The sequence below is a fragment of the Serratia sp. A07 genome (assembly GCF_058725505.1).
Genome location: NZ_JBZXDO010000001.1, coordinates 109263 through 339948 on the forward strand (window position 1 = coordinate 109263; position 230686 = coordinate 339948).

At 60.1% G+C, this 230686-nt stretch carries 217 protein-coding genes and 6 pseudogenes (2 of these 223 only partly in view); 109 read left to right on the top strand and 114 right to left on the bottom strand.

Annotation, left to right across the window (positions count from 1 at the left end):
- From AC4PR2_RS00600 to AC4PR2_RS00715, 24 genes are all read right to left on the bottom strand, one after another.
- Positions 1–263, bottom strand: the beginning of a protein-coding gene (locus AC4PR2_RS00600) for a fatty acid desaturase family protein (protein WP_089186082.1). It extends 820 nt beyond the left edge of the window; only the first 263 of its 1083 coding nucleotides appear in the window; its start codon is at positions 261–263; the stop codon falls past the left edge of the window.
- A complete protein-coding gene (locus tag AC4PR2_RS00605; RefSeq protein ID WP_038877003.1) occupies positions 256–1389 on the bottom strand; it encodes a sterol desaturase family protein in 1134 nt (377 codons plus the stop codon). Before AC4PR2_RS00605 ends, AC4PR2_RS00600 begins: the two co-directional genes overlap by 8 nt.
- Positions 1386–2003 carry a phosphatase PAP2 family protein gene (locus AC4PR2_RS00610; protein ID WP_084827675.1) on the bottom strand — a complete coding sequence of 206 codons (618 nt, stop codon included), beginning with the start codon at positions 2001–2003 and terminating at the stop codon, positions 1386–1388. Before AC4PR2_RS00610 ends, AC4PR2_RS00605 begins: the two co-directional genes overlap by 4 nt.
- Entirely contained in the window at positions 2000–3286 is a 1287-nt protein-coding gene (locus tag AC4PR2_RS00615) for a F390 synthetase-related protein (protein ID WP_070914686.1), read from the bottom strand. Before AC4PR2_RS00615 ends, AC4PR2_RS00610 begins: the two co-directional genes overlap by 4 nt.
- Positions 3283–4089, bottom strand: coding sequence for an MBL fold metallo-hydrolase (locus AC4PR2_RS00620; RefSeq protein ID WP_060439746.1), 807 nt, complete (start codon positions 4087–4089; stop codon positions 3283–3285). Before AC4PR2_RS00620 ends, AC4PR2_RS00615 begins: the two co-directional genes overlap by 4 nt.
- Positions 4082–5098, bottom strand: coding sequence for an NAD-dependent epimerase/dehydratase family protein (locus AC4PR2_RS00625; protein WP_089186086.1), 1017 nt, complete (start codon positions 5096–5098; stop codon positions 4082–4084). Before AC4PR2_RS00625 ends, AC4PR2_RS00620 begins: the two co-directional genes overlap by 8 nt.
- Positions 5095–6102 (bottom strand): 3-oxoacyl-[acyl-carrier-protein] synthase III C-terminal domain-containing protein, encoded by a 1008-nt coding sequence (locus AC4PR2_RS00630; RefSeq protein ID WP_074026772.1) that lies wholly within the window; start codon positions 6100–6102, stop codon positions 5095–5097. Before AC4PR2_RS00630 ends, AC4PR2_RS00625 begins: the two co-directional genes overlap by 4 nt.
- Before the next feature lie 273 nt (positions 6103–6375).
- Positions 6376–7053 (bottom strand): respiratory nitrate reductase subunit gamma, encoded by a 678-nt coding sequence (gene narI / locus AC4PR2_RS00635; protein ID WP_443014385.1) that lies wholly within the window; start codon positions 7051–7053, stop codon positions 6376–6378.
- A gap of 2 nt (positions 7054–7055) precedes the next feature.
- Positions 7056–7778, bottom strand: a complete 723-nt coding sequence (narJ, locus tag AC4PR2_RS00640) for a nitrate reductase molybdenum cofactor assembly chaperone (RefSeq protein ID WP_443014386.1) — start codon at positions 7776–7778, stop codon at positions 7056–7058.
- The gene (gene narH, locus AC4PR2_RS00645) at positions 7775–9319 is read right to left on the bottom strand and encodes a nitrate reductase subunit beta (protein ID WP_033634924.1); all 1545 of its coding nucleotides are present in this window, start codon (positions 9317–9319) and stop codon (positions 7775–7777) included. Before narH ends, narJ begins: the two co-directional genes overlap by 4 nt.
- Positions 9316–13077, bottom strand: coding sequence for a nitrate reductase subunit alpha (locus AC4PR2_RS00650; protein WP_087763061.1), 3762 nt, complete (start codon positions 13075–13077; stop codon positions 9316–9318). The genes narH and AC4PR2_RS00650 overlap by 4 nt, the downstream gene beginning before the upstream one ends.
- Positions 13078–13369: 292 nt before the next feature.
- A complete protein-coding gene (locus tag AC4PR2_RS00655) occupies positions 13370–15229 on the bottom strand; it encodes a carbohydrate binding domain-containing protein (RefSeq protein ID WP_492174854.1) in 1860 nt (619 codons plus the stop codon).
- Positions 15230–15240: 11 nt separating this feature from the next.
- Positions 15241–15984, bottom strand: a complete 744-nt coding sequence (locus tag AC4PR2_RS00660) for a glycosyltransferase family 2 protein (RefSeq protein WP_060424048.1) — start codon at positions 15982–15984, stop codon at positions 15241–15243.
- 7 nt (positions 15985–15991) lie between these two features.
- Positions 15992–17047 (bottom strand): glycosyltransferase family 4 protein, encoded by a 1056-nt coding sequence (locus tag AC4PR2_RS00665; protein ID WP_492174817.1) that lies wholly within the window; start codon positions 17045–17047, stop codon positions 15992–15994.
- A 1-nt stretch (position 17048) separates the two neighbouring features.
- The gene (locus tag AC4PR2_RS00670) at positions 17049–17954 is read right to left on the bottom strand and encodes a glycosyltransferase family 2 protein (protein WP_038876980.1); all 906 of its coding nucleotides are present in this window, start codon (positions 17952–17954) and stop codon (positions 17049–17051) included.
- Between the two features lie 3 nt (positions 17955–17957).
- The gene (locus AC4PR2_RS00675; RefSeq protein ID WP_443014387.1) at positions 17958–19112 is read right to left on the bottom strand and encodes a hypothetical protein; all 1155 of its coding nucleotides are present in this window, start codon (positions 19110–19112) and stop codon (positions 17958–17960) included.
- A gap of 6 nt (positions 19113–19118) precedes the next feature.
- Positions 19119–19967 carry an ATP-grasp fold amidoligase family protein gene (locus AC4PR2_RS00680; RefSeq protein WP_060440674.1) on the bottom strand — a complete coding sequence of 283 codons (849 nt, stop codon included), beginning with the start codon at positions 19965–19967 and terminating at the stop codon, positions 19119–19121.
- Positions 19948–21246, bottom strand: a complete 1299-nt coding sequence (locus tag AC4PR2_RS00685; protein ID WP_038876976.1) for a flippase — start codon at positions 21244–21246, stop codon at positions 19948–19950. Before AC4PR2_RS00685 ends, AC4PR2_RS00680 begins: the two co-directional genes overlap by 20 nt.
- Positions 21247–21250: 4 nt before the next feature.
- Positions 21251–23431 carry a polysaccharide biosynthesis tyrosine autokinase gene (locus AC4PR2_RS00690; protein ID WP_060424057.1) on the bottom strand — a complete coding sequence of 727 codons (2181 nt, stop codon included), beginning with the start codon at positions 23429–23431 and terminating at the stop codon, positions 21251–21253.
- 27 nt (positions 23432–23458) lie between these two features.
- On the bottom strand, positions 23459–24592 hold the full coding sequence (locus tag AC4PR2_RS00695; protein WP_197802747.1) for a polysaccharide export protein: 1134 nt from the start codon (positions 24590–24592) through the stop codon (positions 23459–23461).
- A gap of 45 nt (positions 24593–24637) precedes the next feature.
- Positions 24638–25687 carry a UDP-N-acetylglucosamine--undecaprenyl-phosphate N-acetylglucosaminephosphotransferase gene (wecA, locus tag AC4PR2_RS00700; protein ID WP_060424063.1) on the bottom strand — a complete coding sequence of 350 codons (1050 nt, stop codon included), beginning with the start codon at positions 25685–25687 and terminating at the stop codon, positions 24638–24640.
- A gap of 174 nt (positions 25688–25861) precedes the next feature.
- Positions 25862–26824: an NAD-dependent epimerase/dehydratase family protein gene (locus tag AC4PR2_RS00705; RefSeq protein WP_492174818.1), complete on the bottom strand. Its 963-nt coding sequence runs from the start codon at positions 26822–26824 to the stop codon at positions 25862–25864.
- A 181-nt stretch (positions 26825–27005) separates the two neighbouring features.
- Positions 27006–27905, bottom strand: coding sequence for a transcriptional regulator (locus tag AC4PR2_RS00710; RefSeq protein WP_060424069.1), 900 nt, complete (start codon positions 27903–27905; stop codon positions 27006–27008).
- Positions 27906–28677: 772 nt separating this feature from the next.
- Complete coding sequence (locus tag AC4PR2_RS00715) at positions 28678–30072, bottom strand: NarK family nitrate/nitrite MFS transporter (protein ID WP_060424071.1); 1395 nt, start codon at positions 30070–30072, stop codon at positions 28678–28680.
- A gap of 351 nt (positions 30073–30423) precedes the next feature.
- On the opposite strand from AC4PR2_RS00715, the gene narX reads away from it, so the two are divergent.
- Both narX and narL read left to right on the top strand, forming a co-directional pair.
- Complete coding sequence (gene narX / locus AC4PR2_RS00720; protein WP_047730492.1) at positions 30424–32208, top strand: nitrate/nitrite two-component system sensor histidine kinase NarX; 1785 nt, start codon at positions 30424–30426, stop codon at positions 32206–32208.
- 10 nt (positions 32209–32218) lie between these two features.
- Positions 32219–32869: a two-component system response regulator NarL gene (narL, locus tag AC4PR2_RS00725; protein WP_004934684.1), complete on the top strand. Its 651-nt coding sequence runs from the start codon at positions 32219–32221 to the stop codon at positions 32867–32869.
- Here the strand turns inward: narL and AC4PR2_RS00730 are convergent.
- Complete coding sequence (locus AC4PR2_RS00730; RefSeq protein WP_443014389.1) at positions 32866–34377, bottom strand: YchO/YchP family invasin; 1512 nt, start codon at positions 34375–34377, stop codon at positions 32866–32868. The genes narL and AC4PR2_RS00730 overlap by 4 nt on opposite strands.
- A 426-nt stretch (positions 34378–34803) precedes the next feature.
- On the opposite strand from AC4PR2_RS00730, the gene AC4PR2_RS00735 reads away from it, so the two are divergent.
- Entirely contained in the window at positions 34804–35472 is a 669-nt protein-coding gene (locus tag AC4PR2_RS00735; protein ID WP_070914677.1) for a prepilin peptidase, read from the top strand.
- Here the strand turns inward: AC4PR2_RS00735 and AC4PR2_RS00740 are convergent.
- From AC4PR2_RS00740 to AC4PR2_RS00770, 7 genes are all read right to left on the bottom strand, one after another.
- Positions 35469–37079 (bottom strand): hypothetical protein, encoded by a 1611-nt coding sequence (locus AC4PR2_RS00740; RefSeq protein ID WP_443014390.1) that lies wholly within the window; start codon positions 37077–37079, stop codon positions 35469–35471. The two genes, AC4PR2_RS00735 and AC4PR2_RS00740, sit on opposite strands and share 4 nt — an antisense overlap.
- 230 nt (positions 37080–37309) lie before the next feature.
- A complete protein-coding gene (locus AC4PR2_RS00745; RefSeq protein ID WP_070914675.1) occupies positions 37310–38884 on the bottom strand; it encodes an ABC transporter substrate-binding protein in 1575 nt (524 codons plus the stop codon).
- 132 nt (positions 38885–39016) lie between these two features.
- Positions 39017–39688 carry an ABC transporter ATP-binding protein gene (locus tag AC4PR2_RS00750; protein ID WP_070914674.1) on the bottom strand — a complete coding sequence of 224 codons (672 nt, stop codon included), beginning with the start codon at positions 39686–39688 and terminating at the stop codon, positions 39017–39019.
- Entirely contained in the window at positions 39685–40527 is an 843-nt protein-coding gene (locus tag AC4PR2_RS00755; RefSeq protein WP_336948532.1) for an ABC transporter ATP-binding protein, read from the bottom strand. The genes AC4PR2_RS00750 and AC4PR2_RS00755 overlap by 4 nt, the downstream gene beginning before the upstream one ends.
- On the bottom strand, positions 40517–41386 hold the full coding sequence (locus tag AC4PR2_RS00760) for an ABC transporter permease (RefSeq protein ID WP_033647740.1): 870 nt from the start codon (positions 41384–41386) through the stop codon (positions 40517–40519). Before AC4PR2_RS00760 ends, AC4PR2_RS00755 begins: the two co-directional genes overlap by 11 nt.
- On the bottom strand, positions 41383–42438 hold the full coding sequence (locus AC4PR2_RS00765; RefSeq protein ID WP_060439732.1) for an ABC transporter permease: 1056 nt from the start codon (positions 42436–42438) through the stop codon (positions 41383–41385). Before AC4PR2_RS00765 ends, AC4PR2_RS00760 begins: the two co-directional genes overlap by 4 nt.
- The gene (locus tag AC4PR2_RS00770; protein WP_049271726.1) at positions 42438–44006 is read right to left on the bottom strand and encodes an ABC transporter substrate-binding protein; all 1569 of its coding nucleotides are present in this window, start codon (positions 44004–44006) and stop codon (positions 42438–42440) included. Before AC4PR2_RS00770 ends, AC4PR2_RS00765 begins: the two co-directional genes overlap by 1 nt.
- Before the next feature lie 279 nt (positions 44007–44285).
- Here AC4PR2_RS00770 and AC4PR2_RS00775 point away from each other — a divergent pair, with 279 nt between their 5' ends.
- Together AC4PR2_RS00775 and AC4PR2_RS00780 are read left to right on the top strand one after the other, a co-directional pair.
- Positions 44286–44933 (top strand): hypothetical protein, encoded by a 648-nt coding sequence (locus AC4PR2_RS00775; RefSeq protein ID WP_492174819.1) that lies wholly within the window; start codon positions 44286–44288, stop codon positions 44931–44933.
- Entirely contained in the window at positions 44923–45114 is a 192-nt protein-coding gene (locus tag AC4PR2_RS00780) for a hypothetical protein (protein WP_033634949.1), read from the top strand. Before AC4PR2_RS00775 ends, AC4PR2_RS00780 begins: the two co-directional genes overlap by 11 nt.
- Before the next feature lie 42 nt (positions 45115–45156).
- On the opposite strand, the gene cbl is transcribed toward AC4PR2_RS00780, so the two are convergent.
- The 3 genes from cbl to chaB all read right to left on the bottom strand — a co-directional run bounded on the left by cbl (position 45157) and on the right by chaB (position 47585).
- The gene (cbl, locus tag AC4PR2_RS00785) at positions 45157–46110 is read right to left on the bottom strand and encodes an HTH-type transcriptional regulator Cbl (RefSeq protein ID WP_492174820.1); all 954 of its coding nucleotides are present in this window, start codon (positions 46108–46110) and stop codon (positions 45157–45159) included.
- A 302-nt stretch (positions 46111–46412) separates the two neighbouring features.
- Positions 46413–47108 carry a gamma-glutamylcyclotransferase gene (locus AC4PR2_RS00790; protein WP_049202018.1) on the bottom strand — a complete coding sequence of 232 codons (696 nt, stop codon included), beginning with the start codon at positions 47106–47108 and terminating at the stop codon, positions 46413–46415.
- A gap of 249 nt (positions 47109–47357) precedes the next feature.
- Positions 47358–47585, bottom strand: coding sequence for a putative cation transport regulator ChaB (chaB, locus tag AC4PR2_RS00795; RefSeq protein WP_049202016.1), 228 nt, complete (start codon positions 47583–47585; stop codon positions 47358–47360).
- 130 nt (positions 47586–47715) lie between these two features.
- Here chaB and AC4PR2_RS00800 point away from each other — a divergent pair, with 130 nt between their 5' ends.
- A complete protein-coding gene (locus AC4PR2_RS00800) occupies positions 47716–48534 on the top strand; it encodes a siderophore-interacting protein (RefSeq protein WP_070914671.1) in 819 nt (272 codons plus the stop codon).
- Positions 48535–48828: 294 nt separating this feature from the next.
- On the top strand, positions 48829–49932 hold the full coding sequence (gene chaA / locus AC4PR2_RS00805; protein ID WP_060424093.1) for a sodium-potassium/proton antiporter ChaA: 1104 nt from the start codon (positions 48829–48831) through the stop codon (positions 49930–49932).
- A 36-nt stretch (positions 49933–49968) separates the two neighbouring features.
- Here chaA and lpxO read toward each other — a convergent pair.
- The 6 genes and pseudogenes from lpxO to putP form a co-directional block, all read right to left on the bottom strand.
- Positions 49969–50871 (bottom strand): annotated as a pseudogene (gene lpxO, locus AC4PR2_RS00810) (lipid A hydroxylase LpxO).
- Positions 50872–51105: 234 nt separating this feature from the next.
- Positions 51106–51894, bottom strand: coding sequence for a phosphate starvation-inducible protein PhoH (gene phoH / locus AC4PR2_RS00815; RefSeq protein WP_015378226.1), 789 nt, complete (start codon positions 51892–51894; stop codon positions 51106–51108).
- A gap of 718 nt (positions 51895–52612) precedes the next feature.
- Positions 52613–53911, bottom strand: coding sequence for an iron uptake transporter deferrochelatase/peroxidase subunit (gene efeB / locus AC4PR2_RS00820; RefSeq protein WP_047730480.1), 1299 nt, complete (start codon positions 53909–53911; stop codon positions 52613–52615).
- An 11-nt stretch (positions 53912–53922) separates the two neighbouring features.
- Positions 53923–55059 carry an iron uptake system protein EfeO gene (gene efeO / locus AC4PR2_RS00825; RefSeq protein WP_443014391.1) on the bottom strand — a complete coding sequence of 379 codons (1137 nt, stop codon included), beginning with the start codon at positions 55057–55059 and terminating at the stop codon, positions 53923–53925.
- Positions 55060–55079: 20 nt separating this feature from the next.
- Positions 55080–55925, bottom strand: a complete 846-nt coding sequence (efeU, locus tag AC4PR2_RS00830; RefSeq protein ID WP_060423658.1) for an iron uptake transporter permease EfeU — start codon at positions 55923–55925, stop codon at positions 55080–55082.
- A gap of 244 nt (positions 55926–56169) precedes the next feature.
- A complete protein-coding gene (gene putP, locus AC4PR2_RS00835; RefSeq protein WP_443014392.1) occupies positions 56170–57654 on the bottom strand; it encodes a sodium/proline symporter PutP in 1485 nt (494 codons plus the stop codon).
- A 571-nt stretch (positions 57655–58225) separates the two neighbouring features.
- Here putP and putA point away from each other — a divergent pair.
- Entirely contained in the window at positions 58226–62197 is a 3972-nt protein-coding gene (gene putA / locus AC4PR2_RS00840; protein WP_443014393.1) for a trifunctional transcriptional regulator/proline dehydrogenase/L-glutamate gamma-semialdehyde dehydrogenase, read from the top strand.
- 211 nt (positions 62198–62408) lie between these two features.
- Positions 62409–62504, top strand: a pseudogene (locus AC4PR2_RS00845) (type II toxin-antitoxin system HicB family antitoxin); the annotation flags it as partial.
- A gap of 29 nt (positions 62505–62533) precedes the next feature.
- Here AC4PR2_RS00845 and tcyN read toward each other — a convergent pair.
- The 8 genes from tcyN to AC4PR2_RS00885 all read right to left on the bottom strand — a co-directional run bounded on the left by tcyN (position 62534) and on the right by AC4PR2_RS00885 (position 69039).
- Positions 62534–63286: an L-cystine ABC transporter ATP-binding protein TcyN gene (gene tcyN, locus AC4PR2_RS00850; protein WP_060424097.1), complete on the bottom strand. Its 753-nt coding sequence runs from the start codon at positions 63284–63286 to the stop codon at positions 62534–62536.
- Between the two features lie 3 nt (positions 63287–63289).
- Positions 63290–63952, bottom strand: coding sequence for a cystine ABC transporter permease (gene tcyL, locus AC4PR2_RS00855; RefSeq protein ID WP_025303237.1), 663 nt, complete (start codon positions 63950–63952; stop codon positions 63290–63292).
- Positions 63952–64752, bottom strand: a complete 801-nt coding sequence (tcyJ, locus tag AC4PR2_RS00860; RefSeq protein WP_049197982.1) for a cystine ABC transporter substrate-binding protein — start codon at positions 64750–64752, stop codon at positions 63952–63954. The genes tcyL and tcyJ overlap by 1 nt, the downstream gene beginning before the upstream one ends.
- Before the next feature lie 115 nt (positions 64753–64867).
- Positions 64868–65860 (bottom strand): D-cysteine desulfhydrase, encoded by a 993-nt coding sequence (locus AC4PR2_RS00865; protein ID WP_025303239.1) that lies wholly within the window; start codon positions 65858–65860, stop codon positions 64868–64870.
- 125 nt (positions 65861–65985) lie between these two features.
- Entirely contained in the window at positions 65986–66495 is a 510-nt protein-coding gene (gene fliZ / locus AC4PR2_RS00870; RefSeq protein WP_025303240.1) for a flagella biosynthesis regulatory protein FliZ, read from the bottom strand.
- Between the two features lie 55 nt (positions 66496–66550).
- Entirely contained in the window at positions 66551–67273 is a 723-nt protein-coding gene (locus tag AC4PR2_RS00875) for an RNA polymerase sigma factor FliA (RefSeq protein ID WP_110158021.1), read from the bottom strand.
- A 182-nt stretch (positions 67274–67455) separates the two neighbouring features.
- On the bottom strand, positions 67456–68751 hold the full coding sequence (locus AC4PR2_RS00880) for a flagellin N-terminal helical domain-containing protein (RefSeq protein ID WP_197802798.1): 1296 nt from the start codon (positions 68749–68751) through the stop codon (positions 67456–67458).
- Positions 68752–68868: 117 nt separating this feature from the next.
- The gene (locus AC4PR2_RS00885; protein WP_337046595.1) at positions 68869–69039 is read right to left on the bottom strand and encodes a hypothetical protein; all 171 of its coding nucleotides are present in this window, start codon (positions 69037–69039) and stop codon (positions 68869–68871) included.
- Here AC4PR2_RS00885 and fliD point away from each other — a divergent pair.
- From fliD to AC4PR2_RS00905, 4 genes and pseudogenes are all read left to right on the top strand, one after another.
- A pseudogene (gene fliD, locus AC4PR2_RS00890) lies at positions 69033–70448 on the top strand (flagellar filament capping protein FliD). The gene AC4PR2_RS00885 and the pseudogene fliD overlap by 7 nt on opposite strands.
- A gap of 32 nt (positions 70449–70480) precedes the next feature.
- Positions 70481–70891 carry a flagellar export chaperone FliS gene (fliS, locus tag AC4PR2_RS00895; RefSeq protein WP_038876901.1) on the top strand — a complete coding sequence of 137 codons (411 nt, stop codon included), beginning with the start codon at positions 70481–70483 and terminating at the stop codon, positions 70889–70891.
- Positions 70891–71259, top strand: a complete 369-nt coding sequence (gene fliT, locus AC4PR2_RS00900; RefSeq protein ID WP_038876898.1) for a flagella biosynthesis regulatory protein FliT — start codon at positions 70891–70893, stop codon at positions 71257–71259. The genes fliS and fliT overlap by 1 nt, the downstream gene beginning before the upstream one ends.
- A 308-nt stretch (positions 71260–71567) precedes the next feature.
- On the top strand, positions 71568–72428 hold the full coding sequence (locus tag AC4PR2_RS00905; RefSeq protein ID WP_060420825.1) for a helix-turn-helix transcriptional regulator: 861 nt from the start codon (positions 71568–71570) through the stop codon (positions 72426–72428).
- A gap of 97 nt (positions 72429–72525) precedes the next feature.
- On the opposite strand, the gene AC4PR2_RS00910 is transcribed toward AC4PR2_RS00905, so the two are convergent.
- Together AC4PR2_RS00910 and AC4PR2_RS00915 are read right to left on the bottom strand one after the other, a co-directional pair.
- The gene (locus AC4PR2_RS00910) at positions 72526–72744 is read right to left on the bottom strand and encodes a hypothetical protein (RefSeq protein ID WP_197802801.1); all 219 of its coding nucleotides are present in this window, start codon (positions 72742–72744) and stop codon (positions 72526–72528) included.
- A gap of 162 nt (positions 72745–72906) precedes the next feature.
- Complete coding sequence (locus AC4PR2_RS00915) at positions 72907–73836, bottom strand: LysR family transcriptional regulator (RefSeq protein ID WP_197802803.1); 930 nt, start codon at positions 73834–73836, stop codon at positions 72907–72909.
- A gap of 129 nt (positions 73837–73965) precedes the next feature.
- On the opposite strand from AC4PR2_RS00915, the gene AC4PR2_RS00920 reads away from it, so the two are divergent.
- A complete protein-coding gene (locus AC4PR2_RS00920) occupies positions 73966–74577 on the top strand; it encodes an FMN-dependent NADH-azoreductase (RefSeq protein WP_197802806.1) in 612 nt (203 codons plus the stop codon).
- A 278-nt stretch (positions 74578–74855) separates the two neighbouring features.
- Here AC4PR2_RS00920 and AC4PR2_RS00925 read toward each other — a convergent pair whose 3' ends face one another.
- Complete coding sequence (locus AC4PR2_RS00925; RefSeq protein WP_336947898.1) at positions 74856–77015, bottom strand: phage tailspike protein; 2160 nt, start codon at positions 77013–77015, stop codon at positions 74856–74858.
- A gap of 438 nt (positions 77016–77453) precedes the next feature.
- Positions 77454–77768, bottom strand: coding sequence for a flagellar hook-basal body complex protein FliE (fliE, locus tag AC4PR2_RS00930; RefSeq protein ID WP_492174855.1), 315 nt, complete (start codon positions 77766–77768; stop codon positions 77454–77456).
- Between the two features lie 314 nt (positions 77769–78082).
- Here fliE and fliF point away from each other — a divergent pair, with 314 nt between their 5' ends.
- The 14 genes from fliF (at position 78083) to sra (ending at position 89336) form a co-directional block, all read left to right on the top strand.
- The gene (gene fliF, locus AC4PR2_RS00935) at positions 78083–79789 is read left to right on the top strand and encodes a flagellar basal-body MS-ring/collar protein FliF (protein ID WP_492174821.1); all 1707 of its coding nucleotides are present in this window, start codon (positions 78083–78085) and stop codon (positions 79787–79789) included.
- On the top strand, positions 79786–80778 hold the full coding sequence (gene fliG, locus AC4PR2_RS00940) for a flagellar motor switch protein FliG (protein ID WP_033634975.1): 993 nt from the start codon (positions 79786–79788) through the stop codon (positions 80776–80778). Before fliF ends, fliG begins: the two co-directional genes overlap by 4 nt.
- Positions 80771–81475: a flagellar assembly protein FliH gene (gene fliH, locus AC4PR2_RS00945; protein WP_443014395.1), complete on the top strand. Its 705-nt coding sequence runs from the start codon at positions 80771–80773 to the stop codon at positions 81473–81475. Before fliG ends, fliH begins: the two co-directional genes overlap by 8 nt.
- Positions 81475–82836: a flagellar protein export ATPase FliI gene (fliI, locus tag AC4PR2_RS00950; RefSeq protein ID WP_004934781.1), complete on the top strand. Its 1362-nt coding sequence runs from the start codon at positions 81475–81477 to the stop codon at positions 82834–82836. The genes fliH and fliI overlap by 1 nt, the downstream gene beginning before the upstream one ends.
- 21 nt (positions 82837–82857) lie before the next feature.
- Positions 82858–83304: a flagellar export protein FliJ gene (gene fliJ, locus AC4PR2_RS00955; protein WP_033647768.1), complete on the top strand. Its 447-nt coding sequence runs from the start codon at positions 82858–82860 to the stop codon at positions 83302–83304.
- On the top strand, positions 83301–84533 hold the full coding sequence (locus AC4PR2_RS00960; protein ID WP_443014397.1) for a flagellar hook-length control protein FliK: 1233 nt from the start codon (positions 83301–83303) through the stop codon (positions 84531–84533). Before fliJ ends, AC4PR2_RS00960 begins: the two co-directional genes overlap by 4 nt.
- Before the next feature lie 165 nt (positions 84534–84698).
- Complete coding sequence (fliL, locus tag AC4PR2_RS00965; RefSeq protein ID WP_004934797.1) at positions 84699–85184, top strand: flagellar basal body-associated protein FliL; 486 nt, start codon at positions 84699–84701, stop codon at positions 85182–85184.
- Between the two features lie 5 nt (positions 85185–85189).
- Positions 85190–86194, top strand: a complete 1005-nt coding sequence (fliM, locus tag AC4PR2_RS00970) for a flagellar motor switch protein FliM (protein WP_025303254.1) — start codon at positions 85190–85192, stop codon at positions 86192–86194.
- The gene (gene fliN / locus AC4PR2_RS00975; RefSeq protein WP_038876868.1) at positions 86187–86603 is read left to right on the top strand and encodes a flagellar motor switch protein FliN; all 417 of its coding nucleotides are present in this window, start codon (positions 86187–86189) and stop codon (positions 86601–86603) included. Before fliM ends, fliN begins: the two co-directional genes overlap by 8 nt.
- A complete protein-coding gene (gene fliO / locus AC4PR2_RS00980; protein ID WP_492174822.1) occupies positions 86603–87007 on the top strand; it encodes a flagellar biosynthetic protein FliO in 405 nt (134 codons plus the stop codon). The genes fliN and fliO overlap by 1 nt, the downstream gene beginning before the upstream one ends.
- Positions 87004–87765 carry a flagellar type III secretion system pore protein FliP gene (fliP, locus tag AC4PR2_RS00985; protein ID WP_025303257.1) on the top strand — a complete coding sequence of 254 codons (762 nt, stop codon included), beginning with the start codon at positions 87004–87006 and terminating at the stop codon, positions 87763–87765. Before fliO ends, fliP begins: the two co-directional genes overlap by 4 nt.
- A gap of 21 nt (positions 87766–87786) precedes the next feature.
- Positions 87787–88056: a flagellar biosynthesis protein FliQ gene (gene fliQ, locus AC4PR2_RS00990; protein WP_004934803.1), complete on the top strand. Its 270-nt coding sequence runs from the start codon at positions 87787–87789 to the stop codon at positions 88054–88056.
- A gap of 2 nt (positions 88057–88058) precedes the next feature.
- The gene (gene fliR / locus AC4PR2_RS00995; RefSeq protein WP_033632754.1) at positions 88059–88841 is read left to right on the top strand and encodes a flagellar biosynthetic protein FliR; all 783 of its coding nucleotides are present in this window, start codon (positions 88059–88061) and stop codon (positions 88839–88841) included.
- A gap of 360 nt (positions 88842–89201) precedes the next feature.
- Positions 89202–89336: a stationary-phase-induced ribosome-associated protein gene (gene sra, locus AC4PR2_RS01000; protein ID WP_087763075.1), complete on the top strand. Its 135-nt coding sequence runs from the start codon at positions 89202–89204 to the stop codon at positions 89334–89336.
- 272 nt (positions 89337–89608) lie between these two features.
- On the opposite strand, the gene flgL is transcribed toward sra, so the two are convergent.
- The 11 genes from flgL to flgB form a co-directional block, all read right to left on the bottom strand.
- Positions 89609–90568, bottom strand: a complete 960-nt coding sequence (gene flgL, locus AC4PR2_RS01005; RefSeq protein WP_060420803.1) for a flagellar hook-associated protein FlgL — start codon at positions 90566–90568, stop codon at positions 89609–89611.
- Positions 90569–90627: 59 nt separating this feature from the next.
- Positions 90628–92277, bottom strand: a complete 1650-nt coding sequence (flgK, locus tag AC4PR2_RS01010) for a flagellar hook-associated protein FlgK (RefSeq protein ID WP_060425883.1) — start codon at positions 92275–92277, stop codon at positions 90628–90630.
- A gap of 284 nt (positions 92278–92561) precedes the next feature.
- Positions 92562–93506, bottom strand: a complete 945-nt coding sequence (gene flgJ, locus AC4PR2_RS01015; RefSeq protein ID WP_049200258.1) for a flagellar assembly peptidoglycan hydrolase FlgJ — start codon at positions 93504–93506, stop codon at positions 92562–92564.
- Positions 93506–94606, bottom strand: coding sequence for a flagellar basal body P-ring protein FlgI (locus tag AC4PR2_RS01020; RefSeq protein WP_004934816.1), 1101 nt, complete (start codon positions 94604–94606; stop codon positions 93506–93508). Before AC4PR2_RS01020 ends, flgJ begins: the two co-directional genes overlap by 1 nt.
- Positions 94607–94616: 10 nt before the next feature.
- Positions 94617–95318: a flagellar basal body L-ring protein FlgH gene (gene flgH, locus AC4PR2_RS01025; RefSeq protein ID WP_004934817.1), complete on the bottom strand. Its 702-nt coding sequence runs from the start codon at positions 95316–95318 to the stop codon at positions 94617–94619.
- Positions 95319–95401: 83 nt separating this feature from the next.
- Positions 95402–96184, bottom strand: coding sequence for a flagellar basal-body rod protein FlgG (gene flgG, locus AC4PR2_RS01030; protein WP_004934819.1), 783 nt, complete (start codon positions 96182–96184; stop codon positions 95402–95404).
- An 18-nt stretch (positions 96185–96202) separates the two neighbouring features.
- Complete coding sequence (locus AC4PR2_RS01035; protein ID WP_443014399.1) at positions 96203–96958, bottom strand: flagellar basal body rod protein FlgF; 756 nt, start codon at positions 96956–96958, stop codon at positions 96203–96205.
- 12 nt (positions 96959–96970) lie between these two features.
- Positions 96971–98194 carry a flagellar hook protein FlgE gene (flgE, locus tag AC4PR2_RS01040; RefSeq protein WP_004934822.1) on the bottom strand — a complete coding sequence of 408 codons (1224 nt, stop codon included), beginning with the start codon at positions 98192–98194 and terminating at the stop codon, positions 96971–96973.
- Between the two features lie 54 nt (positions 98195–98248).
- The gene (gene flgD / locus AC4PR2_RS01045; protein ID WP_016927297.1) at positions 98249–98926 is read right to left on the bottom strand and encodes a flagellar hook assembly protein FlgD; all 678 of its coding nucleotides are present in this window, start codon (positions 98924–98926) and stop codon (positions 98249–98251) included.
- Positions 98927–98938: 12 nt separating this feature from the next.
- Positions 98939–99343 (bottom strand): flagellar basal body rod protein FlgC, encoded by a 405-nt coding sequence (gene flgC / locus AC4PR2_RS01050; RefSeq protein ID WP_004934826.1) that lies wholly within the window; start codon positions 99341–99343, stop codon positions 98939–98941.
- A gap of 5 nt (positions 99344–99348) precedes the next feature.
- Complete coding sequence (flgB, locus tag AC4PR2_RS01055) at positions 99349–99762, bottom strand: flagellar basal body rod protein FlgB (RefSeq protein ID WP_033634995.1); 414 nt, start codon at positions 99760–99762, stop codon at positions 99349–99351.
- Between the two features lie 160 nt (positions 99763–99922).
- On the opposite strand from flgB, the gene flgA reads away from it, so the two are divergent.
- From flgA to AC4PR2_RS01080, 5 genes are all read left to right on the top strand, one after another.
- Positions 99923–100576 carry a flagellar basal body P-ring formation chaperone FlgA gene (gene flgA / locus AC4PR2_RS01060; protein ID WP_060420907.1) on the top strand — a complete coding sequence of 218 codons (654 nt, stop codon included), beginning with the start codon at positions 99923–99925 and terminating at the stop codon, positions 100574–100576.
- Positions 100577–100705: 129 nt separating this feature from the next.
- Positions 100706–101017 carry a flagellar biosynthesis anti-sigma factor FlgM gene (flgM, locus tag AC4PR2_RS01065; RefSeq protein ID WP_492174823.1) on the top strand — a complete coding sequence of 104 codons (312 nt, stop codon included), beginning with the start codon at positions 100706–100708 and terminating at the stop codon, positions 101015–101017.
- A gap of 40 nt (positions 101018–101057) precedes the next feature.
- Positions 101058–101492, top strand: a complete 435-nt coding sequence (locus AC4PR2_RS01070) for a flagella synthesis protein FlgN (protein ID WP_033634998.1) — start codon at positions 101058–101060, stop codon at positions 101490–101492.
- A gap of 231 nt (positions 101493–101723) precedes the next feature.
- Positions 101724–102095, top strand: a complete 372-nt coding sequence (locus AC4PR2_RS01075) for a type II toxin-antitoxin system RelE/ParE family toxin (protein ID WP_492174824.1) — start codon at positions 101724–101726, stop codon at positions 102093–102095.
- Entirely contained in the window at positions 102092–102394 is a 303-nt protein-coding gene (locus AC4PR2_RS01080) for a helix-turn-helix domain-containing protein (RefSeq protein WP_038876832.1), read from the top strand. The genes AC4PR2_RS01075 and AC4PR2_RS01080 overlap by 4 nt, the downstream gene beginning before the upstream one ends.
- A 2-nt stretch (positions 102395–102396) precedes the next feature.
- Here AC4PR2_RS01080 and AC4PR2_RS01085 read toward each other — a convergent pair whose 3' ends face one another.
- From AC4PR2_RS01085 to flhD, 17 genes are all read right to left on the bottom strand, one after another.
- Positions 102397–102801: a flagellar protein FlhE gene (locus AC4PR2_RS01085; protein ID WP_060420791.1), complete on the bottom strand. Its 405-nt coding sequence runs from the start codon at positions 102799–102801 to the stop codon at positions 102397–102399.
- A complete protein-coding gene (gene flhA / locus AC4PR2_RS01090) occupies positions 102801–104879 on the bottom strand; it encodes a flagellar biosynthesis protein FlhA (protein WP_492174825.1) in 2079 nt (692 codons plus the stop codon). The genes AC4PR2_RS01085 and flhA overlap by 1 nt, the downstream gene beginning before the upstream one ends.
- Entirely contained in the window at positions 104872–106023 is a 1152-nt protein-coding gene (flhB, locus tag AC4PR2_RS01095) for a flagellar biosynthesis protein FlhB (protein ID WP_443014400.1), read from the bottom strand. The genes flhA and flhB overlap by 8 nt, the downstream gene beginning before the upstream one ends.
- A 126-nt stretch (positions 106024–106149) precedes the next feature.
- Positions 106150–106548: a type II toxin-antitoxin system tRNA(fMet)-specific endonuclease VapC gene (gene vapC / locus AC4PR2_RS01100; protein WP_492174826.1), complete on the bottom strand. Its 399-nt coding sequence runs from the start codon at positions 106546–106548 to the stop codon at positions 106150–106152.
- On the bottom strand, positions 106548–106781 hold the full coding sequence (gene vapB / locus AC4PR2_RS01105) for a type II toxin-antitoxin system VapB family antitoxin (protein ID WP_492174827.1): 234 nt from the start codon (positions 106779–106781) through the stop codon (positions 106548–106550). Before vapB ends, vapC begins: the two co-directional genes overlap by 1 nt.
- A 125-nt stretch (positions 106782–106906) precedes the next feature.
- A complete protein-coding gene (gene cheZ / locus AC4PR2_RS01110) occupies positions 106907–107551 on the bottom strand; it encodes a protein phosphatase CheZ (protein WP_004934858.1) in 645 nt (214 codons plus the stop codon).
- Between the two features lie 10 nt (positions 107552–107561).
- Complete coding sequence (gene cheY, locus AC4PR2_RS01115; RefSeq protein ID WP_004934862.1) at positions 107562–107951, bottom strand: chemotaxis response regulator CheY; 390 nt, start codon at positions 107949–107951, stop codon at positions 107562–107564.
- A 102-nt stretch (positions 107952–108053) separates the two neighbouring features.
- Entirely contained in the window at positions 108054–109103 is a 1050-nt protein-coding gene (locus tag AC4PR2_RS01120) for a protein-glutamate methylesterase/protein-glutamine glutaminase (RefSeq protein WP_492174828.1), read from the bottom strand.
- A complete protein-coding gene (cheR, locus tag AC4PR2_RS01125; protein ID WP_025159837.1) occupies positions 109103–109975 on the bottom strand; it encodes a protein-glutamate O-methyltransferase CheR in 873 nt (290 codons plus the stop codon). Before cheR ends, AC4PR2_RS01120 begins: the two co-directional genes overlap by 1 nt.
- 37 nt (positions 109976–110012) lie before the next feature.
- Entirely contained in the window at positions 110013–111629 is a 1617-nt protein-coding gene (locus AC4PR2_RS01130; RefSeq protein ID WP_492174829.1) for a methyl-accepting chemotaxis protein, read from the bottom strand.
- A gap of 76 nt (positions 111630–111705) precedes the next feature.
- Positions 111706–113376, bottom strand: coding sequence for a methyl-accepting chemotaxis protein (locus AC4PR2_RS01135; protein ID WP_070914636.1), 1671 nt, complete (start codon positions 113374–113376; stop codon positions 111706–111708).
- Between the two features lie 195 nt (positions 113377–113571).
- On the bottom strand, positions 113572–114072 hold the full coding sequence (gene cheW, locus AC4PR2_RS01140; RefSeq protein WP_025303271.1) for a chemotaxis protein CheW: 501 nt from the start codon (positions 114070–114072) through the stop codon (positions 113572–113574).
- A gap of 32 nt (positions 114073–114104) precedes the next feature.
- A complete protein-coding gene (cheA, locus tag AC4PR2_RS01145; RefSeq protein ID WP_100395637.1) occupies positions 114105–116126 on the bottom strand; it encodes a chemotaxis protein CheA in 2022 nt (673 codons plus the stop codon).
- Positions 116123–117202 (bottom strand): flagellar motor protein MotB, encoded by a 1080-nt coding sequence (gene motB / locus AC4PR2_RS01150; protein ID WP_330112860.1) that lies wholly within the window; start codon positions 117200–117202, stop codon positions 116123–116125. Before motB ends, cheA begins: the two co-directional genes overlap by 4 nt.
- A complete protein-coding gene (gene motA, locus AC4PR2_RS01155; RefSeq protein ID WP_015378266.1) occupies positions 117199–118089 on the bottom strand; it encodes a flagellar motor stator protein MotA in 891 nt (296 codons plus the stop codon). Before motA ends, motB begins: the two co-directional genes overlap by 4 nt.
- A 145-nt stretch (positions 118090–118234) precedes the next feature.
- Positions 118235–118819 (bottom strand): flagellar transcriptional regulator FlhC, encoded by a 585-nt coding sequence (gene flhC / locus AC4PR2_RS01160; protein WP_019452971.1) that lies wholly within the window; start codon positions 118817–118819, stop codon positions 118235–118237.
- On the bottom strand, positions 118819–119169 hold the full coding sequence (flhD, locus tag AC4PR2_RS01165) for a flagellar transcriptional regulator FlhD (RefSeq protein WP_033643537.1): 351 nt from the start codon (positions 119167–119169) through the stop codon (positions 118819–118821). The genes flhC and flhD overlap by 1 nt, the downstream gene beginning before the upstream one ends.
- A 1348-nt stretch (positions 119170–120517) precedes the next feature.
- On the opposite strand from flhD, the gene ydgT reads away from it, so the two are divergent.
- The 3 genes from ydgT (at position 120518) to curA (ending at position 122467) form a co-directional block, all read left to right on the top strand.
- Complete coding sequence (ydgT, locus tag AC4PR2_RS01170; protein WP_492174830.1) at positions 120518–120733, top strand: transcription modulator YdgT; 216 nt, start codon at positions 120518–120520, stop codon at positions 120731–120733.
- Between the two features lie 197 nt (positions 120734–120930).
- Positions 120931–121350 (top strand): universal stress protein UspC, encoded by a 420-nt coding sequence (gene uspC, locus AC4PR2_RS01175; RefSeq protein WP_060420775.1) that lies wholly within the window; start codon positions 120931–120933, stop codon positions 121348–121350.
- Positions 121351–121435: 85 nt separating this feature from the next.
- Positions 121436–122467 carry an NADPH-dependent curcumin/dihydrocurcumin reductase gene (gene curA, locus AC4PR2_RS01180; protein WP_060420772.1) on the top strand — a complete coding sequence of 344 codons (1032 nt, stop codon included), beginning with the start codon at positions 121436–121438 and terminating at the stop codon, positions 122465–122467.
- 34 nt (positions 122468–122501) lie between these two features.
- Here the strand turns inward: curA and pcp are convergent, their stop codons facing one another.
- Positions 122502–123149: a pyroglutamyl-peptidase I gene (gene pcp, locus AC4PR2_RS01185; protein WP_492174831.1), complete on the bottom strand. Its 648-nt coding sequence runs from the start codon at positions 123147–123149 to the stop codon at positions 122502–122504.
- Positions 123150–123246: 97 nt separating this feature from the next.
- Between pcp and AC4PR2_RS01190 the strand changes: the two genes are divergently transcribed.
- From AC4PR2_RS01190 to AC4PR2_RS01360, 35 genes are all read left to right on the top strand, one after another.
- Positions 123247–124179 carry a LysR family transcriptional regulator gene (locus tag AC4PR2_RS01190; RefSeq protein WP_197802839.1) on the top strand — a complete coding sequence of 311 codons (933 nt, stop codon included), beginning with the start codon at positions 123247–123249 and terminating at the stop codon, positions 124177–124179.
- Between the two features lie 512 nt (positions 124180–124691).
- Positions 124692–127010, top strand: coding sequence for a type VI secretion system Vgr family protein (locus AC4PR2_RS01195; RefSeq protein WP_492174832.1), 2319 nt, complete (start codon positions 124692–124694; stop codon positions 127008–127010).
- 12 nt (positions 127011–127022) lie between these two features.
- Entirely contained in the window at positions 127023–127412 is a 390-nt protein-coding gene (locus AC4PR2_RS01200; protein ID WP_038876796.1) for a DUF3592 domain-containing protein, read from the top strand.
- Positions 127413–127514: 102 nt separating this feature from the next.
- On the top strand, positions 127515–128015 hold the full coding sequence (locus AC4PR2_RS01205) for a hypothetical protein (RefSeq protein ID WP_149571157.1): 501 nt from the start codon (positions 127515–127517) through the stop codon (positions 128013–128015).
- Positions 128016–128188: 173 nt separating this feature from the next.
- On the top strand, positions 128189–130735 hold the full coding sequence (locus AC4PR2_RS01210; protein ID WP_492174833.1) for a DUF2169 family type VI secretion system accessory protein: 2547 nt from the start codon (positions 128189–128191) through the stop codon (positions 130733–130735).
- Complete coding sequence (locus AC4PR2_RS01215; protein WP_443014402.1) at positions 130732–131799, top strand: pentapeptide repeat-containing protein; 1068 nt, start codon at positions 130732–130734, stop codon at positions 131797–131799. The genes AC4PR2_RS01210 and AC4PR2_RS01215 overlap by 4 nt, the downstream gene beginning before the upstream one ends.
- A gap of 30 nt (positions 131800–131829) precedes the next feature.
- Positions 131830–132465: a DUF3540 domain-containing protein gene (locus tag AC4PR2_RS01220; protein WP_060420752.1), complete on the top strand. Its 636-nt coding sequence runs from the start codon at positions 131830–131832 to the stop codon at positions 132463–132465.
- Between the two features lie 16 nt (positions 132466–132481).
- Positions 132482–132874: a DUF4150 domain-containing protein gene (locus tag AC4PR2_RS01225; RefSeq protein WP_004934933.1), complete on the top strand. Its 393-nt coding sequence runs from the start codon at positions 132482–132484 to the stop codon at positions 132872–132874.
- A 47-nt stretch (positions 132875–132921) separates the two neighbouring features.
- Positions 132922–133422 carry a type VI secretion system accessory protein TagV gene (gene tagV / locus AC4PR2_RS01230; RefSeq protein ID WP_019452982.1) on the top strand — a complete coding sequence of 167 codons (501 nt, stop codon included), beginning with the start codon at positions 132922–132924 and terminating at the stop codon, positions 133420–133422.
- 29 nt (positions 133423–133451) lie between these two features.
- Entirely contained in the window at positions 133452–133982 is a 531-nt protein-coding gene (gene tssJ, locus AC4PR2_RS01235) for a type VI secretion system lipoprotein TssJ (protein ID WP_060439705.1), read from the top strand.
- Positions 133983–134022: 40 nt separating this feature from the next.
- On the top strand, positions 134023–135369 hold the full coding sequence (gene tssK / locus AC4PR2_RS01240; RefSeq protein ID WP_033638522.1) for a type VI secretion system baseplate subunit TssK: 1347 nt from the start codon (positions 134023–134025) through the stop codon (positions 135367–135369).
- Between the two features lie 21 nt (positions 135370–135390).
- Complete coding sequence (locus AC4PR2_RS01245) at positions 135391–136593, top strand: DotU family type VI secretion system protein (RefSeq protein WP_080353984.1); 1203 nt, start codon at positions 135391–135393, stop codon at positions 136591–136593.
- Positions 136593–140228: a type VI secretion system membrane subunit TssM gene (tssM, locus tag AC4PR2_RS01250; RefSeq protein WP_492174834.1), complete on the top strand. Its 3636-nt coding sequence runs from the start codon at positions 136593–136595 to the stop codon at positions 140226–140228. Before AC4PR2_RS01245 ends, tssM begins: the two co-directional genes overlap by 1 nt.
- Before the next feature lie 18 nt (positions 140229–140246).
- The gene (tagF, locus tag AC4PR2_RS01255; protein ID WP_060420743.1) at positions 140247–140966 is read left to right on the top strand and encodes a type VI secretion system-associated protein TagF; all 720 of its coding nucleotides are present in this window, start codon (positions 140247–140249) and stop codon (positions 140964–140966) included.
- A 23-nt stretch (positions 140967–140989) separates the two neighbouring features.
- The gene (tssA, locus tag AC4PR2_RS01260; protein ID WP_060420740.1) at positions 140990–142021 is read left to right on the top strand and encodes a type VI secretion system protein TssA; all 1032 of its coding nucleotides are present in this window, start codon (positions 140990–140992) and stop codon (positions 142019–142021) included.
- Positions 142022–142142: 121 nt separating this feature from the next.
- On the top strand, positions 142143–142679 hold the full coding sequence (tssB, locus tag AC4PR2_RS01265; RefSeq protein ID WP_047730442.1) for a type VI secretion system contractile sheath small subunit: 537 nt from the start codon (positions 142143–142145) through the stop codon (positions 142677–142679).
- A 3-nt stretch (positions 142680–142682) separates the two neighbouring features.
- A complete protein-coding gene (gene tssC, locus AC4PR2_RS01270) occupies positions 142683–144188 on the top strand; it encodes a type VI secretion system contractile sheath large subunit (protein WP_019452990.1) in 1506 nt (501 codons plus the stop codon).
- 67 nt (positions 144189–144255) lie between these two features.
- A complete protein-coding gene (locus tag AC4PR2_RS01275; RefSeq protein ID WP_060420734.1) occupies positions 144256–144639 on the top strand; it encodes a Rap1a/Tai family immunity protein in 384 nt (127 codons plus the stop codon).
- Entirely contained in the window at positions 144636–145127 is a 492-nt protein-coding gene (locus AC4PR2_RS01280) for a T6SS effector amidase Tae4 family protein (RefSeq protein WP_060420731.1), read from the top strand. The genes AC4PR2_RS01275 and AC4PR2_RS01280 overlap by 4 nt, the downstream gene beginning before the upstream one ends.
- A gap of 26 nt (positions 145128–145153) precedes the next feature.
- Positions 145154–145582, top strand: a complete 429-nt coding sequence (locus tag AC4PR2_RS01285; protein WP_197795348.1) for a T6SS amidase immunity protein Tai4 family protein — start codon at positions 145154–145156, stop codon at positions 145580–145582.
- 195 nt (positions 145583–145777) lie between these two features.
- A complete protein-coding gene (locus AC4PR2_RS01290) occupies positions 145778–146260 on the top strand; it encodes an Hcp family type VI secretion system effector (protein ID WP_038876771.1) in 483 nt (160 codons plus the stop codon).
- A 51-nt stretch (positions 146261–146311) separates the two neighbouring features.
- Positions 146312–146791 (top strand): type VI secretion system amidase effector protein Tae4, encoded by a 480-nt coding sequence (locus AC4PR2_RS01295; protein ID WP_154632671.1) that lies wholly within the window; start codon positions 146312–146314, stop codon positions 146789–146791.
- A gap of 20 nt (positions 146792–146811) precedes the next feature.
- Positions 146812–147150, top strand: a complete 339-nt coding sequence (locus AC4PR2_RS01300; RefSeq protein WP_492174856.1) for a T6SS amidase immunity protein Tai4 family protein — start codon at positions 146812–146814, stop codon at positions 147148–147150.
- Between the two features lie 45 nt (positions 147151–147195).
- Entirely contained in the window at positions 147196–147555 is a 360-nt protein-coding gene (locus tag AC4PR2_RS01305) for a T6SS amidase immunity protein Tai4 family protein (RefSeq protein WP_197795206.1), read from the top strand.
- 480 nt (positions 147556–148035) lie between these two features.
- The gene (gene tagH / locus AC4PR2_RS01310; RefSeq protein WP_443014404.1) at positions 148036–149772 is read left to right on the top strand and encodes a type VI secretion system-associated FHA domain protein TagH; all 1737 of its coding nucleotides are present in this window, start codon (positions 148036–148038) and stop codon (positions 149770–149772) included.
- Positions 149772–150545, top strand: coding sequence for a PP2C family protein-serine/threonine phosphatase (locus AC4PR2_RS01315; RefSeq protein WP_492174835.1), 774 nt, complete (start codon positions 149772–149774; stop codon positions 150543–150545). Before tagH ends, AC4PR2_RS01315 begins: the two co-directional genes overlap by 1 nt.
- Before the next feature lie 28 nt (positions 150546–150573).
- The gene (locus AC4PR2_RS01320) at positions 150574–151560 is read left to right on the top strand and encodes a type VI secretion system-associated protein (RefSeq protein ID WP_492174836.1); all 987 of its coding nucleotides are present in this window, start codon (positions 150574–150576) and stop codon (positions 151558–151560) included.
- 15 nt (positions 151561–151575) lie between these two features.
- Positions 151576–152397, top strand: coding sequence for a type VI secretion system accessory protein TagJ (locus AC4PR2_RS01325; protein ID WP_072271002.1), 822 nt, complete (start codon positions 151576–151578; stop codon positions 152395–152397).
- A 2-nt stretch (positions 152398–152399) separates the two neighbouring features.
- Positions 152400–152975 (top strand): type VI secretion system baseplate subunit TssE, encoded by a 576-nt coding sequence (locus AC4PR2_RS01330; protein WP_038876749.1) that lies wholly within the window; start codon positions 152400–152402, stop codon positions 152973–152975.
- A 4-nt stretch (positions 152976–152979) separates the two neighbouring features.
- Positions 152980–154866: a type VI secretion system baseplate subunit TssF gene (gene tssF / locus AC4PR2_RS01335; RefSeq protein WP_102779168.1), complete on the top strand. Its 1887-nt coding sequence runs from the start codon at positions 152980–152982 to the stop codon at positions 154864–154866.
- Positions 154863–155933 (top strand): type VI secretion system baseplate subunit TssG, encoded by a 1071-nt coding sequence (tssG, locus tag AC4PR2_RS01340; protein ID WP_048234377.1) that lies wholly within the window; start codon positions 154863–154865, stop codon positions 155931–155933. Before tssF ends, tssG begins: the two co-directional genes overlap by 4 nt.
- A gap of 56 nt (positions 155934–155989) precedes the next feature.
- A complete protein-coding gene (gene tssH, locus AC4PR2_RS01345; RefSeq protein WP_492174837.1) occupies positions 155990–158644 on the top strand; it encodes a type VI secretion system ATPase TssH in 2655 nt (884 codons plus the stop codon).
- 49 nt (positions 158645–158693) lie between these two features.
- Positions 158694–160139, top strand: a complete 1446-nt coding sequence (locus AC4PR2_RS01350; protein WP_197795214.1) for a serine/threonine protein kinase — start codon at positions 158694–158696, stop codon at positions 160137–160139.
- Between the two features lie 143 nt (positions 160140–160282).
- A complete protein-coding gene (locus tag AC4PR2_RS01355; protein WP_197802875.1) occupies positions 160283–162868 on the top strand; it encodes a type VI secretion system Vgr family protein in 2586 nt (861 codons plus the stop codon).
- A gap of 3 nt (positions 162869–162871) precedes the next feature.
- A complete protein-coding gene (locus AC4PR2_RS01360) occupies positions 162872–163624 on the top strand; it encodes an Ivy family c-type lysozyme inhibitor (protein ID WP_197802876.1) in 753 nt (250 codons plus the stop codon).
- Positions 163625–163790: 166 nt separating this feature from the next.
- On the opposite strand, the gene sbmC is transcribed toward AC4PR2_RS01360, so the two are convergent.
- The 5 genes from sbmC to rclC all read right to left on the bottom strand — a co-directional run bounded on the left by sbmC (position 163791) and on the right by rclC (position 167671).
- Positions 163791–164258 carry a DNA gyrase inhibitor SbmC gene (gene sbmC / locus AC4PR2_RS01365; RefSeq protein ID WP_060420699.1) on the bottom strand — a complete coding sequence of 156 codons (468 nt, stop codon included), beginning with the start codon at positions 164256–164258 and terminating at the stop codon, positions 163791–163793.
- Between the two features lie 23 nt (positions 164259–164281).
- Entirely contained in the window at positions 164282–165124 is an 843-nt protein-coding gene (gene kynA, locus AC4PR2_RS01370; RefSeq protein WP_492174838.1) for a tryptophan 2,3-dioxygenase, read from the bottom strand.
- A gap of 147 nt (positions 165125–165271) precedes the next feature.
- Positions 165272–166609 carry a reactive chlorine resistance oxidoreductase RclA gene (gene rclA, locus AC4PR2_RS01375; protein WP_337046606.1) on the bottom strand — a complete coding sequence of 446 codons (1338 nt, stop codon included), beginning with the start codon at positions 166607–166609 and terminating at the stop codon, positions 165272–165274.
- 37 nt (positions 166610–166646) lie between these two features.
- The gene (locus AC4PR2_RS01380; protein WP_330113589.1) at positions 166647–167030 is read right to left on the bottom strand and encodes a DUF302 domain-containing protein; all 384 of its coding nucleotides are present in this window, start codon (positions 167028–167030) and stop codon (positions 166647–166649) included.
- 68 nt (positions 167031–167098) lie between these two features.
- A complete protein-coding gene (gene rclC, locus AC4PR2_RS01385) occupies positions 167099–167671 on the bottom strand; it encodes a reactive chlorine resistance membrane protein RclC (protein WP_197657866.1) in 573 nt (190 codons plus the stop codon).
- Between the two features lie 137 nt (positions 167672–167808).
- On the opposite strand from rclC, the gene AC4PR2_RS01390 reads away from it, so the two are divergent.
- From AC4PR2_RS01390 to AC4PR2_RS01410, 5 genes are all read left to right on the top strand, one after another.
- The gene (locus AC4PR2_RS01390) at positions 167809–168684 is read left to right on the top strand and encodes a cupin domain-containing protein (protein WP_070914622.1); all 876 of its coding nucleotides are present in this window, start codon (positions 167809–167811) and stop codon (positions 168682–168684) included.
- Between the two features lie 159 nt (positions 168685–168843).
- Positions 168844–169881 carry a LacI family DNA-binding transcriptional regulator gene (locus AC4PR2_RS01395; protein WP_060420687.1) on the top strand — a complete coding sequence of 346 codons (1038 nt, stop codon included), beginning with the start codon at positions 168844–168846 and terminating at the stop codon, positions 169879–169881.
- Between the two features lie 270 nt (positions 169882–170151).
- The gene (locus AC4PR2_RS01400; RefSeq protein WP_170310536.1) at positions 170152–171387 is read left to right on the top strand and encodes an MFS transporter; all 1236 of its coding nucleotides are present in this window, start codon (positions 170152–170154) and stop codon (positions 171385–171387) included.
- A 20-nt stretch (positions 171388–171407) separates the two neighbouring features.
- Entirely contained in the window at positions 171408–172169 is a 762-nt protein-coding gene (locus AC4PR2_RS01405; RefSeq protein ID WP_492174839.1) for an SDR family NAD(P)-dependent oxidoreductase, read from the top strand.
- A gap of 49 nt (positions 172170–172218) precedes the next feature.
- Entirely contained in the window at positions 172219–172635 is a 417-nt protein-coding gene (locus AC4PR2_RS01410; protein WP_060420681.1) for an RbsD/FucU domain-containing protein, read from the top strand.
- An 8-nt stretch (positions 172636–172643) separates the two neighbouring features.
- Here the strand turns inward: AC4PR2_RS01410 and umuC are convergent, their stop codons facing one another.
- The 10 genes and pseudogenes from umuC to AC4PR2_RS01460 all read right to left on the bottom strand — a co-directional run.
- The gene (umuC, locus tag AC4PR2_RS01415; RefSeq protein ID WP_060439694.1) at positions 172644–173930 is read right to left on the bottom strand and encodes a translesion error-prone DNA polymerase V subunit UmuC; all 1287 of its coding nucleotides are present in this window, start codon (positions 173928–173930) and stop codon (positions 172644–172646) included.
- 180 nt (positions 173931–174110) lie between these two features.
- Complete coding sequence (locus tag AC4PR2_RS01420; RefSeq protein ID WP_197795228.1) at positions 174111–174872, bottom strand: TonB family protein; 762 nt, start codon at positions 174870–174872, stop codon at positions 174111–174113.
- Between the two features lie 220 nt (positions 174873–175092).
- Entirely contained in the window at positions 175093–176010 is a 918-nt protein-coding gene (locus AC4PR2_RS01425; protein ID WP_159318143.1) for a FecR domain-containing protein, read from the bottom strand.
- Between the two features lie 17 nt (positions 176011–176027).
- Positions 176028–176540, bottom strand: coding sequence for a sigma-70 family RNA polymerase sigma factor (locus AC4PR2_RS01430; protein WP_047571520.1), 513 nt, complete (start codon positions 176538–176540; stop codon positions 176028–176030).
- Positions 176541–176707: 167 nt separating this feature from the next.
- Entirely contained in the window at positions 176708–179245 is a 2538-nt protein-coding gene (locus tag AC4PR2_RS01435; RefSeq protein WP_376788273.1) for a TonB-dependent receptor, read from the bottom strand.
- Positions 179246–179340: 95 nt separating this feature from the next.
- Complete coding sequence (umuD, locus tag AC4PR2_RS01440; RefSeq protein WP_033635060.1) at positions 179341–179775, bottom strand: translesion error-prone DNA polymerase V autoproteolytic subunit; 435 nt, start codon at positions 179773–179775, stop codon at positions 179341–179343.
- Between the two features lie 188 nt (positions 179776–179963).
- Positions 179964–180143: pseudogene (locus AC4PR2_RS01445) on the bottom strand (SOS response-associated peptidase family protein); the annotation flags it as partial.
- Positions 180144–180445: 302 nt separating this feature from the next.
- Positions 180446–180817: a hypothetical protein gene (locus tag AC4PR2_RS01450; RefSeq protein WP_126171699.1), complete on the bottom strand. Its 372-nt coding sequence runs from the start codon at positions 180815–180817 to the stop codon at positions 180446–180448.
- 75 nt (positions 180818–180892) lie between these two features.
- Positions 180893–181012, bottom strand: a pseudogene (locus AC4PR2_RS01455) (resolvase); the annotation flags it as partial.
- Positions 181011–181142: pseudogene (locus AC4PR2_RS01460) on the bottom strand (translesion error-prone DNA polymerase V autoproteolytic subunit); the annotation flags it as partial. The pseudogenes AC4PR2_RS01460 and AC4PR2_RS01455, both read right to left, overlap by 2 nt.
- A gap of 307 nt (positions 181143–181449) precedes the next feature.
- On the opposite strand from AC4PR2_RS01460, the gene fdhD reads away from it, so the two are divergent.
- From fdhD to AC4PR2_RS01495, 7 genes are all read left to right on the top strand, one after another.
- Positions 181450–182292: a formate dehydrogenase accessory sulfurtransferase FdhD gene (gene fdhD, locus AC4PR2_RS01465; RefSeq protein ID WP_197802883.1), complete on the top strand. Its 843-nt coding sequence runs from the start codon at positions 181450–181452 to the stop codon at positions 182290–182292.
- A 57-nt stretch (positions 182293–182349) separates the two neighbouring features.
- A complete protein-coding gene (locus AC4PR2_RS01470; RefSeq protein ID WP_060420654.1) occupies positions 182350–183267 on the top strand; it encodes a bestrophin family protein in 918 nt (305 codons plus the stop codon).
- Positions 183268–183301: 34 nt separating this feature from the next.
- Positions 183302–184264: a Dyp-type peroxidase gene (locus tag AC4PR2_RS01475; RefSeq protein WP_162420011.1), complete on the top strand. Its 963-nt coding sequence runs from the start codon at positions 183302–183304 to the stop codon at positions 184262–184264.
- A gap of 72 nt (positions 184265–184336) precedes the next feature.
- On the top strand, positions 184337–185446 hold the full coding sequence (locus AC4PR2_RS01480) for a YbdK family carboxylate-amine ligase (RefSeq protein ID WP_197802884.1): 1110 nt from the start codon (positions 184337–184339) through the stop codon (positions 185444–185446).
- A 95-nt stretch (positions 185447–185541) separates the two neighbouring features.
- Positions 185542–185721 carry a hypothetical protein gene (locus AC4PR2_RS01485; protein WP_019453520.1) on the top strand — a complete coding sequence of 60 codons (180 nt, stop codon included), beginning with the start codon at positions 185542–185544 and terminating at the stop codon, positions 185719–185721.
- 213 nt (positions 185722–185934) lie between these two features.
- Positions 185935–186531, top strand: coding sequence for a hypothetical protein (locus AC4PR2_RS01490; RefSeq protein ID WP_197657857.1), 597 nt, complete (start codon positions 185935–185937; stop codon positions 186529–186531).
- A 2-nt stretch (positions 186532–186533) separates the two neighbouring features.
- Complete coding sequence (locus AC4PR2_RS01495; protein ID WP_197802885.1) at positions 186534–187307, top strand: DUF3307 domain-containing protein; 774 nt, start codon at positions 186534–186536, stop codon at positions 187305–187307.
- A 48-nt stretch (positions 187308–187355) separates the two neighbouring features.
- On the opposite strand, the gene mgtA is transcribed toward AC4PR2_RS01495, so the two are convergent.
- Complete coding sequence (gene mgtA / locus AC4PR2_RS01500) at positions 187356–190055, bottom strand: magnesium-translocating P-type ATPase (RefSeq protein WP_492174840.1); 2700 nt, start codon at positions 190053–190055, stop codon at positions 187356–187358.
- Between the two features lie 243 nt (positions 190056–190298).
- Positions 190299–190997 (bottom strand): MgtC family protein, encoded by a 699-nt coding sequence (locus AC4PR2_RS01505; RefSeq protein WP_025303346.1) that lies wholly within the window; start codon positions 190995–190997, stop codon positions 190299–190301.
- Between the two features lie 501 nt (positions 190998–191498).
- Between AC4PR2_RS01505 and AC4PR2_RS01510 the strand changes: the two genes are divergently transcribed.
- Positions 191499–193682, top strand: a complete 2184-nt coding sequence (locus tag AC4PR2_RS01510) for a glycoside hydrolase (protein WP_492174841.1) — start codon at positions 191499–191501, stop codon at positions 193680–193682.
- 61 nt (positions 193683–193743) lie between these two features.
- Positions 193744–195129 carry a CoA transferase gene (locus AC4PR2_RS01515; RefSeq protein WP_337046609.1) on the top strand — a complete coding sequence of 462 codons (1386 nt, stop codon included), beginning with the start codon at positions 193744–193746 and terminating at the stop codon, positions 195127–195129.
- On the opposite strand, the gene AC4PR2_RS01520 is transcribed toward AC4PR2_RS01515, so the two are convergent.
- Positions 195126–196001, bottom strand: a complete 876-nt coding sequence (locus AC4PR2_RS01520) for a LysR substrate-binding domain-containing protein (RefSeq protein WP_197802888.1) — start codon at positions 195999–196001, stop codon at positions 195126–195128. The two genes, AC4PR2_RS01515 and AC4PR2_RS01520, sit on opposite strands and share 4 nt — an antisense overlap.
- 101 nt (positions 196002–196102) lie before the next feature.
- On the opposite strand from AC4PR2_RS01520, the gene AC4PR2_RS01525 reads away from it, so the two are divergent.
- Complete coding sequence (locus AC4PR2_RS01525) at positions 196103–197518, top strand: pyridoxal phosphate-dependent decarboxylase family protein (protein ID WP_193159233.1); 1416 nt, start codon at positions 196103–196105, stop codon at positions 197516–197518.
- Between the two features lie 11 nt (positions 197519–197529).
- On the opposite strand, the gene AC4PR2_RS01530 is transcribed toward AC4PR2_RS01525, so the two are convergent.
- Positions 197530–198213, bottom strand: a complete 684-nt coding sequence (locus AC4PR2_RS01530) for a GNAT family N-acetyltransferase (RefSeq protein WP_492174857.1) — start codon at positions 198211–198213, stop codon at positions 197530–197532.
- Between the two features lie 794 nt (positions 198214–199007).
- Between AC4PR2_RS01530 and rcsA the strand changes: the two genes are divergently transcribed.
- Complete coding sequence (gene rcsA / locus AC4PR2_RS01535; protein ID WP_033635078.1) at positions 199008–199637, top strand: transcriptional regulator RcsA; 630 nt, start codon at positions 199008–199010, stop codon at positions 199635–199637.
- A gap of 218 nt (positions 199638–199855) precedes the next feature.
- On the opposite strand, the gene dsrB is transcribed toward rcsA, so the two are convergent.
- Complete coding sequence (dsrB, locus tag AC4PR2_RS01540; protein ID WP_038877309.1) at positions 199856–200056, bottom strand: protein DsrB; 201 nt, start codon at positions 200054–200056, stop codon at positions 199856–199858.
- Positions 200057–200376: 320 nt separating this feature from the next.
- Positions 200377–200589 (bottom strand): transcription antiterminator/RNA stability regulator CspE, encoded by a 213-nt coding sequence (cspE, locus tag AC4PR2_RS01545; protein WP_049201327.1) that lies wholly within the window; start codon positions 200587–200589, stop codon positions 200377–200379.
- A 378-nt stretch (positions 200590–200967) separates the two neighbouring features.
- Between cspE and AC4PR2_RS01550 the strand changes: the two genes are divergently transcribed.
- The 3 genes from AC4PR2_RS01550 (at position 200968) to AC4PR2_RS01560 (ending at position 203219) form a co-directional block, all read left to right on the top strand.
- Positions 200968–201345 (top strand): hypothetical protein, encoded by a 378-nt coding sequence (locus AC4PR2_RS01550; protein WP_197802892.1) that lies wholly within the window; start codon positions 200968–200970, stop codon positions 201343–201345.
- A 502-nt stretch (positions 201346–201847) separates the two neighbouring features.
- Positions 201848–202057, top strand: a complete 210-nt coding sequence (locus AC4PR2_RS01555) for a hypothetical protein (protein ID WP_004935132.1) — start codon at positions 201848–201850, stop codon at positions 202055–202057.
- Positions 202058–202211: 154 nt separating this feature from the next.
- Entirely contained in the window at positions 202212–203219 is a 1008-nt protein-coding gene (locus AC4PR2_RS01560) for an NAD(P)H-quinone oxidoreductase (protein ID WP_376788272.1), read from the top strand.
- Positions 203220–203263: 44 nt separating this feature from the next.
- Here AC4PR2_RS01560 and AC4PR2_RS01565 read toward each other — a convergent pair whose 3' ends face one another.
- A complete protein-coding gene (locus tag AC4PR2_RS01565; RefSeq protein WP_197802896.1) occupies positions 203264–204316 on the bottom strand; it encodes an NAD-dependent epimerase/dehydratase family protein in 1053 nt (350 codons plus the stop codon).
- A gap of 110 nt (positions 204317–204426) precedes the next feature.
- Between AC4PR2_RS01565 and AC4PR2_RS01570 the strand changes: the two genes are divergently transcribed.
- Positions 204427–205359, top strand: a complete 933-nt coding sequence (locus tag AC4PR2_RS01570; protein WP_060439675.1) for a LysR family transcriptional regulator — start codon at positions 204427–204429, stop codon at positions 205357–205359.
- A 3-nt stretch (positions 205360–205362) separates the two neighbouring features.
- Here AC4PR2_RS01570 and AC4PR2_RS01575 read toward each other — a convergent pair whose 3' ends face one another.
- The 3 genes from AC4PR2_RS01575 to AC4PR2_RS01585 form a co-directional block, all read right to left on the bottom strand.
- On the bottom strand, positions 205363–205755 hold the full coding sequence (locus AC4PR2_RS01575) for a YidB family protein (protein WP_049201337.1): 393 nt from the start codon (positions 205753–205755) through the stop codon (positions 205363–205365).
- Positions 205756–205851: 96 nt separating this feature from the next.
- Complete coding sequence (locus AC4PR2_RS01580; RefSeq protein ID WP_019453501.1) at positions 205852–206100, bottom strand: GlsB/YeaQ/YmgE family stress response membrane protein; 249 nt, start codon at positions 206098–206100, stop codon at positions 205852–205854.
- 14 nt (positions 206101–206114) lie between these two features.
- Positions 206115–206312, bottom strand: coding sequence for an ElaB/YgaM/YqjD family protein (locus AC4PR2_RS01585; RefSeq protein ID WP_033635087.1), 198 nt, complete (start codon positions 206310–206312; stop codon positions 206115–206117).
- Positions 206313–206939: 627 nt separating this feature from the next.
- Between AC4PR2_RS01585 and AC4PR2_RS01590 the strand changes: the two genes are divergently transcribed.
- Positions 206940–207860: an LpxL/LpxP family Kdo(2)-lipid IV(A) lauroyl/palmitoleoyl acyltransferase gene (locus AC4PR2_RS01590; RefSeq protein ID WP_197802898.1), complete on the top strand. Its 921-nt coding sequence runs from the start codon at positions 206940–206942 to the stop codon at positions 207858–207860.
- Positions 207861–208037: 177 nt separating this feature from the next.
- Positions 208038–208457 carry a VOC family protein gene (locus AC4PR2_RS01595; protein ID WP_047730371.1) on the top strand — a complete coding sequence of 140 codons (420 nt, stop codon included), beginning with the start codon at positions 208038–208040 and terminating at the stop codon, positions 208455–208457.
- Positions 208458–208472: 15 nt separating this feature from the next.
- Here AC4PR2_RS01595 and AC4PR2_RS01600 read toward each other — a convergent pair whose 3' ends face one another.
- Positions 208473–208667, bottom strand: a complete 195-nt coding sequence (locus tag AC4PR2_RS01600) for a hypothetical protein (RefSeq protein ID WP_084827610.1) — start codon at positions 208665–208667, stop codon at positions 208473–208475.
- Positions 208668–208827: 160 nt separating this feature from the next.
- Between AC4PR2_RS01600 and AC4PR2_RS01605 the strand changes: the two genes are divergently transcribed.
- Together AC4PR2_RS01605 and kdoO are read left to right on the top strand one after the other, a co-directional pair.
- On the top strand, positions 208828–210381 hold the full coding sequence (locus AC4PR2_RS01605; protein ID WP_060420601.1) for a sensor domain-containing diguanylate cyclase: 1554 nt from the start codon (positions 208828–208830) through the stop codon (positions 210379–210381).
- A 494-nt stretch (positions 210382–210875) separates the two neighbouring features.
- Positions 210876–211769, top strand: coding sequence for a Kdo hydroxylase KdoO (kdoO, locus tag AC4PR2_RS01610; RefSeq protein ID WP_197802900.1), 894 nt, complete (start codon positions 210876–210878; stop codon positions 211767–211769).
- Between the two features lie 43 nt (positions 211770–211812).
- Here the strand turns inward: kdoO and paaZ are convergent, their stop codons facing one another.
- Positions 211813–213879, bottom strand: coding sequence for a phenylacetic acid degradation bifunctional protein PaaZ (gene paaZ, locus AC4PR2_RS01615; protein ID WP_443014405.1), 2067 nt, complete (start codon positions 213877–213879; stop codon positions 211813–211815).
- Between the two features lie 317 nt (positions 213880–214196).
- Between paaZ and paaA the strand changes: the two genes are divergently transcribed.
- The 13 genes from paaA (at position 214197) to paaY (ending at position 225488) form a co-directional block, all read left to right on the top strand.
- On the top strand, positions 214197–215135 hold the full coding sequence (gene paaA / locus AC4PR2_RS01620) for a 1,2-phenylacetyl-CoA epoxidase subunit PaaA (protein ID WP_033647856.1): 939 nt from the start codon (positions 214197–214199) through the stop codon (positions 215133–215135).
- A 21-nt stretch (positions 215136–215156) separates the two neighbouring features.
- The gene (gene paaB / locus AC4PR2_RS01625) at positions 215157–215444 is read left to right on the top strand and encodes a 1,2-phenylacetyl-CoA epoxidase subunit PaaB (RefSeq protein ID WP_004935173.1); all 288 of its coding nucleotides are present in this window, start codon (positions 215157–215159) and stop codon (positions 215442–215444) included.
- A gap of 8 nt (positions 215445–215452) precedes the next feature.
- Positions 215453–216211 (top strand): 1,2-phenylacetyl-CoA epoxidase subunit PaaC, encoded by a 759-nt coding sequence (gene paaC / locus AC4PR2_RS01630; RefSeq protein ID WP_033635097.1) that lies wholly within the window; start codon positions 215453–215455, stop codon positions 216209–216211.
- Positions 216212–216220: 9 nt separating this feature from the next.
- Positions 216221–216718 (top strand): 1,2-phenylacetyl-CoA epoxidase subunit PaaD, encoded by a 498-nt coding sequence (paaD, locus tag AC4PR2_RS01635; RefSeq protein WP_033653577.1) that lies wholly within the window; start codon positions 216221–216223, stop codon positions 216716–216718.
- Between the two features lie 13 nt (positions 216719–216731).
- Positions 216732–217790 (top strand): 1,2-phenylacetyl-CoA epoxidase subunit PaaE, encoded by a 1059-nt coding sequence (gene paaE / locus AC4PR2_RS01640; protein ID WP_087763111.1) that lies wholly within the window; start codon positions 216732–216734, stop codon positions 217788–217790.
- An 8-nt stretch (positions 217791–217798) separates the two neighbouring features.
- A complete protein-coding gene (paaF, locus tag AC4PR2_RS01645; protein ID WP_141959613.1) occupies positions 217799–218572 on the top strand; it encodes a 2,3-dehydroadipyl-CoA hydratase PaaF in 774 nt (257 codons plus the stop codon).
- A 3-nt stretch (positions 218573–218575) separates the two neighbouring features.
- A complete protein-coding gene (gene paaG / locus AC4PR2_RS01650) occupies positions 218576–219367 on the top strand; it encodes a 2-(1,2-epoxy-1,2-dihydrophenyl)acetyl-CoA isomerase PaaG (RefSeq protein WP_337046612.1) in 792 nt (263 codons plus the stop codon).
- Positions 219368–219369: 2 nt separating this feature from the next.
- Entirely contained in the window at positions 219370–220899 is a 1530-nt protein-coding gene (locus AC4PR2_RS01655) for a 3-hydroxyacyl-CoA dehydrogenase (protein WP_443014406.1), read from the top strand.
- A complete protein-coding gene (paaI, locus tag AC4PR2_RS01660; protein WP_033635105.1) occupies positions 220896–221336 on the top strand; it encodes a hydroxyphenylacetyl-CoA thioesterase PaaI in 441 nt (146 codons plus the stop codon). Before AC4PR2_RS01655 ends, paaI begins: the two co-directional genes overlap by 4 nt.
- The gene (gene pcaF / locus AC4PR2_RS01665; protein ID WP_038872173.1) at positions 221333–222538 is read left to right on the top strand and encodes a 3-oxoadipyl-CoA thiolase; all 1206 of its coding nucleotides are present in this window, start codon (positions 221333–221335) and stop codon (positions 222536–222538) included. Before paaI ends, pcaF begins: the two co-directional genes overlap by 4 nt.
- Before the next feature lie 15 nt (positions 222539–222553).
- Complete coding sequence (gene paaK / locus AC4PR2_RS01670) at positions 222554–223861, top strand: phenylacetate--CoA ligase PaaK (protein ID WP_492174842.1); 1308 nt, start codon at positions 222554–222556, stop codon at positions 223859–223861.
- Between the two features lie 79 nt (positions 223862–223940).
- A complete protein-coding gene (gene paaX, locus AC4PR2_RS01675; protein WP_060420571.1) occupies positions 223941–224879 on the top strand; it encodes a phenylacetic acid degradation operon negative regulatory protein PaaX in 939 nt (312 codons plus the stop codon).
- A 12-nt stretch (positions 224880–224891) separates the two neighbouring features.
- Complete coding sequence (gene paaY / locus AC4PR2_RS01680; RefSeq protein WP_021505794.1) at positions 224892–225488, top strand: phenylacetic acid degradation protein PaaY; 597 nt, start codon at positions 224892–224894, stop codon at positions 225486–225488.
- Between the two features lie 37 nt (positions 225489–225525).
- Here paaY and AC4PR2_RS01685 read toward each other — a convergent pair whose 3' ends face one another.
- The 5 genes from AC4PR2_RS01685 to AC4PR2_RS01705 all read right to left on the bottom strand — a co-directional run bounded on the left by AC4PR2_RS01685 (position 225526) and on the right by AC4PR2_RS01705 (position 230418).
- A complete protein-coding gene (locus tag AC4PR2_RS01685; protein WP_492174843.1) occupies positions 225526–226923 on the bottom strand; it encodes an amino acid permease in 1398 nt (465 codons plus the stop codon).
- 20 nt (positions 226924–226943) lie between these two features.
- Complete coding sequence (locus AC4PR2_RS01690; protein WP_147839780.1) at positions 226944–228131, bottom strand: amino acid aminotransferase; 1188 nt, start codon at positions 228129–228131, stop codon at positions 226944–226946.
- A gap of 57 nt (positions 228132–228188) precedes the next feature.
- On the bottom strand, positions 228189–228560 hold the full coding sequence (locus tag AC4PR2_RS01695; RefSeq protein ID WP_060420560.1) for a RidA family protein: 372 nt from the start codon (positions 228558–228560) through the stop codon (positions 228189–228191).
- A 1-nt stretch (position 228561) separates the two neighbouring features.
- Positions 228562–229359: an alpha/beta hydrolase gene (locus AC4PR2_RS01700; RefSeq protein WP_492174844.1), complete on the bottom strand. Its 798-nt coding sequence runs from the start codon at positions 229357–229359 to the stop codon at positions 228562–228564.
- Between the two features lie 147 nt (positions 229360–229506).
- Positions 229507–230418, bottom strand: a complete 912-nt coding sequence (locus AC4PR2_RS01705; protein WP_443014410.1) for a LysR family transcriptional regulator — start codon at positions 230416–230418, stop codon at positions 229507–229509.
- Between the two features lie 98 nt (positions 230419–230516).
- On the opposite strand from AC4PR2_RS01705, the gene AC4PR2_RS01710 reads away from it, so the two are divergent.
- Positions 230517–230686, top strand: the 5' portion of a protein-coding gene (locus AC4PR2_RS01710) for a glutathione S-transferase family protein (RefSeq protein ID WP_060439647.1). 448 nt of this gene lie beyond the right edge of the window; 170 of the gene's 618 nt are visible here — the first part of the coding sequence; its start codon is at positions 230517–230519; the stop codon falls past the right edge of the window.

Here is a 230686-nt window from a genome sequence, read left to right on the forward strand (position 1 = left end):
TGATTGACGTTGACGTTGAGCAGCATGCCCATGGCCACGAACAGGAAATAGCAGAGGAAAAACGCCCAGGGCTGATGCTGCATCAGGCTCAGGGCATAAAACCCGACGCACAGCGCCAGCAACAGCGTGGCCTTGGCCAGCCGCGCGGTATCGGCATAGCGATGATCGCCCGCCAGGCAGGCGTGCGCCGCGCGCTTGAGATCGCGGTGAAACGCCTGCTCGCCATCGGTGGGGAAACGCAGCGGCGGTAATGAGTCAGCCATGCGGTTCCTCCACGGCGGCCGGTGCGGCCACTCGCCCCCAGCCCAGCGCCACGCACAGGGCATGCAGCGCCACGGCGGCCATGGCGATATGCCAATAGCGCTGCGGCCAGCCAAGATAGCCGATAAACAGCAGCGGCATGCCCAGCGCGATCAGCAGCCAAACGGCGCTCGCCCACGGCCGCCCTTCCGTCATGCCGCCCAGCGCCACCGAGCCCAACGCCAGCAGCACCAGCAGCGCCATTTGCGGCCAGCTGATGTCGCCGTAACCGTAACCGTATTGGTAGACGTAACCGACCACCAGCGAGAACAACAGCATGGCGCCGCTGAAGACGCTGAGCGCCGAACGGCGGTCGCGCGGCCGGCCCGGCGCCGGGCGCCAGGCCAGACGGAAATAGCGCAGGAACGGCAGATTGCTCGCCCAAAATGGATTGGCGGACGGCCGATCGCCGCTGACGCCGTAGCTGAACGGCGTGGTCGGTAGCGCCGGGCAGAACGTGCCGAACAGCTTGTCCCAAAAGATAAAGCTGCCGCCGAAGTTCTTATTGGAATACGCCATGTCCTTGACATGGTGCACCCGGTGGTGCGCCGGCGTGACCAGGATTTTTTCCAGTACGCCCAGCTTCGGCGTCAGCGCATTGTGGTTAAACAGCTGAATGCTGTAGTGAAAAATCGACACCGTGACGAACACCGACAGCGGCACGCCCGCCAGCGCCAGCAGCAAAAAGAACGGGATCGACGTCAACGACGAATACCAGGAGTTGCGCACCCCCAGCGACAGGTTGAAGTGCTCCCCCTGGTGGTGCACCACGTGTACCGCCCACAGCACGCGGAAGCGGTGGTGCAGGCGATGCAGCCAGTAGAAACCGAAGTCCCACGCCAGCAGGGCGAACAGCCACATCAGCAGCGGCGGCCAGGCGTCCAGCAGCCCCAGGCTGAAATGCGCGGCCACGTAGCCGTAGCAGGTGATCTCCAGCCCGCGGAACAGCCACAGCATGATATGGCCGGAGTTCAGGTTGAACACCAGATCGTGCCAGTTGACCGGCTCACGGCGCCCCCACTGCAGCGCCACCGCTTCGGCCACCACGATGAACAGCATGAACACTATCGGCAACGCCAGATCGCTCATCCTACTTCTCCTTTAACCACGCGCCGGCGTAGGGCCTCTATGCGCAGGGCCAGCCAGCCGGCGAACAGCGCCAGCAGCGCACCGCCGGCCAGATCGACAAACAAATGGCGGCGCAGCTGCAGGATGGAGAACGCGATCGCCACGCCCCACAGCATCCACAGCGCCGTCCGCACTTTGCGCTCGCCGTCGCTCAGCGCCCACACCGCCAGCACCGTCAGCGCCATGTGCAACGACGGCAGGCAGTTTTGCGGCGAATCCACCTGCGTTAACGCCGCCAGCAGCTGCGCGCTGAGCCCAACGCCCTCGTTCTGCGGATAGGCCATGGTGGTCGGCCACAGCAGGTAAACTGCCCCGGCGCCCAGCGCCGTCAGCTGCATCGCCAGCGTCAGCCATTTGATTCGCTGCAGCGGCGCCAGCAAATAGCCCGCCGGGACGATGAGGAAGAACGACAGATAGAGCCAAATGGCCGCCGGATTAAACGGGATCGCCCGGTCAAGCGCCGATGGCGGCAGCAGGGTTCCCGCCCCCTGCAGGCGATCGGTCAGGCTATACACCACCCCGACCGTCCCCCAGCCGAGCAACATGTGCCCTAGCCTGAACAGCATCTTTTTCATGCTTCCTCCGCCTGGCGCACGATGCGCCGCCGCTTGCGATCGAACTGCGGTAACACCGCCTGCGCCGTCAACCGCCATTCGAGCCGATCGGTGGCGATGCCCTGGCGAGCGAACAGCGCGATCAGCTGCGCCTGGCAGTGCGCCAACGCCGCCGGGCTGCAATCGGCGATCAGCTCCAGCCGGTGCTCGCCGCGCTGGATCAGGCGGTAATCGCTGGTCAGCGGCAACGCATTGGCGATCGTCCGGCTGCAGGCATCGGCGAACACCGCCTGCGGCTGCCGCTGCGCATCGGGTAACATCAGCTGATCGTCGCGCCGCCCTTCGATACGCGCAATCGCCCGCGTCGGTTGCCCGCACGGACAGGGTTCCTTGCGCAGCACCAGCACATCGTCCAGCCGATAACGCACGATCGGCTGCGTGCTGCGGGTGAAATCAGTGATCAGCGGCGTAAAACGCTGCTCGTCGATCCACTGCGGTTCGATATGCAAAAACTCTTCGTTCAGATGCAGCGTGCCGTGCGCGCAGGTGGCGGCAAGAAACCCCTCGGTGGCCTGATACACTTCGCCGACCGCCGGAAACACCTGCATCAGCAGGCGGCGATCCTGCTCTTCCAACACCTCGGCGACCGAGATCGCTTTTTTGACCGGCAGCTTCACCTGCCCGGCCAGCACCGCCAGTGCCAGGGCACGCAGCACCTGCGCCGGGGCCACGATGATGCTGGGCGCCTGCCGTTCCAGTGCGGGCAGATGCTCGCTGAACGGCGCGAGCAGATCGTAAAACGCCAGGCTCAGCCAACGGTTGTTTACGCTGTGATAGAGATTATTGTCCGCCCGCAGAAACAGGGCGACGCGCTCGCCGGCCAACAGCCCGTCCGGCAGCATCTTCGCCAGCATGCCACCGGCCCACACCTGCTGTTCGCGCGGGCTGACGACAAACACGCCGCGCTGCCCGGAGGTGCCAGACGACAACCCGACGCTGTAGCGCCCGATCTTCGGCGTGAAATCGCGATCCGCCTCGCTGCGCTGCGCGCAGGCCAGCACCGCCTCTCGGCTCAGCCCGGCGGTATTCATCCGGTCAAACTGCGCCATCATCAGCGCCTTGTCCATCTGCGGCCATTCGGCGAACGGGCGGCGGCTGAAGCGCTGAAAATAGGGGCTCTTGCTCAGCACCCGGCGGGCAAAGCCCGCGAGCTGCCGGGCCTGATGCGCCTCCAGCGCCGCACGATCGCCAAAGCGCAGGCGCCGGGCGCGGAAATAGTGCCACAAGGTCATGAAGGGGATCACAGGTCCCCCTCGTGGCACAGCAAAATGTTAACCTGGCCGCCCGCCCACAGCTGGTTGAGCCGTTCCAGCGTGCGGGTGTACGCCGCCGCATCGTCCATCACCAGATTGGCCAGGCGCGAAGGCCCGCGCAGCGTCTGGTAGCTCTGCGGCGACCAGGCGGCGTCGCTGGCCAACAGCGTCCAGCCGGCGTCGGTGAGAATAAAGGCGCCGATATGGCCGGCCGCATGCCCCGGCAGCGGCACCAGCACGATCTGCCCCTCGCTGCCCGGCAGCGCGTAACCGCGATCGAACGGCGCCAGCAGCGCGGGCAACGCCACCGAGGGAAAAGCCTCCATAAACTGCAGACGGCTCTCGAAATCCGCCGGGATCAGGCCGGGAATAAAGGCGCGCTTGAGTGCCGCGAAACCGCGCAGCCCACGGGTTTGCTGCCAGCCTTCGCCGGAGCAAATAAAGTCGAGGTGGCTGAAATCCTGCAGCCCGGCGATGTGATCCGCGTGAAAATGCGAGACGATCAGCGCCTGGATGTCGCCTTCGGCGTAACCGGCTTCGCGCAGCTGATGCGCCAACGACTCGGCGGGATCGAAATAGACCGGCGTCATGCGGCGGTAAAGGCTGAATACCCCCGACTGCGTGTGCTGCTGAAAATAATGCGCGTAGCCGGTATCCCACAGCCAGCGGCGCTGCCCCACCTCCAGCAGATAGGCGCGCGCCGGGAATTTACACACCCGGAACCCGGCGCCGCGCAGCGCCATACAGCCGATATGCGTGCAATAGCCCACTTCAAATACGGTGACCTTAGCCATGCGGTATGCCTCCTTGCTGCCGCAGCCACTCGCCGGTCAGGCGGATCCCCTCCTCCATCGAGTAACGCGGCCGATAGCCCAGCTCTTCGATCGCGCGAGTCTGGCTCAGAGTCATGTCAAAATGCACCGCCGCCACGCTGTAGCGCGTCAGCAGCGGTTCCTTGCCGCTCAGGCTTGCCCACAACTCCATGCCGCCGGCCAGCGCCTGCAGCAGCGGATACGGCACGGCCTGCAGCCGGTAACGCAGCCCCAGCTCCTGGCGCAGCAGCGCATCCAGCATCTCCGCCAGCCGCTGCGGTTGGTGGTTGGTGATGTTGTACACGGCGCCGGACGGCAATCCGCGTTGCCGGCTGGCCAGCTCCATGGCGTGCACCACGTTGGGAGCAAAGGTCAGATCCAGCAACGCCTGCCCGCCGCCGGGCAGCCGCAGCACGCCGCGATCGCGTTCGAGCTGTTGCAACAGCCGCGGCACGATCACCCTATCGTGCGGGCCAAACAGGCCGCGCGGCCGCAGCATAATATAGGTGGTTTGCGGGTAGATCTTCGCCTGCGCCAACAGCCGCTGCTCGGCGGCGTGCTTGCTGGCGGCATAGTGGTTGGCGAAGCGCCGGGCGCGATAACCCTCATCAAGATCGTAATGCGGCTGAAAATCGAAGTAGATTGCCGGCGTGGAGATATGCACGAAGCGCCGCACGCCGCAGCGCCCGGCCGCCTCCGCCAGCTTGTCCGTCGCTGCGGCGTTGATGCGGTGAAATTCCGCTTTGCTGCCCCAGGGCGAAGACTTGGCCGCACAGTGCCACACCCACTCGCAGTCGGTTACCAGCTCCCGGCACTGCTGCGGCGTGGCCTGCGCCAGATCGAGCGAGTAAAATTCGGCGCCCAGCTGGCGCAACGCTTCGCCGGCCCGCTCATCGCGGCCGGTGGCGCGCACCTGATGCCCGGCTTCCAGCAACCACTCCGCCGCGTTGCGCCCCAGCCCGCTGGTCGCCCCGGTCACCAGCACCCTCATGGCAGCAACACCATGCCGGCCAGCGCCAGCCCGGCGGCGGTGCCGATCAGCATCACCGGCTGGCCGGGGTTGAAGCGCCCGGTGGTCACGGCGGCATGCAGCGCGGTCGGGATAGAAGCCGCCACCTGGTTGCCGTGATGGCGGTAGATGTCCACCAGCGCCTCGCTGGAGACGTGCAGCCGTTTGCGCATATGTTCGAGCGACAAATGGCTGGCCTGGTGCGGCACCACGGTGGCGATCTGCCCCAGAGTCAAGCCGCTGGCGCTCAGCAGCCGGTCGAGGTAGTCCTCAATCAGCGCCGACGCCTGACGGAACAGCGGCTTGCCCTGCATATGAAACAGGAAGTCTTGCTCGCACATGCCGGCGCGCGGGTTGCGGCGCGTGCCGCCGGCGCGGATCTCGCACAGTTCGCTGCCGGCGGGATAGGTTTCCACCAGGCTGGCGAGGATGCCGCTGGCGCCGTCGCCGCGCTCCACGATGGCGCAGGCGGCGCCGTCGCCGAAGATCAGCGACGACTCTTCGTGCTGCCAGTCGATGCCGCGCGAAGCGAGATCCGCCGAGACGATGGCGATACGCCGATACGTCCCGGCGTTCAACAGCCCCGCCGCCACCTGCAGCGCAGAGATAAAGCTGACGCAGCTGCTGTTGATGTCGAAGCCCGGCGTACCCGGTGCCAGCCCGGCAACCTTGAGAATATGCGCGGCGGTGCACGGCAGCGCCTGCACCGCTATCGCCGAGGCGGAGATCAAAAGGTCAATGGAGGCTGCCGGAATGGCGCTGCGGGCCAGCGCGTCTTGCAGCGCGGCGGCGGCGAGATCGGCCTGGCTGGCGTCGTCGGCGGCGTGATAGCGGTAAACGATGCCCGAGCGTTTTTCAACGTAGCCGGCCGGTTTCCCCAGGCGGGCATCGAGCGTAGAGGAGGCCACGCGGTTGGGCGGCAACGCGGCCCCGGTGGCAATGATTTTCAGAGGCAACAGCTCGGGTGAGCGACATTGTGTGGTCATTATTGTTATTGATTAACCTGACTATCCATAAAGCGATTCTCCCGCACGGCGCAAAGGCTATGCGGATCATCCCCGGTTTTTATGTCCCAAAAGGCCTTTCATCAAGGCGGTATCTCTTGTTATCAGCTGGCGCGGGCCGACATCCGTCGGCGGAAGCATAAGCGTAACATTACTGAGATATTCAGTTTACGGCAAGGCGGCGAGAATGGGCAGACGGGAGGGGAATTATCGGAATAGCGCCGCCGCTGGCGATCGGCGGCGGCGGGGTCAGGCTCAGCGGCGGTTGCGCACCAGCTGGTAGCGGCGGGTCAGATACTCTACCGGCGCACTCCAGATATGCACCAGGCGGCAGAACGGGAACAGCACGAACAGCGTCATGCCCAGCACCATGTGCAGCTTGAAGATAATCGCCACGCCTTCCAGGTGCACAGAGGCGCCGGCGTGGAAGGTCACCACCGCCTGCGCCCAGGCCACCAGCTTCATCATTTCGCTGCCGTCCATATGCTGGGCGGAGAACGGAATGGTCAGCAGACCGAGGCACACCTGCACCACCAGCAACGTCAGGATCATGATGTCGGCGAAGCTGCTGGTGGCGCGCACCCGCGGGTTGGTCAACCGGCGCTTCAGCAACAGCGCGCCGCCGATCAGCGTCATCAGGCCGCAGGCGCCGCCGGCGATCATCGCCAGCTTCTGCTTCACGTCGATCGGCAGGAAGGCCTCATACATCCAGTGCGGCGTCAGCATGCCGAGGAAGTGGCCCACGAAGATGCCGATAATACCGATGTGAAACAGGTTGGACGCCAGCCGCATGCCCTTTTTATCCAGCATCTGGCTGGAGCCGGCGCGCCAGCTGTACTGCCCGTAGTCGTAACGCAACCAGCTGCCGATCAGGAATACCGCGCCGGCCAGATAAGGGTAGATATCGAAGAAGAACTGATTCAAAAATTGCATGATTAGCGTCCTTTGGTTCCGGTTAACGCATCCGTCAGGTCCAGATACTGTGGTGCCACCGCGCCGGCGAAGCGCCGCTGGTGCGCCGCCTGCTGGGCGGAGGCGCAGCCCTGTTCGCCGAGAAACTTGACCTGCTCCTCTTCCCACACCGCATCCAGCGCCTGCGGTGTATCGTCACGTGCCTCTTGCGCCACCTGGGGCTCCAGCGTCTGGGCCTGCATCTCGCTGCCGGACAGCGCCAGCAGCAGATCGAACAGCACCGCATACGGGCTTTCGCGCTGTTGCAGGCGCGCGCCCAGCAGCGCCAGGATCGGCGCGATGTCCTGCAGCCCTTCCCGCGCCTGCGCCGCGCTGCGGCTGGCCAGATACTCCAGATACAGCGGCAGGAAATCCGGCAGCTCGCGGCTGTCGATCTCGAGCCCGGCGGCGCGGTACTGCGTCATCAGGTCAACCATCGCCTGACCGCGATCGCGCGACTCGCCGTGCACGTGCTCAAACAGCAGCAGCGAGGTGGCGCGGCCGCGATCGAACAGCTCGCAATAGTCGGCCTGCACGTCCAGCAGCGGGCGGGCGCACAGGCGGCGGATAAACAGAATCAGCTGCGCGCTGTGGTGCAGATCCAGCTCGCTGGCCGGCTCCAGCGCTTCGATGAGCGCCTGCTGATGGTCAAACAGGACCTGCTCCGGGTAATCCAGCAGGCGGGCGATCACTTTCAGGCTGATCATGAGGCATCCTCCGGCCGCGCGGTTTTCGCGGTCACGTCGATGGCGTCGATACGGCGGCTGTTGAACAGGTTGAACTTGCCGTCGCTGCCGTGGCAGCCGTCGCCGAAGCTGAAACCGCAGCCTTTGCTTTCCGGGAAGGCTTCGCGCGCCAGCTCGCGGTGGCTCGACGGCACCACGAAGCGATCTTCATAGTTGGCGATCGCCAGGTAGCGGTACATCTCCTGCGCCTGCGCTTCGCTCAACCCGACCTGTTCCAGCGCACTGGTGTCCACCACGCCGTCGACGGTTTCCGCCCGCTTGTAGTGGCGCATCGCCAGCATGCGCTTCAGCGCCAGCAGCACCGGTTCGGTATCGCCGGCGGTCAGCAGGTTCGCCAGATACTGCACCGGAATGCGCAGGCTTTCGACGTCCGGCAGCACGCCGCTGTGCGCCAGCTCGCCGGCGTCGGCGGCGGACTGAATCGGCGACAACGGCGGCACGTACCACACCATCGGCAGCGTGCGGTATTCCGGGTGCAGCGGCAGCGCCAGCTTCCAGTCCATCGCCATTTTGTACACCGGCGACTGCTGGGCAGCTTCAATGACGCCCTGCGGCACACCGTCCGCCAGCGCCTGAGCAATCACCTTCGGATCATGCGGATCGAGGAAGATATCGAGCTGGCTCTGGTACAGATCCTTGTCGTTCTCCACCGCCGCCGCCTGCTCGATGCGGTCGGCATCGTACAGCAGCACGCCGAGGTAGCGAATGCGGCCGACGCAGGTCTCCGAACAGACCGTCGGCTGCCCGGCTTCGATGCGCGGGTAGCAGAAGATGCACTTCTCGGACTTGCCGCTCTTCCAGTTGAAGTAGATTTTCTTGTACGGACAGCCGGTCAGGCACATGCGCCAGCCGCGGCACTTGTCCTGGTCGATCAGCACAATGCCGTCTTCGCCGCGCTTGTAGATCGCCCCGCTCGGGCAGGTGGCGACGCAGGCCGGGTTGAGGCAGTGTTCGCACAGGCGCGGCAGGTACATCATGAAGGTGTTTTCGAACTGGCCGTACATCGCCTTCTGCAGGTTGTCGAAATTCTTGTCCTGCGAGCGTTTTTCGAACTCCCCGCCGAGGATCTCCTCCCAGTTAGGGCCGCTTTCGATCTTGTTCATGCGCTGGCCGGTGATCAGCGAGCGCGGGCGAGCCACCGGCTGGTGCTTGCCCTGTTTGGCGGTATGCAGATGCTGGTAGTCGTAATCGAACGGCTCGTAGTAGTCGTCCAGCGCCGGCACGTCCGGGTTGGCGAAGATTTTCGCCAGCACGCCGACGCGGTTGCCCATGCGCGGTTCCAGCTTGCCGTTGATTTTACGTATCCAGCCGCCCTTCCATTTTTCCTGATCTTCCCAGGCGTGCGGATACCCGACGCCGGGCTTGCTTTCCACGTTATTGAACCAGGCGTATTCCATACCTTCACGGCTGGTCCAGACGTTTTTGCAGGTGACCGAACAGGTGTGGCAACCGATGCACTTGTCCAGATTCAGCACCATGCCGACTTGCGAACGAATTTTCATTTGCTGTTCTCCTGCTGACTGCCCTGCGCGTAGTCGTTGCCTTCGTCGTCCAACCAATCAATGCGGTTCATCTTGCGCACCACCACGAACTCGTCGCGGTTGGAGCCGACGGTGCCGTAGTAGTTGAAGCCGTAGGCCAGCTGCGCATAGCCGCCGATCATGTGGGTCGGCTTCGGACAGGCGCGGGTCACCGAGTTGTGGATGCCGCCACGCTGGCTGGTGATCTCCGAGCCCGGCAGATTCACGATGCGCTCCTGCGCGTGGTACATCATGGTCATGCCGGCCGGGATACGCTGGCTGACCACCGCGCGCGCCGTCAGCGCACCGTTGGCGTTGAAGGCCTCGATCCAGTCGTTGTCCGCGATGCCCAGATCTTTGGCGTCGTCTTCGCTCAGCCAGACGATCGGGCCGCCGCGCGACAGCGTCAGCATCAACAGGTTGTCGCTGTAGGTGGAGTGAATGCCCCACTTCTGGTGCGGCGTCAGGAAGTTCAGCGCCTTCTCCTTGTTGCCGTTCGGCTTGCTGTTGAGCAACGGCTGCGCGGCGCGGGTATCGATCGGCGGCCGGTATACCAGCAGGCTTTCACCGAAGGCGCGCATCCACTCGTGGTCCTGATACAGCTGTTGACGGCCGCTGAGGGTGCGCCACGGGATCAGCTCGTGCACGTTGGTGTAACAGGCGTTGTAGGAAACGTGTTCGTCTTCCAGACCGGACCAGGTCGGGCTGGAGATGATTTTGCGCGGCTGCGCCTGAATGTCGCGGAAGCGAATTTTCTCGTCTTCCTTGTTCAGCGCCAAATGCCGGTGATCGCGGCCGGTGACGTTGCTCAGGGCCTCCCAGGCTTTTACCGCCACCTGGCCGTTGGTTTCCGGCGCCAGCGACAGGATCACTTCCGCCGCGTCTATTGCGCTCTCAATCTTCGGCCGCCCCGCCGCCGGGCCGTCGGCCTTGACGTAGTTAAGCTGCTTGAGGAAGTCGACTTCGGTTTGGGTGTTCCAGCTGATGCCCTTGCCGCCGTTGCCCAGTTTGTCCAGCAGCGGTCCCAGCGAGGTGAAACGCTCGTAGGTGGCCGGGTAATCGCGTTCCACCGCGATGATGTGCGGCGCGGTTTTGCCCGGGATCAGATCGCACTCGCCTTTCTTCCAGTCCTGCACGCCGTAAGGCTGCGCCAGTTCGGCGGCGGAATCGTGCTGGATAGGCAGGGTCACCACGTCGGTTTCCTGACCCAGATGGCCGACGCACACCTCGGAGAAGGCCTTGGCGATGCCCTTGTAGATCTCCCAGTCGCTCTTCGAATCCCAGGCCGGATCGACCGCCGCCGACAGCGGATGGATGAACGGGTGCATGTCGGAGGTGTTCATGTCGTCTTTTTCGTACCAGGTGGCGGTCGGCAGCACCACGTCGGAGTACAGGCAGGTGCTCGACATGCGGAAATCGAGCGTCACCACCAGATCCAGCTTGCCTTCGCCGCCCTGCTCGCGCCATTCCACTTCCTGCGGCTTCACGCCGCCCTGCTGGCCGAGATCTTTCCCCTGAATGCCGTTTTCGGTGCCCAACAGGTATTTGAGCATGTACTCATGGCCCTTGCCGGAGGAGCCCAGCAGGTTGGAGCGCCAGACAAACAGGTTGCGCGGGAAATTCTGCGGATTGTCCGGCTGCTCGGCGGCGAAGCCCAGCGTGCCGTTTTTCAGGCTATCGACGGTGAACTCGACCGGCGACTGACCGGCCGCACGGGCCTGCTCCGCCAGGCGCAGCGGGTTGGTGCCCAGCTGCGGCGCCGACGGCAGCCAGCCCATGCGCTCGGCGCGCACGTTGAAGTCGATCAGGCTGCCGCCGAAGCGCGACTTGTCCGCCAGCGGCGACAGCAGCTCGTCGGTGCCGACGGTTTCATAGCGCCATTGGCTGGAATGGTTGTAGAAGAACGAGGTGCTGTTCATGTGGCGCGGCGGGCGCTGCCAGTCGAGGCCGAACGCCAGCGGCAGCCAGCCGGTTTGCGGCCGCAGTTTTTCCTGGCCGACGTAGTGCGCCCAGCCGCCGCCGCTCTGGCCGACGCAACCGCAGAAGATCAGCATATTGATCAGGCCGCGGTAGGTCATGTCCATGTGGTACCAGTGGTTGACGCCGGCGCCGACGATGATCATCGAACGGCCGTGGGTTTTCTCGGCGTTTTCCGCGAACTCGCGGGCAATGCGGATGATGTTGTGACGCGACACGCCGGTGATCTGCTCGGCCCAGGCCGGGCTGTAGGCCTTGACCTCGTCATAGTCGGCGGCGCAGTTGGCGTCGCCCAGCCCGCGTTCCAGACCGTAATTGGCAAGCTGCAGGTCATACACGCTGGTCACCAGCGCTTCGCTGCCGTCCGCCAGCTGCAGGCGTTTCACCGGCAGCTTGTGCAGCAGGATCTCGTCCAGCGCCACGCTGTTGAAATGCTCGCTGTCCGCGCCGCCGAAGTACGGGAAGCCCACCTCGGCCACGTCGTCATGCATGCCCAACAGGCTGAGCTGCAGCTCGACTTCCTGTTGCGACTTGCCCTCGCGCTGTTCCAGGTTCCACTTGCCCTTCTCGCCCCAGCGGAAGCCGATGGAGCCCTGCGGCGCCACCAGATCGCCGCTGCGGCTGTCGATAGCGACGGTTTTCCACTCGGGGTTGTTTTCCTGGCCCAGCCCGTCCACCAGATCGGCGGCGCGCAGCAGGCGGCCGGCGGCGTAATGGCCGCCTTCACGCGCTTCCAGCAGCACCAGCATCGGCATGTCGGTATAGCGGCGCACGTAGTCGCGGAAGTAGCCGACTTCGCGATCGAGATGGAACTCTTTCAGCATCACGTGGCCCATCGCCAGCGCCATCGCGCTGTCGGTGCCCTGCTTCGGATTCAGCCAGTGGTCGCACAGCTTGGCGACTTCGGCGTAGTCCGGCGTCACCGCCACGGTTTTGGTGCCCTTGTAACGCACTTCGGTAAAGAAGTGGGCGTCCGGAGTGCGCGTCTGCGGCACGTTGGAGCCCCAGGCGATAATGTAGGAGGAGTTGTACCAGTCGGCGGATTCCGGCACGTCGGTCTGCTCGCCCCAGGTCATCGGCGAGGCCGGCGGCAGATCGCAATACCAGTCGTAGAAGCTCAGGCAGGCGCCGCCGATCAGCGACAGGTAGCGGGCGCCGGCGGCGTAGGACACCATCGACATCGCCGGGATCGGCGAGAAGCCGATGATACGGTCCGGGCCGAAGGTTTTGGCGGTATAGACGTTGGCGGCGGCGATCAGTTCATTGACCTCCTGCCAGCTGGAGCGGACGAAGCCGCCGCGGCCGCGCGCCACCTTGTAGCTTTTGGCTTTTTCCGCATCGCCGACGATAGAGCCCCAGGCCGCGACGGGATCGCTGTGCTGCGCTTTCGCCTCGCGCCACAGCTTGAGCAGACGCTTGCGCATCAGCGGGTATTTCAGCCGGTTGGCGCTGTACAGGTACCAGGAGTAGCTGGCGCCGCGCGGGCAGCCGCGCGGTTCATGGTTGGGCAGATCGGGCCGGGTGCGCGGGTAGTCGGTTTGCTGGGTTTCCCAGGTCACCAGGCCATTCTTCACGTAGATCTTCCAACTGCAGGAACCGGTACAGTTCACGCCGTGGGTAGAACGCACCACTTTGTCGTGCTGCCAACGGCTGCGGTAGCCGTCTTCCCAGTCGCGGTTGGTGTTCAAGGTCTGGCCGTGATCGCCAGAAAAAGGCTCCGCCAACTGCTTGAAATAGCGGAAACGGTCTAAAAATTTGCTCATCCGGAATGCTCCTGAAGGCTCTTGTCGTTATAAGAAGACATGCTCAATCTGCCGCCAGCCTACTGACGGCCAACCGGCGGCAAATTGATTGCGATCAAGAGAAAGCGGGAGGCGACGCGCGTATCGGGTGAGAAATACCACCAAAGTATAGGTGCGGGATATGATGTTAATCGATTGAATTTAAATGAATAAAAGAGGCTGTCATGACAAAGGCTGGCGGAAGGGAGGCAAGGCGGGGTATTTGGGGGTAGGACGCGGGAGAGACCTCCCGCGTGACGTTAACTCGACGCATTCAGCGCTGGAGCCACAGCGTCGCGGTGCCCACGGCGGGCAACGCCAGCGCGATCTCCGCCCCCCCTTCCTGCTGCCGCCAGCCCGCCGGAAGGCGCAACCGGGTGCTTCCCTCTCGATAGTAAGGATTGGCTACCAGCAGCAAGGCGCGATCGCCCAGAATAAACATCCGCGCCGGCATTTGCGGATCGCTTCCCGCCAGCGGCGTCGATTTTCCCGTCAGCAGATAAGGGGTGAAAGCGGCGATTTGCTGCGACACGGCAGCCACACCGCGCCAGGTGGCGTCAAACTCCCGTTGGTCGAAGCGGCCGGTTTTGCGCTTGTAAAACAGATCGGTATAGGAATAAAACAACAGCCCCTTGGCGCCGCCGATCAACGCCTGCCAGGCCTGGTTGCGGATTTCCGCCTCTGACGGCGGATGTGGCTTACGGCGGGCGTCATAAGCGGCGTGATCCATGATTTGCATCACCACCCAGGCCCCACGCGCCTGGCGGGCGGCCTGCACCGTGAGTTCGGTATAACGCGTGGTGCGCGTCAGATCGCTATCGTTCCCCACCGGGTAAGGGTCGGTCGCCAAAATGTCGCTGCTGTTGAAGTGAGCGTCCAACTCCCCGGTTTTGTTCAACACCTGGAAGGTGGGATGATCGCCGTCAAGCTGCTTTATTTGCAGGTTTTTTTCCTCGATCTTATCGAGATATTCCGGCCCCAGCTCATCGTTGATGTACCAGGCGAGCAGGTTGGGCTGAGAGCGCAAGCGCTGCACGTACCAGGCCGTCAGCGCCGCGTAATCGCCACCGCGCGCGGGCGGCGCGAAGCGGCTGCCGCGGTACTGATCTTTGACGGAGTAAATCACCAGCAGCCCGCGCTGGCGTGCGTTGCGGAAAAAGGCGTAAGGATCTTTCTTCTCCCCATATTCATAATTCAGCACCGTGTTGAATCCCGCCGATGCGATGCGCGCCAAATGCTCATCGGTAGCCACGTTGGCGTAAATACCCAACGGGAAAAGCCGTTGACCACCGCGTACGGTAAAGCCTTCGCTGTCGATCGCCACTTTGGCCGCAGGCTGCCCGACGCGAAAAGACAGCTCGCTGCCCTGTGCCGGCTGGGATTGCTGCCCGGTGACCTGCTGACGCAGGCGGTATTCCCCCTGGGCCGGGCCGGTCGGCAGTGGGTATTCGATCCGGCGCTGCCCTTCAACCTGATAACGGTCGCGGCTACGGTGAACAACCTGCCCCTCGGCATTGAGCAATTCGCTGTCGACTTGCAAACGCTGCGGCTGCGGAGTGACCAACAGCGTGTCGACCTTCCCCTGCGCCGACGCGCCGAGCTGATACAACGCCGGCGTAGACGCTCGAGCACACGCATAGGCGTCGTCAAACCAGGCGGTACCGGTGCTCCCCTTGCGCAGATAGACGCCAAAAGTGACTCGCGCCGCCTGCGGCGGCACGGTATAGCTGGCGCTCACCTGCCGCCAGCCGCTGTCGCCGGTCACCCCTGCCGGATAGCTGCCTTCCAGAAAGCGCCCCTGCGCATCGAAGCTCTGCAGATAAACCCCGGCGCCGCCGTCGCGGCTTTGCCCGCGTACGCCATGGGTCTTGAGCCAGACGCCGAAATCGATCGTCTGCCCGGGCGCAACCCGCAGCATCTGACTGAAGGTGCGGTACTGCGCGGCATCTGCATTGTCATAACGCAGACTGCCACGGCCGCTGTGCGCATCGCCGTCGGCCTGTGCGCCCTGCGCACGCCAGCCGCTAAGCCCCTGCTCAAAGCCGGGGTTGGCCAACAGATTGGGTTGGCAGCTTTGCGCCAGAGCCGAAGCGCTCCACCAGGCGCAACAGCCCAGAGCCGCCATCTGATACATCCCCTTCATGGTCATTTCCTTTTCACCACGGCGTTGAACAGATAAGTGGCGAACAGATAGCAGGATTTCTGGTAAGACAGCCCCAAATGCTGACGGTAAATCCGCCATTGCCAGTCCGCGGCGCGGATTTTGTTGCCCGACAGCGAATGGGTAGACAATCGGTAACAGGCCAGCGGTTCGGGAATGCAGTAGGCCAGGCCGTTACGCGCCTTCTGCAGCACCGCCAGCCACATCAAATAGTCCTCATGACCCACTTTTTGCTGATACACCTTACCGATGCGCTTCTGGTTGTAAATGCCGGTGAGATTGCCGATCCAGTTGCTTTTCAACATGTCCTGATAGCCAATAAGCTCATCCGCACCCCGGGTGTTTTTGATCAACTTCAGGTCGTCTTCGAAGGTGTAATAATGGGAACACACCACGTCGTAGCGGCGGGTTTGCAAAATGCTCGCCTGGCGCGACAGCTTGTTGGGGAGCCATACGTCATCGCTGTCGCAGAAGGCGATATAGTCACCCTTCGCCGCCTCAATGCCGATGTTGCGCGTTTCCGCCACGCCCTGGTTATGCTCATTGCGTATGTAGGTGAGGCGATCGTGGATAAACGGCCGCACCACCTCAGCAGTATCGTCGGTGGACGCATCATCGATCACATACAGGTGATAATCGGTAAATCGCTGATTCAGCACGCCTAGAATCGACTCTTTAATAGAGTGCGCCGCATTGTAGGCCGGCATTATCACGGATATCTTTTCCATTCTGTCCTCACTCGGTGAGCTGTTGCCACTCGGGATAAATACGTTCGGGAGAAAAACGACGGGACTTCTCTAACGCGGCGAGAGAAAAGTGCTCGCGCAAACCCGGATCGAGCATCAGTTTGATCACCCCTTCGCTGAAGGCGGCGGCGTCGTCATCGGGCACCAGATAGCCGTTGACGCCATCGTCTATCAACTCGGCCGGGCCGGTCTTGCAGTCGTAGGCCACCAGCGGCAGGCCGAAACTCATGGCTTCGATCAGCACCATCGGCAACCCTTCATAGCGAGAAGTCATCAGATACAGGCTGGCTTGGCGATAATAGGCCGCCACGTCGGCGGTGGCCGGCAGCAGGTTCACTTGCCGCTCCAACCCGGCGTCTTCAATCTGCCGCCGCAATGTGTCGCGCTCCGGACCGTCGCCAATAATCAGCAGCCGCCAATCCGGCGCCTGCGCCGCCACTCCTCGCCACAACGCGATCAGACGATCGAAGCCTTTCTGATTGCTCAATCGCCCCACCGCCAGCGCCACTTTTTTCTGCAGCGTCGGTGTCGGCGCCTGCGTGCCGAATGGTGAAACGTTCTCGATCACCCGGCATTTTCCGGCCCCCACCCAGCGAGCGATGGCGTCGCTATCTTGCCGCGTCAGGAAAATCACGCGGTCACACAGCCGGTAAACCAGCAACTTCAACCACTTAAATACGCGCGGGTACTGGTGAAAGCTGACGTGTTCACTCAACAGCAGCCGGCTGCGGGCACAGAACAAACGCAGAAAAGGCGTCATCACCACCGACAGTTTCCCCATGGAAACGGTAATGATCACGTCCGCGCGTTCACGCCGCAGGGCCATCGCCAGCCGCCATGGCCAGAACAGCGAATCGCCGCCGCCGCAGCGCAGCCGGACGTCGTTCGCCAGCGGAAAGAAGCTCCGCTCGCCAAACAGCGAAAACAGCGCCACCTCGTAACCCGGCAGACGCGCCAGCGCATTGGCCAAACCGCTGGCGACCCGTTCAGTTCCGCCCTTTCCCGCTATATTTTCGATAACGATGATTACCTTGCGTGGTTGCATATCATCTCCTGAATCCCTGGCGTACATTGCGCAGCAGCCGGCCGCCCACCGAGAACAACCCCAACCGCGCCAGACAATCGCCATACCATTTGATCATCTTGAACTTGCCGCTCAGGCTGCGCCGCACGATGCGCGACGAGTAATAATTGAACGCCTGGGCGTTCTCCGAATACAGCGAGGCCAGCAGGTGCTTGCAGGCGAATCCGCTGATATGGCGATCGCTGGGGCTGAGGAAGGTATTGATAAAGCGATCGCTGGCCTCCAGATTAAGCTTCGCCGTCATGCGCCCGTAGCGCCCTACGTCGAGAAACACCCCTCCGCCGGCGTCGTGCGCCACATGCGCGCCCAAATTGGTGGCATTGACCAAAAAGCCCCAATCCTGATGCTTATTGAGGAACTCGGGAAATAAAAAGCGGCGATCGCTTTTTTTACGTATGCTGATGGTGGATGAACGAATATCGCCCATTTCCAGAAAAAGAAAATCTTCGCCGGAAGAACCGGATTTGTAGTGGAAGTTGAAGTCACGTACCGAATCGCCGCTCACCTCCGCATAGTTACCGAAGATAATATCAATATGGCGATCTTCATGTTTATTCATGCGGCGGATAATATAGTTGGTTGTGAAGTAATCATCGGAATCGAGAAAAAACACGATCTCCGATTGCGCCAACTTGATGCCTAAGTTACGCGATACCGCCGCATTGCTCTTCTTTTTTTTCTCGTGCAGCATCACATTGCTATTGGTTGCTGCTATCTGGCGAATATATTTGATATCATCCTCGTCAGAGCAATCATCAACCAAAATCACCTGATAGTCGAACCCCTGGCAAGCGTTGAAAACCCGCTTCAGAGTTTTAGGCAGATAGCGTGCACTATTGTAAATAGGGATCACGATCGAGAAATCCATTTCTTAACCCTCTAATTTAGAATTTATCATTTCTTTTCCACGGCAAAGCAACAATAACGACACGTTAAATACCGGGACCAAAAAATAGGTTTCCGTCAACGTTGTTAACAGGAAAACCGCCACCACCCAGCGCATGAACCGACTCAGCTTGCGCATGTTACCCAACAGGTGAAAATAACAGAAAAGCATGACGACAGAGGCGAGGCCACCGGCCGAATAAAACATGGCAATGAAGAAGAAATCGACGGGTTTATAAGGTTCTATATTCATGCCGAACAGCGGATTGGGTAGCCCCACCGCCTGAAACATCTGCCAGGAGAACCAGACTCGCCCGGTCAACGCCTGGTTCAAGAGGACGTCCAATGCCGGATTGCTGCCCCAGAGCATAACGCTGGCGAATTGAAAGCCGACAATAACCAACGTCAGCACGATGCAGACTTTTCTATTGGGGGCGACACGCAGCAGCGGCGCCAGCCAAAATAGCAATAACATCAACAACGCCAGCATAAAACAGGTGCGAGAATAGGAATACATCAGCACCGGGAGAATTAACGCCGACACCGCCAACGACGCGATATTTTTCATTCCACGCGTTAGTTTCGCATGGTCGATCAGGCACAGCAGCGTGGCGAACAAGGCAAAAGAATAATACGCCAGGGTATTCGGGTTATCGAAACCCAGCGTTAATCTGTTGCCGTAACGTTCATCAAGATAAACAAACCCATTGGTGTAAAAGCTATAGGGAATGACCATCAGCAACCCTGCCACCACAAAGGCGATGGCAAACATTTCAGCGCCACGTCCCATGTCGATGCGGCGAAATAAAATGATCACCGCCGTGCTGAATACCGCGCCAAACAGATAATCCCCATGCCCGGTGGCAATATTAACCAGAAACAACAGAGCCAAAAAACCCGCAACCGTTTTTTCCGCCAGCGTAGCGATAAAAAATGCATAACCGACATAGAGCAACATCAGGCCATTAAGCCCCATCACGGTTTTATTAATCAGCTCGCTGTTGAACGATCCCGAGGTCAGGAAGGTTTTCACGAAAAACAGCAGCAGAAAGGTCAATACGATGGATTGATTGACTAAATCCCGCGACTGATTATAACCGGCGTTGGCATGCATTTGAAAATTGGAGGCGACTCTTTGCATAAGTGTTTACTCAGTAAAATAACTGCCCCATTCCTGCTCAATGTTTTTCGGCATCAGCTTGCTTAACCCCGCGCCAGGCGTAAACGTTAACTCACCGAAATACACCTTCTCGCCGACCTGGTAGAAATCCACGCGGACATAAGAGAACTGCTGCGCTGTCTGGCGTGCCAAACGCGTCATTTCGTCCAGCCGCGTAGGGCGCGGCATCGGTTCGTCGGCATTCGGCAAGCTGATACGGATTTCGGTGCGGTTCCAGTCGATATCGAAAATATCGCGCCGATGAGTGCCGAAACGCTGATAGTCCACCTGGATGAACATGCGAATTTCATGATTGTCGTTAAAACAATGAAACTTGATATCGTTCGGCACCTGCTCGCCATCCAGCAACAGGCGCTCCACCATGATGCAGGGTTCGATATCCAGATAATGCTTTTCGCGACTCTGCTCGTAAAAGTTGCTGCGCATCCACGCGTTGCTGAGATCGTACAACTCCGCGTAGCTCACCTGCTGCTTGTCGAACACCAACCGGTTATAACCGCTGCCGTGGTTGGCCTTCAGCACGAAGGCGTTGGGCAATTGCCTGAACATGTCGTAGCTGAGCTCAGTGCCATGCGCATACAGCTCCACCAGATACTCCTCGCCCCACAGACCGGCGATAAATTCACGTACCTTGAACTTGTCCGACAAGGTGGTGTAGATGCTGCGCGGATAAATTTTGCGACGCATGATCTTTTCGCTGAAGCCGGTCGGTTTTGACAGGTGCGGCAGCTTCTTGAAATAGAGCGCGTATTTAACCTGATGGTGCCAGGCATCGGGCAGGCGTTTGGAAATGTTTTTAACCAGGATGTTTAACATGTTCTCTCCTTAATTTGCTGACAAGACGCGGCAAGCAGTAAAAACAGGTCAGCTGCAGTCGGGTAATTTTTCCGCCACGGAATAAACTGTTCAGCACGAAGAACGAAATGAATTCCGCCAGCAGCGTAGACACCGCCGCACCGATCAGGCCGTAGCGCGGGATCAGCAGCAGATTCATCACCACGTTCGCCACGGCCACCAACGGCATCTTGATGGCGATAAAGCGATAGCCGGCGAACAGCACGATGCTACGGTACGAAACCGTCCCCATGACCGAGAACAGCGAGGTCAGCGTACAAATGGCCAGGATGCTGGCGGCCGGTTGGAAAGCGGCACCGTACAGCAGCGCAATGGCCGGGTGGGCGAACCACCACAGGCCCAGCAACACCGGCAACGACAGGCCCAAGACCACCAGATAAAGCACCCGGATACGGTATTCCTGCTCCAACGGATCGCGACAGCTGGCAATGCCCGGCATCAACGAGGTGATCAGCGCCATCGGCACGAACACCCAGCCTTGGCTGAGGGTGGTGGCGGCACTGAACCAGCCTACCGCCTGCTCGCCGACCAGATTGCCCAGCATGATTTGATCGATGCGGGTATAGATCACTATCGACAGGCTGGAGATGGCCAGCGGCAGGCCCACCTTGAGCAAATAACGGCCATAGCGCCCGGCCTGGCGCGGCGTAACCCGCGGCGAGGCCGCAGCTTCGCCACGGAATAACCAGAGGCGCGCCAGGTAAGGGACGGCGCTGCTGAGGATGTAGGGCACCGCGAACCACACCAGCGGCAGCGCGGCGCTCACCAGCGCCAGCCGCAGCCCGATCGACAGCAGCAGCGCCAGGTTGTTGATCAGCGTATTGCGTTTCGACTGCAGGCGGGCATCGTAATAAATCTTGTACACGTCCTGAATCGAGAAATAGGCGCTGACAAGCAGCAACAGCGTCATCAGTTGGCTGGCGGGCGATTGGCTGAAATAGCTCCATGTCAGTATCGGCAGCGTCACCGCCAGGAACAGCCAACGGCGCAGGCGTATTGACGCCAGCATCAGGCGAATGCCGCTCGGTTGTCGGCGGGCGACGCGGTTGAAAATGATGCTGTCGGCGCCCAACTGTACCAGTGGCACCACGATGGCAATCGTCGCCAACAGATAGTTGAGCGCGCCAAACTGCGCGGGCCCCAGATAGCGCGCAACGTAAATGGAGACGAAGATGCCGGACAGGCTGAGCGAAACGCGTTCGAGCATCAGCCACAGGGCATTGGTGATAATGGCCTTCACCCGCTTATTCCCCTGCCTGCGGGCTATCTTCCCGATGGCTTGGGTAGGCGAAGTTGTAGTAGCTCATGTCGGTTGCCGCCTTCTTCACCATACCGTTGAGGATCACGCCCTTGATCCCCACCCCATTCTGTTCGAAACGGCGCATGCTGGTTTCGATCTGCTTGACGGTGTTGACTTCAAAACGCACCACCAGCAGCGAGGTGCCGGCGTGATTGCCGACGATCGCCGCATCCGTCACCGCCAGAATCGGCGGCGTATCGATCAGCACCAGATCGTAGTTTTGCCCGGCCCAGCGCAGAAAATCGGCGAAACGGCGGTGCATCAGCAGTTCGGACGGGTTCGGCGGCACCTGGCCGCGTGGCACGAAGTCCAGATTGGCGATGGCGGTTTTCCGCACCGCCTGTTCCGCCATCACGTTGCCCACCAGCAGGTCGGACAGGCCCTGATGCCCGTCATCCGCCAGCCAGCGGTGCAGGAAGCCTTTGCGCATATCGGCGTCGATCAACAGCACCCGCTGCCCGGCCTGCGCCACCACCACCGCCAGGTTGGTACTGGTAAAGCTCTTGCCGCTTTCCGGGCTGGCACCGGAGACCATCAGAATGTTGTTCTTGGCCTCCATCATGGCGAAATGCAGGCTGGTGCGCAGGCTGCGGATCGCTTCCACCGACAGATCCGTCGGTTCGGCCACCGCCAGGATCGGCAAGCGCCGGCCGCCGGATTTAGGCAGCAAATGACGCTGTTCGCGGTTGCGCTTCACCTGCCACGGCGACAGCGGCACGGTGGCGTAGACGTTGATGCCCCGTCTCTCCAGGGTATCGATGTCATTGATGCCGCGATGGAAAGCCGCGCGCAACAGCACGACCGAGGCGGCGCCCGCCGCGCCCAGCAGCAGCGCCAACAGCACGATCAACGCCTTTTGCGGCTTGATCGGCCGGATAGCGGTTTCCGCCTCGTCGATGATGCGAACGTTGCCCACCGTGCCGGCCTTGCTGATGCTCAGCTCCTGCTGCTTGTTCATCAGCTGCATGTAAACCTGCTGATCCACCTGCACGTCGCGGGTGAGGCGCAGGATCTCCTGCTGCATTTTCGGCAGCGTCTGCACCTGTTTACCCAGCCGCGCCTTTTCCGCCTCCAGCGTGGCGCGCTTTTCCAGCAGCGCCCGGTAAGCCGGGTGCACACGGGTATAGAGCTTGGAGATCTCCGCTTCCTTGAAGGTCAGCTCGTTGAGCTGGGCCTCGAGCTGCACCTGAGTATCCAGCACCGATTTGGCTTCCAGCGACAGATCCACCGAGTCGTTTTGCTGGCGGAATTGATTGAGCTGAGTTTCGGCGTTGTTCAATGAGGTTTGCGTTTGCGGCAGCTGCTCTTGCAGGAACGCCAGCATACGCTGCGTCTCTTCCGTTTTGCGATCCACGTTCTGCTGCAGATAGTTGTCGGTGATGTTCTTCAGCATCGCCTCGGCATTCTGCGGATCTTCGCTCGGCAGCGTAAAGGTCATGATGCCGCTGTCCTTGCCACCCGGCACCACGTCCAGGTATTTACGCAGATCGTCCACCGCTTTTTGACGCGCGACTTTGACCACGGTAAAGCTGGCGCCCGGCGCCGCGTCCAGCGCCGAGACGGTCATGTTCCAACCGCCCTGCGCCACCGGCTGCCCGACCACACCGCTGAACAGTTTGTCGCCGTCATGGCTCAATTCGTAATGCTGTCCGTCGCGCACCGTCAGCGTCAGCGTTTCGTCCAGCATGTCCTCCGGCGTCGTCAGCGTGGCAATGTCCAGGACCGGCGGCTTTTCGCCGCTCAGCCGGGCAAAGCCTTTGCCGAACACCGGGAAATAGTCCGGGCTAACGCGCACCGTCAGACCGAGGGCGTCCACCGTTTTGCCCAGCACGTAGCGTGACTTGACCAGCGTCACCTCATCCTCCGTCGCCGAACTTTGCCCCATCGAGCTGTCCAGCGTTTCACGCAGCAGCGAATCGCCGGACAGCTGCTTCTCCACCTGCACCACCGCCGTGGCCTGGTATACCGGGGTGGCCAGCAGGGCGTAGGCAACACCCAGCACGCCGGCCAAACCGGTCACGGCGGCGATCCGCCAACGGTTATCCCACAGCGGCCCGATCAGGCGCTCCCACTCCAGCTTTTCATCTTGTTCGGCCACCATCACGGACAGCGCATTGTTTTTCATCTTCTGTTCCTTATTCACCCTGCGGAGTTACCAGTTGCGCACGCGCAAGGTAGCCTCGCTGAGATCGTTAAAGCTGCTGATGGTCGGCACCAGCTGGCTGATCAAACGGTTCCAGCGCGCGACCGGCGCCGCAGTGACGTACACGACGTCGTAAGGTTGCAGCTGAAATTCAGCGCCCATCGCCAGCGCGCTGGCGTCGGAGAGATCGAACTGATACAGCGTCGCCAGCCGCTGCGGCGTTTTACCGCCGCTCGGCCGGATCACGAACACCCCGGTCGCATCCGCCACCGTCTGGCTGATCCCTTCGGAAGATCCGAGGGCTTCGGTCAGGGTCATGCCGCTGCGATCCATCTTCAGCGTCGCTTGCTTACCCACCTCGCCCATCACGAACACTTTCAGTTCGTCATTGCGCGGGATGTAGAGGATGTCGCCCGGCTGCAGCAGCGCGTTCTGGCTGATGTCGCCGCGCTGCATCAGCGCCTGCAGCGAGATAGCCCGCTCCTTGCCCTGATGGGTCAGCACCACGTTGCGCCAGTCGGCGTTGTCCGTCAGGCCGCCGGCGGCGTTGATCGCGTCCAGGATGGTCAACGGCACGTTGGTGATCGCCTGTTGGCCGGAGGTTTTCACTTCGCCGGTCACGTAAGCCTTCTGCGAGCGGAAAGCGGCGATGCTGACGTCCACCTGCGGGCTTTCCACATACTGCGCCAGACGGCCGGCGATCAGGCTGCGCACTTCGGTGACGGTCTTGCCCACCACCGCCACGCGCCCGATATAGGGATAAAAGATCGTGCCATCCGCATGCACCCAGTTGCCGGTGTCGCTGGCGCTGCGGTACTGCCCGGCCGGCGTGGTCAACTCGGGGTGATCCCAAACCGTGACGTTCAACACGTCGCCGACGCCGATGCGGTATTGATAACTCTGCAACCGCTGATCCAGCGCCGGGTTCGGCCGGGCGACCGGTTCTATGCGCCGCATTTTCTGCAGCAGCATCGGCGACATGCGATAGACCTGTACCTGGTTATTCAAATCGAAATCGTCGTCCTGCTGCACGACGATGGCTTTTCCACTGGTCGGTAAATGCGAGCCGGGGACCACCGTACAACCGCTCAACAGCGCGGAGGTGCAGACCAACGGCATCAAAAGGGCCAAATGAAGATTCATGGAGCTACCGTGATAGACGGGCTGCTGCCGCAGCCCGAGAGAGGATTATCGGCCAACGCTGGGGTTGTCGCGGAGTACCGTTGCCTGGCGCGGTTCACGCAACATGGCGAAATAACCGCAGAAACAGAGCAGAAACGCCACCAGCATCAGGCTTTCCTGCAGCTTCAACACTTCGCTGCAAATGCCGACGCAGGCCAGCGTCACCGCCAGCATGGTGCTCATTGCCAGCGCCTGGCGTGCATTGAGCCCGCGGCGCATCAAAATATGGTGTAAGTGATCGCGGCCCGCTTTGAAGGGGCTTTGGCGGCGCAACAGGCGGCGCACCATCACGGTCACCATGTCCATCAGGGGAATGGCGATCAACCACAGCGCGGTGACCGGGCGCATCACCGACTGCGGCCCCTGCGTCGCCAGCAACACCAGCCACAGCACGCTGAAGCCGATCACCATGCTGCCGGCGTCTCCCATAAAGATCTTGTTGCGCGCACCGAACAGGCTCAGGTTAAACAGCAGATAAGCCGCCAGCGCGACGATCAGGCCCAGACACCACAGCGCCAGGTCTTCCCGGCCGCCCAATCCGAACAGGATGGCCAACGCCACGAAGGTGACGCAGGACAAGGCACCCAGTTGCCCATCGATGCCATCAACCATGTTGTAGGCGTTGATCGCCCCCCAGACCGCCAGCGGCGTAAGCAGCAGCGCGCCATAACCGAGCATCACTTCCTGATGGCCCCAGACATAGCCCAGCGAGGAAAGCTGCATCCCTGCCGCCAGCATCATCGCCAGCGCGATCCCTCCCTGCACCATGACGCGCGGCGCCACGGGCAGATCAAAGCGGTCATCCAGTACGCCCAACACCACCAGCGCCGTGACACACAACAGATAGACGGCGCTGTCGGGCAGCCAGGCGGGTTGCCACAGCGTCATCAGCGTCAGCGTCAGGTACACGGCGATGCCGCCGACCAGCGGAATATGCCCCAGATGTTGCTTGCGCGCATTGGGCTTATCAACCAACCCCACCACCAAAGCGGCCCGGCGGGCAATAAGCACCCAGGCGACCGCCAGCACAAATATCACGCTCAGTTGATATAACATCGTTCCTCCAGCGAATAAGCACGCTACCGCCCTTGAGTTACAGCTCCCAATGCGCTATTAACAAAAACAAAATTGATCCTGCCAGGATATAAGTCAGCATGAATTAATCCTGAAAAATGCAGATTTATCCGCTTGTCGGCGGAAATAGGTAAATAACGCCAGCGTGCGGTTAAGTTATCTCTTAGAAAACTCATGCTTAATGGTTCTTTCGATTGCCGAATCAAGTTCTACCGGCGCCACGAAATTATTCCGCACACTACTTTTAAATTGCGTTCTGGCGCAGAATTTCTGCACTCTTACGCGGCTGATTGGGAATTTTTTGCGACTTATTTTACTGACAACATCTAAGGCGGTTGCGCCGCATATGCCTACGGCATAGGGAATGCGAATCGTCTTATTTTCTCTGCCCAGCGAAGAGGAAATAACGTCGACCAACTGATTCATCTTAAAGTCCGGTTTATCGACGTAGTTGCTGACCTGATACGTTGACTGTTGATCCAGCGCATGTTCCAGCCGCGCGGCAATATTTTCAACGTAGGCCATCGACTTCATATTATTACCGCTGCCAATCATCACGAATCGGCCGCTGGCGATCTGGCGGAACAGGTTATACACGTTGCCGCGGTTGCCTTCCCCGAAAACCACCGTTGGGCGGATGATGGTCAATTTGTTTGCGCTATCCGCCTTGCGCCAGGCTTCATAAACATATTCCGCTTCGAGCTTGGATTTGCCGTAATGGTTGAAGGGCTCGAAACGCCCCCCTTCATCGGTTTCCTGTTCAACGAACCCGTAAACGGCAACCGAGGAGGTGAAAATGATTTGGCGGATATTCAATGCGGAGGCGGTCATGCAGACATGGCGTGCGCCTTCGACATTGACCTGATAATAGAGCGAAATAGGATCGACATTGTCCTGATGCTCCGCCGCCAGATTAATGATGGCGTCACAGCCCGCCAGCGGTTCTTGCAAGGTCTGGGGCTGCGTCACATCGCCATACTGATAGAGCGCCGGAAAATGTGCGCTGGGTTGCTTGTCAACGATGACCAACGTCAGGTCGTCGCGCTCACTGAGACGTTTCGCCAGGCGTGTTCCGATAAAACCGGAACCCCCGATAATAGCTACTTTACGCTTATCCATAATTTGTCACTCAGCAGGTTTCTCATTATTCCTGTCACCGCAATGGAAACAGGGCGCTAATATGCGTTAGGTAATGAGTTCCAGACTGGACAAATCGAACCTGGCTTTCAAATAACAAATAATGAAATAAAAGATTTCATCAAATGTAAAATTATCGCTAAAGATAAAACCTCATTCAGCGTTAATTTTTAACATCGTAAGCAACTTGATATTGCAAGGTTTTATTCGGCAATATGAGATTAATCCGACCTTTACCCGGCGTAGAAGAAGTCTCATATTTTACCGGCAATTTAAGCTGCCCTTGCTTAGGGTCGACGCATTCGATGGTCGCCTGATCCATGCTCTCGCCCTGGTACAGGCAGAACAGGGTTTGCGGGCTGTTGGTATGGGGATTATTCAGCGTCAGCGTCAACACAACGCGCGTGTTGTTCTGAATATCATTGATCACCGGCGGGCGAGTTTGGTTACCGAGCACATATGAAAAATGTGAAATAACCAGCAACGAAGCGAATACCGTCAGGTATTTCACTACGCGGCTGGCAGGCATGCTGAAAAAGCGACGCACTGCCGCCGGCTTCTTTTCCTGCACCGGTGCTTTGGCTGATTCCATCGTTGCGACAGGCGCAGCAACAAGGGGCGATTTACGCGGCTTATCTATTTTCTCTTCGTTGATTTCAGGCGATTCACTTTCATTTTCGGAAAGTTCCGCTTGAATATCAGCGCCAATATCATTGCCGTCATTTAATATATCGTCGTCAGCGTAGTCCTCATCTTCGGATATAAAGTGAAAAACGGCTTGATTTTCCACCTTGTAACCCAAACGAGGAATGGTTCTGATAAGCGTATGTTCCGCATCGCTAATTTTCTGACGAATAGATTTAATTGTTTGATTTATCGTTGAATCTGAACAATACGTTCCTTTCCAGATATTTTCTATAATTTCCGTTCGGGTAACCAGTTCTGGTGATCTGGCGACAAGCAGCGAAAGAATTTGATACTCCTTCCAACGCAGACGGAATTTCTCCCCGGCAGGAGTCAGAACATCGAGATTCCTAATCTTTATTCTTTTATCAAGATTCACTTTTAATTTCCTTAGCGTGCCTGTCCTGCACACTTTGTATAGAAATATCAAAAAATGTTCAAGAAATTAAATGTAAACTCAACAGGTTGCATCCATTGGATATTGGCTTTTATAAAAATTTTCTGATTTCATTTTTTACATTAGGCCTGATTAAGGATGTTATGTTTATCCAAACGACTCTTTTTCCCTGTTGGCAACATGGATTTCTTTCATGATTACCGTAAAATTCAAACTAGCACCCCATTGATTTTAAAAGAAAAAGCCAGCAGTGTTGTTTGATTGTTAATCGAATAAAATTGTGAAATTTCATTCCGCCACGTGAATTCATCCTGTTTTTCCACCTAATCTGATTGCCAGATAGACTACAAAAAGCCGGAAAAAACAGAATGAGAGTTGTCTGATTTAACCCCAGCGTTCATTCCAGTGGATGGGCGCAGCATCTAAGACAAAACCCTATAGATGATCTTATAACAATCGCACTAATTATGCCTCACCCTCCCGGAAATTTCATTTAACCTGCGGGAAAGGCATTAATGATTTAATGCAGGAATACTCTCAATAAAAAGAAAAAACCGTGCAAATAATATAATCCGTTTACGCGAAAGCATTCTGACATTGAGAGATAGTGCTATAAAAAAAGAAAAAACGGTAATCGGGGATGAGAATTTTACCTAAAGACAGAAAATTTCACTGAGGAGGAGAGAAGAGATGACTCGGAATGAACGAAATATCCCTCCCCTGCCGGGAAGGGATAGAGAAAGCCGTTTGACACTCAGGCCTTTTTCTTGCGGCCATACACCGCCCAGGTGATCACCACGCACAGGATATAAAACACCAGGAACACTTTCATCGCCCCCGCCGGCGAACCGGTCATCGCCAGCGAAGTGCCGAACGCCTGGGGAATGAAGAAACCGCCGGCCGCGCCAATCGCCGAGATAAAGCCCAATGCGGCGGCAGAATCCGTCACCGCTTCACGCTGCGCGCTTTCATCGCTGCCGCCGGCCGCTTTGACGCGATCGACAGTGATTTTACGGAAAATGACGGCAATCATTTGGAAAGTCGAGCCGCTGCCCAGCCCCGCGGTGAGGAACAGCACCATAAAGATGCCGTAGAAGGCGATGAACGAACCGCCCTCCCCCGCACTCGGCAAGGTCAGGAACAACAGCGCGGCGAAAACGGCCATAACCACAAAGTTGATCAACGTCACCCGCACGCCGCCGAAGCGGTCAGACAGCGCACCGCCAACCGGTCGCGCCAGCGCCCCAAGGAACGGCCCGAAGAACGCGTAATGCAGGATCACCACGTCCGGGAACTGCGTCTTCGACAGCATGGCGAAGCCGGCGGAGAAACCGATGAAAGATCCGAAGGTCGCGAGGTACAGCAAACTCAGCATCCACAAATGCCCGCGCTTGAGCACCGGCAGTTGCTGACGTAACGATGCCTTGGCCGCCGCCAGATCGTTCATGCCGAACCAGGCCGCCAGCGTGGCCACCAGCAGGAACGGCACCCAGATCCAGGCGGCGTTTTCCAGCCACAGCTGGCCTCCCTCGGCCTGATTTTGCGCCGTGCCGCCAAACAGGCCGAACAGGCTGAAAGAGATCGCCAGCGGCGCGACCAGCTGCATAACGCTGACGCCCAGATTTCCCAACCCGCCGTTAAGCCCCAACGCACCGCCCTGACGCGCTTTCGGGAAGAAGAAGCTGATGTTGGCCATGCTGGAGGCAAAGTTGGCGCCGGCGAAGCCGCACAGCAGGGAAATGATGACGAACACGCTGTACGGCGTGCTGCTGTCCTGTACCGCGAATCCCAACCACAGGCACGGCACCAGCAGGAAACAGGTGCTGATGGCGGTCCAGCGGCGGCCGCCAAACAGCGGGATCACGAATGAATACGGCACGCGTAAAATGGCGCCCGAAACCGACGGCAGCGCCGTCAGGAGGAACAGCTGGTCGGTGGTGAAATTGAAGCCCACCTTGTTCAGGTTGACCGCGACGGCGCTGAACAGCATCCAGACGCAGAAGGCCAGCAGCAGACAGGGAATGGAAATCCACAGGTTGCGGGTGGCGATACGATGGCCACGCTGCTGCCAAAAGGCGCTGTCTTCAGGACGCCAGTCCTGAATCAGCGCACCGGTTTTCTTTGATGAAGGCGTTGCAAGTTGCGACATAAAAACCTCAGACACGGGGGATCATTCCGCACACCCTAGGGGGCGGCCCCGGCGGCAAAGTTGATGTATATCAACCCGAATGCAAGTAGTTGGCGCCGCAAATAGCGCCCTCATCCCCTTAGGGGTACGCCACAATTAAAAATTAAATCAATTAAAATCAATACATTGGAAATAAAACCCGCATCACTTTCATCGTCCTGCTCCCCCGCCGGAAACTAATGGGTACTTCATTCGAGGTATGGGGTTATGCTCAGGGATAATCAAAAATACGGCTGAATCGTTACTTGTTTACCCCCGTCGCCGCCTTCGCCCCTGAGCCTCAGCGGCGCCAAACGCCAGGAATCCGCGCTTATGAAACGCCTGTTGGCCCCGCTTTCGATCGTGAATCAGGTCGCCCTGCTGATGTTGCTGTCGGGCATTCTGGGCGTGGCCGGCATGGGGATTTCCGCCTGGATGTCGCAGAGCATTCAGGGCAATGCGCACGCCATCAACAAGGCCGGATCGCTGCGTATGCAAAGCTACCGGCTGCTGGCGCAGGTGCCGCTGGATGAGCGGCATGAAACGTTGATCCGCGAACTGGAGCGCGACGAAAACAGCCCCGACCTGCAGCGTTCAGTGGAACAGGAAGGGCTGACGCAACCTTTCGACGCCTTGCGCGACTATTGGCAACAGACCCTGCAACCTCGCCTGCGCAGCGCGCAGCGCCCGGCCGATGCCGCGCCGCAGGTGGCGCACTTCGTGCAGCTGCTGGATAAGCTGGTCTCGGATATCGACAGGCAAACCGAGCGCCGCCTGCTGATGGTGACGCTGGTGCAGGCCGGTTTCATCGCGCTGACCCTGCTGCTGCTGATCGGCACCACCTGCTACCTGCGCCGCCGGTTGCTGCATCCGTGGCGACAGCTGGTGGAGATGGCGTTGGCGGTGGGCCGCGGCGACTTTAGCCGCCGCTTCGCGCAGCGCGGCCACCAGGATGAAATGGCGTCGCTCGGCGGCGCGTTGAACACCATGTCCGACGAGCTGTCGGCCACCTACAGCGGGCTGGAGCAGCGCGTGGCCGAGAAGACCGCCGACCTGCAGCAGAAAAATCAGGTGCTGAGCTTCCTCTATCGCGCCAGCCGCCTGCTGCACGCCAGCGAACCGCTGTGCAGTCGCCTGACGCCGCTGCTCAATCAACTGCAAACCCTGACGCCGCTGCGCGCCATTCAGGTACGGCTGTATGAAAACGACAGCCGGGAGCCGCTGCTGCAGCTGAGCGGCAACCAGCCGCTGCGGCCGGAGCATTGCCATAATCCGGTGTGCAGCGCCTGCCTGAACGACAGCGACCGCCAGCATCCCGACAACCCGTCGCTGAGCTGGAGCCTGAGCGACAAGCTCGGCGACTACGGCGTGATCGTGGCGCAACATGCGCCGCAACAGCCGCTGAACGATGAGCACCGCCAGTTGATCAACACCCTGGTGGAGCAGTTGACCAGCGTGCTGGCCATCGAGCGTCAGGTCGACCACCAGCAGCAGCTGATGCTGATGGAAGAACGGGCGGCGATCGCCCGCGAGCTGCATGACTCTATCGCCCAATCGCTCTCCTGCCTGAAAATGCAGATCGCCTGCCTGCAGATGCAGGGCGAAACACTCTCGTCCGCCAGTCAGGCGCTGGTGCAGCAGATGCGCGAAGAGCTGAACGGCGCCTATCGCCAGCTGCGCGAGCTGCTGACCACCTTCCGCCTGCAGCTGACCGAGCCGGGCCTGCTGGCGGCGTTGCAATCGACGGTCGCGGAGTTCAATCCCAAACTGGGCCTGACCATCCATCTCGATTACCAACTGGGGCCACGTACGGTGCCCGCCTACCAGGCCATTCACCTGCTGCAGATCGCCCGCGAGGCGCTCAGCAATATCCTTAAGCATGCCGCCGCCAGCCAGGTGAGCATTCAGGTCATCAATAAACGGGGCGAAGTGACCCTGAGCGTATGCGACAACGGACGCGGCCTGCCGGCCGAGACGTCTCGCCCCGACCATTACGGCTTGATCATCATGCGCGATCGCGCCAAGAGCCTGCACGGCCGCTGTGACATTTTACCGCGCAGCGGCGGCGGCACCGAGGTGCGAGTCAGCTTCACGCCGGATAACCACGCCATCGACTAACGGAGACACCATGACGACAGAAACCGCCGCCACAATCTTACTGATCGACGACCACCCGATGCTGCGCAACGGCGTAAAACAGCTGATTGGCATGGACGCTCGCCTGCAGGTCATCGCCGAAGCCAGCAACGGTGAGCAAGGGGTCGCGCTGGCGGAACAGCACGATCCGGATCTGATCCTGCTCGATCTGAACATGCCCGGCATCAACGGGCTGGAAACGCTGGATCGCCTGCGCCAAACCGACCTGTCAGGGCGCGTCGTGGTGTTCAGCGTGTCCAACCATGAAGACGACGTCGTCAGCGCGCTCAAGCGCGGCGCCGACGGTTACTTGTTGAAAGACATGGAGCCGGAGGATTTGCTGAAGGCGCTGCATCAGGCCGCGGCCGGGCAGATGGTGCTCAGCGAGACGCTGACGCCGATCCTCGCCGCCAGCCTGCGGGAAAACCGCCCCAGCGCCGATCGCGATATTCAGCAATTGACGCCGCGCGAGCGAGATATCCTGAAGCTGATCGCTCAGGGGCTGCCGAACAAGCTGATCGCCCGCCGCCTGACCATCACCGAAAGCACCGTCAAGGTACACGTCAAACACCTGCTGAAGAAGATGAAGCTAAAATCCCGCGTCGAGGCGGCCGTGTGGGTGCTGCAGGGTAAAAACGGTTAATCGCCACCGTACAGCGGCCCGGTTTGCGCCGGAATGGGCGGCGGCGTCAGGGTTTTGATCGGCGGCAGGCCCGCGTCTTCCCCAGAGGTCGCGGTCAGCGGCGGCGCCACTTTCAGCGCTATCCAGTTCGAGGTCACGCGCTGCTGTTTATCGTCCTCCAGCGTGACCGCCAGCCGGTAGCTGTTGACGGCGTCCGGCGCGTCGTCCCACGGCGGCACGATCGCCGTCCAGCCCTGCGGATCGTTGGCGTTGTGCGGCGGCGTCAGGCTCAGTGCCTGCGTATCCCCCTGCCAACTGACATGAGAAATCCCGTTCAACGCCTTGATTTCCAGCACCAGCGGCACGGTTTCTCCCGCCTGCAGGCTCCACGGCGGCGTGGCCAGGAACACCTGCAGCGTCTTGCGCTGGCGGAACTCCAGCACCGGCACGTTCTTGCGTTCGATAGGATCGTAACGGCTGCCGCGCAGCGACTTGGCCTGCGCCACATACTCCGGCGAAATCTGCTTCACCAGCGGCACCCCGAGCCGATAGCTCAACGCCAATTCAACCTGCTCCTGGCTCTGCCCGCCCGCGCCAATCTTGTGCAACGCCTTCATCGTCACCAGCGGTACCGGGGTGTAATTGAGCCCCAGCTGCATGGCGCGCGGATCGCTTTGCTTTTTGCCGCTGCCGAACAGATCGACATTGTCGCCCAGGTACTGCTCATAGCTGAGCGAACCGCCGATCTGGCGGTAAAACGGCAGGTAGCCTTGCGTCGTGATGTCGTAACCGCGTGCCGGGCGGCTGAAAAACACCCCATCGCCGGGCTGCTGCGACAGCGCCGACAGCGGGTAGTAATAGTTGGTGGAGAAACGCAGGTAGTCTCCCCAGGCTTCCGCACCGACGCTGCCACGATTGCGCTGCCGGGCGAAATCGCTGTCTAGCGCCGTATTGTAGCCCAGCAGCCAGTCGCCGACGATCCAGCGCTGCCCCAGCGCAAAATTGCCCAGCGCCCCAGCGCTTTGCTGCAGCCAGCCGATCTGGCTGTAGGTCAGCAATCCGTCGACGTCGTACAGCGGGCTGAATAACTGCCCGTTGCTGCCGGTAAAGTCCCCCTCCCCGGTCATTTTCAACGATAGCCGCGCGGTACCCAGTGGCGACAACAGTTCCTGCGCCTGTTGCTGCAGCGTGTCGGCCGCCTGGCCCAGCAAATAATCCTCGGCGCGGCTGCGCATCTGCTGACGTGAAACGTTGTTCAGATCTTTCTCGCCGAGCTGTTTGGCCATCTCGGCCCACTGTTTTTCACGCGCGGCGTCGTCGGGCGCACCGCCCAGATCCGGCAAGTTCTCGGCCGGATCCGCGGCTTGCTGTTCGGAAGAAATAACGGCGTCCGGCGCCGGCGGGGATTCAGCGCACACGGGCTCCATGCCGGCCAGCCACATCAGCGGCCCAGCCAGCCAGGCCGCCTGGCGACGGCGCCAAAATCGTTTTTGGGTCTTGATAAATCCTGTCTGAATCACGTCTGTCATGACACCGTTGGCTTCTCTCCCTCCTGGATCGCGCCAACCCACTGCTTGGCTATCGCCTTTCCCGCGACAGATCTGAAAAACCTTACGTCCCGGCCTGGCGGGGACGCCTCTCCCTTAAAGCCTAACGGCTTGGCGAACAGAAACAATAGGATAAACCCCAATCGGCCAGAGTGACGCCGTCACATCACATCCTTGACTCGTCCCCCTTCCGAACGCAGGTGAATTCACACTCTTTTAGCGCCGATTTTGCCGATAAAACGTGCAGTAACGCTGCGAGCCGACACGTAGCGGCTTGTTTTGCCATGCAATACGTAAGGCCGTGCTGCGCGCAACCGCGCATATCCCGCAGGCCGCCGCATTTCACCCCGGTGAAATACGCATTTTGCCGTTATTTTAAACATCTTTTTCACGACTGACGGAACCCTGATGTTTCTTTCCTCACTGTGGCACGTGCTGTTTTTCACCGCGCTGTTGTCGGCCGGCCTGCTCGCCTTCTCACTCATCACCCGGCTGGAGCGAACGGTAGCCGTACGCGCCAACCTACCGAGATTGCGCCGCCGCAGCCTGCTGTTGACGGCCCTGGGATTGGCGTTGGCGACGCTGCCTTTCGACCTTTCGGCAGCGCACCGGCTGTGGTTGCCACCGGCTGCGGCGCTGCTGATCGCCCTGGCCTGGCTCGACGGGCGCCACCGATGGCTGCCGGACCGGCTAACCCAGCCGCTGCTGTGGGGCGGGCTGCTGTGCAACCTTGACGCCCGCTGGGCACCGCTGGATGATGCGGTTATCGGTGCGGCAGCCGGCTACGGGGCGCTGTGGCTGCTCAACGCGCTTTATCGGCAGGTGCGGCGGCGTAACGGCATCGGCCAGGGCGATTTCAAACTGTTGGCGGCGCTGGGCGCCTGGCTCGGTTGGACGACGTTGCCGCTGTTGGTCTGCCTGGCGGCGGCGTTCGGGTTAGGCCTGGCGGTAGCGCACGGCCGGCACCCGCGCCGCGGCTGGCGAACGCCGCAACCTTTCGGTATCGCCCTGGCGGCGGCCGGTTGGCTGCAGCTCTTGATGGGCGCCGACCAAAGCGCGCTGACGTTGTTCGGTTAGGTCTTCAGCGCCTCGATCAGCCGATTGAGTAATCCGGCCACTTCTGCCGTGCTGGCCGTTGTCGGATTGGCCAGTGGCTGGACCGCCGTGAGCCTGGTCGTGGATAACATCTCGTCGCTACGGATTTCCAACGCATCGGAGGGGGGCGCGCTCAACGAAGCGCCGTCCGGCCGCCAGTAACTGCCGCGCGTAGTCTGCACCTGATAACTGCCAAAGCCGAAATCCTTCTCGACGCGATAATATATTTCGCAGCTCAACGGCCCGGCGCGCCGCAACATAAAGGCGCTTTTCGCACTATAGCTGCCTCTATTGACGACAAAGGCGGTCGCCTGCGAAGACAGGTCGAACGTGATATATAAATCGCACGCCAGCACCTTGGTGTTGACGCCCTGCTGAAGCGTAATGTGCGTTGTGGGTTGCCGATCCGGCGCGGTCAGGGTGCCTAACAAAGTCCACGATGGCTGTTTCGAGATATTGCGCGGCAAATGATTGCTGGTGGAGGAAGGGGCAGTAGCCCGCTCACCCAGACTGTACATCGCTTCGACCCCGCTTAAAAACGACGTAACGTCGACGGTGCTTTTGCCGGCCACCGGGACACCGCCGTTATAGACGTTACTGAAGGTTACCTCGGTATTGTTGTTGCAGGCGGCGATCGCCACCGGGAAAGGCGTTTTCGAACCGCTGTAAAGATTCAACTGACCGATATCCCAACGGGATTCGTTGATGAACCGGCACAGCACGCCCCCGCTCTCCACGTTCTGCGCGTCCTGGATATTGATATTGCCTATCGTGCCCTGGGCAAAGTTGGTGGACAGCACGCTGACACTGGCGGCGCGCTGCGTATTGCGGTTCTCGCAGCCCAATGAATTGATCGTGCCGTTAAAATCTTTGAAATTGTAGATATCGCCGATGCAGTCATCCGCGGCCAACGAGCCGACCGTAGAGTAAAACCCTGAAATTCTGAACGCGGTGCCTTTGGCGCGAGCGGCGTAGAGCCCGTCGATAAAATTGGTGGTACCTGACTTGTTCATCCACAGCACCCCATCGCCCGGGCGATTGGCGTTAGCTTCCATCTGCACGTTCACCAGCCAGTTAATGAACATGTCGCCCGACACAAACAGCGAATAACCGCCAACCTTGGTGTAGATGTCACGGATATCAAACTTCGTCATATTGAGATCGCTGAACCATACGCCGTGGGTATCGTCTGCGCCGGTATCATCCCGCAACGTCAAGCCGTGCAGCGTCAGATTGGCGAAGCCTTTCACCACGATCACCGCTTTCTTGGTTTCGCCTTGTTCATTGGTATAGCTGCTGTCTGCGGTCTTGACGATTTTGGTCTCCCGCCCCAATCCGACCACCCGCAAACCGATGCCGCCGTAGATGTCCGTTGTCGTCTGAATGAGTACGTGCCCGGCGACCGTATACACCCGTTTGCCCAGGGATAACGTATCGCCGGCTTGCAGCGCCGCCGCCGCCGCTTTGTTGATCGCCGGCCCCCAGTTGCTTCCGTCGCTGTCCTGATAAAACTGTTCCGGCGTCACAACCTCGCCGGTGGCGAGCCAGGTTGCGGCGCGCTCCACTGAAGCGTTTCCGTTATTGTCCATAATCTCTCCTGACGTGATGTGTCCGCATCATTGCGAACGACCGCGCTGAAAGGCGTAAACAACGCCGCCTTTCAGCGCCAATCTATCACCGCCACATGAGCTCGTTATGAAATTTCATTTTATTTCACCTTGATACAACCTCTCACGCTTCGCGGTTGCAACAGCACGCGATTTCACACGCTGTCGGCCTTTGGCACGCCAGAAGCCCGGCCAGGCGCGCGGCGCGGTCGCTACTTACTCACCCGGTCCAGATACAGCATGCTGTTGGCGATATCCACCCGGGCATCTTCAACGTTGTCCCGCAATGCCACCAGCGTTTGCCCCTGCAGAGCCACCACATAAGGTGAACTGACCTGCAGTTCACGTTGCAACGTGACGTAACGTGCGCTGCGCGCGGCGCTGTTGCCCTCCGCGGCCGCGGCACGCGTTTCCGCGCTGATGGCGGGAATGCCCCACTGGGTGCGCCAGGCCAGGGTTTTCGGCCCACCGGGCACGTTGTAGGCAAAGGCGCTGGCGTTGGTGTTTGGATCCAGGTAGTCGGCGCCCCAGTAGGTGAAGATTGCCTGAAAATCTCGGCCGCGCATCTTGCCCCACAGATCGCTCTCCACCACCGGCTGGATATCCAGCCGCAGCCCGGCCTGCGCAAAGCTGGCCTGCAACGCCTGCGCGATGTCGGTATACGGCGGCTGGTTGATGACGATCAGACTGATACGCGTCCCTTCGGCGATGCCGGCCTCGCGCAGGATCTGTCTGGCTTTGTCCACGTCGAGCCTAAACGGCCGATCGTCGAGCGCCCCGTCCAATCCCTGCGGCAAGAAGGCCTGATGCACCCGATATTGCCCTTTCAACAGCTGCTCGGCGATGCTCTGATAATCCACCAGCCAGCGCGCCGCCTGCCACAGTGCCGGATTGCCCAGCGCCGGGTTGTCTTTGCTGCCGGTGTTGAAACCGAGGTAATAGACCCGGGGCGCATCGGCCTGCTCGATGCGTACGCCCGGCACATTGCGCAGCGAGTCGAACTGATCGGCCCCCAGATCGTAGGCCACGTCGGCATCCCCTTTCAGCAGCAACAAACGGCGGGTGCCGGCGTCGCTGACGTTCTTGAACAACACCGTTTTCAGTCTGGCCGGCGACGGCGCAAAGTCGTTGCGGCCGAACAGCAGCGCCTCGTGCGGCACATAGTTGTTTACCCGATACGGGCCGCCGCCGGCGGAATGGCTGCGCAGCCAGGCATTGCCGTAGTCCCCCTGCTGCGCGTGCTCGTTCAGCAGCTTCTCATCCACGATCGAGGCCACGTTCGCCGTCAGCAGCCGCAACGCCAGCTCGCTGCCGATGTTGGCGGGCCAACGGAGCTGCACCTGGTTATCTCCCACCTTCTTCAGCTGCTGTTCAACGTTATCCGGCGTCCAGCCAAACTCGCCGAGAATAAACGACGGCGCCTTGTTCAGCTTCACCGCGCGGACCAGCGAGAAAATGACGTCTTCGGGCCGCAGCGGATTGCCGGAAGCGAAGCGTTGCTGCGGTTTCAGGGTAAAGGTCAGGCTGCGGCCATCGACGCCCGCTTGCCAACTGCCTGCGGCGTCCGGCGCCAGCTTTTGCGGCGCGGCGCGATCCGGCGCCACCAGGCGCTGATAAAGGTTGACCAGATTGGCCGAGCTGACGGTTTCAAAACTCTCCGCCGGATCGAGGCTGATAATGCCCTCCAGAGAACTGACCACCACCAAGGTATCCTGCGGGGTGGCGGCCTGCGCACCGAAAGCGGCCGCCAGCGCGCCATACAATAAAGTTGGGATTAACCGTTTCATCGATACACTCTCCACAATCACGCGGTTGCGCTGTTTGTCGAGTGTAGGGGGTAAGAATTAACGGAAGAACGACGATAAATTGCTTTATTTATTACCAAGATGGATATGCCCGCCGCGTTGGCGGGTATAGGTTCAAACGATGATGCGGCCGTGCGCCATCGCCACCGAACGATCGCACATGTGGTCAATCACGTCCGCATCGTGGCTGACCAGCACCATAGTCAGATCGCCCGCCTGTTTCAGCTCGTTGAGCAGGTTGAGGATCTCCGCCTGCACCGACATGTCCAACGCCGAAGTCGGTTCATCCAGCAACAGCAGCTTCGGCCGCAGCAACAATGCGCGCACGATCGCCACGCGCTGCCGCTGGCCGCCCGACAGCTGATGCGGGTAGCGATCCAGCAGGCGCGGATCCAACCCCACCTGGCGAAAGCCCGCGCTGATTTTACGTTCGATGTCGCTTTCCTTCAGCAGCTTGAGCGGCTCCGACAGCGTACGCAAAAGCCGGTGTTTGGGGTGTAGCGAAGCATAGGGATCTTGAAACACCATTTGCACCTCGCGCCGCAGTTCGCCGGTAAACGCCTGCCCCGGCTGCAGCCGCCGCCCCAGCAACTCAAAGTTGCCCTGCCAGCTGCCGTTCAGCCCGGCCAGCACCCACAGCAAAGAGGACTTGCCGCAGCCGGAAGGCCCAACCAGCCCGAAACACTCGCCCGATTCGATGCGCAGGTTAACCTCATGCACCACGGTGCGCAGTTCGTAGCCCTGGCGGTGACTGACGCTCAGGTTCTCCAGTGCAATCACGCTCATTTCAACGTCTCCAACAGCGCGCGATCCAGCACCGGCAGCGGTTTGCCGCGCGTCTCGCGGCTCGGCCGACACGCCCACAGCGTGCGGGTATAAGGGTGCGTGGCCTGCGCCAGCTCTGCCGCCGGCAGCTGATCCAACAGCTCACCTTTGTACATCACCAGTACCCGCTCGCAGTGGTGCGCCACCTGCTGCAAATCGTGGCTGATCAGGATCAGCCCCATATTGCGTTGCACCACCAGATTGTCTATCAGCTGCAGCACCTGATCACGCATCTGGTGATCCAGCGCCGAAGTCGGTTCGTCGGCAATCAACAGCTGCGGATCGTTGATCAGCGCAATGGCCAGCATCACCCGCTGCCCCATGCCGCCGGAGAGCTGATGCGGATAGTGGCGGCACAGCGCCGCCGGATCGGGCAAGCCCACCGCCGCCAGCATCTCCAGCACTTTTTCACGCCGCTCGGCGCGACTCAGCTTTGCATGCAGCACCAGCGGCTCCTCCACCTGACGGCCGATCGGCTGATTGGGATTCAACGCATGCTTGGGATCTTGCATCACCATCGCCACCCGCTCGCCGCGCAGCCGGCTCCACTGGTGCTCGCTCAGGCACGTTAAGTCTTCACCGCCCAACGTCAGGCGCTGCGCCTGCAGCTGTAACGGCGGCGGCAATAGCCCCATCAGCGCACGCGCGGTCAACGACTTGCCGGAGCCGGACTCACCGACCAGCGCCAGCCGCTCCCGCCCTATGCTGAACGAGATATTCTTCACCAGCGCCACCGGCTGTGGCCCCGGCACGCCGATCGCCAGGCGTTCGACGGTCAATAAGGTGTTATCAGTGCCCATGACGAGGATCCATTTTGTCGCGCAGGCCATCGCCCAGCAGGTTAAACGCCAGGCTGGCGAACAGGATCGCCCCGCCCGGTGCGGCGGCGACCCACCATTGGTCGAAAATCACTTTACTGCCTTCGGCCACCATCGAGCCCCATTCCGCGGTCGGCGGCGCGACGCCCATGCCGAGGAACCCCAGACCGGCAGCGGACAGGATGATGCCCCCCAGACTCAGCGCCGCGCGCACCACCGCGCTCGGCAGGCATAAGGGCAAAATGTGGCCGACCATCAGCCGCAGCCCGTTGATGCCCTGCATGCGCGCCGCCGCCAGATAGTCGCTGCGGCGCAGCGCCAGGGTTTCGGCCCGCGCCTGGCGGGCAAAGGCCGGCCAGCTGGTCAATGCCAGCGCCAGCGCGCCGTTCATCAGCCCCGGCCCCATGACCGCCACAAACGCCAGCGCGATCACCAGGCTCGGCAGCGACAGGAAAATGTCGGTCAGGCGCATCAAAATACGCTCTACCCAGCCGCCGAGATAACCGGCGCCAATGCCGACCAGCAGGCCGATGGGTATGGTCAACACCAGAATCAGCGACACCAGAATCAGCGTCGGCCGCGCGCCGTAAATCACGCGGGAGAGCAAATCGCGGCCGAAGCCGTCGGTGCCCAGCCAATGTGCGGCGGAAGGCGGCAATAGCCGCAGCTCGATATGCTGCAGATTGGGATCGAAAGGCGCCAGCCACGGGGCCAGCAGCGCGGTGACGATCAAAATCGCCACCAGTGCCGCGCCCAGCGTCAGCGTGGTCAGGCGCCGACCGCGGCGGTAACCGACGGCCGGCTCGCTTTGCGGTTCGTGTTCAGAGAGATATTGGCTCATCGGGTTCGCGGATCCACTAAATAGGTCAAGGCGTCGGCCAGCGCATTCAACAGCACGAAACAGGTGCCGATCAGCAACGTGGCGCCGAGGATCGCCGGCGTGTCGGCAGCAAACAGCGCCGAGGTCAGATAACGCCCGACGCCGGGCCAGGCGAACACCGTTTCGGTCAATACCGCCCCTTCCAGCAGGCTGGCATAGGAGAGAGACAGTACGGTGATCAGCGTGCCCAGTACGTTGGGAAACACATGGCGCAGCAGAATGCGCAGGCGCCCGGCCCCCTTGGAACGCGCCAGCGTCACGTATTCCTTGTTGCACTCTTCCAGCATCGCCGCGCGCAGCAATCGGGTAATGCCCGCCATCGACAGCAGCGCCAACGCCACGACCGGCAGCCACAGGTGGCCGATGGCGTTGTAGAACATTTCGCGATCGCCGGACAGCCAGCTGTCGATCAACACGAAACCGCTGCGCGGCTCCATGCTGTACAAGTAGATGTCGTCGAGCCGCCCCGGCCCCGCCGACCAGTGCAGCGTGGCATAGAACAGCAGCAGCCCGAGCAGGCTCAGCCAGAAAATCGGCACCGAATAACCGATCAGCGACAGCAGACGCGCCGCGTTATCCAGCCAGCTGCCCGGCCTGAGCACCGCCAGAAACGCCAGCGTAATGCCGCCGAGGGCGCCGAGGATAATGGCGCAGGTGGCCAGCTCCACCGTCGCCGGGAAGGTACGCAGCAGATCGCTCAACACCGGCTGGGCGGTGATGCGCGAAATGCCCAAATCGCCGTGCGCCAGGTGCACCAGATAACGCCAAAACTGCATCGGTAACGGCTGATCCAATCCCAGCTCGTGCCGCACCTGCGCATAGGTGGCTTCACTGGCGTGATCGCCCGCCACCTGCAGCGCCGGATCGATCGGCGCCAGGTGCGACAGCATGAAGGTGAACAGCAGCAGGCCAAGCAACGTCAGCGCCAGCGACAGCGCGCCGCCGAGCAGCCGCCCGCCCCAGCGCCAATACCGCCGGGCCGCCCCGGCGCTGGCGGACAGTTCAGCGGCCATTACTTGCTGACCTTGCTGTAGAACACCATGTCAGGGTTGATGCCCTGCACATAACCCTTGAGGTTGTCACGCACCGCGATCAGGCTGCGCGCCTGCAGGCCGATGACGAACGGCGAGCTTTGCTGCACCTGTTTTTGCAGTTGCTGGTAGTCGGCCACCCGTTTGGCGGTGTCGTTTTCCGCGGTGGCGGCCAGCGTCAGCTTGCTCAGCGCCGGGATCTGCCAGTTGGCGCGCCAGGCCAGCGTCTTGCTGCCGTCTTCCGGGTTGTAGGCGAAGGCTGCGGCATTGGTGTTAGGGTCGAAATAATCCGGCCCCCAGGAGGTCAGCGTCGCATCGTAGTTAAGCGCTTTCACCTTGGTAGAGACCTGCGAACTGATGCCCGGCACCAGTTCCACCTTCACGCCGCCCTGGGCAAAGCTGGCCTGCAGCGCCTGGGCGATATCCAGGTACGGCGGCTGGTTGTTGACGTCCAGACGGAAACTGACGTTGCTGAGCCCCGCTTTGGCCAGTATCTCTTTGGCTTTTTGCGGATTGAAGCTGTACGGCTGATCCTTGAGCGCCCCCAAATAACCGTCCGGCAGGAATGCCTGATGGCTCTGGAACTGCCCTTTCAGCAGATCGTCGGCGATGCCTTTGTAATCGAACAGCCAGCGCGCCGCCTCCCAGAACGCCGGATTGCCGAGCGCCGGTGACGCCTTGGCGTTGAACTGCAGGAAATAAAGCGAAGCGTAAGGAATCGCCAGGGGTTTGACGCCCGGCTTGCCCTTTAAGGCCGCCATCTGGTCTGCCCCCAGGTTGCGCGCGATATCGGCATCGCCCTGCTCGATCAGCAAGCGGCGCGCGGCCGGATCGGGCACGTTTTTGATCAGGATGGTTTTCAGCGTCGGCGCCCCTTCCGGCGAGCCTGGGTTGGCGTCCAGCACCACCACTTCGTGCGGCACATAGGTGCGGATTTTATAAGGGCCGCTGCCGGCGGAGTGGCTGTTCAACCATTGGTGCCCCAGATCGTCGCCCTGCTGGTGCGCCAGCGCCTCTTTGGCGTCGACGATCGACGATACCGGCGCCGACAGCAGGCTGAGCACGAAGGCCGGGCTGACGTTTTCACTCCAGCTGATTTTTACCTGGTGGTCATCCACCTTGCTCAGGTGTTGCTCCACGTTCTTCGCGTTCCAGCCCAGCTGCGTCAGGATAAACGACGGCTCCAGATTCAGTTTCACCACCCGCGAAAGCGAGAAGATCACGTCTTCCGGCCGCAGCGGATTGCCACTGGCGAACCTGGCGTCCGGGCGCAGGCTGAAAGTCAGGCTGCGATTGTCGGCGCCGGCCTGCCAGCTGCTGGCCAATGTCGGTTTCAGATCGATAGGGTTGTGTGGATCGGACTGGATCAAACGCTGATACAGGCTGTTGAACGACTGCACCGTGGTCAACTCAAATCCCTGGGCCGGGTCAAAGCTGACCACGTCATCGATAGACTGCGCGATCACCAGCGTGTTGGCCGGCGTCGCCGCCTGCGCGTTAACGCTGGCCGCCACGGCCAAAAACAGCAAAGAAGGAACGAGCGCTTTCATCTGAAACTCTCCAAGCAGATGGAATTTATAATAATTTCGCGAGTGTATGCGAGCACGATCGGCAGCTGAAGGTACTTAAATCACTATAGATATTCTTTTTATGTATATAGATGGGGTTTTGATTATTAGAGAGAGTATTGCACGCCAGATCGCACTCTCACGGCACCTGGCCGCAATGGATAACTGTCTTTGCGGCGCAGTTCGCAGCGGTGAAACGCGGGGTTTGAGTCTGTTTCATTGGGTGATTAACGTGAGCTCGGTCACCCAAGGGACGGGAAAATGGAAAACCATCCACCAGAAAATGGCGTCTTACACCGGCATGAGAGAGCGATAGAGCAAACACTGGCAGACATGAACAGCGTCCTGCTTGAGTCGGATCTGTTTATGACTCGTCTGACGGTAAAAGACCGGCGCTGGCAAAAAGGCAGAAAAAACGGGCATACGTTAAATTGGCGCTCTCTTTTTAAATATCATGCCCAAACGCCGATGAGTTTCGCTTTCGTCTATCGGCAAATGGCCAGCCCGCTGAGCCGCGCCGGCTTTTGCCTGTGCCGTTATCTCCAGGCAGAGAACGTTATCGAACTTGTCGCGTTGGAGAATTTCTCCCTGCGTGAAGCGCAACATCCCCTGAAAGGCAATATGCTGCGCAACTGCTTGCAGGTGCTGTATCTGTATGGCCTGAACCTGCAAGAGCAGAGGCTGACGCCGGTGCCTCCGCCGGACATACTTATCAGCCACGCAATCAATCACCGCGTGTTGGCGCTGTATACTCGTCAGGCTGCCTTTGAAGTAATACCCGGTACCATGACATGTAAAACCAGCTTCAACGCACTGAAAAAGTACATACCATCGCTGGAAAAGTACGGGGCCAAATGTGATAAGGTGCGTATAAATAACGAACAGAAAGGAAGCCAAAATGGAAAATAAGGATCTGACCGACCCTACGCTCTCCATTCAAGAGCAAAAACGCATCGCCATCGAGATTTTGCGCCAACACCATCGCTGGGAGATGGCCAACCCGCGTCCGCCTGAAGAACTCCCGGAATGGGAAGCCATCGGCCCGTTCAGAAAAAGTAAACGTCACCTGATCGAACGTACCGACGACTAATCCCCCTTCCCTGTGGCTATCCGGCGGGGCCCAGCTGTCCGACTAAATCTGGTAGTCAATCACCGCATCCAGCTGCGATGAGAAGACCTTGTCCTTGATTTCGGTCAGCGACAGCGTCGGATTGCACAGCTGGATAAAACGCCAGGCATAGTTGCGCTGCAGCTGGCTGCGTTTCAGGCCCAGCCATACCGTATTGGGTTCAAACAGGTGCTCGGCGTTGAGGCTCACCAACCCGCGATCGCGCTCTTTTTCATACGACATGTCCGCCAGCACACCCACGCCCAACCCCAGCTCGACGTAAGTTTTAATCACGTCGGAATCCTGCGCACTGAGCGCGATGTCCGGCGTCAGGCCCGCCGCTTTGAACGCCGCATCCAGCTTCGCGCGCCCGGTAATCCCCTGACGGTAAGTGATCAGCGGCAAGGTGCTGAGCATCTCCAGCGTCACCTGCGGCTGACGCGTCAACTCGTGCCCTTCCGGCACCAGAATGGTGTGATGCCAGCGATAGTAAGGGAACGCCGCCAGCGATTCGTCGCTCATCAGCCGTTCGCTGGCGATGCCGATATCGGCTTCGCCGGCGGCCAGCATCGAGACGATCTCCTCCGGGCTGCCCTGATTGAGCACCACCCGCACCCGCGGGTAAAGCGCGCGAAACTCTTTGATGACCCCCGGCAGGCTGTAGCGCGCCTGGGTATGCGTCGTCGCGATATGCAGCTGCCCCGAATCGTTGCTGCTGAAGACGTCCGCCAGGCGACGGATGATATTGGCGTCGTTGAGAATGCGTTCCGCTACCACCAGCAGCTCTTTGCCGGGTTCGGTCATGCCCAGCAGCCGCTTGCCGCGACGAATGAATATTTCAATGCCCAGCTCTTCTTCCAGCTCGCGAATATGCCGGCTGACGCCGGACTGCGAAGTAAATAAGGTATTGGCGACCTCGGTCAGGTTGTAGTTGCAGCGCGCCGATTCGCGAATAATTTTTAATTGTTGAAAGTTCATCCCCGTCTCCCTGTTTCTTGCGGTAGCGTTTGCCATATTGATACGGAGTCCTGCGGGGCTGAACAAATAAAAAATAGCCTTTAGTTATGCAATTTAATACTAAGTGAATTATTTATCGTTACTCTTGGGGGATGACGCCGGGGGAAAATGATGAATGGCTTTAAAAATAACGAGATAAATAACCATACAAAGAAAGCGCCTTAGATAATCATGCAGAATAAAGTTATTAAATAGAGGTATTAGATATATGAAAAAGGGCTCAGCGTGCTGAGCCCTTCACTGTTTGCCACCCTGCCAACGCCTCAGGCCGTGGCCTCCGCCCCGAAAGCGCCGGGCCGGTTCTGCTGCAACCATTGCTGTACATAGCGCACCAGATCGCCGATGCAATCATCCTGCATGCCGTGGTGCTTCAGCTCGTTATCCAGCGCAAACAGGTATTGCGCGTTGGTGCCCAGCGGACCGCTGGCGCTGGCGATCAATGGCGCGATCACCTGGTGGCTGGTGTCTGCTTCAAACAGCGGGTGCTGCGCGTTCATCACGAACACCAGCGCAGTGACAACCTCACCGCCCTCCAGCTGCAGCTCACACCAGGTCGGCACGTAGCAATCGGTGATCATTTCGCGCTTCCACAGCAGCTCCAGCTCTTCGCGCAGCTTGCTTTCCGGCAGACGGAAGGCCAATCCGGTGGTCTGGCCGCCCTCTTTCAGCGCCAGCATGCGCCCCGGCTGATGCAGCGTGCCGCGCCCGGCGGTCAAGCGCATGCAGAACGCCCGGTGCCAGCCCTGCAGCATGGCAGGCCGCACTTCTTCCGATTCAAAAACCGGGTTCCACATCAGCGAACCGTAACCGAATACCCAAACCGGGCTGTGATCCGGCCGGCGCGATAACGTGCAATCCAGCGAGGCTGCGCGCTGTTCAGGCGTCAGCAACAGCGACTCCTCAATAGCGCCGAATGCGGTTTTGCAATCCGCTTTTTGCAGAAAATCTCGCGTTAACACTGTTACAACCTCCCGGGAATACGATTTCTCGTCCTCCCTCGCCACTACTGAACCTTTGCAATTATATTTTTAGGTGCGGAATTTTATTAATTCAATAACCGCGCCGATTAATAATGACCATATTCTTTTCCCGCCGCGCAATCAAGTTGCAAAGCGGTGTTAACGTGGAAAAGTATTTGTACTGAGCAGCAATAATATTAATTGCCGGGTCAGCATAACGTCTGCGCGATTTTATCAGGCCATAAAGCGTTACTTTTTGTGCCAACGCTCATCGTCGCCCTTGCGATAGCTTTGCTTGACCGCCGCCCAGGCCACCTTGTGCGCCGTCTCCTCCCGGCTGTCGTCACCGCGTCGGTCTTCAGGATCCCGGTATTGTTGCCAGGCGCTGTTGAACGCTTCTTTATAGATCGCCTGAGCATGGGCCGGCAGTACATGCTTCACATTGTCCGGCAAGTCGTTCGTGTCTTGGTATGGCATCACGTCCTCCCGTGCGTATTCCGTGAACCTTAAGCCTAGCTCACACGCCGTTGCGCCTCAATGAGCAAACAATTCTCATTATCAAACGGCATGATATACTCACCGCCAAACGAACTATAAGGAGATCCCCGTGACTACCGAAGCCCCTCGCTCACGCGCCCCCTACCTGATCGCCGTCAGCGCCGTACAGGACATTACGCCGCACCTGCGCCGCATCACCTTTACCGCACCCGATCTGCGCTACTACCCGGCCAACGCCGCCGCTGCGCACATCAAGGTCTTTTTGCCGCTCGCCGGCCAAACCCAGCCGGATCTGCCGACGCTGACCGAAAACGGCCCCCGCTGGGCGGCGGACGCCGTGCGCCCGATCGTGCGTACCTATTCCATTCGCGCCGTGCGCCCGGAACAGGCGGAGGTGGACATCGAGTTCGCGATCCACGATCACCAGGGCCCGGCGGTCGACTTTGCGCGCCAGGCGAAGGCCGGCGATAAAATCGGCATCAGCAACCCGGGCGGCCCCAAACCGATGTTGCCGGCGGCCGATTTCTACTGCCTGGCGGGCGATCCCTCCTCACTGCCTGCACTGGCCGCGCTGCTGGAGAATCTGCCGCCGCACAGCGCCGGGCGCGCTTTCGTCCGCGTCGACAGCACCGCCGACGTGATTGATCTGAGAAAACCGGCCGGCGTTGAGATGAATTGGATCGTTGGCGGCACGGAGAACACCGACGACCTGATCGCCCGCTTCCGCGCGCAATCCCTGCCGCAGGGCGAAACGCACTTCTGGCTCGCCGGTGAAGATCGCCTGGTGGTAGAGCTGCGCCGTTACCTGCGCCGTGAACGTCAATGCGATCGTAATCGTCTTTATGCCGTACCTTACTGGCGTGAGGGGCTAAATGAAGAGGGTTACCACAATAAACGGCATGAAATCATGGATAATATTGACGACTAACGGCTGTATTTTCCTTGATTAACCGCATGCTAAATAAGTAAACACGACTTTTCTCATATCTAACGTTAAAAATTGGCGTTATTGCGTAAAAGTAAGTAAATAAAACCGCACCCCGTGCGGTTTTTTTGTTACCCTGATCACATAAAGCAAGCAATTGCTTTCTCAGATAAAAACAACATCACACCGGCGCCGTGGGTGTATCCTAATATAAAATACCTACTGGAAACGCAGAGTTGCCGCATCACGGCGACCGGCGCTGACGGGCTACGCTGTTTGAGAAGGAGTGCCACCCTCATGAAGTCGCAACACGATCCTGGCCGATCCACCAAATCTCGCCACACCGAATACTCGCTGATCTTCCCCATCGCCGCGCTGGTGGTGTTGAATCTGTGGAGCAGCACCACTTACTTTCCGCTGATCGTCGGCATCAATATTCTCGCGCTGGTGGGGATCCTCAGCAGCGCCTTCAGCGTGGTGCGCCATGCCGACGTGCTCGCCCACCGTTTGGGGGAACCCTACGGCTCGCTGATCCTCAGCCTGTCGGTGGTGATCCTCGAGGTCAGCCTGATCTCGGCGCTGATGGCCACCGGCGACGCCGCGCCGGCGCTGATGCGCGACACGCTGTATTCCATCATCATGATCGTTTCCGCCGGCCTGGTCGGTTTCGCGCTGCTGCTCGGCGGGCGCAAGTTCGCCACCCAGTACGTCAACCTGGGCGGCATCAAACAGTATCTGATGGCAATTTTCCCGCTGGCGGTGATCGTGCTGGTGTTCCCGAGCGCGCTGCCGGGCGGTAACTTCAGCACCGGGCAGGCGCTGCTGGTGGCGCTGATCTCCGCCGCCATGTATGGCGTGTTCCTGGTGATCCAGACCAAAACCCACCAGAGCCTGTTCGTGTATGAGCATGAAGACGACGATGGTGACCCGCATCACGGCAAGCCCTCTTCGCACAGCAGCGCCTGGCATGCCGCTTGGCTCGTCGTGCACCTGATCGCGGTTATCGCCGTCACCAAGTTCAACGCCAATCCGCTAGAAGGCCTGCTGACCAAGATGAATGCGCCGGCGCAGTTTACCGGTTTCCTGGTGGCGCTGCTGATCCTGTCGCCTGAAGGGCTGGGCGCGCTGCGCGCCGTGTTGAACAACCAGGTACAACGCGCCATGAACCTGTTCTTCGGTTCGGTGTTGGCGACCATCTCCCTGACGGTACCGGCGGTCACCATCATCGCCACCCTGACCGGGCAGACGCTGATCTTCGGGCTGCAAACGCCGCATATCGTGGTGATGCTGACGGTGTTGCTGCTGTGCCAGCTGTCGTTCTCGACCGGCCGCACCAACGTGCTGAACGGCACCGCCCACCTGGCGCTGTTCGCCGCCTACATGATGACTATCTTCGCCTGATCAAAAAGGGGCGCACACCGTGCGCCCCTGTCTTCGTTATACCGAGAAGAATATCGCCGCGGCGATCCCCCCGAACAAAATCCACTTGATGATGTAATAACCGGTGCGGTTCCAGGCCTTCAGGCGTTTCCCCACCCGGCGTATCGCATAGATGTATTTGAACATCTAGTTGACGCCGCCGGTGCGATCGCCCTCTTCGTTCGGCGCGGTGGCGGCGCTCATCAGATTGCGCCCCAGCCAGTGGTTCACCGCCTGCGCCCAGCGGTAGCGCATCGGCCGTTCGATGTCGCAGAACAGGATCAGACGATTCTGCCCGCTCTGATTTTCCGCGTAGTGCAGGTAAGTTTCATCGAACATCACGCCTTCACCGTCGCGCCAGCTGTAGCGCTCGCCGTCCACCTCAATAAAGCAGCGGTCATCGTTGGGGGTAATCAGCCCAAGATGATAACGCAGCGAACCGGCGTAAGGATCGCGGTGACGCGGCAAACGGCTGCCGTCCGGCAGTTCGGCGAACATCGCCGCCTTGACCGAAGGCAGGCTGCGCAGCAGTTCCGTGGTCTGCGGGCACAGGGTCATGGCGGAAGGATGGCTGTCCTCATACCATTTCAGATAAAAGCGTTTCCAGCCGGTCTTGAAGAACGAGTTGAACCCGGCGTCGTTGAACTGATCGGACGCTTTGATCTGCTGGATCTCCATCAGCTTCTGTCCTTCGTCGCGGATGGTTTCCCAATTCTCCCGCAGTACCGCCAGCTCAGGGAACTGCTCCGGCTTCAGGTACGGCGTGGTCGGCACGCGGGAAAACAGGTACATAAAGACGTTCAGCGGTGCGGTAAAGGTGGAATGGTCAGACAGCTGTCGCCACACGTTGTAGCGAACCCGCCCGCGGTAATGCACATAGACGACGCATAAAATAAGCAAAATCAGAATGATATATTTCATGTTTGAATCGCATCAAGGAACTCACGCTCAATGCGCCGCGCGGCGCACACCCCAGATAGTGTCCTTTTGGCGGCGCACGCAAGTTGCGCGCCAATCTGGAACCCATTAATCATTAACGCTAACTCAACGAAAATCCATACAAAAAACCACAATAATTTACACAAAGGTTAAACGAGAGGGGAAATTGCGGAGATAAAAAAGGCCGCCGAAGCGGCCTTTCCATTAGCGGATAGGTTAACTGTAAGCGTTGAGCGTGCGCTGGCACAAAGCAGAGCGCACACAGTCCTGTTTCTCAAAGCGGATAACGCCGATCATCTCGTCCTCTTCGAAGCGCTCCAGCGCGTCGCTGAGGCCGGATTTCACGCCGCGCGGCAAGTCGCACTGGGTCACGTCACCGTTAACGATAACCGTCACGTTTTCGCCCAGGCGGGTCAGGAACATTTTCATCTGGCTGGCGGTCACGTTCTGGGCTTCATCCAGGATAACGACCGCATTTTCGAAGGTGCGTCCACGCATATAAGCGAACGGCGCAATCTCTACCTTGCCGATTTCCGGGCGCAGGCAGTACTGCATAAAGGAAGAGCCTAAACGGCGCACCAGAATGTCATACACCGGGCGGAAATAAGGCGCGAATTTCTCGGAGATATCCCCCGGCAAGAAACCGAGGTCTTCATCCGCCTGCAAAACAGGACGGGTAACGATAATCCGATCCACCTCTTTATGGATCAGCGCCTCCGCCGCCTTGGCGGCGCTGATGAATGTTTTGCCACAGCCGGCTTCGCCGGTGGCGAAGATCAGCTGCTTATTCTCTATGGCTGATAAGTAATGACCCTGAGCTTCGGTTCTAGCCTCGATGGGTGAGCTATCGCGCTTGTCTCGCGCCATGCCGATAGACTCGACTCCCCCCATTTGCACCAGCGAGGTCACAGACTCTTCTTCCAGCTGGCGATGACTACGAGCGTCACGACGAATAACGCGTTTCGCTTCACGACGTGCTTTGATCACTGCTTTCTGTCTACCCATAGTGGCACCTTACAGTTTGTTTCACCTACCGCAACGGCCAGGCCGCGCGATTATGTTTCACACACGTATTAGGTTTTGGCCTCCTCCGAGCCAATAAGAGCCAAGGGACAAGGTGAATCGACGGCAACGCTTAAGCGCCGTGTCTTCACGGGACAACGCGGACTGCATTAAAAAACGTGGAGTAAAAAGTGATGAGGTTCGATAGCGATAAGAGTGCGGGGTTGCCGGTAAAAGAGAGTCGGAGAGAGAACCCTCGTTACAACGAGAAATCAGGGGAGATGTGTTATTTTTTCTTTCCAGCCCAACCAAGGACTTTACCATTAGCGATCCCCGCAGTGATATTTACAGCTTCAAGCTGTGCACCGTGTGAAAACTACCGCCAGATGATTACAGTATAATGACATTCAATCCTGTCGCGTTACTAAAATGTAAAAAAATTTTATATCTTTTGTTTTCAGTTAGCGCAAAAACACTATATCACGCTCGGCGCGTCATTCCAGAAAAATTTTTATCCTATTAATATCAATTAATTACAATTAAAATCCGCGAATGACACTTTAGTTTCTCGATTAAAATTTGCACACCCCAAAGTCGGCGGGCCCTTCAGATTTTTTAATCCGCAGGCGACGGATTGAATTGAACTCCGTCGCTTAATGTCCAGCACAATAGGCAAGCCAACGTAAAACGAGGCGGAAGATCCCGCCTCGTCATTGCGTGCTCAGGCCTTGAGCAGGCCGCTGGCCAAATAGTCGCCGCCCTCTTTCACACCCGGCAATACGAAGAAGTATCCGCCGCCGATCGGCTTGATGTATTCTTCCAGCGCTTCGCCGTTGAGCCTTTTTTGCACCGTCAGGAATCCTTTTTCCAGATCGGCCTGATAGCAGACGAACAACAGCCCCATTTCCAGCTGCCCGGCATTGGAAACGCCAAGGGAATAGCTGTAGCCACGCCGCAACATCAAATTGCTTTGGCTTTCCGGCGTGCGGGGGTTAGCCAACCGGATGTGCGCGTCCATCGGGATCACCTTGCCGTCGGGATCGTTCGCGTAGTTCGGCTCGTCATGTTCATGCTTCATGCCGAGCGGCGCGCCGCTGTGCTTTTCGCGGCCGAAAATGGTTTCCTGCTCCTGCAGCGGCGTGCGATCCCAAAACTCCACGCGGAAGCGAATAATACGCGCCGCCTGGTAGCTGCCGCCCGCCGTCCACGCCGGCTCGCCGACGTTGTCGCCGACCCACACCACCTTATCCATCAGCGGTTTGTCGTCGGTTTTCGGGTTTGCGGTGCCGTCTTTGAAGCCCAGCAGGTTGATCGGCGTCTCTTTGCCTTTGCTGCGCGCCGCATGCGCGGAGATAAACCCTTCGCGCTTCCAGCGCACGCTGAGCAGATCCGGCGAATGCTTGATGATGTCGCGCAGTGCGTGGATCACCGTTTCATTGGTGTTGGCGCAGATCTGCAGCAGCAGATCGCCGTGGCAAAGCCCGGCGTCCAGCGCATCGTTGGGGAAGCGGGTCATTTTCTGCAACCGCAGCGGCTTTTGCGCCTGCAGGCCAAAGCGTTCGTCGAACAGCGATGCGCCGACCGAGACGGTGATGGTCAGGTTGTCCGGATAAATCTCCGGCCCCATGATCCCCGAATCGAGCGGCGGCAATTTGGCGTCCACCTCCGGCGCCTTGCCGCCGTGGGTCAGGAACGCGATGCGGTCAGTCAGCAGCCGGAACAGGCGCTCCAGATCCGCTTTGCTGGTCGCCAGCACGTCGAACGCCACCAGCATCATCGCCGCCTGTTGCGGGGTCAGCACCCCGGCCTGATGACGGCCATAAAACGGCTGTTTCTGCCAGCGCTCATCCTGCGGCGCCGCCAACGGCTCCGCCGCTTTGTCCGCCGCCTGCACCAGGCGGCTGCCGCCCAGCGCCAGCGCGCTCAGCCCCAGCCCCTGCAGCAAACGGCGGCGTGAAGGGGATGCCGCCTCCTGAGAGTGCGGGTGAGGCCCGTTATTCGGGCCTGCCTTGTTGCTCATAACCGTATGCCTCAGTCCAGACCCAATACGCCGCGCAGTTGGGAAAGGTCTTCCGCCAGCGTGGTGATCGGCCCTTTCAACGCATTGCGGTCGGCATCGGTCAGCTTCTCATAGGACTCATACCCCTCTTTGGTTTGGTACTTCGCCAAAATGGTGTCGACGGTTTTGAAGTTGGCGTCGATTTTGTCCAGCAGCGGCTTGTTGGCTTTGACCAACAGCGGGCGCAGCAGGTTGACGATCTTCTGCGCGCCGTCGACGTTGGCCTGGAAATCCCACAGGTCGGTGCGGCTGTAACGGTCTTCTTCACCGCTGATCTTGCTGGCCGCCACTTCTTCGATCAGCCCGGCTGCGCCGCCCACCACCTTGCTCGGCGGGAAGGTCAGTTCACCCACGCGTTTTTGCAGTTCAACGGTGTCGTGATACAGACGATCGGCATATTTGCCCATGTCTTTGGTCGAGTTGTCGGCAAACAGCGCCTTCTCCAGACGGTGGAAGCCGGTAAAGTTCGGATCCGCCGATTTCTTCTCGTAGTCGTCTTCACGGGCGTCGATGCTGCCGTCCAGATCGGAGAACAGCTCGGCGATCGGCTCGATGCGCTCATAGTGCTGGCGGGTCGGCGCGTACAGCTTGCGCGCTTGCTCCACGTTGCCGGCCTTCACCGCGTCGGTGAACAGCTTGGTCTGTTTCACCAGCCCGTCGACTTCTTTGATGACGTAGACTTTGTATTCGGCGATCGGGCTAACCAGATCCAGCGCATTCGGTTTACCGTCGGTGGCGCCGTTGGTGGCTGCGGTGACGATCAGTTTGCCTTTCGGGTTGCTCAGCAGCCCGCAGGTCATGTCGTATTCGCCCGCTTCCAGCGTGGCGGTCATTTTCTGGGTGAAGCCCGGCGCGATGTTTTCGCGCTCTTCCACCACCATCACCCCTTTCAGGATTTCCCATTCGACGTTTTTCTGGCTGGTGTTATGCACCACAAACTGCGTCTTGCCGGCCGGCACCGTCAGCTGCATCGGTTCGCACTGCTTGTCGTTGACCGTGACCTTGACCTGCGGCACGTCCGCCGCCAACGCGTCGATGCTCAGCGCAAACGCCGGGATAGCCAGTAATGCTGCGTGCAACGCCTTGCGGCGAAATAACGGAGTAGACATACGAGATTCCCTATTAAACATTAATGATTGATTTTACGTTGCGCCGGGGCCGCTGCCGGCTCCGCGCGCTGCGGCAGGAAAAAGAAAATCAGCGCCGGGATCAGATACAGGAAATAGACGGCCACTTCGCTGACCGTCGGCGCTTCCTGATAACCGAGAATACCTTCCAGCAGGGTGCCGAACAGCGAATGGGTCGACAGGGTGCTGCTGAAATCGAAGGCGATGTCCTGGAAGTGGTTCCACAGGCCGGCTTCGTGGAAGGCACGGATCGCCCCGGCGGCCAGGCCGGCGGCGACGAACAGAATGAACAGGCTGGTCCATTTGAAAAACTTGGCCAGGTGCAGCTTCACCCCGCCCCAATAAATCATCATGCCCAGCACGATGGCGGCCACCAGGCCGAGCACCGCGCCGATCGGCGCCGCGGCGCCCACGTCTTGCTGGAACGCCGCCAGCAGGAAGAACACCGACTCCAGCCCTTCGCGCGCCACGGCGAAGAACACCATCGCCACCAGCGCCCAACCCTGCCCTTTACCGGCGCTGAGCGCCTGATCGATCGCCCCTTCCAGATGCACCTTGACCGACTTGGACACCTTACGCATCCAGAACACCATATAGGTGAGGATCACCACCGCCACCACCGCCACGATGCCCTCGAACAGCTCCTGCTGTTTCTGCGGGAACTCGCCGGTGGTTTCATTGATGAAGATGCCGAGCGCCAGACACAGCGCCGCAGCGACAATCACGCCGATCCACACCGCGCCCAGCCATTGGCTGCGCTGCGTGCGCTTCAGGTAGCTGGCGATCAGGCTGACGATCAGCGCGGCCTCCAGCCCCTCACGGAACATGATAAGAAAGGGAACGAACATAAATAATCACCCCTGAAAAGACCGCGGCGGCAGAGACGGTGGTTGCGAAATGAGCCGCGGCGACTATGTAAAGAAACGTAAAAACCAACGAGAGTGATTATCATTCTGCCAAGAATAAATACAAGAGGCATGACGGTGATTTTTTCTAATCAAATGTCGCCAGGTGTTACAGCCGGATGACGGCGATCGGCAGGCAAAAAAAGGGGCGCTCTGCGCGCCCCTTACCGACTGACATCGAACGGCGTTACACCGTTTTGTACTCGGCTTCCGCCTGATCGAAACGCTCGGTCACGGTGGTGGAAGGCTGGCGGCCCATCAGGCTCACCGCCACGATGGCAAGGCAACCCAGGATGAAGCCCGGGATGATTTCATACAGCCCCAGCCATTCGTACTGTTTCCAGACGATCACCGTCACCGCACCGACCAGCATACCGGCCAGCGCGCCGTTGCGGGTCATGCGCGACCACATCACCGAAATCAGCACCACCGGACCGAAGGCGGCACCGAAACCGGCCCAGGCGTAGCTCACCAGGCCCAGCACGCGGTTCTCCGGATTGGCCGCCAGCGCGATGGCGATCAACGCCACCACCAGCACCATCACGCGGCCGACCCACACCAGCTCGCGCTGGCTGGCGCCTTTACGCAGGAACGCCTTGTACAGGTCTTCGGTGATCGCGCTGGAGCACACCAGCAGCTGGCAGCTCAGGGTACTCATGACCGCCGCCAGAATCGCCGACAGCAGCACGCCCGCTACCCATGGGTTGAACAGCAGCATCGCCAGTTCGATGAACACGCGTTCCCCGTTCTTCGACACGTTACCGGCTTGATCCGGGTTGTTGGCGAAGTAAGCAATACCGAAGAAACCGACGGCGATGGTGCCGGCCAGGCACAGGATCATCCAGGTCATGCTGATGCGACGCGCGCTGCGGATGGTGCGGTGAGAATCCGCCGCCATGAAACGCGCCAGGATGTGCGGCTGACCGAAGTAGCCCAGGCCCCACCCCAGCAGCGACAGGATGGCGACGAAGTTCAGCCCTTTCAGCATGTCGAGGTTGGCCGGGTTCTGCGCCTGGATCACCAGCATCGAGGTATCGATGCCGCCGACAGCGAAGATCACGATCACCGGCGTCAGGATCAGCGCGAAAATCATCAGGCTGGCCTGCACGGTGTCGGTCCAGCTTACCGCCAGGAAACCGCCGATAAAGGTGTAGAGGATGGTCGCCGCGGCGCCGGCCCACAGGGCGGTTTCGTAGCTCATGCCGAAGGTGCTTTCGAACAGGCGCGCGCCGGCTACGATGCCGGAGGCGCAGTAAATGGTGAAGAACACCAGGATGACGATGGCCGAGATCACGCGCAGCAGCTTGCTGTTGTCTTCAAAGCGGCTGGTGAAATAATCCGGCAGCGTCAGGGCGTTGTTGTTGGCTTCGGTATGTACGCGCAGCCTTCCTGCCACCAGCTTCCAGTTCAGGTAAGCGCCGATGGTCAGGCCGATAGCGATCCAGCTTTCGGAGATGCCGGAGAGGAAGATGGCGCCCGGCAGGCCCATCAGCAACCAGCCGCTCATGTCGGAAGCGCCGGCGGACAGCGCGGTCACCACGCTGCCCAAACTGCGGCCGCCGAGAATATAGTCATCAAAGTTGTTGGTTGCCCGGTAGGCAAGCAGGCCGATCAGCACCATCCCGAAAATGTACACCAGGAAGGTCACCAGCATAGGTGTGCTCATTGTCATTTAATTCTCCACTTTCATTATTATTCGCGTTTCGCTCCGGCCAAGCCGGCGCCGGTAAATCCACGCGCAATGCATTTCACTGGCCGCCGCGCCGGAACGTGGCGCAGCCTGCGAGCAAGTGCAGGTAAAATAGTTTCTGCCCGTAATTGTTGACCGTCGGTTATCCTAGATGAGCCTTTCATCAACCAACAAGATATTTAACAACAAAGTTACACAAAGTTTACCCTGCGTCACATTTACCGGGCCCAAAGGTTGCACTCACGACAAGCAAAATGAGTTGCACCTGGTTATTACCCTTATATAGCGCAAGGTAAAGCGTCTGCGGCAGCATAAACCCCGCCGCATTCGCTCAATAACGCAACATTCGTGCCAACTGGCCATGTTAAAAAATCGATGAAACTCACACTTCGCTCATCAGCCTGATTTAACAAGGTTGCACAAAGTTGCAACATGCAGGATATTGTCTGCATTCTTGACACCACACATCTCACGAACCTATCCCAACAGGCTTTCCGGCCTGCTGTTTGTCTAGCCTGATGGGATAGGTTCTAAACACAGGAGTTGGATTGGCATGGGCACTACCACAATGGGCGTGAAACTCGACGAGGCAACACGCGACCGGATCAAGAGCGCCGCACAGCGCATCGATCGCACGCCGCACTGGCTCATCAAGCAGGCCATCTTTAATTACCTCGAGCGTCTCGAGAGCGGTTCCGATATTCCTGAAATTCCAGCGCTGGCCGCTGCGGGCCAGCCTGAAGCGGACGACATTATGCCGCAAGCGCAGGAAGAGTCACACCAGCCATTCCTCGATTTTGCCGAACAAATTCTGCCGCAGTCGGTTACCCGCGCCGCCATCACCGCCGCCTATCGTCGCCCGGAGACCGAAGCGGTGCCGATGTTGCTCGAACAGGCGCGATTACCCGCCGATCTTGCACAGGCCACTCACAAAATGGCCTATGGTATCGCCGAGAAGTTGCGTAACCAAAAAAGTGCAAACGGCCGCGCCGGCATGGTGCAAGGCCTGCTGCAAGAGTTCTCCCTCTCTTCGCAGGAAGGCGTGGCGCTGATGTGCCTGGCGGAAGCGCTGCTGCGCATTCCAGACAAACCGACCCGCGATGCCCTGATCCGCGACAAGATCAGCAACGGCAACTGGCACTCGCACCTCGGGCGCAGCCCGTCGCTGTTCGTCAACGCCGCGACCTGGGGCCTGCTGTTCACCGGCAAGCTGGTGTCCACGCATAACGAAGCCAATCTGTCCCGTTCGCTGAACCGCATTATCGGCAAGAGCGGCGAACCGCTGATCCGCAAAGGCGTGGACATGGCGATGCGCCTGATGGGCGAACAGTTCGTGACCGGCGAAACCATCGCCGAAGCGCTGGCCAACGCGCGCAAGCTCGAAGAAAAAGGCTTCCGCTACTCCTACGACATGCTGGGCGAAGCTGCCCTGACCGAAGCCGACGCGCAGGCCTACCTGGTTTCCTACCAGCAGGCGATCCACGCCATCGGCAAAGCCTCCAACGGCCGCGGCATCTATGAAGGCCCCGGCATCTCCATCAAGCTGTCCGCCCTGCACCCGCGCTACAGCCGCGCGCAGTACGAACGCGTCATGGAAGAGCTCTACCCGCGCCTGCTGTCGCTGACCCTGCAGGCACGCCAGTACGATATCGGCATCAACATCGACGCCGAAGAGGCCGACCGCCTGGAGATCTCGCTCGATCTGCTGGAGAAGCTGTGCTTCGAACCGCAGCTGGCCGGCTGGAATGGCATCGGCTTCGTGATCCAGGCCTACCAAAAACGCTGTCCGTTCGCCATCGACGCGGTGATCGACATGGCGCAACGCAGCCGCCGTCGCCTGATGATCCGTCTGGTGAAGGGCGCCTACTGGGACAGCGAAATCAAACGCGCCCAGATGGACGGCCTGGAAGGCTACCCGGTCTACACTCGCAAGGTCTATACCGACGTTTCCTACCTGGCCTGCGCCCGCAAGCTGCTGTCGGTGCCGAACCTGATTTATCCGCAGTTCGCGACCCACAACGCCCATACCCTGAGCGCCATCTATCATCTGGCCGGCAACAACTACTACCCTGGCCAGTATGAGTTCCAGTGCCTGCACGGCATGGGTGAGCCGCTGTACGAGCAGGTGGTGGGTAAAGTGGCCGACGGCAAACTGAACCGCCCTTGCCGCATCTATGCGCCGGTCGGCACCCATGAAACGCTGCTGGCATACCTGGTGCGCCGCCTGCTGGAAAACGGCGCCAATACCTCGTTCGTCAACCGCATCGCCGATGCCACCCTGCCGCTCGACGAGCTGGTGGCCGATCCGGTCAGCGCCGTGGAAGTGCTGGCAGCCAGCGAAGGCCAGATTGGCCTGCCGCATCCGCGCATTCCGCTGCCGCGCGAGCTGTACGGCGAGAAACGCACTAACTCCAGCGGTCTGGATCTGTCCAACGAACAGCGTCTGGCCTCGCTCTCCAGCGCCCTGCTCACCAGCGCCAGCCATCCGTGGCGCGCGGAACCTATCATCGACGCCGAATTGGATCAGGGCGTGGAGCAACCGGTGATCAACCCGGCCGAGCCGGGCGATGTGGTCGGCTACGTGCGTGAAGCCACCGAAGGCGAAGTCAGCCGTGCGCTCGACGCCGCCGCGGCCGCCGGCCCAATCTGGTTCGCTACGCCGCCGACGGAGCGCGCCGCGATCCTCGAACGCGCCGCCGAGTTGATGGAGAGTCAGCTGCAAAGCCTGCTGGGCATTCTGGTGCGTGAAGCGGGTAAAACCTTCAACAACGCCATCGCCGAAGTGCGCGAAGCGGTGGACTTCCTGCACTACTACGCCGGCCAGGTGCGCGACGATTTCGCCAACGACAGCCACCGTCCGCTGGGCCCGGTAGTCTGCATCAGCCCGTGGAACTTCCCGCTGGCGATCTTCACCGGCCAAATCGCCGCGGCGCTGGCGGCGGGCAACAGCGTGCTGGCCAAACCGGCCGAGCAAACGCCGCTGGTCGCCGCGCAGGCGGTGCGCATCCTGCTGGAAGCCGGCATTCCGCAAGGCGTGCTGCAGCTGCTGCCGGGCCAGGGTGAAACCGTCGGCTCAACGCTGGTCAACGATGCCCGCGTCCGCGGCGTGATGTTTACCGGCTCCACCGACGTCGCCGGCATTCTGCAGCGCAGCATCGCCGGTCGCCTGGATCCGCAAGGCCGTCCGACGCCGCTGATCGCCGAAACCGGCGGCCTGAACGCCATGATCGTCGACTCTTCGGCCCTGACCGAACAAGTCGTCACCGACGTAGTGGCCTCCGCCTTCGACAGCGCCGGCCAGCGCTGCTCCGCGCTGCGTATCCTGTGCATTCAGGAAGACGTGGCCGAGCACACGCTGCAAATGCTGCGCGGCGCGATGGCCGAATGCCGCATGGGTAACCCGGAGCGCCTGTCTACCGACGTAGGCCCGGTGATCGACACCGAAGCCAAAACCGGCATCGAACGCCACATCCAGGCGATGCGCGCCAAAGGCCGCAAGGTGTACCAGGCCGCCAAAGGCAGCGCGCAGGATGAGAAAGAGTGGGCGCGCGGCACCTTCATCAAACCGACGCTGATCGAACTCGACAGCTTCGACGAGCTGCAAAAAGAGATCTTTGGCCCGGTGCTGCACGTGGTGCGCTTCCAGCGCAACAATCTGGACGCGCTGGTCGATCAGATCAACGCCGCCGGTTATGGCCTGACGCTGGGCATTCACACCCGTATCGATGAAACCATCGCCCGGGTGACCGAACGCGCCAAGGTCGGCAACCTGTACGTCAACCGTAACATGGTTGGCGCGGTGGTCGGCGTGCAGCCGTTCGGCGGCGAAGGCCTGTCGGGCACCGGCCCGAAAGCCGGCGGCCCGCTGTACCTGTACCGTCTGCTAGCTAACCGTCCGGACGACGCGCTGCAGCGTACGCTGCACCGTCAGGACGACGAGCGCCCGATGGAAGCCACCGCGCGGCCGCAGCTGTTGGGCGCGCTGCAATCGCTGGAGAAATGGGCGGTCACCAGCCAACACAGCGAACTGGCGGCATTGGCGCAGCGCTATGCGGAGCTGGGCCAGGGCGGCACCGTACGTCCGCTGCCGGGCCCGACCGGCGAGCGCAATACCTATGCCCTGCTGCCGCGTGAACGCGTGCTGTGCCTGGCGGATAACGAAGCCGACGCGCTGATCCAGTTGGCCGCCGTGCTGGCGGTCGGCAGCAGCGCGCTGTGGCCGGAAGCGGAACTGCAGCGCAATCTGTTCCGCCGCTTGCCGAACGATGTGCAGGCGCGCATCGCCTTCAGCAAAGACTGGCAGCAGGACAAGGTCGAGTTCGACGCCGCCATCTACCACGGCGATGCCGACCAGCTGCGCACCCTGTGCGAGCAGATCGCGCAGCGCGGCGGCGCCATCGTCTCGGTGCAGGGCTTCGCTCACGGTGAAACCAACATCCTGTTGGAACGCCTGCTGATCGAGCGTTCGCTGAGCGTCAACACCGCCGCCGCCGGCGGTAACGCCAGCCTGATGACCATCGGTTAACGCATCGTCAAGGCGGCCATGCATGGCCGCCTGATTGGCTCACCGCTACGCAAACCCTGCACGTGTGCAGGGTTTTTTATTGCCCGCAGCCCGGTCAGCCGTTAGCGTCTTGCTATCCTGGCATGAGGATGTGGCGCCTCATGGGCGATAACAACAGGGTGAACTCAGAACGAATTAGTCTGCTTGCAAACCGTGGCAGAACGCTACTCGTCGCATTGACTCTCGGGTTCAGTAACATCCGGGATACGGTAGCCGCAGCGGATTTCTCGCCGCCGCCGCGCGAAACGCATTGTTGAAAAAGGAGTGAATGCGAACGGGGGAAGCTCCCCCGCCGTCTTATTGATTCAAGAATTTGTCGAGGAATTGCTGAGTGCGCTGGTGCTGCGGGTTGGCGAACAGCGCTTTGGCCGGGCCCTGTTCAACGATGCGGCCGTGGTCCATAAAGATAACCCGGTCCGCCACGTCGCGGGCAAAGCTCATCTCATGGGTGACGATCACCATGGTCCGTTTCTCTTCCGCCAATGAGCGCATGGTATTGAGCACTTCCCCCACCAGCTCGGGATCGAGCGCCGACGTCGGCTCATCGAACAGAATCACCTCCGGCTGCATCGCCAGCGCGCGCGCAATAGCCACCCGCTGCTGTTGGCCACCGGACAGCCGCCGCGGATACGCCTGCTCTTTGCCGCTTAGCCCCACCTTGGCCAGCAACGCGCGGGCGCGCTGTTCCGCGCTGGCTTTCGCCTCGCCCTTGACGACCACCGGCCCTTCGATGATGTTTTCCAACACCGAACGGTGCGGGAACAGGTTGAAGTTCTGGAACACGAAACCGACCTGCTGGCGCAGCGCTCGCACCTGATTTTTCTGTTTGCTCAGCGGCTTGCTGCCGTCGATCAGGATATCGCCGACGCGAATGGTGCCGGAATCCGGCTCCTCCAGCAGGTTAATGCAGCGCAATAAGGTGGTTTTCCCCGAGCCGCTCGGCCCGATGATCGCCACCACTTCGCCGGCGTCCACCGCCAGATCGATCCCATGCAGCACCGTCTGACCCTTAAACTGCTTGGTCAATTGCTTAACTTCGATGGCACTCATGCGCTACTCCTGATCCTGGCGATTAACGTGGGCTTCCAGACGGTTTTGCAGCGCGGAAAGCAGGGTCGCCATCACCCAGTAAATCAGCGATGCCGCCAGGTACATGGTGAACACTTCCAGCGTGCGCGAGGTGATCAGCTGCGCCTGACGGAACAGTTCCGGCACCTGAATGGTGGCGGCCAGCGAGGTGTCTTTCACCAGGCCGATGAAGCTGTTGCCCAGCGGCGGCAAGGCGGTGCGCGCCGCCTGCGGCAGGATCACTCGGCGCAGGGTTTGCCAACGGGTCATGCCGATGCTGGCGGCAGCTTCCCACTGCCCTTTGTCGATCGACGAAATCGCCGCGCGCAGCGTTTCCGAGGTGTAGGCGGCGGTATTGAGCGACAGGCCAATCAGCGCCGCCGGGAAAGGATCGAACTCGATGCCGAACTGCGGCAGACCGTAATAGATCATAAACAGCTGGGCGATCAACGGCGTGCCGCGGAACAGCGACACGTAGATACGCGACAGCCACGACAGCGGCCACAGCGGCGAAAGGCGCATCAGCGCCAGCAGAAAACCGAGCAGCAACCCCAACGCCATGCCGCCCAGGCTGAGCTGAAGCGTCAGTATTGCGCCCTTCAATAAAAATGGCGCTGAATCCAGCGCCAGTTGAATACTTTCGTGCATTATTTAGTTACGTCCGCGCCAAACCATTTCTCGGAGATCTTCGCCATCGTGCCGTCTTTTTGCATCTCGGCGATCGCCTGGTCAATCGCGGCCAGCAGCTCTGGGTTGTTCTTGCGCAGCGCCACGCCGGACTCCTGGCGAGAGAACGCCGGGCCGGCTACCGCCAAGGTATCGCCGGTTTTCTTCACCAGATCCAGCGCCGCCAGGCGATCCACCAGAATGGCGTTGATGCGGCCAACGCGCAGATCCTGATACTTGGTCGGGTCGTCGTCGTAGGTACGCACGTCCACGCCCTGCACGTTCGCGCGCAGCCATTGCTCATAGTTGGTGCCCAGGCCCACGCCGACCTTCTTGCCCTTCAGGTCTTCCGGCTTGGTGATGGTGCCTTCGTTGCCTTTTTTCACCAGCGCCTGAATACCGGAAACGGTGTAAGGGGTGGAGAAGTCATATTTCTTCTTGCGCTCATCGGAGAGCGTCACCTGGTTGATGACCACGTCGATGCGCTTCGAATCCAGCGAAGCCAGCATGCCGTCCCACTTGGTCGGGTTCAGCTTGGCCTTCACGCCCAGGTGTTCCGCCAGCGCGTTGGCGAAATCCACTTCGAAACCGGTCAGCTTGCCGTCTTCCCCCTGGAAGCTGAACGGCGGATAGGTGCCTTCCAGGCCGACGATCAGCGTGCCGCGCTGCTTCACCTGCTGCAGCAGATTGTCGGCAGCGTAGGTTTGGGTCGCCAAACCGGCGGCCAACGCGACGCCCACCACGCCCAACAGCCATTGACGACGAACTTTTGCAAACATCATAAACACCCCTGTGTGTTATTTATCTTTTTTGATATCAGCACTTTAACAGTGCGACCGCCCGCATAAAGGAATATAACTTTATAAATATAGTTCAAAATGGAATAACAAGCGGTGTTTACACCTGTGGATGGTAGGCGAACAGCGCCGGCGCGCCGCCGGTGTGAACGAACAGAATAGGGCCTTCATCGCGGAAGCGCCGCTGGGCGATGCCGTCGATCAAACCGGCCATCGCTTTGCCGGTGTACACCGGATCCAGCAATACGCCTTCTTGCTGCGCCAGCAGCTGCACCGCCGCCATGCCCTCTTCGTTCGGCATGCCGTATTGCGGCGCGAAGTAATCGTCCCACAGCGCGATCGGCGCCAGTTCGTCGATATTCAGCGAACAGGCCAGAGCTTTCTGGATCTGCTCCACCTTCGGAAGCTGATCGATCACGGTACGCGAGACGGTCACGCCGATCAGTTCGGTTTCCGGCAGCAGCTGCTGCAGCCCCACCGCCAGCCCGGCGTGGGTGCCGGCGCTGCCGGACGCCACCACCACCGAACTGAACGCCACGTTGCTGCGTTGGCTCTGCTCGGCGATTTCCAATGCACACTGTACGTATCCCAGCGCGCCCAGGGCATTGGAACCGCCCACCGGCACCACGTAAGGCCGGAAGCCCTGCGCCTCAAGGCGCGTCGCCAGCTCCGCCAGCTGCTGCTGCGGATCGTGCAGCGCTTCGCACATCACCACCTCGGCGTTGAACAGGCCGAGCAACAGGCGGTTGCCGTTGGTCAGGTAGTTTTCCGCGCGGGTGTCGATAGGGTTTTCCAGCAGCGCGACGCAGTGCAGACCCAGTTTCGCCGCCACCGCCGCCGTCTGGCGCACGTGGTTGGATTGAATGGCGCCGGCGGTGACCAGCGTATCGGCACCCTGACGCAGCGCGTCGGCGGCCAAAAACTCAAGCTTTCTCAGCTTGTTGCCGCCCATGGCCATAGGAGTGACATCGTCACGTTTAAGGTAGATTTCGCGGCCGAGGTAATCGGAGAGACGGGACAGCTTTTCGAGCGGTGTGGCGGTGCCAACCAGATCCAGACGCGGAAATTGCGCCAGTTGTTGTTGCAGGTTCACTACTTCCCCCCAGGGAATCGAATATCAACATCTGATAACCGATAGATTTAGCAGATGTGAACTGAATAATCATCCTTTATCACGGGGGAAACAGCAGGCCCCGGCCCAGCGGCCGGGGAAAAGTCTCAGTAGCTGCGCTGCCAGGCGAGATACTGATCGTATTTGCGCAGCGCAATGCGGTAGTTGTTGTGCGCAGCGGTAGGCAGATCGTCGATGATGCGCTGATGGCTGGCGCTGCTGGCGAATTTATCCGCCGGGTAGTTGCGCGCCACCAGCATTTCGTCCAGCCGGCGCAGCCGCACCACATACTCGCGGATGGTGCTGTGGCTCATCTCGGTCTGCTCGAACAGATACTGTTTGAACGCCATGATGTCGAAATAGCTCGGGTGGCTGTTGCAGGAGATCTCGCTGCAGAAGCGGCACAGCGCGGTCAGCTCGTGCTGCACGTTTTGCCAGACCGCATCGTCGATCGGCTGATCCATGCGCGCGATGGCTTCTTTATTGATAATCTTGCCGCGAAACACCAGCGCCATGCGGTCCAACAGTTTGCCGCACTGGGAGCAATGGGTTTGGCTGTGCTTGTAGTCTTTCAGGTAACGGCTAAGCGGCCGTTTCTTCAACAGTATTCCTGGCATAAAGGGCAGTCCGATTGTCGCATGAGTCATCGAGTTGAGGGGCGGTGGGCCGCCGTCAGGTATCGTTCGCCAGCCGCGCGCGCAGCCGTTTGATCGCCTGACTGTGCAGTTGGCTGACGCGGGATTCCCCGACGTCCAGCACGGCGCCGATCTCTTTGAGATTCAACTCTTCCTGGTAATACAGCGTCAGCACCATTTTTTCGCGCTCCGGCAACGCCTCGATGGCGTCGATCACCCGCTGGCGCAGGCTACCTTCCAACAGGTGATGCAGCGGGTTGGCCTCTTCATGCCCTTCCAGCATCGGTTCCGCGTTCTCGCCATGCTCCTCGCGCCATTCGTCGTAGGAGAAAAGCTGGCTGTTATTGGTGTCCAACAGAATTTGACGGTACTCATCCAGCGAGATGTCTAGCGCCTGCGCCACTTCCGTCTCGCTCGCCGGACGGCCGTAACGCTGTTCCAGTTGCCGCATCACCTGCGCGACCTCGCGCGCATGGCGCCGCACGCTGCGCGGCACCCAGTCGCGGCTGCGCAACTCGTCGAGCATCGCGCCGCGAATGCGTTGCACCGCATAGGTGGTAAAGGCGGTTCCCTGTAGGGCGTCATAACGCTCAACGGCGTTCAATAGCCCGATTCCCCCGGCCTGCAGCAAGTCGTCAAGCTCCACGCTGGCGGGCAGCCTGACCTGCAGGCGCAACGCCTCGTGGCGCACTAACGGGACGTAGCGCAGCCAGAGAGAATTTTTGTCCATCACGCCTTCGGCGGTATACAGATCGCTCACTATGTCTTAAACCTGCGGATAAGAGAGTCAGCGCTATTATGCGTAGGGGGCGGAATGCCAATCGGCTGAACAGTCGCACAAAACGGGCTTTATTTGCGCCATGTAATAACCGCGCGATGCGCGAGCATAAAAAAACCCCGCCGAAGCGGGGTTTCTTTGCGACAGTTAATCGGGAGAGACGATTAACGCAGCAGGGACAGCACGTTCTGAGTAGACTGGTTAGCCTGTGCCAGAACAGAGGTGCCAGCCTGTTGCAGGATGTTGGCACGGCTCATGTTGGACACTTCGGTCGCGTAGTCAGCATCCTGGATACGGGACTGAGAAGCAGACAGGTTGTTAACGGTGCTGTTCAGGTTGTTGATAACAGAATCGAAACGGTTCTGTACCGCACCCAGGGAAGAACGCAGGGAGTCAACCTGAGACAGCGCTTTGTCCAGGGTTGCCAGCGGATCGGCAGTTTTAGGACCGGTCTGGATTTGTTCACCTTTACTTACTTTACCTGTTTTCTCATCAACATTAGCTTTGAAATAGGCCTCTTTGCCATCTGCATCCTTACCTTTGATGGCATAACCATTTGCATTGCCTTTAGCGTCAGTCAGAGTACGCAGTTCTTCACCCGCTGCAGTATCCAGACCAGTAACTGTCTGCCCGCCAGTAGTAGTTGTCACTGGAACAGTTGGTACAGAAGTTTCGGTGCCTGACAAAGTGATTTTGGATGTTGCGTCACTAACATCGTAAGTATATTTACCGGTAGCTGCATCTACAGTCGCTTTGAATGCATCACCACCCTTTTTGACATAAAAATCACCAGTGCCACCGGCATCTTTAAACAAACCACCAGCGTCTGCACCAGTGCTAGTCGTTGACACTGCGGTATCAGTTGTTGTTGTAGTTCCGCCAACTTTCGTTACTGAAGCTGTACCTACTTGTTTTGCAGGGTCCATTGGGTCTGCCACGCTGAACTTATCCAGACCCAGAGTTTTAGCGTTGATGTCTTTCAGTTCGATATCGATGGTTTCGCCGTCGTTCGCGCCAACCTGGATGGTCAGTTTCTGATCTGCGCTCAGTACTTTCACGCCGTTGAAATCAGTCTGCTCGGAGATGCGGTTGATTTCAGACAGACGCTGAGAGATCTCGTCCTGGATGGACTGCAGGTCGCTGGAAGAGTTGGAACCGTTCTGAGACTGTACGGTCAGACGACGGATGTTCTGCAGGTTGTCGTTAACTTCGTTCAGAGCGCCTTCAGTGGTCTGCGCCAGAGAGATACCGTCGTTGGCGTTGCGAGAAGCCTGAGTCAGGCCCTTGATGTTCGCGGTGAAACGGTTGGAGATAGCCTGACCCGCAGCATCGTCTTTCGCGCTGTTGATACGCAGACCGGAAGACAGACGCTCAATCGCAGTACCCAGAGAAGACTGAGATTTGTTCAGGTTGTTCTGCGCCATCAGCGACAGGCTGTTAGTGTTGATTACTTGTGCCATTGTTTGCTTTCCTTACGAGTCAGTTGCGTTCTTCGCAACACAGTTAAAAGGTTCGGGCTTGTTTGCCCACGGCGTCAACCACCGTCCCCTCAGGTATCGGCCCTCCCCTAACAACCTTTAGCAATTTTTTAAAATTTTTTGCGCCAGGGGCAATGGCGGAAATAACGCGGTTTTTCCCTCCTCTATTACGCCATCGTTTTTTTGTTTTTTTCGGTAAACTTTTTCATCACTGGGCCGATAACGCGTAAAGCGAATAAAGTCATTATCAAGGAGAAGCACGAATGGCATCGATCAGTTCATTAGGCATCGGCTCAGGAATCGACCTTAACGGTTTGCTCGACAAGCTGACCAAAGCGGAACAGCAGCGTCTGACGCCGTACACCACCCAGCAGACCAGCTACAACGCCCAGCTAACCGCTTACGGCACGCTGAAAAGCTCGCTGGAGAAGTTTGACAATCTGAGTAAAGACCTGGCCAAGCCAGAGTTCTTCAACAACACCACCGCCACCAAGCACGATCAGTTTACCGTGACCACCACCGACAAGTCGGTACCGGGCAACTACTCGATCGAGGTGCTGAAACTGGCACAGCCGCAAACACTGACCACTCAAACGCCGATCGCCGACCAGCAGGCCAAGCTGGGCACGCCGGGCAGCAGCGATCGTTCCATATCTATTACGGCAGGCAACCCGCCGAAAGAGACCAAGATCCCGCTCGGTGACGATCAGACCTCGCTGGTCGAGATGCGCGACGCCATCAACAAATCGAAATCCGGCGTTACCGCTAGCATCATGCGCGTCGGCGACAATGACTATCAACTGGCATTGAGCTCCACCACGCCAGGCGAAAAAAACACCATTGCGGTATAGGTCAATAACGACGACAAGCTCGGCGCCATCCTCAACTACGATCCTAAAAATCCGCCGAAAGATGGCAGCACCGCGATGAAACAAACCGTGCCCGGGCAGGATGCGGAAATCGTCGTCAACGGCACGAAAATCAAGCGCAGCACCAACTCGATCGCCGATGCCTTACAGGGTGTCACGCTCGATCTGAAGAGCACCACCAAGTCCGGCGAACCGCAAAACCTGGTGATCGGCATCGACAAGAGCGGCAGCGCCGACAAGATTAAAGAGTGGGTGGATAACTACAACTCGCTGCTGGACACCTTTAATTCGCTGACCAAATACACGCCGGTCAAAAGCGGTGAAGCGCAGAATGCCAAGAACGGTGCGCTGCTGGGCGACAATACCCTGCGCGGTATCCAGTCCTCGATCAAAAGCGCCCTCAGCTCGGCGCAGGACAACCCGGAGTTGAAAGGCCTGGGCAACCTCGGCATCACCACCAACGTCAAAACCGGCAAGCTGGAAATCGACAGCACCAAGCTGAACAAAGCCATCGACGAAAAACCAGACCAGGTCGCCAACTTCTTCGCCGGTAACGGCAAAGACACCGGTATGGCCACCGAGATCCACAACGAGATCCAGAGCTACATCAAATCCGGCGGCATCATCGAGAACTCGACCAAGAGTATCAACACCAACCTCGATCGCCTGAACATCCAGATCACCACGGTCACGGCCAGCATTCAGAACACCATCGACCGCTATAAGCAGCAGTTCGTTCAGTTAGATACCATGATGTCTAAATTGAGCGGCACGGGTGACTATTTAAAACAGCAATTCTCGGCAAAGTGATCCCTTAACCAAGTAACAGGTAAAGAAACAACATGTATAACAGAAGCGGCACTCAGGCCTATGCACAGGTCAGTCTGGAAAGCGGCGCCATGAGCGCCAGCCCGCACCAGTTAATCGTGATGTTGTTCGACGGGGCGCTCAGCGCCCTGCTTCGCGCACGCATCCTGATGAACCAGGGCGATATCGCCGGCAAAGGCCTGGCGCTGTCCAAAGCCATCAACATCATCGACAACGGCCTGAAAGGCGGCCTGGACCCTCAGCAGGGCGGCGAGATCGCCGAAAACCTGGCGGCATTGTACGACTACATGAAGCGTCGGTTAATGCAGGCCAACCTGCATAACGACGAGGCGGCGATTGCCGAAGTGGTCAAACTGCTGGAGAACATCGCCGACGCCTGGCGCCAGATCGGCCCTAACTACCAACCTTCGCAGGACGCCGTGTAATGGAACGTCAACAGCAGCTGTTAGCCGCTTATCAACAAATTTACAGCCTGAGCAGCCAGATGATCGCGCTGGCGCAAACCGGGCGCTGGGAAGAGCTCGTCGAACTCGAATTCGCCTACGTGACGGCGGTGGAAAAAACCGCCGCCTTTACCGGGCAAGCCGGCCCGTCTATGGCACTGCAGGAGATGCTGCGCAATAAGCTGCAACAGATCCTCGACAACGAAACCGAGCTCAAGCGTCTGCTGCAGCAGCGCATGGATGAGCTGAAAACGCTGATCGAGCAGTCCACGCGCCAGAACGTGGTCAACAATACCTACGGCCAGTTTCATGACCGCGCGCTGTTGCTGGGGGAACCACAGGTCCGATAAGATCGACAATACTGACGAAAATGGATTAAATAGCACCATGCGCTATTACTCTCGGGTTACGTTAGGATATTAATCTATGGCATTTGAATTATTCAGTTTATGGGTAATTGGTAAAATGCGCGCTTCGAGCCTGGCTCTCACTTTAATGGATAAGCATCATCCCGACACGGACGTTTTCTGTTCAGCAGGAAATTGATTTTTGATAGATAAAACACGCCGCTGTGTTTCACAGCCCATGGAAAAATGTTGCTCCAACGCGGATCAAAGCGTAAAGATATTCCCAGATAATGGCTGCGAAATGAATATCGATGGAACGTACAATTAATCTCTGTCCAGGAATTGGTGCCTCAGCGCACATCGTTCAGCATACTGAATTATTATTCCCTTCAGTCTATTTTGAGCAACCACATCTGTATCTGATACAACAAGGCCATAAGCGCGTACGCTGGCAACAACACGAAGTGGTGGCTCATCCCGGCGAGCTGTTGATTATCGACGGGGGACAAACGGTGGATATTATTAACGGCCCCTCCGAAGAGGGCGTGTTCAGCTGTCAGTTGTTGACCTGCGACCCTCTGCTGCTCACTCTTCAGCCTCCGGCCGAGGAAACGCCGGCGCCGATGCCGTTCGATGCCGTCCTGGCGCTGCGCAATCTGCCCTGCGCCCTGAAGCACAGCTTTGAGACCACCAGCCTGGCGCTGGCGCTCCGGCAGCGTTTTCCCACCATCATCGTGCGGCACAAAATGCTGGAAATTCTGCTGTGGCTGGCCCAGTTCGGCATTCGCTTCATCCACAACGAAGCCAAAGACCTGACGCAGCGCGTGCGCCGCTGCCTGGCAACCGATCCGCACAGCATTTGGACCGCGGCCAAAGTCGCGGAGAGCCTGTCGATGAGTGAAGTGATGCTGCGCCGCAAACTGTCGATGGAAAATACCGCGTTGCGCAACCTGATGATCGACGTGCGCATGAGCAGTGCGCTGGCCCTGCTGCAATCCACCGACTGGCCGATATCCGCCATCGCACAACATGTCGGCTATGAAAGCGCGTCGCGTTTCGCCGAACGTTTTCGCAAGCGCTTCGGCTTTGCGCCTACCGCCATTCGCGGCCACCAAAGGATTATGGAACCTGGCCCCCTGGGGGCCGAAGCGATAGCCGCTGGAGAAACATAAATAGACGCGCAACAAAATGGCTTTATTTAGCACAGGTTCCTAACAGTTGTCACAACGATGAGATAGGCTACGCAACGTCGAACCGCCGAAGAGCAAATTAAACGATGCGTAATGAAAAGCGATTATTTTCTCTGTCAATAATGTTGTTGGGGCTGTGGCTTTTAGCATTGCTGTATGAAGAAGACATGATGCGCTTACTTGCCGCACAATAAAATGGCCAGGCTTTTATCGCCTGGTCAGACTTCAGTCCAGTTTGACCAGAATGCCAATTAATACGGCGAGTACCATCAGCATTAAAATACTGATCAGACGCCATCTGGATTCACTTTTCGTGCTCATTGACCTGCCTCGAATAATAACCCTACTAATCAGGCCATAATAAACGGTCACCTGGGCATTCAATAAGCCTGACAGCGCCGTTTTCGTCCCTCTATTCGGTACATTAGCGTCCGTTTCCTGTCAGTTGTGGCTCCGGCCCTTAGCGTTGTGATACCGACGGCGCCACAAGCGCCAATTTCCCCGGCAGCTCCGCCACCAGTTTGTCCACCGCCAGCCGCACCTTGAGCGGCTGGTAAGGCATATAGGGCCATACCGCATTCACCGGAAAACTGAGGCTGGACTCACCGCGCATGATCTCCACCAACGTCCCCGCCGCCAGCCGATCGCGTACCAGCCACTCCGGCAGCCAGGCAATACCGGCACCGGCGGAAACGGCATCGACGATCCCCTGCATATCGTCCATCATCATCTTGGCCGGTGGCCTGAACGGCTGCAGCTCGCCGTTTTCGCCGCGAAGTTGCCAGGGCAACACCGCGCCCGCGTGCAGATACCCCACCGCCTGATGTCGGCTTAACGCGTCCACCGCGCTCGGCTCACCGCTGCGCCGCAGGTAGTCGGGCGAAGCGCACAGGAGCATGCCGTGTTCCCCCAGGCGCCGGGCAACCAGACTGCCGCTGTCCGCCAGCTCGCCGATGCGTACCGCCAGATCGAACCCCTCATCGACCAGATCGATCCTGCGGTCGCTGAACGAGATTTCCAGCGTCAACAACGGATGCTCATTCGCCAGCGCCGTCAGCAAGGGGGCGATGCACAGGTGGCCGAACAACACCGGCACCGAGACCCTAAGCCGGCCGCTGACCTGCATCTTGCCGCTGTCCAGCTGATTTTCCGCCGCCTGTATGTTCGCCAACGCCTGCCGGCAGTGCTCGTAGTAAAGCACCCCTTCATCCGTCAGGCTCAGGCTGCGCGTAGTGCGCATAAACAACATCACGCCGAGCCGCGCCTCCAGCCGCGACACGATTTTGCTGACCGCGGAGCGCGTCAGATGCAGTTTTTCTGCGGCGGCGGCAAAACTGCCGCCTTCCGCCACGGCGACAAAAGCCGGCAGCGCGCTGAGATCGCTTTTCATTTTACCGTTTCCAAATTGGAATCAATTAAGTGAAAACCTATCACCACTGGTGAACATCAAGCAATGATAACCTGCAGTCATTCCGGAATTCCCGGTGAAAACCACAGATGATCGTCAGAGGACAACCACATGAAAAAAATACTGGTGCTCAAATCCAGCATTATGGGAAACGACTCGCAGACCAATAACCTGATTGACCGCTATCTGGCGGAACGTCGGGCCAAAGGGCACGAAGATAAGATCGTCGAGCACGATCTGACGGCGTTGGATCTGCCGGTATTGGACGGCGAGCTGTTCAGTGCGCTGCGCGGCGCGGAAAACACCAGTCCACGCGCGCAAGCGGCGGTGGCGCTGTCCGATCGGCTGATTGCCGAACTGAAAGGGAGCGATCTGCTGCTGATCGGAGCGCCAATGTACAACCTCAACGTACCGACCCAGCTGAAAAACTGGTTCGATCTGGTGGCCCGCGCCCGGGTAACGTTCAACTATACCGCCACCTACCCGGTCGGGTTGGTCGAGGGCGTCAATGCGCTGGTATTCAGTTCACGCGGCGGCGTACACGCCGGCCAGCCGACCGACGCCGTGACGCCCTACCTGCGGTCGGTGCTGGGGCTGATGGGGATCGGCGACGTGCAATTTATCTATGCGGAAGGGCTGGATATGAAACCGCACGGCCTCGCTCAGGGGCTGGCGAACGCTCACGAACGGATTGCGGAATTGGTATACAGATTAATGAAGTGAGGAAAGTCTTGTTCCTCAGTCAGCTATCTGAGCTGACACTCACTTTTGCAAATTATTGCCGCTTTGGTTTAATGATTAATGATATGCCAGTAAGTGTGGTACTTTTAACTATACTGGCTAATAATTTAGCATAATTATGATCGGTTTCACGGAGATCGCTGTCTCCACACTTCAGCTTACATACAGATAAGTTAATTTTAGACTAATATATTCATCATGTGGCAATGCATATTAATTGACATTAACAACCACTACGCATTACGAGTCGACACGAACTATTACTTTGTAACAAACCAAAGCTCAGAGCCTTTTTCTATACGAATGATTCTACCATCGTATTGCTCAGGTCCACCACGATAAGCGAAATCAGCTGTTAAACCCAGATTGTTTTTCCCATTCCCTGCTTTGATAATCAAACCTATAAATGTATCTTCTGCACTTTGAATCACAACATTAAAATATGTTCCTACCGGCATATTGGGCAACGCATGTATAACACATGTTCCGTCAGACGTAGAAACAGTGTAAGTCATTCCATGTTGGGGAATCCAGCCGGTACTCTTTGCGTTAATAGCATTCCCTCCTGCAGACGCAGATAAATGGACCCCATTATAAGACTTAACCTCGAGCATCTCGCAGCGGTACTTATTATCTAGAGCGTCATAAAAAAACTCAATAATTCGCTCATTTGAGATCCCCCAACCGAGGTCATACGATCCACCAACGATAGCACCGTTGAGGCTTAGCACCACAGAACGGTCCGAACTGCGCACACAAAAGTAAAAGCTACGTGGGCAATCACCACGATTTGGTGCAATCAACGTCACCTTGTATGATGCATTAGCCCAGTAGACAGTATCTGACTGAGGGATAATAGAGCAGTTTTCTTTAATTCGAATGAAATTGTTCGGAATAACTTGGGAGCTTATTGCCGCTGAAGTTGCCGTTTTGCATCTATAAAGGTCCTGAACACCTTTCGCCGTCAAGCCTTCATACCTCCCTGACTTTATAGTGCCATGTCTAAATTTTGGCAAACGCAATTTTTGTGGCTTACTGAAGGAAAAGAACCCATCCCGCGACGTTATATAAGTTATCCCATCGAAAGTATCATTCGGATCAAATATCATTGCCCACTCGCCCGTTTTTAGCTGAAACAAACAAGGAGCCTCTATGCCAGAGCGCATAAGATATTCGATTTCCGCACCACCGGCTGACATACTTACCGTGCTGACATATTTATATGGCCCTAAAAATGATGTGCTGTGAAAAACATCAATCACACCATGGTTTTCTCTTTTTGCCGCAAGTAAATATTTTTTATTTTCAATATCTTTGACAATATCGGCATCGATACGACTATATTTATTAATGCTTCCATCAGATTCGTGATAATCGATGCGTGACGGCTCAGAGAACCGCATCTCATTTATATCCGTGCATTTGGCAATATATGTACCAAAGTAATTCGATTTAGCCATTGGCGAAGACGATTGATCATAGCCTAAGTAAATACTAATAATCACATAAAGCTCATCACTCTCAACAATGAGTTCTGGAGCCCATAATTTATCTGCGCCTCTTGTTCCTTTGTCCCAGGCTTTTTTCCGGCTACAAATAGCTTCATTTCCATTAAGTTTGACATTGACACGCTTCCAATTTATTAAGTCTTTACTGGTGTATACGAGCATGTCATAGTTTTCAACCGAATTTTCCGTTATAGCGACAAACCAATTATTTTTGAAAAAACAAATCGATGGATCACGCCCTGCAATTGATTTTTTACCATCACTCAATTGAGTGGGGTCACTCCAGTTAAGACCATCGTGAGACGTAACTAAATTAACCGCATTCGTGTTTGTCTCAAAAAATGTAGCATAGTAAATATCGGCAGTGCTTTTTATAAAGCCTAATGAGTCCAACTCTTCACCTACGGTGACATTTTTATACCCAATAAAATCGGCCCCAGTAGAGGAAGATAGCTCTGACAACTTCCCGTCAATATATAAGTTAGCAATATAAGGCTCATATTGACGAACATCGGGAATATAAAACTGCTGCCCCCCCTCACGATCATGCACAGCCAAGGCATAGCTTTCCAGCGTAACAAGCCTCCCCCCTTCATTGTTAATGCGAGGAGCACTACTTTCATCGAGCAATATAGGCTGTGAAACAAGCATACGGGAGCCATCTTCCCGTTCCAGATACACAGGAATCTGGTTTGCCGACACAAGAGGATCGGTATCAGCTCTGCCTATATACATTTGGCCATTCGCACTGCCTTTGAATGAGCTTACGAGCGTGAGCAATCGAGGAGGGATCGCACTCAGTGAAGCTATGTTAGGCAAGAGAGGCCCGTTGTCTTTTGCCCAAGCCGGCGAGGTGAGCGCGCCACCGAAAAAAAAGGACACCAGACCTTTGACTACGCTTCTGCGATCCATGAGTTACTCCAAGTTAAACACGCTAAGATACAAAATAGCATATCTTCCTATTTAAAATAGAGTAAACGGGGCGAGTTTGTATCGAATTAATGCTAAAAATTGTGAGTAATATTGACTAAAATCCCTTACTCTTTATTCAGTTGATTACTGAGTGATTAAGTTTATTTTTCAATGCAGTTAGAAAAGAAAGAAAGCAACAAATGCCTATGTTGGAAAAATAGCCTCTAATTAACAATACCCGTTACAATTATGCAAGCGCAGACCACATCAATCGTCAGAGTGCCATGTTTACCCCTCTCCCCATAAAAACACGAAGAATTACACGCCAGCCATAGGGATTTCGTTCTAAAAACAAGTGAATAATAAATAAAACCAGCAAAGTGAAATATATGCATAGGATATGCTGTCGAACACTTTATCTTATGCATAAAGTTTTCATCACACCGGCATATTCATAATATCTTGGTAGGCCGCCACCAGCTTGTTGCGCACCTGCACGCCCAGTTGCAAAGAGACCGACGATTTCTGCAGATCGACCATCACATCGTTCAGGCTGATGCCCGGCACGCCCAGTTCAAAATCCTGCGCCTGCTTGCGCGCCGTATGCTGGGTCTCGCTGATCTTGCCGAGCGCCGCGGTCAGTTCGCTGGCGAAGCTGACGCCCTGTGGCACCGCATTCTGCCCCATTTTGCCGGCCTGAACCGCCATGGTCTGCATCTGCTGCAGTACCCCTTCAATGCCCTGAATCGCCATCTGGTCCTCAATCATATCGTCTCGCCGGGTGACGTTTCACCCTGCACTTCTCCAATGATGCACACCCTAGCACAGCGTTTTCAGAGCTAAAGCGGCTAATTAACTGCAAAAAACCCGGCTTATCGGGCAATCAGAATCGTCTGATAAGGCGAATAATGGCCTGCCCAGAAATGGGAGCGCCGCTATTTAGAAGATATGTGTATCAGGGAGTCTGTTTTGTCACACAACGCTAACCATACCGTTCATCAGCCTGGCAGGGAGCTGCTCAGCGGCCCGTACGGGATCGTGAGCGCCATTGAAGGACGAGACCTAAAATGAGTGCTTCGATAACCGCCGGCGAAAGCCGCGACAACGGCCTGCAGGCCATCTGGAATCGTCTGCGCGCCAACCCGAAAATTCCGTTGCTGGTCGCCGCTTCCGCCGCGATCGCGATCGTCGTCGCGCTGCTGTTGTGGGTGAAAAGTCCCGACTACCGCGTGCTGTACAGCAATCTGAACGACCGCGACGGTGGCGCCATCGTCACCCAACTGACGCAGATGAATATCCCTTACCGCTTTGCCGAGAATGGCGCAGCGCTGCTGATCCCGGCGGAAAAGGTGCATGAAACCCGCCTGCGCCTGGCGCAGCAAGGGCTGCCGAAAGGCGGCGCCGTCGGTTTCGAACTGCTGGATCAGGAAAAGTTCGGCATCAGCCAGTTCAGCGAGCAGATCAACTATCAGCGTGCCCTTGAGGGCGAGCTGTCGCGCACTATCGAATCGCTGGGGCCGGTACAAAACGCCCGCGTTCACCTGGCGCTGCCTAAACCTTCGCTGTTCGTGCGCGAACAAAAATCCCCTTCCGCGTCGGTAACGCTGACCCTGCAACCCGGACGTGCGCTGGACGATGGCCAGATCAACGCCATCGTTTATATGGTGTCGAGCAGCGTCGCCGGCCTGCCGCCGGGCAATGTGACCGTGGTCGATCAGGCTGGCCGTCTGCTGACGCAGTCCGACGGCACCGGGCGCGATCTCAACGCCTCGCAGCTGAAATACGCCAACGAAGTGGAAAACGGCTTCCAGCGCCGCATCGAAGCGATCCTCGCCCCGGTGGTCGGCAGCGCCAACGTGCGCGCGCAGGTCACGGCGCAAATCGACTTCGCCACTCGCGAACAAACCGATGAACAGTACCAACCTAACCAACAGCCTGACAAAGCCGCTATCCGCTCTCAGCAAACCAGCCTGAGCGAGCAGATCGGCGGGCCACAGGTAGGCGGCGTGCCGGGCGCACTGTTCAATCAGCCAAGCGCGCCGGCCACGGCGCCGATTGAGACCGCCAAGCCGGCCAACGCCGCAGGCAACAATGCCAACGCCAACGCCACCGCGCAAAACGCCGCGACCACCCGCAGCGCGGCGGCCAGCGGCGTACCGCAAAATACCCGTCGCGACGCGACCACCAACTACGAGCTCGACCGCACCATTCGCCATACCCAGCAAAAAGCCGGCACCGTGCAGCGTTTGTCGGTCGCCGTAGTGGTCAACTACCTCGGCGTAGATAAAGACGGCAAACCGCAGCCGATGAGCAAAGAGCAGCTGGCGCAGATCGAAGCGCTGGTGCGTGAAGCGATGGGTTACTCCAGCAGCCGTGGCGATACCCTGAACGTGGTCAACACGCCGTTTACCGACAGTCAGGTGACCGGTGGCGAACTGCCGTTCTGGCAAAGCCAGTCGTTTATCGATCGTCTGATAGACGCGGGCCGCTATCTGCTGGTGCTGCTGGTGGCCTGGCTGCTGTGGCGCAAACTGGTGCGGCCGCAGCTGCAACAGCGCCAGGCGGCGCAACAGGCCGCCGTCGCCGCCGCCAACGCCCCTGCCGCCAAACCGGTCGACAGCAGCAAACCGAGCAACGAGGAGCTGGCGCAGCGTCGTAAATCGCAGCAGCGCGTCAGCGCAGAAGTCCAGAGCCAGCGGATCCGCGATCTGGCTGACAAAGACCCACGCGTGGTCGCTCTGGTAATCCGCCAATGGATGAGTAACGAGATATGAGCCTGACCGGAACCGACAAAAGCGCCATCCTGCTGATGACGCTGGGTGAAGATCGCGCGGCGGAGGTGTTCAAACACCTCTCCTCGCGCGAAGTACAGCTGCTGAGCGGCACCATGGCCGGCATGAGCCAGGTTTCGCACAAACAGCTCGGCGAAATACTGACCGAGTTTGAAGACGACGCCGAGCAATACGCGGCGCTGAGCGTCAACGCCAGCGACTACCTGCGTTCGGTGCTGGTCAAAGCGCTGGGCGAAGAGCGCGCCGCCAGCCTGCTGGAAGACATTCTCGAATCGCGCGAGACCACCACCGGCATGGAAACGCTCAACTTTATGGAGCCGCAGAGCGCTGCCGATCTGATCCGCGACGAACATCCGCAGATCATCGCCACCATTCTGGTGCACCTCAAACGCGGCCAGGCGGCAGATATCCTGGCCCTGTTCGACGAACGCCTGCGCAACGACGTGATGCTGCGTATCGCCACCTTCGGCGGCGTACAGCCGGCGGCGTTGGCGGAGCTGACCGAAGTGCTGAACAATCTGCTCGACGGCCAGAACCTCAAGCGCAGCAAAATGGGCGGGGTGCGCACCGCCGCCGAGATCATCAACCTGATGAAAACCCAGCAGGAAGAAGCGGTCATCGACGCGATGCGCGAATACGACGGCGAGCTGGCGCAGAAGATCATCGACGAGATGTTCCTGTTCGAAAACCTGGTGGAGGTCGACGATCGCAGTATCCAACGCCTGCTGCAGGAAGTGGAAGGCGAGTCGCTGCTGATTGCGTTGAAAGGCGCCGAGCAGCCGCTGCGCGAGAAGTTCCTCAAGAACATGTCGCAACGCGCCGCCGACATCCTGCGCGACGATCTGGCCAACCGTGGGCCGGTGCGCATGTCGCAGGTGGAGAACGAGCAGAAAGCCATTCTGCTGGTGGTAAGACGCCTGGCGGAAAGCGGCGAAATGATCATCGGCGGCGGCGAGGACACCTATGTCTGATCGCATTAACACCCTGCCCTGGCAGCCCTGGTCGCTCAACGATTTGGGCGAACAGAAACCGGATGTCGAACTGCCGCAGTTGCCGGATCTCGAACTTGACGATCCGTCGCCGGACGCACAGGCCGAATTGCAGCAGCAGTTGGCGACGCTGCGCCTGCAGGCGGAGCAACAGGGCCAGCAGTTGGGCTATGCCGACGGCCAGCAAAAAGGCTATGAGGCCGGTTTTCAGTCCGGACTGGAGGAAGGCCGCCAGCAAGGGCTGCTGGAAGCGCAGCAGCAGCAGCAGCCGCTGACTGCCCACTGGCAGCAGCTGGTCACCGAATTTCAGCACACGCTGGACGCGCTCGACAGCGTGATCGCTTCGCGGCTGATGCAGCTGGCGCTGACCGCCGCCAAACAGGTGCTGGGCCAGCCTCCGGTATGCGACGGCACCGCCCTGCTGGCGCAGATCCAACAGCTGATCCAGCAGGAACCGATGTTCAACGGCAAGCCGCAGCTGCGGGTGCACCCGGACGACTACCCGCGCGTCGAGCAGCAGCTGGGGGTCACCCTCAGCCTGCACGGCTGGCGCCTGCTGGCGGACGGCGAGCTGCACCCGGGCGGCTGCAAGGTCAGCGCCGAGGAAGGCGATCTCGACGCCAGCCTGGCAACGCGCTGGCATGAACTGTGCCGCCTGGCGGCACCGGGAGAAGTCTGATGACCGCGCGTCTCGGCCGCTGGCTGAGCTCTCTGGATACGCTGGAAAAACGCATCGCGCGCGCGCCGACGGTGCGCCGCTATGGTCGCCTGACCCGTGCGACCGGGCTGGTACTGGAGGCTACCGGCCTGCAGCTGCCGCTCGGCGCGACCTGCCTCATCGAACGGCACGACGCCGGTGAGGTGCAGGAAGTGGAAAGCGAAGTGGTCGGCTTCAACGGCCAGCGGCTGTTCCTGATGCCGTTGGAAGAAGTAGAAGGCATCGTGCCGGGCGCGCGGGTTTACGCCCGCATCGCGCCGGAAGGCCAAAGCGCCGGCAAACAGCTGCCGCTCGGCCCGGCCCTGTTGGGACGGGTACTGGACGGCAGCGCCAAACCGCTCGACGGCCTGCCTTCACCGGAAACCGGTTACCGCGCGCCGCTGATCACCGCGCCGTTCAACCCCTTGCAGCGCACGCCGATCGAGCAGGTTCTGGACGTGGGGGTGCGCACCATCAACGGCCTGCTGACCGTCGGCCGCGGCCAGCGTATGGGCCTGTTCGCCGGCTCCGGCGTCGGCAAGAGCGTGCTGCTCGGCATGATGGCCCGTTATACCCAGGCGGATGTGATCGTCGTTGGCCTGATCGGCGAGCGTGGCCGCGAGGTCAAAGACTTTATCGAGAACATTCTCGGCGCCGAAGGCCGGGCGCGCTCGGTGGTGATCGCCGCGCCGGCGGACGTGTCGCCGCTGCTGCGCATGCAGGGGGCGGCCTACGCCACCCGCATCGCCGAAGATTTCCGCGATCGCGGGCAGCATGTGTTGTTGATCATGGATTCCCTCACCCGCTACGCCATGGCGCAGCGTGAGATCGCCCTGGCCATCGGCGAGCCGCCGGCGACCAAAGGCTATCCGCCTTCGGTCTTCGCCAAGCTGCCTGCGCTGGTGGAACGCGCGGGCAACGGCATCAGCGGCGGCGGTTCCATCACCGCCTTCTACACCGTGTTGACCGAAGGGGACGATCAGCAAGACCCGATCGCCGACTCGGCGCGCGCAATTCTCGATGGCCACGTGGTGCTGTCCCGGCGCCTGGCGGAAGCCGGCCACTACCCGGCGATCGACATCGAAGCGTCAATCAGCCGCGCCATGACGTCGCTGATCGACGAAGAGCATTACCGCCGGGTGCGCACCTTCAAACAGATGCTGGCCAGCTATCAGCGCAACCGCGATCTGATCAGCGTCGGCGCCTACGCGGCGGGCAGCGATCCGTTGCTGGACAAAGCGATGACGCTGTATCCGCAGATGGAAGCTTACCTGCAACAGGGCATCTTTGAACGCAGCGGCTATGATGAAGCCTGTCAACAGCTGCAGCAGTTGATTGTTTAACGTCACCAGAGGCGCACAGCGATGAAATCACAATCCCCCCTGATTACCCTGCGAGATCTGGCGCAGGATGCGGTGGAACAGGCCGCGCAACAGCTGGGCCAGGTACGGCAGGCGCAGCAGGCGGCAGAGCAGCAGCTGTCGATGCTGCTCAACTATCAGGACGAATACCGCCAGAAGCTGAATCATACGCTCTGCGACGGCATGGACAGCTCACGCTGGCAAAACTACCAGCAGTTTATCGGCACGCTGGAACAGGCCATCGACCAACACCGCCAGCAGCTGCTGCAGTGGGGGCAGAAAGTGGATCATGCGGTGAAGCAATGGCAAGACAAACAACAGCGGCTGAACGCTTTCGAGACCCTGCATACCCGCGCTCTGACGGCGGAGCAGCAGCAGGAGAACAAACGGGATCAAAAACTGATGGATGAGTTCGCTCAACGCAGTGCACAAAGGAATATCAACCCATGAATCTGAACGCCCTGCCCGGCCTGGCCTTACCCGGCGACGCCGGCGGCCTGGCCGAACTGACGTCGGCGCTGGATGAGAGCCAGCTGTCGTCCGCTTTCGCCCAGCTGCTAGGCGCCCGTTTCGCGCCCGCCGCCGACGGCAAACAGCCGCCGGTCGCGCTGAGCGCGGACGAAGAACGCGCCCCGGCCCTGAGCCGCAACCAGCTCAATCAACTGCTGGCCACCTTCGGCGAGCGCGGCGGCCTGCTGCCGGGCCAGACGGCCTCAGCCGACGCGCTTTCACCTGAGGGCGTCGAGGACGAAGCGCCCGCCGCCGGCGACAAACCGGCGCAGCCGCCGATCGCCGCCGCCAAAGAGCTGGATGCCGCAACGCTGCAGGCGCTGTACGCCATGCTGCCGGCCGCGATCGTCGCCCAGGCGCAACCGGCCGAAGGCCAACGTTCGCTGCCGGTGGATAGCGCTGACGAGGCGACTGCGCTGCAGCCCGGCAATGGCCTGCTGAACATCGCGGCGGCCGGTGATAAAACCGCCGCGCGTTCCTCGGCATCCCCCGCTCCCTCGCTAACAGGGGCGAAAACGTCGGCTACCGACGGCGATAATGCCAAGGCGGCGCTCCCACAACCGACCAACGGCGAACGGGCAAACACCGCACAGCCGCTGCCGGCGAGCGATGCGCAGCAGCCACCGACGCTCAACCACGCCGTCGCCCTGGCCGCCGCCAGCCCAACGCAAACGGCCGCTCCTGCCAGCGCACTGGTGACCGCACCGCCTGCGCCGCAGCTCAACGCGCAGCTGGGCAGCCCGGAGTGGCAGCAGGCGTTGAACCAGCAGGTGCTGATGTTCCACCGCAACGGCCAGCAAAGCGCCGAGCTGCGCCTGCACCCGCAGGAACTGGGCGCCCTGCAGATCACGCTGAAACTGGACGATCAGCAGGCGCAGCTGCACATCGCCTCCGCTCACGGTCAGGTGCGTGCGGCAGTGGAAGCGGCGATGCCGCAGCTGCGGCACGCGCTGGCGGAGAGCGGTATCAACCTGGGGCAGAGCAGCGTGGGCGGCGAGTCCACTCCGCAATGGCAGCAGCAGGCGCAACAGCAGGCTTCCAACGGCCAGGGGCGTTCCAGCTATGCTGAACATCATGGCGGTGACGGCGCAGCCGCCGAGGGCGTCAGCGCACCGGCGGCGCTGCAGCGTATGGCCAGCGCGGTCAACGGCGTCGATATTTTCGCCTAAGCCGCCGCAAACGCCCAAGCTGGCACCCATTTGCGCGTCTATTCAGGCTATTGCACGCCGCAATAGACGCGATAATACCTTTACATGTCATGCGTGCGGCCTTGCCGCGCGCTATGCCCGCCGCCTCGCCGGCCGCGGGTGGAACAACAGGAATTAGATTTCGCTATGTCTCAGAACTCCCTTCCGGCAGCACCGAAACGCCCCCTTCTGGTCATCCTGCTGGTCTTGATCAGCGTCGTCGCCTGTGGCGCCGCGGGCTACAGCTGGTGGCTGCTGCAACAGCATAAAAACGGCGCCGAACCGGCCGCCGCCAAACAGCAACCGCCGGCCGCGCCGGTGTTCATGCCGCTCGACACCTTTACCGTCAACCTGGTGACGCCGGACAACAACCCGGATCGCGTGCTGTACATCGGCCTCACGCTGCGTCTGCCGGACGAAAGTACCCGCCGCCAGCTGAACGATTTTCTGCCGGAAGTGCGCAGCCGTCTGCTGATGCTGCTCTCCCGTCAGGAAGCGAGCCAGCTGGCCAATGAACAAGGGAAGCAACAGTTGGTGGCGCAGATTAAGGACGTGCTCAGCCCGCCGCTGGTTAAGGGACAACCGAAGCAGGTGGTCAGCGACGTGCTGTTCACCGCCTTCATACTGCGGTAATCACTATGGGCGATAGCATTCTTTCACAGGCAGAGATCGACGCCTTGCTCAACGGCGACAGCGCGGGTGATGAACCCGAAGCGATAGTCGGCAAAGAGAGCGAGGTCAAGCCTTACGATCCGAACACCCAGCGCCGCGTGGTGCGCGAGCGTCTGCACGCGCTGGAAATCATCAACGAACGTTTTGCCCGGCAGTTCCGCATGGGGTTGTTCAACCTGCTGCGCCGCAGCCCGGACATTACCGTCGGCCCGATCAAAATCCAGCCGTATCACGAGTTCGCCCGCAACCTGCCGGTGCCGACCAACCTGAACCTGGTGCATCTGAACCCGCTGCGCGGCACCGCCCTGTTCGTGTTCGCGCCGAGCCTGGTGTTCATCGCCGTCGATAACCTGTTCGGCGGCGACGGCCGCTTCCCGACCAAGGTCGAAGGCCGCGAGTTCACCCCGACCGAACAGCGGGTGATCAAGCGCATGCTGCGCCTGGCGCTGGACGCCTACGGCGACGCCTGGAGCGCCATCTACAAGATCGACGTAGAGTACGTGCGCGCCGAAATGCAGGTGAAGTTCACCAACATCACCACCTCGCCGAACGACATCGTGGTCACCACGCCGTTCCAGGTGGAGATCGGCGCGCTGACCGGCGAGTTCAACATCTGCATTCCGTTCGCGATGATCGAACCGCTGCGCGAGCTGTTGACCAACCCGCCGCTGGAAAATTCGCGGCAGGAAGACAGCCACTGGCGCGAAACCCTGGTGAAGCAGGTGCAACACTCCGAACTGGAGCTGATCGCCAACTTCGTCGATATCCCGATGCGGCTGTCGAAAGTCCTGAAGCTGCAGCCGGGCGATGTATTACCGATAGACAAGCCGGAACGCCTGATCGCCCATGTGGACGGCGTACCGGTTCTGACCAGCCAATACGGCACGTTGAACGGGCAATATGCCCTGCGTGTTGAACATTTGATTAACCCTATTTTGAATGCTCTGAGTGAGGAACAGCCCAATGAGTGATCCTAAGCAACCGTCTGGCGAAGGAAAGGAATCCGTAGACGATCTGTGGGCTGATGCGTTTAACGAGCAGCAGTCGACAGAGAAATCCGGCGCGAGCACCGAAGGGGTGTTCAAGTCGCTGGAAGCTCAGGATGCGCTCGGCAGCCTGCAGGATATCGACCTGATCCTGGATATTCCGGTCAAGCTGACCGTGGAACTGGGGCGTACCAAGATGACCATCAAAGAGCTGCTGCGCCTGTCGCAAGGCTCGGTGGTGGCGCTGGACGGCCTGGCCGGCGAGCCGCTGGACATTCTGATCAACGGTTACCTGATCGCACAAGGTGAAGTGGTGGTGGTGGCCGACAAGTTCGGCGTGCGCATCACCGACATCATCACCCCGTCCGAACGCATGCGTCGACTGAGCCGCTGATGACCGTCGCGGCGCCCGTTACCGTCCAAAGTACCCAACAACCCGCCGCGCCGGCCTTGCCGGCCGGTTCGGTGTTGATGCAGGTCAGCAGCGCGCTCGGCGGCATTCTGCTGCTGATCCTGCTGGCCGGTTGGCTGTTCCGCCGGCTGGGCTTCGCTCCGCAGGCGCGCAACAACAAGCTGCTCAACCTGCGCGCCAGTTGCCAGGTCGGGCAGCGCGAGCGCGTGGTGGTGGTGGAAGTCGACGATACCTTACTGGTATTGGGCGTCACCGCCCAGCAGATCCCCCCGCTGCACACCCTGCCCGCCCCGCCGAAAGACGTGGGTGCGGCCGATACGGCGACGCCGGCGGACTTCCGCCAACTGATGCAAAAAGTTCTGAAACGCCCGGAAAAATCGGCATGACTTCGACTCTTCATACCCTCGTCCGCCGTCCGGCGGTTTGGCTCCCTGCCGCCCTGCTGTTCATCAGCCCGGCGGCTTTGGCGCAACTGCCGGGGCTGATCAGTCAGCCGCTGGCCAACGGCGGCCAAAGCTGGTCGCTGCCGGTGCAGACGCTGGTGCTGTTGACCTCGCTGACCTTCCTGCCCGCCATGCTGCTGATGATGACCAGCTTTACCCGCATCATCATCGTGCTCGGGCTGCTGCGCAACGCGCTGGGCACCCCGTCGGCGCCGCCGAATCAGGTGATGCTGGGGCTGGCATTGTTCCTGACCTTCTTCATCATGTCGCCGGTGTTCGACAAGGTCTATCAGGACGCCTACCTGCCGTTCAGCCAGGACAAGATCGGGCTGGAGGTCGCGCTGGATAAAGGCGCGCAGCCGCTGCGCGAATTCATGCTGCGCCAAACGCGCGAAACCGATCTCGCGCTGTACGCCAGGCTGGCCAATCAGCCGCCGCTGGCCGGCCCGGAGGCGGTGCCGATGCGCATCCTGCTGCCCGCCTACGTCACCAGCGAACTGAAAACCGCCTTCCAGATCGGCTTTACGGTGTTCATTCCGTTCCTGATTATCGACCTGGTGGTCGCCAGCGTGCTGATGGCGCTGGGGATGATGATGGTGCCGCCGGCCACCATCTCGCTGCCGTTCAAGCTGATGCTGTTCGTGCTGGTCGATGGCTGGCAGCTGCTGCTCGGCTCGCTGGCGCAGAGCTTCTATTCGTAACCCCCGATCGGAGAACGCGAGATGACACCTGAATCGGTTATGGCGCTCGGCACCGAGGCGATGAAAGTGGCGCTGGCGCTGGCCGCGCCGCTGCTGCTGGCGGCGCTAATCAGCGGCCTGGTGGTCAGCCTGCTGCAGGCCGCTACCCAGATCAACGAAATGACGCTGTCGTTCATCCCCAAAATTCTGGCGGTGGTGGCCACCATCATCATCGCCGGCCCCTGGATGTTGAACCTGCTGCTGGACTACATGCGCACCCTGTTCAGCAACCTGCCCACCCTGATCGGCTAACCGTGCTCACCTTCGACAGCGCCCAGCTCACCGTCTGGCTCAGCCACTATTTTTGGCCGCTGCTGCGCATTCTGGCGCTGATAAGCACCGCGCCGATATTCAGCGAAAAGCAAATCAGCAAAAAGGTCAAAATCGGCCTTGGCGGGCTGATCGTCATCCTGATCGCGCCGACGCTGCCCGCCAGCAATATCCCGATCTTCTCCGCCGCCGGCCTGTGGCTGGCGATTCAACAGATTCTGATCGGCGTGGCGCTGGGATTGACCATGCAGTTCGCCTTCGCGGCGGTGCGCCTGGCGGGCGAAGTGATCGGCATGCAGATGGGCCTGTCGTTCGCCACCTTCTTCGATCCCAGCGGCGGCCCGAACATGCCGGTGCTGGCGCGCCTGCTCAACCTGCTGGCGATGCTGCTGTTCCTCAGCTTCGACGGCCATCTGTGGCTGATTTCGCTGCTGGCGGACAGCTTCCACACCCTGCCTATCCAGACGCAGCCGCTGAACGGCAACGGCTTCCTGGTGCTGACCCAGGTCGGCTCGCTGATCTTCATCAACGGCATGATGCTGGCGCTGCCGCTGATCTGCCTGCTGTTAACGCTGAACATGGCGCTCGGCTTGCTCAACCGCATGACGCCGCAGCTGTCGGTCTTCGTGATCGGCTTCCCGGTCACCATGACCTTCGGCATCATGACGCTGGGCATGATGATGCCGATGTTAGCCCCGTTCTGCGAGCATCTGTTCGGTGAAATCTTCGATCGGCTGGCGGCGGTGATCGGCGGCATGACCTTCTAAGCCTCTGCGCAGCCCCTTCCTTCCCCCCGTTTTCGCCTGAGACAAAATGGCAATAAAAACGCTTTCTTGGGACAAAAGCCTGAGAAACGCCTTTTATCCGGATTAAGGTTCAAATGTCTCCGGCGGCTTGAATAAATAAAACCCCGACCTAGAATAGACCCGGTTACAAAAAAATATCGCCTTGCACCTCCTTATTTTTCGCAGCGATAAAGTACGTTTATCTCGAGTAAAAAAATAAGAATAACGCAGTCACGCATTGTTAAATGCGCGGCAGATAACTTACACCCAGAATAAATGCGTCCGGCAGCCTGCCGGCTGCAGGGCGCAGCATCGACCTTTGCTAACCACAGGAGCGAGATCATGATTAAAGCGAAAAGCAACCGCAAAGCACGCCGGTTATTCGGTTTGACCCACTGGAAAAGCAACAAGTTTAGAGTTTCTTTTACCGAGACGGCCGACGGCGGAAAATGGAAAGTAGAGAAGAAAAAGAAATAGCACCACTATTTATCGTCAGGGGAATAATATCCATCGCGATTTTTCCACCACTGATTTCAATAATGCCGTTGCGCATTAAACAGAGGTGACAATCGTATTATTTCTTCCCTGATGAAAAAAAGGCGCGTCACTCAGTCAGTAGTGGGAGAACGAGTGACGCGCCAAACGAGTGCGCCCGGTTTCAAGAAGCCTTCCTCCCCGCGGGGCGGAGAGGACGTTTTCTAAGCGCACTAAAGGGAAACCCGTCGCGGTCAGGCAACGGGGTCTTGCTCTTAACGATTCATCTGGAACAGCGACATGCCCTGCATATCGCTGAAGGTTTTATACGACGCCTGCAGTGCCGCCTGCTGCATAAAGTAAGACGAAATAGACTCGGCCAGATCGGCATCCGTCAACGCGCTCATCTGGACCTGGTTGGTCATGTCGCGCTCTTTGCCGATGCTGTCCAGCTGATCCATCTCCTGCAGCTGGCTGCCCAGCTCGGCGCGCACGCTCAGCACGTTGTTGTATGAGTTGTCCAGGCCGCGGTTGGCTTTCGCCAGCGCATCGTTCACCTGCTGCTTGGTAGCCTCATCGGCGCCCTGCAGCGGGGTTTTCAGCGCGTTCAGCGCGATATCGATACTCTCGAACACGTTGCTGACCGGCGCGCTGCCGTCCGGCTCAGGCTTCGGGTTGCTGGTCAACGACATGAACACCGCGTTGCCGGTATGACCGATGGTCATGGTGCGGTTGGCGTCCACTTTCTGCTGAACCGTCTTGTCACCGCCCTGATAGCTGACGGTGCCGCCGTTGTCGACGAACGGCGCCTTGTCGTTCACGTATCCGCCGAACATATAGCGGCCGTTGCCGTCGGTGCTGTTGGCCTGGTTCAGCAGCTGATCTTTCAGCCCCTGCAGCTGGGTGGCCAACGACTGGCGGTCGTTATCGCTTTCCGTGCCGCCGGCGCTGACGATCAGCGCCTTCATGTCCGCGATGGTGGACGTCGCGCCGGCCAAGACCGTTTCTTCCATCGACACGCTTTGGCGAGCGAAAGTCCGCGCCAGCGTGTATTGGCTGTTTTCCGCCTGCGACTGCGATAACATCACCGCGCGCGACGCCGCCAGCGGATCGTCGGACGGGTTGATCACCCGCTTGCCCGAGGAAAGCTGCTCGGCGGCCTTCATGAACAGCGACTGGTTGCCCGTGATGCCGTTCATGTTCTGTTGGTACATCATGCTGGTGCTCATGCGCATGCTGTGGGTTCCTTACTCTGAGCGACCGGCGCCGTTATCAGCGCCGGTTAACAATGAAATCAACGAATATTCAGCAGCGCGTCGAACAGCGAGCTGGCGGTCTGGATCACCTGCGCGTTGGCCATGTAGTACTGCTGGAAACGCAGCAGCTCGCCGTACTCTTCGTCAAGGTTAACGCCGGACATCGACTGCTGTTGCGCGCCCAGCTGCGTCACGATCTTGGCCTGCGAAGTGGCGATGGCCTTGGCGGCAGCGGTCTGGTTACCGACGCCGCTGACGATGCCGGCGTAAGCGCCGCTCAAGGTCGCCTTGCCGTCCACCAGGTTTTTGGTCTGCAGATCCAGCAGCTTCTTGGCGTTTTCGTTATCGCCTCGGCCGCTGTCGTCTTTACCGGCGGCGGCGATCTTGGACGAATCGGTGATGGCCACTTTCAGATTGCCCGCCACGTCGCTGACCGGCTTCACGGTGAAGCTGTCTTTAGCCTGCGCATTGCCGTCGATGCTCACTTCCAGCCCATCGAAGTTCAGCGTCGGTTTGCCATCGGCGCTGGTGCCCGGCGTGGCGTTGACTTTCACGTTGTCCGGCAGGCGGCTGACCTGCCAGTTGCTGCCGTCGAACTCGACGCGATAATCGTTGGCCTTCACCTTGCCGGTGTCGGTGTAAGCGACCGACAGCGACGCGTCGCCGGTGTTGCGGGTGTTATCCACCACCCGGCCGCCGCTGAAGCTGAAGAAGTCGCCGCCTGCGTCACCGTTCAGGTCGAAACCGGCGCGATGCTGCTGGTTGAAGCTGTCCGCCATTGCCAACGCCAACTGGCCCAGCTGATTGCGCACGCCGTCCAGCGTCTCGCTGCGGAATTTCAGCACGCCGCTCAGGCTGCCGCTGGTGATCTGGCCTTCCGGCACTTCGCTGGCGCCATTGCCGCGGTTATAACCGATGGTCAGGCGGGAAGGATCGCTGCTGGAAGGCATCGCCTCCACCTGATAAGTGTTGCTGCCCTGCACCAGGGTCAAACCGTTGGCGAAGGAGACGGTATAAGCGTCGCCATCCTGCTGCGTGACCTGCACGCCCACCAGCTGATTCAACTCGGTAACCAGCTGATCGCGCTGATCCAGCAACGCATTCGGCTCGCCGCCGGCGCTGCCGCGCAAACGGGTGATCTCGTCGTTCAGCTTGGCGATCTGTTGGCCGTAGCTGTTGATCTGCTGCGCCGTATCGCTGATCTGCTGATTGACGCCGTTGTCCATGTCGCGCAGGAATTTGTCGGTGTTGTTGAACTGGTTCACCAGGCCGTTGGCCTTGCCCAACACCGTCTGGCGCGCGGCGTCGTCACCGGCGTTGCTCACCAGGTTCTGCAGGTTGGTGAAGAAATCCTGCATGTTGGTCGACAGCGGGTTGGTTTTGCTCGCCAGCAGGTTGTCTATCTGCGAAATCTTCTCGTAATAGGCGTTTTGCGCCCCGAAGGCGCTTTGCGCACCGCGCAGCTGGTTGGTGATGAACTGGTTGTACTCGCGGTTGACGCTGGTGACGGTCACGCCGTTGCCGATAAAGCCGCTCATGGTGGCCATGCCGCCGTTCTGCGCCAGGATCGCGGTCTGGCGGTTATAGCCCGCCACGTTGTAGTTGGAGATGTTGTTGCTGACGGTACTGAGCGCCACCTGAGCCGCATTCAGCCCGCTCATCGCGGTATTGATTAAGCTATTGGACATCGGGATTCCTTATGCTGCGGCGCCGGTGGCCCACAGGGTTCTAATTGAGCTGCTGAGCCTGTTCGCTCAGCCTGTCTCGGTTATCGGCAAAAATGAGAAGAACTTGAGGAAAAAAAGCGGCAATGCGGTCAGCATCCAGCCAGCCTTCATTACCGCCTATCCCCTCAATAATTGGCGTCGCAGCAAGGCGACAAGCAAGGGCGTCCCCGGGAGCCTGGTTAAGCCAAGTGACCGGGGCGAGCCTGTGCAGTCAACGCCGCGGCGGCGTCAAGCCTGACGGGGATTTAGAACAAATCTTTCAGATCGTGGGTATACGCTTTGACCGCCTGTTCCCCTGCGTTCTTCATCTGCTGAATCACGCTGACCAGTTTGCTGGCGTACTGCGGGTCGGTGGCGTAGCCGGCGCGTTGCAGCGCATGCGCCGCCTGCTCCGGGCTGCGCGCGGCGGCCACGTCGGCGTAGCGCGGGTTGTTGGTCAGCAGCTTGACGTAATCGGCGATCGCCTCGACGTACGAGCCGTAGACGCGGAACTTCGCCTTCACCTTCTTCGCCGCGCCCTGTTCGAACTCGGTGGTGGTGATCTCCGTCACCGGCCCGTTCCAGCTGCCGCCGGCCTTAATGCCGAACAGGTTGTAGCTCGGCGTGCCGTCCGAGGTCGGGATCTCGCGCTGCCCCCAACCGGACTCCAGCGCCGCCTGCGCGACGATCAGCTGATGCGGAATGCCGCTCTGCTGGCTGGCGACCTTCGCCGGTATCGACAGGCGAGCGACGAAGTTGCCGTTGTTGAGCGACAGCGGCGCGGCGGCCGGCGGGGCTTTCGGCATCGCGCGACGCACCATCTGCTCCAGCGCCTGGTTCGGCAGCGTTTGCAGCACCTCGTTGTCCAGCGCCATCGGCGACAGGCCCGCCGTTTCGCTCGGCACCGTGTTGGCGTTGCTCATCTGCTTGACCATCATGTCGGCCAGCCCCAGCCCTTTTTGCGACATCTGCTGGGCGATTTGCTGGTCGTACATCGAGGTATAGAGCCGCGTTTGATCGCTGCTCAATACCCCGTCCTGCGGCAAGGCGGAACGCATGCTTTTCAGCATCATCTGCACGAACATGCCTTCCACCTGCTGGGCCACCTGCTTGAGGTTGCCCTGCGGGTCGGCCGCCGCATCGCGCTTGAGGCCATTCAGCGCCTGGGCGTCATAGGCCGCGCCCGACATCGCCATCAGATCGCCGGCCATCAGATGATTTCCAGCTTGGCGCGCAGGCAGCCGGCGCTCTGCATCGCCTGCAGGATCGACATCAGATCGATCGGCGTGGCGCCCAGCGCGTTCAGCGCGCGGATCACGTTGTTCAGGTTGGCGCTGGCGTTCACCTTCTGCAGCGATCCGCCCTGCTGTTGCACCGAGATCTGGGTGTTTGGCGTCACCACCGTCTGGCCGCCGCCGAACGGCGTCGTCGGTTGGCTGACGGTGTTCTGCCGATCGACCACCACCGACAGGTTGCCCTGGGCGACGGCGCAAGAGTCGAGGATCACATCGCGGTTCATCACCACCGAACCGGTGCGCGAGTTGATGATCACTTTGGCATCCATCGCCCCGACGTTGACGGTGATGTTTTGAATCTCCGCCAGGAAGCGCACCTGAGAGCTGTTGCCCTGCGGCACCAGCACCTGGATCGTGCGGGCGTCGAGCGGCGTCGCGGTGCCGCCGCCGCGTTGGCGGTTGATGGCGTCGCTGATCTGCTGCGCCAGCGTGAAATCTTCGTCGTTCAGTTGCAGGTTGAGAACGCCGCCGCTGCCGAAGGTGGTCGGCAGCTCGCGCTCGATGGTGGCGCCGTTGCTGATGCGCCCGCCCGCCAGCTGGTTGACCTGCACGCTGCTGCCGCCGGCCGCCGCACCCGCGCCGCCGACCAGCACGTTGCCCTGCGCCAGCGCATAAACCTGGTTATCCACGCCTTTGAGCGGCGTCATCAGCAGGGTGCCGCCACGCAGGCTCTTGGCGTTGCCCATCGAAGAAACCACCACGTCGATGTTCTGCCCGGCGCGCGAGAACGGCGGCAGTTTGGCGGTTACCATCACCGCCGCCACGTTTTTCAGCTGCATGTTGGTGCCTGGCGGCACGGTGATGCCCAGCTGCGACAGCATGTTGCTCAGGCTTTGGGTGGTAAACGGCGTCTGCATGGTCTGGTCGCCGGAGCCGTCCAGCCCCACCACCAGGCCGTAGCCGATCAGGGCGTTGTCTCGCACGCCCTGCACCGTCACCAGATCGCGGATGCGCTCCGCCGCCGCCGGCAAGCACACCAGCCCGACGCACAGCGCGATAAACCATTTTTTCAGCATCAGTCAATCCTTAGAACGGTGAAACATTTAAGAAGAAGCGCTGCAGCCAGCCCATGGTCTGCGCTTCGTTGATATAGCCATTGCCGACGTATTCGATACGTGCGTCCGCCACCTGCGTCGAGGTCACCGAGTTGTTGCCGCTGATGGTGCGCGGATTGACGACGCCGGAGAAGCGGATGAATTCCGTGCCCTGGTTGATGGCGATCTGCTTTTCCCCTACCACGTGCAGGTTGCCGTTGGCCAGCACCTGGTTGACCGTCACCGTAATGGTGCCGTTGAAGGTGTTGTTGGCGTTGGCGCCGCCCTTGCCGCCGAAGGTGCTGTCGCCGGAAATGTCCATATCGGCGCGCGCATTGCCCAACAGGCCGTCGAGGTAACGCGGCGAGGTGGCGACGCCGAACTTGCTGGCGCCGTTGCGGCTGGCGTTGGCGGAAGAGCTCTTGCTGGCGCTGACGTTTTCCTGCAGCACGATGGTCAGGGTGTCGCCGACGTTGCGCGGACGGCGGTCTTCGAACAGCGGCTGGTAGCCGTAGTTCATCGGCTGCACCGTCTGGAAGATCGAGCCGTTCGGCATCGGCGCGCTGGCCGGCGCGGGCTGCGCCGTGGTCGCGCCGTCCACCAGCGGTTTGTGCGGGATATAGGCGCAGCCGCTCAGCGTCAGCATCACCATTCCCGCCAGCCAGCGTTGTCCCTGCCGCGGCAGGATTGCCATCGAATATGTGGTTACCACGGGTATCGCCTTTGTTTCACGAAAGAGAATGACGGGCGCGGCAAGCCGGGCCCGTCAATGACAGATTACAGTTGCGTCAGCTTTTGCAGCATCTGATCGGAGGTCGATACCGCTTTGCTGTTGATCTCGTAAGCGCGCTGAGTCTGGATCATGTTGACCAGCTCTTCCGCCACGTTGACGTTGGAGGTTTCCACGTAGCCCTGATACAGCAAACCGGCGCCGTTCAGCCCCGGGGTGCTCTCGTTCGGCGCCCCCGAGCTTTCGGTTTCCTGATACAGGTTCTCGCCCACGCTCTCCAGACCGCTGTCGTTGACAAACGTGGTCAGCGTCAGTTGGCCTACCTGCTGGGCGGCGGTTTGCCCCTGCTGGGTGACGCTGACGATACCGTCGCGGCCGACGGTGATGGACAACGCGTTAGCCGGAATGGTGATCGCCGGCTGCACCTGGAAACCGCTGGAGGTCACCAGCTGGCCGTTCTGATCGATCTGGAACGACCCGTCGCGGGTATAGGCCTGAGTGCCGTCCGGCAGCATCACCTGGAAGAAACCCTGCCCCTTGATGGCGACATCTTTACTGTTGTTGGTCTGCGACAGGTTGCCCTGGCTGTGCAGACGCTCGGTCGCCACCGGACGCACGCCGGTCCCGATCTGCAGGCCGGAGGGCAGCGTGGTCTGCTCGGAGGACTGCGCCCCCGGCTGACGCATGGTCTGATACAGCAGGTCTTCAAATACCGCCCGCTGGCGTTTGAAGCCGTTGGTGCTGACGTTCGCCAGGTTGTTGGCGATCACGTCCATGTTGGTCTGCTGCGCGTCCAGACCGGTTTTGGCAATCCATAAGGATGGAATCATCGGTTATTTCCTTGCTGCTTAACTCATTGAGAGCAGTGAGTTGGCACGCTGTTCGTTTTCATCCACGCTGTGGATGACCTTCATTTGCATTTCAAAGCGGCGGGCGTTGGCGATCATGTCGACCATGGTTTCCACCGGCTTGACGTTGCTGCCTTCCAGCACGCCCGGCATCACCCGCACCAGCGGATCGTTTTGCAACTGATTGCCGCGCTGCTGTTGGGTTTCCGGCGTCAGGCGGAACAGCCCGTCGTCACCGCGCATCACTTCGCGCGCATCGGCTTTCACCAGCTTCAGGCGGCCGATCTGCGCGATGGTGTTCGGCGGATCGCCGGCGTTCAGCGCCGAGATGGTGCCGTCGGCCGCGATGGTGATCTCCGCCGACGGCGGCACCTCGATCGGGCCGCCGTCGCCCATCACCGGCAGCCCCTGCACCGTCAACCGCCCGGTGGAGGAGATCTGAATGTTGCCGTTGCGGGTATAGGCTTCACCGACACCCGGCAGGCTCACCGCCAGGAAACCGTCCTGCTGCAGCGCCACGTCCAGCGGACGCGACGTGTAGTTCAGCGCCCCCTGGCTCATGTCGGCGCCCGGCGTCGACGCGGTCACCAAGGTGCGCGTCGCCATACTCGGCCCGTCGACCGGTACCGCGCGCAACGCGGCGAGCTGGGCGCGAAAGCCCGGCGTCGACGCATTGGCCAGGTTGTTGGCGGTGATGGACTGCTGTTCCAGCGTTTGGCGCGCCGCGCCCATCGCGGTATAAATCGCGTGATCCATGACTCGGCCCTATTAGCGCAGGCTAACCAGCGTCTGCAGGATGGAGTCCTGCGTCTTGATGGTCTGGGCGTTGGACTGGTAGTTACGCTGTGCGACGATCATGTTCACCAGCTCCTGGCTCAGATCGACGTTGGAAGACTCCAGCGCGCCGCTGGTCAGCTTACCGAAGCCGCCGCCGCCCGACAGACCGACGCGCGGCTGGCCGGATGCACCGGTTTCCTGCCACACGTTATCGCCCTGCGACGCCAGCCCTTCCGGGTTGGAGAAGTTGGCCATGACGATCTGGCCCAGCACCTGGGTCTGCTGGTTGGAGTAGATGCCCACGACGGTGCCGTCGTTGTTGATTTGGAAGTTGGTGTATTCACCGGCGGCATAGCCGTCCTGCGCCACTTTGCTCACCGAGTCGCTGCCCACGTTCTGCTGCATGCTGCCGGCGAAGCTCAGGGTGAAGTTTTGCGCCGGTGCGCCGTCTTTGGCGGTCATCGGGATCACCATGCTGAACTCGCCCGGCGCGCCGTTGGTGCTGGTGGTTTTCACCAGGTTGCCGCTGGTGCTGAACTCCATGGTGCCGGCGTTCACTGGCGCTGCGCTGCCGTCCTGGGTATAGACCTGCCACTTGTTGTCTTCCGTCTTCACGAAGTAGGCGTTGATGTTGTGCGCGTTACCCAGCGAGTCGTAGGCGGTGATGGTGTTGACGTAGTTGTAGCTGTCCTGTTTGGTCGGATCGAACGTCTTGTTCTCCGGCACTTTATGGGTGGACTTCAGGTTGGTTACCATCTCACCGGAGGTAGACGCCTTGGCGTTCATCATGCCTTCAGGAATGCTCAGCGGCACCGGGTTGGCACCCTGCTGGATGGTCGGCGGGGAACCGGCCGCCGGGTAACCGGTCAGCTGCAGGCCCTGCATGTTGGTCAGATTGCGGTTCTCGTCCAGCTTGAACTGGCCGTTGCGGGTATAGAAGATACCGCCGTCTTTATCCTGCATGCGGAAGAAGCCGTTGCCGTTGATGGCCACATCCAGCGCACGGCTGGTGCCGGTGGTGGTGCCGCCCTTGAAGTTCTGGGTGATGCCGGACACTTTAACGCCCAGCCCAACCTGCGAACCGGCGAACATGTCGGCGAAGGACACGCTGCCGGATTTGAAACCCGCGGTCGCGGAGTTGGCGATGTTGTTACCGATCACGTCCAGGTTGGTTGCTGCCGCGTTCAAGCCGCTGACTGCCTGAGAAAAGGCCATGTTATTCTCCGAATAGTGGTCAGGCTATCGTCCGATTGAGCCTGATGCTTAGGGTTATAAGATCTGTCGCACGTCTTCCAGGGTGGCGTTGCCCGCCAGGCCGAGATCCAGCTTGGCGCCGTTGCCGTCGCGGATCACGCCGTTCACCAGCCCGAAGTGCAGGCTGCGCGCCACCAACTGTTCACCGTTGCCTTTGGCGTTAATCGCCACTTTGTAGGCGCCGTCGGGCGCGGTAGAGCCGTCGTCCAGCGAACCGTCCCAGGTGAAGGCGTGTACGCCGGCGGTCAGGCCGCCGATTTCGATAGTGCGCACCACCTGCCCGCTGGCGTTGGTGATGGTGGCGGTCACCTGATCGGCGGCGCGCTCCAGTTCCACGCCGAACGGCGTGGTGCTGACCTTGCCATCCTTGCTGCCGACCAGAATGTTGTTGCCCGGCACCATCACGCCATGACCGATCAGCGCCGTCGCCTGCAGCGACTGGTTGCTGTTGATCTGGCCGGAGATCGAGCCCAGCGTGGTGTTGAGTTTTTCGATGCCCTGAACGGTGTTGATCTGCGCCAGCTGCGAGGTCAGCTCGTTGTTCTGCATCGGATTGGTCGGATCCTGGTTTTTCAACTGCGCCACCAGCAGCGTCAGGAAGCTGTTGTGCAGATCCTGGCTGTTGGTATTTTTGCTGTTGTTACCGATGACGGTGTTGTCCAACGACTCGTTAGTGGTTGCGGCAATAGCCATGGGAACCTCCGGTTACTGACCCAGCGTCAGGGTTTTCATCATCATCGACTTGGTGGTGTTGAGCACCTCGACGTTGGCCTGGTAGCTGCGGGAAGCGGAGATGGTGTTGACCATTTCCCCCACGACGTCGACGTTCGGCATGCGCACGTAGCCCTTGGCGTCCGCCAGCGGGTTGCCCGGCTGGTACACCAGACGCTCGGGCGCCGGATCGTCCACCACCTGAGCGACGCGCACGCCGCCGGTCGGCTGCCCGGGCGCCGCCGCGACCTGGAACACCACCTGCTTGGCGCGGTAAGGCTCGCCGTCCGGGCCGGTCACGCTGTCGGCGTTGGCCATGTTGCTGGCGCTGACGTTCATGCGCTGGGATTGCGCCGATAACGCCGAGCCGGAGATATCAAAAATGTTCAGTAAAGACATGCGCCTTATCCTTGTTGCAGCACGGACATCATCCCTTTGATCTGCCCGTTGAGCAGCGTCAGGTCGGTCTGATATTTCAGGCTGTTATCGGCAAAGTTGGTGCGTTCGCGATCCATGTCCACCGTGTTGCCGTCCATCGACGGCTGGTCCGGTACCCGGTACAACAGATCGAGCTGCGGCGGCTGCAGGGTTTGCGCCGGGATGTGGCGCGCCGCCGTCAGGTTCAGCGACATGCCGTTGCCGTTGACGCGCCCTTGTTCCAGCACTTTGTTCAATTGGCTGGCGAAATCGATATCCCGCGCCTGATAACCCGGTGTGTCTGCGTTGGCGATGTTGGCGGCCAGAATTTCCTGCCGCTGGGCGCGCAAGTTCAGCGCCTCTTGGCCAAAGCGCAGAGCCGCGTCCAGTTTGTCGAGCATGCTCCCTCCGCGAGGTTAGAATTTGGAGTCGACAGGATAAACGTCCCCAGCGTCACCCTATCGCGGGAATAGACGCAAAATGGGGCGCTATTTATCTGCTTAGCCTGCGCGCGCTGCGGGTACACTTACGCGTATCCCGATGAAGCTTGAGAAGATGACGATGAAAGGTAAAATGCTGCTGCTTATCGGCCTGCTGTGCAGTCTGAACGCGCGCGCCGACGATCTGGCGACGCAAATCGAAAGCTTCATCAAAGGCAAGTTCACCGGCGAGCCGGTACAGGTGAAAGTGCGGGTGCGCACGCCGCCGGCCCAATGGCCCGCCTGCGAACTGCCCCAGCTGTCGCTGCCGCCCAACGCGCGGATCGGCGGCAACGTCAGCATTTCGGCGCGCTGTGGCCAGGAGCGGCGTTTTATCCAGACGCAGGTGCAGGTGTTCGGCCGCTATCTGGTTTCGGCACGCGGCATCAGCGCCGGCAGCCGGTTAACCGCGGCGGATCTGGCATTGAAGGAAGGCCGGCTCGATACCCTGCCGCCGCGCGCGCTGACCGAAGCGGGCAAAGCGTTAGGCGCCGTCAGCCTGCGCAATATCAGCCCCGGCCAACCGCTGACCCTCGCCATGCTGCGCCGAGCTTGGATTATCAAAGCCGGGCAACCGGTACAGGTCACCGCGCAGGGCGAAGGGTTCAACATCAGCGGTGCGGGCAAGGCGATGAACAACGCCGCCGCCGAAGACAGCGTGCGCGTGCGCATGGCGTCCGGGCAGATCGTCAGCGGCGTGGTCGGGGACGACGGCGCGATTCGCATTACGTTATAAAAAAGTAAAGGTTCCGCAAACCTTGCCGATAAGACAAATCAAGCAGCATTTTATTGGCCACCAGGGCCGCAAAACTTTCATTGCAGCGTCGTCGCCCCCGAGCGGTCACGGCGTAAACGGAGATGGACCATGAGTATCGATCGCACCCAGCGGTTACAGCCGGTTTCCACTGTGCAACCGCGTGAAACCCCGGCCGACAACCCGCTCCAACCGCGTAAGGCCGCCGTGGCCGAAACGGCCGTCAGCGGCACGCAGGTCAAACTGAGCGAGGCGCAGGCGCGCCTGATGCAGCCGGGCACCCAGGATATCGATATGGGCCGGGTCGAGGCCATCAAGCAGGCGATCCGCAACGGCGAACTGAAGATGGACGCCGGCAAAATCGCCTACGCGCTGCTGCAAGACGCGCAGAGCGACATTCAATGGATCGCCGGGCGCGACTGACGGCGCGGCGGCGAGTAGCGGTAAAGGATAAGTCATCACTATGGAAAACCTGGCACAACTGCTGGATAAACTGTTGGAAACGCTGCAGGCGCTCAATGGCGTGCTGGAGGAAGAGCACGACTTGCTGTGTTCCGGCCAGTTGCCCGGCGTGGCGCTGCAGCGCGTAACCGATGCCAAAAGCCAACTGCTGGCGACGGTCGCCTACCTCGAGCAACAGCGTCTGGGGCAGGAAAAAGCCTGCGGGCAACGCGCGCCCTACGCCAGCCATGCGCCCTTGGCCGATCGCTGGCAACGCGTTCAGCTGCTGAGCCAGACGCTGCGCGAGAAGAATCAGCACAATGGCCTGTTGCTCAATCAGCAGATCGACCATAACGCTCAGGCGCTGGCGATCCTCAGCAAGAACAACAAATCGCTGTATGGCCCGGACGGCCAGTCGCACGCCGGCAGCCTGCTCGGCAGAAAAATCGGCGTCTAACCCCCCCTGATTTCGCCCGGTGTGCGCACCACCGGGCGCGGGTTTACCCGGCTATGCGCGCCCTCTCGCATTTTCTTCTTATCGCTTTCTGAATTCCCTTAACGTTATGCGCCAGGCTGCGCAGAACGGATATTTGCCTGTTCCTCATCACTCCCTATTTCGTCATCTTAGCTCGGTCGTTAAACATCTTGATCTATACCCACTAAGGGTATATTTTCACACGGAGAGTGAATGACCGACATTTATCTCACAAAAGCCTTCCAGACATTTGCCGGCGACGAACGCATCAGTGACGCCACGATAGTGAAAGCGGCGCGAGAGATGCAAAATCAGTTGTACGACGCCAATCTCGGTGGTTGCGTTTACAAAAAACGCATCACCCGGATGGGGAGTGGAAAACGGCGCGGGTATCGGGTATTAATCGCAACGGCAGATGAAGGCAGGATCTTTTTCATGTATGGCTTTGCCAAAAACGAAAGAGACAACATCAATCAGGATGAGTTAATTTCCTGGCGGCATTTGGCGGCGCTGTATCTGGATTATTCACCATTCAGACTGTATCAGCTGGTCAACTGCGGGGAATTACTAAGGTTACAACTATGAGCAAGATGCTGAAATCGATCCACCAGGAAGTTCAGGGCCTGCACCGCGCCGGTTTCGTCGACGACGTGACCATGCGCACCTTCGACATGCTGTGTCTGCGGCCGGTGAAACAGTTCGGGCCGGCCGAGATCCGCGCGCTGCGCGAACGGGAAAACGTCAGTCAGCCGGTGTTTGCGCTGTATCTCAACGTCAGTAAAAAGGCGGTACAAAAATGGGAGCGCGGCGAAGCGCAACCGAACTCCGCCGCAATGAAGCTGCTGTCACTGGTGGAACGCAACGGCCTGCAAATTCTGGCCTGATCCTACTGATAATTGACGATGACCTGATTGCCAATCACGCGCAGCGGCGGGTTCAGCCCGCCTTGCGACTGCACGTAATAGACAAAGCGCAATTCCGCATTGGCCGGTTCGCCCTGCAAACCGTTGCTGCTGCCGCTGCCGCCGCCGAGCGGAATGCAGCGGTTCACCGTACACAGCTGGGCCTGCAGCCCGACCGGCTCCGGCCCCAGTAAACGGTAGCGCCAGCTGACGCTGGTGATGCGCGCATTGGCATCCGGCAACGCGTTCGGCGGCCGCAAACCGGCGGACTCATCGCGCATGCCGCCCTGTTCCAACGTCACGCCCCCCCCTTCGGCCACCCAGGAACCGGACACCGCACCGGCGGTTAACGGCGCCAGCAAACACAACACGAACAGACAGCGTTTCATCAGGCGGCTCCAATGGTCGACGTCATGCGAATCTGGCGATCGTCGTTGATTTCGAGGTTGGACAACACCACGATCTGCGGCAGGCTGCGGTGCAGGAAGCGCGCCAGCAAGGCCCGCAGCGCATGGTTGACCAGCAGCACCGGCGGCGCGCTGAGCATCTCTTGCCGCTGCAGCGCCTGGCGCGCCTGATCCAGCAGGCGATCGGCCAGCCCCGGCTCCAGACCGCCACCGCCCTGCAACGCCTGCAACAACAGGCGCTCCAGTTGGGTATCCAAACCGATGACCTGAATCTCGCCGTTGCCCGGGAACCACTGCTGCGTGATCGCCCTGCCCAGCGCTACCCGCACCACGGTGGTCAGCTCATAAGGATCGCTTTGCGCCGGAGCATGCTCCGCCAGCGTTTCGACGATGGTGCGCATATCGCGGATAGAAACACGCTCGGCCAGCAGGTTTTGCAGCACCTTGTGCAGCGTGGTCAGTGATACCACGCCCGGCACGAAGTCTTCGGTCAGTTTCGGCATCTCCTGCGACACGCGATCCAGCAACTGTTGGGTTTCCTGGCGGCCAAACAGCTCGCTGGCGAACTGGCCGATCAGGTGATTGAGGTGCGTCGCCACAACGGTGCTGGCTTCAACCACGGTAAAGCCCTGGATCTGCGCCTGCTCGCGCAAGGCGCTGTCGATCCACACCGCCTCGAGCCCAAAGGCCGGATCGACGGTTTTGTCTCCCGCCAGCTCACCCACGGCATTGCCGGGGTTGATCGCCAGCCAGCGGCCCGGCTGCGCTTCACCGCTGCCGATCTCGACGCCTTTCATCAGGATGCGGTAGCTGGCAGGCGGCAGTTCCAGGTTGTCGCGAATGTGTACCACCGGCGGCAGATACCCCATGTCCTGCGCGAATTTCTTGCGAATACCGCGGATACGCCCCAGCAGCTCACCGTTTTGTTGAAAATCGACCATCGGAATCAACCGATAGCCTACTTCCATCCCCAGCGGATCCTCCAACTGCACGTCGGCCCAGCTGGCTTCGGCGGCCTGCGGGTTGTCCGGCATCACCGGCGCCTCCACCGCTTTCGGTGCCTGTTGTTCACGGCCGCGCAGCCACCAGGCCAGGCCCAGCAAAGCGGCGGTAAACAGCAGGAACACCAGGTTCGGCATGCCCGGCACCAGGCCCAACAGCCCCAGTACCCCGGCGCTCAGCAGCATCACGCGCGGATTGTTGAACAGCTGGCCCACCATCTGCTCGCCGACGTCCTGATCGGTCGCGACGCGAGTGACGATAACGCCGGCGGCGGTAGAGATCACCAACGCCGGGATCTGCGCCACCAGGCCGTCGCCGATGGTCAGCAGCGTATAGCTTTCCGCTGCAGCCCCCAGCTCCATGCCGTGTTGCACCACGCCGACCAACAGGCCGCCGACCACGTTCAGCACCATGATCATCAGGCCGGCGATGGCGTCGCCGCGCACGAATTTACTGGCACCGTCCATCGAGCCGTAGAAATCGGCCTCCTGGGTGACTTCGGCGCGGCGTTTCTTCGCTTCGTCCTCGCCGATCAACCCGGCGTTCAGATCGGCGTCGATCGCCATCTGTTTACCCGGCATGCCGTCCAGGACGAAACGCGCGCCCACTTCGGCGATACGCCCGGCCCCCTTGGTGATGACCATGAAGTTGATCAACACCAGGATGATGAACACCACGATACCGATGGCGAAGTTGCCGCCCACCAGGAAGTGGCCGAAGGCCTCCACCACGCGGCCGGCGGCGGCGGAACCGGTGTGCCCCTCCAGCAAGATAATGCGCGTGGACGCGACGTTGAGCGACAAACGCAGCAGCGTGGAGAACAGCAGAATGGTCGGGAAGGCGGCGAATTCGAGCGTGCGCTGGGTGAACATCGCCACCAGCAGCACCATGATCGACAGCGCGATGTTGAAGGTAAACAGCAGGTCGAGGATAAACGCCGGCAACGGCAGCACCATCATCGACAGGATCAACAGGATCAACACCGGGCCGGCCAACACCTGCCACTGCGTATCTTTAAAATTGCCCGGCAAACGAAGCAGGGAGGCCAAATTAGCCATCAGAGTCACTCTCTCTTGCAAAATCCAGTGCTTCCGGCACCGGTAAACGTTCAGGTTTTTTCGGGATCAGGCCGCCCTCGCGCCGCCAGCGGCGCAGTTGGTACACCCAGGCCAGCACTTCGGCGACCGCGGCATACAGGGTGGCCGGAATATGTTGTCCAATCTCGCTGTGTCGATACAGCGCACGCGCCAGCGGCGGCGCTTCCAGCATCGGGATGCGGTGCTCCGCACCGAGTTCGCGAATGCGCAAGGCGATTTCGCCCGCCCCCTTGGCCAGCACTTTCGGCGCACTCATTTTTTTGTCGTTGTACTGCAACGCGACGGCGTAGTGCGTCGGGTTGGTGACGATCACGTCCGCCTTGGGCACATCGGCCATCATGCGGCGCCGGGCGATCGCCCGCTGCTGCTGGCGAATACGTCCCTTAACGTGCGGGTCCCCTTCCTGGTCTTTGAATTCGTCGCGAATATCCTGCTTGGTCATCTTCAGCTTTTTGAAGTGGCTCCACAGCTGGTAGAACACGTCGAACGCCACCATCGGCGTCAATCCCAGCACCACCAGAAAACCGCAGAACAGAATCATCTGCAGCGCATTGCCCAACGCATCGAGCGGCTGCTGGGTCATCAGATGCAGCATTGCCGCCCAGTTATGCCAGAGATAGAGGCCTGTCACCCAGCCGACCAGCGTTGCTTTCAGGATCCCTTTCAGCAGCTCGGCCAGCACCTGGCTGGAAAAGATGCGCTTCAACCCGGACAACGGGTTCAGCCGTTTCAAATCGAATTTGATCGACTTGCCGCTGAACAGAATGCCTCCCAACAGCATCGGCGCGGCGAGCGCCACCAGCACCAGCCCCGCCATGATTGGCAACAGCGCCAGCACGGCCTGGCGCAGCAACATGCCCAGCTGGCGCAGCATCTGTTTATCGTTGCTGACCATGCCATGGTCGAAGTTCAACCCCTGCGTGAGCATCGCCGCCAGCTGTTGCGCCACGTTGCTGCCGGACATCAGGATGATCGCGAGGCCCGAGAGCAGCATCAGTACCGAGGTCAGTTCGCGGGAACGCGGGATCTGGCCGTCTTCACGCGCCTTCTCCAGCCTGTGGGGCGTGGGGGCCTCGCTTTTTTCCAGATCGCTGTCTTCAGCCACGAAACGCCGTTCCTGTGTCGAGAGGGTAAAGAATGGCGGTCAGCATGCCAAAAAATTGGCGATGTCATTGACGGAACAACGGGGGAAAAGGCGGGTTATTTAGGGGATGAGACCATCAGGGAGAGGTTACAACCAATTTTCCAGCCGCAAACCCTCAACGCGATCAAATTCGCGTCGATTATTGGTCACCAGGATCAATCCTTCGCTGCGCGCATGGCCGGCGATATGTAGATCGTTTACGCCAATAGGCGTTCCCTGGCGTTCCAGCGCAGCGCGGATGTTGCCGTAGTGCGATGCTGCTTTGGCGCTGTAATCGAGAATGTCCAATCGGGAGACAAAATCCTCAACGACTCTGGCGTTCACCGCTGGGCGAGCGCTTTTCTCCACCCCGTGAACGAATTCGCCATAGGTGATCGACGAAATGACCATTTTACCTGCATAGCGATTGAATGCCTCCAGCACTTCCAGCGGGCGGCGCTTAATGACATAGATAACAATGTTGGTGTCCAGCATATGGCTGAACATCAAAAATCTTCCCGCTCGCGCTGGTGCTGCCCGGCACGTTCATTGAGGAAATCATCGCTCACCTCATTTTCCGCACAGAAGAAGCTATCCCAGGTATTCTCCAGGGGGGCAAGAATGCGCTCTTTGCCCACTACGCGGACGGTCACTTTAGAAACGGTATCAGGGAAACGCACCTCTGCAGGCAAGCGTACAGCCTGTGTCCGATTTTTGGTAAAGACAGAACCTAACGTCATGGCGACCTCCTTTAACTGGAGTACAAATTATAACCGCTATGATGTATATAGCAATGCTATATACATTAATCTTTGCGGGACACCGCGCAACTTTCGGGGCGCGCCGTCGCGCGCCCCGAAAAACCTCAGAAACCGAGGCTGTCGAGCAGATCGTCGACCTGCGCCTGGTTGGCGATCACGCCGACGCCGTTCTGGTCGAGCTGCGGGCCGTTCAGCAGGCTGTCGTTTGGCCGTTTTTCCTTCACCGGCTGCTCCGGCATGTTTTCCATCAGCACCATCAGCAGCTGCTTTTCGATCTCCTGCACCACGTCCATCATGCGCTTGATCACCTGGCCGGTCAGATCCTGGAAGTCCTGCGCCATCATGATTTCCAGCAGTTGGGCATTGGTGAAGGCCGTATGGCCCGGCACCTGATCCAGATACTGGCGCGTGTCGTTAACCAGAGAACGCGCGTCGTCCAGTTCGATGGGGTTGGCGAACCACTCGTCCCAGCGCCCTTTCAACGCGTTTGCGCCGGATTCCAGCTCCGCCTGGCGCGGTTGCGCCGCCTCCACGCAGTTCAACGCCCGTTCCGCCGCCTGCGCCGTCATGGTTACGACATAGTCAAGACGGTCGCGCGCATCCGGGATCGCCTCTGCCGCCTGGGCGATCGCCTGATCGAGCCCCAGTTCGCGCATGCTGTCGCGCAGCATTCGGGTCAGTTGGCCGATGCGGGAGATGATCTCTCCCGCGGTCGCTGCATCGCTGGCAGGCATTGGAATGTCTCTCATCGCCCTCTCCTTACATGCCCAATTTTTCAAAAATCTTGTTGAGCTTTTCTTCCAGCGTTGCCGCCGTAAAAGGTTTCACTACATAACCGCTGGCGCCGGCCTGCGCCGCCGCGATGATATTTTCTTTCTTGGCTTCCGCCGTCACCATCAGTACCGGCATCGCGGCCAGCGCGCTATCGGCGCGGATGGTTTGCAGCAGCTCCAGCCCGTCCATGTTCGGCATGTTCCAGTCGGACACCACGAAGTCGAAACCGCCGGCGCGCAGCTTGTTCAGCGCATCCGCGCCGTCTTCAGCTTCTTCGACGTTGTTGAAGCCCAGCTCTTTAAGCAAATTTCTGACGATGCGGCGCATGGTGGAGAAATCGTCCACAACCAGAAATCTGAGGTTCTTATCTGCCATTGTTACTCCTGAAATAGTTAACCGTTTAATGATGCAAAACCGCAGGCCGCCGCACGGCGAACCTGGGTCATATCGCCGCCGGGTGGCCCCTGCGGACTAAAATCAAATGCGCAATGCCTGGCCGCCGGCGATCTGCGCCAGCATGCGCTGGCTCATCCTGTCCAGCTCGACCACTTCGCTGACGCCGCCGCTGGCGATCGCCTCGCGCGGCATGCCGAACACCACGCAGCTCGCCTCGTTCTGCGCCAGGGTATAGGCCCCGGCGCGGTGCATCTCCAGCATCCCCGCCGCTCCGTCGTTGCCCATCCCGGTGAGGATCACGCCCACCGCATTGCGGCCGGCATATTGCGCCACCGAGCGGAACAGCACGTCGACCGAGGGGCGATGGCGGTTGACCGCCGGGCCGTCATGCAGCTTCACCTGATAGTTGGCGCCGCTGCGCGTCAGCTCCAGGTGACGATCCCCCGGAGCGATGTAGGCGTGGCCCGGCAGTACGCGCTCGCCGTCCTCCGCTTCTTTCACCGTGATCTGGCACAGCTTGTTCAGCCGCTCGGCGAACGAACGGGTGAAACCCGGCGGCATGTGCTGGGTGATCAGCAACGCCGGGCTGGTTGCCGGCAACGGCTGCAGCACCTGGCGGTTCGCTTCGGTGCCGCCGGTGGAAGCGCCGATGGCGATCAGTTTTTCACTGCTCAGCAGCGGCGCATGGCTGAGGATCGCCGGCGCCGGGCTGCTGGAACGCTGCGGCAGGCGTGCTCTGGCGGCGGTGCGGATCTTCTCGGCAATCAGCTCGCTGTAGGCCAACATGCCCTCGCGAATGCCGAGCTGCGGTTTGGTCACGAAGTCCACCGCGCCCAGTTCCAGCGCGCGCAGCGTGATTTCCGAGCCTTTGCCGGTCAGCGAAGAGACCATCACCACCGGCATCGGCCGCAGGCGCATCAGCTTCTCGAGGAAATCCAGCCCGTCCATGCGCGGCATCTCGACGTCCAGCGTCAGCACCTGAGGATTAAATTTTTTGATCAGATCGCGCGCCACCAACGGATCCGGCGCGGTCGCCACCATCTCCATGTCGGCGTGGCCGTTCACGATTTCCGTCATCAGCTGGCGCATCAGTGCCGAATCGTCTACGCATAACACTCTGATTTTACTCATTACCTCTCCTTGGTCAGCCCATACACGGTCTGCCCACGCAAGTAGAAATCCCGGCTGATCTGGCTGAAATTCTCGGAGTGGCCAGCAAACATCAGCCCCCCCGGCTTAAGCAAGGGAACGAAGCGGCGCAGGATGCGCTCCTGCGTCGCCTTATCGAAATAGATCATGACGTTGCGGCAAAAAATGGCGTCGAATTGCCCCGGCAGAGCCCACTCCGGCGCCAGCAGGTTCAGCGGCTGAAAGTTCACCCGCGCCGCCAGCTCCGGCCGCACGCGCACCAGCCCCTGATGCGGCCCGGTGCCGCGCAGAAAATAGCGCTGCATTTGGGTCGGCGTCAGGGTGCGCAGATCTTCCTGGCGGTAAACGCCCGCCTCCGCTTTTTCCAGCACCTGCGTATCGATATCGCTGGCCCAAACCTGGCAACTGCCGGCCCGTTGGCCCAATGCATCGCTCAGCGTGATGGCGATCGAATACGGTTCTTCGCCGGTCGAGGCCGCGGTGCTCCAGACGCTGTAGCCGTTCGGCCGCGAGCGCGCGTGCTCCGCCAGGATCGGGAAGTGATGCGCCTCGCGGAAAAAGGCCGTCAGGTTGGTGGTCAGCGCGTTGATAAACGCCTGCCACTCCGCGCTGTTCGGGTCGCTTTCCAGCAGCGCCAGGTAGTCGCCGAAATCGTGCAATCCCAACAGCCGCAAACGGCGCACCAGGCGGTTGTAAACCATCTCGCGCTTATGCTCCGCCAGCACAATGCCGGCGCGTTGATAAATCAACTGGCTGATACGGCGAAAATGCACGTCCGACAGCGGCAGGCGCTGCACCATTTGCGTCAACATCGACGCAGTATCCCGGTTAGAAGTTGACGGCGCCTGTTTCATGCCACCTCACCGGGGAAAAACGTGCTGCTTATGCGGTTTAACAATCTTGGGCTTCCTTTACCACGGGTGAAACTGCGTTGTTGCTGTTACCTGGCGCGACGAAGTTATCGTCCGCCAGACGGAATACCGCGACCGCGTCGGCCAGGGTAATGGCCTGCTCTTCCAGCGCGGTGGCGGCCGAAGCGGACTCTTCCACCAGCGCGGCGTTCTGCTGGGTGACCTGATCCATCTGGGTCACCGCCTGCGTCACCTGCTCGATGCCGCGGCTCTGTTCCTCCGAAGCCGACGCGATCTCGCCCATGATGTCGGTCACGCGGGTCACCGAACGCACGATGTCCTGCATGGTGGCGCCGGAGTTTTCCACCAGCACCGAGCCGTGTTTGACGCGGCTGACCGATTCGTCGATCAGCACCTTGATCTCTTTCGCCGCCTGCGCGCTGCGGCTCGCCAGGTTGCGCACTTCGCCGGCGACCACGGCGAAACCGCGCCCCTGTTCACCGGCGCGCGCCGCTTCCACCGCCGCATTGAGCGCCAGAATGTTGGTCTGGAAAGCGATGCCGTCAATCACGCTGGTGATGGCGCCGATTTTCTGCGAACTGTTGGCGATATCGTGCATGGTGGTCACCACGTCGCCGGCCAGTTCGCCGCCCTTGGCCGCGGTGGCCGAGGCGTCGCGCGCCAGCTGAGAGGCCTGCCGCGCATTGTCGGCGTTCTGTTTCACCGTGGCGGTCAGCTGTTCCATGCTGGCGGCGGTTTCTTCCAGCGAAGCGGCCTGCTGCTCGGTGCGGGAAGAGAGATCGTTATTGCCTTCGGATATCTCCTGCAGGCCGATCAGAATCGACTCCGCCCCGTCGCGCACGGCGCCGACGGTGCCGATCAGCGACTGCTGCGTGCGTTGCAGGCTGGCGAACAGCATGCTGATTTCATTGCGGCCATACACCTGAATCGGCGTCGCCAAATCGCCGGCGGCGATGCGTTCAAAGTGGCTGCGGATTTGGTTCAGCGGCTGCACCAGCATGGTACGCAACCACCACATGGCGCTGCCGGTCACCACGATCAGCATCAAGACCGCCCCCGCCAGCATCAGGCCCGCCAGCGTGAAGGAGAACTGGTTGGCGTCTCTGGCTTCGCTGATGTCGCCGTTGACCAGCTGCAGGTACTGCACGAAGTCGGCCTCGAACAGGTCTTGGGTTTTCTGCGTCGGCTGATCCATAAATGCCTGCAGCTCCCCCTTCTCCAGGAAGCCGATCAGCTCGCGCAGCGCGCCGCGCAGCCGCTCGTAGCTGGCCTTGGTCGTTGCCGTCTGCTGACTCTGTTGCTCACTGCTGCGCTCAACCGCCATGAACTGATTGAAATAGAGATCGGCCTTCTGCAGCGAACTGCGGGCGCTGCTCATCAATTCGTTCACCTGCTCCTGCGGCAGTTTCAGCGCCGCGCGGGTGCCGGCGCGGTTCAGCGTATTGCGCGCCTGCAACAGCGACACCCAGCTCAGGCTGAGCGAATCGCGCTGTTGGCTGCCGAGGGTGATGATGTCGAGGTTGTGGTTATCGGAGCGAAACGCGGAATACGACAGGCCGCTGCTGGCCAACTGCAGAACGCAGAAGGTCATCAACAGCAGGAACAAGCTGGTAGAGATACGGATTCGGTTAAACACTGTGAACCTCCTTGCAGCCGGCCGGCGACCGGCCTACGTAGGGAAAAGGGCCTCTGCGAGAGAGGCCCGATACCGGTCAGAACGTTTCCCAGTTATCCTGCAGATCGCTGGCGTTCATTTTCTTATGATTGATTACCGGTGTTACCGTCGCCTTGCTGGTGGCAGGCGCTTTAAACTCTTCCTGGCCTTCCGACCTCAGGCGGAATACCGCCACCGACTGGGTCAGCATGCTGGCCTGTTCTTCCAGCGCTGCCGCCGCCGAGGCGGATTCTTCCACCAACGAGGCGTTCTGCTGGGTCACGCGGTCCATTTCCGCTACCGCCTGGCCAACCTGATCGATACCGCGGCTCTGCTCGTCAGAAGCCGACGCGATTTCGCCCATGATGTCGGTCACACGGGTAACGGCGTTGACGATATCGCCCATGGTTTCGCCGGCGCTTTCCACCAGCACGGAGCCCATATCGACGCGGCTGACCGAGTCTTCGATCAGGCCTTTGATCTCTTTTGCCGCCTGCGCGCTGCGCTGCGCCAGGTTGCGCACTTCACCGGCCACCACCGCGAAGCCGCGGCCCTGCTCGCCGGCGCGCGCCGCTTCCACCGCGGCGTTCAACGCCAGGATGTTGGTCTGGAAGGCGATGCCGTCGATCACGCCGGTGATATCGGCGATTTTCTGCGAGCTGCCGGCGATGTCGTGCATGGTCTGCACCACGTTGGCCACGACCTTGCCGCCTTTCTGCGCAGTTTCGGAGGCGCTCAGCGCCAGCTGTGAAGCCTGACGGGCGTTTTCGGCGTTCTGTTTCACCGTCGCGGTCAGCTGTTCCATGCTGGCGGCGGTCTCTTCCAGCGAAGCGGCCTGCTGCTCGGTGCGGGAGGAGAGATCGTTGTTGCCCGCGGCGATTTCCGACGCGCCGCTGTAGATGGCGTCCGCGCCCTGACGCACGCCGCTGACGGTTTCGATCAGCTCGCTTTGCATGTGTTTCAGGCTGGCCGCCAGCACGCCCATTTCGTTGCGGCTGGTGACGACGATCTGCTGAGTCAGGTCGCCGGCGGCGATCTGTTTGATGTGGTCAATCATGCGGTTCAGCGGGCGCACCAGGATATGATGGATGCCGGTCCAGGCCAGTACGATCACCGCCAGCACCACCACCAGAACCACGATCAGCGTCCAAATGGCCGAGTTGTAGGAGCTGTTGCTGCCGTCGACCGCGATTTGATACAGCTTGCCGTTTTGCTCCAGATAAACGTTGTAGCTCTGCTCAAAGTTGTCCTGGTAGCTCTGCGTAGGCTGATCGAAGAAAGCGTTAATCTTGCCTTCGCCCAGCAGTTGGATCAGTTCAGAGAGCGCGCCGTACAGAATGTCGTACTGTTGCTTAACGCGCTCTGCCGACTGGGGATCCTGACGCGGATCCTGAGGGATTTTTTCGTAAGCGGCATAGTGTCTTTCCGCCTCGGCCAGCTCTTCTTTCGCTTTGCCCAGCAGTTCATCAATGGTGGCGCCGCTGCCGATCTTATTGGTATCCATCATGTAGCGAATACCGGCACGGTTCAGGGAGTTGCGCGCCTGCAGCAGGTCAACGCGGCTTTCACTCAGCTGCAGCTGCTGCTGGCGGATAGTTTGCAGGACGGTAAAGTTTTCCTTATCGCTTTTCAGCGAGGAGAAAAAGAGTCCGCCCGAAATCAACTGCAAGGCGCCAAACAGCACCAACACCAGCAACAGGCTGGTGACCACCTTCATACGATTTAACATGATTTCCCTTGTTGAAGCCCGCGCAGACAGGCTCTGATGACGTTGAATGTGAGAGTTATCGGCGCCGTGCGGCAAAACTTTATGCGGGAAAGTAACTATTTTTAGTGGGGGTTCCGGGCTCGGTCGGCGGCGTCGCGACAGGTCAGGAAGAGTGATGGATGAAGGGGGCAGCGCCCTGCCCCCTCGGGTCATGAATCAGACGCTTTTCGCCACGCTGTCGACCAGCGACATCTCTTCGCTGCTCAGCAGCTTTTCGATATCCACCAGGATCAGCATGCGCTCGCCCAGCGAACCGAGACCGGTGAGGTATTCGGTCGCCAGCGTCACCGCGAACTCCGGCGCCGGGCGGATCTGCTCGGCGGTCAGCGACAGCACGTCGGAAACGCCGTCGACCACGATGCCCACCACGCGCTGGCCAAAGTTCAGCACGATCACCACGGTGTTTTCATCGTAAGACACGCTTTGCTGCGAGAATTTCACCCGCAGATCGATGATCGGGACGATCACGCCGCGCAGGTTAGTGACGCCCTTGATGAACGCCGGCGTGTTGGCGATACGGGTCACCTGATCGTAGCCGCGAATTTCCTGCACCTTGAGGATATCGATGCCGTACTCCTCGTTGCCCAGGGTAAAAATCAGAAACTCTTGCCCTACCGTTTCGCCAGCCAATTTGCTGACGGCTGCCAATCCTGCCATATCATTCACCTTTTAAATCAATAAACTCATTATTATGCGGCGGCGTCCGTCAGACGCTTTTCACGGTTCAAGGTTTGCAACGCCGAGACATCGACGATCAAGGCCACGCTGCCGTCGCCCAAAATGGTCGCGGCGGAGATGCCCGGCACTTTGCGGTAGTTGCTTTCCAGATTCTTCACCACCACCTGATGTTGGCCAATCAGCTGATCCACCAGCAACGCATAGCGGCGGCCGGCGCTTTGCAGGATAACGACGATGCCCTGCGTGGCGTCGGTTTTGGCACCTTCCACTTCAAATACCCGATACAGCTCCACCAGCGGCAGATATTCGCCGCGCACCTGCAGCACGCGTTCGCCCCCGGCCAGCGGATGCAGATCTTCCGCCTGCGGCTGCAGCGATTCCATTACCGCGTTCAGCGGCAGGATAAAGACTTCGTCGTTCACCTTGACCGACATGCCGTCGAGGATCGCCAGCGTCAGCGGCAGCAGGATGCGGATGGTGGTGCCTTTACCGGCCTGCGAACGGATCTCGACGTGGCCGCCCATCTCCTGAATATTCCGTTTCACCACGTCCATGCCGACGCCGCGGCCGGAAACGTCGGTCACCTGCTCGGCGGTGGAGAAGCCCGGTGCGAAGATCAGCATGCCGACCTCTTCATCGCTCATGCTGTCGCTCACCGCCAGCCCTTGCGACGCGGCCTTGGCGAGAATTTTTTCGCGGTTCAGGCCCGCGCCGTCGTCGATAACCTCAATGCAGATGTTGCCGCCCTGGTGTTCGGCCGACAGCACCAGATTGCCCACCGCCGACTTGCCGGCGGCGATGCGGGTGCCCGGCTCTTCGATACCGTGATCGAGGCTGTTGCGCACCAGGTGCGTCAACGGATCGATAATGCGTTCGATCAGGCTCTTGTCCAGTTCGGTGGAACTGCCCTGCAGCGTCAGCTCCACCTGCTTGTTCAGCTTGCCGGCCAGATCGCGCACCAGGCGCGGATAGCGGCTGAAGACATATTCCATCGGCATCATGCGGATCGACATCACCGACTCCTGCAGATCGCGCGCGTTACGCTCCAGCTGGCTCATGCTGTTCAGCAAATCGCCGTGGTTCACCGGATCGAGCGTGCCGGAGCGCTGCGCCAGCATCGACTGGGTGATCACCAGCTCGCCCACCAGGTTGATCAGCTGATCCACCTTTTCCACCGCCACGCGAATGCTGGTGGACTCGCTCGCCTTGGCGCGCGCTTTCGGCGCTTCCGCCGGAGCGGCGGCCGGTTTGGCGGCAGGCGGCGCGGCGTTCGCGACCGGCGCAGGTGCAGCTTCCGGCGCGGCGACCGCTGCCGGTAAGCTCGCTTCTGCAACGGCCGGTTCGCTCTGCGTCGGCGTCGAGAAGCTGATTTGTTCCGGCTCCAGCACGAAGCACAGCACGGCGCTGATGTCGTCTTCGCTGGCGGAGGTGAGCAACGTCACGTCCAGACTGTGTTCCGTCTGATGAGGGTCTTTAACCTCGCCGAGGTTGCCCAGCTCTTCCAACATCAAGGGGATTTCACTGGCTTTCAGCCCGTTCAGGCTGATGCGCATGCCGCCTTCGATCGCCGCCGGCGCAGCCGCCGGCTTCACGACAGGCTGCTGAACGGCCGGTTGAGCAGCAGGCGCCTCCTGCTGCTGCTGCGCCTCCAACGCCAGCTGGCGCAGCGCCTGGCAAATGTATTCAAAGCTTTCGGCATCAGGCTGTTGCGAGGTTTTATAGGCGTCCAGTTGCTCCTGCATAATGTCTTTGGTTTCCAGAAACAGGTTGATAATCTCGGTGCTCAGGCTCATTTCCTGGCGTCTTGCACCGTCCAGCAGGTTCTCCAGCAGGTGGGTCGTTTCCTGCAGCACCGAAAAGCCAAAGGTCGCCGCACCGCCCTTGATCGAGTGCGCCGCGCGGAAGATGGCGTTTAACGGCTCGATATCGGGGGCCAGCGGATCCAGCTCCAGCAGGTGTTGCTCCATGTCGGCCAGCAACTCGTCCGCCTCATCAAAGAAGGTCTGATAAAAATCGCTAATGTCCATGCTCACGGGGTCACCTCTGGCTGTGAGTCGCGGTTAGTCGGTGCGGGTGCGGCCGCCGGTTGTTCCGGCGCTTGGCCGGCCGGGGCTATCGCCGGGGATGCCTGCGATTGAGCGACAGGGTCCGCCGCCGGCGGCGGCGTCGCTTGATTGGTCGGCGTTACCGCCTGGGGTTCCGGCGTTTGGCTGGCCGGCGCAGTCGCCGATGGCGCCAGCTGCTTCAGGCTAGCCGGCTGGGCGATATCCATCGCGTTGCTTTCGGCATTTTCGTGTTCGATGCCTTCTTGCGTTTGCTTATTCAGCACCAGCACGGTGATGCGACGGTTAATCGCGTCATCGGCACCGTGCTGTTTCAGGCTCATGGTGGCCGCCATGCCCACCACCCGCAGCACTTTGCCTTCTGCCAAGCCGCCGGCGATCAGCTCGCGCCGGGAGGCGTTGGCGCGATCGGCCGACAGTTCCCAGTTGCTGTAGCCGCGCTCGCCGGTGGCGTAAGGGATATCATCAGTGTGGCCGGACAGGCTGATCTTGTTCGGCAGGTCGTTAAGGATCGGCGCTATCGCCCGCAGAATATCGCGCATATAGCTCTCGACCTGCGCGCTGCCGGTTTTGAACATCGGCCGGTTCTGACTATCGATAATCTGGATGCGCAGCCCTTCGTCCATCATGTTGATCAACAGATGCGGTCGCAGCGCCTTCAGGCGCGGGTCGGACTCAATCAATTCGTCCAGCTTTTCGCGCAGCTTGTTCAGGCGCAGCTCTTCGGCGCGCGAGTCCGGCGAGTCGACCTGCTTTCTCACCAGGCCGTGCTGCTGGGTAGGATCGTCGCCGCCGCCCGGGATCGGGCTGCTTTCGGAACTGCTCTTGTCGCCGCTGGTCAGGGCGACCTTAAGCGGCGTGCGGAAATATTCGGCGATTTGCGTCAGCTCCTGCGGGCTGGCGATCGCCAGCAGCCACATCACCAGGAAGAACGCCATCATCGCCGTCATAAAATCGGCATAAGCGATCTTCCAGGAGCCGCCGTGATGGGCGGCATGATGCGACTTGCGCTTTCTGACCAGAACGACCGGATGATTCTGTTTCATGCTTCTTCTTCTTCCGTCGCCTGCTGCGCCGGCGCTTTCACGCGGCGCACGTGTTCTTCCAGCTCAACGAAAGAAGGACGTTCGGTGGTGTACAGCGTTTTACGGCCAAACTCGACGGCGATCTGCGGCGCGTAACCGTTCAGGCTCGACAGCAGCGTGACCTTGATGCACTGCATCATCTTGACGTTTTCGGCGCTCTTCTGGCGCAGCAACGTGGCCAGCGGCGAGATAAAGCCGTAGGCCAGCAAAATGCCGAGGAAAGTACCGACCATGGCGTTAGCGATCAGCGCGCCCAGTTCCGCTGCCGGCCGATCGGCCGAAGCCAGGGCGTGCACCACCCCCATCACCGCCGCGACGATACCGAACGCCGGCAAGGAGTCGCCCACCATCGCCAGGCTGCCGGCGGGCACTTCACTTTCCTGTTCGTAGGTTTCGATCTCTTCGTCCATCAGCGCTTCGATCTCGAACGCATTCATATTGCCGCTCACCATCAGCCGTAAATAGTCGGTAATGAACTCCACCAGGGTGTTATCGGCAAGGATGCGCGGATAATTAGAGAAAATTTCACTTTCTTGTGGATTATCGATGTCGAACTCGAGCGACAGCATGCCTTGCTGACGCGATTTGGCCAGCAGGCGGAACAACAGCGCCATCAGATCCATGTACAGATCTTTGTTGTATTTGGAACGGCGCATCAGCCGCGGCAGCGCGCGCAGCGTAGCCTTGATCGCCTTGCCGTTGTTGCCGACGATGAAAGCGCCGACCCCCGCCCCGCCGATAATCAGAAACTCCGCCGGTTGATATAACGCACCGAGATGACCGCCCACGATCAGGTAGCCGCCAAACACCGCACCCAATACCACGAGATAACCCAAAATAACTAGCACACGCATTCCTTAAATTAACAATGTGGATGGAAGGTGGGGCAAACGCGCCCTGGCGCGACAGACCAGGCTGCGTGTCTGGGGGCGGCATGCCGCCCCTGCGTATCACACGTCGGTATTCATTGCCGAGAGCCGGCAATGTGGCGGCTCAAATGGCGCGTTTGACCTGCTCGTCCAGCAGTTGAGGAATAATATCGGCCAGTTGCGGCGAAAGTTTACGTCTTTTTACGGCGCGGGATGGGGGTTGGCATAAACTGCAGATGAAACCGTTCAGCGGCTGGTGCGCGTGGGTGATAAATGCGCCGCCACAGCAGCTGCAGGCGGAAAGCTGCAGCATGCCGCTGTCGACGAAACGCACCAGCGTCCAGGCACGGGTCAGTGCCAGCAGCGGCGCATCGCCGGCCTGCTGGGGGCACTGCTCCAGGTAGAGGCGATAGGCTTTAATCACCGCCTCCACCCCGCTGCACTGCCCGCTTTTCATCAGAAACAGGTAGGCGTTGTAAAACATCGACGAGTGAATATTCTGTTCCCAGGTCATAAACCAGTCGGTTGAGAACGGCAACATCCCTTTTGGCGGCGGGCTACCGCGCAACTCCTTATAAAGTTTAATCAAGCGCCCGCGGCTGAGCTGGGTTTCGCTCTCCAGCATCTGCAAACGGGCTCCCAGTGAAATCAGCTCCATGGCGAGCTGAATGTCCTTGGCTTCTTGAACAATACTTTTCTCAACCATCATCAGGCTCTTTTCTTCGTCGGGCTAGCGTCTTTACTCGATAGCTCTTGCAGTAAATGGCTTGATAGCAAAATGCCGGTATGGATTTGTTGCAGATCGTCGACGCGCGACTCTTTGGTCAGGCGTTCGATGGTCTGGTGATCGTTAAAGCGGAAGTGGCAAACCAGCTGGTTGGTCTCGGCCAGTTTGACCATTTGCGGTAAAGTCAGCTGCGCCAACGCGTCGGCCATGGTTTCATCGATACCAAGGCGGAACATCGCGGACGCTTTTTCATCGTTGATCAAACGCTGTGCTAAAAGTAAATATGACAAATTGATGTCATAAATATGCTTAAGTAATTCAGACGTACCCATATTCCCCATCCCGACAGACTATGTTTAAAAACATACGCTGGGTGATAAATTTTATCGCCCGTGACCTGGGTTGTTTCCCAAAGTTGGCAAATTAATCTCTCAAAAACGACTGCTATAATTTTCGCCAATCGCTAAATTCGACCACTGTTCAGTATTTGCTACGAGCGTAAACCAACGTGTATGGATGTACAGCATTCTGCTTCGATAGTGTTTAGTCACCATGAAACTATTTTTACAAATTTAATAAGATTATTCCTAAAGCAGCGCAACTCTACCCCCGAACCATTAGCACACACAATGTAAGTGAGAGGCAATTTTAAATACAATGTGACATAGATCACAAAAATAAAAAATATTTAAGCCAAATACCCCCAAATACGCACATTTATTGACCACCATTTTGCTCACAAAACAGACGCAGGTAAAAAAACGTCTTAAAAACAATGTTTATCAGCCAAAAAATTATCTTTTTTAGATCAATTCGAACAAAAGCATCACCAAACCAAAATAACAGAACAAAAATCTGCATGTAGCCGACAAACTCAGCATAAATAACCAGTTAAGCCGCTAAAAAATATCCAAGCTGAAAAATAACCGCTGTAAACTATAAGGTTATTAGCTATCAGATTTGACTTAAGCCCCCCGCTTGAGGCTGTTCTAATTTTCAACATCAGGTGATTAAGGCTTATCAATGATTCGCTGGCGTAGTGAACAAGCAAACAGACGTAACGATATGTTTCCGTATCAGCACGGCGAAAGAATGGTCTTTTTACGTTAAATCACCCCTAAAACGGTATATCGGCAGCACACCCTAAAACTTTAATGCTTTTTTATTTCTTTTCTGTCGCCGTTATAATTATTCCGCAGGTGAATAGATTATTAACCCGCCCCCGTTCCCACCCTTTCATTGCGATAAAATAAAACGCAGTTTTGTTTTACTCTCCCCAATCCTCAGCGTCAGGGAGGCGAAACCTCAACGCAAGCGGCAATGACAAACACCGCGTAATGCCGTTGCGCCTCTTAGGGCGGGTGAAAAAAACGCCGCAAAAGCGACAGCGCGAACTGGCGCGCAGCAGGAACAGCGGCGCTTCTGCCGTCATCCGCGCAGCCTCGCCCTGAGACTTTCCCTATTTCTTCATTTATCAGCAGGATGAGATTGCTGATGACGCACTTGCATATTATGATTTATCGAAGCGCCGCCGCAGGCGACGCCTCATTATTACCCAGTGCAATTTATCTACTTGAAATGATTTTTGTCAGGTCGTACATCACTGCCTCGGCGGCGTCGCCGTGAGCCGCTGATGTGTTATTCACCCGGCTTTAACTATTAACAGGCTATATTTTAATCATGACCGATACGCTCGAATATTTGCTGACATTCCGTAAATGCTCCTCTTTGGACAGCCTGGAAACGGTGTACGACAAACTGAACTATTCCATTGAAAATGATACAGAAATGAGCAACATGTACCGCGCCGCCGACCACCGTCGCGCCGAGCTGGTTGCCGGTAAATTGTTCGATCTGGGCAAGGTGCCGAAAACGCTGTGGGCGCAGGTGCTTTAATTCAGCGAAATTACGTGCGGCAACGGTTTTATCTTTTATTGCTATATAACCGGGCAAACGCCGCTTTTATTGCCGCGCGTGATGCGAAACACATTTATTACGCCCATCAGGTTCTACCCTTTATCCGAGCGCAGCATGTTCTCTAAGGCCACCGACGCGGCAGCCTGAAACACGGCGGAAACAACAAGGAGTGGGATATGGGGTATCAAAACGTTCTGGTCACCGTCGCCGTCGCGCCTGACAGCCACCGCCTGGTGGAAAAGGCCGTCTCTATCGTCCGCCCCTACGCCGGCAACATCACCCTGTTAAGCACCCTCGCCAACCCGGAAATGTACAACAATTTCGCCGGGCCGATGCTGGGCGATTTGCGCACGCTGATGGAGGAGGAAACCCGGCTGTTTATGGAAGAGCTGCGTCAACGCGCCGGTTACCCGATTGCTGATATGCTGATCGTGCACGGCGAACTGGGTGACAGCCTGGAATACGCCAGCCGCAGCAGGCCGTTCGACCTGCTGCTGTGCGGCAATCACCGCGACGGCATGATGAACAAAGTCTCCTGTTCCGCCGCCCGCTTCATCAATATCAGCCATATTGACGTACTGATCGTCCCGCTCTAAGGCTAAGCACATTCGGTAACGTTGCCTTGCCGCCCCTGAACTAGGCTTAACGAACCTTGTTTGTCGCAATGCAAAGGAGCTCTCGATGTCCCCTTCTCAACAGAACCGCCGCTTCCTGCTGGCCTCGCGCCCCCACGGCGAACCGACGGCGGCGAACTTTCGTCTCGACACCGTCCCCGTGCCGCAGCCCGGCGCGGGACAGCTGTTGTTGCGTACCGTTTATCTGTCGCTGGATCCTTATATGCGCGGGCGCATGAGCGATGCCCCTTCTTATGCGCCGCCGGTCGAGATCGGTCAGGTGATGGTGGGTGGCACGGTCTCGCGCGTGGCGGTCTCACAGCATCCCGACTTCAACGTCGGCGATTGGGTGCTGGGTTATGACGGCTGGCAGGATTATGCCCTGTCCGACGGCAGCGGCCTGCGCAACCTCGGCCCGCACCTGCCGCACCCTTCCCGCCTGCTGGGCGTGCTGGGCATGCCAGGGTTTACCGCTTACATGGGGTTACTCGATATCGGCCAACCGCAGGCGGGTGAAACGCTGGTGGTGGCCGCCGCCAGCGGGGCAGTCGGTTCGGTGGTCGGCCAAATCGGGAAGCTGAAAGGCTGCCGCGTTGTCGGCGTTGCCGGCGGAGCGGAAAAGTGCCGCTATGTGGTGGAAGAATTGGGTTTCGACGCCTGCATCGATCACCGCGCGCCCGACTTTGCCGAGCAATTGGCCGCTGCCTGCCCGCAGGGCATCGACATCTATTATGAAAACGTCGGCGGTGCGGTGTTCGACGCCGTGTTGCCGCTGTTGAACGCCAAAGCCCGCATTCCGGTCTGCGGCATCATTGCCCATTACAATGCCACCGGATTACCCGCCGGGCCGGACCGTTTGCCGCTGCTGGAGGGGCTGATCCTGCGTAAACGCATTCGTATGCAAGGCTTTATCATCTTCGACGACTACGGCTCTCGCTTTGATGAGTTCCTGCAACAGATGAGCAGTTGGGTCGAGCAGGGGAAAATCAAGTTCCGCGAGGACATCGTCGACGGGCTGGAACAGGCGCCGCAGGCGTTTATCGGTCTGCTGCAGGGCAAGAACTTCGGCAAACTGGTGATCCGCGTCGCCGACGAGTAACCGGTAACAGGGCGTGGTACACCACGCCCTGCTTTTAATGCACGGCACCGTCGCCGAATCGCGCATCCTCCTCTACCGTCAGCGTCACCTGCACGATAGTGCGCACCGCTTCCACCATCGTCGCCAGCGCCATACTCGGCTTGCCCGGATGCGCCGCCGCCAGCGTGTGGCTGTACGGAATATGCACGAATCCCCCCCTGACCTTCGCGTGCTGCGTCTCCAGATAGTGCCGCAGACCGTAAAAGATATGGTTGCAGTTATAAGTGCCTGCCGTATAAGACACCCCCGCCGGGATCCCCTGCCGGCGCAGCTGCTGCACCGCGGCCTTGACGGGCAGCGCACTGAAATAGCCCACTGGCCCGCCGGCGACTACCGGTACGTCGATCGGCTGCTTACCGGCATTGTCGGGAATGCGGGCATCGATCAGATTGATGGCCACCCGTTCCAGCGATATCTCGGCGCGGCCCCCGGCCAGCCCCAGACAAATCACCGCCAGCGGCTGCAATGCCTCGATCGCAGCGATCAACTGCAGGTTGGCCTGGCCCAATACGCAGGGCAGCTCGAGTACCGCGATCTCCGCGCCGGCGATCTGCTCACCGGCCAATGCCTGCGCGACCTGCCAGGAAGGGTTCACCGCGTCACCATCGAACGGCTCAATGCCGGTAACCAAGACTTTGTTCATCATTTCTCCTGACTGAAGGCCAAATTCGTGTGCTACCAGCCTAGAGAACGCAGTATGATTCTGGAAATGGATTATCTGTATATAGAGTATTCATAAAATGAATTTAGCCAACGTCGATCTCAACTTGCTGGTGGTGTTCGAGGCGTTGTATCAGACGCGCAACGTGACCGCCGCAGGCCGGCGTCTCAACCGCGCCCAGCCCTCCGTCAGCAATGCCTTGGCGCGGCTGCGCACGCTGCTGAACGATCCGCTGTTTGTTCGCAGTGGCGGCGGCATGGCGCCCACGCCGCGCGCCCATCAGCTTATGCCGCAGATACGGCAGGTGCTTGAACAGATCCACCTGGCGTTGGCACCCCCTGCCCGTTTCGATCCGGCCACCGCCGGGCAACGGCGCTTTACGCTGGCGGCCGGCGACTATGCCGATATCTTACTGTTGCCCGCCATCATCAGTCGATTGCGTCAGACAGCGCCCGGCATTGATATTCGCGTTTCGCGCTTGGATCGTCACAATATTTACCGGCAGCTGGATCGTGGTGAGGTGGACATCGCGCTGGGAGGGCATCTTTCCGGTACGGAAAGCCACTATGTGCGCACGTTGTTTGAAGAGCATCTGGTGTGCATCGCCAGCCGTTCGCACCCACAGCTGGCGGATGGCAGCTGGGATCTGGCGCGCTATCTCAGCCTGCCGCACGGGCTGTACGCACCGGCCGACGACGGCTCTACCAGAGGATTGGTCGACCGTCGCCTGGCGGAAATCGGCGGCCAGCGGCGCGTCGCCGTAACCTTTTCGCATATTGTCGCTCTGCCGGCCGTGGTCGCCGGCAGCGATCTGATCGCCACCCTGGCCGCCAGCGTGGCTCGACGCTTTTCCGATCCGCAACGCGTACGTTTTCTCCCGCTGCCCGACGAGTTGGCCATCGCCCCCTTTCCCATTGAACTGATCGCCGGCCGGCAGGCGCAACGCGACCCGGCCTTAATCTGGCTCTGCGAACTGATCGGCCAAATTCCCTTCGATTTCTGCCCGGCTTAACGCCGGCACTCGCTGCATTTTCAACCGTTCAAACCCGCACCTCAGGCCCTGTCGCTGGGCCTTTTTTCGCCCACCAAATAGGAATCATCCGAATTCACATTCGACAAATTTATATATTTGATCATCTTTAACTGGCAAATGGTAAGGATAAAAAACAGTCAGTGACTTTTTTTACGAAAAAAAAGAGTTGTTTTATAAACACGTTGGTTTAAGTGTTACAGATTTACTTTTTGGTATTACCAATTTCCCAATAATTTGAGATAAAAAATGATCTGCTCGCATCTATATGTTTTAGATAATAAAAAGCAAGATCGTGAGCAAGTTAACGAATTGAGCATTGATCCACAAGGCTATTTTGCAAATGCAGAGCTCTATTGTAGACTGCACAAATCGTGCCTTTGTGTAAACTTTGTTAAATCTTTCGTCAGTTCCTGTCTCAATTCGTGACAGATACGCCATCGGGATCGCGCGTCAACTCTCGTGCGGTAGCTATGCCTAAACCGGGGAATAGTATGGATCGCCTTATCATTGCGCACACGCCTTTGCCCGCCCATCAGCTGTTGTTCCGAAGCCTTTCCGGTGAGGAAAAACTGGCCGGGCTGTTCGAATTCGACGTCGAGCTGCTCAGCCCCGACAATCGGCTCGATCTGAAAGCACTGCTGGGACAAAAAATCACGCTGGAGCTGCGGGGCAATCCGTTGGCGCCGCGTTATCTCAACGGCAATATCACGCGCATGACGCTCTCCGGACGAGAAGCCGGCGGCAACCGTTACTATATCTACCGCGCCGTGCTGCGCCCCACGCTGTGGTATCTGACGCAAAACCGCGACTTTCGCATCTACCAGGAAAAGACCGTTCCCGACATCCTGACTCAGGTGCTGGGGCAGTATCAGGTGAAAATCGATAATCGCCTGAGCTACGACTACCGCATCTGGGGATACTGCGTGCAGTACCAGGAGAGCGATTTCGACTTCATCAGCCGCCTGATGGAACACGAAGGCATCTATTACTATTTCACGCACCAGCAAGACGGCCATACGCTGGTGCTGGCTGATGCGCCGTCGGCACATCAGGAACTCACCGGCTACGCCAGCATTCCCTATCAGCTCGCGGAAGGCGGCCTGGTGGAAAATAAAGACAGCATCAACAGCTGGAGCGTCTCGGACGCCATTACGCCCAGCCTGTATAGCCTGGACGACTACGATTTTCGCAAACCGCGTGCGCGGTTGCTGGAGGCCCGGCAGAATCCCGCCTCGTTCGCGCAGGACAAAGCCGAGGTGTTCGATTGGCCCGGGCGTTATACCGATCACGCCCACGGCCAGTTTTACGTCAAGGTTCGCCAGCAGGAGTTCGAAGCGCAGCATGAACAGATGAGCGGCGAAGGCAGTTCGCAGGGCATTGCCCCCGGCTACCGTTTCCAACTGACCCAGGCGCCGCGCACGGAAGACAACCAGGCCTACCTGGTCGTCAGCGCGCATTACTTCATGCAGGAAAACAGCTACGCCAGCAATGATAACGACGCCGGCGAGCAACGTACCGAATTTCAGGTCGTCCCGGCGGGCATCAACTGGCGCCCCGCGCGCACCACGCCCTGGCCGAAAACCCATGGCCCGCAAACCGCCGAAGTGGTTGGCCCGGAAGGCGAAAGCATCTGGACCGATAAATATGGCCGGGTGAAACTCAAGTTCCGTTGGGATCGCCACGGCAACGGCAATGAAACCAGCTCCTGCTGGGTGCGCGTCTCCAGCGCCTGGGCCGGCTGGAAATACGGCGGGATCCAGATCCCGCGCGTGGGTGAGGAAGTGGTGGTCGACTTTATCAACGGCGATCCGGATCGCCCGATCATCACCGGCCGCGTTTACAACGAAGACAGCATGCCACCGTGGGATCTGCCCGGCGACGCCACCAAAATGGGCTTTATGAGCCGCAGCAAGGGCGGCGGCACCGACAACGCCAGCTTCCTGTTCCTGGAAGACGCGCCCGGCAACGAATCTTTCGACATGCACGCCGAACGCAACATGAACATGACGGTGGAAAACGACAAGAACGTCAATATTGACGGCAGTCGCACCACCACCATCGGCCGCCTGCAGGACGACACCGTCACCGGCGACGCCACATTCCTGTACAAAGCAAAACGCACCACCACCGTCAATGGGCTCGAAACCGCCAACCTGAACGCTCACCAGACGGTGAACATCAAAGGCGGCCGCGGCCTGACGATTATCGACGGCGGCGATAAGATCGACATCACCGGCGATCAGTCCTTCAAGCTTGACGGCGCGCAGACGCAAGACATCACGCAGACGCAACATGTGACGGTGAAAGGCGATCAGACCCTCGACATTACCGAGGGGCAACAGACCAGCACCATCAATAAGGGGCAGACGGTCAACATCACCACCGGCGGCCAGCACACCACCATCACCGCCGGCGGTCAAACGCTGACGGTGGAGGCTGGCGGCCAGACCACCGACATCACGGGGAATGTCAAAGAAACCTACAAAAACGATCAGCAAACGACCATTAGCGGTTCGCTCACCATCACGGCAAAAACCATCAACATTACCAGCGAGGACGGCGTGTCTATTTCGGCGCCCACCTGGAAAGACAACTGCCATGGCTATAAGTGGACCGCGATAGGCGCCAACCTTGCCTTAACGGGGCTGAGCGTCAAGCACACGATGTTCGATGTTTCCCATAACCCGCTTTCGATCAGCAAAACCAATTTCAAGCTAAGCAACGATCCCATGACGTTCACGCAGCTTGGGGCCTTAATAACCAACGGTTCTTTGCGATTGAGCAGCAAGGCGCTGGCGATCTTTTTATAAGTAGGGATGCCCATGTCAAAAGCCAAAAATATCTTCACCGTCATCGGTTTGATTTTATTGGCCCCAATCCTCAGCCTGGTGGGTTTTTTCAAATTCATCACGGTCGATATCTGGGGCTATTTCAAACATATCGGTTCTTCTCTCAGCGTGATGGAAAACGGCGTTTCCGCCTCTGGGCAAATCGTCAGCATTCGCCAGACCAATCTCTGGGACGGCAACCGACCGGTCTGTGAAGTCGAGATCAAGTACATCGCCCAAGACGGAAAGAACCATACGGCGGTGGCGAAAGGCCCGATCAGCGTCGTGGATCTGCCGCGATATCAGCCGGGTCATTTCACCGCGATAAAGTACGACCCGAAGAACCCCAAGAAAGCGGTGATCGAAGAGCTTTCCCGGCTTTGAACGAAAGTATATCTTTCAATCGACGCGATCCGGTTTCTCCGTGCTGAAAGCGACTTGTCGTCCATCAGTTCGCTAAATCACCTTGCATAAGGAAGTGCCACGATGGGCGCGTTTATTGCCTTTTCGACGCAGGACAGCCTTTGGGGACAAATCCTGTTTACCTTCTTTGGCATCCTGGTTGGCTGCGTCTTGCTCGCCGCGATCGGCAAAATCTTTTTGTCGGCAAGCCGGGCAGCGGCGTTACCTGTGCGGCTGCTGATCTTTGTCGTGCTGATGCTGGCGCTCCTGAAATACAACCAACAAGTGATGTCTGCGGTGAATGCGCCCGCAGAACTGATCGGGTTCCTGATCCTGCCCGGTTTTTTGATGAGTTACCTGGGTGCGGCGGCCCCCGGCAGACTGGCACTGGCGATAGAGCTGGGCTGTTTTGCCGCACTGGCCGCGCTGTTGATTCTGGGCACCGCCGACATCGGCTTTTTTGCGCCCTATCATCTGGAAAGCGCCGGCCAATTTATCGCCAAGACGATCGCCGCGGCGTTGTCCGTAGCCACCGTGCTGCTGGTTCGCGGAATAAACGGGAAAGACAGCGCGCTGTCCTCTTGATCATCCATTTCGAAGCGGGGCTCGCTCCCCGCATTAACGATCGGCGCTGAACGCCGCATCGTTTTCTTCATCTGTTGTGACATAGCCTGATATCTATTAAACCGAAAAACGGATTGTTTTTGAGCAAGCAGCCTGGCTGCCGGCTGATATCCACAGGAAGCTTTACACACACAATGAAAGTCGTAAAACCTCTGCGCCTCAGCGCGCTTCATCGCCCCTTCTCTTGGCAAGGGCAAAATCATCTGGGCGTTTCCGTTTTGGCCTTGGCCGATATGGGGGCTTCCCCGCGCCTGCGCCCCGAACCGGAGCTGTGGCAGCTGGCTGCCGAAGAACTCACGTTGAGCGGCGGCGTGCTCGACCTGGCTATCCCGAAAGCCTGTGCGGAGTTTCTCGCCACCGGCAACGCCTACACCCACCATCAGCAAGACAAAACCGCCTGCGCCGTGAAGATCCAGCTGGATTCGCTGGAGAAAACGCTGGTGGTTTTCGGCGATCGCCATTGGATCAACGATCGTCCCTCCACTCCCCTTCCTTTTGCAGAAATGCGTCTGGACTGGCGCCGGGCTTACGGCGGCACCCAGTTCGCCGATAATCCACACGGCATCGGCGCCACTCCAGAAACATTTCCGCAAGGCCGTATCCATCGCCTACCCAATGTCGAGCCGCTGCAGGGGCGCCTTACGTCGCCTCGGCATAGCGCACAACCGGCAAGCTTTGACGCGTTGGATATCACCTGGCCGCGTCGCTTCTCCCGCATTGGTAAAAACTACGACGCCGACTGGTTGAAAAACGGCTTTCCCGGCTTCGCCAACGACATCGACTGGCGCCTGTTCAACATGGCGGACGGCGATCAGCAGTTTGCCCAGCGCGACGCTCTGCCGCCCCAAGCCGCCTACCGGATATGGAACATGCATCCGTCGGAGCCGATGCAGCAAGGGCATTTACCACCGTGGCGCGCACGCTGCTTCATCAACCGGCTGCGCGGCGGCGAAGCACATTTCGGGGAAATCACGATGCGCCACACCACCGTGTGGTTCTTTCCCCATCGCGAACAAATGCTGTTGATCTACCAGGGCAGCCTTCCCATCAATGAAGACGATGCCGCAGACGTCATGCAGCTCATGCCGGCGCTGGAAATTGAGGGTAAAAGCCGCAGCGTCGCTCATTATCGGCAGGTGCTCGATCAGCGGCTTGATAAAGAGCATGGCGCTCTGCACGCTTTTCGTGAAAAAGATTTGCTGCCGGAGTGCTGTATCGGCCCCTGGCTGGATACGGAAACGCCGACGCAGCAAAGCCCGATGGTGGAAAACATCGCCGCCTACGAACATCACCAACGCGAACAACACCGCCAACGTCTGCAGCGCGAAGGCCGAGACATCGACGACATGTTTCCCGCGCCGCCAGCGGAACCGATGCCCTCTTTGGAGAAGTTGGCCGAGTTTGTCGACGGCATCGAACAGCGCGCTGAAGCGCATTACCGTGAAATCCTTGATGGCGCGCAGGCAAACGGCATTGATATTGACGGCCCAGGCCCCGCCGACCTTTCCGGCGCGGAAAGCTACCAACAGCAGCGCGACCAGCTGTTTCAACAGGCGCGTCAACGCCCCGATGCGTTTAGCGACAAGCAGCTGGGGGAAAGCGAGCGCGCGCTGCACCAGATGTATTTAATGTCGGCACAGGCGCAAAACCCGGCGCTGCGTTTAAGCGGCGATCTGGCGCACATCATTCGCCAACGCGTCACCGCTGCGATGCAGCGCGATAAAGATCTCAGCGGCCTGGACCTCACCGGCGCCGATCTGTCCGGCATGGACCTCAGCCATGCCACCTTGCGCGGCACGTTGCTGGAAAACGCCAATCTGCGCCAAACCCGGTTGGTGGGCTGTGACCTTCGCGAGGCGATGTTGGCGCGCGCCGATCTCAGCGGCGCCGTCTTGCAGCAGGCGGATCTGAGCCACGCCTCTTTGGCCCTGGCTAAATGCGAAGCGACGGATTTCGGCGGCGCGCAGCTGCACGAAACCAACATTCAACAAACCTTGTTTCAACGCTGCGATTTCACGATGGCGTCATTGCGCGATTTGCTGGGATACGAAACCTTGCTCGGGCAGTGTGACTTCAACCGCGCCACGCTGGCCAACATTACGTTGATGGAACTGCAGCTGGAGCAGCTGATATTCAGCCACGCCCGGCTCGACAAAGTCAGCTTCATCAAATGCCGGCTGCTGGCGGTGAACTTCGATCGGGCGCGGTTGGAGAGCTGCGCCTGGGTTGATACCGAGACGCAAAGCCTCAGCTTCCGCGCCGCACGCCTCACCGCCTGCGCCTTCGCAGCGAAGACGCTGTTGCCGCAGGCGGATTTCAGCGACGCGACGCTGAACCAGTGCAATTTGCGCCAAATGCCGTTGCAGCGAGCTAATTTCAGCCGTGCGCGCCTCGATAATTGTGACCTGTCGGAAACCCAGCTGAACGAGGCCGATTTCCGTCAGGCCAACGGCAGCGGCAGCCTGTTCATTCGCAGCGATCTGTCCCAGGCCAACCTGCGCGACGCCAATTTCATCGCGGCGATCCTGCAAAAATGCGTGCTGTCAGGTGCCGACCTGCATGGCACCAATCTGTTCCGGGCCGATTTGTCGCAGTCGCAGGTGGATCGGGCGACCCGGCTCGACGGTGCCTATACCGCCAGGGTGAAAACATTGCCTCGCCATAACGGGAAGGAAGTATGACCTCAAAACCTGAGCAGATACGCCAGCGCGTGAAACGCGGCGAGCTGATTGCCGGTGAGGATTTGCACGGCCTGTCATTCGCCGGTATGGATTTGGCCGGCGGCATGTTCAACGAGTTGAACCTGAGCGGCGTGAACTTCTCCGATTGCGATCTGCGCGACAGCGTCTTCAGCGATTGCCGACTCGAACACGCGCAATTTGCACGAGCGAACCTGAAGCAAACGGCCTTCAATCAGTGCGCCATGCCGGGCGGCCGCTTCTGCGAGAGCCATATCGAACTGACGATGTTCAACGCCTGCCGGCTTGAACAGAGCGACTTCAGCCGACTGCCGCTCAATCAAAGCCACTGGATGTCATGCCAATTGGCCGGCGCGAACTTTTCCGCCACTCAGCACGATCGCACCACCTTTTACGAAAGCCCGCTCGACGGCGCCGCGTTGAATCATGCGCGGCTATCCCTTGTCACGTTCTTTCGATTAAACCTCTGTGAAACCGAGTTTGAAGGGGTAGATTTCGACCGCGTCACGTTTTTCGAATGTGACCATCGCGGCAAAAGTTACGCCGGGCAGCGCCTCATCGCCTGCCAGTTTACCGATAACCAACTGGACGACGTTGATTTCAGCCAGGCGACGCTGCGCCAGAGCAATTTCAAGGGCGCTTCGCTGCGGCGTGCCAACCTGACGGGCGTGCAAGCGCAGCAGTCGCTGTGGCTGGAGGCCAATTTGACTCAGGCGCAGTGCCGCAGCGGGCAGTTCGATCAGGCGATCTTCAGCGAAGCGACGCTGGATGCCGCCAACTTCAGCCAGGCGCGCCTGTATCAATGCGTGTTCCAGCGCAGCCGTGCGGCACGCTGTGATTTCAGCGACAGCGACCTGACCTACGCCGATTTCTGTTATGCCGACATCGGCGCCGCCGATTTCCGGCGCGCGCGCTTTATGCGCACCCGCATGCACCGCGCCCACCAGCAGCAAACGCGCTGGGGCGATCGCAGCGGAATTCTCGAGCGCGACGAAGAACTGCACGCCGCCGAAACCTGGAGCGCACAGCGCCAGAGCCGAATCTGAATGCATTGACCACTTCACGAGGGGATCACCATGAGCGTTGCCAACACAACTCGCGCCGTCAACATCGCACCGCCCCAGCAGGCCGCCGGCCAGGTCGTCAACCTGTTGCCGGACGGCAGCCTGGTGGTGGAGTGCGAAGGCCGCGGCTGGCATTGCCGCCGGGCGGCGAGCTGCCTGCTGACGCCGGCCCTCGGCGATAACGTGCTGGTCGCCGGCTGCGGCCACCAGCTGTGGGCGATCGCCGTTCTCGAACGTGCAGAGCCGCAAAGCGCAGCGCGGCTCTGCGTCACAGGCGATCTGCAAATTGAAACGCCGAGCGGTTCGCTGTCGCTGCACAGCGCGCAGGCGCTAAAGCTGAGCGGCGACGCCATGACGCTGCAGGCCAACAGCGGCGACTGCCACGTCGACAAGATGAAATACAGCGGCGAGGAACTGTCGGCCTTCGTCAGTATCAGCCGCCTGGTCGGCAAGCGCTGCGAGTCGCTGTGGCATTCGGTCAGCCAGATCAGCCATTCGCTGTTCCGCAAAGTGCGCCAAACCGAGCACGTGCGCGCCGGGCAGCTGGATTATCAGGCGGAAGATTACGCCCGCATTCATGCCCGCAACACGCTCATTACCTCAAAAGACATCACCAAGCTGGATTCGGAACAAATCCACGTCGGATAACCTGCGGAGGCCTTTTATGTTTGCCAACAGCCAAATGATCGGCGTGGACCTGGCGTTTCCCGACGTCTGTCTGACGCCAAGCCCGGCGCCGGTGCCCGTGCCCTACCCGGATATCGCCCTGGCGCCGACCGCCATCCCGAATGCGTTCAACATTCTGTTCGTCGGCACCCCGGCGCACAACATGGCGACGGTGACGCCGCTGACCAACGGCGACAACCCCGGCGTGGCCACCGGCGTCGCTTCCGGGACGGTGATGGGGCCGTCCCGCCACCTGACCGGCGCCTTTACCGTATTGCTCAAAGGCACCCCGGCCACCCGGCTGACCAGCCTCAGCCTGCAGAATTCCACCAACGCGCTCGGCATGCGCATCGTGCCGAGCCAATTAAAAGTGTTGCTGCTTGCGCCCTGATGACGGCGCCTTATTACACAGCCATTCAATCAAGAAAAGAGGACATTGTGAAAACACGGATTACCCTGACGCTGTTGACCGCCCTGACGCTTGCCGGTTGTTCCACCCCGCCGCCACCGCCGCCGGCGCTCAATAACGACGCTATCGTCAGCAGTGAAGTCAACGGCGTCACGCTGCAGCACCGCGCCGCGGTGAGCGCGCCGAAGCAGTTCAAGCCGATCGGTGAGGAGTACCGCAGCCTGTACGCCGCCAGCATCATGAGCAGCCCGAATTATACCGGCACCGCCGTCGGCAGCCTGGACAACGCCGCCGCGTTCTACGCGCTGGGCGAAGTGGAAAACAACTGGCTGGCGATCTCCGCTATCCGCGGTGGCGATCTGGTGGGGTATATCCAGGCCAACGCCGGCGTACCGGAAGCGCGCTACAAATCGACGCTGCGCAAAGATCTGCCGCGCCGCGCACGCGCCGCTAAACAGGACTGCGTCAAAGTCGGCGGCGACAGCAAGGCGTGTAAAAACGCCGGTTCAGCTACCTGGATCCTCCAGTAGTCAGCACGCCTGCGGGCGACGAGATTCCCATGATGACGACCCCTATCGCTTCCCGCTGGTGCGGGATGCTGTTTCTGCTGCTGGGCGCGTTGGCGCTCGGCGGCTGTATGTCTTCCGCCAAAAGCGTGCCGTCGCGTTACAGCCTGGTGTTCGATGCCGATCGCCAGGTCAATGCTGCCGCCGGCGCGCAACCGGCGCCGATCAAAATCCGCGTGCTGCTGCTGCGTTCGGATGCGGAATTTATGGATGCCGACTTCTTCAGTCTGCAAAACGACGCCAAAAGCGTGCTCGGCAACAGCCTGCTGGACAGCGATCAGTTCTTCCTGACGCCGGGCCAGACCGGCAAGAAGCTCGGCGGGCAAAGCGCGTTGGATGCGCGCTACATCGGCGTAATCGCCGAGTATCAAAATCTGGACGGCAAGACCTGGCGCATTTCACTGCCGCTGCCGGAACCCACCGAAACCAATTTCTACAAGGTATGGCAATTCTCGCCGGATGAGCTGGAAGCGCATATCGTCGCGGGCGTGAATGGCCTGCGCCCCGTAAAAAAGGTCGACTGACCTACCGCTGCGCTGAAGCGAAGTAACTATAGGTGTGATGATGAAAGATGCTCATAAGGTTGTCTGGACTGAGGGAATGTTTTTGCGCCCTCACCATTTCCAGCAGGCGGAAAACTATCTCGAAGGCTATATGCGCAACTGGGGCCAGGCCCACAGCGGCTGTTTCTGGGGGTTCCTGACCCTGGATCTGGACCAAACGCTGCTGCGCCAGGGCAAGATTGCGCTCAACGCCGCCAGCGGTATCATGCCGGACGGCACGCCGTTTCGCTTCGCCGGCGCCCAGCAGGCACCCGCGCCGCTGACCATCGCCGAAAACAAGACCGGTGAAAACGTGGTGCTGGCCCTGCCGACCTATCGCGCGGGGCGTGAAGACGTGATCTTTCAGGAAAGCCCGGAGGCGCTGGCGCGCTATCTGGCTTACGAGAACGAAGTCGACGATCTCAACGCCGTCTCGGTGGGCAGCGCGGCGCTGCAGTTCGGCCGCCTGCGCCTGCGGCTGATGCTGGAGAGCGAACTCAACGCCGAATGGACCGCGCTCGGCGTGACCCGCGTGCTGGAAAAACGCGGCGACAACAGCCTGCGCCTCGATACCGCGCAGATCCCGCCGATGCTGAACTGCCAGGGCAACCCGGTCCTGAAAACCTTCATCAACGATCTGCAGGGCCTGCTGCAACAGCGCAGCCAGCAGATGAGCCAGCGCCTGCTGCAGCCGGGCCGCGGCGGCAGTTCCGAAATGGTCGATTTCATGCTGCTGCAGCTGATCAACCGCCATCTTGGCCAGGTGAGCCACGCCTACCACCTCGACCATCTGCACCCGGAGCGTCTGTTCGCCGATTGGCTGCAGTTCGCCACCGAGCTCGCCAGCTTCTCGGCGCAGCGCACCCCGGAAGGGCGCCTGCCGGTGTATGACCACGACAACCTGGCGCTGTGCTTCGGCAAGCTGATGCTGTTGCTGCGTCAGGGGCTGTCGGTGGTGCTGGAAGACAACGCCATTCAGCTGACGCTGGTCGAACGCTCCCACGGGCTGAACGTCGCCACCGTGCAGGACGCCAAAATGATGCGCGATTTCGGCTTCGTACTGGCGGTGCGCGCCGACGTGGCCGCCGAGGTGTTGCTGACCCATTTCCCGGCGCAGATGAAGATCGCCCCAGTCACCCGCATCCGCGATTTGGTGCAGCTGCAGCTGCCGGGCATCGGTTTGCGCACCATGCCCGCCGCGCCGCGCCAGATCCCCTATCACGCCGGCTACACCTACTTCGAGCTGGAAAAAGGCGGCGACCTGTGGAAACAGATGGAAAAATCCAGCGCCTTCGCCCTGCACCTGGCCGGCGAATTCCCGGGGCTGGACATGGAATTTTGGGCGATTCGCAGCCATACGGACCGGTAACCTATGACTCAGGAAAATAGCATGGCGCCGGCGGCCAATCCGCTGGTGGACGCCGCCAACCCGCTGTTGAACGCCATTTCGCAGATCCGCCAGTCGGCCACGCACGCCAACCCGGCGCAGCTGCGCCAACAGCTGATCGACGAAATGCGCCGCTTCGAGATCCGTGGCCAACGCGCCAACCTGCCGTACGAAGTGATCATCGGCGCGCGTTATTGCCTGTGCACCGCGCTGGATGAAGCGGCGGCGCTGACCCCGTGGGGCAGCAACAGCGTGTGGTCCGGCAGCGGGCTGCTGGTGACCTTCCATAACGAAACCTGGGGCGGCGAGAAGTTTTTCCAGCTGCTGGCCAAACTGTCGCAAAGCCCGCGCGAGCACATCAACCTGCTGGAGCTGATCAATTATTGCCTGTTGCTGGGCTTTGAAGGCCGCTACCGAGTGATGGAAAACGGCCGCTCGCAGCTGGAAACCATGAAGCAGCGCCTGCTGCAGCTGATCCGGTCGGTGCGCGGCGGTTATGCCCCGCCGCTGTCGCCTCATGCGCTGGATCTGCCGGTGCAGCAGAAGCTGTGGCGCCCGCTGGTGCCGCTGTGGGCCTGCGTGGCGTTGACCGGCTTCCTGGCTTCGCTGCTGTTCATCGCCCTCAACTGGCGGCTGGGCGACAACACCAGCCCGGTGCTGGCGGCGATTTACCAAACCAATCTGCCGCAGGTGGCGATCGGTAACCCGGCGCCGGCCGCGCCGCCGACGCTGAGCCTGAAAAGCTTCCTGCGCAAAGAGATCGCCGAAGGGCTGGTGGTGGTGCGCGACGAAGCGCAGCAAAGCGTGGTGATCCTCAAAGGCGACGGGCTGTTCGACTCCGCCGCCACCACGGTGCGCGCCAACTATATTCCGGTCATCGACCGCATCGCCGCCGCCATGAACAGCGTCAGCGGCAAGATCCTGGTCACCGGCTACAGCGACAACGTGCCGATCCGCAGCGCCCGTTTCGCCTCCAACTGGGAGCTGTCGCTGGCGCGCGCCGAAGCGGTCAGCGCCCGCTTGCAAAAGCACCTCGCCAACCCGCAGCGGGTCAAGGCCGAGGGCCGCGGCGAAAGCAACCCCGTCGCGCCGAACGATAACAAAGTGAACCGCGCGTTGAACCGCCGGGTAGAAATTACGCTGTTGGTCGCCCCGGAAAATACCCAGGCGGAAATCAACGGCTTGCCGCAAGGAACCGGAAAGTAATGCTCAGTACGTTATTCTCCATCATCACCAGCCGCCTGCTGTGGGGCTTTGTCGGCATCACCGCGCTGGCGTTCATCATCTGGATGATCGGCCCACTGGTGGCCATCGGCGACTATCGCCCGCTGGAGCCGGAACTCAACCGCCAGATCGCCATCGGCGTTATCTACCTGATCTGGTTCCTGTGCCGCCTGATCCCGCGCCTTTACGGCGCCTGGTTCAACAGCCGCCTGCTGAGCAACCTGCGCGCCGCCGAAGCGGTACCGGCGGAAGACGGCAAGCCCGAGATTAAACAAGACGATCAGCTGGCTCAGCGCTTCGACGAAGCGGCGCAGCTGCTGAAAAAGGCGCGCTTCGCACCGGGCCAGGAGGGCGGCAAACATCGCTGGATGACCCGCTTCAGCCGCCAATATCTGTACCAGTTGCCGTGGTATGTGATCATCGGCGCGCCCGGCGCCGGTAAAACCACCGCGCTGGTCAACTCCGGCCTGCACTTCCCGCTGGCGGATCGCTTCGGCAAAGCCGCGCTGCGCGGCGTGGGCGGCACCCGCAACTGCGACTGGTGGTTTACCAACGACGCCGTGCTGCTCGACACCGCCGGCCGCTACACCACGCAGGAAAGCCAGCGCGAAGAAGATGCCGGCGAGTGGCAAAGCTTCGTCGCGCTGCTGAAAAAATACCGCACCCGCCAGCCGATCAACGGCGTGATGGTGACCATCAGCGTGGCCGATCTGCTGAGCGACAGCGCCGAAGCGCGTGCCGCCCAGGCCAGCGCGCTGCGCAAACGCCTGATCGAACTGCACGAGCAGTTGGGCATTCACTTCCCGGTCTATGTGCTGGTGACAAAAACCGACCTGCTCAACGGCTTTATGGCCTACTTCGGCAGCTTCGACAAAGCACAGCGCGACCAGATCTGGGGGTTCACCTTCCCTTACGAGCGCTCGCGGCAGCCGGACTTTAATCTGAACGCCGCTTTCGAACAGCAATACGCCCTGCTGCAACAGCGGCTGGACGCGGCGCTGCCGGATACGCTGCTGATGGAGCACGACGCGCGCCAGCGCGCTGAAAGTTATCTGTTCCCGCAGGAGTTCGCTGCCCTGCGCCCGCTGCTCAGTCAATACCTGGAACAGGTGTTCGCCACCTCCAGTTTTGAAACCCGCTTTACCCCGCGCGGCATCTATTTCACCAGCGGCACGCAGGAAGGCCTGCCGTTCGACCGGGTGATGGGCGAGCTGAACCGCTATCTGCAGCTGCCGACGGCAAACTCAGGGGCGCAGGCCAACGCGGCCTGGGACAGCGTGGGCCAGGAAACGCCGATCCCGGCAGCCAAAGGCCAAAGCTTCTTCCTGAAAGAGACGCTGGAATCGGTGGTCTTCCAGGAATCCGGGCTGGCGGGCAGCAACCGCTGGTGGGAATACCGCAATCGCGCCCTGCACTGGGCGGGTTACATCGCGCTGGCGGTGATCCTGGCGGTGCTGGCGATGCTCTGGTTCACCAGCTACGGCAACAACAAGGCCTATCTGGCGGAAGTGGCCGCCAAGGTGCCCGGCGTCGAGCGCCAGGGGCAAAACCTGACGCAGTTGGGTAACGGCGACATGTTCTCGCTGCTGCCGTTCCTCAATAGCCTGCTGCACCTGCCGGACAGCCAGAACTTTTCGCTGGACGATCCGCCGTTCACCTACCGCATGGGGCTGTTCCGCGGCGATCAGGTGGGCGACGCCGGCAATGCGCTGTACCAAAAAGCGCTGAAGGAGCTGCTGCTGCCGCAGGTGGCGCAACAGATCGCCACTACGCTGCGCAACGACAACCACGGCGATGCGGACTTCAGCTACGAAGCGCTGAAGGCCTATCAGATGCTGTATCTGCCAAAGCAGTACGACGGCAAATTCCTGCGCGCCTGGGTGATGCTTAACCTGCAGCGCAACCTGCCGCAGGGCAGCACCCAAAAACAGCTGCAGCAGATCGAATGGCACCTGAGCCAACTGCTGGATACGCAGATCCAGGCCTCGCCTTACGCCAAAGACGAACCGCTGGTGGCGCAGGCGCAGGCCGCCATCAATCGGGCGCCGCTGTCGCAGCGCGTCTATGGCCGCCTCAAACGTCTGCTGCTGAAACAGACCGACATCAAGCCGGTCAGCCTGGTCGATTTGGCCGGCCCGCAAACCGAGCTGGCGTTCAGCCGCAAAAGCGGCAAACCGGTGACCGACGGCGTACCGGGCCTGTTCACCTCACAAGGGTACTGGAAAGCGTTCAGCGACAACATCGACCCGGTGACCGACACGCTGCGCAAGGAAGACGTCTGGGTGTTGAACAGCCAGGCGCCGGAGCAGAAGAGCGCCGATTTGACCAAGACCATCCGCCAGCTGTACATGCAGGACTTCATCAGCGCCTGGGATGCGCTGCTGGGAGATATCCAGCTGGCCAACATCGGCAACCTGACCCAGCGCATCAGCAGCGCGCGACTACTCTCCGGCAACCCGTCGCCGATGCGTAACCTGCTGGTCAACGTCAGCAAAAACGTCACCCTGCGCGACGAGAAAAGCGACGCCGATTCCCGTTCGCTGCTGGCCAAAACCGAAGACAGACTGAATCAGAACGCCAACCGCACGCTGGAAGCGCTGTTCACCAACCGACCGGCCAACGCCGACGGCGACGTGTCGGCCCAGCCGGAACAGCTGGTGATGGCGCACTTCGCGCCGCTGCTGGAGCTGGCGCAAAGCCAGGGCGAAGGCAATAAGGCGATCCCTTTCGACAGCGTGCTGAAGCAGGTCGATGAGCTGTACAGCTATCTGACGGCGGTACAGGGCGCGGCCAACAGCGGCATGTCGGCACCGCCGAGCGACATCATCCCGCGTCTGCAGGCCGAATCCGGCCGCTTGCCGGTGCCGTTCAAACAGATGCTGCTGTCGCTGGCGACCGGTGCCAGCAGCGACACCCAGCGTAAAGAGATGGAGAACGTGAAAAAGCGCATCAGCTTCGAGGTCGGCAGCTTCTGCCGCCAGGCGATCGCCGGCCGTTATCCGCTGGTGGCCCGGGCGCGCCAGGACGTGACGCCGGACGATCTGGCGCGCATGTTCGCGCCGAACAGCGGGCTGATGGACAGTTTCTTCCGCGACAATCTGCAGGGCAAGGTCGACACCACCCGCGCCAACTGGCGCTTTACTCCCGGCGTGGACGGCAAGACGCTGCCCGGCGGCGAAGGCATCCTGCGTTCGTTCCAGCAGGCGCAGCGCATCCGCGACGCCTTCTTCGCCAACGGTACCGCGACGCCCTCGTACCGCGTGACCGTGCGGCCGGTGCGGATGGATAACGACATCCTCAACCTGACGCTGGATATCGACGGCCAACTGTTCAAATACAGCCATGGCCCTCAGGTACCGCTGGTGGTCAGCTGGCCGGGCACCCGCAATACCAACCAGGTGCATTTGCAGCTGGCGCTGGCCAACGGCACCACCGCCAGCCTGGTGACCAGCGGGCCATGGGCGCTGAACCGCCTGGTGGACATGGCGCAATCCTCGGGCACCGGCGGCCTCGGCCGCCAGGCGACGTTCAATCTCGACGGCCATCGCGTCACGCTGGAGTTCACGCCCAACAGCATCCGTAATCCGTTCCAACTGCCGGCCTTCTCGTGCCCGTAGCCCCGAAAGGACATGATCATGAGCACTGATTCAAGCGCCCCGACGAGCCTCGGCTGGTACGGAAAACTTCCTTCCGCCGGCGATTTTCTGCAGCGCCGCCTGCCCGATCCGGTGGTCAACAACTGGGCCCACTGGTTCCATAACGGGCTGGTGAATTTGCAGCGCGATGCGCAGGGGCCAAACGGCCACCCGTTCAGCAACGCACCGGTGTGGAACTTCGTGATCCCCGCCACGCTCGGCAGCCCGTACGTGCAGATGGGCTGCCTGTTGCCGGCGCGCGATCGCGTCGGGCGGCGCTACCCGATCTGCGCGCTACGCCTGTTCAGCCTGCAAGAATGGCGCCCGCAACAGCTGAACATGGCGGCGAGCTGGTACCAGCAGCTCGGCCATACCCTGCTGAACGGCGTGCGCAACGGCTTCTCCGCCGAACAGATCGACCGCACGCTGCAGGCAATCCCGGCGCTGCCCAGCCCACCGGCGGAAACGGATTCCGAGATATTGTCGATTATCGGTTTTCAGCATCCGGACGTGCCGGGTCTCGGCTGGCAACAGGCCGCCGACTGTTTCGATCCGGCGCAGTACACCAGCTTCTGGTGGACCAATCAGGCCGACGGACACCCGCTCTACACCCACGTGCACAGCGGCAACCTCACCGTGCAGCTGTTTTCACTGCTGTTCGAGCCCAACGGCTGGGCACGCCCCGGCCGCGGCGGCCAGTACCCGCAAATGTTTGATTAACATCGTTCGTTGAAGGAAATTCTATGGCTATCGACACCGATACCCTGCTGGCCCCGGTTGACGCGGACAATCCCTGCGGCGACAACCTGGAATACGACGCCGACTTTCTGGCAATGGCGCGCGCCGCCACCGGCAAGGCCGAACAGCAGTTCGGCAGCACCATCATTCCGGAAGAAGCGCCGGATTGGGTGCAGGTCGAACGCCTCGCGACCTCGCTGCTGGCGCGCACCAAAGACCTGCGCGTCATGCTGTATCTCACCCGCGCCTGGACCCAGCTGCGCGGGTTGCCGGGCTACGCCGACGGGCTGACGCTGATCCACCAGTCGATACTCCGTTACTGGGATGCTCTGCAACCGGCATTGGAGTTCGACGGCGAAGCCGACCCGCTGTTTCGCATCAATGCGCTGGCCGACCTCGGCGACAAAGCCGCGCTGGCCGCCAGCGTGCGCACCGCGCCGCTGCTGAAAAGCGCCGCCGGTGAAATCTCGCTGCGCGATGCCGGCGCCCTGCTCGACGGCAGCAAGCAAGAGTGCCCCAACTTTCCCGGCGGCCGCGCACGGTTGCAGGATGAGCTGGCGCAGCAGGGCCGCCCCGAAGGCGCACTGGTGACGCACATCGCCCACACCCTGGGCGCCATTCGCAGTGAAGTGACCCGCCATCTGGGGGAAAGCGCCCTGCCGGAAATGGGCGCGCTGACCAAGGTATTTTCTCTGGTGGCGCTCGCCGGCCAGAGCGATGCCCCGGCCGCCGCCGAACCCGACGCCCCGCCGGAAACCGCCGCCCAGCAACAACCGGCTGCGATGCAAAACGCCACGGCACCGCTGAACTGGCGCAGCGCGCAGATCCAGTCGCGCGACGACGCCCAGCTGATGCTGGACAAGGTGAAAAACTATTTTCGTCTTCATGAGCCGAGCCACCCGGCGCCGCTGATGATCGATCGGGTCCAGCGGCTGATTACGTTGGACTTTATGCAAATCGTCCGCGATTTGGCGCCCGATGGGCTTAACCAACTGGAGACCATTCTCGGTCGCCCCGACCACGAGGAGAACAGCTAGCCGCCGACCTTTGTTCTCTTGACGCATCCGATACCGTCTGCCCCGGCGCAGACCCGAATCAGAACCTGACTCTCCCAGCCGGACGAGGCGCGTTCCCAATCGCCATTAGATGGAGTAAATCATGTCAAACTCGAAATCCCGCAGCGGGCAGAAATTCATCGCCCGCAACCGCGCGCCGCGCGTACAGATTGAATACGATGTCGAAATTTATGGCGCAGAGCGCAAAATCCAGCTGCCGTTCGTGATGGGCGTGATGGCGGATCTGGTGGGGAAAGCGGTCGATCCGCAAGCCAGCGTGGAAGAACGCAAGTTCATGGAGATCGACGTCGACAACTTCGACGAGCGCATGAAATCGCTGAAGCCGCGCGTCGCTTATCAGGTCGATAACACCCTGACCGGCGAAGGCAAGCTGAACATCGATCTGACCTTCGAAAGCATGGAAGACTTCTCCCCTGCCGCTATCGCCCGCAAGGTCGACTCGCTGGGCAATCTGCTGGACGCCCGCACCCAGCTTTCCAACCTGCTGTCTTATATGGACGGCAAGAACGGCGCCGAAGAGCTGATCTCCAAGATCCTGCAAAACCCGGCGCTGCTGCAATCCCTGACCGACGCGCCGAAGCCGGCGGTTAACGACGACAACAACGAGCGTGAGGATTAATCGATGAGCAACTCGCCTCAGCAACAAAATGCGTTGCAGACCACCGAGACTTTTTCCAGCGATGAATTCAGCGCGCTGCTGAACAAAGAGTTCCGGCCAAAGACCGATCAGGCCAAAGAAGCGGTCGAGAACGCGGTGAAAACCCTGGCGCAACAGGCGCTGGAAAACACCGTCACCGTTTCTTCCGACGCCTACCGCACCATCCAGGCGCTGATCGCGGAAATCGACGAAAAGCTGTCTCAGCAGATCAACCAGATCATTCACCACGACGACTTTCAGAAGCTGGAAGGCGCCTGGCACGGCCTGCATTATCTGGTCAACAACTCCGAAACCGACGAGATGCTGAAGATCCGCTTTATGAGCATTTCCAAGCAGGAGCTGGGCCGCACGCTGAAGCGCTATAAAGGCGTGGGCTGGGACCAGAGCCCGATCTTCAAGAAAGTCTACGAAGAAGAGTATGGCCAGTTCGGCGGCGAGCCGTTCGGCTGCCTGGTGGGCGACTACTACTTCGATCACAGCCCGCAGGACGTAGAGCTGCTGGGCGAAATGGCCAAGATCGGCGCCGCCTCACACTGCCCGTTCATCGCCGGCACCGCGCCGAGCGTGATGCAGATGGAGTCCTGGCAGGAGCTGTCCAACCCGCGCGATCTGACCAAGATTTTCCAGAACACCGAGTACGCCGCCTGGCGCAGCCTGCGCGAGTCGGAAGACGCGCGCTACCTGGGCCTGGTGATGCCGCGTTTCCTGGCGCGCCTGCCCTACGGCATCCGCACCAACCCGGTGGACGAGTTTGACTTCGAAGAAGAAACCGACGGCGCGACCCACGGCAATTACACCTGGACCAACGCCGCCTACGCCATGGCCGCCAACATCAACCGTTCGTTCAAAGAGTTCGGCTGGTGCACCGCCATTCGCGGGGTGGAATCCGGCGGCGCGGTGGAAAACCTGCCGTGCCACACCTTCCCGAGCGACGACGGCGGCGTGGACATGAAGTGCCCGACCGAGATCGCCATCAGCGATCGACGCGAAGCCGAGCTGGCCAAAAACGGCTTTATGCCGCTGGTGCACCGCAAAAACTCCGACTTCGCCGCCTTTATCGGCGCGCAGTCGCTGCAGAAGCCGGCGGAATACTACGATGCCGACGCCTCCGCCAACGCCCAGCTTTCCGCGCGCCTGCCGTACCTGTTCGCCTGCTGCCGCTTCGCGCACTACCTGAAGTGCATCGTGCGCGACAAAATTGGCTCCTTCCGCGAGCGCGACGACATGGAACGCTGGCTGAACGACTGGATCATGAACTACGTGGACGGCGATCCGGCCAACTCCTCGCAGGAAACCAAGTCGCGCAAACCGCTGGCCGCGGCAGAAGTGCAGGTGGAAGAGATCGAAGACAACCCGGGCTATTACAGCGCCAAGTTCTTCCTGCGCCCGCACTACCAGTTGGAAGGCCTGACCGTCTCCCTGCGCCTGGTGTCGAAGCTGCCTTCGCTGAAGCAAAACGACGCGTCCTGATGGACTGAAGTCAGGCCGCGAGAGTGCGGCCTGGCTGATACATCAACCTCATCACAGGGAAAGAAAGATGAAGACAAAACGGTTTTATCTGGCATCGCTGTTGGCTGTCGTCTGCTCGCTCTCCGCCGCGCCGCCAGCTTTCGCAGAGCAGGCATCGATAGCGCATTTGACGTCCGATGATGTCAATCTGCCAGGCAGCGACTTTTTCCGTTTCTATCGCAGTGCAGATAAACAGGAAAAAGAGAAAGCGCGGATTTATTTGCTGGGCGTGCTGGACGCGACGGAAGGAAAAAGCTGGTGCCAATACAGCCAGCTACAAACTGTCACTCTGCAGGAGTTTGTGTTCGAATTCTTTAATAAACTTCCCGCTGCGCGCCTGCACGAAAGGGCTGCCCCCCTGATTGAAGAGGCTCTGGCGACTCGCTTCCCCTGCAAAGGAGGCAAAGCATGAAACCTTTATATCGTCAGCTAAAAAGCAGCCATTACTCCTCTGATTACTCTAGCCCGGGATATTTGGCAGCAGAAGCCGTTTACGCCGAGATTGGTTATGAGCTTGATACGCTTCTAAAGCAAAACCCTGGTTATGCCAATACCTGTGCCGTCCGCATGAGCCTGGCGCTGTTGAAAGCCGGCATCAGCTTCAAAGGCCGTCTGCCAATCAAAAAAGGCACCTATAAGGGTAAAACGATTGAGCCTGGAGCCAAACTGCTGGCCGATCAGTTGCATCGCTCCAGTAGTTTTGGCAAAGCCAACATTTTCTTTAATGCTCCAGATGCAGAGAAGGGTATCGGCAATAAAAAAGGTGTCGTGTTCTTCAATAAAATAACCAACTATGATGGCGGACACATTGATCTTATCGAACCAGAAAACTCGCTATTGACCTGCCATTCCCATTGCTATTTTAACTGCAAAGAAGTCTGGTTTTGGGAATTAAGCTAGTGTTCCATCGGCTGACCAGTAAAAGCATGAGGTTTGGTTTAACTGCATGCTTGCTTATCGCCTCATTAAGGTTGCAAGCAGCGCCAAATCAGGATCCTGTGGCATTTATCAAACAGCTGCCTTATCACCAGGTCGTAAAAGAACTGGCATTGTCACGCTGCCTGGCACAGGTCTCCGATTCGGATAAGGCATTCTCTCTTGATGCAGCCAGAACGGCGAATGCGATGAGAGAATGGATGCCATTCGATATCGAATCAGGTGATGAGAAAATCAATGTTCTCATCGGAAAATATAAATCCAGAATCAATGAGTTTCACAGTGAAACTAAAGACAAGAGTCAAGGCGTCACCTTGAACTGTCTGCGGTTGTACCATAGTTCTGAATTGGACAAGCTTTCCCGACAGCTCATTGCAGGCAATCCAGATCGCACGTGGAATCAAGATAACGCGGAATAATTAAGCATTGAGCCATTAGCACTTAATAGTGGCTCGGTAACCCGTACCGATAGTTTTCGGTATTTAAGAAGGTGCATGGCACAAGGATATAAATTGGTAATGCATTACCACACTTGCAATTCCTGCTGCTATTACCTGAGTTTTTCAACGTAACGTTAATACTACTGTTAACCCTTAATAAAGAGTGAAGAAACTATGGCTATTGATATGTTCCTGAAAGTTGAAGGTGCCAGCGGCGAATCCAAAGATTCGAATCACAAAGGCTGGACCGACATTACTTCTTTCTCCTGGGGCGCTTCTCAACCGGGCAATATGGGCGTTGGCGGCGGCGGTGGCGCCGGCAAAGTGTGCTTCAACGATCTGCACGTCAACGCGCTGATCGACAAGTCAACCCCGGCCTTGCTGAAACACTGCTCAAGCGGCAAACACCTGACCAAGATTGAGCTGTCGGTTTGTAAGGCGGGTGGTAGCCAGGTTGAATACGCAAAAATCACCCTGGAAGACGTGCTGGTCACCGCCGTACAGTACACCGGTGCAGGCGGCGAAGATACCGTGGGCGTCACCTACTCCTTCCAGGCGGCGAAAGTGAAACAACAATACTGGGAGCAGAGCGACAAAGGCGGCAAAGGCGCCGAAAGCAGCGCAGGTTGGAACATCAAGGAAAACCGCGAAGCTTAATCTTCCCGCAAAGATGCCCCTGATTAGGGGCATCTATCAACAGAGGACGTTATAATGAGTCGCCCTTCATTCCAGCAAGCGTGGCAACGATTTAGCGAAATAAACGTAGATATTACTGATGTTGGCAAAAAGATCGGTGGAAATGTAGGTCTTAACATTGAGCTTGGCGTCAATGATCCATTGCAAGGATTCACCAATGCCTGCGCAATACGCATGAGTTACACGCTCAATTACTCTGGTTTTAAAGTTGAACGAGGAGCATGGAAGACCGTTTCAGGCAAAGATAAAAATTGGTACATTTATCGTGTCAGAGATATTATTAACTTCTTGAGCTATAAATTCGGCAAACCTGATAAAACGATAAAAAACCCTACCCCCAGTGACTTTTCAAAAGACAAAGGGATATTGGTTTTCACTGTTCCAGGATGGAATGATGCCAGCGGGCACGCAACATTATGGAACGGTACAACCTGCTCAGATCATTGTTACTTTCCAAAGTCCAGCGAGGCATCTATATGGCTACTAAAATAAAATCCCTGTGTGTTGCAAGCATGATATTTTTGGGATGTACTCAAGCAGCTCAAGCCAAAGAAAGTTATTCCCCTGCCGAGTACCTCAAAAACTACGCGCTTAGCGTTTGTATCGCCGAGGGGTACTCAGCAAAAGAAGTCAAAAACGATGCCGCCGCCACCGCCAGGGGTTACATGGAGTTCGGCGATTATTCTCTGGCAGCGCATACCGCTGTCAGGGCGCTGGCAAAAGAATTTCTGGCAAAGCACTATGACAGCATGTCTGGGGAGCCGATGACGATGGCAAAGTGCATCGATCTTGTACATAGCCAAGCGTTGCAAGTCATCATCAAGAAGTACCAAGGGAATGACGACAACTGATATCAGAGTTGCTCAAACGACGGCTCATATCAAAGGTTATCTCGGATGAGAAGATACACGTACTTTTTAATGCCTCTGCTGCTCGGAAGCCATGTAGCCCTTGCTGAAAACTCGCTCAATGCTTTATCGCAAGAGGCACTATATAAAAATTGGTTAACCAGCCGCTGCATTGGGAAGTCCACTGACTCAGAAAGAACCAAGCAAGACGCCTTCCGTTCCGCTTCCGCCTATTTAGAATTGAGTAAACTGCCGATGGATGCATTTGAACAAGGTGAAAAACTGGCTGAACAGTACGCAAATAAAAATAGCCAAGGCTCAGTTCAAGGGACTTACCATACTTTAGATTGTCTTTCACTGCAGAACGCCAGTGAAGCTGAAGCCATTTTTAAACGTTACTCTAAGTAATAGTCAGGATTGTTGAATCCAATTTCATAAAGTTATCAACTCAAGAAAATTAAAATTTATTGATTATTAACATGACTCCAGACGTCACACTATCAACTTACTCATATGGATTCTTACTTTCCTATTTTTCATTGTCACTCATCACGTTAGTGGCATTATATTACTTAAAAAAATTATCGACTCGCAAACACAATTATCTATTTTTTGTTTTCAACTGTCTCATTGTGGTTGCCATGGGCGTTATACAGCTCTCAATCTTTGCATACGGGAATGACTTTCTTAATCTCTTCTACCCACTAGGCAACGATAACTATGCCTCTATTCGCTACGGCAGTTTGATATTCACCTTTATCTACTTAACTCAACTACCAAAAAACACCTATTACAAAAAAGAAAAGAATAGAAGTTAGCCATCAGATTAGATGGCTAAATCAACATACGTCCAAAGCAGTCTACAATCCCTATCAGCAGGAATGCCTTATGCGATTTTCCATTGTAAAAAATAAAAGCGGCCAGGTTCCGCCGCAGAGCAGTTGCGATTTTCTGCCGCCGGGCGGCACCATCGGCCGCAGCGTGGACAACAACCTGGTGCTGCCGGACGAAGAGCGCGCCATTTCCCGCCTGCAGGCGATCGTGCATATTTCCGCTGACGGCGAATGCCGCATCACCAACCGCGGCAACGTTACCCGCGTGCTGCTGAACGACATTCCGCTGGAACGTGGCCGCCAGGTTGAACTGCAGGACGGCGACGTGCTCGGCATCGACGATTACCAGATTGAAGTCAGCGCGCTGCACCAGCACGCCGCGCCACAGGCTCAACCGGTGGCCAAGGCCGCCGCCGTTGCCGCTGCTGCGGCCCCAACAGCCGCCGCCAAAGAAAAATCCGCCGCGCCAATCCCCAACGAAATCTGGGACAGCCTGGTGGAAGAATTTACCCCGAATGCGCCGGCCGCCGTCACGCCGCCGCCGGTCGCCAATCCTGGCAACCACCCGCTGCTGGATACCCCCGCTCGCGAGCTGAACCCGGCCGATCCGCTGGCACAGCTGGCGGGCGATGTCGATCTGCGCCAGCTGCAGCAGCAGCAAACCGATCCGGCGGCGCTGTTCAACACCGACACCACCTTTGAGCGCGAACACATCCTGGCCGATACCACCCCCAGCGCGCTGCTGGCGGAGCAGGCTGCGCCAGCGCGGCCGGCAACCCCGGCTCAGAATGTGCAGCAACCGGAGCAAGAGCTGGATCCGCTGGCGCTGTTCGGCGGTTCATCAGCGCCCGCCTCGCCCGAGACGCTAAACAGCAACGATCCGCTGGGGCTGCTGATGGGCGGCGCCGTGCCGCTGGCTCAGCCGGACGAGCCGGTACAGCCGCCCGCGCCGCCGTCTCCGCCTCCGATAGCCGCACAACCGCAAGCGCCACGCCCAGAGCCGACGCCACCACCCGTGCAGACGCCTGAGCCACAGCCCCAACCCGTGCCGCAGTTCAACCAGCAGGAACCGCCTGCGCAGCCGCCGCGCCCGCGCCAGGGCAACCGCCTGGGCATCGATCCGGTCGCCTACCAGTCCGCTCAGCGGCAGCACGCCGCCGCGCCGAATGGCGACACCTTAGAGGGGCCGCTGCTGACGGCGCTGTTGCAAGGCATCGGCCTCGACGATCTGCAGCCGCAGCCGCACTTCGACGAACGGCAGATCCGCCAGGCCGGCCGCCTGCTGAGCCTGTTCTCGCAAGGCACCGTCGCCCTGCTTTCATCCCGCTCGATCCTCAAGCGCGGCGTGAAGGCCGAGATGACCATGATCCTCGACGAGGCCAACAACCCGTTCAAGCTGCTGCCTTCGGGCAAAACGGTGCTGATGCAGATGTTCGGCAGCCAGATGCCGGGCTTTATGCCGCCGGAGCAGGCGGTGCGCGATGCGCTGATCGACCTGCAGGCGCACCAGCTGGGGATGATCGCCGGCATCCGCGCCATCATCGCCGCCATGCTGCAGTCGTTCAACCCGGAGCGCCTCGAAGAGGAAGCGCGCAAGGAAGGCGTGGCGCCGCGTCTGTCGCTGCCCGCCAACCGCAAGGCTGCGCTGTGGGACTACTTCGTGAAGAACTATCAGCAAACCTCCGGCGAAATCGAGGACGATTTCCACACCCTGTTCGGCGAAGCCTTCCTGCACGCCTATGACGTTGAAGTGAATCAATACAAAGACTCACAGACCAAACCGGACGCGTAATGAATATCACCATAGCCTCTACCTCCAACCAGGGCGGCCGCGCCTCCAACCAGGATCAGACCGGCGAGGTGCTCGGCAACCGCGCCGCCTGCTTCGTGGTGTGCGACGGCATCGCCGGCTTTCCGGGCGGCGATATCGCCGCCAAACTGGCGCGCGACACTATTTTGCAAAACTTCGACGGCGAAAAGCACCTGAACGCCCAGAGCATTCGTCAGCACATCACGCGCGCCAACGCCGCCATCCACCAGCAGCAGCGGCAGTCGGACGAATACAGCAAGATGGGCACCACGCTGGTCAGCCTGTTTATCGATCGCGATTACCAGTTGGCCTACTGGGCGCACGCCGGCGACAGCCGCCTGTACCTGTTCCGCCGCGGCTACCTACATGCCGTCACCACCGACCACAGCCTGATCCAGCAGATGCAGGACGCCGGCTATCAGACCAACGGCATCAACAGCAACCTGCTGTATTTCGCGCTGGGGCTAAACGAAGAGCGCGACGCCACCTACAGCGACGTGCTGCAGCTGGAAGACGGCGACGTTTTCCTGCTGTGCACCGACGGCTTCTGGCACAGCTTCAGCCAGGCCGAACTGGAAAAGTCGCTGCACATGGTCAACTCCCCCAGCGAGTGGATCGCCCTGATGCAGCAGGCATGGAAGAAAAACAATAACAGCGATAACTACAGCGCTATCGCCGTCTGGATTGGCTCACCGCAGGAAACCACCCTGCTGCATTCGCTGGCGGATGCGGAACGGTTTCTGAGCCGCGACTGAGCAGCGCACATTCACAGCAAGGTTCACTATGAAATATTGGATGCCGGGGCTCGTCGCCCTGATGGCGGTACCGACCGCGCAGGCGATGAACTATCGCCTGGTTTACTCCCCCAGCCAGAAGCTGGAAGTGTTTATCGATGACGTCAACAACAGCAATCCCGAAAGCTGGTGCGGCAAGAGCATCCCGCTGCGCATCGTCTCGGCGCAAAGCCAAGATCCGGCGGTGCTGAACGACTTTCTGCCGCGCGTCGGCAATCTGTTGGAAAAACAGTGCCCGAAAGCCGGCCACCTGCCCTGGACGCTGACCGACAAGCGCGGTGAAAAGCTGGCCAGCGGCGAAGCCGCCAAAGCGCGCGGCTGGAAACCGGCGGTCAAACAGGAGGCCGTCGAGCAGCCGGAAACCCCGCCGCAGCCGGCGATCCCTGCGGCGGTAGCCGTGACCTCTCCGCAGGCGGACACCGCGCCGCCTCAGCGTTTCAACCTGCCGCAGGGCTGCCACTTCCGCACCTTCTGGCATGACGACGCCAACGGCGGCGCGCTGTTCATTCCCGCCGGCGACGCGCTGCGCTGCGGCGAGGACGGCTGGCTGCAGGGCAGCGGCGCAGTCACGCTGCAACAGGGCGGCCAAACCCTCTCGCCGACGTTGTGGTTCCTTCAGGGCTATCCGCTGGCGCAGATCAACGGCGGCGATCGCCCGCTGACCGTCGTCAGCGCCAACGCCCAACGGCTGGTTCTGGGCGGTAACCCGCAGGCGCCGGGCAGCTTCCTGCTGCTGAGCTTCGAACCGAAGCTGCACGCCTGGGCGTTCAACGGCGAAGCGATCGTTGAAATGCCGCGCGTCGATGCCGCCGACGAGAACAAGGTCAAACAGCGCCTGCAGCAGGCGCAAACCGCCTGGCAACCGCTGCTGAGCGCCCCCGCTCCGCTGACCTTCAAGCTGGTGGAAAAGCTGGCCGCAGACCGGGTCGATCCCGCCAGCGGCAGCTACCTGTCGGTTAACGGCGCCACTCACTGATCATAAGGAAAGCCTGTGAAATCATTAGCAAGCATGTTGCAAGGCCAGTCGATCGGCGCGGCCATCACCGCCGTCGAAAACGAGATCAAGGGAAAACCGGCGGATGCCGACCTGCGCGCCGCGCTGGTGCAACTGCTGTGCCTGAGCGGCAACTGGACGCGCGCCAACGCGCAGCTGAAATCCTGGCAGGCGCTGAAACCGATCGCCCAACCGACCACGCTGCTGCTGATGCAGTCGGTCAACGCCGAGCTGCAACGCCAGGCGGTGTTCGCCGGCACGGCCGCGCCGGCGCTGCTGCGGCAGGATCAGCCCTGGCTGAAACTGATGGTGCAGGCGCTGCATCAGGATGCGCAAGGCGCAGCCGAACAGGCCCAGGCGCTGCGTGACGAAGCGCTGGAGGCCGCCCCGGCCGGCGCCGGGCGGTTAACGCTGGCCGAAGGCGACCAAGAACGGCAGCTGAGTTTCGACTGGCTGACCGACGGTGACGGCCGCCTCGGGCCGGTGTGCGAGCTGGCGCTGAACGGCGTTTACTACTGGCTGCCGTTTGCCGACATCGCCGCGATCCAGTTCCAGGCGCCGCAGAGCGCCATCGATCTGGTGTGGAGCCACGCGCTGGTGCGCCTCACCGACGGCCGCGAACAGGTGTGCCAACTGCCCGCCCGTTATCCGCTGGCCGAAGGCAGCGACGACGCGCTGCTGCTCGGCAAACGCACCGAATGGCAACCGCTGGGCGACGGCACCCACTATGCGGGGCTGGGCCTGAAAACCTGGCTCAGCGAAAGCGACGAATTCCCGCTGCACAGCCTGCGGCAGCTGAGCTTCGACGCGAGCGCCTGAACATGAACGATAAGCGCCCACCCCACTACGACGGCGGCGATCTGCGCCGCCAGGGCTATCGCTATCGTCAGGACAGCGAGCGCCTGACGTCGCGCGACAAAATGCAGCCGGTGCTGCTCGACATGCTGACCGACGACGAACCGCAGAAAAAGCAGGAAGCACAGGTGCGCAACCTGGTGTCGCACAGCGAGCTGCGCCGCCGGGTGCTGCGCGATCTGCAGTGGCTGTTCAACTGCGTCAACAGCGAATCCAATCTGGATCTCGGCGACTTTCCGCAAGTGCGGCGCTCCACCCTGAATTACGGCATCGCCTCGCTGGCGGGCAAGCGCATGTCGGATATCGAATGGCTCGACATTCAGCGCGCGCTGACCGAGTCCATTCTCCATTTCGAACCGCGCATTTTGCCCGAGGGGCTGCAGGTGCGCTGCATCTCGGACACCGGCTCGCTGGAGCTGCACAACGTGCTGTCGATCGAAATCAAGGGCCGCCTGTGGTGCGTGCCCTATCCGCTGGAGTTTCTGTTCCGTACCGACGTGGATCTGGAAAACGGCCACTTCGATCTGAAAGACATAGGGTAAGGCGATGGACAGTAAACTTTTAGACTATTACAACCGCGAGCTGGCCTATCTGCGTGAGATGGGCGCCGAGTTCGCCGAACAGTACCCGAAGGTCGCGGGCCGTCTCGGCATGCGCGGCATCGACGTGGCGGATCCCTATATCGAGCGCCTGATGGAGGGCTTCGCCTTCCTCACCTCGCGCGTGCAGCTGAAAATGGACGCCGAGTTCCCGCGCTTTTCTCAGCGCTTGCTGGAGATCATCTACCCCAATTACCTGTCGCCGACGCCGTCGATGGCGATCGCCGAGCTGCAGCCGGACAGCAGCAAAGGCGACATCAGCAACGGCTTCGTGGTGCCGCGCGGCACCATGATGGACAGCCAGACGCTGAAGAAAAGCGGCATCACCTGCAGCTACACCACCGCCCATGACGTCACGCTGCAGCCGGTGCGCATCGCCGGCGTCGAGCTGGGCGGCATTCCGGCCGATATCCCGCTGGCCTCGCTGGGGCTGCAGCACAGCGGCTGCGTCAGCGCGCTGCGCATTCGTCTCGAGTGCTACGAAAGCGTGACGCTCAACAACCTGCAGCTGGACCAGTTGATGTTTTACCTGGCCGGGCCGGACATGCAGGCGCAGCAGCTGCTGGAACTGCTGATGCAGCACAGCGTCGGGCTTGTCTGCCAAACGGTGGAGGCGCAGCCGCAGCGGCGCGCGCTGGCGCTGGACGGGCTGCGGCAGGAGGGCTTCGCCGCCGATCAGGCGCTGCTGCCCAACGACCTGCGCAACTTCGAAGGCTACCGGCTGCTGCAGGAATATTTCGCCTTCCCGGCACGCTTCCAGTTCTTCAGCGTCAACGGCCTGCGCCCGCTGCTGCAAAGCGTGCGCGAAGGGAAAAAGGCGCTGCGCCAGTTCGAGATCGTGGTGCTGCTGGATCGGCACGACGCCGCGCTGGAACGGGTGGTCGACGCCGCCCATTTGGCGCTGCACTGCACGCCGGTGATCAACCTGTTTCCGAAGGTCGCCGAACGCATCGCGATCAACGAAAAAAACCACGAATACCATCTGGTGGTCGACAATATCCGGCCGCTGGATTACGAAGTGTTCTCGGTGCAGCGGCTCGGCGGCAGCGCCAGCGAAAAACGCTACGAGCAAGAGTTTCGGCCGTTTTACAGCACCCTGAGCGCGGACGACGGCAACTATGGCGCCTACTTCTCGCTGCGGCGCGAACAGCGCACGCTGTCGGAGCACGCCCGCCGCTACGGCACCCGCACCGGCTATGCCGGTTCGGAAGTGTTCGTGTCGCTGGTGGACGAGCGGCAATCGCCGTGGCACAGCGATCTGAAATACCTCACCGCCGACGTGCTGTGCACCAGCCGCGACCTGCCGTTGATGCTGCTGCAACAGGATCAGGGCAACTTCGTGATGCCCGATTCGATCCCGATCAAGCAGGTCTCGCTGCGCAAAGGCCCCACTCCGCCGCGCCCGGCGCTGGCCGAAGGCATGATCACCTGGCGGCTGATCAGCCAGCTGCAGCTGAACTACCTCAGCATGATGGACGGCGATCCGGAACAGGGCGCCGCCAGCCTGCGCCAGCTGATGGGGCTGTACGGTAACCTGAGCGAACCGGCGATCGCCAAACAGATCCAGGGCGTGCGCCACTGCAACCTGCGGCCGGTCTATCGGCGAGTGCCGGAGCCGGGCCCCATCGTGTTCGCGCGCGGCATCGCCATCGATCTGACGGTCGATGAGCAGGCGTTCTCCGGCAACAGCCCTTACCTACTCGGCAGCGTGCTGGAGCGCCTGTTCTCGCGCCTGGTAGCGATGAACACCTTCACCGAGATGACGCTCTCCAGCCAGCAGCGCGGCGAAATCGCCCACTGGCAGGCGCGCATGGGCAAAAGGACGCTGATATGAGCGCGGAGATGATTGCCACCGAACTGGCGCCGCCGCAGATCAACGCGCTGTATCGCCTGCCGGACGACTTCTGGCCGCGGCTGCGCAGCGCGCCTTACAAGCACGATCTGTTTCAGCTGCTGCGCCGTATCGACGCCCAGGGCGGCCAACCCTACCTGCTGGGGCGCGCGCCGCTGCCGCGTCACGAGATGCTGCGCCTGGGCCAGGAGCCGTCGCTGTCGTTCGCGCCCTCCACGCTGGCGCAGGTGGCGCCGCGCGCCAACAGCCCGCTTCACGACGTCTCGATCTTCAGCTTCGGCCTGTTCGGCCCCAACGGGCCGCTGCCGCTGCACCTGACCGAATACGTGCGCGAACGGGTGTACCACCATCAGGACACCACCCTGCTGGCGTTCACCAATCTGTTCCATCACCGGCTGACGCTGCTGTTTTACCGCGCCTGGGCCGACGCGCAGCCGACGGTGTCGCTGGATCGCCCGGACAACCGGCGCTTCGACGAATACCTGTCGAGCCTGATCGGCATCGGCCAGCCGGCGCAGCAGGAACGTGACAGCATCAACGCCCACGCCAAACATTTTATGGCCGGTCATCTGATTCGCCACAGCCGCGATCCGGAAGGCCTGAGCAAGATTTTGCAGCAGTATTTCAAGGTGCCGGTGCGCATCGTCGAGAACGTGCCGCACTGGCTGCGGGTGGAACCGCGCGAGCAGGCGCGGCTCAAGGCCGGGCGCGGTGCGCCGCGGCTCGGCGAGTCGGCCTTTCTCGGCATCGCGGTGCGCGATATTCAGCACAAATTCCGCATCGAGCTGGGGCCGATGCCGCAGCGGGACTATGACCGCTTCCTGCCCGGCGCCGACCTGTGCCGGCAGCTGCGCGACTGGGTGCGCCAATACCTGGGCATCGAGTTCGTCTGGGAAGTCCGTCTGATCCTGGCAAAGGAACAGGCGCACGGCCTCCAGCTCGGCGGCGCGCAACGATTGGGCCTGAGCAGCTGGCTGGCCGACGATCGGCGGCAACGCGATCTCGACGATCTGATCTTCAGCCCTGAACCGCTGGAAAATCCGTTCTGACCCTATTTCGGCCGGCGCCCTGCGGCGCCAGGCCACTCTGAGACCTGAGGAAAACCATGTCTGAAATCAGCCGCTCGGTATTATTTGGCAAACTGGATAGCCTGTTATTCACCTCTCTGGAAAGTGCGACGGCGTTTTGCAAGCTGCGCGGTAACCCCTACGTCGAACTGGCGCACTGGCTGCATCAGCTGATGCAATCGCCGGACGGCGATCTGCAGCAGATCGTCCGCCACTTCGCGCTGGACGAGGCGCAGCTGGCGCGCGACATCGTCGAGGCGCTCGACCGCCTGCCGCGCGGCGCCAGCGCCATCTCCGATCTGTCCGAGCACATCGACAGCGCGGTAGAACGCGCCTGGGTCTATGGCTCATTGAAATTCGGCGCGGCGCGCATCCGCGGCGGCCACCTGCTGCTCGGCATCCTGAAAACCTACAGCCTGCGCCATCTGCTGAAGGCCATTTCCCCGCAGTTCGAGCGCATCAACGCCGATCTGTTGATGGAACAGTTCGCCGCCATCACCGCTCACTCGGCGGAAAACGCCCAGGATGCGCCGGCGGAAAGCAGCGCCGAGAACGTATCCGGCGCGCCGCGCAGCGGTGAAAGCGTGCTGGCGCAGTATGCCCAGGACCTGACCGCCAAAGCGCGCAACGGCGAGATCGATCCGGTGGCCGGCCGCGACGAAGAGATCCGGCAAATCATCGATATCCTGATGCGCCGCCGCCAGAACAACCCGCTGCTGACCGGCGAGGCCGGCGTCGGGAAAACCGCGGTGGTGGAAGGCCTGGCGCTGCGCATCGTGGCCGGCGACGTGCCGCCGCAGCTGCGCGACGTGAAGCTGTGCCTGCTGGACATCGGCATGCTGCAGGCCGGCGCCGGCGTCAAAGGCGAGTTTGAAAAACGGCTGCAGGCGGTGATCGACGAAGTGCAGTCCAGCCCGACGCCGATCATCCTGTGTATCGACGAAATTCACACCCTGATCGGCGCCGGCGGCGCCCAGGGCACCGGCGACGCCGCCAACCTGCTGAAACCGGCGCTGGCGCGCGGCCAGCTGCGCACCCTCGGCGCCACCACCTGGTCGGAATACAAGAAATACATCGAGAAGGATCCGGCGCTCACCCGCCGTTTCCAGGTGGTCCAGGTACAGGAGCCGAGCGAAGACAAGGCGCTGCTGATGCTGCGCAGCACCGTCAGCCCGCTGGAGCAACACCACCACGTGCTGCTGCTGGATGAAGCGGTAGACGCCGCGGTGCGGCTGTCGCATCGCTATATTCCGGCCCGTCAGCTGCCGGACAAGGCGGTGGCGCTGCTGGATACCGCCTGCGCGCGCGTGGCGGTCAGCCAACACGCCGAGCCTGCCCAGGTCGAAGATTGCCGCCACCGCATCGATGCGCTGCAGATAGAGTTGGATATCGCCCGCCGCGAGGCCAAGGTGGGCATCGGCGATCCCCTGCGCCCGCAGGAGATTGAAGCCCAGCTGACCGCGCTGCGCCAGGAGTTGGAACAGTTGACCGACCGCTGGCAGCAGGAGCTGGCGCTGATCCAAGAGATCATCACACTGCGCGCCCAGCTGCACCGGCAGGAAGAAAAGTCTACTGAAGAAGAGACGCAGGCGCGCCCTGACGCCGACGCGCTGCGCGCCCAGCTGGGCGAACTGCAGCAGCAACTGAGCGCGCTGCAGGGTGAAGCGCCGCTGATCTTCGCCGCCGTTGACGCCAACATCGTGGCGGCGGTAGTGGCCGACTGGACCGGCATCCCGCTGGGACGCATGGTGAAAAACGAGATTGAGGCGGTGCTGCAACTCTCCGACACCCTGAACCAGCGCGTGATCGGCCAACGCCATGCGCTGGATCTGATCGCCCGCCGGGTGCGCACCTCACGGGCGCGGCTGGACGATCCGAACAAGCCGGTCGGGGTGTTCCTGCTGGCCGGGCCGTCCGGCGTCGGCAAGACCGAAACCGCGCTGGCGCTGGCGGAAACCCTGTACGGCGGCGAGCAGAACGTCATCACCATCAACATGAGCGAATTCCAGGAGTCGCACACCGTTTCGACGCTGAAAGGCGCGCCTCCCGGCTATGTCGGCTACGGCGAAGGCGGCGTGCTGACCGAGGCGGTGCGCCGCCGCCCCTACAGCGTGGTGCTGCTGGACGAAATCGAGAAGGCGCACCCGGACGTGCATGAAATCTTCTTCCAGGTGTTCGACAAGGGCTGGATGGAGGACGGCGAAGGCCGCCATATCGATTTCCGCAACACCATCATCATCCTGACCTCCAACGTCGGCACCGAGCTGATCGCCGGGCTGTGCAGCGATCCGGAGCTGCTGCCGGAGCCGGAAGCGCTGAGCGGCGCGCTGCGCCAGCCGCTGCTGTCGGTGTTCCCGGCCGCCTTGCTCGGCCGCCTGCTGGTGGTGCCGTATTACCCGCTGACCGACGCCACGCTGGGCAACATCGTGCGCCTGCAGCTGGGGCGCATCCAGCGTCGCCTGGCGGAGAATCACGACATCGTCTGCACCTTCGACGACGCGGTCATCGAGCAGATCGTCAGCCGCTGCACCGAGGTGGAGTCCGGCGGCCGCATGGTCGACGCCATCCTGACCAACACCCTGCTGCCGCAGATCAGCCACACCCTGCTGACCGGCAGCGCCAACGACCAGCGCTATCGCCAGCTGCATATCGCGCTGCAGAACCACGAATTCATTTGTCAATTTCAGGCATAACGCCGCGGCCGCCGAGACGGCGGCCCTTTGAACACAGAGAGTCATCACTATGTCGGGAACCGGGATAACCAAACCGAATTCGAACAGCCTGCCGAGCGGCTATCGGTTCAACGAATTCGAGATCCAGGAAGCGATCGGCGAAGGCGGCTTCGGCATCGTCTATCGCGCCTACGATCACCAACTGGAACGCACCATCGCTATCAAAGAGTACATGCCGACCTCGCTGGCGAAACGCAACGACGATCTCAGCATCGGGCTGCGCGGCGAGCGCTTCGGCAAAACCTTCCAGGCCGGGTTGAACAGCTTTATTCAGGAGGCGCGCCTGCTGGCCCGCTTCTCGCACCCCGGCCTGCTGCACGTGCTGCGCTTCTGGGAAGAAAACGGCACCGCCTACATGGGCACCCAGTTTTACAGCGGCACCACGCTGAAGAACCTGCAGGCGCAGCAGCCGGAGAAGATCGACGAGGCGTGGATCCGTCGGCTGCTGCCGCCGCTGTTCAGCGCCATCAACACCATCCATCAGGAAGGCTACCTGCACCGCGACATCTCGCTGGATAACATCCAAATTCAGGAGAGCCAGCTGCCGGTGCTGCTGGACTTCGGGTCGGCGCGCAAAGAGATCGGCAACCTGTCGGACGAAACGGAGATCATGCTCAAACCGGGCTTCGCGCCGATCGAGCAGTACACCGAGAACAGCGACGGCGAACAGGGGCCCTGGACCGATATCTACGCGCTGGGCGCCGTGCTGCACACGCTGATCGTCGGTTCGCCGCCGCCGGTCAGCGTGGTGCGCAGCATCGAAGACAGCTACCAGCCGCTGGCCGAGCGTCGCCCCGCCGGTTACTCGCCGGAGCTGCTGCGCACCGTCGACCGCGCGCTGGCGCTGAAGCCGGAAGACCGTCCGCAGACCATCGATGAAATGGCCGAGCTGTTGCAGCTGCCGATCGCCGATGAAAACGAAATCGTCAGCACCCCGGCCGCCGCGCCAGAGAACCTGCTGGTGGCCGCCAACCCGGCTGCCGCAGCAGCAGCAGCCGGCGCCGTTACCGCGCGCAGCACCCAATTCTCGCGGCCGATGATGGCCGGCGCCGGCGTCGCGGCGCTGCTGGTGATCGGCGCCGTCGCCTGGCTGAGCGGCGGCAAAGACGATGCCCAGGCCGTAGCGCAAAATACCGAGGCGTCACCGGCGCAGAAAACCCTGACGGAGCAGCCGAGCGCGCCGCAAACCGCGCCATCTGCGCCGGTGGAACCAGAAAAGGCGGCGCCGCCACCGCAGCCGGTGGCGCTGGTGTACTTCAAACTGCAGCCGGGCGAACAGGTCAGCCTCGACGGCAAGCCGCAGCAGGTAACGCCGGGTGAAAACGGCTTCGCCAGCCTGAATCTGGCGCCGGGCCGTTATCAGCTGGAGATCCGCCACAACGATCGGCTCCGCCAGCAGCAACTCAGCATCGACACCGCCGGCACCTGGCTGGTCAATCCGGCCACCGCCGGTTAATTCCGTTCTGAAGCCCCGCCGCGGCGGGGTTTCCCCTATTTCATGAGACTGACGCACCGCTGCCCACCCTCATTGGCCGCGCGGCAAGGCCGCTGCAACGCTGGGGTAAGCAGAACACGACGTCAATCACAGAGGACGTTCTCATGTTGGATCGCATTATTGCGCACACGCCGCTGGGCCAGGAGCAGCTGCTGTTCCGCTCACTGGACGGCATCGAAGCGCTTTCCACCCCTTTCGACTTCTCTATTGAATTGCTGAGCACCGACGCGCGGCTCGATCGCAAAGCGCTGCTCGGCCAACCGCTGACGCTGGAGATCCCGACTCAGGGCTTTCTCAGCGCCCCGCGCTACCTGAACGGCAAGATCACCGCCATCGCCGTCAGCAGCGAAGAGATCGGCGGCACCCGCTACGCGGTGTATAGCCTGCACGTGCAGCCGGATCTGTGGCCGATGACCAAGGATCGCAACTTCCGCATCTTCCAGGAACAGACGGTGCCGCAGATCGTCAAGACCCTGTTGGCGGAGCACAACGTGCAGCTGGAAGATCAGCTGACCGGCGACTATCGCCTGTGGGGCTACTGCGTGCAGTACAACGAAAGCAGCTTCAACTTCATCAGCCGCCTGATGGAGTTGGAGGGCATCTATTACTATTTCAAACACGAGATGGGCAAACACACGCTGGTGCTCGGGGATGCGCCCCACCACCACCAGCCCTATCCCGGCTACGAGATGATCCCCTATCACCTGACGCCGTCCGGTGGCAGCACCAGCGAGGAAGGCATCAGCCAGTGGACGTTGTCCGATCGCGTCACGCCGGGCATCTACAGCCTGGACGACTACGATTTCCGCAAGCCGAACGCCTGGCTGTTCCAGGCGCGGCAAAACCCGGTCTCGCCGACGCCGGGGCAGATTGACGTCTACGACTGGCCGGGCCGCTACACCGAGCATCAGCAGGGGGAGTTCTACGCCCGCGTGCGCCAGGAAGCCTGGCAGGCCGAACATCAGCAGATCCGGGGCACCGCCACCGCGCTGGGCATCGCTCCCGGCAGCACCTTTACGCTGTATAACGCCCCGCACGCCGACGACAACCGCGAGTACCTGACGCTGCAGGCCAACTACCATCTGAAAGAGAACCGCTATGCCAGCGGCGACGATCAAAGCAGCGAACACCGTATCGACTTCGTCGTGCTGCCGGCGGACGTGCCCTGGCACCCGCCGCAGCAGGCCACCTGGCCGAAAACCCACGGGCCGCAGACCGCCCGGGTGGTCGGCCCGGCCGGCGAATCGATTTGGACCGACAAATACGGCCGCATCAAGGTGAAATTCCACTGGGACCGCTTCGGGCCGAAGGACGACGGCAGCTCTTGCTGGGTGCGCGTCTCCAGCGCCTGGGCCGGCCAGGGCTACGGCGGCGTGCAGATCCCGCGCGTCAACGACGAAGTGGTGGTGGACTTTATCAACGGCGATCCCGATCGGCCGATCGTTACCGGGCGCGTTTATAACGAAGCCAGCATGCCGCCGTGGGCGCTGCCGGCCGCCGCCACCCAGATGGGCTTTATGAGCCGCACCAAGGACGGCACCGCCGACAACGCCAACGCCCTGCGCTTCGAAGACAAGGCCGGCGCCGAACAGGTGTGGATCCAGGCGGAACGCAACATGGACACCCAGGTCAAAAACGATGAGAGCCACACCATCGATAACGACCACACCCACCTGGTGGGCGGCAACCAGATCAAACGGGTGGTGCTCAATCAGGCCACCGGCGTCAAAGGCGATGCCTCCGCGCTGACCGGCAAAACCCGCAGCGACGCCGTGGTTAACGCCTTTACCCTCGGCTCCGGCGAATCGCTGCGGCTGGAATGCGGCGAAAGCGTGATCGAGCTGCTGGCGAACGGCCAAATCAACATCACCGGCACCAGCTTCAATATCACGGTGAAAGAGGACGGAGAGATCAATACCGGCGGCCAGCTGGATCTCAACCAGCCCGGCGGCGCCGCACGCACCGCCGCACCGGGCGGCGGCCATCAGGCGGCGATCCAGAGCGCCGTCGATCAGCTGTTCCCGAACGCGGAGGCGAGTGGTACGCCGGGAAAGCCGGATAACGCCGCCCCTCGGGCGGCGGCGACAGTACCGCCATCTATCACGCAGAATGCTCAATCGACAACAAAACCCGGTAGAATTGATAATCGGGTTGTTGAATCGGTCATGGCTTCTGAAGGGGGTGCTGGAGAACAAGGTGGACGGCGTGAGTTATACGGATTCAGACAAGGGAATGGCACTGCCTATGACAAGATCCTCGCGGCTCGTAACCAATATGGCCAAGGCAGCGCTGAAGAGTTTGAGGAAGTATCCAAAGCAATGAGTGCATCGGCGAAGTCTGCCGGGGCACTGAATTTTACCGATCCAGGAAAACAAGGGGCAATAACCTCATTGGCGCATATGCGTGGTTCATCTGGCGCACAAGCGATCCTGAACTCCATGGAATCCGGACGAATAGTTAAGGCTGATACCTTAACACCAGAGGCAATATCCAAAATTGAAAGCATGTCATCGGAAAACTTTCAGGATAATTTACTTAAAGCCCGGGTAGAATACGATAAAGCAATATATGGGAATACCATCACGACGCAGGGTGGTAAACAGTACAACTGGTGGGCCCGTTATGGTAATGGCCTGCAAAAGCGGTATGCCCGGGAAGCAGAAGAATTTTTAAAGTTATCAAGCGAGTGATTTATGTTCAAAAAGATCTTATTACCTGCATTATTTACTGTTTCTTTACTCTGTTCCATTGAATCCACAGCAGCGATAAACCTGTTGCAATATAACAAAATTAGCACAGTAAGCGGGCTTGTTAACGATAAAGCAGTCACTGACAGTCTCAAAAGCACACTGGGTCAGGACTATGAGAAATACATCAGCAATTTTGATGTTTTCGGTGAACCTCATTCAGTCCCTGGCGGGGGGTTATTTGCTGAAGGCTGGCTGAAGGATCTTTACCTGGAAAGTGCCTCTGCTTTGGTCATCAATCCCGATGGGAAAATTTATGCTGCCTGGGTTGTACCTGACTCTGATGTCATAAATTACAAATCTTCTGATAAAGATGCCCCCATGAATAAGGAGATTCAGCATTGGGCTGAACGCTTCAAAAACATGCAATTCGCCACAATCAACGAAAGAAAAAAGATGAGGGCGACAAAAGAATATTTTGATACGCAGTCATTCTCTATCAAACTCACGACCATTTGCTCCAGTAAAGGCGATTGTAATGATGCAACTTACTATGGAAAACGTAAAAAAGATGGCGCCGCTTTAACTTTACAGGGCAAAGCGACACGAGCTGATTGCAATACAGCCCCATGCCCAATCATTGGTTATGAATTTAAAAACGCCTCAACAACTTATATGCTCAGTAAAACTGATAACACCCTGACAGTCATAAAAGATGGTAAAATATTAATGAATCAGAAAGGGGAGTGGGTGAAATAGTCACCGAATAATCTCCAAGCAGTAAGATGGGCCTTGGCCGATATGTAAATACCGCCATCGGGATTATCCCCCATCTTTCCGCCGCTCCTTCATCGAACAGGAATGACAATCACAGGCTGAATCGGCACATACTATCGATTCAGCCTTCCTTCGCATCACCCCACCCTCACCACTTCTTCACCGTCTGGTAAATATCGAGGTCGAAATAGCCGTCGGCTTCGCAGTCGTTGAGATAGTGTTCGTAGCTCACCCCCTCAACCGGCTGGTAGCCGCTGGCCGGCAGCAGCTTCTGATAGAACTCGCCCCACACCCGCTCGAAGTCGCCATCGCTGATGCGCACGTGGTAAACCGCATACTGCCCGGCGGGCAGCGTCTGCACGGTAACGCCCTCGCTGCCCGCCGGCAGCGCAAAATCGTCCGCGACGCTTATCACCACGTCGGCGCGCAGCTTTTCCGGCGCCACTTCCGCCGGATCGTCCCAATACAGCACCAGCCATTTGCCGAACGGCACGCCGTGGCGCTGCCGCCATGCCAGCAGTTGCTGCGAGCCCTGCGGGATCGTCTGTGGATACGGCCCCACGACTCTGACCCCCACCACCTTCTCCGCCGCCTTATCGATAATCCTCACGCTCATCGCCCTTATCCTCCCACGTTATTTCAGGCGCCAATTTCGGTGCGCACGTCCAGCAACTCGGGGAAAAAGGTCAGGTCCAACGCCTTTTTCAGGAAGCTGACGCTGCTGGAACCGCCGGTGCCCGACTTAAAGCCGATGATCCGCTCCACCGTTTTCATATGGCGGAAGCGCCACAGGTGGAAACTCTCTTCGATATCCACCAGCTTCTCCGCCATTTCATAGGCTTCCCAGTAGGTTTGCGGGTTGTCGTAGATCACTTTGAACGCCGGCAGCAGATCCGGGTTGCGCTGGTAGGGCTGCGTCCAGTCGCGCTCGAGGCACTCCTGCGGGATCGGCAGGCCGTGGCGCGCCAGGTACAGCAAGTATTCGTCGTACAGGCTCGGCGCTTCCAGGATCGCCTTCAGCGCGGCGTGTTTTTCCGCATCGCTGCTGAACACCGCCAGCATCGCCGCATTCTTGTTGCCGAGCAGGAACTCGATCGAGCGGTATTGATGCGACTGGAAGCCCGACGAGCTGCCCAGTACGTCGCGAAACTCGACGTATTCCGACGGCGTCAGCGTTTCCAGCACCGCCCACTGTTCGAACAGCAGCCGTTGGATCTGTTTGACGCGCGCAAGGATTTTGAAGCAGTGGCTGAGTTTGTCCTGCTGCACCAGCCGCACCGCCGCTTGCAGCTCGTGCAGCATCAGCTTCATCCACAGTTCGGAGGTTTGGTGCTGTATCACGAACAGCATTTCGTCATGATGCGGCGGGTTGGAGAGCGGGTGCTGGCAGTCCAGCAGCGAGTCCAGGCACAGGTAGTCGCCGTAGCTCATGCGTTTGGAAAAATCGGTGACAATCGCGCTTTCTAATTCCCGTTTGTTCATCTGTGATCTCCGTTGCGCCCAGCGCCCCATCGGCCTGGAACGTGCCGCAAAGAGAAAACAATAGTACAGAACCCGCCGCCCCGAAGGGCGATAAACGAGAGGTGCTTCGCAGATCTCACTCATCTGCGCCGCCCCTCTCGCCCCGCTTTACCCTATCAACCCAAACAGATCGTTGAGCGACTCGCTCATGGTCGGATGGGTAAACAGCTGATCGCGCAGCCGGGTATAGGGCAGCCCGGCGTCCATCGCCGTTTTGACGATGTTGATCATCTCGTGGGCATCGCGGCACAGCAGCGCCACGCCGAGGATCTGGCCGGTCTGCGCATCGACCACCGCCTTCAGCAGGCCGCGCGTGTCGCCCAACACGCGGGCGCGCGGGATCGCCGCCGCCGGCAGCGTGGTGACCTTAATGTCGCGCCCCTGCTGCCGGGCCTGATCTTCGCTGAGGCCGATGCGCGAGAAGCTGGGTGTGATGAACACCGAGTAAGGCACTGCGCCGCGATCGGCCGTGCTGCGTTTACCCGCGCCGAACAGGCTGTCGCGCACAATGCGGAAATCGTCCAGCGAGATATAGGTAAACTGCGGCCCGCCGTTGACGTCCCCCAGCGCCCAGATATGCGGCACGCTGCTGCGCAGCTGCGCATCCACCCGCACGGCCCCGCGCTCATCCGTCTCAACTCCGGCGCGCGCCAGCTGCAAACCGGCGGTGTTCGGCACGCGCCCGGCCGCCACCAGCAGCGCATCGAACGACTGCACGCCGCCCTGATGCACCACCTCAACGCCCCCTTCCACATCGCGCACCTGCTTCACGCCGGCGTTAAACGTGAAGCTCACCCCGGCGTCGCTCAGGATTTGCTGTATCGCCTGCGCCATATCGCGGTCTTCCCGGCCGAGCAACGCGCTCGCCTCTTCGAATACCGTTACGGCGCTGCCGAACTGCGCGAACATCGAAGCGAACTCCAGCCCGATATAACCGCCGCCGATAATGCCCAACCGCGCGGGCCGCTGCGTCAACTGCAGCAAGCCGGTGCTGTCGTAACTCCGCTGCGAACGATCCAACCCGTCGATCGCCGGCCAGCGGCTGACGGCCCCGGTGTTGATGAAGATGCGCTCGCCGCTCAGCACCTGCGTTCCCGCCGCACCCTGCACGCTGATGCGGTGCGGATCGATAAACTCCGCCCGTCCGTCGATCACCGTGACCGGTTCAAGCCCCGCCAGGTTTTGGTAGTTTTTCTCCCGCAGCAGACCGGTCACCTGCCGCTTGCGCGCCATCGCCTGGCTGAACGCCTGTTCGCCCGGCCCGTGAAGCTCGGCATCGTGCACCAGCGTTTTGGTCGGGATGCAGCCGATGTTGATGCAGGTGCCGCCATACATCTGCGCCAACGCTTCCACCATCGCCACGCGCCATCCCTGCCCGGCCAGAAAGGCCGCCAGCGTTTTGCCGGCCTTGCCAAAACCGATGATAATCGCCTGATAATCGTACATTGTGTCGCCTCGTCTCGTGATGTTCATCGCCGGTCAATCAGCGTATTGCGGCCTCAACTAACCGCTCCAACGGCCTCAGCGCCGCGACCTGTCGTTCGTCGGCCCCGGTGCTCCGCTTCAGACTTTCCGCCGGGTGGTAGCTGACCTGCGTTTTGCCCCGTTCGTCTTGCGCAATCAGCACCCTGAACGGCAGATCCAGCGCCAACGCCGGCCGCGCCAGCATCAGCGGCGTGCCCGCCAGCGGGTTGCCCAGCACCAGCACCGTGGTGGGCGGCATCGTCAGATGATGCTCACGCGCCGCTCTCGCGTGATCGAACTCGGCAAACAGCGTCACGCCCTTCTGCTCGGCCGTGCTGATAATGCGCTGACGCGTTTCCTGATAAGCGTAGGCGCTCTCTACCGTTCGGGTTTCTTGCCCCATTGTCCCCTCCGCCACTGCAGAACAGGCCAGCAGCATCAGGCTGCCGGCCACGGCCCGGTTCATGACGCTCATGCGACCTTCCCCCGCCACTGTTTCTCGAGCACACTGCGCGCCGAATCCGCCATGATCATCACCGCACCCGCCAGCATCAGCGTGTCCTTCAGCACCAGGCGCCCGGCGCCGGAGAGATAAGGGAAGCCGTGATGCGCATCGCCCAGCGCGGGCACCCAGGCCTCCGGGGTGGTGATCAAAAAGGTCAGCGTCACCAGCGGCGTGCAAAAGGAGAGTATGCCGCCCAACAGCCCCAGCCATTTGGAGAACGGGTTGGCGAGCACCAGCAGCGCGATCGCCACCTCCACCACGCCCAGGCCGTTGGAGAAGCCATAGGTATTGTTGGCCTGCTGCCAGGCGCGGGCGGCGAGGTTCAGTTCGCCTTCGTGCGTCAGGTGCGCCTGATAGTCCTGCGGCATGTCATAGAAAAACGACATCAGCGGGCTGTTGGCGACGAACGGCGTGATGCTGTCCGCTTCGTAAGGGATGAATTTGAGCAGGCCAATCCATAAGAAGACGATGGCGATGCTGAGGCGAATCAGCGTTAATCCCAGCTTGTCGCCCTTGCTCAGAAAGAATAGTATTTTCATTACCGGCTCCATGTCATTGATAACTCATGCATCGCAGCGGCGCCCTCCGCATCGCTGCACTATCGAACCGATCTTAGTGCTTCGCATTACGCCGGCCCATTGCCGAAACAATCAGCTTCTTAGCCAGGAGTCTCAAAATGGATCCGCTCAGCCAACTGTTGATGCTTAACGACATGCGCGGTTACGTGGCGCGTGATTGCCATTTCAGCGGCGAGTGGCGCTCGCCGCATGCCGCCGGGGAGTGGAGTCAGATCCGCTGGCACATGGTGCTGGCGGGCAGCTGTCGGCTGGAGATCCCCGGCGGCCACCCGGTACCGCTGGAGCAAGGCAGCCTGCTGTTCTTGCCGCACAACTCCGCCCATCGCCTGCTGCCGGAGGGGGCCGACAGCGCCACGCACCTGCTGTGCGGCGTGCAAATCTTGCCGCACAGCGCATCGCCGCTGCTGGCGAGCCTGCCGGAATGTTTGCTGTTCAACAGCCGCCAACAGGGGCAGCTGGCGCTGCTGCAGGCGACCGGCCAGCTGCTGAGCGATGAGTTCAGCCAACAGGGCCAGGGGCACAACGCCATTGTCAGCCAGACCATGGCGCTGCTGTTCGCGCTGGCGATCCGCGCCTGGCTGGCCCAGCCGAATCAGAGCGGCAATCTGGTCGCCGCGTTGCTGCATCCGCAGTTGGGCAACGTGGTTGAACAGATGTTGCGCCGCCCGCAACACCCCTGGACGCTGGTGGAACTGAGCGAACGGGCCCATATGTCGCGCGCCAACTTCGCCCGCGTCTTTCGTCAGGTCACGCAGCAAACGCCGCTGCAGGCCCTCACCGCCATCCGCATGCAGCTGGCGGCCCGGCTGCTGGCGCGCCAGGCGTTGCCGCTGAGCCGTATCGCCGAACAGGCCGGCTACTCGTCGGAGGTGGCGCTGCATAAAGCCTTCACCCGCCACTTCGGCCTGACGCCGGGAAAATTCCGCCAGCAGGCCGCCGAGACACCGCCGGACGTTTGCCCCATCTCAGCATAACCTCCCGCCCCGCCTTACTGTTTAGTAAACAACGCGGCCGCCGCCTGACGATTCTCACAAATGCGCGATCCCATGCGCGCGGCGCCCCGGTTGCAGCTTGCCTGCGGCCGGCTTCCCTTATAGATTGCAGGCTAACGGCAGGCAGCAAGGTATCGGCAAATGGCAAATATTCGTGATGTCGCACGGTTGGCCGGCGTGTCCATCAGCAGCGTGTCGAACCTGCTGAATAACCGCAGCCACCAGATGAGCGCACAGACCCGTGAGCGCATCGAACAAGCGATGGCGACCCTGGGATACCGGCCGGCCCGGGCGGCGGCGGTGCCCGCACCGCAGGCCAAGATCATCGGCCTGCTGCTGCCGTCGATCGTCAACCCGAGCTTTTCGGCGCTGGCGCATGCGATCGACGGTGCGGCGCGGGCTCACCGCTACCGCGTCTTGCTCGGCAACGCCTACCGCCAGGAACAGGAAGAGGCCGCGTTTATCGACGATATGTTCCTGCATGGCGTGCGCGGCATCATCGTGGCGGCGAGCGACATTCGCCAGACCCATTTTGTCCGGGCCGCCGAGCGGGGCATGAAGATCGTCAGCTACGACAATCCGTTTCCCGAACGGGCAGCCATCGATACCCCGCTGTTCGACAGCGTATCGATGGACAATGTCGCCGCCGGGCGCCTGGCCGCGCAGCACCTGCTCGAACGCGGTTGCCGACACATCGTGTTCGCCACCGAAGCGACGCTCACCGTCGGGCGCAGCCACAAAATCGACGGTTTTCTAAGTGCGCTGGGGCACAGCCTGAGCGAACGCCAACGGGTGATCGAAGGTAAAGCCAACAGCGCCTACGGCGACACGGAAATGTTTGAATTGGGGCTGACGCTGGCGCCGCGCGTGCTCGCGCTGACGCCGCGCCCGGACGGTATCGTGGCGATTAACGATGCGCTGGGCATCGGGCTGATGGTGGGGGTGCGCGCCGCCGGCGTCCAGGTACCCGCAGACATCTCGGTGATCGGCATCGATAATATCGCGCTGGCCGGCCTGGCCGAACCGGGGCTGACGTCCGTCAGGCCGCCGCTGGCGGAGATGGCGCAGCTGATGGTCGAGCGCCTGATCGGCCGCATCAATAATGATGCGCAACCGCCCGGCGAGTTTCTCTTCCCGCCGACGGTCATCAGCCGGCGCTCGGTCAAAGCCGCCGGCTAACTGAAATAACAGCGTCTTCCCAGGCGATGCGTAGCGGCATCGTCCGGATCGGTGTCAGCCAAAAACAAAGGAAAAGGCCGTCGCGCTTAAGGGATGCCCGCGCCTCAATGAATCAGCGTCGTGCCGTTATTTAACGTTCAGCTCAGGGTTATGGGCCGGGCCTCTATTATTCCGATTAACCACATTGGAAATATCAAAATGAAAATAAGCAAGCCGCAGGATATTGAACGCAGCGCTATCAGGAAATTGACGCTGCATATTGTCCCCCTCATGATTTTATTGTATTTCCTGGCCTTTCTCGATCGCAATAACATGGCCTACGCCGCCAAAGCGCTGGAAGATAACCTGGGCCTGACCGCCTCGGCCTTCGGCTTCGCCTCCGGGATTTTCTTTATCGGGTATTTTCTGTTTGAAATACCCAGCAACGCCGGCACCATTAAATTCGGCCCGCGCATCTGGTTCGCCAGAATATTAATTTCCTGGGGCATCTTCGCGACCCTGCTCGGCTTTGTACGCACGCCGCTGGAGCTGTATATCTGCCGTTTTATGCTGGGCGTGTGCGAAGCCGGATTCTTTCCCTCGGTGGTGTATTACTTCACGGTGTTCTTCCCGGAAAAATACCGCACCAAAATTCTCGGCATGTTCATCATCGTCCAGCCGCTGTCCAACGCCGTCGGCTCGCCGATTTCCGGCTTTATTCTCAATATTCAGCATGATTGGTTCGGGTTCGCTCCCTGGCAGCTGCTGTTTATCCTCGAAGGGCTGCCGCCGATCGTCATCGGCCTGCTGATCCCGTTCCTGATCAAGAACTCGCCCAAGGACGTCGGCTATCTGAACGTGGAGGAAAAGGCCTGGCTGATGAGCAACGCCGGCCGCTCCAAATCCGGCTCTAAAATCACGCTGGGCGACTTCCTGAAAGGGATTAAAAACAAGAAATACCTGCTCTACGCACTGCTCAACTTCGGCATGGTGTGCGGCATTTATGGCTTCGGCACCTGGCTGCCGTCGATCATTACCGCCCTTTCCGGCAGCGATATCTTCCGCGTTAGCCTGCTGGCGCTCATTCCCTACGGACTGGCCGCGCTGCTGGTGTACCCGTGGAGCCTGTGGGCCAGCAAAACCAAAAAGCTTGGCGTGTTCGCCGGCCTCAGCATGGTGGTCGCCGCTATCGGCCTGATGGGGGCGGTGACATTTTTTAAATACGATCCGCTCGTCGCGCTGTCGTTCCTGTGCATCGCCGCCATCGGCATCTACACCGCCGTACCGCCGTTTTTATCCATGCCCGCCAACATTTCCACCGGCGCGGCCGCGGCCGCCGGGCTGGCGGTGGTCAGCTGCATCGGCAATATCGGCGGCTTCGTCGCGCCTTATGCGGTGGGCGTATTGAACGATCTGACCGGCAGCAGCGCGCCGGGGCTGTTTTTCCTGGCCTCGTGCCTGCTGGCCACCGGGTTGATCTGCATTTTCTACTGCGCGAAACAGCGTGAAGGCGTCATCAATGCTTAACGAACAATAAGGAGTCAATCATGGGCGATCTTGCAGGCAAAAAGGTCTTTATCACCGGGGCGGAACAGGGCATCGGCCGCGCCACCGCAGAGCGGCTGATCAAGGCCGGTTGCGACATCTATTTTCACTATCACAGCGACGAAAGCGGCCCCAAAGCGCTGGTGGCGCTGGCCCATTCATTGGGGCAAAAGGCCGCTTACGGCTACGCCGATCTCATCGATACCGACGAAACGCTGCGCTGCGTCTCGGCCGGCGCCGAGTTTCTCGGTGGCATCGACATTCTGGTCAATAACGTCGGCGGCATCGTCGGGCGCAAATGGCTGGGCGAGATCGACCGCGCCTTCTGGCAAACCGTGATCGACGTGAACATGACCACAATGCTGAACGTGACCCAGAGCGCACTGCCGTTCCTGAAGGCGGCAAACGGCGCCAGCATCCTCAACCTGGCCTCGCAGGCCGGCCGCGCCGGCGGGCACTCCGGCTCGCTGGTCTATTCCGCCACCAAGGGTGCGGTGCTCACCTGGACACGCTCGCTGGCAGCGGAGCTGGGCGAATACGGCATCCGGGTGAACGCGGTGGCCCCCGGCCTGATCCTCGGCACCCGCTTCCATAATCGCCACACCACCCAAGCATCGGCGGAGGAAACCGTTCGCGCCATCCCGCTGGGCCGTGCAGGCACGCCGGACGACGTGGCGCGCGCCATCGCCTTCCTGGCGGCGGAATACGACGGCTTCATCTCCGGCGCCACCCTCGACATCAACGGCGGCATCTACCGCATGTAGTTCAACCGCGGGCGGCACGGCTGCCGCCCTCTCATTCAGGAATCGCTTTATGATCAAATCCGCCATCACCCACCCGCCGCTGCTCGCCGCGCTGGCGCAATGCGGGCATAAAACTCAGGTGCTGATCGCCGACGGCAACTACGCCTGCGTGACCCACGCGCCGAAAGACGCCACCGTGGTCTATCTGAACCTGGCGCCCGGCACGCTCGCCGCCCCGCCGATCCTGGAAAAACTGCTGGCCTGCATCAACGTGGAAAGCGCCACGCTGATGGCCTGCCCGCCGGACTTCACCAACACCATCGAAGCCGAATACCGGCAGCTGCTGCCGGCGCATTGCCCGGTAGAACACCTGCCGCGTGAGGATTTTTATGCGGCGGTCAAATCGGATCGGACGCTGCTGGTGATCGCCTCCGGCGAACAGCGCCGCTTCGCCAACCTGCTGCTGACGGTGGCGCCGGTGGTGTGACACGCGAATTATTTTTCGTCTGAAAACGTCCCCAGCCGCACCACCGGAATGTCCGCCAAGCGAGTGGTGTAGGCCGGCGACAGCATGTCGCGCTTCATTTGCCACGGCTTGACGATCCCCTGCCCGGCGAACCACACGCGCCCACGCCCCTCCTGATTCAGGCGATCGAGGGTCGCCATCAGCCGCTCGCTGTTGCGGCGCGGCGGGCAGTCGTCGAACAGATCGATCTGCGCCATGGCGGCGGCGCTGAAATCCCCCAGCACCACGCCGCCCTTCAGGTAACGCCGTCCTTCCTGCCAGATGCTTTCCAGCGCACGCACCGCCATGGCGATGATGTCGCGGCTGTCGTTGCTCGGCGTTTGCAGCCGGGCGGTGCCCATATTGCTGTAATACCCCTCGCCCGCCGAATGCGGGCTGGTTTTGATAAACACCGACACGTTGCGGCAGTAGCGCTTTTCCTGCCGCAGCTTTTCGGCGGCGCGTTCGGCATAGCTGCAGATCGCCTCGCGCATGTGCGGGTAGTGCGTCAGCCGCTGGCCGAACGAACGGGAGCAGATGATCTGCTCTTTGGCGGCCGCCTCATCTTCCCACCGCAGGCACGATTCGCCGCGCAGCTCGCGTATCGTGCGCTCCAGCACCACGCTGAAGGTTTTACGCGCCAGCCGGGTATCGCAGTCCGCCAGCTGCAGCGCGGTATGAATGCCCATCGCCTGCAGCTGGCGAGTCAGGCGGCGGCCCACGCCCCACACCTCTTCCACCGGGATCAACGCCAGCAGCCTGCGCTGGCGCGCCGGATCGGATAAATCCACCACGCCGCCGGTGCCGCGCCATTTCTTGGCGGCGAAGTTGGCCAGTTTGGCCAGCGTTTTGCTCGGCGCAATGCCGACCCCGACCGTCAAATGCAGCTCGCGCCGGATGCGATCGCGCACCCGCTGGCCGAACGGCTCCAGCGCTTCGCAATGCGCCACGCCGTCCAGCCGCAGAAAGGCTTCGTCCAGCGAGTAGATCTCCACCGCCGGTGCCATCTCTTCCAGCGTGTCCATCACCCGGCGGGACATGTCGGCGTACAGCGCGTAGTTGGAGGAGAACACCGCGACGTTGCGGCGGCGCATCTCCTCTTTGATTTTGAAATAAGGCGCGCCCATCGGCACGCCCAGCGCCTTCGCCTCGGCGCTGCGGGCGATCACGCAGCCGTCGTTGTTGGACAGCACGATCACCGGCCGCCCGCGCAGATCGGGCCGAAAGATGGTCTCGCAGGAGGCATAGAAGCTGTTGACGTCTACCAGGGCGAACATGGTTGCCGACCTTTCATCGTCAGTGGGTTGTTATTCATAACGGCACCAGATTACTGTACATACATACAGTATTTGTATTTTTCTGGCGACGATCAAGTAGAAACCACCCCATCGCTGCTATCCGTTTGATGCGCTTTGGCTTTTAACTCAGCCTCCGTTTACCTAGAGCCGAGTTTTTCATTAATGGCGAACTTCACGCAGATCGAAACGAATCGGAATGGTCACGCTGAATTCCGCCTGCCCCGCTGCGATCTCGTTGCCGGGTGCGGGCAGTGGAGAAGCGCGCTGCGGTAACTGAAGCGCCTCCCGGTCGAGCGAAGCAACCCCACTCGATCGCAATAGCTTCACACCCAGCACGTTCCCCTGTCGATCCAACGTCACGGCAACCTGAACAATACCCTGGCGCTGCTGGCGTACCGCCAGAGCCGGGTAGCGTTTGAAACGGCTCAAATGCGCCAACAGCAGGCCGCTCCAGACCGAGGCATCCTGACTCGGCTGCGACGCCACGCTGGTTTGCGGCGCGGCAACACGCTTTCCATCCAGAGACGGCGGCGCGCTGGTGCTTGATGCTCTTGAGCTTGCAGACGCTATTTTTTCCTGTTCCTCCTGCCTTGGGCGCGGCGGTTCCGTTTTCGGTCTGATGGGATCGTTCCGTTGCCCTTTAGCCTTGCTCTGCCGCTCCGTCGCACGCAGCGCATGAATCAGCGGAGGCATCGCCGCCTCCGGTTCCCGATTGGCCTGCCGTTGCGCCACCGCCTGCACCTGGCGCACGCCGGTCGGCATCGGCTCTGCGTTGGGGGTCGATTCCGCCTGCTCGGCAACCATCATCAACACCATCGGTTGCGCCGCGGGCAGCAACGGTGGCACCAGGTGATAACCAAGGCCAAGCAACAACGCACCATGCAGACCCAACGCCAACACATTGGCGGTAGCCCAGCGCAATCGCCCGCCTGTAGGCGGTAAAGATAAATCGGCAGGTAATACGTTGTGATTCAACATGGAAAACGATACTCAGGTTAAGCGTGAAACCGACCAACGTACGCAACGGTCACGACGGTCGGGGCATGTCAGAAAAGTCGTTTAGGCACGCGGTACCGGGCAGGAAACGAGAAAAAAACAGGCCAATCCAGAAGGAAAAATACAAATAGCAGAGTAAAAAACTTTAGGATACGGTGATGAAGTATTTTGACAGCATATTTACCCTAACCGGCAGCGCACCGGGCAGAGCCGCAATGACGCGCTCGGGGTCAGCCAGCGGAAACGCGCCGGAGAGCCGCAGGCCGGCGACCTCCGGCCGGCAGCGAATAACACCCTGACGATAACGCCCCAGCTCCATCAGGAAGTCGTCCAGCCGCATGTTGTCGGCCAACAGCATGCCTTGCCGCCAACCGGGCTCTTGCGTCACGCGATACGGTTCGCCAATGCCTTGCCGGCTGAATCTGCCGCCCTGACCGGCGTTGAGCACCGCGTTCCGATGCGCCGGCGACAGGATCGTGACTCGGCCAAGATAAACGGCGATATCACTGTAGGTTTCCCACAGGCGAACGCTGAAGCGAGCAGCCTGCGCCACGATCTCGCCCTGCGGCAGCCTCACCGTCAACGCGCCGCTTTCCGGCGGCAGATTCACCATCATTTCGCCTTCCAGCAATGCGGCCTGCTGACGGCTGACGTTGACCGCCGTTTGCGTGTTCAGCATCAACTGTGCGCCATCCGCCAACGCGACGGTTTGCTGCTCCCCCACCGCCGTGCGGTAATCCGCCAGCCAGGGGCGCCATGGCAGCGCGCCAGAACCGATGCCAACCGACCCCACCACGCCGATGGCCGCCAGGCTTCTCAGCAACCGACGGCGCTGTGGGTTTGGCAACTGCGACAGACTACGCTGCGCCGCCGCCCCGTTAAGCAGAGAAAAACGGGATGAAAACGCGGCGATATGCCGCCAGGCGCGTTCATTTTCCGGTTTCGCCTGATACCAACGCCGCCAGTTTTCCCTATCCGCGTCGCTTGCCTCTTCCGACATCAGCTGGGTTAACCAGGCGGCGGCCTCACGCGCGCTCTGCCGATCGATATCCGATTCCATCATGGGTTCCGCACTTGTCGTTACGCCGCCAATGCAAAGAAACAGTGCAAATTGGCACGCTGCAGATATTGTTTCACCGAGCTGCTCGACACCCGCAAACGCTCAGCGATGTCGCAATAACGCATGCCCTGCAGATGCGCCAACAGGAAAGCCTCGCGGACGTGCGCCGGCAATCCGTCCAACGCCTGATCCAACTGTTCGAGCATTTCGAGGGTTTGTTGACGGACTTCCGGCGAGGGTGCCTCGATCGCCGGCAGCTCGCTCAAGGCCTGCAGATAGCTCTCTTCGATTGTTTTACGCCGGTAATAATTCGCCACCAGCCGGCGCGCCACGGTCGCCAGGAAGGGGCGTGGTTGCCGAATGGCAAGCAACTGCGGGCTCAGTAAAATACTGATGAACGTATCCTGCGCCAGGTCTTCGGCGTGATGCGCGCACCCGACCTTCTGTCTCAGCCAATGGCATAGCCAACTGTGGTGCTCAAGGTAAAGCTGTTGAGCAAACCCGTTGGCTGCCGCGGCCTCTTTCCTTGCCATTCGGTGACACCAATTGATAATGAGATTGAAAATGATAATTATTATTATTTTAAAATTGTAACTTCTGTGTCAAGCGATTGCTGATGATTTATAAACGGCGAAAAAGTAGGGAAATACGGGAGAGAAAACGTGAAAAGGGGCCGAAATGGCCCCTGTCAGCAGGATATTCAGAAACGTTGGCTAACGCTAAACTTGATGTTGCGCCCTACGCCGGACACCGATTCGCCCAGGTAAGGGTAATAATCGCGGTTGAACAGGTTGTCCACCGCGACGCGAGCTTCGAAGCCCTGCAAACCGCTGGGCTGCCACGAGGCGAACAGGCCGTGCAATGCATAACCCGACGTTTTCGGCAGCGCCCAGACAACGGCCATCGGGTCGCCGTCGGCCGGTGAACGATCCTGTTTACGCACAAAATCGCCGGTCCAGCCGAAGGCCATGTCCCACTGCGGCACTTTCATGCCCAGCATCGCGTGTGCCGTAACGGGTGGAATTTCGGCAATCCAGGTTTCGCTGCCCCACGGATCGCGTGGTGAAGCGTCGCGTTTGCCGCGAATCGAGGAGAACGACAGGCTGCCGAACAGGCTTTCGCTGTCATAAAACGATTCGAGCTCCACGCCCTCAATGGTATAGCCCGGCAAGTTGCGATAGTTCGACAACGGTTGCCCACATTGGCCACCGTGCCGTGCGGCGTCGCACACTACGCCGCGACGATAGAAAATCTCGTCCTTGCCGCGATTGCGGAACAGCGTAGTGCGGATCTGCAGGCTGTCTCTCGCCATCAACACATCGTTGAAGTCCAGCACCGCGCCGAGGCGAACGCCCGTCATGCGTTCCACCTGCAGACCGCGGCTGGTGCCGGGCACGCTGGAAGCGGCGTATTGCACTTCATACTGTTCGTCGATCACCGGAGCGCGCCAGGTGCGGCTGACGTCGGCAAACAGGGACAGATTCGACGTCGCTTTCCACATCACGCCCAAATGCGGCGACCAGCCGGTATAGGTCACGCTGCTGTAATCATGGCCCACGAGCGGGTCGCTGTCGTTATAGCGCGGAGCTCGGTTCGGTTGCCCGGTGTTGGTCACGTGATCGTAACGCACGCCCGGCGTCACGGTCAGGCTGCCGAAGCTGACCGCATCCTGCAGATAAACGCTGCGGGTTTCCTGTTCGCCCGCCGGCATGTAATACGGCTGGAAATAGCCGTAGTTGTAACTGGCGTTTTTCACCTGTGATGGGTAATACATCAGGGTATCGCGCTGATGTTTATGCCAACGCGCGCCGAGCAACAGCTTGTGCTCCAGCGGCCCGCTGGCGAAACGGCTTTCATTGCTGACGTCAAACTGCCGATCGGTATAGTTCACCCAGCTTTCATTGCCCAGCGTACCGAGATAGCTGAACTTTGAAGCGGAATCCGGCCGCTTGTCATGCTGCTCTGTCTTCGAATAGGCGTAAGACAGCGTCAGATTCAGCAACGGCTGCGCTTCCGGCGCCAGATTCCATTTCACCGAGTAATTGGTGTCTGTCTGGTCGCGATACACCAGAATGCGGCGCCACGCTTCTTCCCGGCCATATTTATCGATATCCGCCTGGCTGGGCGCGGCGATATCGTCCCGCTTGGCGGCAAAAGGCTGCCAGCCATCGGAATCGGAGCGCATCGCCGACAGCGTCAGCGTTTGCGCCTCGCTCAGATAAATATTGGTTTTTAACAGATAGGAAGCCTGATCGTTGGCGGAATAGGCAAAGCGCGTGCCGTCCGGCCGCTTCAGGTTGCCGCCGTCACGCTTGCTCATGTAGATCAAACCGTCGGCAAATCCTTCCGGCGTACGGCCGTACAACGCGCCGCTGTAAATGCCCTGGCGATCGTTGGTGTGGTAGCTGTACTTCAGCAAGCCGCCAAAGTCTTCGCCCGGCAGCAGCATATCCCCGGCATCTTTGGTCTCCAGCGTAATGGTCCCGCCAAAGCCGCCATTGCCGTTCAACAGATTGTGCGGCCCCTTATCGACCTCAACCTTTTTCAGCAGTTCGGGTTCGATGAATACCGAACCCTGCCGATATTTCTCAAATCCCTTCGGCGCGCCGTCCAGCACCACCTTCACATCTTCCATGTCGCCCATGCCCCAGATATTCAGGCTTTGGCCGCCCGGGCGCGGCGATCCCGCCATCCCTACGCCGGGCAAGCGATCAAGCAAACTGGCGATGTTATCGGCCTGTACGCGTTCGATGTCTTCTTTATCCAGTACCGAACGGCCGGCGGCGACGCTGTCGGACAAACCGCCGACCACCGACAGTTCCGGTATCGTCAAAGGCTGAACCGGCCCGGCGTCGACCAACCGATATCCCTGTGCGGTTTGCTGAGCGCGCAATCCGCTGCCCGCCAACAGCGTATTGAACGCGTCGGTGAGGCGGTAATGTCCCTGCAGGCCCGCGGTGCTTTTTCCACGCGTCTGTTCGGGCGTGAAAATCACTATCACGCCGGCCTTAGCGGCCGCCGTCTGCAAGGCGGGCGCCAGATCACCGGCGGGAATGGCGAAGGAAAGGATAGCGGGCTGTTCGACCGCCGAGGGTGGTGCCGACGCATCGGGCGCCGCCATCGCGGAGGTGAGCATGCCCGATAGTGCGCATCCTATCCCGATAGCGACGCGTTTCCCGGTCATGCGTTTGGCTGATGTGAACGTACGCCCTGCGCCGTTCTTGTTTTTTATGGCCATGAAGGATTCCCCTGAGTGTATTGAACTGGAAACTCAGTAGAGAGGTCACGCCAACGAAAAGATCGGGCAGAAAAAAATGAAAAAAAGGACCGAAGTCACCGCGCCGCGTAGACGATAAAGGTCACCACGCCGAAGATCTCCAGCTGCGCCTCGTCGTCGAACACGATCGGCGCGTAGGCGGGATTCATCGGCAACAGCCGCACGTCGGGGTGGCGTTGCAGCTTTTTGACGGTGAATTCCCCGTCCACCGCGGCGATCACGATATTGCCGTGCTCCGGCGTCAGGGCGCTGTCGACGATCAGCAGATCGCCATCCTGGATATTGCCGTCGATCATCGACTCGCCGCTGGCGCGCACGAAATAGGTGGCGTTGGGGTGCCGTACCAGCAGCTTGCCGATATCCAGCCTGCTCTCGACATAGTCCTGCGCCGGGGAAGGAAAGCCGCAGGCCACGCGATCGGCAAACAGCGGTAACGTCAGGGGTTCACCTGGTGAAAAAGCATACAACCTTGAATTGCTCAGCATAATCATAACCAAACTGTATATTTATACAGTTAAGCATAAACAAAACGCGAACGCGTGCAACCCCCAATCCCCCTGCGGATCGCGCTTTCCCGCGTAATATACTAATTTTCTGAGTGATTTTTCCTGCAGCTTTTGGCGTTCTTCGCGTGTGTTTACACACATGATACCCACCAAAACTGTGGATAATGCGGCACTCAGACCGTTGGCGTATCGATGGGCAGGATGAGTGAGGGATTGTCATTGCGAACGGCGCCGACGGCGGGCGATACCGGTTGCCAGACGAAATCCTCTGCCTGCAGGCTGTACACGTCAGCCTGCATTTGACCAGAGGGCGGGACTAAGCGGGTGTCGAGCCAGTCGCGCGCGGCCGTCGGTCTCTGCTGCGTACAGCGCCGCAAAGAACAGCGGCAGGCCTTGCCTCACGGGAGGAACGGCGGACGGCCTTACAAAATGACGCCAATAAAATTGCGACTGGCAATGGCATCAATGGGACGGCCAGAGACCAAAGTCAGTACGTTATGCCAGGAGCTTGGGATAACCCGACAAACGCTGTACCGCCACATTTTCCCTGATGGTCCACTGCGAGCTGACGGTATAAAGCTGCTCAACCGGGGATAATTTTAGCGGACGGAAAAATCTGGAGTTCCGGCGTAGAACCCCAAATAAGGAATAATCCTTAATTCATTTCAGGATTATTAATTCCATCTAAAACCTCTCGGCAATATTCTTTTTTATAGGCTTCATCATTACTTAATGACTTAACCAAAAAATCAGCATTTTTCCAACCATTATCCCAATGCGTATCGAATCCTGACTGTTCATACTTTAATGTTCTAGTTAATGAGTCTTTTATTTGTTTTTTATATTTATCAATTTTCTCATTGGTTGCCCCACAAACATCATGTGCAACACGAGCATTTGAGCCAGAAAAACCTATTGCTGAAATTGCCATCGCTTCGTTTGATTTGTCGAAATCATTCGCATATGCCACAGCATTAGATAAAGCGAATATGACAAGAGCAGGTATGGTTTTTTTGTATGAAATCATCTTTTACCTCTAACTCATTGATTGTTCATGGGGTCAGTTTGAATATCGAAAATTATTGTACATTAAGGCTGCTTTTTAATCAGTCTCAACTTCTTTATAGAAGGCCTGAATGCGACAAACTTGGGAAGTACTGTAGCCTGTCGCGTCTGCTGTTTCTCGGATGCTCAGTTTCTTAATCTGTCGGTAGTGCCTGATCCAGCCTGCTCTCGACATAGTCCTGCGCCGGGGAAGGAAAGCCGCAGGCCACGCGATCGGCAAACAGCGGTAACGCCAGGGGGTCACCTGGTGAAAAAGCATACAACCTTGAATTGCTCAGCATAATCATAACAAAACTGTATATTTATACAGTAAGACATAAACAAAATGAGAACGCGTGCAACCCCCTACCCCCCTGCGGATCGCGCTTTCCCGCGTAATATAATAATTTTCTGAGCGATTTTTTTTTACGCCTGCTAAGCGTTTCACCGCCCCTTGCACACACGTTATCCACCAAAACTGTGGATAACCTGATGGGAGCGCCGGCAGGGCGTCATTCCCTACGCGAGTGGGATCAGGATCCTGTATAATCCCCACACCTGCTAATAAGAATTCACTCCCGTCGGCGCCTCGTCACCGACGGTCACGAGAACGTTATGAATAAGCACCTACTCCTCGCAGAAACCGACGATATCGAACAGGAATGCCTGTCGCGCCACGCGGTCTGGCAGCGCAACGATCTGGCTCAGGCGCAACAGGATTGGCTGGCGGAAGAAGTGCCGGTCGCCCTGGTGTACAACGGCATTTCCCACGTGGTGATGATGGCGACGCCGAAAGATCTGGCGGCCTTCGCCATCGGTTTTTCGCTGTCCGAAGGCATCATTGCCTCCCCCGACGATATCTACGACATTCGCCAACAGCCGGCCTGCAACGGCATTGAAGTGCATGTGGAACTCTCGAGCCGCCGCTTTATGCAGCTGAAAGAGAAGCGCCGCAGCCTGGCCGGCCGCACCGGCTGCGGTGTCTGCGGGGTGGAGCAGCTGCAGGAGGTCGCCCAGCCCATCGCGCCGCTGCCCTTCACGCAACGCTTCGATTTGGCCCTGCTCGACCGGGCGTTGGCACAGCTGCAGGAGGTGCAAACGGTGGGGAAACTGACCGGCTGCACCCACGCGGCGGCCTGGATCCAGCCGGACGGCGCACTCAGCGGCGGGTGTGAAGACGTCGGGCGCCACGTGGCGCTCGACAAACTGCTGGGCTACCGCAGCCAACAGGCGTGGCTACAGGGGGCGGCGCTGGTGTCGAGCCGCGCCAGCTATGAAATGGTGCAAAAATCCGCCATGTGCGGCGTCGAGATCCTGTTCGCCGTTTCCGCCGCCACCCGCCTGGCGGTCGAGGTGGCCGAGTGCAGCAACCTGACGCTGGTGGGCTTCAGCAAGCCGGGGCGCGCTACCGTCTATACGCATCCGCAGCGGCTCTGGCAATCGACGCCGGCGGCCTAACGCCGCCGGACAAGAATCGACTATTCTCAATAGCAGAACACCAGGAAGCCCCACGTCATGATCATTCGCCCGAACCAGAACTGGTTTATTCGCCTGTTCGCCTGGCACGGTTCCGTGCTGTCAAAGATCACCTTTCGTCTGTCGCTGAACGTACTGATGTCGATAGTGGCGGTGATCAGCTATCAATGGTACGAGCAGCTCGGCGTACATTTAACCATCGCGCCGTTCAGCCTGCTGGGCATCGCCATCGCCATTTTTCTCGGCTTTCGCAATAACGCCGGCTACAGCCGCTTTGTCGAAGCGCGCAACCTGTGGGGCTCGCTGCTGATTACCGAGCGATCCCTGCTGCGCCAGATCAAAAGCCTGCTGCCGGACGAACCGGCGGTGCATCAGAAGGTCGCCAAGCTGCTGATCGCCTTCAGCTGGAGCCTGAAGCATCAGCTGCGCGCCACCGATCCGACCGCCGATCTGTACCACAACCTCACCAGCAAAGAGCTGGCGGAAGTGATCGCCAGCCCGATGCCGACCAACCGCATCCTGCTGATGCTGGGCCAGGAGATCGGCAAGCTGCGCCGCCAGGGGCTGCTGAGCGACATCACCTTCGAGCTGCTCGACAACAAGCTGAGCGAACTGTCCCATGCCCTCGGCGGCTGCGAACGGCTCGCCAGCACGCCGGTGCCGTTCGCCTATACCCTGATCCTGCAGCGCACCGTTTACCTGTTCTGCAGCCTGTTGCCTTTTGCCCTGGTGACCGACCTGCATTACATGACACCGTTTGTTTCGGTGTTCATTTCCTATACCTTCTTATCTTGGGACTCACTGGCCGAAGAGCTGGAGGATCCGTTCGGCGTGTCGGCCAACCATCTGCCGTTAAACGCCATCTGCAACACCATCGAGCGCAACCTGCTGGAAATGAACGACCAAAGCCCGCTGCCGCCGCCGATGAAACCCGACGAGCACTTTAATTTGATTTGACCTATTTCACCCGAACACACTGGAGCCGAATGCAATGAATGCAAATAACCCCCCGCCGCAAGCCGTATTCACGCCGGTGACGCGCCATGCCATCTTCATCGTCGCCACCCTGTCGCCCGTTCCCGCCCATCTGGCGGCGGTGCGCGCCTGGTGCGGCGACATCGCCGCCGTGGTGCGCTCGGTCGGCAAACGCGCGCCGGCGGGCAACCTCACCTGCGTCTGCGGCTTCGGCTCCGAAGCCTGGGATACGCTGTTTGGCGCGCCGCGCCCTCGCCAGCTGCATCCGTTCAGCCCGATCGGCAGCGGGGAACGCGTCGCCGTCGCCACGCCCGGCGACATCCTGCTACACATCCGCGCCGATGAAATGGATCTGTGTTTCGAACTGGCTTCGCAGCTGGTCGGCAAGCTCGGCGACGCCGTGACGGTCATTGAAGAGGTGCACGGCTTCCGTTACTTCGATCAGCGCGCCATGATCGGCTTCGTCGACGGTACGGAGAACCCGGAGGGGCACGAAGCCTTCGACTACACGGTGATCGGCGACGAAGACGCGGCGTTCAGCGGCGGCAGCTATGTGCTGGTGCAAAAATACCTGCATGATATGCAGGGCTGGAACTCGCTCAGCGTGGAAACGCAGGAGAAGATCATCGGTCGCCATAAGCAGTCCAACATCGAGCTGGATGAAGCGGTCAAACCGTCGTCATCGCACAGTTCGCTGACCACCATCACCGACGAGCAAGGCAACGAGGTGAAAATTCTGCGCGACAACATGCCGTTCGGCCGCCCCGGCCTGCGCGAATTCGGCACCTACTTTATCGGCTATGCGCGCTCCCCGCAGCCGATCGAGCAGATGCTGGAAAACATGTTTATCGGCCGCCCGGCCGGCAACTACGATCGGCTGCTCGATTTTAGCCACGCGGTGACCGGCACCCTGTTCTTCGTGCCTTCCGCTCCGCTGCTGGAAGCGCTGGCCGACCGCAGCGGCGCCGAACTGCATTAAGCCCTCCTTCTGCGGCAAAGCCTCCCCCCGCGACTTATACTGAATTAACGTTGCGTATTGGGGGGAGGCACCATGCCGCTCACATTCAAACGTTCGGAAAGGCTCTCCATCGGCACCGAAATAGAGCTGCAGCTGGTCGATGACGAGCGCTACGATCTCACCGATCGGGCCGATCGGGTGGTCAGCGCGGTCGGCGATCGCCGGCGCGTCAAACATGAGCTCACCAAATCGATGGTGGAGCTGAACAGTTCGGTGCATCGCGATCTCGATGAGCTGCACGCCGAGCTGCGCGCCCTGACGGATACCGTCCGGCGCAGCGCACAGCGCCTGGGCTGCGACGTCTGCGGCGGCGGCCGCCATCTCAGCAACGACTGGCGCAAACAGGTCATCAGCGACAGCGCGCGCTACAGGCAGTTGGCCAGCCGCTTTGGCTATCTCTCCAAGCTGGCCTGCGTGTTCGGCCAACATATTCACCTCGGCGTCAACGACGGGGACGAGGCAATGTACCTGTGCCATGCGCTGACGCCCTATTTTCCGCAGCTGATCGCGCTCAGCGCTTCGTCGCCGCTGTATCAGGGCGTCGACACGCACTTTGCCAGCTCCCGTTTCAGCGCCCAGAATTCCTTCCCCAACTACGGATGCCTGGAACACATCTACAGCTGGCGCGAATTCAACGCCTACTACGAACGGCTGAACGCCGCCGGCGTGATTGAAAGCGTCAAGGATATTTACTGGGATGCGCGGCCGAAACCGGAGCTGGGTACGGTGGAGATCCGCATCTGCGATACGCCGCTGCGCCTCGCGCACGCCGTGCTGCTGGTCGGTTACTGCCGTCTGCTGGCTGATTTTCTGTTGCGGCGCCGGACGCCGATCGCGCCGGAATACGATGCCTTCACCCATTACAACAAGATCAACGCCTATCGCAGCGGTTTCGCCGCCGAATACGTCGATCCCGCGACGCTGCGCCGCAGCAGCCTGACCGCCCACATCCTGCACACGCTCGAAGCGCTGAGCGGTTGCGCCGAACGGCAGGAGGATCGGGCCGTGCTGCAGGCGGTCGAGCGCCATGTCCGCCAGGGCATCAGCGATTCGGAGCATATCCGCCAGATGTTGCACAACGGCCTGCCGCAGGCTCAGGTGATCAAGCGCCTGTGCGACGAGCTGTTACAACCGGCAAGTTAAGTTTCAGCTATCGATTCCATACGCTAAAGCCACTGTTCATTATGTGCTCTTTCGCTACAATCGTGAGCACTGACATTCACCGTATCGAGGACACCATGTACAACTTCTCCCGCTATCAGGCAAAAGAACTGGCGCTGGCTTACATGAGCGGCAAAAAACACGATCTGTCGCCGCAAGAGTTTTTGCAGCAGCTGAAAAGCAGCGAACGTTCGTTTGAGCACCTGCTGAAACACGGCAGCGAAATGCCGCGTGAGGTGCTGGTTAAAAGCTTCTGAACGGCCGGTCGCCGGCCACTTTCCCTCTACGCCGCCGGTGGCGAGCCTGACAGGCCCGCGCATTCCCGGCCGTTCATCCCCCACTGCTCGCCCAACCTCGTTTCGTCTTCACAGGCGAAAACCTGATAAATTCGTATCCAAAGGCGAATTATTGACATATTCGCATCCAGGTGCGAATTTATAGTCATCCCTCTGCAAACAACGGAACACGCCATGCCGACGCCAATCAGCGTTATCAGCGGCGATCTGGTCGATTCTCGCCGGTCAGACACCGTCAACTACCTCAATGGGCTGCATAGCCTGCTCGATCGGCTACGGCGCGACGGGCGGCTGCATCAGGTGGAAATCTTTCGCGGCGATGCCTTCCAGGCGCAGGCCGCCCCGGAGGACGGGCTGCTGCTGGCGGTGTACATTCGCCTCGCGCTGCGGGCGATGGGCGCCGCGCACTGGGATGCGCGCATCGCCATCGGGCTGGGCAGCCAACGGCCCGACGCCACCGGTTACGGCAGCGCCTTTATCAATTCCGGCAGCGCGCTGGACGCCATGGCAAAAAATTGCCGGCTGGCTCTGAAAACCGACAACGATCGGACAAACGCCATTGTCAGCGATCTGCTGCCGATGTTAGATCATGTGATTGGCCGCCTGTCACAGGCCGAAGCGCGCATCGTTCAGGCGAGAATGTTCGCCGACAGCGGCGCCGCCGTGGCGGACCAGCTGCAGAAAGCCGCCTCCACGGTTTCCGCCGCGCTAAAACGCGCGGCCTACGAGGAAATCATGCGGTTTATTCACGCCATTAACAGGATCGTCTGACTATGGATCTGACCTATGCGCCCTTGCTGGCCTGGCTGTTGCTCGTCCATCTGCTGGCGGATTTTCCGCTGCAGCCGCTGAGTTGGGTGGAAGATAAAATCCAACATCGCGCACGTTCACGTTTTCTGGTGTTGCACGCGTTGCTGCACGGGGTGCTGGCCGCCTGGGTGGTGGCCGGTTTCGGCCTGCTGCACGGCGGGCTTTCCTCACTTCAGGTGCTGGCCAGCCTGCTGGTCATCGCCGTCAGCCACTACCTGATCGATCTGCTAAAAGTCACCGCGATGAGCCGCCTGAGCCCGGCCCGCAGTTTCCTGCTCGATCAGGGATTGCATCTGGCGGTGATCGCCTTGCTGTGGCTGGGGCTGACGCCGAACGCCGGTGAACTGCTTGCCGCACTGGGGCGGCAACTGGGGCGCTGGCAAACCGGCCTGGTGCTGGTGGCCTACAGCCTGATCTATCTGCCGATGAGCCTGTTGATCGGGCAGCTGCTGGCGCACTGGACGCCGCAAATGCCGCCTTCGGCCAAGGCCGACAACGACTCGCTGCTGCGCGCGGGCAAACAGATTGGCTATCTGGAGAGAACGCTGATCCTGACCTTTGTGCTGCTGGGGCAAATCCCGGCGATCGGCTTTTTGCTGGCGGCCAAATCTATCTTCCGTTTCGGCGATCTGCGCCAGAGTGACGATAAGATGCGCACCGAGTATGTGCTGCTCGGCACGCTGTTTTCCTTCACGCTGACCATCATGCTTGGCCTGTTGGTCAACAAACTGCTGTAGGGGTGCGGGGGCGAAGAATTTCGCCCCCGAAGTGAGTGCCGAGGCGGCTTAGAGCCACTCGCCGAAGCGGCGGATATAGAAACGCTTCATCAACTGCGCGACCACGCAGTAGCTGACCAGCGTAGCGGCCAACCACGGGAAGTATTCCCACGGCAAAGGCTGCAGGTCAACCAGGGCGCCGAGCGGCGAGAACGGAATGTAGATGCCGAGCGCCATCACCAACCCGGTGGTCAGCAACACCGGCAGCGCCGCGGTGCTCTGAATGAACGGGATCTTCTGGGTGCGCAGCATATGCACCACCAGCGTTTGCGACAGCAGCCCCTCAATGAACCAGCCGGACTGGAACAGCGCCTGGTGTTCCACGCTGTTGGCGGCGAACACGTACCACATCAGCGCATACGTCGTGATATCGAAGATTGACGAGGTCGGCCCAATCCACAGCATAAAGCGCCCGATGTTTTTGGAGTCCCACTTGCGCGGCTTGCGCAGGAACTCTTTATCCATCTTGTCCCACGGCAGCGACAGCTGGGAAATATCGTACATCAGGTTTTGAATCAACAGGTGGATCGCCAGCATCGGCAGGAACGGGATGAAGGCGCTGGCCACCAGCACCGAGAACACGTTGCCGAAGTTGGAGCTGGCGGTCATGTTCAGATACTTGATGATATTGCCGAAGGTCTCGCGCCCTTTGATCACCCCCTCTTCCAGCACCATCAGGTTCTTTTCCAACAGGATGATGTCCGCCGACTCCTTGGCGATATCGGTGCCAGTGTCGACCGAAATGCCGACGTCGGCGTCGCGCAGCGCCGGTGCATCGTTGATGCCGTCGCCGAGGAAGCCGACGGTATGGCCGTTGGCCTGCAGCATTTTCAGCACCCGCGATTTTTGCAGCGGCGTCAGCTTGGTGAAGACCGTGCGCTGCTCCACTTCGCGCGCCAGTTCTTCGTCATCCATCTGTTCAATTCGCAGCCCGGAGAGCGGTTCACCCGGTTCCAGCCCAACGTCGCGGCAAATCTTGCAGGTGATCACCGGGTTGTCGCCGGTCAGCACCTTAACCGTCACGCCGTTTTCCTGCAGCGCGGCGATCGCCTGCTGCGCGCTCTCCTTCGGCGGATCGAGGAAGGTCAGCAGCCCTTGCACCACCATGTCGCGCTCGTCGGCCACGCTCAGCGGGTCGGCCGGGCGTTGCGCATCCAGCTCGCGCGTCGCCAGCACCAGCACGCGGAAGCCGTCTTCGTTATACTCGCGGGCCAGCGCCTGCAGCGCCGCACGGCGCGCGTCGTCCAGTTCCAGCGTCTTGTCGCCTTCACGCACGTGAGTGGCGATCTCGAGCATCTCCTCTACCGCGCCCTTACAGATCAGCTGCTGCTTGCCATTTTCGTCCGCCACCACGATCGACAGCCGGCGGCGCACGAAGTCGAACGGCAGCTCATCCACCTTGCTGAAACGGCCCAGGGCTTCGATCCCCGGTTTGCCGCGCCCGAAGCGGATCACCGCCTGGTCCATCAGGTTCTTCATGCCGCTCTGATGGAAGCTGTTCAGCCAGGCCAGGTGCAGCACCTCGTTATCCCTGGCGCCCGTGACGTCGATGTGGTGCTCGAGAATGATACGGTCCTGGGTCAGGGTGCCGGTCTTGTCGGTGCAGAGCACGTCCATGGCGCCGAAGTTCTGAATGGCGTTCAGGCGCTTCACCACCACCTTGCGGCGCGACATGGCGATCGCCCCTTTCGCCAGGTTGGAGCTGACGATCATCGGCAGCATTTCCGGCGTCAGACCAACCGCCACCGCCAGTGCGAACAGCGCCGCCTCGCTCCAGTCGCCTTTGGTGAAGCCGTTGATCAGCAACACCACCGGCACCATCACCAGCATGAAGCGAATCAGCAACCAGCTGACGCTGTTCACCCCGCGATCGAACGCGGTTTGCGCCCGCGAACCGACGATCGACTTGGCCAGCGAGCCGAAGTAAGTGCGTCCGCCGGTCGCCACCACCACCGCCGTGGCGGTGCCGCTGGCGACGTTGGTGCCCATCAGGCAGATGTTGGAGAGCTCAAGCAGCGCGTTCTCGCTGGATACCTCCCCGTCGCTCGACTTCTGCGCCACGTTGCCCATCGCATCGTATTTCTCGATGGGGATCGCTTCGCCGGTCAAAATCGCCTGGCTGATGAACAGATCGCGCGAGGCGATAAGACGCACGTCGGCCGGCACCATGTCACCGGCGGAGAGCTGAATGATATCCCCCGGCACCAGTTCGCGGATTGGCACTTCCAGCGTCAGCGGATGCGCGCTGTAGCTGCTGCGGCGCAGCACCGTGGCGGTGGTGCGCACCATCGACTTCAACGCTTCCGCCGCTTTGTTGGTGCGGTATTCCTGCCAAAAACGCAGCAGCCCGCTCAACGTGACCATGGTCAGAATGATAATAACGCCGGTGAGTTCAGTTTCTTCACCGCTCTGGCGCGGCAGCCAATAATCGGTAAAGAAACTGATCGCAGCCAGCACCATCAGCACGAAGATAAACGGGTTGTTAAAGGCCTTGATCAGCTGAATCAAAGCATGCGGCGCCTTGTCGTGGGCGACCTGGTTGGCGCCGAACTGCTCCAGCCGCTCATCGGCGTCGTCCTGGGTCAAGCCGTTGCGGTTGCACTTAAGGTTCGCCAGCGTTTGGGCGATGCTGTTGGTCGCCTCTTGCGCAATGGCGTAGGTCACCGCGTCTTTATCACGGCGACGCGTTCTTTCATTAATCTGAGTCATAACGCTATTCTCTTATTTTCGTTCTGCGCACAGGGATATCCCTCCCGATAAACAGGTGACTGTGCGCAGAGTGGAATTTTTTAATTAGCGTGACTGAATAGCGTGATTACCCTGTCAGCCACGCAGAAATCATTTCCCTTCCGGGGTCATCGTCCATAACGCCTCCTTAATGTTCCGCGTTATTCAGGCGTGCCTGAATAAACCTGAACATTTAATCAAGTTAGTAAATATTTATATAATTAATCAGACCGGTAATTCAGACGCGACGCGCCAGCGAACGGCACTCACGCTTTTTTCCAGGCTGACGCGGCAGACAATACCCTCAATTTCTTTTTGCGCAGCCGGCGTAGCGGTAATTTCCGCGCACACTTCCAATTGCCCCGGGCTGGAAATATCGGCGCTGCGCAAGGACTGCAGCCGCAAGGCGACGCCGTTCAGCGCCTGCAGAATCAGGGTGCGCACCAGAATTTCATCCTGTTCGCCGCAGGTCACCTGAATGCGATAGCACAGTTCCAGATCGGTCGCCTGCTGATGCGGCTGCAGGTTGATGCGCTGCGCGGCTTCGCGCAGCAGGATATTGGCGCACAGGATCACCAGCGTGGCGACCACCGCATCCCAATGCTGGCCCAGGCCGCACAGGACGCCGATCCCCGCCGAACACCACAGCGTGGCGGCGGTGTTGAGGCCGCGAATGTTCAGCCCTTCCCGCATGATAACGCCGGCGCCGAGGAAGCCGATACCCGAGACAATCTGCGCGGCCACGCGGCCGGCGCTGGCCGGATCGGTGGACATGGAGCTGAGAATAAAGACCGCCGCGCCGGTCGCTACCAGCGCATTGGTGCGCAGGCCGGCCATACGTTGGCGCCACTGGCGCTCGGCGCCAATCACTGCGCCCAGGCACATTGCCAGCAATAAATTTAAAACGAAAGGAGTCATAGCCATGACTGTCCCCTTAATTAACCGCAGGAGATAAAATCATGTGCTGTTTAGCACACGCAAAGTCGCGCCGAAAATAAATCAGCGAATCAGCGTGCTGTGCCTGGAGGGAAAAGGCTGTGGCTGCAGAATACCATAATAACGTCCAACTCAATTCACCTGAAACCGCCAGGCCTCAGGACACGTTTTTTATTCGGGTATGCACAGCTCAGGAATAACTGGAGAGGGGTGCTGCCCGCCGATAACGGCAAGCAACAAATCAGAAGAGAATTGGTCAGCTTGCCTTATTTGTTTTATTACAACTACAACTGTCCAATTGGGTTTCTCCACCGAAATTTTGGCTGAGTATAGTGACGTCAGGTAATGAAGTAAAGGCTAATTTATTAAACGAAAAATAAACTGGAATACCGCGATCATATTTCGATGTCACAAATAGGCAGCGACAACGTTGGGCGCCAGTGCGCTTATCGGTAAACTGTCCTCCTTCATCTTTCAAGGACGCCCCCGATGAAACACCGGCTTTCCCCGCTCGCGCTCGCGCTGCTCGTCAGCTTTCCCGCCGATGCCCTGCTGCTGCAGCAAGGCGACGTTCAGTTTGAACTCGATCCCGCCACGCTGCGCGTTGCCGCCGGCGCTGTGCCGGTCAATCTGGCGCAGCCCGCGCAACAGGTGGCGGATCTCACTGCGTCGCCACAACGCGCCAGCTGGCGCTGGCCGCAGAGCGCGATCAACATTAGCGCCAGGCTGGAGGACGGCGATCTGCGCCTGAGCTTCAGCAGCGATCGGCCACAGCTTCTGAGCTGGTATCGCCTGCCGCCGCAGGCGGAAACGCTGTTGCTGCCGATCGGCGAAGGCAGCCGCATTCCGCTCGACGACGCGGTCTGGCGCCATTACCTGACGGCGGAAATGACGCCGCTGGATACCAACTGGGATCTGAAGCTGCCGCTGTGGAGCCAGCAATACCAGGGCAAGGTCTACAGCTGGCTGATGTTGACGCCGTTCAGCAACCGGGTCACCTTCGCCGCCGCGCAGGAAAAGCTGGAGATGCGCGCCGAGCATCAGTTCAACCGCTTCAACCAACAGCAGGCATTCGAGGTGCTGCTGCACGTCGGCGACACCCCGCTGTCCGGCGCCCGCCGCTACCGCGACTATTTGCAACAAAGCGGCCAGTTCAGCAGCCTGCGCGAGAAGATACAGCAGGCGCCCGAAGGCGAAAAGCTGATCGGTGCCACCCATGTCTACCTGTGGGGCGACAAACTGCTGGCGGCGGAAGACGTCAAAGATTGGCCGGGGTTGCTGCACTACCTTGCCTCTCCGGCCGCCGCCGGGCTGCGGCAACAAATGGATGCCGAGAGCAGAAAGCGCCTGCTGCAGCTGGCGGGCAAAACACCGGAGGGCTGGCAGCAACAGCCCCTGATCGACGGCATCAACCAGGCGTTGACGGCGCAAATTCCGCTGGGCGCCACGCCGGATGACGCCGATTTTCTGCAGGCACAGCAGCGCCAGGCCGCTGCGGTGCGGGAGCGGGCACAGCGAGAGCTGGGGCGTTGGTTAACCCCGATGGACCGTTGGGGGCAAGGGCTGGCCAAACCGGTGATCGATGCGCTGCGCCAGGCGGGTTTGCCGCGCCTGTGGTTGGGCACCGATAACTGGACCGCCGCCTTCCTGCATCCGCAGGCGGTAACCGCCGCCAAAGCGGCCGGCTATCTGATCGCCAGCTACGACTCCTACGATACCGCCATTCCACGCGGCGTGAACGACAGCTGGCTCACCGCGCAACTGCCGACGACGCTGCGGGAAACCTGCGCCATCGTGCGCGCCGACGGCAGCAAGAAACCCGGCTTCGGCAAACAGGGTTACTACCTCAATCCGGGCTGCGTCCTGCCCTATTCTCAACAGCGCATGCGCGAGTTGGTGCAACTGGCCGGGTTGAACAGCCTGTTTCTCGACGTGGACGGCACCGGCATGGTCTCCGACGACTATCAGCCCGACCACCCGACCGGCGCGGCGCAAATGGCCGAAGCGCGCAACGCCAGGCTGGCCTGGTTCAGCGCCACCCTTAAGCTGCCGCTCGGCTCGGAGGACGGCAATGCGGTGACCGCCCGCAGCCTGATGTTCGCCCACGGCATGGAAACCTGGGGATTCGGCTGGGGCGATAAACAGATGAATCAGGATAAATCCTCGCCCTATTATCTCGGCGCCTGGTGGCCCAACGCCCAACCGGCGTTTTTCTTCCGCCCCGCCAAGGTGAAACAGCCCTACCGCACCGTCGAATTCGATCCGCGTTACCGCCTGCCGCTGTACCAGGCCGTTTTCCACGATGCGATCGTCAGCAGCCACCACTGGAATTACGACAATCTGAAGTTTAGCGACGTTCAGACCACCCGCAGTCTGCTCAGCCAGCTGTACAACACTGCGCCGATGTTCCATCTGAGCCGCGCCACCCTGGCGGCCCGCCTGCCGGCGATCAAACGCGCCGACGCCGCCTTCCGGCCGCTGCATCAGGCCCTGTGGGACAAAGCGCTGACCGACTTCCGCTGGCTCGATCGGGACGGCTGGGTGCAACAGACGACGTTTAGCGACGGGTCGACGCTGACCGCCAACTTCAGCGCGCAGCCGTTCGCCGGCGTAGCGGCCCACAGCCTACGTGCCAAGCTGGCCGACGGCCGCACGTTCGACGTTGCGCCTTAGCAAGGCCGCCGGCGGTGGGCTACGCTAGGCTATATTTCCGACGACCCGCAAGGAGTGGCCAATGACGCCTCTGATCCACACTCTGCTTGACGAGATTTGGCAAAGCCTCGGGCAGCGCCCCGCGCCCTGCGACCGGTTAACCGTAAGCGGTACCGGCGCACTGCCTTCGGCTTTTCCCGTCACCGAATTGGCTACCGCCGCCTGGAGCGCCGCCGGTTTGGCCTGCGCCGAATTGCTTCTCCGCAAGGCAACCGAAGCGCCGCAGGTCTGGGTCGATCAACGCCTGGCCTCACTCTGGTTTGGCTGGACGCTGCGTCCGTTGGGTTGGACGCTGCCTGCGGCCTGGGACGCCCTGGCCGGTGACTACGAGACAGCAGACGGATGGATACGCCTGCATACCAATGCGCCGCACCATCGGCGAGCGGTGGAACAGGTGCTGGGCCCGGCATCGGACAAAGGCACGCTGGCGGCGCGCGTGCTGAGCTGGAAAAAGAGCGAGCTGGAGCAGGCCGTGATCGAAGCCGGCGGCTGTGCGGCCCAAATGCGCTCGGCGGCCGCGTGGCGGCAACATATTCAGGGCAAGAGCGTGGCGCTCGAACCCTTGATTCACACCTCGCTGCAGCCGGAAGCACCGCCGCCGGGCTGGGCGCTGCCCATAGCCCGGCCGCTGCACGGCGTGCGGGTGCTGGATCTGACGCGCATTCTCGCCGGACCGATCGCCACCCGTTTTCTCGCCGGTTTGGGTGCCGACGTGCTGCGCATCGATCCTTACGGTTGGGATGAACCCGGCGTCGAGCACGAGGTGATGCTGGGCAAGCGCAGCGCACGCCTCAACCTGACCAATGCGCACGATCGCCATACGTTTGAACATCTGCTGAGAAACACCGACGTGATCGTGCATGGCTACCGTGCCGGGGCGCTGGAGAAGTTGGGCTATGGCGCGGAGGAAAGACGCGCGCTGGCGCCGGGCCTGATCGACGTCTGTCTGAATGCCTACGGCTGGAACGGGCCGTGGCGCACCCGGCGCGGTTTTGACAGCCTGGTGCAGATGAGCTGCGGGTTGGCGGAGGCGGGCATGGTTTGGCGCAGCGCCAGTTTGCCGGTGCCGCTGCCGGTACAGGCTCTGGACCACGCCACCGGCTATTTGATGGCGGCGGCGGTGCTGACCGGTATGGCGCAGCGCCTGAGCCGCGGCACCGGCTACCACGCAAGGCTGTCGCTGGCGCGCACGGCGCAACTGCTGCTGGCGCATCCCTATCCGGCGCATTATCGGCCACAAGCCCTGACGCCGGCCGGCCCCACCGACGAAAACCCGGAAGCGGAACTGACCGACTGGGGCGCCGCGCAACGTCTGCGCGCCCCGTTAAGCCTGCAGGGCACGGCGCTGCAATGGGCGCTGCCGGCGACCGCGCTCGGCACCTCGCAGCCGGCGTGGCTGCGCCGTTAAATAGCCGCCAACTGTTGCTGCAGCCACTGCAGCAGACGTAAGACCGCCGGCGTCAACCCGGCGGTCTGCGGCCACACCAGATAAACGTCGTCATCGCTCAGGCGACAGGGCGCGGCCAGCGCCACCAGACTCCCGGCGGCGATCGCATCCTGCACCAGCAGCTTTTTCGCCAGCGCGATGCCGAACCCCTGCTCGGCCGCGCGAATCAACAATCCGGCATCGTTGAACAACGCCTGTTGCCGCCCGCACAGCGAGCGCCCTTGCGTATTGAACCAGGCGCGCCAGGGGCTGACGTCGTGCTCCAGCAAGGGAACGTCGCCGCCGTTCTCGAATGCCGTTCCCCATTGCCGCGCCATGTCCGGCGAGGCGACCGGCAGCACATCGCCCGACGCGATACGCTGTGCCTGCAGCCCCGCCCACTGGCCGTTGCCGATGCGGATCGCCGCATCGAATCCGCGCTGCGACAGATCCTGCAATGTCAGCGACGCATCGATATCCAGCGCAATATCGGCGCAGGCTTCATGGAAGGCCGGCAGGCGCGGCAACAGCCAGTAATGGGCAAAAGACGGCAGCACGCTGATACGCAGCGTCTGGCTTGCCGCGGCGCGCCGGGCGCGGGCAACGCCCTGCTGCAGCGCCTGCAGCGCCGGCTCTACCGCCGCCAGCATCTCTTTCCCGGCCGCATTCAGACGCACACCGCGCCCGCGCCGTTCAAACAGCGAATAGCCGACCGCCTGCTCCAGCAGCTGGATTTGCTGGCTGACCGCACCATGCGTTAAATGCACCTGCTGCGCCGTGGCGCGCAAATTCTCCAACCTGGCGGCGATAACGAAGGTCGGCAAGACATGCAGGGGAAGGCGTTCACTCATCACTGGTTAGCCGGATTATCCAAAAAGGTTATTTTTCATCGATTTTGGCCCGCAGGCAACTGTTCTATGTTTATGCCATCTATCCCTGATGCTTCGGAGCCGCCATGCACCCACGTTTACAACAGGATCTTACACAGTTTCCGCAGATCCTCGACCACACCCGCCAGTTGGCGGAAGATTTTCTGGCCGGGCTGCAGCAGCGCTCGGTGTGCCCACCGCTCGCGCAACAGCAGCTGCAACCCGGTGACGATCGGCTGGCGGAAAACGGTGAAGGCGCCCTGGCGGCGCTGGATGACTTTTGGCAGCGTTATCAGGCGGGCATTTCCGCCAGCGCCGGCCCGCGTTATTTCGGCTTCGTCACCGGCGGTGGCACCCCGGCGGCGGTCGCGGCGGACTGGCTGGTTAGCGTGACAGACCAAAATAGCCAGCTCAGCCATGATACGATCGCCGCGGCGATCGAGCTGGCCGCCGTGACGCAGTTGAAATCCCTGCTGGGCCTGCCGGAAGCGTTCAGCGGCAGCCTGGTCAGCGGTGCCACCATGGCCAATTTCGCCGGGCTGGCCATTGGCCGGCAGTGGCTGGGCCAACAGCACGGCGTGGATATTGCCCAACGGGGCCTGGCGGCGCTGGGGCCCATCCGGGTGCTGGCGGCCAATCCGCACGCCAGCAGCGTAAAGGCGCTCAGCATGCTCGGCATCGGCCGCGACGCGCTGACGACCGTCGCCAGCCTGCCGGAGTCTGAGGCCATGGATATGGCGGCGCTGGAGCGGCAGCTCGCCGCCGGCGAGGGCCGCCCCACGTTGGTGCTGGCCAGCGCCGGCACGGTCAACACCGTCGCCTTCGACGATCTGCCGCGTCTGCTGGCGCTGCGGGAGCGTTATCCGTTTTGGCTGCATGTCGATGCGGCCTTCGGGGGCGTGGCGGCCTGTTCGCCGCTGTATGCACCGCGACTCGCAGGCTGGCAACAGGCGGACTCCATCACCGTCGATGCGCACAAATGGCTGAACGTGCCTTATGACAGCGCGATCCAATTTACCCGCCATCTGGATCTGCAGATGCAGGTATTTCAGAACCATTCGGCCTACCTGGAAGCGCCGACGCCGCGGCCGGACAACTATCTGCATTTGACGCCGGAAAATTCGCGGCGCTTTCGCGCCCTGCCGCTCTGGCTGACGCTGAAAGCCTATGGCCGCAGCGGCATACGGGATATCGTCGAGCGCAACGTCCGATTGGCGCAGGCGCTGGGCGCGGCGTTAGCGGCCGACGACGGCTTCCATTTGCTGGCGCCGGTGAATTTGAACGTGGTGTGCTTCGCGCTCAGCCGCCCGCTGGGCGACAGCGAAGCGGCGCGCGATCGCTTTCTCGAGCGCCTTAACCGGCACGGCGTGGTGCGTTGCACCCCAACGACCTATAGCCATCAGCCGGGGATCCGCGCCGCGCTGGTCAACTGGATGACGGAGGAACGGGACATCCGGCTGGCGCTGGACTCGCTGCGCCACTGTCTGCCAGAGACGGCCTAAGGCGCGCGGCGCTATCCGAGTTGGAAGGCCTGCAAACGCCGCGCTTGCCGCCCGTCATCGCTGATGTTATCCGGCGACAGCCAGGCGGCAAAGGCGGCGTGTCGCGCCGGCCATTCCGCGTCGATGATCGACAGCCAATCGGTGTCGCGCGTGCGCCCTTTGACGACAACCGCCTGGCGGAAAGTGCCTTCGTACCGGAACCCCAAACGCTCGGCGGCCTGGCGCGAAGGCAAATTGAGGCTATCGCACTTCCATTCGCAGCGCCGATAGCCAAGATCGTCAAACAGATGCCGCAGCATCAGGAAAATCGCCTCGCTGCCCAGCGCGCTGCGCCTCATCAACTGGTCGCCGCTGATGAGGCCCAGCGCGCTGCGCCTCATCAGCGGCGACCAGTTGATGGTGCCCAGTTCGGCCACGCCGTTGCCGGGATCGATGCGCAAAAAAGCGCAGGTCCCCACGGCGCGCCCGTTCGCCTGATCGACCACCACCATCGTGTTTCTGTCAGCGCTGGACGCCTGAGCCTGGAGGTAACGCTGAAAATCCTCGCGCGTCTGCGGCCGTTCCCAAAACAGATAGGTCCAGTCTCGGTCGTCCTCGGCGGTTTGGTAAGCTCGATAGAGCTCATCCCCCCAGCGCTCAAGGCTAAGGGGTTCAAGGCGGCAAAACCGCCCTTGCAGCAACCTGTGCCCGGGCAGGCCTGCCGGCTGCCAATGAGGAAGGGCATCGCCTATTGGCTGCCCATACTGATTCTGTCTCACTGCGACATCCTGCTTTTGAAAGGTGGAAAGGCAAGTTAAAACCAACGCGGGCCGGAGACAACTCCGACCTGCCCCCCGCCCCGCTGGCGCGGGCAACAGGATGATAGTTTAGAAAAACAACTCAATCACCGTTAAATATTCACCAAAATTATTTCAATCAAAATAAATATCCAGATAACTCATTGTAAAACGGTGATTTATAGCAACAATTAAGCTACACATTTCAGCCACAACGTTAACTTTTGTTGGTTGTTATGATAAAAAAAGAAGTGATTATCATTAACAGGTGAGGAAGGGTATGATTCAACTTAATGATTTTTATCATTAAAAAAACAAAGAGACCAAAAGAACACTTTTTAAGCGCTCAAAAAACGCACTGAAAAACTTCAAAAAGCCAACACATGAATTTTTTTTAAGACTTTTCCTAGCAAACTAAAATTTTGTTTCGTGACATGATGAACAGAATCTCGGCAAGCAATGTCAGCAAGCGCGGGCGCCAAGCGCAAGTCAGGCCGATCGCGTCAACGCCGAGCGGGCAGCAAATCTCGCTGACTTAAGCCAAACTTATAGATTCATGTGATTAATAAGTTTAGTATGAAAATATCATTGAGTGCCGTCGTGTTTATTGATAGAACACTGGCTACACTGAATTATTGCTCCATTTTGCCTTTCGGCTTTTCAGGCTTTTTCTCATATTACCGCAGTAAAACGGATTTAAGTGGGGGTGCGATATGCCAACGATCATCATGGATTCATGTAGCTATACCAGATTGGGATTAACCGACTATCTGACTTCGCATGGCGTGAAAAAACGCCATATTAATGCCATCGAGGATATTGACAGCCTGCATGAAAAATGCAGCAAGTTGAATCCGAGCCTGGTGTTTATTAACGAGGACTGCTTCATCCACGAAGCAAACGCCACCGAGCGAATAAAACGGGTGATTTCACTGCACCCGGATACGTTATTCTTCATCTTCATGGCTATTACCAATGTACATTTCGACGATTATTTATATGTTCGCAAGAACGTCATCATATCGTCAAAATCCATCAAACCAGAGACTATGAATCAGCTACTTAGTCACTATCTCGAGAGAACGTCCCTACGGGCGGAGAAGTCCTCTCTGGACCAAACGCCGGTAACGCTGAGCCAGACCGAATCGAACATGTTACGCATGTGGATGTCCGGTCAAGGCACCATCCAGATATCAGACCAGATGCAAATAAAGGCCAAAACGGTCTCCTCCCACAAGGGAAACATCAAGCGGAAAATAAAGACGCACAACAAGCAGATCATTTACCACGTTGTTCGTTTGACCGATACGCTGACCAGTGGAATATTTGTCAATAGCCGTTGAGCCGCAGAGAATGCCCCCACTCTGTTTTGTCGACCGTTAAATATCCGGGGATAAAGTCACCGGGATATCGGATACTGGAACCACCAAAAGAATACCTGCTGCGCTATCCCCCCGCTAGCGCAGCGGGTATTTTTTGCCGGCGATAAAAAAAATCTTACCGTAATGAAATAATCTCAAAATGGACAATTTCATTAGCAAATTAATGAGATTAACCGACGTTACTGCCCATGCTCGCGACATGGCTCCACAAACGTCCCGTCACGGCTGTCGATTTCATTAAAAAACCATACGCCCGCCGGATAGTCTTCAAGAGAAACCAGATACATAGTCCCTTCGTTGAATACCTCTACGGCCAGAATGACGCCCTCGCGCCGCGGGCCGCCGTCTGTTTTTACCGTCACTCGATCGTTAACCTGCATACCGTTCCCCATCATTTGCGATTGGCATCAGTGTATGACAAAACCCAGGGGGAAGGACACCGCCCCGCACCAATCCGGCCTCGCTCTCAGCGTAGCCGCCGCCCGGATTTTCACTTTCTTAACGGTTTGGCCGCAGAATCTTAAGCCGGCCTCGCGTAGCCTGTCTTCAGGCGTTTCCCCCCCAGAGAAGCGCTCGCAAATGAAGAAGTAACAAGGAACTTTTGCCCGCAGACTTGCGGGCTTTTTTTTGCGCACCGCCGAATTGCAGGCATAAAAAAACCCGCCGCAGCGGGTTTTTTTCAATCAGCGGTAGACGCCAATTAGATAGCGGTAACGTTAGCCGCAGATGGACCTTTCGCACCGTTCTCGATAGAGAACTGTACGTTCTGGCCTTCAGCCAGGGTCTTGAAGCCTTGATCCTGGATAGCAGAGAAGTGTACGAATACATCTTTGCTGCCGTCTGCTGGGGTGATGAAACCAAAACCTTTAGCTTCGTTGAACCACTTCACTTGACCTTTGATCAGGTTAGACATGTCTATCTTCCTTCAATAATAAATGTAAGCCGCTATGGGCGATATAGCCGGTCATCAGTTACTTATGGAGGCACTGGAAAGGAAATTCGTCAGAGAAGGGCTATCCGGGATAACGCTTTTAATTTGAACTACTTTACTCAAAATGTCGTGCATAAATAGGTCTGTACCACAGGCCGGTAAGCATTAACTCACGAGCGGGCGGCAATAGCAACTCTTTTCGCCTCGTCGTGCAGTTTACCTCGGCTAAACGCACAGGATTTGACCCTGTTTGTCGACGCTATCGCCGCGCGTCTTCTCCTTACCAGTCAAGACAAATGATAGTAATTATCGTTACGATGTTTTATAGTTGCACAAAGAAATCATTCAGGGAGATTCACCATGCCGAGATGGCTCACATTACCGGCCGCCAGCGTTACCGCCCTGCTGGCCTTTGCCGCTTGCAGCGCCCCGCTGGGCGCGCTGGAGCTGAATTATCAGCCCCCAGAGCCCAGCGTTTCCCCGCCCCCAAAACCGGTGGCTCCGCCGGGGCCGGTCCCCAAGGCGGCGAAACCGCCGATTACCTGGGCAGAGGCACGCGACAAGAACGGTTTTCGCGTCGATATCGAATGCGATCATCCAGGCTGCAGCAAGCCGCGCGCCAAACCTTATCCCGCCTATGAAGGCCCGGTGAAGAAAACCGATCGCCGCCGCCAATCCGATCCTTACTCCACCAATCAGGATCCCGATTACAACATTCAGTTGGGCTATGAGTGGTAGCGGCGCTTTCGGAGTAATACCTATATCAGCCGCCCTCGCCGCTGCATAAAATAGCGCCAGTTCACCACTCCTCCTGGTGTTGAACACAACAAGCTGTGTTGCAAATCTTTATGCGCCTCCCTATAGGCGCTTTTTTTTGCTCCTCCCTCATGCCCGATTACAGATTGCTCTCATTGCCCCGTAAAGTGATGAATGTCACAAATACGCCTCCTTGCCATTCTTATTCGGAGGTGATGTTCATGGCCACAGCATCCCTTGCCCTCTTGGCTGCCTTGGCCGGCATTGCGGGCCATTCGCTCTATAAACACTTAAAATATCAGAAAAAAAGTACATTCGTTCGCCCGCACGATCGGTAATCGATAACGTGTTCACACCGCGAAGGCACGGCACGCCGCACGCCGCGCCTTCGTGGACCGTCATGTTTTCATCACAAAAATGTCACACTATGGCCATATGATGATTCGCGATTATCCGCTCTGGCTTAACACCAAGGATTTCGCCCATGACCATAATTAAAGCTGCAAACCATCAGGAAGCAGAAAAGCTCATCCGCGCCGGCACAGCCAAGAAAATCGAACTGGCCTACGATATCGGCAGCGATGACTTCTTCCAGCTTGCCAGCCTGTGGTGCGATAAAGGCGCCAAGATCTCCAAAGGGAAAGAACACTTTATCGTCTCGTTAAAAGGGTTCCGCATCCCACCTAACGATTGATATCCAGCCGCCCATCGCGGCGGCGTCCTCCCTTCCTCGCAAAACCGCTCTATTCGACCACGCGCACCTCATTCGATTTCGCTAAGCTAACAGCAGACTTTATTGCGGGCGTTCCGCCTGGATAACCACGTCCGCCACGATGAGGAGAATGAGCATGTCAACAAATGCAGCGCAGCCCGGCACGATGAAAGCCATTGAGATCAGCCAACCGGGTGCTCCCGAGGTTCTGGTCGTCACCGAACGCCCGGTGCCCGCCCCGCAAGCGGGCGAGCTCCTGGTGAAAATCGCCGCCGCCGGCGTTAACCGCCCCGACGTGCTGCAGCGCCAGGGGAACTATGCGCCACCGCCCGGCGCTTCGGATATCCCCGGCCTGGAAATCGCCGGCGAAGTCGTCGCCATCGGTGAAGGCGTGACCCACTTCGCGCTCGGCGATCGGGTTTGCGCCCTCATCGCCGGCGGCGGCTATGCCGAATACTGCACCGTGCATGAAAGCAATGCGCTGCCGGTGCCGGCGGGTCTGAGCCTGACCGAGGCCGCCGCGCTACCGGAAACCTTCTTTACCGTCTGGGTCAACGTGTTCCAGCGCGGCCACCTCAAAGCCGGCGAAACCGTGTTGATCCACGGTGGCACCTCTGGCATCGGCACAGTCGCCACCATGCTGGCAAAAGCCTTCTGCGCGCAGGTGATCACCACCGTTGGCTCCGAAGAGAAGCGCCAGGCCAGCCTGGCGCTGGGCGCCGACGTGGCGATTAACTACCGCAGCGAAGATTTTGTCGCACGCACCAAAGACGCCACCGACGGCAAAGGCGCCGACGTGATCGTCGATCTGATCGCCGGCGACTATCTGGCCAAGAACTATCAAGCCGCGGCGATGGAAGGCCGCATCGTACAAATCGGCACGCAAAATGGCGTGGTAAAAGAGCTCAATCTGATGCCGCTGCTGTTGAAACGCCTGACCCATACCGGTTCAACGCTGCGCTCACGCAGCGTCGCGGACAAAGCGCAGATTGCCGCCGATCTGCACGAGAAGGTTTGGCCGCTGCTGGAGCGCGGCGTGCTGAAGCCGCAAATTTTTAGAACCTTCCCGCTCGAGCAGGCCGCCGCCGCGCATGCGCTGATGGAGTCCAGCGAGCACATCGGCAAGATCATGTTGACGTTCTGAAACCGTTCCCCGCAGCCTGCGCTGCGGGGAAACCGATGCCGCGCTCAGGGAATGATGCCGCGGCGGCGGAACTCATCGAACAGCGAGAAAAACATGGCTTCGGTTTCGACAAACTGATGGAAACCGAAACGCCGCGCCTTGCTGCCGTCCGCGAACATGTCATAGTCCCAGGAAAAGACGAAGTCGGCGAAACGCCAGCCGGCCACCGCGCGATAGTCCGGTTCGGTCAATTGGTGCCGTTGCACCATCTCTCGCCACAGCATCGCTTTGTCCGCCATCATGCTCTCCAACGGCATCGACAGCGGCGGCGCGCATTCCAGCCCGAAGTAAGCGGCGATTTTTGGCCACATCTCGCTCCAGCGAAACAGATCGCCATTGTTGATATTAAACGCCTGATTGGCCGCCGCCGGTTCGGTCGCCGCCCAGAGCGTGGCACGCGCCAACAGCCCGGCATCGGTCATTTCCAGCAGGCGGTGGTAAGCGCCCGGTTTGCCGGGGAAACGCAACGGCAGCCCAAGCGCTTTACTGATCGACGCGTAAACCGCGATGCTTAACGCCAGGTTCATCGGATTGCCGAGGGAGAAGCCCCCCACCACGCTCGGGCGAATGGCGCTCCAGTGCCAACGTTTGCCGGCCTGACGCTGCGCCAGATACTGCTGTTGTGCCACGTTAAACTCCGGCGGCATATGTCCGGCGTCGCTTTCACGCGCCGGTGTTTTAAACGGCCCCAAATGGGCGCCATACACCTTGTAGCCCTGCATCAGGCTGATATGCTCCAGCGCTGGCGCGATCGGCCCCAGCCCCTCGACGACGTGTTGCAACATCTGCAGATTGGGCGCCACCAGGCCCGCCCAATCCGGCGCATCCTGATAGGCGGCATAGAAGACGTGGCTAATCGCGCTCAGCGGCCGCAGCGCGTCGCGCGTTGCCTCCGCATCCAGCAGATCCACCTGCAGGTGGCGCACACCAGGCGCCGGTTCCCCACCCCGGCGCGAGACACCCACCACGGGCCAGCCCTGACCGGTCAGTTCCTCAATCAATCGGCGCCCTATTACGCCATTGGCGCCGATCACTAACGCCTGTCGCTTTGCGTTCATCTTGTCACTCCTCGGGTTGTCGATGCCCCGAGTGTTATTGATTAGCACTGCTTGCGGTAGACGAGAACCTCCACTAACACTAATAAGAAAAACCTATAGGCAAGATCGACATGGATAAGCTGAACGCAATGAAAACCTTTGTGCGGGTGGCGGAGCTGGGCAGCCTGTCGGCCGCCGCTCGCGATCTGCGCTTAACGCAGCCGGCGGTCAGTCAGCAAATCGCCGGTCTGGAGCAGGAGCTGGGGGCACAGCTGCTGTTTCGCAGCACCCGGGCAGTCTCCCTGACCGAGGCCGGCAGCGGTTATTATCAACGCCTCAAAGCGATTCTGGCGGCGGTCGACGAAGCGGAAGAGGCGCTGCACGGCCAGCGCCACCGGCTGCAGGGCAACCTGCGCCTTCACGCACCGACCGGATTCGGTCAGCGGCACGTCACGCCGCTGGCCATCGCTTTCCAGCAGCGCCATCCGGATCTCACCATCGAGCTGCTGCTGGACGATCGGCGCGCCGACGTGATCGGTGAAGGCATCGACGTGGCGCTGCGCTTCGGCGAACTGCACGCGCCCGGCATGGTGGCGAAACGGCTGGGCGAACTGCAACGCCTGCTGGTAGCGTCACCGGCGTATCTGGCAGAGCATGGCGCGCCACGCTCGCCGGCGGAGCTGGCAAAACATGCGCACATTCGCTACAGCGGATTGAACGACGGGGATACGCTCACCCTGATCGGCCCGCACGGCCCCGAGATAGTGGCGCTGCGGCCCACGTTCCGCGCCAACAATACGCTATCGCTGCTGACGGCCATCGAGGCGGGGCTTGGTATCGGCGGCGCTCAGCGGCCGTTGATCGGCGAGCAGCTGGCGACAGGGGCGCTGGTGCCCGTCTTGCCGGAATACCGCTATCCGCCCATGGCGCTGCACGCGGTCTATCCCGCATTACGATTTATTCCGGAGAAAGTGCGCGCCTGGGTGGCGCATCTGCAACAGGCGTTGACGGCGATCGAGGGAATTAGCGGAGTGAATGCCCCCGGCCAGACGCCGGGAGCATAAGCCTTATTTGAACAGTTTGCCGACCATGTCGCCCAGTTCGTTGCTGTCTTGCTGCACTTCGCCATTTGGCGAAGCGGCATCCGCGACCGTTGGCAAGAACTGTGCAATGGTGCTGGAGGCCTGAGCCGGATCGACACCCAGCTTTTCAGCCAGCTGATTAATCGCATCGCTACCCAACGCCTGCTGTACGTGATCGCCGGTAATCGGTTGGTTTTCGCCATTGCCGAGCCAGGAGCCGACGATATCGCCGAACTGCCCCTGACGGAACTTGTCCAAAATGGCCTGCAGGCCACCTTGTTGCTCAACCCACTGCATAATGGCGATGTAATCGATGCCTTTGCCACCGTTGGCGCCGCCGCCCAGAATGTTACCCAATACGCTATCGAACAGACCCATGATATTCCCCTTTCAGCCGATACGGCCCCGCGCCGCACCGCCGGATTGATTTCACGAAAAAGGGCCGCCGCGGCGACCCTGTTGAGCAACGGCTGCTTAGCCTTTGATCTTCCTGTAGACAAAAAGCACCACCAGGGCACCGATTACCGCCACCACAAAGCTGCCCAGGTTAAAGCCGTCAACGCGACCCATACCGAAGAAGGTGCTGATATAGCCGCCGACCACGGCGCCCACGACCCCCAGTACCACGGTCATAATAAACCCGCCGCCGTCTTTGCCCGGCATAATCCATTTGGCCAGGATACCGGCGATTAAACCAAAAATGATCCAGGAAATGATGCCCATCTTTACTCTCCCTATTACCTTTTGCCTAACAGAAATCCTATTACCAGGCCCACGACGGCGCCGGCGCCTATCCCCGCCCAAGGATTATCCTTGATGCAGGCACATGATTGCTCGAGCGCCGCTTTTACACCGCTGCGCACTTCGCAGGCGGTGGTTTTCACGTAGTCGCTCGGTTGCTCAACACCGTTTAGATCGTCATTTTCATATGACATGTCAAATCCTTACAGACCAACCCTCTGAGAATTGCGTCACATGTTTCACGCCCGGCACCGCCCGCCCCGCGATCTTGCTCCGGGCAATCTGCCCGCTGCCGCTCAATGCAGGGCGTACGGCGACAAACGCACAACTTCACACTATGACTATAGTAAAAAATCAGCGGTTTACCCATTTCCGTCCGTCTGAATTTCACCGTACAAAAAACGATCTAATTTCATCCTGCTGTCATCTCGACAGACTAAACTTTAAACAAATCTCCGGGAGGAAACGCCCATGTTCAATGCCCCGTTCATCCTGATTCTCGCACTGCTGTACGCGCTGGCCGCCGTTTGGGACGGTTCCGCCGCGTTACTGTTTCTCTAAGGTTACATAGCGGTTGTCACTTTTGCGATGCGCTTAATTGTGTCTTTATTTTTCAATTGCGTCAGCCGGTTGAAATAGCGGTAAATATCCTCCTTTTCCTCGGTAAAAATCCTAACTTGCCCCGTTATCCGTGCGTTGCTAAATAAAGCGCAAAAAAAAGCATTAATGGAAACCCCTATTTAGCACCAAATGTTCTATCATTCGCCGTATAACAATTTGGGTTAAGGTCCCATTGGGAAAGAAAAGGAAGAACAGGAAAAATGCTTTCAAACCAACGCTTTGAGCGCGAATTCTTGCGCCCTCGTTATTGGTTGCTGTGGATAGGGCTAGGAATGCTCTATCTCTTGGTGTTACTGCCCTACCCGCTCATATATCGGCTTGGACACGGCCTCGGCAGAATAGCCATGCGCCTGATGAAACGCCGGGTAAAAATAGCGCGCCGCAATTTAGCACTCTGCTTCCCCGCAATGCCCGCCGCCGAGCGCGAGGCGCTGATCGTCAAAAATTTTGAGTCCGTCGGCATGGGCCTGTTCGAAGTCGGCATGGCCTGGTTCTGGCCCGACTGGCGCATCGCCTGCTGGTTCAAGGTGAGCGGCATGGAAAACATGCAGCTGGCACGCCAGGACGGCAAAGGCGTTCTGCTGATCGGCCTGCATTTCCTGACGCTGGAACTGGGCGCGCGCATTTTCGGCATGCAAAATCCCGGTATCGGCGTGCATCGCCCGCATAACAACAAGCTGATGGAGTGGGTCCAGACCCGCGGCCGGCTGCGCTCGAATAAGTTCATGATCGATCGTAAAGATATCAAAGGCATGATCCGCAACCTGAAACAGGGGGAAATCCTGTGGTACGCGCCGGATCACGATTACGGTCCGCAAAGCAGCGTGTTCGCGCCGTTCTTCGCCGTTGAAAACGCCGCCACGACAACCGGTACCTTTATCCTGGCGCGCATGGGGCGGCCGTCGATCGTGCCTTTCGTGCCGCGCCGGCTGCCGCATGCGCAGGGCTATGAGCTGATCGTACAGCCGCCGCTGAAGGACTTCCCGCTGGACGATGAAACGCGCGCGGCGACCATGATGAACCGCGTGGTGGAAGAACAGGTGCTGCTGGCACCCGATCAGTACATGTGGCTGCATCGCCGGTTTAAAACCCGTCCGCCCGGCGAACCTTCGCTGTATTAACGCCCCCGCGCCTTCGCCCGCCACACCGCTGGCGAAGGCGCGCTCGCCTCGCACAAGCATTCTTCGCCAAGGGAACTACACTAATAAGTCACCGACGGCAATCATTGCCGCCAGCAACCATTTCTTCCTGCCCGTGGGCCGGTCGTTGCCTGTCGGGCCACAACCGAGGTCAATGTCATGCTGGTACAACCCTATCTGTTTTTCAGCGGTAACTGTGAGCAAGCGATTAACTTCTACGTGCAGCAGTTGAATGCCAAAATTGAAATGGTCATGCGTTACAAAGATATGCCCGAAGAGGCTCGGCAAGGCGGTCCACAGGACGTCAACCCGGAGGCGATCATGCATGCGCGCCTGCTGATCGGTGACGGTGTGCTGATGGCCTCCGACGGCTGTCCGCAGGACGACAGCGGCGGCGCTTCCCATAAAGGCTTCTCGCTGTCGCTGAACCCCAGCGATGCGGAGCAAGGGCGCAAGCTGTTCGATAATCTGGCGCAGGGCGGCCAGGTGACGATGCCTTACCAAGCCACCTTTTGGGCCAAAGGCTTCGGCATGCTGACCGATAAATTTGGCGTCAACTGGATGATCAACGTCGAATAACCCGCCATGGCGCCGCTAGCTATAGCGGTGCCAGTCATACGCCGCCTTGGCGAACAGCACGAACAGCAGCGCCAACAGCACCAAACCCAACCGCCAGTAGGGCGATCGGCGGCGCCGCCAGGCGATGTACATCATCCCCGCCAGCGCCCCCAGCGTAAGGGGGTAATACACCGCCAGCGTCAGTAAAGCGATCATGATGTAATCCGACATTGACTCTTTACTCCGTAGTCTTCACACCACCGCAGAGGCAGATTGCGGCATGCCTTTCTCCGTATCGCCTCGTTAAGGGCTAGAGGTCTGGCGCATTTATGCATAAAATATAGGATTGCTCTTAACTCAAATTGAATAGTAATCAAACCACAAGGGTGACATGACTCAGCAGCAACCCATACAGGATGCCGTGCCGCCGCGCAGCGTTAAAAGCTCCCCATTATTATTTCAGGCCGGCGTGTTTGTCATCATCGTTGCCGCCACGCTGATCCTCTTTAACAGCTGGCAAATCTGGAACGCGCACCAGCGCGATCTGCGCAGCGCCGAGCATGAATCCGCCAACCTCGCCCGCTCGCTGGCGCAGCACGCCGACGATACCTTCATGCAGGTGGACGGCAATCTGCTCGATCTGACCGAACGTCTCCAGAACGACGGGCTGGGCCCATCGCAGCTGACGCGGCTGCAGCGCGTCATGCAGACGCAGGTCGGCAATCTGCCGCAGCTGCATGGGCTGTTTATCTACGATGCGCGCGGCCGCTGGCTGGCGACCTCCTCGGGCAAGTTCATCAAGAACGCCAACAACGCCGATCGTGATTACTTCAAATACCATCAAAACCGCGACGGCGGCGGTCTGTACATCGGCAAGGTGATCCGCAGCCGCACTAGCGGCGATCTGATCATCCCCGTATCACGGCGCTTCAACAACCCGGACGGCAGCTTTGGCGGCGTGGTGCTGGCGACGCTGTACGTCGATTATTTCCGCCAGTTTTACGACAGCTTCGCCCTCAACACCGACGCCTCGTTGAACCTGCTGCTGGCGGACGGCACCATCCTTTACCGCCGCCCTTACTCAGCGGCCTCGATCGGTAAAAACATCGCCAAGGGCGTGTTGTTCAGCGAAATTTTACCGCATTCGGAGTTCGGCAACGCCACCATCACCTCGCTGTACGACAAAGTGGAGCGCATCTACGGCTATTCGCGGGTCAATCGCTTTCCGCTGGTGATCGCCGCCGGGCTGTCGAAGCGCGACGCGCTGGCGGACTGGCGCACCGACGCCGGCCTGTTCGCCGCCGGCGGCCTCTCCCTGCTGATGATCCTGTTGGCGATGGGCATGGTGCTGCTGCGGCAAATCAAGCACAGCATGCAAACCGAAGCCGAGCTGATGCGCACCCGCGATCAGCTGACCAGCATCAACCAGATGCTCGAAGAGTTGGCGCTGCTGGACGGCCTGACCGGTCTGGCCAATCGCCGCCAGTTTGATATCGCGCTGAAGAACGAGCTGGCGCGGGCTTCGCGCAACTACCGCAGCGTGGCGCTGCTGATGCTGGATATCGACTACTTCAAGCAGTACAACGACAGCTATGGCCACGTCGCCGGCGACCAGTGCCTGCAGCAAATCGGCCAAACGCTGAAGGGGCTGGCGTGCCGCAGCAACGACATTCTGGCGCGCTACGGCGGCGAAGAGATGGGGATTATCCTGCCGGATACCGACGTGCAGGGCGCGCTGATTTTCGCCGAACGCGTCATCCAGGCGGTGCGCGATCTGAAAATTCCGCATCAGGGCAACCCGCACGGCATCGTCACCATCAGCATCGGCATCTGCGCCAAAGTGCCTCATATGTACAACGATACGCCGATCAGCTTTATCAATGAGGCGGACAGCGCGTTGTATCAGGCCAAGAAAAAAGGCAAAAACTGCATTTACGGCGCTTAAGCAATCATCGGGTCACCAAAATTTGGCGGCCCGATTTATTCACCCGGCAAAAATGAAATAGTTTCCCTCCGCAACATTATTTCACCGACGCGCCCCGCTCTCTGAATGAAATAACGCCAATAAATAAGCAGGATATTTATTTCTAATATAATTCAATAAGATAAAAAATACGCCGTTCAACAACCCATTCGTGCCATTTTTGATTATTCGTGCCTACGCCAGGCCCCGTTTAGCCCCCGTTTACTTTTTATTGGCGTTGCCGGTGATACTCTTATCAGGACTATTCTATATATCAGGAAGCCATCGCACGCTTCGGCGCACTGCGCCCTGCTGATACATCCATAATAGAACCCGCAAATTTCACGTTGCAATTGGGCGACCGGCGCAAAAATTTCTGGCGCCGCTCCAGCCAGCCACTGCGCAAGCCAGTGCAGCCAACCACGCGGCAACCTGAAAGACGGGAATAAAGCGATATAGATTTGCAAGGAGATCTCATGCCTACTGGCGATATTACGCGTGAACGGGCCGTTCTGACGCTGCCGTTGCGACAATGGGCGGCGCAAGAAGCGTCCAGCGCGGTCAGCGAACTGGAACAGGGCAAGGTGCTGTTTTTGCCCGAGCTGGCCTTCACCCTGTCTGAGCAGGAAATGCCGCTGCTGGATCCGACGTTGGTCGATCCGAAGCGCAAAAACATCAGCTATCAGCCGCTGTCCGGCAAGCTGACCGGCGTCGCCGTCGCGGAACGCCGGCAGCAGGTTCAGCAACTGCTGGAGCGCTATTACCAGTCGTGCCGTCAGCTGATCGCCGGGCTGTTGCCCGAGTATCAGGAGGCGCTGCACCACCCAACCGGCAGCCTGCGTTTGCATCCGGTCTCCGCCTGGCGCGCCAATAGCTCCTGGCGCAAAGACGACAGCCGGCTGCACGTCGACGCTTTCCCGTCGCGCCCGAACTACGGCGAACGCATTCTGCGCATTTTCACCAACATCAATCCACACGGTGAACATCGCCAATGGCGGGTCGGCGAGCCGTTCCCTGAGCTGGCTGAACGCTTTATGCCGCGTCTGGCCCGCTATTCTGCGTTAAGCAGCTGGCTGCAGCACCAGGTGCGCATCACCAAAACCCGCCGCAGCCATTATGACCACCTGATGCTGCAGTTGCATGACGCCATGAAGGCCGATGGCGATTATCAGCAGCGTGGCCCACAGCTGGCGCTGTCGTTCCCGCCGGGCAGCAGCTGGATTTGCTTCTCGGACCAAACGCCGCACGCCGCGATGGGCGGCCAGTTTATGCTGGAACAGACCTTCCTGCTGCCGGTGAATAAAATGCAGGATCCGCAGCGTTCACCGCTGAAAGTGTTGGAACAGCTGCGCGGCCAGCCGTTGATCTGACTGATTTGCCGCCGTCGGCGTTACCGGCGGCGGCAAACGCGCATCACGCCTCGAAATCCCCCTGTTGGCGCGCCACCAGCGTCAGAATGCTGTACAGCGCCACCGGCTGCTGTTCCTGATTCAACACCTGCACATCCCACACCACTACGCCGTGCGGGCGATCTTCGGCGGTTTTCTGCGGCTTTCGGATTTTCTTTTTGCAGGTCAACCGCACCTGAATGGTATCGCCGATCTTCACCGGCTCGATAAAGCGCAGATTCTCCATGCCGTAGTTGGCGATCACCGGCCCGACGGCGGCGTCAACAAACAGCCCGGCCGCGGCGGACACCACAAAGTAACCGTGCGCCACCCGTTCGCCGAACAGCGAGTCGGCGGCGCCGATCTTGTCCATGTGCGCGTAGAAATGGTCGCCGCTCAGGCAGGCGAAGTTGACGATATCCGCTTCGGTCACGGTGCGGCGCGCGGTCAACAGGCTGTCGCCCAGCTGCAGCTGCTCGAAGTATTTCCGGAACGGATGCACCGGATGCTCGACGACCGGCGCGCCGCGCACCCATTCGCCGCCGATGGCCGCCAGCATCGCCGGGCTGCCCTGGATCGCCGTGCGCTGCATATAGTGCTTCACCGCGCGCAGCCCGCCCAGCTCTTCACCGCCGCCGGCGCGCCCCGGGCCGCCGTGCACCAGCATCGGCAACGGCGAACCGTGGCCGGTGGACTCCGCCGCCGCCTGCTCATCCAAAATCAACATGCGGCCGTGAGCGCAGGCCGCCGCGCGAATGAAGCGCTTGGCCAATGCCGGATCGGCAGTTACCAGCGATCCCGCCAGGCTGCCCTGCCCCAGCAACGCCAACGCGATCGCCTGCTCGGTATCCGCATACGGCATCAGCGTCGCCACCGGGCCGAAGGCCTCCGTGCCGTGCACCGCCTGATGGGTGAGCGGATCGGCGCAATACAGCAGGGTCGGCGGATAAAACGCCCCGCCGCGCGCACCGTCGCCCAGAACCTCCAGCTTATCCAGCGCCGCGCCACAGAGCGGTTCGCAGCCGTTGCGCAGCAGGAAATCCACCTTGCTTTGCACATCATCACGCTGCTCGTGGCTGACCAACGCCCCCATGCGCACCTGTTCCAGCTGCGGATCGCCCACCGTCACCCCCGCCAGGCGCTGCAACAAGGCCTGACGCACGGCCGCCACCTGCGCCGCCGGCACGATGATGCGGCGGATCGCGGTGCATTTCTGCCCCGCCTTGGCGGTCATTTCACGGCACACTTCTTTGATGAACAGCGCAAACTCCGGCATCTCCGGCGTCACGTCTTCTGCCAGCACGCAGCAGTTGAGCGAATCCGCCTCCATGGTGAACGCGATCGATTTCTCCAGCAGGCGCGGGTGTGCCCGCAGCCGCTGTCCGGTCTGCGCCGAACCGGTGAAAGTCACCGCATCCTGATAATCCAGGTGCGCAAACATGTCGCCGACGCCGCCGCAAACCAGCTGCAGCGCCCCTTCCGGCACCAGCCCGCTGTCGACAATCAGCCTGACCATCGCCTGCGTCAGCTGCGCGGTAGCGGTGGCCGGCTTGATGATGGCCGGCATGCCCGCCAGCCAGGTCGGCGCCAGTTTTTCCAGCATGCCCCAGCACGGGAAGTTGAAGGCGTTGATGTGCAGCGCCACGCCGGGGCGCGAGGTCAGCACGTGGCGGGCGCCGAACTGCGCCTGTTTCGACAATGGGATCAGCTCGTCTTCCGGCCACAGGGTATCGTCCGGCAGATCGCGGCCGGCCATGCCGGCATAGGCGAACAGCGTGGCGATACCGCCCTCAATATCAACCCAGCCGTCGCTGCGCGTCGCGCCGGTTTGATAGGAAATCTGATACAGCGCCTCTTTATGCGCCTGCAGGTGTTTCGCCACCGCTTTCAGCATCTGGGCGCGCTGCTGGAACGTCATGTGCGCCAGCGCCGGGCCGCCGTGGCTGCGCGCATAGTTCAGGCTCGCCGCCAACGGCAGGCCGTCGGAGCAAACCTGGTACAGCGTCTCGCCGGTCACGGCATGGCGGATCTCGCGCCCCTCTCCCTGCCCGTACACCCAGGCGCCAGAAAGATAACTGTGTAACTGCTGCATGTGCCCTCCGAAATTCATAAATTTTCACCATATAGCTTAATTACGTATCACATAAATGCCAGTCCACGCCAAACCAAATTTTAACAAAAAGAAAACAAAAGGCGCTTTCAGGGCATTTGACCTGCCATAAACAAGGAATTAATCACTTTATTTATCAAATAAAATCAACAAAATAATAAATACCCTTGTGAGTATCCTCGCAAAACCACATGAATTACGTTTGATCTTTTTGTTATCAGTTTGTAGCCTTATGGTTAGTTAAAGTGATTCACATTTTTATGTTTAATGTGAAAAATACGAATCACCAAGAGGCAAGCATGACAACTGACGCACAGTATCAGCAGCATTTCGACGACAAGATCGCGGCGGACATCGCCATTGAGGCCAAAGACTGGATGCCGGACGCCTACCGTCAGAACCTGATTCGGCAGATTGGCCAACACGCCCACTCGGAAGTCATCGGCATGCTGCCGGAAGCCAACTGGCTGACGCGCGCCCCCACGCTGCGCCGCAAGGCGGTGCTGCTGGCCAAGGTGCAGGACGAAGCCGGCCACGGTCTGTACCTCTACAGCGCCGCCGAGACCCTCGGCTGTTCGCGCCAGGACATCTACCAAAAGATGCTCGACGGCAAGATGAAGTACTCCTCTATCTTCAATTACCCCACGCTCAACTGGGCGGATATCGGCGTGATCGGCTGGCTGGTCGACGGCGCCGCCATCGTCAACCAGGTGGCGCTGTGCCGCGCGTCCTACGGCCCCTATGCGCGGGCGATGGTGAAAATCTGCAAAGAGGAAAGCTTCCACCAACGCCAGGGCTACGAGGCGGTGATGGCGATGGCCAACGGCAGCGACACGCAGCGCGCCATGTTGCAGGACGCTATCGATCGCTTCTGGTGGCCGGTGCTGATGATGTTCGGCCCGAGCGACGCCGACTCCCCCCACAGCGCCCAGAGCATGGCGTGGAAAATCAAACGCCACAGCAACGATGAGCTGCGGCAGAAATTCGTCGACAACACCGTGCCGCAGCTTGAGGCGCTGGGCATGACGGCGCCGGACCCGAGCCTTACCTGGGACGAGGCCGCCGGCCACTATCGCTTCGGCGAAATCGACTGGAGCGAACTGCATGAGGTGATCAAAGGGCGCGGCCAATGCAACCACGAACGCCTGCAGGCCAAACGCCGCGCCTGGGAAGACGGCGCCTGGGTACGCGACGGCGCCATGGCCCACGCCGCGAAAAACGCCGCCTCCGCCGCATAGCCAACATAAGGAACCGAGATCATGAGCCACGTTGAATGGCCGCTGTATGAAGTGTTTATCCGCAGCAAACAAGGGCTGGCGCATCGCCACGTCGGCAGCCTGCACGCCGCCGACGACCAAATGGCGCTGGAAAATGCCCGCGACGCCTATACGCGCCGCAACGAAGGCTGCTCGATCTGGGTGGTGCAGTCGCGCCATCTGATCGCCTCGCAGCCGGAAGATCGCGGCGCGTTCTTCGATCCGTCCGAAGACAAGATCTACCGTCATCCGACGTTTTACACCATTCCCGACGGCATCAAGAACATGTAGAGGCGACCATGACGGTTAACGATCCGCGCATCAGCTATTTGCTCCGCCAGGGCGACACGCCTCTGATCCTCGCCCAGCGCCTGTGCGCCTGGTGCGGCCACGCGCCCGAGCTGGAAATCGATCTGGCGTTGGCCAACATCGGGCTCGATCTGCTCGGCCAGGCGCGCAACTTTCTGGGTTACGCCGCCGAACTGGCCGGCCCGCCCTGCAGCGAAGACAGCCTGGCCTTCGGCCGCGACGAGCGCCAGTTTCATAACCTGCTGTTGGCGGAGCAGCCGAACGGCGGTTTCAACGACACGCTGGTGCGTCAGTTCCTGCTCGATGCCTACCACGTACAGCTGCACCAGGCGCTGAGCCGCAGCCGCGATGCGCAGATCGCCGCCATCGCCGCCAAGTCATTGAAGGAGGCCGATTATCACCTGCGCTTCAGCCACGGCTGGATGATCCGCCTGGGCGACGGCAACGACGTCAGCCACCGCAAGATCCAGCAATCGCTGGATAACCTGTGGCGGTTCACCGCCGAGCTGTTCCACGCCGACGCGCTGGAGCTGGAACTGGCAGAACAAGGCATCGCCGTCGATCCGCGCGAACTGCAGGCCCCCTGGCAAGCGCAGGTGGAAGAGACGCTGCGCCAGGCGACGCTGGCGCTGCCTGCCGAGCAGGCGTTCCGGCACGGCGGCAAGCAAGGCCGGCACAGCGAACACCTCGGCCCGCTGCTGGCGGAAATGCAGTTCCTGCAGCGCGCCTATCCAAACGGTCAATGGTAGGAGACCACGATGAACGTCACCCGTTTGCAACCCGCCGAAATCCCGCAGATTTGGCACTGCCTGCAGCAGATCAGCGATCCCGAACTGCCGGTGCTGTCGATCACCGATTTGGGCATGGTGCGCGACGTAGCGCGCGACGGCGCGGGCTGGCGCGTGACCTTCACCCCAACCTATTCCGGCTGCCCGGCCACCGAATTTTTGCTCAACGCCATCGAGCAGCGGCTGGCGGCCGCCGGCTTCAGCCCGGTGCAGGTGGACATTCGCCTCAGCCCGGCCTGGACCACCGACTGGATGAACGCCGACGCCCGCGAGCGGCTGCGGCAATACGGCGTAGCGCCCCCGCAGGGGCACACCTGCGATCGGCCGCATGCCCACGGCCCGGTAGCCTGCCCGCGCTGCGGCAGCACCCACAGCGAGAAGATCAGCGAGTTCGGCTCCACCGCCTGTAAAGCGCTGTACCGCTGCTGCGACTGCCGGGAACCGTTCGATTATTTCAAATGCATATAGGAGCGCTGACACCATGACGGTCTTTCATCGCCTGAACGTCGCCGCCATCGAGCGCGAAACGCCGGACGCCGTAGCCATCACCCTGCGGGTGCCCGAAGAGCTGCAAAACCAATACCGCTATACCCCCGGCCAGCACCTGACGCTCAAGGCGTTGGTCAACGGCGAAGAGCTGCGGCGTTGCTACTCCATCTGCAGTTCGCCGCAGGAAGGCCTGCTGCAGATCGGCGTGAAGGCGATTGACCAGGGGCGCTTCTCCGGCTTCGTCAACCGCATGCTGAAGGTCGGCGACGCGCTGGAGGTGATGGTGCCTCAGGGGCGCTTCGGCTACCAGCCGCAGGCAGAGCGCCACGGCAACTACCTGGCGATCGCCGCCGGCTCCGGCATCACGCCGATGCTGTCGATCATCAAGGCGACGCTGCTGCTCGAACCGGGCAGCAGCTTCACCCTGATCTACGGCAACCGCAACAGCCGTTCGATGATGTTCAAAGAGGCGCTGTCGGATCTGAAAAACCGCTACCCGCAGCGTTTTCAGCAGCTTTATCTGTTCAGCCAGGAAAGTCTCGACAGCCCGCTGCTCAGCGGCCGCATCGACCGTGAACGCCTGACGGCGATCGGCGGCGCGCTGCTGGATTTCCGCGACTATGACCACGCCTTTATCTGCGGGCCGGAATCGATGATGGACGACGCGCAAACCGTGCTGGAACAGGCCGGCGTCCCGGCCAACCACATCCACAGCGAACGCTTCAACACCAGCGGCCTGGTCGCCCGCCCGCGAAGCAGCGGCGATCGCAACGCCACCCGGGTGGCGATCCTGCTCGACGGCCGCCGGTTGGATATCGAGGTCGGCGAACAGGACGACAGCATTCTCGACGCCGCGCTGCGCCAGGGCGCCGACCTGCCCTACGCCTGCAAAGGCGGCGTATGCGCCACCTGCAAATGCCGTCTGAAGGCCGGCCAGGTGGAGATGGGCGTCAACTACAGCCTGGAGCCGGATCAGCTGGCGGCAGGCTACGTATTGAGCTGCCAGTCGTGGCCGAAAGGCGACGGCGTGGTATTGGACTTCGACGTCTAGGAGCCGCGATGGACACCCCCTTTATTTTGCATCAGCAGCAGCACCGCGTGGTCACGCTGACGCTGCATCGCCCGGAGGCGCGCAACGCCCTGAGCACGCCGTGCCTGGAACAGCTGGTTGCTCGCCTGGAGCAGGCCGACGCCGACAGCGGCGTGGGCGCCGTAGTGATCGCCGGTGCGGCGCGCTTCTTCGCCGCCGGCGCCGATCTGCGCGAACTGCAACAGCAGGATCTGCCGGCCGCGCTGGCGGATCGCCGTCCGCAGCTGTGGCAGCGTCTGGCGCAGTTCAGCAAGCCGCTGCTGGCGGCGGTGAACGGTTATGCCCTGGGCGCCGGCTGCGAGCTGGCGCTGGCCTGCGACATCGTCATCGGCGGCGAAAGCGCCCGCTTCGGCCTGCCGGAGATCACCCTCGGCCTGATGCCGGGCGCCGGGGGCACCCAGCGTCTGATCCGCTGCGTCGGCAAGTCGCGCGCCAGCCAGATGGTGCTGACCGGCGAGCCCATCGACGCCTGCACCGCGTTGCAGGCCGGCCTTATCAGCGAAGTGTGCGTCGATGCCCTGACGCTGGAACGCACGCAGCAGATGGCCGATCGCATCAGCCGTCAGGCGCCACTGGCGCTGCGCGCCGCCAAACAGGCGCTGAAACAGGCCGAGGAAATCGGCCTTAGCCAGGGGCTGACGATGGAGCGTCAGCAGTTCGTCACCCTGGCCGCCACCGACGATCGCCGCGAAGGCATCGCCGCCTTTTTCGAAAAACGTACGCCAAACTATCAGGGGCGCTGATTTATGGATAACGCATTGATTCTCAGTCATCTCGACGCCGGCGTGTTGACGCTGACCCTCAACCGTCCGGATCGGCTCAACAGCTTTAACGACGAGATGCATCGCCAGCTGAGTGAAGCGCTGACGCAAGCCGAGCGCGACGACAGCGTGCGCTGCCTGCTGATCGCCGGCGCCGGGCGCGGTTTCTGCGCCGGGCAGGATCTCAACGATCGCAACGTCAGCGCCGATCAACAGGCGCCGGATCTCGGCCTGTCGGTCGAACGTTTCTACAACCCCCTGATCCGTCGCCTGACCGCCCTGCCGAAGCCGGTGGTGTGCGCGGTCAACGGCGTGGCGGCCGGCGCCGGCGCCGCGCTGGCCCTGGCGTGCGATATCGTCATCGCCGCCGACAATGCCAGCTTCATTCAGTCGTTCTGCCGTCTGGGGCTGGTACCTGACTCCGGCGGCAGCTGGTTCCTGCCGCGGCTGGCCGGCCACGCCCGCGCGATGGGCATGGCCATGCTGGGTGACAAAATCAACGCCCAACAGGCGCTGGCGTGGGGCATGATCTGGCAGGTGGTGCCGGCGGATGAATTGGCCGACCGCACGCAAACGCTGGCGCGCCATCTGGCCACCCAGCCGACCTACGGTCTGGGGCTGATCAAGAAAGCCCTCTACAGCTCGGCCACCAACAGCCTCGATCAGCAGCTCGATCTGGAGCGCGATCTGCAGCGCCTGGGCGGCCGCAGCGACGACTATCGCGAAGGCGTCAGCGCGTTCTTTGCCAAACGCACGCCAAACTTCAGCGGGAAATAGCCATGAACGCGCCCCTTCTTAACGGCCAGGTGGCGGTGATCGGCGCCGGCACCATGGGCATCGGCATCGCCCAGGTGGCCGCCGCCGCCGGCCACCCGGTGCGGCTGTTCGATATCGCGCCCGCCGCCGCCCAGCGCGCGATCGACGATCTCGCTCGCCGCCTGCGCCAGCGGGTCGACGACGGCAAGGCCGACGCCGCGCCCACCGAAGCCCTGCTGGCGCGCCTCGAACGCGCCGACTCGCTCGAGCAGCTGGCCGACTGCACGCTGGTGATTGAAGCGGTGGCGGAAAATTTGGCGATCAAACAGGGCCTGTTCCGCGATCTGGAGGCGCTCTGCTCGCCCACGACGCTGTTCGCCAGCAATACCTCTTCGCTGTCGATCACCGCCATCGCCGGGGCACTGCAACACCCGGCCCGCATGGCCGGGCTGCACTTCTTCAACCCGGCGCCGCTGATGAAGCTGGTGGAGATCGTCAGCGGCCTGGAGACCGGCGCCGAGACCCTCGCCGCGCTGCAGGCCCTGGCACAGCGCTGGGGTAAGCAGAGTGTCGTGTGCCGCTCGACGCCGGGATTTATCGTCAACCGCGTGGCGCGGCCGTTCTATGCCGAAACCCTGCGCGCGCTGGAGGAACAGGTGGCCGACGCCGCCACGCTGGATGCGGTATTGCGCGACGCCGGCGGCTTCGCCATGGGCCCGCTGCAATTGACCGATCTGATCGGCCAGGACGTCAATTACGCCGTGACCGAATCGGTGTATCAGGCCTTCTATCAGGATCCGCGCTTCACGCCCTCACTGGTGCAGCAGGAGCTGGTGGCCGCCGGACACCTCGGCCGTAAATCCGGCCGCGGTTTCTACCGCTACGACGCGCCGCGATCCGCCGCCGCGATCGCCTTTGCGCCACCGGCGCAGGCCGCACTGCCGCAACGCGTTACGCTGCACGGCGACTGGTCTTCGCTGGCCGATTTGGCGCAGTTGTTAAGCGAAAATGCGGGGGCGATCAAACAACCCGGCCAGACCAGCCCACACCTCACGATCGACGACGTTACACTGATGTTAACCAATGGTAAAACCGCCGGCCAACTGGCCGACGAACGGGGAACGCCCGTGGTGCTGTTCGATCTCTGTGCCGACTATGCGCACGCCTCCGCCATCGCCATCAGCTGCGCGGCGCAAAACGATGCGCAACACAATGCCAAAGCGATTCGCCTGCTGCAGTCCCTCGGCAAGCAGGTCATTCCGTTGCCGGATTACCCCGGCCTGCTGACGATGCGCACCCTGGCCATGCTGGCCAACGAAGCGCTCGACGTGGTGAACAAAGGCGTCGCCAGCGCCGAAGATACCGATCTGGCGATGCTGCGCGGCGTCAACTATCCGCGCGGCCCACTGGCCTGGGGCGCCGCACTCGGCTGGCGGCACATTCTGACGACGCTGGAAAACCTGCAACGCTATTACGGCGAAGCGCGCTATCGCCCGATGCCGCTGCTGCGCCGCTACGCTTCCCCCGCCTCTTTCTCAGGAGCCGAACGATGAACGCCAATACGCCGCGCGCGCTGGCTCAGCGCTGCGCCGAACAGATGTTCCAACAAGATACCTGCGCTCAGGCGATGGGGATGCACATCGATGCCGTCGACGCCGGGTACGCTCAGGTCAGCATGACCGTCGGCCCGCAGATGCTCAACGGCCACCAGACCTGCCACGGCGGCCAGCTGTTCAGCCTGGCGGACACCGCCTTCGCCTACGCCTGCAACAGCCAGGGGTTGGCGGCGGTGGCCTCCGGCTGCAGCATCGACTTCGTCCGCCCGGCGCTGGCCGGCGATCGCCTCACCGCCAGCGCGGCGGTGCGCCATCAGGGCAAAGCCACCGGGCTGTATGACGTCGAAATCGTTAACCAACGGGGCAAAACCGTCGCCTGGTTCCGCGGCCGCGCGCACCGCCTCGGCCACAGCATTTTAGGAGATCAGGCATGAATCAGGCATTTATCTGCGACGGCGTGCGTACCCCGATCGGCCGCTATGGCGGCGCGCTGGCCCAGGTGCGCGCCGACGACCTCGCCGCCCTGCCGCTGCGCGTGCTGTTGGAACGCCATCCGCAGGTCGATTGGGCGCAGCTGGACGACGTGATCCTCGGCTGCGCCAACCAGGCCGGGGAAGACAACCGCAACCTGGCACGCATGGCGCTGCTGCTGGCCGGCGTGCCGGTCGGCGTGTCCGGCACCACGGTGAACCGCCTGTGCGGTTCGGGCCTGGATGCGCTGGCGATGGCGGCGCGCAGCATCAAGGCCGGTGACGCCGGGCTGCTGCTGGCGGGCGGCGCGGAATCGATGACCCGTGCGCCGCTGGTGATGGGCAAGGCCGACAGTGCCTTCAGCCGCCAGGCGCAGCTGTACGACACCACCCTCGGCTGGCGCTTCGTCAATCCGCGGATGCAGGCCGAGTTCGGCACCGATTCAATGCCGGAGACCGCCGAAAACGTCGCGGCGCAGTTCAACATCAGCCGTGCCGATCAGGACGCCTTTGCGCTGCGCAGCCAGCAGCGCGCCGCCCGGGCGCAGGCGCTGGGCCACCTGGCGCAGGAGATAGCCCCGGTCAGCCTCACCGGCAAAAAAGGCGCGGTGACGCTGTTCAGCCAGGATGAACACCCGCGCCCCGACACCACCTTTGATCAGCTGCAGGCGCTGAAAACCCCGTTCCGTCAGCCCGGCAGCGTCACCGCCGGCAACGCCTCGGGCCTGAACGACGGTGCGGCGGCCCTGATCGTCGCCTCCGAAGCGATGGCGGCGCGCCAGGGGCTGACGCCGCGCGCGCGCATCGTTGCCACCGCCACCTGCGGCGTGGAGCCGCGGCTGATGGGCATCGGCCCGCTGCCGGCCACCCGCAAGGTGCTGGAAATCGCCGGGCTGAGCCTGGCGCAGATGGACGTTATCGAACTGAACGAAGCGTTCGCCGCCCAGGCGTTGGCGGTGATGCGCCAGCTTGGCCTGCCGGACGATGCCCCGCAGGTCAACCCCAACGGCGGCGCGATCGCCCTGGGGCATCCGCTGGGCATGAGCGGCGCGCGCCTGGCGCTGGCCGCCCTGTTTGAACTGGAACGGCGAGCCGGCCGCTACGCGCTTTGCACCATGTGCATCGGCGTCGGCCAAGGCATCGCCATGATCATTGAGCGTGTCTGACCCCTGAGGCTAACCATGACAATAAATCCACAGCCCCTCGAAACGATCGAATTCGCCTCGCGCGATGAGATTGAAGCGTTGCAGCTGACGCGTCTGAAGTGGACGCTGCACCACACCTACGACAATGTGCCGATGTACAAACGCAAATTTGACCAGGCCGGCGTGCACCCCGACGATCTCAAACAGCTAAGCGATCTGGCGCGCTTCCCCTACACCACCAAGCAGGATCTGCGCGACAACTACCCGTTCGACACCTTCGCGGTGCCGATGGAACAGGTGGTGCGCATCCACGCCTCCTCGGGCACCACCGGCCGCCCGACGGTAGTGGGTTACACCCAGCGCGACATCGATAACTGGGCCGATATCGTCGCCCGCTGTCTGCGCGCCGGCGGCGCCACCGCCAAAGACAAGGTGCACGTCGCCTACGGCTACGGCCTGTTCACCGGCGGCCTGGGCGCACACTACGGCGCGGAGCGGCTCGGCGCGACGGTGATCCCGATGTCCGGCGGCCAGACGGAACGCCAGGCGCAGCTGATCCTCGATTTCAAACCCGACATCATCATGGTGACGCCGTCCTATTGCCTGACGCTGATCGACGAGCTGGAGCGCAAGATGGGCGGCGACGCGCGCGGCTGCTCGCTGCGGCTCGGCGTGTTCGGTGCTGAACCTTGGACCGAAGCCCTGCGCCACGAGATCGAAACCCGCATGGGCATCAAGGCGCTGGATATTTACGGCCTGTCGGAAGTGATGGGGCCAGGCGTGGCGATGGAGTGTCTGGAGAGCGGCGGCGGCCCTACCATTTGGGAAGACCACTTCCTGCCGGAGATCATCTGCCCGGAAACCGGCATCGCCCTGCCGGACGGCGAACACGGCGAACTGGTGTTCACCACCCTGACCAAAGAGGCGCTACCGGTGATCCGCTACCGCACCCGCGATCTCACCCGGCTGCTGCCGGGCGACGCGCGCCAGATGCGCCGCATGGGCAAGATCACCGGCCGCTCCGACGACATGCTGATCATCCGCGGCGTCAACGTCTTCCCGTCGCAGGTGGAAGAGCAGATCATGCAGTTCGAGCAGCTGTCGCCGCACTACCAGCTGCAGGTCAGCCGCAGCGGGCACCTGGACACGCTGGCGGTGCGCGTCGAACTGAAAGAATCGGCGCTCAGCCTCAGCCATCAACAGCGTTGCGACATCTGCCACCAGCTACGCCACCACATCAAATCGATCGTGGGCGTCAGCACCGACGTCAGCATCGCCAACTGCGGCGATATTCCGCGCTCGGAAGGCAAAGCGCAGCGCGTGGTCGATTTGCGGCCGCGCTGAGGCGCACGGCGTCACGGATGACGCCGCCCCAAATTAGGCGTAATGTTATGGCTCATCGAAGGCTAACCCATGGAAAAATATGGAACATAAACTGGATGAGTTCATTCGCCATGCCGTCGACGCGCAGCCGATCAGCGGCACCTCGCTGATCATTTCGCTGTACGGCGACGCGCTCAGCCACCGCGGCGGCGAAGTGTGGCTCGGCAGCCTGAGCGCGCTGCTGGAGGCCTTCGGCTTCGGCGATCGCTTCGTGCGCACCTCGGTGTTCCGCCTGCAGAAAGAGGGTTGGCTGGCGGTGGAGAAAATAGGCCGCCGCAGCTTCTACCGCGTGACCGAGCAGGGGATGCGCCAGTTCCGCCACGCCGAATCGAAAATCTATCTGCGCGAGCAGCCCGCCTGGGACGGCAAGTGGGAGCTGTTGCTGCTGGAAAGCGCCGAAAAAAACGAGCGCGCGCGGCTGAAAAAAGAGCTGGGCTGGCTCGGGTTCGGGCAAATCGCCAGCAACCTGATGGCCGCCCCCACCCATGCGCAAACCGACGTGACGGCGCTGCTCGGCGAGCTGAACGCCAGCGAGCAGGTGATTTACTTCCGCGCCGATTATCCCTATAACCGCTCCGAGCAAACCCTGCAGAACTTGGTGGCCGACTGCTGGTCGCTAAACGAGGTGGCGGCCGGCTATCACGAGTTTATCGTCTCCTTCCGGCCGCTGATGGCGCTGCTGCGCGAAGTCGATCCGTCGGCGCTGACGCCGCTGCGCTGTTTCCAGATTAAGCTATTATTGATTCACTTCTTCCGTCGCGTGGTGTTGAAAGATCCGCTGCTGCCGGACGCGCTGCTGCCCGCGCAGTGGGAGGGCCAGATCGCCCGCAACCTGTGCATCAATCTTTATCAGCAGGTCGATCGCGCCGCGACGGAGTATGTCAGCGCGCTGGCGGAAACCACCATCGGCGCCCTGCCCGCGCCGGCCGCCGGCTACTATCGGCGCTTCGGCGGCCTGCCGCGCGACCCTACATTTTAAGGAACTCACGCTATGCCTGTGTATCAGATTGACGGCCTGACGCCGGTCGTCGACCCCAGCAGTTACGTGCACCCGACGGCGGTGCTGATCGGCGACGTGATCGTCGGCAAGCACGTGTACATCGGCCCGAATGCCAGCCTGCGCGGCGATTTTGGCCGCCTGGTGATCTGTGACGGCGCCAACATTCAGGATAACTGCGTGATGCACGGCTTCCCGCAGCAGGACACGGTGGTGGAAGAAGATGGCCATATCGGCCACGGCGCCATCCTGCACGGCTGCCGCATTCGCCGCAATGCGATGGTGGGCATGAACGCGGTGGTGATGGACGGCGCGGAGATCGGCGAGAACACCATCGTCGGTGCGATGGCATTCGTCAAAGCCGCGGCGGTGATCGAAGCCAACAAGCTGGTGGTCGGCAGCCCGGCACGCGTGCTGCGCGATCTGACCGAACAGGAGCTGGCCTGGAAGATCGCCGGCACCCGCGAGTATCAGGATCTGGTACAGCGCTGCAAATCCTCGCTGCACGAAGTGGCGCCGCTGACCGAAATCGAACCGGGCCGCCAACGCCTGAGCTTCGGCGACCACCTGATCCCGAAAAGCCAGCTGTAATCCCCGGGGCTGAGGCACGCCTCAGCCCCTTCCCTTATTACTCCACCTCCGGCGCCTTGAACGGCGACGGCACGGCCGCGCGGCGGCTCTGGACGTGATAAGCCACCACCAGCAGCAAGGTGAACGGAATACCGAACCACAGCGTCATGCGGAAAAATTCGGTAAACGCCGTCGAGATCATCAGCGCCGCCATCAGCCCGGCGCCCAGCAAGGTGGTATAGGGGAACCCCCACATGCGGAACTTCAGGTGGGTCTGCCGGTGCCGGCGGCGGAAGAACAGATGGGTGACGAAAATCATCAGCCAGGTAAAGCAGGCGCCATACACCGAAATAGACATCATGGCGGCGAACGACGTTTCCGGTGCCACCAGGCTCAGCACGATAGACACCACGATGCCGATGCACGACATCGCCAGCGCATTGACCGGAATGCCGCGCCGGCTGACGCGCCCCAACGCCGCCGGCGCCTGCCCGGCGCGCGACAGCGAGAACATCATGCGGGTGGTGATATACAGCTGGCTGTTCATCGCCGACAGCGCCGCCACCAGCACGATACAGTTGAAAATACCGGCGGCGGCGGGCAGATGGATCACGTTCATCGCCATCAGGAACGGGCTTTCGCCGGTGCCGGACTGCCGCCAAGGTACGATGGCCAGCATCAGGGCAATCGACAGCATGTAGAAGATAAACAGCCGCACGATGGTGCCCTTGAACGCCGCCTTCACCGCAATCACCGGATTTTTCGCCTCGCCGGCGGCCACCGCGATCATTTCAATGCTCAGGTAGCTGAAGATAGACACGATCACCGCGAACCACATGCCCTTGACGCCAAACGGCATGAAGCCGCCGGCGGTCAGGTTGCGCAGGCCGTAGGCCGGGTTGCCCGAGAACGCCAGAATGACGATGCCGATCAGAATGAACGCCACGATCGCCGTCACTTTGACGGTGGACAGCGCGTATTCCACCTGGCCGAACGACTTCACGCCGATCACATTGATGACGATCACCGCCGCCGAGAACAGCAGCACCCACGGCCAGGTCGGCGTCGCCGGGAACCAGAACTGCATGTACATGCCGATGGCGGTAACTTCGGTGCCCACCGCCAGCACCACGCAAGACCAGTAGGAATAACGCACCAGAAAACCGAACAGCGGGCCAAGATAGAATTCGGCGTAGTCGCCGAACGAGCCGGGCGTCGGGTGTTCGGAGGTCATTTCCGCCAGGCTGCCCATCAACAGCAGCGCAATAACGCCGCCGATCAGGTAGCTCAGCAATACCGACGGCCCCGCCATCTGAATGGCGTAGGCGCTGCCGAGAAACAGCCCGGTGCCGATGGCGCCGCCGATCGCCAGCATCGACATCTGCCCGGCGGTAAGATGCTTGTTCAACCCGCCCTGACGGCGGGCGATATGCTCAAAATCATTCATCTGTGGCATGGCTGTGTTCCCGAGCGAAGTTAGGCGGTACGGGTGACGTCGAGAATGGCGGCGGTCACGTAGTCGATATTGCCGGGGTTGAGCCCCGGCAGGCACATGCGGCCGGGCGAAACCAGATAGATGGCATAGCGCTGCCGCAGGGTCTGCAGCTGCGCTTCGTTCAGGCCGGTATAGCTGAACATGCCGCGCTGATCGCGTATGCGCCGGTGATCCAGCGAAGAACCTCCCCGCGCCAGGCCGGCGGCCAGCTGCTCACGCATCTGCTTGATGCGCACGCGCATTTCCGCCAGCTCATTGCGCCAAAGCTCACCGAGTTCGGCGTCGCCGAGCAGGGTTTCCACGATCTGGCTGCCGTGCGTCGGCGGGCAGGAGTAGCTGCGGCGGATCAGCGTTTTTAACGCGCCTTTGACGTTAGCGGCGTTTTCCGCATCGGCGCAGCGCACCGACAGCGCGCCCAGCCGCTGGCCGTACAGCGCCACGTTTTTGGAAAACGAGTTGCAGACCAAAAACGGCAGATCGGTTTTCAGCGCTTCGCGCAACGCCAAGCAGTCCTCCTCCAGCCCGTCGCCGAAGCCCTGATAGGCGAGATCGAACAGCGGCAGCAGGTGACGCCGCTGCAGCACGGCGAGCGTGGCGCGCCACTGCTCCGCCGTCAGATCGGTGCCGGTAGGGTTATGGCAGCAAGGATGCAACAGGACTACGCTGCCGGGCGGCAGGCTGTCCAGCGCGTCGAGCATGGCGGCGAAACGCAGGCCGCCCGCCGCTTCGTCAAAGTAGGGATAGGTATTCACCCGCAGCCCGGCGCCTTCAAATATCGCCCAGTGATTGGCCCAGGTGGGATCGGACACCCAAATGTCACCGCGCGCCAGAAAGTGGCGCAAAAAATCCGCCGCCAACTTTAGCGCACCGGAGCCGCCGACGGTCTGCACTGTGGCGATCTCGACCGCCTGTTGCTCGCCGAACAGCAGCGCCTGCACCTGGCGAGCGAACTGCGGCGAACCTTCGATCGGCGGATAACCGTGCGGGCGACGCAGCGCCAGCAACCGCTGCTCGGCGGCCTCCACCGCCTGCATCAGCGGAATATTCCCCTGCCGGTCGTAATAGAGTCCAATGCCTAAATTCACTTTTTTCGGATTGGGGTCCTGCAAATAGGCTTCCATCAGCGACATAATAGGATCGGCTGCAGAAGGTGCAATCTGTTTAAACATGACGCATCCTTAACTCGTTATTGAATTAATATGAAGACAGACTTAATAAAAATTAAATCAGGCGATGGCGCTGACGGTGATTTCTATTTTCATTCCCGGCACCACCAGTTTTTCGACAATAACCGTGGAACGATTGGGATAAGGATAATTAAAGTATTTCCGGTAAATATCATCGAGCAATTTAACGTCGTTGACGTCGGTGAGATAAACGATCACCTGCAGTACCTTATCGCTGTGGCTGCCCGCCGCCTTCAACGTCTGCGCCAGGTTATCGAAGGTTAACGCAATCTGTTGCTCCGGCGCGCCGGTCTCGATGCTGCCGTCCGCCCGCACCGGGCCATGGGCGGTAAACAGCATGCCGCCGCCCCGGGTGGCCCAGGAAAAAGGCTGGCCGATGTCCGGCAGCCCGGTCTCTACGATCTCGCGCATATCAGTGGTTCCCGTGGTGGTCAAGTTGGCGAAGCAGCGCGCCGTCGGCGGCGAACAACGCATCCAGAATGGTGAAATGATTGGCGCCGGGCACCGCGACCAGTTCGGCCGGCAACCCGCGTTGGCGCAGCGCCGCGTGATAGTGTTGCGACTGACCGATCAGCTCCGGCAGCTCAGCCGCGCCGTAATACAGCGTGAGCGGCTTACTGCGCGTCGGCGGGTGGCGCGCCGGGCTTAGCGTTTCAATCTGCCGCGCGGTCAGCTGCAGCGCCCGATTGACATAGCTCTCTTGCAGCGGCGCCAGTTCGAACAGGCCGCTGATGGGAAAGACCGCCTCCACCAACGCATGCTGCTGCCAAAGCGCCGCCAGATGCCCGCCGGCGGAATGGCCGCATAGATGCACCGGATGGGCATAGTGCGGCGGCAGACGGCGCTGAATAGCATCAAGCGCCGCCCCCACCTGGCGGCAAATAGCGTCAAGATTAACCGCCGGCGCCAGCGCATATTCCACCAGCACCACGTCAAAACCCAACGCCAACGGCCCGGCGGCGATAAAGGCGAAATCCGCCTTATCGCAGAATTGCCAATAGCCGCCGTGAATAAAAATTAACGTCCCCTGGTGCTGCTTTGCAGAATAGAGCCAATCCATCGTCTCGCGTTCGCTTTCGCCATACGCAATATTCTTTTCATGTTTCGTCTGATGATAAATAGCCGCGCTGCGGGTCTGAAATGAAGCCAAAATAGCGTCTTCATTATCCACCACAGCGCCGTTGTCATAGCTCCCCGCAAGTAGTTTCATATATTAAACTTCGTTTATTATTTAAGATATGAATTAACTATTAGCACCGGCAACATTATTGTCAAGACGGGTCTATCAGCAATGCGCGCCCGGTAAAATAAAACAACACCGGCAGCGAAAAAGTTTAACCCATGAAACTTTTTGCGCTTATTTTCCCCGCCCGTCCGGCTGAATTTGCGGCAATGCGCTTAGCCGCTCAAACGCATAATCCCAAAAGGCACGCACCTTCAGCGGCATGCGCTGCGCCTGCTGCGCCACCAGCTGCACCGGCATCGGCAACGGTTCATGGTCCGCCAGCAGCCGCACCAGCGTACCGGCGGCCACATCGTCCGCCACCTGATACGAGAGCAGGCGGGCGATGCCTTTGCCGGCGCGCACCGCCAGCAGTTGCGCTTCCACATCGTTGAGCAACAGTCGGGGGGCCAAGCGCACCCGCTCGCCGTTTTCCTGCGGGCCGAAGCGCCATTCACGCAGCGACGGCCGCTGAGTGCCGACGATGGTGGCATGCTCCGCCAGCTGCGCCGGTGAGCGCGGCTCGCCGCAGCGCGCCAGGTAAGCCGGGCTGGCGACCGTCACCCGGCTGACCTGCCCCAGCCGCCGCGCCACGCGCGAAGAGTCCTGCAGATGGCCGATGCGCACCGCGATATCCAGCCCTTCGTCGATCAGATCGAGATTGCGATCGTTCAACACCATTTCGATCTGCATCTGCGGGTAGTCATCGAGAAACGCCATCACCACCGGCGCCACGTAGCGGCGGCCGAACTGCACCGGCGAAGTAACGCGCAGCAAGCCGCTCAGCTGCGCTTCGGCGGTATCCTGCACCACCGTCTGATAATCCTGCAGCAGCTGTTGCGCGCGCTCCAGCAACCGCACGCCCGCCTCGGTAGGCGCCAGCCGTCGGGTGGTGCGCTCCACCAGCCGGGTGCCGAACCGCTGTTCCAGCGCGGCGATCGCCCGGGTGATCGCCGGCGCCGAGCGCCGCAGTTTGCGCCCGGCGGCCGCCAGGCTGCCCTGCTGCACCACCGCCACGAAGATGGTCAACTCGTCTAACCGATCCATAGACTCTTCCGATAAGTGAAATTATCAATTTCCACATTGCCGGATTCCGCTCATTCACCGCAAGAGTATGCTGAAAAAAAACACTGAGGAGAAACGCCATGTCCACCATCACCCTCTACGGCACCCCGCTTTCCGGCCATGTTCACCGCGTGGCGTTGCTGCTGCGCATGCTGGCGCTGCCCTATGAATGGGTAGAGGCCTCGGCGGACGTGCGGCAGAGCGCGGCCTTTCGCCGGCTCAACCCGTTTGGCCAGATCCCGGTCTTGCA

Coding starts and splice junctions, on each gene's coding strand:
- flgG (WP_004934819.1), bottom strand. CDS start 96,184: ATGATTCCATCCTTATGGATTGCCAAAACCGGTCTGGACGCGCAGCAG.
- AC4PR2_RS01700 (WP_492174844.1), bottom strand. CDS start 229,359: ATGAAACTACTTGCGGGGAGCTATGACAACGGCGCTGTGGTGGATAAT.
- AC4PR2_RS01225 (WP_004934933.1), top strand. CDS start 132,482: ATGTTTGCCAACAGCCAAATGATCGGCGTGGACCTGGCGTTTCCCGAC.
- paaE (WP_087763111.1), top strand. CDS start 216,732: ATGACGGTCTTTCATCGCCTGAACGTCGCCGCCATCGAGCGCGAAACG.
- tssM (WP_492174834.1), top strand. CDS start 136,593: ATGCTCAGTACGTTATTCTCCATCATCACCAGCCGCCTGCTGTGGGGC.
- efeB (WP_047730480.1), bottom strand. CDS start 53,911: ATGAGCAACAAGGCAGGCCCGAATAACGGGCCTCACCCGCACTCTCAG.
- narJ (WP_443014386.1), bottom strand. CDS start 7,778: ATGATCAGCCTGAAAGTGATCGCCCGCCTGCTGGATTACCCGGAGCAG.
- AC4PR2_RS00650 (WP_087763061.1), bottom strand. CDS start 13,077: ATGAGCAAATTTTTAGACCGTTTCCGCTATTTCAAGCAGTTGGCGGAG.
- AC4PR2_RS01285 (WP_197795348.1), top strand. CDS start 145,154: ATGAGGTTTGGTTTAACTGCATGCTTGCTTATCGCCTCATTAAGGTTG.
- AC4PR2_RS01220 (WP_060420752.1), top strand. CDS start 131,830: ATGAGCGTTGCCAACACAACTCGCGCCGTCAACATCGCACCGCCCCAG.
- AC4PR2_RS01490 (WP_197657857.1), top strand. CDS start 185,935: ATGCCGACGCCAATCAGCGTTATCAGCGGCGATCTGGTCGATTCTCGC.
- tssC (WP_019452990.1), top strand. CDS start 142,683: ATGAGCAACTCGCCTCAGCAACAAAATGCGTTGCAGACCACCGAGACT.
- AC4PR2_RS00775 (WP_492174819.1), top strand. CDS start 44,286: ATGGAAAACCATCCACCAGAAAATGGCGTCTTACACCGGCATGAGAGA.
- cheR (WP_025159837.1), bottom strand. CDS start 109,975: ATGAAACAGGCGCCGTCAACTTCTAACCGGGATACTGCGTCGATGTTG.
- AC4PR2_RS01380 (WP_330113589.1), bottom strand. CDS start 167,030: ATGGGGCAAGAAACCCGAACGGTAGAGAGCGCCTACGCTTATCAGGAA.
- vapC (WP_492174826.1), bottom strand. CDS start 106,548: ATGTTCAGCCATATGCTGGACACCAACATTGTTATCTATGTCATTAAG.
- kdoO (WP_197802900.1), top strand. CDS start 210,876: ATGCCTACTGGCGATATTACGCGTGAACGGGCCGTTCTGACGCTGCCG.
- AC4PR2_RS01595 (WP_047730371.1), top strand. CDS start 208,038: ATGCTGGTACAACCCTATCTGTTTTTCAGCGGTAACTGTGAGCAAGCG.
- fliM (WP_025303254.1), top strand. CDS start 85,190: ATGGGCGATAGCATTCTTTCACAGGCAGAGATCGACGCCTTGCTCAAC.
- AC4PR2_RS01560 (WP_376788272.1), top strand. CDS start 202,212: ATGTCAACAAATGCAGCGCAGCCCGGCACGATGAAAGCCATTGAGATC.
- AC4PR2_RS00910 (WP_197802801.1), bottom strand. CDS start 72,744: ATGGCGTCTGATCAGTATTTTAATGCTGATGGTACTCGCCGTATTAAT.
- AC4PR2_RS01120 (WP_492174828.1), bottom strand. CDS start 109,103: ATGAGTAAAATCAGAGTGTTATGCGTAGACGATTCGGCACTGATGCGC.
- sra (WP_087763075.1), top strand. CDS start 89,202: ATGATTAAAGCGAAAAGCAACCGCAAAGCACGCCGGTTATTCGGTTTG.
- AC4PR2_RS00905 (WP_060420825.1), top strand. CDS start 71,568: ATGGAACGTACAATTAATCTCTGTCCAGGAATTGGTGCCTCAGCGCAC.
- fliI (WP_004934781.1), top strand. CDS start 81,475: ATGACCGCGCGTCTCGGCCGCTGGCTGAGCTCTCTGGATACGCTGGAA.
- flgD (WP_016927297.1), bottom strand. CDS start 98,926: ATGGCTATTGCCGCAACCACTAACGAGTCGTTGGACAACACCGTCATC.
- flhA (WP_492174825.1), bottom strand. CDS start 104,879: ATGGCTAATTTGGCCTCCCTGCTTCGTTTGCCGGGCAATTTTAAAGAT.
- AC4PR2_RS01555 (WP_004935132.1), top strand. CDS start 201,848: ATGACCATAATTAAAGCTGCAAACCATCAGGAAGCAGAAAAGCTCATC.
- sbmC (WP_060420699.1), bottom strand. CDS start 164,258: ATGAGCGTGAGGATTATCGATAAGGCGGCGGAGAAGGTGGTGGGGGTC.
- AC4PR2_RS01290 (WP_038876771.1), top strand. CDS start 145,778: ATGGCTATTGATATGTTCCTGAAAGTTGAAGGTGCCAGCGGCGAATCC.
- flgC (WP_004934826.1), bottom strand. CDS start 99,343: ATGTCTTTACTGAACATTTTTGATATCTCCGGCTCGGCGTTATCGGCG.
- AC4PR2_RS01485 (WP_019453520.1), top strand. CDS start 185,542: ATGTACAACTTCTCCCGCTATCAGGCAAAAGAACTGGCGCTGGCTTAC.
- AC4PR2_RS01580 (WP_019453501.1), bottom strand. CDS start 206,100: ATGGGCATCATTTCCTGGATCATTTTTGGTTTAATCGCCGGTATCCTG.
- flgK (WP_060425883.1), bottom strand. CDS start 92,277: ATGTCCAATAGCTTAATCAATACCGCGATGAGCGGGCTGAATGCGGCT.
- AC4PR2_RS00610 (WP_084827675.1), bottom strand. CDS start 2,003: ATGAAAAAGATGCTGTTCAGGCTAGGGCACATGTTGCTCGGCTGGGGG.
- pcp (WP_492174831.1), bottom strand. CDS start 123,149: ATGAACAAAGTCTTGGTTACCGGCATTGAGCCGTTCGATGGTGACGCG.
- ydgT (WP_492174830.1), top strand. CDS start 120,518: ATGACCGATACGCTCGAATATTTGCTGACATTCCGTAAATGCTCCTCT.
- AC4PR2_RS01505 (WP_025303346.1), bottom strand. CDS start 190,997: ATGGCTATGACTCCTTTCGTTTTAAATTTATTGCTGGCAATGTGCCTG.
- AC4PR2_RS01070 (WP_033634998.1), top strand. CDS start 101,058: ATGGAAAACCTGGCACAACTGCTGGATAAACTGTTGGAAACGCTGCAG.
- tssJ (WP_060439705.1), top strand. CDS start 133,452: ATGATGACGACCCCTATCGCTTCCCGCTGGTGCGGGATGCTGTTTCTG.
- flgL (WP_060420803.1), bottom strand. CDS start 90,568: ATGCGCATGAGCACCAGCATGATGTACCAACAGAACATGAACGGCATC.
- rclC (WP_197657866.1), bottom strand. CDS start 167,671: ATGAAAATACTATTCTTTCTGAGCAAGGGCGACAAGCTGGGATTAACG.
- narI (WP_443014385.1), bottom strand. CDS start 7,053: ATGCAATTTTTGAATCAGTTCTTCTTCGATATCTACCCTTATCTGGCC.
- fliF (WP_492174821.1), top strand. CDS start 78,083: ATGAGTGCTTCGATAACCGCCGGCGAAAGCCGCGACAACGGCCTGCAG.
- AC4PR2_RS01705 (WP_443014410.1), bottom strand. CDS start 230,418: ATGGATCGGTTAGACGAGTTGACCATCTTCGTGGCGGTGGTGCAGCAG.
- flgA (WP_060420907.1), top strand. CDS start 99,923: ATGAAAGGTAAAATGCTGCTGCTTATCGGCCTGCTGTGCAGTCTGAAC.
- paaG (WP_337046612.1), top strand. CDS start 218,576: ATGGATAACGCATTGATTCTCAGTCATCTCGACGCCGGCGTGTTGACG.
- tagH (WP_443014404.1), top strand. CDS start 148,036: ATGCGATTTTCCATTGTAAAAAATAAAAGCGGCCAGGTTCCGCCGCAG.
- AC4PR2_RS01245 (WP_080353984.1), top strand. CDS start 135,391: ATGGCGCCGGCGGCCAATCCGCTGGTGGACGCCGCCAACCCGCTGTTG.
- AC4PR2_RS01605 (WP_060420601.1), top strand. CDS start 208,828: ATGACTCAGCAGCAACCCATACAGGATGCCGTGCCGCCGCGCAGCGTT.
- AC4PR2_RS00705 (WP_492174818.1), bottom strand. CDS start 26,824: ATGGATAAGCGTAAAGTAGCTATTATCGGGGGTTCCGGTTTTATCGGA.
- AC4PR2_RS01305 (WP_197795206.1), top strand. CDS start 147,196: ATGAGAAGATACACGTACTTTTTAATGCCTCTGCTGCTCGGAAGCCAT.
- AC4PR2_RS01525 (WP_193159233.1), top strand. CDS start 196,103: ATGCACCCACGTTTACAACAGGATCTTACACAGTTTCCGCAGATCCTC.
- narX (WP_047730492.1), top strand. CDS start 30,424: ATGAAACGCCTGTTGGCCCCGCTTTCGATCGTGAATCAGGTCGCCCTG.
- AC4PR2_RS01435 (WP_376788273.1), bottom strand. CDS start 179,245: ATGGCCATAAAAAACAAGAACGGCGCAGGGCGTACGTTCACATCAGCC.
- cheW (WP_025303271.1), bottom strand. CDS start 114,072: ATGGCAGGATTGGCAGCCGTCAGCAAATTGGCTGGCGAAACGGTAGGG.
- AC4PR2_RS01565 (WP_197802896.1), bottom strand. CDS start 204,316: ATGAACGCAAAGCGACAGGCGTTAGTGATCGGCGCCAATGGCGTAATA.
- flhC (WP_019452971.1), bottom strand. CDS start 118,819: ATGATGGTTGAGAAAAGTATTGTTCAAGAAGCCAAGGACATTCAGCTC.
- AC4PR2_RS01430 (WP_047571520.1), bottom strand. CDS start 176,540: ATGGCAAGGAAAGAGGCCGCGGCAGCCAACGGGTTTGCTCAACAGCTT.
- flgJ (WP_049200258.1), bottom strand. CDS start 93,506: ATGGCCGGCGATCTGATGGCGATGTCGGGCGCGGCCTATGACGCCCAG.
- efeO (WP_443014391.1), bottom strand. CDS start 55,059: ATGTCTACTCCGTTATTTCGCCGCAAGGCGTTGCACGCAGCATTACTG.
- AC4PR2_RS00780 (WP_033634949.1), top strand. CDS start 44,923: ATGGAAAATAAGGATCTGACCGACCCTACGCTCTCCATTCAAGAGCAA.
- AC4PR2_RS00625 (WP_089186086.1), bottom strand. CDS start 5,098: ATGAGGGTGCTGGTGACCGGGGCGACCAGCGGGCTGGGGCGCAACGCG.
- flhD (WP_033643537.1), bottom strand. CDS start 119,169: ATGGGTACGTCTGAATTACTTAAGCATATTTATGACATCAATTTGTCA.
- AC4PR2_RS00760 (WP_033647740.1), bottom strand. CDS start 41,386: ATGAGCCAATATCTCTCTGAACACGAACCGCAAAGCGAGCCGGCCGTC.
- tcyL (WP_025303237.1), bottom strand. CDS start 63,952: ATGCACGAAAGTATTCAACTGGCGCTGGATTCAGCGCCATTTTTATTG.
- paaI (WP_033635105.1), top strand. CDS start 220,896: ATGAACGCCAATACGCCGCGCGCGCTGGCTCAGCGCTGCGCCGAACAG.
- paaF (WP_141959613.1), top strand. CDS start 217,799: ATGGACACCCCCTTTATTTTGCATCAGCAGCAGCACCGCGTGGTCACG.
- uspC (WP_060420775.1), top strand. CDS start 120,931: ATGGGGTATCAAAACGTTCTGGTCACCGTCGCCGTCGCGCCTGACAGC.
- AC4PR2_RS00740 (WP_443014390.1), bottom strand. CDS start 37,079: ATGGACAATAACGGAAACGCTTCAGTGGAGCGCGCCGCAACCTGGCTC.
- AC4PR2_RS01590 (WP_197802898.1), top strand. CDS start 206,940: ATGCTTTCAAACCAACGCTTTGAGCGCGAATTCTTGCGCCCTCGTTAT.
- putA (WP_443014393.1), top strand. CDS start 58,226: ATGGGCACTACCACAATGGGCGTGAAACTCGACGAGGCAACACGCGAC.
- tssF (WP_102779168.1), top strand. CDS start 152,980: ATGGACAGTAAACTTTTAGACTATTACAACCGCGAGCTGGCCTATCTG.
- paaY (WP_021505794.1), top strand. CDS start 224,892: ATGCCTGTGTATCAGATTGACGGCCTGACGCCGGTCGTCGACCCCAGC.
- AC4PR2_RS00715 (WP_060424071.1), bottom strand. CDS start 30,072: ATGTCGCAACTTGCAACGCCTTCATCAAAGAAAACCGGTGCGCTGATT.
- AC4PR2_RS01330 (WP_038876749.1), top strand. CDS start 152,400: ATGAACGATAAGCGCCCACCCCACTACGACGGCGGCGATCTGCGCCGC.
- AC4PR2_RS01400 (WP_170310536.1), top strand. CDS start 170,152: ATGATTTTATTGTATTTCCTGGCCTTTCTCGATCGCAATAACATGGCC.
- cspE (WP_049201327.1), bottom strand. CDS start 200,589: ATGTCTAACCTGATCAAAGGTCAAGTGAAGTGGTTCAACGAAGCTAAA.
- fliE (WP_492174855.1), bottom strand. CDS start 77,768: ATGGCGATTCAGGGCATTGAAGGGGTACTGCAGCAGATGCAGACCATG.
- AC4PR2_RS00960 (WP_443014397.1), top strand. CDS start 83,301: ATGAATCTGAACGCCCTGCCCGGCCTGGCCTTACCCGGCGACGCCGGC.
- cheZ (WP_004934858.1), bottom strand. CDS start 107,551: ATGAGAGACATTCCAATGCCTGCCAGCGATGCAGCGACCGCGGGAGAG.
- AC4PR2_RS00735 (WP_070914677.1), top strand. CDS start 34,804: ATGTTTCTTTCCTCACTGTGGCACGTGCTGTTTTTCACCGCGCTGTTG.
- dsrB (WP_038877309.1), bottom strand. CDS start 200,056: ATGCAGGTTAACGATCGAGTGACGGTAAAAACAGACGGCGGCCCGCGG.
- AC4PR2_RS01200 (WP_038876796.1), top strand. CDS start 127,023: ATGTCAAAAGCCAAAAATATCTTCACCGTCATCGGTTTGATTTTATTG.
- AC4PR2_RS00675 (WP_443014387.1), bottom strand. CDS start 19,112: ATGCAAAGAGTCGCCTCCAATTTTCAAATGCATGCCAACGCCGGTTAT.
- paaK (WP_492174842.1), top strand. CDS start 222,554: ATGACAATAAATCCACAGCCCCTCGAAACGATCGAATTCGCCTCGCGC.
- chaB (WP_049202016.1), bottom strand. CDS start 47,585: ATGCCATACCAAGACACGAACGACTTGCCGGACAATGTGAAGCATGTA.
- pcaF (WP_038872173.1), top strand. CDS start 221,333: ATGAATCAGGCATTTATCTGCGACGGCGTGCGTACCCCGATCGGCCGC.
- fliZ (WP_025303240.1), bottom strand. CDS start 66,495: ATGCCAGGAATACTGTTGAAGAAACGGCCGCTTAGCCGTTACCTGAAA.
- AC4PR2_RS01275 (WP_060420734.1), top strand. CDS start 144,256: ATGAAGACAAAACGGTTTTATCTGGCATCGCTGTTGGCTGTCGTCTGC.
- flgB (WP_033634995.1), bottom strand. CDS start 99,762: ATGCTCGACAAACTGGACGCGGCTCTGCGCTTTGGCCAAGAGGCGCTG.
- AC4PR2_RS01570 (WP_060439675.1), top strand. CDS start 204,427: ATGGATAAGCTGAACGCAATGAAAACCTTTGTGCGGGTGGCGGAGCTG.
- fliJ (WP_033647768.1), top strand. CDS start 82,858: ATGAAATCACAATCCCCCCTGATTACCCTGCGAGATCTGGCGCAGGAT.
- AC4PR2_RS01695 (WP_060420560.1), bottom strand. CDS start 228,560: ATGCGCGAGATCGTAGAGACCGGGCTGCCGGACATCGGCCAGCCTTTT.
- AC4PR2_RS01395 (WP_060420687.1), top strand. CDS start 168,844: ATGGCAAATATTCGTGATGTCGCACGGTTGGCCGGCGTGTCCATCAGC.
- tssB (WP_047730442.1), top strand. CDS start 142,143: ATGTCAAACTCGAAATCCCGCAGCGGGCAGAAATTCATCGCCCGCAAC.
- AC4PR2_RS01510 (WP_492174841.1), top strand. CDS start 191,499: ATGAAACACCGGCTTTCCCCGCTCGCGCTCGCGCTGCTCGTCAGCTTT.
- AC4PR2_RS00660 (WP_060424048.1), bottom strand. CDS start 15,984: ATGGAAAAGATATCCGTGATAATGCCGGCCTACAATGCGGCGCACTCT.
- AC4PR2_RS01550 (WP_197802892.1), top strand. CDS start 200,968: ATGCCGAGATGGCTCACATTACCGGCCGCCAGCGTTACCGCCCTGCTG.
- tssK (WP_033638522.1), top strand. CDS start 134,023: ATGAAAGATGCTCATAAGGTTGTCTGGACTGAGGGAATGTTTTTGCGC.
- AC4PR2_RS01190 (WP_197802839.1), top strand. CDS start 123,247: ATGAATTTAGCCAACGTCGATCTCAACTTGCTGGTGGTGTTCGAGGCG.
- AC4PR2_RS00665 (WP_492174817.1), bottom strand. CDS start 17,047: ATGCAACCACGCAAGGTAATCATCGTTATCGAAAATATAGCGGGAAAG.
- AC4PR2_RS01450 (WP_126171699.1), bottom strand. CDS start 180,817: ATGATTTCATACAAAAAAACCATACCTGCTCTTGTCATATTCGCTTTA.
- curA (WP_060420772.1), top strand. CDS start 121,436: ATGTCCCCTTCTCAACAGAACCGCCGCTTCCTGCTGGCCTCGCGCCCC.
- AC4PR2_RS01315 (WP_492174835.1), top strand. CDS start 149,772: ATGAATATCACCATAGCCTCTACCTCCAACCAGGGCGGCCGCGCCTCC.
- AC4PR2_RS01355 (WP_197802875.1), top strand. CDS start 160,283: ATGTTGGATCGCATTATTGCGCACACGCCGCTGGGCCAGGAGCAGCTG.
- AC4PR2_RS01080 (WP_038876832.1), top strand. CDS start 102,092: ATGAGCAAGATGCTGAAATCGATCCACCAGGAAGTTCAGGGCCTGCAC.
- umuD (WP_033635060.1), bottom strand. CDS start 179,775: ATGATTATGCTGAGCAATTCAAGGTTGTATGCTTTTTCACCAGGTGAA.
- mgtA (WP_492174840.1), bottom strand. CDS start 190,055: ATGACTCAGATTAATGAAAGAACGCGTCGCCGTGATAAAGACGCGGTG.
- AC4PR2_RS01280 (WP_060420731.1), top strand. CDS start 144,636: ATGAAACCTTTATATCGTCAGCTAAAAAGCAGCCATTACTCCTCTGAT.
- fliG (WP_033634975.1), top strand. CDS start 79,786: ATGAGCCTGACCGGAACCGACAAAAGCGCCATCCTGCTGATGACGCTG.
- AC4PR2_RS00670 (WP_038876980.1), bottom strand. CDS start 17,954: ATGGATTTCTCGATCGTGATCCCTATTTACAATAGTGCACGCTATCTG.
- AC4PR2_RS01475 (WP_162420011.1), top strand. CDS start 183,302: ATGAATGCAAATAACCCCCCGCCGCAAGCCGTATTCACGCCGGTGACG.
- AC4PR2_RS01135 (WP_070914636.1), bottom strand. CDS start 113,376: ATGTTAAATCGTATGAAGGTGGTCACCAGCCTGTTGCTGGTGTTGGTG.
- AC4PR2_RS00745 (WP_070914675.1), bottom strand. CDS start 38,884: ATGAAACGGTTAATCCCAACTTTATTGTATGGCGCGCTGGCGGCCGCT.
- phoH (WP_015378226.1), bottom strand. CDS start 51,894: ATGGGTAGACAGAAAGCAGTGATCAAAGCACGTCGTGAAGCGAAACGC.
- AC4PR2_RS00925 (WP_336947898.1), bottom strand. CDS start 77,015: ATGGATCGCAGAAGCGTAGTCAAAGGTCTGGTGTCCTTTTTTTTCGGT.
- AC4PR2_RS01585 (WP_033635087.1), bottom strand. CDS start 206,312: ATGTCATATGAAAATGACGATCTAAACGGTGTTGAGCAACCGAGCGAC.
- paaB (WP_004935173.1), top strand. CDS start 215,157: ATGAGCCACGTTGAATGGCCGCTGTATGAAGTGTTTATCCGCAGCAAA.
- AC4PR2_RS01075 (WP_492174824.1), top strand. CDS start 101,724: ATGACCGACATTTATCTCACAAAAGCCTTCCAGACATTTGCCGGCGAC.
- AC4PR2_RS01575 (WP_049201337.1), bottom strand. CDS start 205,755: ATGGGTCTGTTCGATAGCGTATTGGGTAACATTCTGGGCGGCGGCGCC.
- rcsA (WP_033635078.1), top strand. CDS start 199,008: ATGCCAACGATCATCATGGATTCATGTAGCTATACCAGATTGGGATTA.
- narL (WP_004934684.1), top strand. CDS start 32,219: ATGACGACAGAAACCGCCGCCACAATCTTACTGATCGACGACCACCCG.
- tagF (WP_060420743.1), top strand. CDS start 140,247: ATGAGCACTGATTCAAGCGCCCCGACGAGCCTCGGCTGGTACGGAAAA.
- AC4PR2_RS01035 (WP_443014399.1), bottom strand. CDS start 96,958: ATGGATCACGCGATTTATACCGCGATGGGCGCGGCGCGCCAAACGCTG.
- fliP (WP_025303257.1), top strand. CDS start 87,004: ATGACTTCGACTCTTCATACCCTCGTCCGCCGTCCGGCGGTTTGGCTC.
- AC4PR2_RS01210 (WP_492174833.1), top strand. CDS start 128,189: ATGAAAGTCGTAAAACCTCTGCGCCTCAGCGCGCTTCATCGCCCCTTC.
- AC4PR2_RS01685 (WP_492174843.1), bottom strand. CDS start 226,923: ATGCCACAGATGAATGATTTTGAGCATATCGCCCGCCGTCAGGGCGGG.
- chaA (WP_060424093.1), top strand. CDS start 48,829: ATGAAGTCGCAACACGATCCTGGCCGATCCACCAAATCTCGCCACACC.
- AC4PR2_RS00730 (WP_443014389.1), bottom strand. CDS start 34,377: ATGACAGACGTGATTCAGACAGGATTTATCAAGACCCAAAAACGATTT.
- paaX (WP_060420571.1), top strand. CDS start 223,941: ATGGAACATAAACTGGATGAGTTCATTCGCCATGCCGTCGACGCGCAG.
- rclA (WP_337046606.1), bottom strand. CDS start 166,609: ATGTACGATTATCAGGCGATTATCATCGGTTTTGGCAAGGCCGGCAAA.
- efeU (WP_060423658.1), bottom strand. CDS start 55,925: ATGTTCGTTCCCTTTCTTATCATGTTCCGTGAGGGGCTGGAGGCCGCG.
- AC4PR2_RS01425 (WP_159318143.1), bottom strand. CDS start 176,010: ATGATGGAATCGGATATCGATCGGCAGAGCGCGCGTGAGGCCGCCGCC.
- umuC (WP_060439694.1), bottom strand. CDS start 173,930: ATGTTCGCCCTGGTAGACGTCAACAGCTTCTATGCCTCCTGCGAGACC.
- tssH (WP_492174837.1), top strand. CDS start 155,990: ATGTCTGAAATCAGCCGCTCGGTATTATTTGGCAAACTGGATAGCCTG.
- cheY (WP_004934862.1), bottom strand. CDS start 107,951: ATGGCAGATAAGAACCTCAGATTTCTGGTTGTGGACGATTTCTCCACC.
- paaA (WP_033647856.1), top strand. CDS start 214,197: ATGACAACTGACGCACAGTATCAGCAGCATTTCGACGACAAGATCGCG.
- tssG (WP_048234377.1), top strand. CDS start 154,863: ATGAGCGCGGAGATGATTGCCACCGAACTGGCGCCGCCGCAGATCAAC.
- fliQ (WP_004934803.1), top strand. CDS start 87,787: ATGACACCTGAATCGGTTATGGCGCTCGGCACCGAGGCGATGAAAGTG.
- AC4PR2_RS00620 (WP_060439746.1), bottom strand. CDS start 4,089: ATGGCTAAGGTCACCGTATTTGAAGTGGGCTATTGCACGCATATCGGC.
- paaD (WP_033653577.1), top strand. CDS start 216,221: ATGAACGTCACCCGTTTGCAACCCGCCGAAATCCCGCAGATTTGGCAC.
- AC4PR2_RS00750 (WP_070914674.1), bottom strand. CDS start 39,688: ATGAGCGTGATTGCACTGGAGAACCTGAGCGTCAGTCACCGCCAGGGC.
- fliS (WP_038876901.1), top strand. CDS start 70,481: ATGTATAACAGAAGCGGCACTCAGGCCTATGCACAGGTCAGTCTGGAA.
- AC4PR2_RS00690 (WP_060424057.1), bottom strand. CDS start 23,431: ATGAAAAACAATGCGCTGTCCGTGATGGTGGCCGAACAAGATGAAAAG.
- wecA (WP_060424063.1), bottom strand. CDS start 25,687: ATGTTATATCAACTGAGCGTGATATTTGTGCTGGCGGTCGCCTGGGTG.
- AC4PR2_RS01495 (WP_197802885.1), top strand. CDS start 186,534: ATGGATCTGACCTATGCGCCCTTGCTGGCCTGGCTGTTGCTCGTCCAT.
- AC4PR2_RS01470 (WP_060420654.1), top strand. CDS start 182,350: ATGATCATTCGCCCGAACCAGAACTGGTTTATTCGCCTGTTCGCCTGG.
- AC4PR2_RS01600 (WP_084827610.1), bottom strand. CDS start 208,667: ATGTCGGATTACATCATGATCGCTTTACTGACGCTGGCGGTGTATTAC.
- vapB (WP_492174827.1), bottom strand. CDS start 106,781: ATGACGTTAGGTTCTGTCTTTACCAAAAATCGGACACAGGCTGTACGC.
- AC4PR2_RS01020 (WP_004934816.1), bottom strand. CDS start 94,606: ATGCTGAAAAAATGGTTTATCGCGCTGTGCGTCGGGCTGGTGTGCTTG.
- AC4PR2_RS00655 (WP_492174854.1), bottom strand. CDS start 15,229: ATGTATCAGATGGCGGCTCTGGGCTGTTGCGCCTGGTGGAGCGCTTCG.
- AC4PR2_RS00770 (WP_049271726.1), bottom strand. CDS start 44,006: ATGAAAGCGCTCGTTCCTTCTTTGCTGTTTTTGGCCGTGGCGGCCAGC.
- flgE (WP_004934822.1), bottom strand. CDS start 98,194: ATGGCCTTTTCTCAGGCAGTCAGCGGCTTGAACGCGGCAGCAACCAAC.
- AC4PR2_RS01480 (WP_197802884.1), top strand. CDS start 184,337: ATGCCGCTCACATTCAAACGTTCGGAAAGGCTCTCCATCGGCACCGAA.
- AC4PR2_RS01390 (WP_070914622.1), top strand. CDS start 167,809: ATGGATCCGCTCAGCCAACTGTTGATGCTTAACGACATGCGCGGTTAC.
- cbl (WP_492174820.1), bottom strand. CDS start 46,110: ATGAACTTTCAACAATTAAAAATTATTCGCGAATCGGCGCGCTGCAAC.
- AC4PR2_RS00915 (WP_197802803.1), bottom strand. CDS start 73,836: ATGAAAAGCGATCTCAGCGCGCTGCCGGCTTTTGTCGCCGTGGCGGAA.
- AC4PR2_RS01405 (WP_492174839.1), top strand. CDS start 171,408: ATGGGCGATCTTGCAGGCAAAAAGGTCTTTATCACCGGGGCGGAACAG.
- putP (WP_443014392.1), bottom strand. CDS start 57,654: ATGACAATGAGCACACCTATGCTGGTGACCTTCCTGGTGTACATTTTC.
- AC4PR2_RS01410 (WP_060420681.1), top strand. CDS start 172,219: ATGATCAAATCCGCCATCACCCACCCGCCGCTGCTCGCCGCGCTGGCG.
- flgH (WP_004934817.1), bottom strand. CDS start 95,318: ATGGCAATCCTGCCGCGGCAGGGACAACGCTGGCTGGCGGGAATGGTG.
- AC4PR2_RS00755 (WP_336948532.1), bottom strand. CDS start 40,527: ATGGGCACTGATAACACCTTATTGACCGTCGAACGCCTGGCGATCGGC.
- AC4PR2_RS00880 (WP_197802798.1), bottom strand. CDS start 68,751: ATGGCACAAGTAATCAACACTAACAGCCTGTCGCTGATGGCGCAGAAC.
- AC4PR2_RS01515 (WP_337046609.1), top strand. CDS start 193,744: ATGACGCCTCTGATCCACACTCTGCTTGACGAGATTTGGCAAAGCCTC.
- AC4PR2_RS00630 (WP_074026772.1), bottom strand. CDS start 6,102: ATGACCACACAATGTCGCTCACCCGAGCTGTTGCCTCTGAAAATCATT.
- AC4PR2_RS01360 (WP_197802876.1), top strand. CDS start 162,872: ATGTTCAAAAAGATCTTATTACCTGCATTATTTACTGTTTCTTTACTC.
- AC4PR2_RS01690 (WP_147839780.1), bottom strand. CDS start 228,131: ATGTTTAAACAGATTGCACCTTCTGCAGCCGATCCTATTATGTCGCTG.
- AC4PR2_RS01350 (WP_197795214.1), top strand. CDS start 158,694: ATGTCGGGAACCGGGATAACCAAACCGAATTCGAACAGCCTGCCGAGC.
- motB (WP_330112860.1), bottom strand. CDS start 117,202: ATGAAACAGAATCATCCGGTCGTTCTGGTCAGAAAGCGCAAGTCGCAT.
- paaC (WP_033635097.1), top strand. CDS start 215,453: ATGACGGTTAACGATCCGCGCATCAGCTATTTGCTCCGCCAGGGCGAC.
- fliH (WP_443014395.1), top strand. CDS start 80,771: ATGTCTGATCGCATTAACACCCTGCCCTGGCAGCCCTGGTCGCTCAAC.
- flgM (WP_492174823.1), top strand. CDS start 100,706: ATGAGTATCGATCGCACCCAGCGGTTACAGCCGGTTTCCACTGTGCAA.
- tssA (WP_060420740.1), top strand. CDS start 140,990: ATGGCTATCGACACCGATACCCTGCTGGCCCCGGTTGACGCGGACAAT.
- AC4PR2_RS00605 (WP_038877003.1), bottom strand. CDS start 1,389: ATGAGCGATCTGGCGTTGCCGATAGTGTTCATGCTGTTCATCGTGGTG.
- AC4PR2_RS00885 (WP_337046595.1), bottom strand. CDS start 69,039: ATGCCATTCGTGCTTCTCCTTGATAATGACTTTATTCGCTTTACGCGT.
- fliO (WP_492174822.1), top strand. CDS start 86,603: ATGACCGTCGCGGCGCCCGTTACCGTCCAAAGTACCCAACAACCCGCC.
- AC4PR2_RS00920 (WP_197802806.1), top strand. CDS start 73,966: ATGAAAAAAATACTGGTGCTCAAATCCAGCATTATGGGAAACGACTCG.
- fliL (WP_004934797.1), top strand. CDS start 84,699: ATGTCTCAGAACTCCCTTCCGGCAGCACCGAAACGCCCCCTTCTGGTC.
- AC4PR2_RS00765 (WP_060439732.1), bottom strand. CDS start 42,438: ATGGCCGCTGAACTGTCCGCCAGCGCCGGGGCGGCCCGGCGGTATTGG.
- AC4PR2_RS01195 (WP_492174832.1), top strand. CDS start 124,692: ATGGATCGCCTTATCATTGCGCACACGCCTTTGCCCGCCCATCAGCTG.
- tcyJ (WP_049197982.1), bottom strand. CDS start 64,752: ATGATGTTTGCAAAAGTTCGTCGTCAATGGCTGTTGGGCGTGGTGGGC.
- fliT (WP_038876898.1), top strand. CDS start 70,891: ATGGAACGTCAACAGCAGCTGTTAGCCGCTTATCAACAAATTTACAGC.
- fliN (WP_038876868.1), top strand. CDS start 86,187: ATGAGTGATCCTAAGCAACCGTCTGGCGAAGGAAAGGAATCCGTAGAC.
- AC4PR2_RS01085 (WP_060420791.1), bottom strand. CDS start 102,801: ATGAAACGCTGTCTGTTCGTGTTGTGTTTGCTGGCGCCGTTAACCGCC.
- AC4PR2_RS01320 (WP_492174836.1), top strand. CDS start 150,574: ATGAAATATTGGATGCCGGGGCTCGTCGCCCTGATGGCGGTACCGACC.
- fdhD (WP_197802883.1), top strand. CDS start 181,450: ATGAATAAGCACCTACTCCTCGCAGAAACCGACGATATCGAACAGGAA.
- AC4PR2_RS00680 (WP_060440674.1), bottom strand. CDS start 19,967: ATGTTAAACATCCTGGTTAAAAACATTTCCAAACGCCTGCCCGATGCC.
- kynA (WP_492174838.1), bottom strand. CDS start 165,124: ATGAACAAACGGGAATTAGAAAGCGCGATTGTCACCGATTTTTCCAAA.
- AC4PR2_RS00695 (WP_197802747.1), bottom strand. CDS start 24,592: ATGAATCTTCATTTGGCCCTTTTGATGCCGTTGGTCTGCACCTCCGCG.
- tcyN (WP_060424097.1), bottom strand. CDS start 63,286: ATGAGTGCCATCGAAGTTAAGCAATTGACCAAGCAGTTTAAGGGTCAG.
- narH (WP_033634924.1), bottom strand. CDS start 9,319: ATGAAAATTCGTTCGCAAGTCGGCATGGTGCTGAATCTGGACAAGTGC.
- paaZ (WP_443014405.1), bottom strand. CDS start 213,879: ATGCAGCAGTTACACAGTTATCTTTCTGGCGCCTGGGTGTACGGGCAG.
- AC4PR2_RS01215 (WP_443014402.1), top strand. CDS start 130,732: ATGACCTCAAAACCTGAGCAGATACGCCAGCGCGTGAAACGCGGCGAG.
- AC4PR2_RS01655 (WP_443014406.1), top strand. CDS start 219,370: ATGAACGCGCCCCTTCTTAACGGCCAGGTGGCGGTGATCGGCGCCGGC.
- AC4PR2_RS01300 (WP_492174856.1), top strand. CDS start 146,812: ATGATATTTTTGGGATGTACTCAAGCAGCTCAAGCCAAAGAAAGTTAT.
- AC4PR2_RS01205 (WP_149571157.1), top strand. CDS start 127,515: ATGGGCGCGTTTATTGCCTTTTCGACGCAGGACAGCCTTTGGGGACAA.